The sequence below is a fragment of the Halobellus sp. Atlit-38R genome (genome assembly GCF_003665925.1).
Lineage (GTDB): Archaea > Halobacteriota > Halobacteria > Halobacteriales > Haloferacaceae > Haloquadratum > Haloquadratum inordinatus.
On sequence record NZ_QXIJ01000003.1, the window covers coordinates 224,328 to 399,996 of the forward strand.

The 175,669-nt window shown below is 66.0% G+C and carries 181 protein-coding genes, 5 tRNA genes, 1 rRNA gene, 1 other RNA gene and 1 pseudogene (1 of these 189 running past the window's edge); 89 read left to right on the top strand and 100 right to left on the bottom strand.

Features of this window, described 5'->3' with window-relative positions:
* The 3 genes from D3D02_RS05720 to D3D02_RS05730 all read right to left on the bottom strand — a co-directional run.
* Positions 1-358 carry the 5' portion of an NUDIX domain-containing protein gene (locus tag D3D02_RS05720; RefSeq protein ID WP_233560587.1) on the bottom strand. It extends 164 nt beyond the left edge of the window, so only the first 358 of its 522 coding nucleotides appear in the window; its start codon is at positions 356-358; the stop codon falls past the left edge of the window.
* A gap of 85 nt (positions 359-443) precedes the next feature.
* Complete coding sequence (mutS, locus tag D3D02_RS05725) at positions 444-3,200, bottom strand: DNA mismatch repair protein MutS (RefSeq protein WP_121569017.1); 2,757 nt, start codon at positions 3,198-3,200, stop codon at positions 444-446.
* 229 nt (positions 3,201-3,429) lie between these two features.
* A complete protein-coding gene (locus tag D3D02_RS05730; RefSeq protein WP_121569018.1) occupies positions 3,430-5,103 on the bottom strand; it encodes an NADH-quinone oxidoreductase subunit D in 1,674 nt (557 codons plus the stop codon).
* A gap of 86 nt (positions 5,104-5,189) precedes the next feature.
* Here D3D02_RS05730 and D3D02_RS05735 point away from each other — a divergent pair, with 86 nt between their 5' ends.
* Positions 5,190-5,870 (top strand): helix-turn-helix domain-containing protein, encoded by a 681-nt coding sequence (locus tag D3D02_RS05735; RefSeq protein WP_233560588.1) that lies wholly within the window; start codon positions 5,190-5,192, stop codon positions 5,868-5,870.
* Between the two features lie 32 nt (positions 5,871-5,902).
* On the opposite strand, the gene D3D02_RS05740 is transcribed toward D3D02_RS05735, so the two are convergent.
* The 3 genes from D3D02_RS05740 to leuS all read right to left on the bottom strand — a co-directional run bounded on the left by D3D02_RS05740 (position 5,903) and on the right by leuS (position 10,102).
* Positions 5,903-6,715, bottom strand: a complete 813-nt coding sequence (locus D3D02_RS05740) for a molybdopterin-synthase adenylyltransferase MoeB (protein ID WP_121569019.1) — start codon at positions 6,713-6,715, stop codon at positions 5,903-5,905.
* 67 nt (positions 6,716-6,782) lie between these two features.
* The gene (locus tag D3D02_RS05745; protein ID WP_121569020.1) at positions 6,783-7,076 is read right to left on the bottom strand and encodes a helix-turn-helix domain-containing protein; all 294 of its coding nucleotides are present in this window, start codon (positions 7,074-7,076) and stop codon (positions 6,783-6,785) included.
* A gap of 137 nt (positions 7,077-7,213) precedes the next feature.
* The gene (leuS, locus tag D3D02_RS05750) at positions 7,214-10,102 is read right to left on the bottom strand and encodes a leucine--tRNA ligase (protein ID WP_121569021.1); all 2,889 of its coding nucleotides are present in this window, start codon (positions 10,100-10,102) and stop codon (positions 7,214-7,216) included.
* 173 nt (positions 10,103-10,275) lie between these two features.
* Here leuS and D3D02_RS05755 point away from each other — a divergent pair, with 173 nt between their 5' ends.
* The 4 genes from D3D02_RS05755 to npdG all read left to right on the top strand — a co-directional run bounded on the left by D3D02_RS05755 (position 10,276) and on the right by npdG (position 12,584).
* On the top strand, positions 10,276-11,142 hold the full coding sequence (locus D3D02_RS05755) for a TIGR01548 family HAD-type hydrolase (RefSeq protein WP_121569022.1): 867 nt from the start codon (positions 10,276-10,278) through the stop codon (positions 11,140-11,142).
* Positions 11,143-11,230: 88 nt separating this feature from the next.
* Positions 11,231-11,608 carry a hypothetical protein gene (locus D3D02_RS05760; protein ID WP_121569023.1) on the top strand — a complete coding sequence of 126 codons (378 nt, stop codon included), beginning with the start codon at positions 11,231-11,233 and terminating at the stop codon, positions 11,606-11,608.
* On the top strand, positions 11,605-11,820 hold the full coding sequence (locus D3D02_RS05765; protein ID WP_121569024.1) for a hypothetical protein: 216 nt from the start codon (positions 11,605-11,607) through the stop codon (positions 11,818-11,820). Before D3D02_RS05760 ends, D3D02_RS05765 begins: the two co-directional genes overlap by 4 nt.
* 95 nt (positions 11,821-11,915) lie before the next feature.
* Positions 11,916-12,584: an NADPH-dependent F420 reductase gene (gene npdG, locus D3D02_RS05770; RefSeq protein ID WP_121569025.1), complete on the top strand. Its 669-nt coding sequence runs from the start codon at positions 11,916-11,918 to the stop codon at positions 12,582-12,584.
* A 27-nt stretch (positions 12,585-12,611) separates the two neighbouring features.
* On the opposite strand, the gene hisE is transcribed toward npdG, so the two are convergent.
* From hisE to D3D02_RS05840, 14 genes are all read right to left on the bottom strand, one after another.
* The gene (hisE, locus tag D3D02_RS05775) at positions 12,612-12,914 is read right to left on the bottom strand and encodes a phosphoribosyl-ATP diphosphatase (RefSeq protein WP_121569026.1); all 303 of its coding nucleotides are present in this window, start codon (positions 12,912-12,914) and stop codon (positions 12,612-12,614) included.
* An 84-nt stretch (positions 12,915-12,998) separates the two neighbouring features.
* Positions 12,999-14,864, bottom strand: coding sequence for a PINc/VapC family ATPase (locus tag D3D02_RS05780; RefSeq protein ID WP_121569027.1), 1,866 nt, complete (start codon positions 14,862-14,864; stop codon positions 12,999-13,001).
* 84 nt (positions 14,865-14,948) lie between these two features.
* Entirely contained in the window at positions 14,949-16,652 is a 1,704-nt protein-coding gene (locus D3D02_RS05785) for a methyl-accepting chemotaxis protein (RefSeq protein WP_121569028.1), read from the bottom strand.
* A 184-nt stretch (positions 16,653-16,836) separates the two neighbouring features.
* Positions 16,837-17,508 carry a non-canonical purine NTP pyrophosphatase gene (locus D3D02_RS05790; protein WP_121569029.1) on the bottom strand — a complete coding sequence of 224 codons (672 nt, stop codon included), beginning with the start codon at positions 17,506-17,508 and terminating at the stop codon, positions 16,837-16,839.
* A 105-nt stretch (positions 17,509-17,613) separates the two neighbouring features.
* The gene (locus D3D02_RS05795) at positions 17,614-17,892 is read right to left on the bottom strand and encodes a DUF5808 domain-containing protein (protein ID WP_121569030.1); all 279 of its coding nucleotides are present in this window, start codon (positions 17,890-17,892) and stop codon (positions 17,614-17,616) included.
* 97 nt (positions 17,893-17,989) lie between these two features.
* Entirely contained in the window at positions 17,990-19,585 is a 1,596-nt protein-coding gene (locus D3D02_RS05800) for a bifunctional N(6)-L-threonylcarbamoyladenine synthase/serine/threonine protein kinase (RefSeq protein WP_121569031.1), read from the bottom strand.
* 26 nt (positions 19,586-19,611) lie between these two features.
* Positions 19,612-19,926, bottom strand: coding sequence for a 30S ribosomal protein S24e (locus tag D3D02_RS05805; protein WP_121569032.1), 315 nt, complete (start codon positions 19,924-19,926; stop codon positions 19,612-19,614).
* A gap of 189 nt (positions 19,927-20,115) precedes the next feature.
* Positions 20,116-20,649 (bottom strand): GTP-dependent dephospho-CoA kinase family protein, encoded by a 534-nt coding sequence (locus tag D3D02_RS05810; protein WP_121569033.1) that lies wholly within the window; start codon positions 20,647-20,649, stop codon positions 20,116-20,118.
* Positions 20,650-20,653: 4 nt separating this feature from the next.
* Positions 20,654-20,851, bottom strand: a complete 198-nt coding sequence (gene spt4, locus D3D02_RS05815; protein WP_121569034.1) for a transcription elongation factor subunit Spt4 — start codon at positions 20,849-20,851, stop codon at positions 20,654-20,656.
* Positions 20,852-21,430, bottom strand: coding sequence for a DNA-directed RNA polymerase (locus D3D02_RS05820; protein ID WP_121569035.1), 579 nt, complete (start codon positions 21,428-21,430; stop codon positions 20,852-20,854). It abuts the gene before it with no gap.
* A gap of 3 nt (positions 21,431-21,433) precedes the next feature.
* Positions 21,434-21,817, bottom strand: coding sequence for a PIN domain-containing protein (locus tag D3D02_RS05825; protein ID WP_233560589.1), 384 nt, complete (start codon positions 21,815-21,817; stop codon positions 21,434-21,436).
* Between the two features lie 78 nt (positions 21,818-21,895).
* The gene (locus D3D02_RS05830) at positions 21,896-23,125 is read right to left on the bottom strand and encodes a translation initiation factor IF-2 subunit gamma (RefSeq protein ID WP_199723019.1); all 1,230 of its coding nucleotides are present in this window, start codon (positions 23,123-23,125) and stop codon (positions 21,896-21,898) included.
* 263 nt (positions 23,126-23,388) lie between these two features.
* Positions 23,389-24,897 (bottom strand): DUF402 domain-containing protein, encoded by a 1,509-nt coding sequence (locus D3D02_RS05835; RefSeq protein WP_121569038.1) that lies wholly within the window; start codon positions 24,895-24,897, stop codon positions 23,389-23,391.
* A gap of 22 nt (positions 24,898-24,919) precedes the next feature.
* Positions 24,920-25,294, bottom strand: coding sequence for a hypothetical protein (locus tag D3D02_RS05840; RefSeq protein ID WP_121569039.1), 375 nt, complete (start codon positions 25,292-25,294; stop codon positions 24,920-24,922).
* 124 nt (positions 25,295-25,418) lie between these two features.
* On the opposite strand from D3D02_RS05840, the gene D3D02_RS05845 reads away from it, so the two are divergent.
* Complete coding sequence (locus D3D02_RS05845) at positions 25,419-26,423, top strand: PrsW family intramembrane metalloprotease (RefSeq protein ID WP_121569040.1); 1,005 nt, start codon at positions 25,419-25,421, stop codon at positions 26,421-26,423.
* A 15-nt stretch (positions 26,424-26,438) separates the two neighbouring features.
* Here the strand turns inward: D3D02_RS05845 and D3D02_RS05850 are convergent, their stop codons facing one another.
* A complete protein-coding gene (locus D3D02_RS05850) occupies positions 26,439-27,062 on the bottom strand; it encodes a riboflavin synthase (protein ID WP_121569041.1) in 624 nt (207 codons plus the stop codon).
* A gap of 279 nt (positions 27,063-27,341) precedes the next feature.
* Between D3D02_RS05850 and D3D02_RS05855 the strand changes: the two genes are divergently transcribed.
* A complete protein-coding gene (locus D3D02_RS05855) occupies positions 27,342-28,040 on the top strand; it encodes a hypothetical protein (protein WP_121569042.1) in 699 nt (232 codons plus the stop codon).
* Positions 28,041-28,135: 95 nt separating this feature from the next.
* Positions 28,136-28,207 (top strand) — tRNA-Thr (locus tag D3D02_RS05860).
* A gap of 434 nt (positions 28,208-28,641) precedes the next feature.
* Here the strand turns inward: D3D02_RS05860 and D3D02_RS05865 are convergent.
* Positions 28,642-29,265 (bottom strand): metal-dependent hydrolase, encoded by a 624-nt coding sequence (locus D3D02_RS05865; RefSeq protein WP_199723020.1) that lies wholly within the window; start codon positions 29,263-29,265, stop codon positions 28,642-28,644.
* Between the two features lie 119 nt (positions 29,266-29,384).
* Here D3D02_RS05865 and D3D02_RS05870 point away from each other — a divergent pair, with 119 nt between their 5' ends.
* Positions 29,385-30,002, top strand: a complete 618-nt coding sequence (locus tag D3D02_RS05870) for a hypothetical protein (protein WP_233560590.1) — start codon at positions 29,385-29,387, stop codon at positions 30,000-30,002.
* 42 nt (positions 30,003-30,044) lie between these two features.
* Positions 30,045-30,716, top strand: coding sequence for a TrkA family potassium uptake protein (locus D3D02_RS05875; RefSeq protein WP_121569044.1), 672 nt, complete (start codon positions 30,045-30,047; stop codon positions 30,714-30,716).
* Between the two features lie 313 nt (positions 30,717-31,029).
* On the opposite strand, the gene D3D02_RS05880 is transcribed toward D3D02_RS05875, so the two are convergent.
* From D3D02_RS05880 to D3D02_RS05890, 3 genes are read right to left on the bottom strand one after another with little or no spacing between them, the layout of a single operon-like run.
* Positions 31,030-31,449, bottom strand: a complete 420-nt coding sequence (locus D3D02_RS05880; protein WP_121569045.1) for a YeeE/YedE family protein — start codon at positions 31,447-31,449, stop codon at positions 31,030-31,032.
* Positions 31,446-32,003: a YeeE/YedE family protein gene (locus tag D3D02_RS05885; protein WP_121569046.1), complete on the bottom strand. Its 558-nt coding sequence runs from the start codon at positions 32,001-32,003 to the stop codon at positions 31,446-31,448. Before D3D02_RS05885 ends, D3D02_RS05880 begins: the two co-directional genes overlap by 4 nt.
* Before the next feature lie 41 nt (positions 32,004-32,044).
* Positions 32,045-33,238, bottom strand: coding sequence for an MBL fold metallo-hydrolase (locus D3D02_RS05890; RefSeq protein ID WP_121569047.1), 1,194 nt, complete (start codon positions 33,236-33,238; stop codon positions 32,045-32,047).
* 291 nt (positions 33,239-33,529) lie between these two features.
* On the opposite strand from D3D02_RS05890, the gene D3D02_RS05895 reads away from it, so the two are divergent.
* The 5 genes from D3D02_RS05895 (at position 33,530) to D3D02_RS05915 (ending at position 36,050) form a co-directional block, all read left to right on the top strand.
* Positions 33,530-33,775, top strand: coding sequence for a sulfurtransferase TusA family protein (locus tag D3D02_RS05895; RefSeq protein WP_121569048.1), 246 nt, complete (start codon positions 33,530-33,532; stop codon positions 33,773-33,775).
* 5 nt (positions 33,776-33,780) lie between these two features.
* Positions 33,781-34,164: a DsrE family protein gene (locus tag D3D02_RS05900; RefSeq protein WP_121569049.1), complete on the top strand. Its 384-nt coding sequence runs from the start codon at positions 33,781-33,783 to the stop codon at positions 34,162-34,164.
* Between the two features lie 2 nt (positions 34,165-34,166).
* Positions 34,167-34,766, top strand: coding sequence for a DsrE/DsrF/DrsH-like family protein (locus tag D3D02_RS05905; protein ID WP_121569050.1), 600 nt, complete (start codon positions 34,167-34,169; stop codon positions 34,764-34,766).
* An 87-nt stretch (positions 34,767-34,853) separates the two neighbouring features.
* Positions 34,854-35,513 carry a hypothetical protein gene (locus tag D3D02_RS05910; protein ID WP_121569051.1) on the top strand — a complete coding sequence of 220 codons (660 nt, stop codon included), beginning with the start codon at positions 34,854-34,856 and terminating at the stop codon, positions 35,511-35,513.
* Between the two features lie 141 nt (positions 35,514-35,654).
* A complete protein-coding gene (locus tag D3D02_RS05915) occupies positions 35,655-36,050 on the top strand; it encodes a rhodanese-like domain-containing protein (protein WP_121569052.1) in 396 nt (131 codons plus the stop codon).
* A gap of 431 nt (positions 36,051-36,481) precedes the next feature.
* Here the strand turns inward: D3D02_RS05915 and D3D02_RS05920 are convergent, their stop codons facing one another.
* Entirely contained in the window at positions 36,482-37,072 is a 591-nt protein-coding gene (locus D3D02_RS05920) for a 50S ribosomal protein L15e (protein ID WP_121569053.1), read from the bottom strand.
* A 268-nt stretch (positions 37,073-37,340) separates the two neighbouring features.
* On the opposite strand from D3D02_RS05920, the gene D3D02_RS05925 reads away from it, so the two are divergent.
* Together D3D02_RS05925 and D3D02_RS05930 are read left to right on the top strand one after the other, a co-directional pair.
* A complete protein-coding gene (locus D3D02_RS05925) occupies positions 37,341-37,655 on the top strand; it encodes a hypothetical protein (RefSeq protein ID WP_121569054.1) in 315 nt (104 codons plus the stop codon).
* Between the two features lie 3 nt (positions 37,656-37,658).
* Complete coding sequence (locus D3D02_RS05930; RefSeq protein WP_121569055.1) at positions 37,659-39,488, top strand: ribosome biogenesis/translation initiation ATPase RLI; 1,830 nt, start codon at positions 37,659-37,661, stop codon at positions 39,486-39,488.
* A gap of 12 nt (positions 39,489-39,500) precedes the next feature.
* Here D3D02_RS05930 and D3D02_RS05935 read toward each other — a convergent pair whose 3' ends face one another.
* From D3D02_RS05935 to D3D02_RS05945, 3 genes are all read right to left on the bottom strand, one after another.
* A complete protein-coding gene (locus tag D3D02_RS05935) occupies positions 39,501-40,712 on the bottom strand; it encodes an RNA 3'-terminal phosphate cyclase (protein WP_121569056.1) in 1,212 nt (403 codons plus the stop codon).
* A gap of 18 nt (positions 40,713-40,730) precedes the next feature.
* Complete coding sequence (locus tag D3D02_RS05940; protein WP_121569057.1) at positions 40,731-41,192, bottom strand: universal stress protein; 462 nt, start codon at positions 41,190-41,192, stop codon at positions 40,731-40,733.
* A gap of 117 nt (positions 41,193-41,309) precedes the next feature.
* The gene (locus D3D02_RS05945) at positions 41,310-41,831 is read right to left on the bottom strand and encodes an archaemetzincin family Zn-dependent metalloprotease (protein ID WP_121569058.1); all 522 of its coding nucleotides are present in this window, start codon (positions 41,829-41,831) and stop codon (positions 41,310-41,312) included.
* 39 nt (positions 41,832-41,870) lie between these two features.
* Between D3D02_RS05945 and D3D02_RS05950 the strand changes: the two genes are divergently transcribed.
* Positions 41,871-42,290 carry a UPF0146 family protein gene (locus D3D02_RS05950; RefSeq protein WP_121569059.1) on the top strand — a complete coding sequence of 140 codons (420 nt, stop codon included), beginning with the start codon at positions 41,871-41,873 and terminating at the stop codon, positions 42,288-42,290.
* A 43-nt stretch (positions 42,291-42,333) separates the two neighbouring features.
* On the opposite strand, the gene D3D02_RS05955 is transcribed toward D3D02_RS05950, so the two are convergent.
* The 4 genes from D3D02_RS05955 to hisH all read right to left on the bottom strand — a co-directional run bounded on the left by D3D02_RS05955 (position 42,334) and on the right by hisH (position 45,763).
* On the bottom strand, positions 42,334-43,371 hold the full coding sequence (locus D3D02_RS05955; RefSeq protein WP_121569060.1) for a hypothetical protein: 1,038 nt from the start codon (positions 43,369-43,371) through the stop codon (positions 42,334-42,336).
* Between the two features lie 284 nt (positions 43,372-43,655).
* Positions 43,656-44,096: an Hsp20/alpha crystallin family protein gene (locus D3D02_RS05960; RefSeq protein WP_121569061.1), complete on the bottom strand. Its 441-nt coding sequence runs from the start codon at positions 44,094-44,096 to the stop codon at positions 43,656-43,658.
* Between the two features lie 105 nt (positions 44,097-44,201).
* Positions 44,202-45,008, bottom strand: coding sequence for a prephenate dehydratase (gene pheA / locus D3D02_RS05965; protein ID WP_121569062.1), 807 nt, complete (start codon positions 45,006-45,008; stop codon positions 44,202-44,204).
* A gap of 110 nt (positions 45,009-45,118) precedes the next feature.
* Positions 45,119-45,763 (bottom strand): imidazole glycerol phosphate synthase subunit HisH, encoded by a 645-nt coding sequence (gene hisH / locus D3D02_RS05970; protein ID WP_121569063.1) that lies wholly within the window; start codon positions 45,761-45,763, stop codon positions 45,119-45,121.
* 201 nt (positions 45,764-45,964) lie between these two features.
* Here hisH and D3D02_RS05975 point away from each other — a divergent pair, with 201 nt between their 5' ends.
* Genes D3D02_RS05975 through D3D02_RS05985 form a run of 3 tightly spaced genes read left to right on the top strand, consistent with a single transcriptional unit; the run spans position 45,965 to position 48,846 of the window.
* On the top strand, positions 45,965-46,960 hold the full coding sequence (locus D3D02_RS05975; RefSeq protein WP_121569064.1) for a PhnD/SsuA/transferrin family substrate-binding protein: 996 nt from the start codon (positions 45,965-45,967) through the stop codon (positions 46,958-46,960).
* A 60-nt stretch (positions 46,961-47,020) separates the two neighbouring features.
* Entirely contained in the window at positions 47,021-47,845 is an 825-nt protein-coding gene (locus D3D02_RS05980) for a phosphonate ABC transporter ATP-binding protein (RefSeq protein WP_121569065.1), read from the top strand.
* Positions 47,842-48,846 (top strand): ABC transporter permease, encoded by a 1,005-nt coding sequence (locus tag D3D02_RS05985; RefSeq protein WP_121569066.1) that lies wholly within the window; start codon positions 47,842-47,844, stop codon positions 48,844-48,846. Before D3D02_RS05980 ends, D3D02_RS05985 begins: the two co-directional genes overlap by 4 nt.
* Positions 48,847-48,888: 42 nt before the next feature.
* On the opposite strand, the gene D3D02_RS05990 is transcribed toward D3D02_RS05985, so the two are convergent.
* The 3 genes from D3D02_RS05990 to D3D02_RS06000 all read right to left on the bottom strand — a co-directional run bounded on the left by D3D02_RS05990 (position 48,889) and on the right by D3D02_RS06000 (position 50,541).
* Entirely contained in the window at positions 48,889-49,500 is a 612-nt protein-coding gene (locus D3D02_RS05990) for a uracil-DNA glycosylase family protein (protein ID WP_199723021.1), read from the bottom strand.
* Positions 49,501-49,584: 84 nt separating this feature from the next.
* The gene (locus D3D02_RS05995; RefSeq protein WP_121569205.1) at positions 49,585-50,157 is read right to left on the bottom strand and encodes a DUF99 family protein; all 573 of its coding nucleotides are present in this window, start codon (positions 50,155-50,157) and stop codon (positions 49,585-49,587) included.
* Between the two features lie 207 nt (positions 50,158-50,364).
* Positions 50,365-50,541, bottom strand: coding sequence for a DUF5786 family protein (locus D3D02_RS06000; RefSeq protein WP_121569067.1), 177 nt, complete (start codon positions 50,539-50,541; stop codon positions 50,365-50,367).
* A gap of 163 nt (positions 50,542-50,704) precedes the next feature.
* Here D3D02_RS06000 and D3D02_RS06005 point away from each other — a divergent pair, with 163 nt between their 5' ends.
* Entirely contained in the window at positions 50,705-51,334 is a 630-nt protein-coding gene (locus tag D3D02_RS06005) for an MBL fold metallo-hydrolase (RefSeq protein WP_121569068.1), read from the top strand.
* On the opposite strand, the gene D3D02_RS06010 is transcribed toward D3D02_RS06005, so the two are convergent.
* Positions 51,335-51,484, bottom strand: a complete 150-nt coding sequence (locus D3D02_RS06010; protein WP_121569069.1) for a 50S ribosomal protein L40e — start codon at positions 51,482-51,484, stop codon at positions 51,335-51,337. It lies immediately after the preceding gene.
* 223 nt (positions 51,485-51,707) lie between these two features.
* Positions 51,708-51,986 carry a thioredoxin gene (gene trxA / locus D3D02_RS06015; protein ID WP_121569070.1) on the bottom strand — a complete coding sequence of 93 codons (279 nt, stop codon included), beginning with the start codon at positions 51,984-51,986 and terminating at the stop codon, positions 51,708-51,710.
* Positions 51,987-52,148: 162 nt separating this feature from the next.
* Between trxA and D3D02_RS06020 the strand changes: the two genes are divergently transcribed.
* The 7 genes from D3D02_RS06020 to D3D02_RS06050 all read left to right on the top strand — a co-directional run bounded on the left by D3D02_RS06020 (position 52,149) and on the right by D3D02_RS06050 (position 59,376).
* The gene (locus tag D3D02_RS06020) at positions 52,149-52,313 is read left to right on the top strand and encodes a preprotein translocase subunit Sec61beta (protein WP_049985347.1); all 165 of its coding nucleotides are present in this window, start codon (positions 52,149-52,151) and stop codon (positions 52,311-52,313) included.
* A 123-nt stretch (positions 52,314-52,436) separates the two neighbouring features.
* A complete protein-coding gene (gene pdxT, locus D3D02_RS06025; RefSeq protein ID WP_121569071.1) occupies positions 52,437-53,033 on the top strand; it encodes a pyridoxal 5'-phosphate synthase glutaminase subunit PdxT in 597 nt (198 codons plus the stop codon).
* Positions 53,034-53,156: 123 nt separating this feature from the next.
* On the top strand, positions 53,157-54,272 hold the full coding sequence (locus tag D3D02_RS06030; RefSeq protein WP_121569072.1) for a M20 family metallopeptidase: 1,116 nt from the start codon (positions 53,157-53,159) through the stop codon (positions 54,270-54,272).
* A gap of 51 nt (positions 54,273-54,323) precedes the next feature.
* Positions 54,324-55,883, top strand: coding sequence for a carboxypeptidase M32 (locus D3D02_RS06035; protein ID WP_121569073.1), 1,560 nt, complete (start codon positions 54,324-54,326; stop codon positions 55,881-55,883).
* A gap of 135 nt (positions 55,884-56,018) precedes the next feature.
* The gene (locus D3D02_RS06040) at positions 56,019-56,201 is read left to right on the top strand and encodes an HVO_0416 family zinc finger protein (protein ID WP_121569074.1); all 183 of its coding nucleotides are present in this window, start codon (positions 56,019-56,021) and stop codon (positions 56,199-56,201) included.
* An 88-nt stretch (positions 56,202-56,289) separates the two neighbouring features.
* Positions 56,290-58,146, top strand: coding sequence for a UvrD-helicase domain-containing protein (locus tag D3D02_RS06045; protein ID WP_121569075.1), 1,857 nt, complete (start codon positions 56,290-56,292; stop codon positions 58,144-58,146).
* 6 nt (positions 58,147-58,152) lie between these two features.
* Entirely contained in the window at positions 58,153-59,376 is a 1,224-nt protein-coding gene (locus tag D3D02_RS06050) for a M24 family metallopeptidase (RefSeq protein WP_121569076.1), read from the top strand.
* A 12-nt stretch (positions 59,377-59,388) separates the two neighbouring features.
* Here D3D02_RS06050 and D3D02_RS06055 read toward each other — a convergent pair whose 3' ends face one another.
* The 3 genes from D3D02_RS06055 to D3D02_RS06065 form a co-directional block, all read right to left on the bottom strand.
* Positions 59,389-59,640, bottom strand: coding sequence for a hypothetical protein (locus tag D3D02_RS06055; protein ID WP_121569077.1), 252 nt, complete (start codon positions 59,638-59,640; stop codon positions 59,389-59,391).
* An 81-nt stretch (positions 59,641-59,721) separates the two neighbouring features.
* Positions 59,722-60,555 carry an NAD+ synthase gene (locus D3D02_RS06060; RefSeq protein ID WP_121569078.1) on the bottom strand — a complete coding sequence of 278 codons (834 nt, stop codon included), beginning with the start codon at positions 60,553-60,555 and terminating at the stop codon, positions 59,722-59,724.
* A 197-nt stretch (positions 60,556-60,752) separates the two neighbouring features.
* Positions 60,753-61,505: an SDR family oxidoreductase gene (locus D3D02_RS06065; protein ID WP_121569079.1), complete on the bottom strand. Its 753-nt coding sequence runs from the start codon at positions 61,503-61,505 to the stop codon at positions 60,753-60,755.
* A 112-nt stretch (positions 61,506-61,617) separates the two neighbouring features.
* Here D3D02_RS06065 and D3D02_RS06070 point away from each other — a divergent pair, with 112 nt between their 5' ends.
* The 7 genes from D3D02_RS06070 to D3D02_RS06100 all read left to right on the top strand — a co-directional run bounded on the left by D3D02_RS06070 (position 61,618) and on the right by D3D02_RS06100 (position 68,349).
* On the top strand, positions 61,618-63,087 hold the full coding sequence (locus tag D3D02_RS06070) for an aldehyde dehydrogenase (RefSeq protein WP_121569080.1): 1,470 nt from the start codon (positions 61,618-61,620) through the stop codon (positions 63,085-63,087).
* A gap of 188 nt (positions 63,088-63,275) precedes the next feature.
* Positions 63,276-64,613 (top strand): ABC transporter substrate-binding protein, encoded by a 1,338-nt coding sequence (locus D3D02_RS06075; RefSeq protein WP_233560591.1) that lies wholly within the window; start codon positions 63,276-63,278, stop codon positions 64,611-64,613.
* Between the two features lie 15 nt (positions 64,614-64,628).
* Positions 64,629-65,513 (top strand): branched-chain amino acid ABC transporter permease, encoded by an 885-nt coding sequence (locus tag D3D02_RS06080; RefSeq protein ID WP_121569082.1) that lies wholly within the window; start codon positions 64,629-64,631, stop codon positions 65,511-65,513.
* On the top strand, positions 65,513-66,580 hold the full coding sequence (locus tag D3D02_RS06085) for a branched-chain amino acid ABC transporter permease (protein WP_121569083.1): 1,068 nt from the start codon (positions 65,513-65,515) through the stop codon (positions 66,578-66,580). Before D3D02_RS06080 ends, D3D02_RS06085 begins: the two co-directional genes overlap by 1 nt.
* Positions 66,580-67,407: an ABC transporter ATP-binding protein gene (locus D3D02_RS06090; protein ID WP_121569084.1), complete on the top strand. Its 828-nt coding sequence runs from the start codon at positions 66,580-66,582 to the stop codon at positions 67,405-67,407. The genes D3D02_RS06085 and D3D02_RS06090 overlap by 1 nt, the downstream gene beginning before the upstream one ends.
* Positions 67,400-68,140: an ABC transporter ATP-binding protein gene (locus tag D3D02_RS06095; RefSeq protein ID WP_121569085.1), complete on the top strand. Its 741-nt coding sequence runs from the start codon at positions 67,400-67,402 to the stop codon at positions 68,138-68,140. The genes D3D02_RS06090 and D3D02_RS06095 overlap by 8 nt, the downstream gene beginning before the upstream one ends.
* Positions 68,141-68,278: 138 nt before the next feature.
* Positions 68,279-68,349 (top strand) — tRNA-Gly (locus D3D02_RS06100).
* A 108-nt stretch (positions 68,350-68,457) separates the two neighbouring features.
* Here the strand turns inward: D3D02_RS06100 and D3D02_RS06105 are convergent.
* The 10 genes from D3D02_RS06105 to D3D02_RS06150 form a co-directional block, all read right to left on the bottom strand.
* Positions 68,458-68,838 carry a Rieske (2Fe-2S) protein gene (locus D3D02_RS06105; protein WP_121569086.1) on the bottom strand — a complete coding sequence of 127 codons (381 nt, stop codon included), beginning with the start codon at positions 68,836-68,838 and terminating at the stop codon, positions 68,458-68,460.
* Positions 68,835-69,923, bottom strand: coding sequence for an amidohydrolase family protein (locus tag D3D02_RS06110; RefSeq protein WP_121569087.1), 1,089 nt, complete (start codon positions 69,921-69,923; stop codon positions 68,835-68,837). The genes D3D02_RS06105 and D3D02_RS06110 overlap by 4 nt, the downstream gene beginning before the upstream one ends.
* Positions 69,920-70,825 carry an MBL fold metallo-hydrolase gene (locus D3D02_RS06115; RefSeq protein ID WP_121569088.1) on the bottom strand — a complete coding sequence of 302 codons (906 nt, stop codon included), beginning with the start codon at positions 70,823-70,825 and terminating at the stop codon, positions 69,920-69,922. The genes D3D02_RS06110 and D3D02_RS06115 overlap by 4 nt, the downstream gene beginning before the upstream one ends.
* A 1-nt stretch (position 70,826) precedes the next feature.
* Positions 70,827-71,582, bottom strand: coding sequence for an ABC transporter ATP-binding protein (locus D3D02_RS06120; RefSeq protein ID WP_121569089.1), 756 nt, complete (start codon positions 71,580-71,582; stop codon positions 70,827-70,829).
* Positions 71,579-72,415, bottom strand: coding sequence for an ABC transporter permease (locus tag D3D02_RS06125; protein WP_121569090.1), 837 nt, complete (start codon positions 72,413-72,415; stop codon positions 71,579-71,581). The genes D3D02_RS06120 and D3D02_RS06125 overlap by 4 nt, the downstream gene beginning before the upstream one ends.
* Before the next feature lies 1 nt (position 72,416).
* Complete coding sequence (locus D3D02_RS06130) at positions 72,417-73,511, bottom strand: ABC transporter substrate-binding protein (RefSeq protein ID WP_121569091.1); 1,095 nt, start codon at positions 73,509-73,511, stop codon at positions 72,417-72,419.
* A 271-nt stretch (positions 73,512-73,782) separates the two neighbouring features.
* Positions 73,783-74,580, bottom strand: coding sequence for an IclR family transcriptional regulator (locus D3D02_RS06135; protein ID WP_121569092.1), 798 nt, complete (start codon positions 74,578-74,580; stop codon positions 73,783-73,785).
* A gap of 62 nt (positions 74,581-74,642) precedes the next feature.
* Positions 74,643-75,551, bottom strand: coding sequence for an acyltransferase (locus D3D02_RS06140; RefSeq protein ID WP_121569093.1), 909 nt, complete (start codon positions 75,549-75,551; stop codon positions 74,643-74,645).
* 136 nt (positions 75,552-75,687) lie between these two features.
* Entirely contained in the window at positions 75,688-78,363 is a 2,676-nt protein-coding gene (locus D3D02_RS06145; RefSeq protein ID WP_121569094.1) for a heavy metal translocating P-type ATPase, read from the bottom strand.
* A gap of 198 nt (positions 78,364-78,561) precedes the next feature.
* Entirely contained in the window at positions 78,562-79,155 is a 594-nt protein-coding gene (locus D3D02_RS06150) for an AsnC family transcriptional regulator (RefSeq protein WP_121569095.1), read from the bottom strand.
* A gap of 128 nt (positions 79,156-79,283) precedes the next feature.
* Between D3D02_RS06150 and D3D02_RS06155 the strand changes: the two genes are divergently transcribed.
* Positions 79,284-79,487, top strand: a complete 204-nt coding sequence (locus D3D02_RS06155) for a heavy-metal-associated domain-containing protein (RefSeq protein ID WP_121569096.1) — start codon at positions 79,284-79,286, stop codon at positions 79,485-79,487.
* 26 nt (positions 79,488-79,513) lie between these two features.
* Here D3D02_RS06155 and D3D02_RS06160 read toward each other — a convergent pair whose 3' ends face one another.
* Positions 79,514-79,903, bottom strand: a complete 390-nt coding sequence (locus D3D02_RS06160) for an SHOCT domain-containing protein (RefSeq protein ID WP_121569097.1) — start codon at positions 79,901-79,903, stop codon at positions 79,514-79,516.
* A gap of 98 nt (positions 79,904-80,001) precedes the next feature.
* Complete coding sequence (locus D3D02_RS06165) at positions 80,002-80,727, bottom strand: DUF4396 domain-containing protein (protein WP_121569098.1); 726 nt, start codon at positions 80,725-80,727, stop codon at positions 80,002-80,004.
* A gap of 114 nt (positions 80,728-80,841) precedes the next feature.
* On the opposite strand from D3D02_RS06165, the gene D3D02_RS06170 reads away from it, so the two are divergent.
* Positions 80,842-82,683: an SLC13 family permease gene (locus D3D02_RS06170; RefSeq protein WP_121569099.1), complete on the top strand. Its 1,842-nt coding sequence runs from the start codon at positions 80,842-80,844 to the stop codon at positions 82,681-82,683.
* Between the two features lie 19 nt (positions 82,684-82,702).
* Here the strand turns inward: D3D02_RS06170 and D3D02_RS06175 are convergent, their stop codons facing one another.
* Genes D3D02_RS06175 through D3D02_RS06185 form a run of 3 tightly spaced genes read right to left on the bottom strand, consistent with a single transcriptional unit; the run spans position 82,703 to position 85,142 of the window.
* Positions 82,703-82,987: a DUF6360 family protein gene (locus D3D02_RS06175; protein ID WP_121569100.1), complete on the bottom strand. Its 285-nt coding sequence runs from the start codon at positions 82,985-82,987 to the stop codon at positions 82,703-82,705.
* A 7-nt stretch (positions 82,988-82,994) separates the two neighbouring features.
* Positions 82,995-84,743 carry a nitrite/sulfite reductase gene (locus D3D02_RS06180; protein WP_121569101.1) on the bottom strand — a complete coding sequence of 583 codons (1,749 nt, stop codon included), beginning with the start codon at positions 84,741-84,743 and terminating at the stop codon, positions 82,995-82,997.
* 45 nt (positions 84,744-84,788) lie between these two features.
* Positions 84,789-85,142 carry a hypothetical protein gene (locus tag D3D02_RS06185; protein ID WP_121569102.1) on the bottom strand — a complete coding sequence of 118 codons (354 nt, stop codon included), beginning with the start codon at positions 85,140-85,142 and terminating at the stop codon, positions 84,789-84,791.
* 217 nt (positions 85,143-85,359) lie between these two features.
* Here D3D02_RS06185 and D3D02_RS20595 point away from each other — a divergent pair, with 217 nt between their 5' ends.
* The 3 genes from D3D02_RS20595 to D3D02_RS06190 all read left to right on the top strand — a co-directional run bounded on the left by D3D02_RS20595 (position 85,360) and on the right by D3D02_RS06190 (position 86,616).
* Entirely contained in the window at positions 85,360-85,506 is a 147-nt protein-coding gene (locus D3D02_RS20595) for a hypothetical protein (protein WP_158599322.1), read from the top strand.
* Positions 85,503-85,664 carry a hypothetical protein gene (locus D3D02_RS20860; RefSeq protein ID WP_199723022.1) on the top strand — a complete coding sequence of 54 codons (162 nt, stop codon included), beginning with the start codon at positions 85,503-85,505 and terminating at the stop codon, positions 85,662-85,664. The genes D3D02_RS20595 and D3D02_RS20860 overlap by 4 nt, the downstream gene beginning before the upstream one ends.
* Positions 85,665-85,923: 259 nt before the next feature.
* On the top strand, positions 85,924-86,616 hold the full coding sequence (locus D3D02_RS06190) for a hypothetical protein (RefSeq protein ID WP_121569103.1): 693 nt from the start codon (positions 85,924-85,926) through the stop codon (positions 86,614-86,616).
* Positions 86,617-86,642: 26 nt separating this feature from the next.
* Here the strand turns inward: D3D02_RS06190 and D3D02_RS06195 are convergent, their stop codons facing one another.
* Positions 86,643-88,916 (bottom strand): PAS domain S-box protein, encoded by a 2,274-nt coding sequence (locus tag D3D02_RS06195; RefSeq protein WP_121569104.1) that lies wholly within the window; start codon positions 88,914-88,916, stop codon positions 86,643-86,645.
* A gap of 199 nt (positions 88,917-89,115) precedes the next feature.
* Between D3D02_RS06195 and D3D02_RS06200 the strand changes: the two genes are divergently transcribed.
* Positions 89,116-89,189: transfer RNA gene (locus D3D02_RS06200), tRNA-Lys, on the top strand.
* Positions 89,190-89,251: 62 nt separating this feature from the next.
* Here the strand turns inward: D3D02_RS06200 and D3D02_RS06205 are convergent.
* Entirely contained in the window at positions 89,252-90,682 is a 1,431-nt protein-coding gene (locus tag D3D02_RS06205) for an FAD-dependent oxidoreductase (protein ID WP_121569105.1), read from the bottom strand.
* A gap of 225 nt (positions 90,683-90,907) precedes the next feature.
* On the opposite strand from D3D02_RS06205, the gene glpK reads away from it, so the two are divergent.
* Complete coding sequence (glpK, locus tag D3D02_RS06210) at positions 90,908-92,446, top strand: glycerol kinase GlpK (protein ID WP_121569106.1); 1,539 nt, start codon at positions 90,908-90,910, stop codon at positions 92,444-92,446.
* A complete protein-coding gene (locus D3D02_RS06215; RefSeq protein WP_121569107.1) occupies positions 92,443-93,213 on the top strand; it encodes a carbon-nitrogen family hydrolase in 771 nt (256 codons plus the stop codon). Before glpK ends, D3D02_RS06215 begins: the two co-directional genes overlap by 4 nt.
* A gap of 141 nt (positions 93,214-93,354) precedes the next feature.
* On the opposite strand, the gene D3D02_RS06220 is transcribed toward D3D02_RS06215, so the two are convergent.
* Positions 93,355-94,656, bottom strand: coding sequence for a dihydroorotase (locus tag D3D02_RS06220; RefSeq protein ID WP_121569108.1), 1,302 nt, complete (start codon positions 94,654-94,656; stop codon positions 93,355-93,357).
* Between the two features lie 66 nt (positions 94,657-94,722).
* Complete coding sequence (locus D3D02_RS06225; protein ID WP_233560592.1) at positions 94,723-95,460, bottom strand: lipoate--protein ligase family protein; 738 nt, start codon at positions 95,458-95,460, stop codon at positions 94,723-94,725.
* 146 nt (positions 95,461-95,606) lie between these two features.
* Here D3D02_RS06225 and D3D02_RS06230 point away from each other — a divergent pair, with 146 nt between their 5' ends.
* Together D3D02_RS06230 and D3D02_RS06235 are read left to right on the top strand one after the other, a co-directional pair.
* Positions 95,607-96,524, top strand: coding sequence for a hypothetical protein (locus D3D02_RS06230; protein WP_121569207.1), 918 nt, complete (start codon positions 95,607-95,609; stop codon positions 96,522-96,524).
* A 60-nt stretch (positions 96,525-96,584) separates the two neighbouring features.
* Entirely contained in the window at positions 96,585-97,091 is a 507-nt protein-coding gene (locus D3D02_RS06235; protein WP_121569109.1) for a PaaI family thioesterase, read from the top strand.
* A 16-nt stretch (positions 97,092-97,107) separates the two neighbouring features.
* Here D3D02_RS06235 and D3D02_RS06240 read toward each other — a convergent pair.
* A pseudogene (locus tag D3D02_RS06240) lies at positions 97,108-97,514 on the bottom strand (cysteine hydrolase family protein); the annotation flags it as partial.
* A 45-nt stretch (positions 97,515-97,559) separates the two neighbouring features.
* Between D3D02_RS06240 and D3D02_RS06245 the strand changes: the two are divergent.
* The 3 genes from D3D02_RS06245 (at position 97,560) to D3D02_RS06255 (ending at position 100,925) form a co-directional block, all read left to right on the top strand.
* A complete protein-coding gene (locus D3D02_RS06245; RefSeq protein ID WP_233560593.1) occupies positions 97,560-99,005 on the top strand; it encodes an Hvo_1808 family surface protein in 1,446 nt (481 codons plus the stop codon).
* 97 nt (positions 99,006-99,102) lie between these two features.
* Positions 99,103-100,266: a nicotinate phosphoribosyltransferase gene (locus D3D02_RS06250; RefSeq protein ID WP_121569110.1), complete on the top strand. Its 1,164-nt coding sequence runs from the start codon at positions 99,103-99,105 to the stop codon at positions 100,264-100,266.
* A gap of 44 nt (positions 100,267-100,310) precedes the next feature.
* The gene (locus D3D02_RS06255; protein WP_121569111.1) at positions 100,311-100,925 is read left to right on the top strand and encodes a histidine phosphatase family protein; all 615 of its coding nucleotides are present in this window, start codon (positions 100,311-100,313) and stop codon (positions 100,923-100,925) included.
* A 63-nt stretch (positions 100,926-100,988) separates the two neighbouring features.
* On the opposite strand, the gene D3D02_RS06260 is transcribed toward D3D02_RS06255, so the two are convergent.
* Positions 100,989-101,594, bottom strand: a complete 606-nt coding sequence (locus D3D02_RS06260; RefSeq protein ID WP_121569112.1) for a TIGR00296 family protein — start codon at positions 101,592-101,594, stop codon at positions 100,989-100,991.
* 269 nt (positions 101,595-101,863) lie between these two features.
* Here D3D02_RS06260 and rnpB point away from each other — a divergent pair.
* From rnpB to D3D02_RS06275, 3 genes are all read left to right on the top strand, one after another.
* Positions 101,864-102,285: RNase P RNA component (rnpB, locus tag D3D02_RS06265), an RNA gene on the top strand.
* A 106-nt stretch (positions 102,286-102,391) separates the two neighbouring features.
* On the top strand, positions 102,392-103,489 hold the full coding sequence (locus tag D3D02_RS06270) for a matrixin family metalloprotease (RefSeq protein ID WP_121569113.1): 1,098 nt from the start codon (positions 102,392-102,394) through the stop codon (positions 103,487-103,489).
* Between the two features lie 133 nt (positions 103,490-103,622).
* Positions 103,623-103,955 carry a hypothetical protein gene (locus D3D02_RS06275; protein ID WP_121569114.1) on the top strand — a complete coding sequence of 111 codons (333 nt, stop codon included), beginning with the start codon at positions 103,623-103,625 and terminating at the stop codon, positions 103,953-103,955.
* 137 nt (positions 103,956-104,092) lie between these two features.
* On the opposite strand, the gene aceB is transcribed toward D3D02_RS06275, so the two are convergent.
* The 3 genes from aceB to D3D02_RS06290 form a co-directional block, all read right to left on the bottom strand.
* On the bottom strand, positions 104,093-105,394 hold the full coding sequence (aceB, locus tag D3D02_RS06280) for a malate synthase AceB (protein ID WP_199723029.1): 1,302 nt from the start codon (positions 105,392-105,394) through the stop codon (positions 104,093-104,095).
* 154 nt (positions 105,395-105,548) lie between these two features.
* On the bottom strand, positions 105,549-106,580 hold the full coding sequence (gene aceA / locus D3D02_RS06285; RefSeq protein WP_121569116.1) for an isocitrate lyase: 1,032 nt from the start codon (positions 106,578-106,580) through the stop codon (positions 105,549-105,551).
* A 1-nt stretch (position 106,581) separates the two neighbouring features.
* A complete protein-coding gene (locus D3D02_RS06290) occupies positions 106,582-106,986 on the bottom strand; it encodes a hypothetical protein (RefSeq protein WP_121569117.1) in 405 nt (134 codons plus the stop codon).
* Between the two features lie 393 nt (positions 106,987-107,379).
* On the opposite strand from D3D02_RS06290, the gene D3D02_RS06295 reads away from it, so the two are divergent.
* Positions 107,380-108,612: an MBL fold metallo-hydrolase gene (locus D3D02_RS06295; protein ID WP_121569118.1), complete on the top strand. Its 1,233-nt coding sequence runs from the start codon at positions 107,380-107,382 to the stop codon at positions 108,610-108,612.
* 10 nt (positions 108,613-108,622) lie between these two features.
* Here the strand turns inward: D3D02_RS06295 and D3D02_RS06300 are convergent, their stop codons facing one another.
* Positions 108,623-109,390 carry a DUF5806 family protein gene (locus tag D3D02_RS06300; protein WP_121569119.1) on the bottom strand — a complete coding sequence of 256 codons (768 nt, stop codon included), beginning with the start codon at positions 109,388-109,390 and terminating at the stop codon, positions 108,623-108,625.
* A gap of 338 nt (positions 109,391-109,728) precedes the next feature.
* Here D3D02_RS06300 and D3D02_RS06305 point away from each other — a divergent pair, with 338 nt between their 5' ends.
* The 3 genes from D3D02_RS06305 to D3D02_RS06315 are packed head-to-tail and all read left to right on the top strand — an operon-like array spanning position 109,729 to position 111,611.
* Positions 109,729-110,646: a winged helix-turn-helix domain-containing protein gene (locus tag D3D02_RS06305; RefSeq protein ID WP_158599323.1), complete on the top strand. Its 918-nt coding sequence runs from the start codon at positions 109,729-109,731 to the stop codon at positions 110,644-110,646.
* Positions 110,647-110,691: 45 nt separating this feature from the next.
* Complete coding sequence (locus D3D02_RS06310; RefSeq protein ID WP_121569121.1) at positions 110,692-111,060, top strand: universal stress protein; 369 nt, start codon at positions 110,692-110,694, stop codon at positions 111,058-111,060.
* Complete coding sequence (locus D3D02_RS06315; protein WP_121569122.1) at positions 111,057-111,611, top strand: GNAT family N-acetyltransferase; 555 nt, start codon at positions 111,057-111,059, stop codon at positions 111,609-111,611. The genes D3D02_RS06310 and D3D02_RS06315 overlap by 4 nt, the downstream gene beginning before the upstream one ends.
* A 9-nt stretch (positions 111,612-111,620) precedes the next feature.
* On the opposite strand, the gene D3D02_RS06320 is transcribed toward D3D02_RS06315, so the two are convergent.
* Positions 111,621-112,079 (bottom strand): universal stress protein, encoded by a 459-nt coding sequence (locus D3D02_RS06320; RefSeq protein ID WP_121569123.1) that lies wholly within the window; start codon positions 112,077-112,079, stop codon positions 111,621-111,623.
* A gap of 138 nt (positions 112,080-112,217) precedes the next feature.
* Here D3D02_RS06320 and D3D02_RS06325 point away from each other — a divergent pair, with 138 nt between their 5' ends.
* Positions 112,218-112,685 carry a universal stress protein gene (locus D3D02_RS06325; RefSeq protein WP_121569124.1) on the top strand — a complete coding sequence of 156 codons (468 nt, stop codon included), beginning with the start codon at positions 112,218-112,220 and terminating at the stop codon, positions 112,683-112,685.
* 135 nt (positions 112,686-112,820) lie between these two features.
* Entirely contained in the window at positions 112,821-114,092 is a 1,272-nt protein-coding gene (locus D3D02_RS06330; RefSeq protein ID WP_121569125.1) for a DHH family phosphoesterase, read from the top strand.
* Between the two features lie 107 nt (positions 114,093-114,199).
* Here the strand turns inward: D3D02_RS06330 and D3D02_RS06335 are convergent, their stop codons facing one another.
* From D3D02_RS06335 to D3D02_RS06380, 11 genes are all read right to left on the bottom strand, one after another.
* Complete coding sequence (locus D3D02_RS06335) at positions 114,200-114,682, bottom strand: DUF5807 family protein (protein WP_121569126.1); 483 nt, start codon at positions 114,680-114,682, stop codon at positions 114,200-114,202.
* Between the two features lie 77 nt (positions 114,683-114,759).
* On the bottom strand, positions 114,760-114,915 hold the full coding sequence (locus D3D02_RS20865; RefSeq protein WP_199723024.1) for a hypothetical protein: 156 nt from the start codon (positions 114,913-114,915) through the stop codon (positions 114,760-114,762).
* Between the two features lie 153 nt (positions 114,916-115,068).
* On the bottom strand, positions 115,069-115,716 hold the full coding sequence (locus tag D3D02_RS06340; RefSeq protein WP_121569127.1) for an HAD family hydrolase: 648 nt from the start codon (positions 115,714-115,716) through the stop codon (positions 115,069-115,071).
* A 96-nt stretch (positions 115,717-115,812) separates the two neighbouring features.
* Entirely contained in the window at positions 115,813-116,688 is an 876-nt protein-coding gene (truA, locus tag D3D02_RS06345) for a tRNA pseudouridine(38-40) synthase TruA (RefSeq protein WP_121569209.1), read from the bottom strand.
* 13 nt (positions 116,689-116,701) lie between these two features.
* A complete protein-coding gene (locus tag D3D02_RS06350) occupies positions 116,702-117,238 on the bottom strand; it encodes a universal stress protein (RefSeq protein ID WP_121569128.1) in 537 nt (178 codons plus the stop codon).
* Between the two features lie 79 nt (positions 117,239-117,317).
* Positions 117,318-118,613, bottom strand: a complete 1,296-nt coding sequence (hisS, locus tag D3D02_RS06355) for a histidine--tRNA ligase (protein WP_121569129.1) — start codon at positions 118,611-118,613, stop codon at positions 117,318-117,320.
* 76 nt (positions 118,614-118,689) lie between these two features.
* On the bottom strand, positions 118,690-119,571 hold the full coding sequence (locus D3D02_RS06360) for a DMT family transporter (RefSeq protein ID WP_121569130.1): 882 nt from the start codon (positions 119,569-119,571) through the stop codon (positions 118,690-118,692).
* Between the two features lie 60 nt (positions 119,572-119,631).
* Positions 119,632-120,231 (bottom strand): alpha hydrolase, encoded by a 600-nt coding sequence (locus D3D02_RS06365; RefSeq protein ID WP_121569131.1) that lies wholly within the window; start codon positions 120,229-120,231, stop codon positions 119,632-119,634.
* A 7-nt stretch (positions 120,232-120,238) separates the two neighbouring features.
* The gene (locus tag D3D02_RS06370; RefSeq protein WP_121569132.1) at positions 120,239-120,601 is read right to left on the bottom strand and encodes a DNA-binding protein; all 363 of its coding nucleotides are present in this window, start codon (positions 120,599-120,601) and stop codon (positions 120,239-120,241) included.
* A 67-nt stretch (positions 120,602-120,668) separates the two neighbouring features.
* A complete protein-coding gene (locus D3D02_RS06375; protein ID WP_121569133.1) occupies positions 120,669-121,124 on the bottom strand; it encodes a 30S ribosomal protein S19e in 456 nt (151 codons plus the stop codon).
* A gap of 164 nt (positions 121,125-121,288) precedes the next feature.
* Positions 121,289-122,335, bottom strand: coding sequence for a lysylphosphatidylglycerol synthase transmembrane domain-containing protein (locus tag D3D02_RS06380; protein WP_121569134.1), 1,047 nt, complete (start codon positions 122,333-122,335; stop codon positions 121,289-121,291).
* Positions 122,336-122,476: 141 nt separating this feature from the next.
* On the opposite strand from D3D02_RS06380, the gene thiL reads away from it, so the two are divergent.
* Positions 122,477-123,349 carry a thiamine-phosphate kinase gene (gene thiL / locus D3D02_RS06385; protein WP_121569135.1) on the top strand — a complete coding sequence of 291 codons (873 nt, stop codon included), beginning with the start codon at positions 122,477-122,479 and terminating at the stop codon, positions 123,347-123,349.
* Positions 123,350-123,404: 55 nt separating this feature from the next.
* Here thiL and D3D02_RS06390 read toward each other — a convergent pair whose 3' ends face one another.
* The 3 genes from D3D02_RS06390 to D3D02_RS06400 form a co-directional block, all read right to left on the bottom strand.
* Complete coding sequence (locus D3D02_RS06390; RefSeq protein WP_121569136.1) at positions 123,405-124,544, bottom strand: site-2 protease family protein; 1,140 nt, start codon at positions 124,542-124,544, stop codon at positions 123,405-123,407.
* A 167-nt stretch (positions 124,545-124,711) separates the two neighbouring features.
* Positions 124,712-124,981, bottom strand: coding sequence for a hypothetical protein (locus D3D02_RS06395; protein WP_121569137.1), 270 nt, complete (start codon positions 124,979-124,981; stop codon positions 124,712-124,714).
* A gap of 303 nt (positions 124,982-125,284) precedes the next feature.
* Positions 125,285-126,106 (bottom strand): molybdopterin synthase, encoded by an 822-nt coding sequence (locus tag D3D02_RS06400; RefSeq protein ID WP_121569138.1) that lies wholly within the window; start codon positions 126,104-126,106, stop codon positions 125,285-125,287.
* Positions 126,107-126,259: 153 nt separating this feature from the next.
* On the opposite strand from D3D02_RS06400, the gene pyrH reads away from it, so the two are divergent.
* Both pyrH and lysS read left to right on the top strand, forming a co-directional pair.
* On the top strand, positions 126,260-126,979 hold the full coding sequence (gene pyrH, locus D3D02_RS06405) for a UMP kinase (protein ID WP_121569139.1): 720 nt from the start codon (positions 126,260-126,262) through the stop codon (positions 126,977-126,979).
* Between the two features lie 3 nt (positions 126,980-126,982).
* Positions 126,983-128,629, top strand: coding sequence for a lysine--tRNA ligase (gene lysS / locus D3D02_RS06410; RefSeq protein WP_121569140.1), 1,647 nt, complete (start codon positions 126,983-126,985; stop codon positions 128,627-128,629).
* Between the two features lie 155 nt (positions 128,630-128,784).
* Here the strand turns inward: lysS and D3D02_RS06415 are convergent, their stop codons facing one another.
* Positions 128,785-129,324, bottom strand: coding sequence for an LURP-one-related/scramblase family protein (locus D3D02_RS06415; protein ID WP_121569141.1), 540 nt, complete (start codon positions 129,322-129,324; stop codon positions 128,785-128,787).
* Positions 129,325-129,522: 198 nt separating this feature from the next.
* Here D3D02_RS06415 and D3D02_RS06420 point away from each other — a divergent pair, with 198 nt between their 5' ends.
* Positions 129,523-131,337 carry a site-2 protease family protein gene (locus D3D02_RS06420; RefSeq protein WP_121569142.1) on the top strand — a complete coding sequence of 605 codons (1,815 nt, stop codon included), beginning with the start codon at positions 129,523-129,525 and terminating at the stop codon, positions 131,335-131,337.
* Between the two features lie 101 nt (positions 131,338-131,438).
* Complete coding sequence (locus tag D3D02_RS06425; protein WP_121569143.1) at positions 131,439-132,980, top strand: heme-binding protein; 1,542 nt, start codon at positions 131,439-131,441, stop codon at positions 132,978-132,980.
* A 180-nt stretch (positions 132,981-133,160) separates the two neighbouring features.
* On the opposite strand, the gene D3D02_RS20870 is transcribed toward D3D02_RS06425, so the two are convergent.
* From D3D02_RS20870 to D3D02_RS06455, 7 genes are all read right to left on the bottom strand, one after another.
* Positions 133,161-133,331, bottom strand: coding sequence for a hypothetical protein (locus tag D3D02_RS20870; protein ID WP_199723025.1), 171 nt, complete (start codon positions 133,329-133,331; stop codon positions 133,161-133,163).
* Positions 133,332-133,346: 15 nt separating this feature from the next.
* Positions 133,347-134,429, bottom strand: coding sequence for an aldo/keto reductase (locus tag D3D02_RS06430; protein ID WP_121569144.1), 1,083 nt, complete (start codon positions 134,427-134,429; stop codon positions 133,347-133,349).
* A gap of 53 nt (positions 134,430-134,482) precedes the next feature.
* Positions 134,483-135,874 carry an FAD-binding oxidoreductase gene (locus D3D02_RS06435; RefSeq protein ID WP_121569145.1) on the bottom strand — a complete coding sequence of 464 codons (1,392 nt, stop codon included), beginning with the start codon at positions 135,872-135,874 and terminating at the stop codon, positions 134,483-134,485.
* A 65-nt stretch (positions 135,875-135,939) separates the two neighbouring features.
* Positions 135,940-137,730, bottom strand: coding sequence for an oligoendopeptidase F (gene pepF / locus D3D02_RS06440; protein WP_121569146.1), 1,791 nt, complete (start codon positions 137,728-137,730; stop codon positions 135,940-135,942).
* 91 nt (positions 137,731-137,821) lie between these two features.
* On the bottom strand, positions 137,822-138,250 hold the full coding sequence (locus D3D02_RS06445) for a hypothetical protein (protein WP_121569147.1): 429 nt from the start codon (positions 138,248-138,250) through the stop codon (positions 137,822-137,824).
* A gap of 6 nt (positions 138,251-138,256) precedes the next feature.
* Positions 138,257-138,667, bottom strand: a complete 411-nt coding sequence (locus D3D02_RS06450) for a 30S ribosomal protein S6e (protein ID WP_121569148.1) — start codon at positions 138,665-138,667, stop codon at positions 138,257-138,259.
* A gap of 114 nt (positions 138,668-138,781) precedes the next feature.
* A complete protein-coding gene (locus D3D02_RS06455; RefSeq protein WP_121569149.1) occupies positions 138,782-139,891 on the bottom strand; it encodes an aminopeptidase in 1,110 nt (369 codons plus the stop codon).
* Positions 139,892-139,952: 61 nt separating this feature from the next.
* On the opposite strand from D3D02_RS06455, the gene D3D02_RS06460 reads away from it, so the two are divergent.
* From D3D02_RS06460 to D3D02_RS06475, 4 genes are all read left to right on the top strand, one after another.
* Positions 139,953-140,870 (top strand): RimK family alpha-L-glutamate ligase, encoded by a 918-nt coding sequence (locus D3D02_RS06460; protein WP_121569150.1) that lies wholly within the window; start codon positions 139,953-139,955, stop codon positions 140,868-140,870.
* A gap of 39 nt (positions 140,871-140,909) precedes the next feature.
* Positions 140,910-141,809: a phosphogluconate dehydrogenase (NAD(+)-dependent, decarboxylating) gene (gene gnd / locus D3D02_RS06465; RefSeq protein WP_121569151.1), complete on the top strand. Its 900-nt coding sequence runs from the start codon at positions 140,910-140,912 to the stop codon at positions 141,807-141,809.
* 101 nt (positions 141,810-141,910) lie between these two features.
* Positions 141,911-142,498: a 2Fe-2S iron-sulfur cluster-binding protein gene (locus tag D3D02_RS06470; RefSeq protein ID WP_121569152.1), complete on the top strand. Its 588-nt coding sequence runs from the start codon at positions 141,911-141,913 to the stop codon at positions 142,496-142,498.
* Positions 142,499-142,574: 76 nt separating this feature from the next.
* A tRNA-Arg gene (locus tag D3D02_RS06475) sits at positions 142,575-142,647 on the top strand.
* Between the two features lie 524 nt (positions 142,648-143,171).
* Here the strand turns inward: D3D02_RS06475 and D3D02_RS06480 are convergent.
* Together D3D02_RS06480 and D3D02_RS06485 are read right to left on the bottom strand one after the other, a co-directional pair.
* A complete protein-coding gene (locus D3D02_RS06480) occupies positions 143,172-143,384 on the bottom strand; it encodes a hypothetical protein (protein ID WP_121569153.1) in 213 nt (70 codons plus the stop codon).
* Between the two features lie 130 nt (positions 143,385-143,514).
* The gene (locus tag D3D02_RS06485) at positions 143,515-143,844 is read right to left on the bottom strand and encodes a hypothetical protein (protein WP_121569154.1); all 330 of its coding nucleotides are present in this window, start codon (positions 143,842-143,844) and stop codon (positions 143,515-143,517) included.
* Positions 143,845-144,433: 589 nt separating this feature from the next.
* Here D3D02_RS06485 and D3D02_RS06490 point away from each other — a divergent pair.
* The 10 genes from D3D02_RS06490 to phnE (D3D02_RS06535) all read left to right on the top strand — a co-directional run bounded on the left by D3D02_RS06490 (position 144,434) and on the right by phnE (D3D02_RS06535) (position 154,841).
* Positions 144,434-145,246, top strand: coding sequence for an IclR family transcriptional regulator (locus D3D02_RS06490; protein ID WP_121569155.1), 813 nt, complete (start codon positions 144,434-144,436; stop codon positions 145,244-145,246).
* 246 nt (positions 145,247-145,492) lie between these two features.
* Positions 145,493-146,908 carry an ABC transporter substrate-binding protein gene (locus D3D02_RS06495; protein ID WP_121569156.1) on the top strand — a complete coding sequence of 472 codons (1,416 nt, stop codon included), beginning with the start codon at positions 145,493-145,495 and terminating at the stop codon, positions 146,906-146,908.
* Between the two features lie 59 nt (positions 146,909-146,967).
* Positions 146,968-147,861 (top strand): carbohydrate ABC transporter permease, encoded by an 894-nt coding sequence (locus D3D02_RS06500; protein WP_121569157.1) that lies wholly within the window; start codon positions 146,968-146,970, stop codon positions 147,859-147,861.
* 52 nt (positions 147,862-147,913) lie between these two features.
* Complete coding sequence (locus D3D02_RS06505) at positions 147,914-148,789, top strand: carbohydrate ABC transporter permease (protein ID WP_121569158.1); 876 nt, start codon at positions 147,914-147,916, stop codon at positions 148,787-148,789.
* 6 nt (positions 148,790-148,795) lie between these two features.
* Positions 148,796-149,938, top strand: coding sequence for an ABC transporter ATP-binding protein (locus tag D3D02_RS06510; RefSeq protein WP_121569159.1), 1,143 nt, complete (start codon positions 148,796-148,798; stop codon positions 149,936-149,938).
* Between the two features lie 36 nt (positions 149,939-149,974).
* Positions 149,975-150,721 carry a glycerophosphodiester phosphodiesterase gene (locus D3D02_RS06515; protein WP_121569160.1) on the top strand — a complete coding sequence of 249 codons (747 nt, stop codon included), beginning with the start codon at positions 149,975-149,977 and terminating at the stop codon, positions 150,719-150,721.
* Positions 150,722-151,161: 440 nt separating this feature from the next.
* Positions 151,162-152,355 carry a phosphate/phosphite/phosphonate ABC transporter substrate-binding protein gene (gene phnD / locus D3D02_RS06520; protein WP_121569161.1) on the top strand — a complete coding sequence of 398 codons (1,194 nt, stop codon included), beginning with the start codon at positions 151,162-151,164 and terminating at the stop codon, positions 152,353-152,355.
* A 59-nt stretch (positions 152,356-152,414) separates the two neighbouring features.
* On the top strand, positions 152,415-153,242 hold the full coding sequence (gene phnC, locus D3D02_RS06525; protein ID WP_121569162.1) for a phosphonate ABC transporter ATP-binding protein: 828 nt from the start codon (positions 152,415-152,417) through the stop codon (positions 153,240-153,242).
* 1 nt (position 153,243) lies between these two features.
* Positions 153,244-154,053 carry a phosphonate ABC transporter, permease protein PhnE gene (gene phnE, locus D3D02_RS06530; protein WP_121569163.1) on the top strand — a complete coding sequence of 270 codons (810 nt, stop codon included), beginning with the start codon at positions 153,244-153,246 and terminating at the stop codon, positions 154,051-154,053.
* Entirely contained in the window at positions 154,050-154,841 is a 792-nt protein-coding gene (gene phnE / locus D3D02_RS06535) for a phosphonate ABC transporter, permease protein PhnE (RefSeq protein WP_121569164.1), read from the top strand. The genes phnE (D3D02_RS06530) and phnE (D3D02_RS06535) overlap by 4 nt, the downstream gene beginning before the upstream one ends.
* A 96-nt stretch (positions 154,842-154,937) precedes the next feature.
* Here the strand turns inward: phnE (D3D02_RS06535) and D3D02_RS06540 are convergent, their stop codons facing one another.
* On the bottom strand, positions 154,938-156,203 hold the full coding sequence (locus D3D02_RS06540) for a DUF4010 domain-containing protein (RefSeq protein ID WP_121569165.1): 1,266 nt from the start codon (positions 156,201-156,203) through the stop codon (positions 154,938-154,940).
* A 336-nt stretch (positions 156,204-156,539) separates the two neighbouring features.
* Here D3D02_RS06540 and D3D02_RS06545 point away from each other — a divergent pair, with 336 nt between their 5' ends.
* The 11 genes from D3D02_RS06545 to D3D02_RS06595 all read left to right on the top strand — a co-directional run bounded on the left by D3D02_RS06545 (position 156,540) and on the right by D3D02_RS06595 (position 169,551).
* Positions 156,540-157,715: an ABC transporter substrate-binding protein gene (locus D3D02_RS06545; protein WP_121569166.1), complete on the top strand. Its 1,176-nt coding sequence runs from the start codon at positions 156,540-156,542 to the stop codon at positions 157,713-157,715.
* A gap of 2 nt (positions 157,716-157,717) precedes the next feature.
* On the top strand, positions 157,718-158,893 hold the full coding sequence (locus D3D02_RS06550; RefSeq protein WP_121569167.1) for an ABC transporter substrate-binding protein: 1,176 nt from the start codon (positions 157,718-157,720) through the stop codon (positions 158,891-158,893).
* Positions 158,890-159,822, top strand: coding sequence for an NAD(P)/FAD-dependent oxidoreductase (locus tag D3D02_RS06555; protein WP_121569168.1), 933 nt, complete (start codon positions 158,890-158,892; stop codon positions 159,820-159,822). Before D3D02_RS06550 ends, D3D02_RS06555 begins: the two co-directional genes overlap by 4 nt.
* Positions 159,823-159,920: 98 nt before the next feature.
* Positions 159,921-160,949 carry an iron ABC transporter permease gene (locus tag D3D02_RS06560; protein WP_233560596.1) on the top strand — a complete coding sequence of 343 codons (1,029 nt, stop codon included), beginning with the start codon at positions 159,921-159,923 and terminating at the stop codon, positions 160,947-160,949.
* A complete protein-coding gene (locus D3D02_RS06565) occupies positions 160,949-161,836 on the top strand; it encodes an ABC transporter ATP-binding protein (RefSeq protein ID WP_121569170.1) in 888 nt (295 codons plus the stop codon). The genes D3D02_RS06560 and D3D02_RS06565 overlap by 1 nt, the downstream gene beginning before the upstream one ends.
* 57 nt (positions 161,837-161,893) lie before the next feature.
* Positions 161,894-164,377 carry a DUF5059 domain-containing protein gene (locus D3D02_RS06570; protein WP_121569171.1) on the top strand — a complete coding sequence of 828 codons (2,484 nt, stop codon included), beginning with the start codon at positions 161,894-161,896 and terminating at the stop codon, positions 164,375-164,377.
* Positions 164,378-164,495: 118 nt separating this feature from the next.
* The gene (locus D3D02_RS06575; RefSeq protein ID WP_121569172.1) at positions 164,496-164,783 is read left to right on the top strand and encodes a hypothetical protein; all 288 of its coding nucleotides are present in this window, start codon (positions 164,496-164,498) and stop codon (positions 164,781-164,783) included.
* A gap of 58 nt (positions 164,784-164,841) precedes the next feature.
* Complete coding sequence (locus D3D02_RS06580) at positions 164,842-165,072, top strand: hypothetical protein (RefSeq protein ID WP_121569173.1); 231 nt, start codon at positions 164,842-164,844, stop codon at positions 165,070-165,072.
* Between the two features lie 398 nt (positions 165,073-165,470).
* A complete protein-coding gene (gene nrdR, locus D3D02_RS06585) occupies positions 165,471-165,998 on the top strand; it encodes a transcriptional regulator NrdR (protein WP_121569174.1) in 528 nt (175 codons plus the stop codon).
* 35 nt (positions 165,999-166,033) lie between these two features.
* Positions 166,034-168,547 carry a ribonucleoside-diphosphate reductase subunit alpha gene (locus D3D02_RS06590; protein ID WP_121569175.1) on the top strand — a complete coding sequence of 838 codons (2,514 nt, stop codon included), beginning with the start codon at positions 166,034-166,036 and terminating at the stop codon, positions 168,545-168,547.
* A gap of 11 nt (positions 168,548-168,558) precedes the next feature.
* Positions 168,559-169,551 (top strand): ribonucleotide-diphosphate reductase subunit beta, encoded by a 993-nt coding sequence (locus tag D3D02_RS06595; RefSeq protein ID WP_121569176.1) that lies wholly within the window; start codon positions 168,559-168,561, stop codon positions 169,549-169,551.
* A gap of 27 nt (positions 169,552-169,578) precedes the next feature.
* Here the strand turns inward: D3D02_RS06595 and D3D02_RS06600 are convergent, their stop codons facing one another.
* On the bottom strand, positions 169,579-170,373 hold the full coding sequence (locus D3D02_RS06600; protein WP_121569177.1) for a hypothetical protein: 795 nt from the start codon (positions 170,371-170,373) through the stop codon (positions 169,579-169,581).
* A 195-nt stretch (positions 170,374-170,568) separates the two neighbouring features.
* Here D3D02_RS06600 and D3D02_RS06605 point away from each other — a divergent pair, with 195 nt between their 5' ends.
* The gene (locus D3D02_RS06605; RefSeq protein ID WP_121569178.1) at positions 170,569-171,606 is read left to right on the top strand and encodes a zinc-dependent alcohol dehydrogenase family protein; all 1,038 of its coding nucleotides are present in this window, start codon (positions 170,569-170,571) and stop codon (positions 171,604-171,606) included.
* 24 nt (positions 171,607-171,630) lie between these two features.
* Here D3D02_RS06605 and D3D02_RS06610 read toward each other — a convergent pair whose 3' ends face one another.
* The 7 genes from D3D02_RS06610 to rrf all read right to left on the bottom strand — a co-directional run bounded on the left by D3D02_RS06610 (position 171,631) and on the right by rrf (position 175,662).
* On the bottom strand, positions 171,631-172,245 hold the full coding sequence (locus D3D02_RS06610) for a VOC family protein (protein WP_121569179.1): 615 nt from the start codon (positions 172,243-172,245) through the stop codon (positions 171,631-171,633).
* A gap of 93 nt (positions 172,246-172,338) precedes the next feature.
* The gene (locus D3D02_RS20600; RefSeq protein WP_158599324.1) at positions 172,339-172,500 is read right to left on the bottom strand and encodes an HVO_2142 family zinc finger protein; all 162 of its coding nucleotides are present in this window, start codon (positions 172,498-172,500) and stop codon (positions 172,339-172,341) included.
* Positions 172,501-172,643: 143 nt separating this feature from the next.
* Positions 172,644-173,492 carry a hypothetical protein gene (locus D3D02_RS06615; RefSeq protein ID WP_121569180.1) on the bottom strand — a complete coding sequence of 283 codons (849 nt, stop codon included), beginning with the start codon at positions 173,490-173,492 and terminating at the stop codon, positions 172,644-172,646.
* 117 nt (positions 173,493-173,609) lie between these two features.
* Positions 173,610-174,251 (bottom strand): helix-turn-helix domain-containing protein, encoded by a 642-nt coding sequence (locus D3D02_RS06620; protein WP_121569181.1) that lies wholly within the window; start codon positions 174,249-174,251, stop codon positions 173,610-173,612.
* Between the two features lie 71 nt (positions 174,252-174,322).
* The gene (locus D3D02_RS06625; RefSeq protein WP_121569182.1) at positions 174,323-175,225 is read right to left on the bottom strand and encodes an alpha/beta fold hydrolase; all 903 of its coding nucleotides are present in this window, start codon (positions 175,223-175,225) and stop codon (positions 174,323-174,325) included.
* 136 nt (positions 175,226-175,361) lie between these two features.
* Positions 175,362-175,437, bottom strand: a tRNA-Cys gene (locus tag D3D02_RS06630).
* Between the two features lie 103 nt (positions 175,438-175,540).
* Positions 175,541-175,662 (bottom strand): 5S ribosomal RNA (rrf, locus tag D3D02_RS06635).
* Positions 175,663-175,669 lie beyond the last annotated feature (7 nt).

Sequence of the window (175,669 nt, forward strand, 5' to 3'; positions counted from 1 at the left end):
AGTAGTAGACCGCGAAGCGTCCCTGATCGGTGTCGTTTCGCCACGACGCCGTGTGGATGGGCCGGCCGACGTGAACGTCGAGCGCCGTCTCCTCGACTATCTCGCGGTGGATCCCGTCGGGCGCGTCCTCGTACGGTTCGAGCCGGCCGCCGGGGAGTTCCCACCCGCCGTCGGTGCTCCGGCGGACGACGAGCACGTCACCCGAGGCGGCGAAGAGGACGCCTCGTTGACTGATCGTCGCCTCCAGGTGGTCGTCGGCGTCGGTCACGTCGGCACTCCCTGCCGTGAGGTGGTCGCCTCGCACCGCGTCGAACGGCCGATTCGGCCCGACAGCAGACAGCGCGGTCGCTCGTCCCAACACATTTGCTATCCGGGTACTGGTCGTATGCGCCCTAATCGTTACCGGTCGTGGCGATAGCGACGGCCGCCCCGTCGCGCGCGCACTACTCGTCCAGCCGCTGCTGCCACTCCTGGACGGTCGTCATCAGTTCGATCGGGGATATGTCGTTCAGATCCAGTTCGGTCAGTTCGGCGGCGATGTCGTCAAGTTCCGGGTCGACGGCGGCCGGCCGCGACGAGTCGGCGTCGGGGGCTGCGGCAGAGGCAGTCGACGCATCGGCCGCCGCGTTCTCCGCGCCCGTCCGACCGCCGTCGGTCGCCCCCGCGCTCGCCGTCTCGTCGACGAACTGGCCGGCCGAGAGGTCGAAGACGGCCTGCGTCGGTTCGCTGTCGCCGCCACCGCTTCCGCGGGCCTCGATCGCTTCCTCGGCGCGCAGGCGCGCGAGCACCGCGTCAGCGCGGGAGACGACCGGGTCGGGGACGCCGGCCAACTCCGCGACGTGGACGCCGTAGGAGCGATCTGTCGGGCCATCCTCGATCGTCCGGAGGAACGTCACGTCGTCGCCCGCATCGTCGACGGCGACGTGGACGTTCGCGACCCGATCGAGGTGGTCCGCCAGCGACGTGAGCTCGTGGTAGTGCGTCGCAAAGAGCGTCTTCGCGCGGACCTCGTTGTGGAGATACTCCGTCGCGGCCCACGCGATCGAGATGCCGTCGTACGTCGCGGTGCCGCGCCCGACTTCGTCGAGGATGACGAGCGAATCTTCCGACGCCGAGTGCAGGATGTTCGAGAGTTCCTGCATCTCGACCATGAACGTCGAGCGGCCCTGCGCGAGTTCGTCGAGCGCGCCGACGCGGGTGTAGATGCCGTCGACGACGCCGATCGTCGCCGAACGCGCCGGGACGAAGCTCCCGACCTGTGCGAGCAGCGTGACGAGCGCGACCTGCCGCATATACGTCGACTTCCCGCTCATATTCGGCCCGGTGACGATCAGGAACTCCCGATCTCCGTCCATTCGGACGCCGTTGGGGACGAACTCCGTCGTCTGCTCGACGACGGGGTGGCGACCGGCGTCGATCCGCAGCGGCCCCGGCTCGGTCAGTTCCGGACGGGTCCAGTCGTTGCCGGCGGCGTGCGTCGCGAGCGACGCCAACGCGTCGACTTCGGCGAGAGCGCGACCGACGTCCTGCAGGAGTTCGGCGTGATCGGCGACCCGCTCGCGAAGGTCACAGAAGAGGTCGTACTCCAGATCGCCGCGGGCCTCCTCTACTCTGAGGATCTCCCGCTCGCGCTCTTCGAGTTCGTCGGTGACGAACCGCTTCGAGTTCTTCAGCGTCTTGATCTCCCGGTAGTGCTCGGGCACCTGATCGGCGACCGACTTGCCGACCTGAATGTAGTGGCCGTCGGTCTTGTTCCGGTCGACGGTGACGTGGCTGAGGCCGTGCTGGCGCTTCTCGCGGTCGGCGAGCGTGTCGATCCACTCCTGCGCCTCCTCGTGGCGATCCAGCAGGTCGTCGAGTTCGTCGTCGTAGCCGCGGCGGAACAGCCCGCCCTGCGTCACCGTCTTCGGCGGGTCGTCGGCGAGCGCCGCCGCCAGTTCCTCGCGGAGACGGCCGGCCGCATCGCGGTCGGGCCGCTCGACGACCGCGGCGAGCGGCGACGATTCGAGGCGTGAGCCCTCGATAGCGTCGGCGACGTCCGGCAGGATTCCGAGCGTATCGCGGACGGCCAGCAAGTCGCTAGCGTCGGCGCTGCCGGACGCCGCCCGGGCGGCCAGCCGTTCGAGGTCGTAGCCGCCGTCGAGCGCCTCGCGGACGCGTTCGCGGGCGAGTGCCGCCGCGGTGAGCGCCTCGACCGCGTCGAGTCGGCGCGTCAGTTCCGCGCGGTCGCGTCGCGGGCGGGTCACCCACTCGCGGAGGAGCCGCCCACCCGGACTCGTCACCGTGTGGTCGATCGTGTCGACGAGGGTGCCGTCGCGCTCGCCCTGCATCGTCTCCGTGAGTTCGAGGTTCCGCTGCGTCGTCGAGTCGAGTTCGAGGTGCTCGTTCGTCTCGAAGGAGCGCAGGCGCGTCATCGACGGCAGGACGCCCGCGCCGGTCTCCTCGACGTATCGGAGGGCCGCGCCAGCCGCGCGGATCGCCGGTTCGCGCTGGAGGCCGACGCTGTCGAGCGTCTCGCGGCCGAAGTGCTCGCGGAGGCGGTGTTTCGCGCGTCCCGGTGCGAAGGCGTCCGCCTCGAAGAGCGAGACGGTCGCGTCGGTCTCCTCGCGAAGCCGGCGGGTGAGCGCGTCGTCGCCGCGGACGTCAGGGCCCGGAAGGATCTCGACCGGCCCGAAGCGGTAGAGCTCCGAGAGCGCGTCGTCGGCGTCGGCGGCGACCGTGACGAGGAACTGTCCGGTCGTCGCGTCGGCGAATGCGAGGCCGATGCCGTCGTCAGCTCCCGAGGTGCCGCCCGCGGACCGGCGCTCGTCACCCTTGTTGCCCGTCTCGCCGACGACCGCTGCAATGTATCGCGCGTCGTCGTCGTCGGTCTCTACGAGCGTTCCGGGCGTGACGATCCGCGTGACGCTTCGGTAGTGGTCGCCGCTTTCGTCTTCGAACTGGTCGGCGACAGCGACTCGATAGCCGCGCTCGACGAGTGCCTTTAAATATGGTGTGAGGTCGTCGACCGGGACGCCAGCCATCGGATACGACGACCCGTGCGAGGACTTCTCGGAGATCTTCAGATCGAGTTCGTCGCCGACCAGTTCGGCGTCGTCGGCGAAGAACTCGTAGAAGTCGCCGCACTGCATTGTCAGGACGTCCGCGTCGGTGTCGGACTTCAGAGAGAGAAACTCCTCGACGATTCCCTGCGAGGCCATACGCGCACCTGGGCTGCGCGCGGATAAAACGCTGCGGTGTGAGCGGACGGCAGCGCAGATGCGCACGGCGCGACCCTGCCTTTATATCGGATGAAGGGGCCAGCGTCTCCGTGACGTAGCATCCGTCCCGCGTCGGGCCGCGGTCGTTCGGCACGTCGACGCGGGCAGTGACGCGTGTGCCGACTGTTTGCCTTCATCCGCAGTGAGCGACGCCGTTCCGTCGGCGACGCTACCGGTCGACTTCGCCCATAATCGTGTCGAGGCTGCCGAGCGTCGCAATCAGGTCCGGGATGTACTCGCCCTCGGTCATTTCGGGGAGGGCCTGGAGATGCGAGAACGACGGGCCGCGGATCTTGAACCGCGCGGGCGTGTCGGTGCCGTCCGAACGGATGTAGATCCCGAGTTCGCCCTTCGCGGCCTCGACAGCTCGATACACTTCGGCGTCTGGGTCGGGCTTGATCGTCCGCGGGACGTTGGCCTGGATCGTTCGCTCGTCGGCCGGCCACTCCGCCAAGCGGTCAGCACACTGTTCGACGATCTTCGCGGACTGTTCGAGTTCCTGTAATCGGACCAGGAGACGAGCGAAATTGTCACCGTCTGGTTCGGTGACGACATCCCACTCGAGGTTGTCGTAGTAGCCGTAGGGATCGTCGCGACGCAGGTCGTAGTCGATACCCGAGCCGCGTGCCACGGGGCCGGTGCAGCCGTAGGCCTTCGCCGTCTCCGTAGAGAGCACTCCGGTGTCGACGGTTCGAAGCTGGATGACCTCGTTGCCGGTGAGCAGGTCGTGGTACTCTGCCAGTCGCTCCGGAAGGTCGTCGACGAAGTCGTAGATCTTCGCGAGAAACTCCTCGCGCGGCTCGGGGAGGTCCCAGACGACGCCGCCCAGGCGGAAGTAGTTGAACATCAGCCGCTGGCCGGTGAGGTCTTCGAGGATGTTCTGGACCGTCTCGCGGTCCTTGATCGCGTACATAAACGTGGCCGTGAAGTCGCCGATAACGTCGAGCGCGTACGCGCCAACGGCGAGAAAGTGCGAGAGCATCCGCGAGAGCTCCGCTGCCATCGTCCGGACGACCCGGGCGTACTCGGGGACCTCGATGTCGGCGAGGTGCTCTGCCGTCCGCGCGTAGGCCCACTCGTTCAGCAAGCCCGCGCCGCCCCAGTCCCAACGATCGGGGTAGGGCATAATCTGGTGACGGTAGGTCTTCGACTGGCACATCTGCTCCTCACAGCGGTGGATGTAGCCGATGTCGGGGTCGACGTCGACGACCTGCTCGCCGTCGAGCGTGACTTCCAGGTGGAGGACGCCGTGTGTGGCGGGATGATGCGGCCCGATGTTCAAAAGCAACGTGTCGCCGTCGCGCTCGTCGTCTTGGACGGGATTGACGTTCTCGGTGTAGGGGACGATCTGTGGCCGATGCTGATCGTAATCCAGCGAGAGCGGGTGTCCCTGCCACGTCTCGGGGAGGAGCAGGCGGCGCAGATCCGGATGGTCGTCGTACTCGATGCCGATCAGATCGTACGCCTCGCGTTCGTGCCAGCCAGCGGTCGGGAAGACGGGCGCCGCCGACTGGCTCGCGGGCGCGTCACTGGGCGCCGGGACGATCACACTCAGTTCCCTGGTCGGATCGGCGTACTGTTTCAAGTGGTAAATCGTCTCGTAGCGGTCGGGATACTCCTGAGCGGTCACACACGAGAGGTGGTCGAACCCGGCCTCCTCGCGTAGGTGTCGAAGCGCGTCCTGCACCGCGTCGGGGCGGATCACGACGCCGGGTGCGTGCTGGTGAGACTCCCGGCGGACGTGAAACGACGCCTCCAGCGACGCGAGAGCGCGTTCGGCGGTCGAGTTGGTCGGCGTACCGACCGGCGCCGGTTCGGCGGAGGGTTCGCACGGCTGTTGCATACCGCAGTGTTCGGAAGACTCTCACCTGGGACTGCTGCCTCACGCCTGAGGTATATTTTTACCTTCGACAGATCCACTCCCCTCCAATGCGCTCGCTGCGGTTGCGGCTCGAACTCCCCGAACCGTACGTTCACCCGATGCACGCGTTCGTGGCCGACACGCCCGGGTTCCGGGAAACGCGCCTCCGGCACTGGAATCCAGCAGTCGGCGATCGAAACACGCTCGTGTTCTTCGTCGACGGCGACGACCCCGCGTCGTACACGGCGGCGCTGGCCGACCAGCCGTCGATTCTGGATTACGAAGTCGCCACTGAACCGACACAGCGGGGGTTCCACCTCGCCGTCACCGAAGATCAACGCGCCGCCGATGCCAGATTGACCGCGGCGTTCCTGGGAACCGGCGTCGTGGTCGTTCCACCGGTCGTCTACCGCGAGAATCGCTGTATCGACGTCTCGCTCGTCGGGACGGCGAGCGAAGTCGAGACCGCACTCGACGGACTCCCGAGCGAGATCGGCGTAACTGTCCGGCAGATCCACCCGTACGACGGCCGCCTCTCGGACCCGACCGCCGCGCTCTCGTCCCGACAGCGTGAGGCGCTCCGCGTCGCAGTCGCGTGTGGATACTACGCCGATCCACGGGATGCGACGCTCGAAGCGGTGGCCGAGGAACTCGACTGCACCGTCGGAACCGCAGCCGAACACCTCCGAAAGGCGGAGGCGACGGTGCTGGAACGCGTCGTCGACGCGATTCCGGGCGAGAGAAGGTAGACGCGGACTCGAACGGTCTCGCAGCGACGGATTCAGTCGCCGCCGACCGCACAGGCCGCCGTGTACTCTACCCCGTCGATCGATTCGATCGGGTCGTCGCCGCAGACCGGACAGTCGGGATTCTTGCGGTACGGTACCTTCTCGAAGGAGAGTTCCATCGCGTCGTAAAACAGCAGTTGTCCCGTCAGCAGATCGCCGGCGTCGAGGATGAGTTTCACTGCTTCCGTGGCCTGAATACAGCCGACGGTGCCGGGCAGGACGCCGAGGACGCCGGTTGTCGCACAGTCCGGGACCGTTCCGGGCTCGGGCGCTTCGGGGAACAGACAGCGGTAGCACGGCCCGCCGGGAACGAGCGTCGTCAGTTGGCCCTCGAACTTGTAGATCGCGCCGTGGGCGATCGGGATCTCCCGGAGCCGACAGAAGTCGTTCAGGAGGTACCGCGTCGGGAAGTTGTCCGAGGCGTCGACGACGAGGTCGTAGCCGGGGACGACGTCCTCGACGTTCGATTTCTCCAGTCTGGTCTCGTAGGTCTCGACGTCGACGTCTGGGTTGAGGCCCTCGACGAACGCCGCCGCGCTGTCGACTTTCGGTCGGCCGACGTCGGCATCGTGGTGGATGACCTGTCGCTGGAGGTTGCTCCGCTCGACGACGTCGTCGTCGACGATGCCGAGCGTGCCGACTCCCGCGGCTGCGAGGTACTGAATCACCGGCGCGCCCAGGCCGCCCGCGCCGACGACGAGCACCCGGGCGTCGAGCAGGCGCTGTTGTCCCTCAGGACCGACCTCGTCCATAATGATGTGTCTGGAGTACCGATCCAGTTGCGTAGCGTCGAGTGAGAGTGACATAGTCGTACTCGGGAGTGGGGAGGGATAACTTCTCGTGGAAAATCCGATCGGAGTGAACGGGGAGCGGTTACTCCGCGCAGCAGGCTTCCGCTTCGTCGCCGTCGCCCTCGGCGGGGTGGGTCTCCGGTGCGTCGTCGGTGAGCTGATAGAGGTTCTGTCGCGCGTCGGCGAAGTAGACGTCCTCGTCGACGACGTCGATTCCCTCGAGTCGTTCGAGTGCGTAGCGGACCGTCCGGGCCGAGAGCATCGATTCTTGGACGATTCCTTTCTGGGTTAACGGTCCGTTGTACTCGAGTACTTTGAAGACCAACTTCGCGCTCGGAGGGAGGTCGTCGAGACTCTCCTCTTCTGCCTCTGCCATTGTTACAATTCGAGCAGTCGAACGGTGATAAACCTTCGCGAGTCGGGACGGAGAGAACGGCCAGATTACGGTGCTACAGCAGGTTACGCCCGTGTAATCACGTGGGCGGTCACGGCGACGACAGCGACGATTGAACCTTACTCGGCTTCGAGTTCGATCGCGGGGCGGAACGGCACGGCCTGCTTGCGTGCTTCGACGTCTTCGCCTTCCTTCTGGACGACGATCTCGGCGTCGAACTCCCGGCCGAGGAAGTCGGCCGCGCGCTCGTAGGCGCCCTGTTCGTCGAGACCGGCGAGCGCGTCGAGTTCGTCGTCGTCGCGACCGCGGGCGAACTCGATCAGTTCACCGACGAGGTCGTTGACGGCGTTGCCGCGCTCGCGGAGATCGGGGTCCTGCATCACTTCGCCCATCACTGCGCCCTGGTCCGCACCGAGGTCGGCGACCGTGCCGAACACGTCGTGCTTCCAGTCGGCGGCGACGGTGACGCGAATGCGGTCGGGGTCCGCCTCGGGAACGTCCTCGTCGGCATTCTGCAGGGACTGGCGGATGCCCTGGACGTCGTCGACGAGCCGTTCGATCTGCGTTTCCGCGGCCTCGATGCCGCGGTCGAGCAGGTCATCGTCGACCTCGGGCCACGGCGCGTCCTCCGCAGGCGTGCCCGTCAACCGTTCGTGGAGTTCGTTCGTCAGGAACGGCACGAACGGCGCGAGCAGGCGCAGTCGCGTCTCCAGGACCTCCCGAAGCGTCCAGCGCGCCGCGGGGCGCGAGCGATCCGCCCGGCGGCGGTACCAGCGCAGGTCCTCCTCGAAGTCGTAGAAGGCGGCCTGGCTCGCAGTCCGGGTCTCGGAGCCTTCCATCGCCTCGGTGACCGTAGCGACGGTCCGCTGGAGGCGCGACAGCAGCCAGCGGTCCGCCGTCGCCAGATCGGGGCGTTCCTCGGGGCCGGGGTCGTCGACGACGTCCTGGGCGCGGTTCCAGAAGCGCTCCAGTTGCGTCTGCACGGACTCGACCTGTTCGGCGCGCCAGTCGTAGTCCTGCCACGGCTCCGCGGAATTGAGCAGGAAGAAGCGCACCGTGTCCGCGCCGTACTCGTCGATCGCCGCGCCGGGGAGGACGACGTGTCCCTTCGAGGACGACATCTTCTCGCCTTCGAGCAGCCCCATCCCCATAATGACGATGCCAGCGGGCCACTGGGCCTCGTCGAACAGTTCGGCGTGGTGGAACAGATAGAACGTCAGGTGATTCGAGATGAGGTCGTTCGCCGAGAAGCGGTAGGTGACGGGGTACCAGTAGAGCCACTCCGCACGCAGTTCCAGCGCGCGCTCGTCGGGGTCGTCGACCGCGTCAGCGCCGTAGAACAGCGCGTCGAAGAACTCCCGATCGAGGTCCTCGACGGGGATCTCGTCCAGCCGGTGGGCGATCGTGTAGTACGCCATATAGATCGTCGAGTCCGACAGCGGTTCGATGACGAACTCGTCGTCCCACGGCAGGCGCGTGCCCAGCCCGTAGTTCCGGATACAGGGCCACTCGTTCAGCCAGTCGATCGTGTGATCGTACTCGCCGCGGGTGTTCTCGGGGATCGCCTCCATCCGCGAAACCACGTCGTGGGCTTTCTGCTTCCACGCCTCGTCGTTGTAGCGCAGGAACCACGTGTCCTGCTCGGCGACGACGACGTCGCCGCCGCAGCGGCAGACGACCTCCTCGGAGAACTCCTGCATCGTGCCGAACGCGCCCTCGTCGCGGTAGGCGTCCCTGAATCGGCCGCGGACGTCTTCGACGATCTCGTCGGCAAACTCCCCGTACTCGTCGTTCAGGCGGCCGCTGTGGAACTCGCTGTTGTACAGCTCTTTCGTGGCTTCTTCGAGTGCAGGGTCAGCGCTGGACTCGATGCCGGCCTCCTCGACGGCGGTCTTCGCCGGGATGTCGCCGTAGCCCTCTATCGAGAGAATCGGAATCGGTTCGATCTCCGCGACGTCGGCGGGATCGATGCCGTACTCGCGGAGCCGCTCGTCGTCGGCTTTCGCCTCTTGGAGGGCGACGTAGTCGTCCGGCGAGTGCGCCGGCACCGACATCACGACCCCGGTGGCGTTCTCGGCGTCGACGAAGTCCGCGGGCAGGACGAGTACCTCCTCGCCTGTGATGGGGTTCGTAACGCGCTCGCCGACCAGGTGCTCGCCGGCGACGGTGCGTTTCGGCGTGACGTCGTGACCCTGCAGTTGGAGTTTCTCGACGGCGGGCGCGGAGACGAACCACTCCTCGCCGTCGACGTCGGCGATCACGTAGTCGGCGTCGGGGTCGATGTAGGCGTTCGTGACGCCGCGGACGGTCTCGGGGCGGAGCGTCGCCATCGGGACGACGGTGTCGCCGTGGCCGAACCGAACGAGCGTGTACTCCTGGAACTCGGCTTCCTCGCCTTCCAGTAAGTCGTGCGTCGTGACCGGCTGTTTCTCGTTTGTGCAGTATTTGACGGGGTGTAGCCCCTTCTCCAGGAGGCCGCGGTCCCGCAGCGTCTCGTACTGCCAGGTGATAAACTGCGAGTAGCGGTCGTCGTTGGTGGTGAACTCCCGCCGCCAGTCGATCGAGAGCCCGAGATCCTTCATCCCCTTCTTGTAGTGCTGCTCGATGAAGTGGCGGGCGTAGCCCATCGGCGTCTCCAGGTCCGCGAGCGTGTCCTCGGAGACGTTGTAGGTGTCACGGAGAACCGACAGTTGCTCTTCTTCGCCCTTCTTCAGCCGTTCGACCGCGCCGATTATCGGCGTGCCGGTGACGTGCCAGGCGATCGGGAACAGGACGTTGTCGCCCTGCTGACGGCGGTAACGGGCGTAGACGTCGGGGACGGTGTACGTCCGGGCGTGGCCGATGTGCATCCCGCCGCTGGGGTACGGATACGGGACGGTGATGAACGTCGCGTCCTCGTCGGCGGCGGTGTCGGGGTCGTCGGCACCGACGGGGTCGGCCTCGTAGCGACCCTCCTCGGCCCACCGCTCGCGCCACCGCGCTTCGAGTTCCTGCGGGTCGTAGTCCATATCACCTCTCTGGCGACCCCACGGTAAAATATCTCCTAACTCGATGCCGCGGGGCGTGAGTTGGTTCGCACGGTCGGGAGGTGTACGTTGGTTCGCACAGTCGAGGGTCCCCACGAATCGCGACCGCACAGGGAAGGGACAACGCTAAGGCCGCTGCCCGGCCGCCTACGAGTATGCACGCAGACGCGGTCGTCCTCGACATCGACGGCGTGCTCCTCGACGTGGCCGACTCGTATCGTCGCGCTATCGTGGAGTCCGTCGAGCGCCTGTACGACCGGACGATCGACCGCGACGACGTTCAGTTGTTCAAAGACGCCGGCGGCTTCAACAACGACTGGGACGTGACCTACGCGGCGGCGCTGTACGTCCTCGTCGACGAGCGCGAGCCGATCGGACTCTCGACGTTCACCGATCAGATAGAATCCCAGGGCGGCGGCCTCGACGCCGCCGAAGCGGTCGCGAGCGCTCACCTCGACGACGAGGTGCTGGCAGCCGTCCGCGAGGAGTGGGACCGAGAGGGCCTCCGCGAGGCGTTCCAGGCGCTGTATCTCGGCGCGGACCTGTACCGAGAGCTAGAGGGCGGCGAGCCACCGTTCGAGACCGCGGGGTACATCCACGACGAGCCGATCATCCTCGACCCCGAGACGATCGACCGACTGCGACAGCACGCCGACGTGGGCGTCCTCACGGGCCGGCCGGCGGCGGAGGCCGACATCGCGCTCGACCGCGTCGGGCTCTCGGTTCCCGACGAGCACCGTTTCACGATGGACGACTGGGAGGCGGGCAAGCCGCACCCTCACGCGCTCGTGACGCTGGCAGAGCGCTTCGACGCCGACAGCGTCGCCTTCGCCGGCGACACCCTCGACGACGTGAAGACCGCGGTCAACGCCGCCGAGAGCGATCCCGAGCGGGAGTACTACGGCATCGGCGTCCTGACCGGCGGACTGACCGGCGAATCGGGGCGGCGGGCGTACGAGGCCGCCGGCGCGGCCACCGTCGTCGACTCCGTGAACGACCTCCCGACGTTGCTCTTCGAGTAGGTCTGTCGGCGGCGGCAGCGCGCCACGGCAGGTGCGCTACGAGCACCCAACGAGCACGCTTTTTGCGTCCCCGTCTAACTCTCACGCGATGGACGCGCTTCGCATCGAACGACTCGCCTGGGCCGGCATCTTCGCCGCGGTCGTCGCCGTCGTCGTGACGACCGTCCTCGCGCCCGACCCGACCGGCCTCCTGCCGCTCGGCGTCGCCCTCGGCACCTTCGCCGTCGTCGCCCCGCTGGCCGCCTGGTTCGCACTCGATTCGATCTCACCGGAGGCGGAAGCGGGTGATCAGACCGTCCAGTATCTCGTCTTCTTCGGCGTCGCGCTCGGCGGTCGTCTCGCGCTGGGCGCGCTCGGCATCGGCGGCCCGGTCGGCGGCATCGTCCCGCTCGCGGTCGGCTGGCTGGTCGCGACCCAGGCGAAAGGACTGAACCCGCGGCGCTGGACTGGAGGGTCGAGAGCGTGAGCGACGTCCGCTCGAACTTCCTCCGGTTCGCCGCAGTGGTGATCACCGTCGACGTCCTCGGACTCGGCGTGTGGCGACTGCTGCCCCCGGAGACCTCGATCCGAACGGGCCTGCTTCTCGGGACGCTGATCGTCGCCCCCCTCGTGGGGTTCCTCGTCGTGTATCTCCCGATGGCGACGGAGGCGCGGGAGAGCGCGAACGACTGGGAGTGAGCGAGGCGGCCAGCGACACCGCGACACAGGCGCGAACACCGGCAGCCATCCCCGGTCACGCAACCCTTTACCCGACCGCCTCCTCACGGCCACCTATGCGAATCGCACTTCTCGGCGGTACCGGCGACGTCGGCGAGGGCCTCGCGCTCCGCTGGGCCTACCACACGAACCACGACGTCGTAATCGGCTCTCGGGACCCTGACGCCGCACACGACGCCGCCGCCGCGTATCAAGAGACCGTTGCAGAACACGGCCGCGAGACGAAGATCACCGGCTTCGAGAACGCGATGGCGGCCGATCGGGCTGACGTCGTCGTCCTCAGCGTCCCGCCGTACCACGTCGCGGACACGGTCGACGCCGTCGCCGACAGCCTCGATGCGGACGACGTGCTCGTCACCCCCGCCGCGGGGATGCAGCGCGACGAGGACGGCTTCCACTATCACCCCCCGGGCGCGGGCAGCGTGACCGCACTCGTCGCCGACGCCGCACCCGAGGACGTGCCCGTCGTCGGCGCGTTCCACAACCTCGCCGCCGGCCGGCTCGCGAACCTCGACGCCGACCTCGGCATCGACACGCTCCTCGTTGGCGAGGACGAGAGCGCGAAAGACGTCGTCGCCGGAATCGCAGAGGACATCGACGGCCTCCGCGCGCTCGACGCCGGGGGTATCGCAAACGCCGCAGAGATCGAGTCGCTGACGCCGCTGTTGATCAACGTCGCCCAGCACAACGACGGCCTGCACGACCTAGGCGTTTCGTTCCGATAGCGTTCTTTTCTCGGTCTGCAGTCCGCCTCAGAATCGATCGCGGAGTTCCGTTCGGAGATCGTCGAGCGTGACGTCCTCCATCGCGAGCACGACGAGCAGGTGATAGACGAGGTCGGCGCTCTCGGCCAGCAGTTCCTCCTCGTTTTCGTCTTTCGCGGCGAGAATCGTCTCGGTGGCCTCCTCGCCGATCTTCTCTAAGACGGCGTTTTTTCCCTTCTCGTGGGTGAAAAGCGACGTCGTGTAGGAGCCCTCGGGTAGCGTCTCCTTGCGGTCCTCGATCGTCGCGAACAGTTCGTCGAGCACCTCCGCCGGCGGCGTGTCCGATTCCATACCCGAGAGTACACCGGTCGGGGGAAGAATCGTCCGATTCAGCGAGGGCAGGCGCGACTGAGCGGATCCGACGAACGCCGTGAATCAGGCCGGGTGGACCGTGATCCGCTGTTTCCGGTCGATCGCCTGTTCGAGTTCGTCAGCGATGGCGCTGCCGCGGGAGACCTGGATGTCGCCGCCGCGACCGACCGTCGCGGTGAAGAGGTACTCGCCGTCGGCGCGGATCTCGACGGTCTCGCCGACGTGTTCGTCCATCCGGACGACGACGTGCCGGGAGGTGACTTCGGGCGTGACGACGATTCCCTCGGAGGACTGGGCGCCGCCGCCTGCACCCCCGGAGCCGCCGGCGCTTCCACTCGCGCCGCCGCGACCCGGTTTCTCGTCGTGCGTCCGAACGTCGATCTCGATGCCGAGGCGGTCTTCGACGTCGGAGATACGGCCGCCGCCCTTGCCGATCACGTAGGAGATGTCGTCCTCTTCGACGTAGACGACCGCCTTGTTCTGGCCCTTGAGTTCGACGTCGACGTGCCCGCGGGCGATCGAGCGGATCTCGCGTTCGATCTCCTGGCGGGCGAGGCGGCCGACGCCGCTCTCCTCGCTCTCTCCGTCGCCGGTGAGGGGGACGGTGATGACCTGCCGGTTGAACGTGTAGATCTCGTACTCCGGTTTTCCGGTCTCGAAGTCCGTGACCTGGATGACCGGGCGTGCGAGGTCCTCCGCGGTGAGTCCTTCGGGGACTTTCACCTCCGTCTTGACGTCGTAGACGGTGTCGACGCGCCCGTCTTCGATGTAGACGACGGTGTCGACGACCTGCGGGATCATCCCGAGTTCGACGCGGCCGACGAGACGCTGGAGCGCGTCGATGGCGCGCGTGGCGTGGACGACGCCGACCATCCCGACGCCCGCGAGGCGCATATCCGCGAAGACGCCGAAGTCCTTCGTCTTCCGCACCTCGTCGTAGATCGTGTAGTCCGGGCGGACGAGGAGGAGCGAATCGGCGGTCTTCTCCATGTCGCCGCCGAGCGCGGTGTACTGGGTGATGTCCGGACCCACCTGGAGGTCGCGGGGCTTCTCCATCGTCTTGACCGCGTAGTCGCTCTCGGTGAGGAACTCCGCGACGGCCTGCGCGAACGTCGACTTCCCGGCCCCGGGCGACCCGGAGATGAGGACGCCGCGCTGGCGCTCTTTCAGTCGGTCCCGGAGTTCGTCGGCGAACTCGTAGTCCTCCAGGTCGGTCTTGACGATCGGCCGGACGGCGGTGATCTCGATGCCGTCGGCGAAGGGCGGGCGCGCGACCGCGATGCGGTAGTCGCGGAACTGCACGATGCTCATTCCCGGTTCGGAGAGTTCGAGAAAGCCCTCCGAGCTGGTGCGGGCCGTCTCCTCGATGTCGTCGGCCCACTCTTTCATCTGCGCCTCGTCGGAGACCTCGTCGTCGATCGTCTGGTAGTGCATCTCGCCGATGGCGCCGCGCTTGGCTTTCGGCTTCGTCCCGGTCTTGAGGTGGACCGACATCGTCTGGTCGTCGAAGAACTCCTCGATGACGAGTTCGCCGGAGCCGCGGACGCGCGGTTCGACGTACTCGACGTCGAGCCCCTTCGCCTTCGCGACCTCCGACTGGACGACGTCGCTCGTGAGAAGCGTCGCCTGCTCCTCTTCTGCGACGTCGCGGATGAGCGCGTCGATATCGCCCTCGTGTGCGCCGGTGGCCTCGCTGGGTTTCGTCCGGCGACCGACGTACCGGACGTCCACGTCGCCCTCGTCGGCGAGTTCCGCGAGGCGCTGGAGCTCTTCGAGGCCCGTCCAGCCCGTGTCGAGGCCGTCGTTGGCCTGGGATTCGAGTTCTCCGACGACGGCTTCGGGGACCAAAACCGTGACCTCGCCGTCCGACTCGACTCGCTCGGACACGCGACCGTCGATGACCGCGCTCGTGTCCGGCACTATCTTCATATCTCCGGATTCGGCCGGCGGACAAATAAGGGTATAGACTGCTGGCGGACCAATCAGCGGCGAGACAAAACGGGGTCGTCGAAGTCAGTCGTCAGAGGCCGCGCTCGCGGCGGGGCCTCCGGCATCCACGGAGCCGTCGGCGTCGCTGACAGGTTGCTCCGTCCACTCGAATCCTTCGCCGCGGTGTTGGTCGAGGATCTCGAAGGAGTCGACGAGGTCGTCGAGGTTGTTCGCGCGTTCGCAGAGCTGATCTGCCTGCGTTTCGAGTTCGGTGAGCGACTCCGACTGCTGGGTCGCGTCCTCGACGGCCGCGGCGGTCTGTGCGGTCGTCTCCTCGGAGATGTTCGCGACCTCGTCGACGCGGGCGGCGACGTCCTGCGAGGAGTCCGCCTGCTGGTCGGTCGCGTTGCTCACTTCACGGATGCTCGCGTCGATTCCCTCGACGTCGTCGACGATCGACTCGAACTCCTCGATGGCCTCCGCGACGGTCTCGACGCTGGATTTCACCTGCTGGTCGGTCTCGTGAACGGTCGCGAGCGTCTCCTCGGAGCGCTCGGTGACGTCTTCGATGAGCGTCGAGACCTCGTCGGCGGACTCGCGGGTCTCCTCGGCCAGCGATTTGACCTCCTCGGCGACGACGCCGAAGCCGTCACCGGCGGAGCCGGCGTGGGCCGCCTCGATCGAGGCGTTGATCGCGAGCAGATCGGTCTGGGAGCCGACCGAGTCGATGAACTCGGCGATCTCGTCGATCTCCTCGATGTGTGCCGCTAGTTCCTCCATCGCCGCCGCCGTCTCCTCGATCCGGGCCTCGGCGGCGTCGAGTTCTTCCATCGCCGTCGTGGCGACGTCGCGGCCGGCGCGTCCGCGTTCGGCGGCGCGCTCTGCGGTCCCCGCGACCTCGTCCGCAGAAGCGGCGATCTCCTCGACGGTCGCCGACAGCGTCGAGAGCTCCGAGGCGACCGTCTGGAGGTGTTCGGTCTGTTCGTCGGCGCCGGCTTCGATCTCGTCGACCGCGGCCGCGACGGCCTCGCTCGCTTCGGTCGCACGCCGGACGTGCGTCTGAGCGTCCGAACTCATCTCTGCGACCTGGTCGGCGAACGTCTGGACGTCGCCGAGCGTCGCCGAGAGCGTCCGGAGGAACTCGTTGTACGAGCGGGCGACTTCGCCGTAGCGGTCGTCCTCAGCGGCGAGTTCCTCGGCGGGCATCAGCGCCGTGAGGTCGCCCTCGCGGGCGCGCTCGGTCGCGTCGCCGAAGGCGTCGACCAGCTGTTGGAGCGCCCGCGTGTGCGTCGTGAGGTCTGAGGCCATCCGGCCGAGCGAGTCGCCGAACTCGCCCGGAAGTCGTTCCTCGAGCACCGGGTCGTCGAACGCTCGATCCGCCATCGCCGTGGCTTGCGCGGACACGAGCTGGAGGTGCTCGTGCATATCTCCGAAGTCTTCGACCAGTTGGGCGACCTCGTCGTCGCCGTCGGTCGTCGGTGGCGACATCGAGAGATCACCGGCCGCGACAGCGGACGCGGACGTCGAGAGCTGATCGATCGGCGTGACGACGTCGCGCCGGACGATCAGGACCGTATTGAGAAACGCGACGACCGCGCCGACGAGGAGCAGCGCCGACAAGAGCGTCTGCGTCTCCCCGCCGGCAATCCACGGAAGCGCCGCCTGTGCGACCGAGATCGCGAACTGGATCCCGACCGCGACGTGCACCTTCCGGGCGACCGAGCGGGAGACGCCGAGGACGTCCATCGTCCCCCACAGGAGCCGTTCGTACGATTCGAGCAGATACATACCCTACCGTCTCTGGACGCATCCCATAAGCCTATCATTGCGTTCTCATCAGCTGAAAACAGAATTTGCCGCGAGATAGCTGTCTAAATCAACGTTTGCCTCTCGCTATCAGATTCGATACGTGACGTGGACGGATACCTCGAACAGAATCGGTCAGCCGGCGACAGCCGAGACAGCGGCGGCGTCAGGGCGCACGGTCTTCGAACCACTCGGCGAACTTCGCGAAGGCGCGGCCGCGGTGTGAGACGGCGTTCTTCTCGTCGGCAGTCATCTCTGCGAACGTCGTCCCGTCGTGTTCGAAGATCGGATCGTAGCCGAAGCCGCCCTCACCGCGCGGTTCGACGATCCGGCCGCGGACGGAGCCACGGAACAGTTTCACGGGGAGTGCGTCCGCGTCCGCTGCGGCGTCCGCGGCGGCGTCGCCATTGCCGTCTTCGTCGACCGCCGCTGCACCGGCGGCCGCGGCGGCGCTGCGGTCCGCGCGGTCGACTGGGTCGGGCGATGCCGCGAAGTCGTCGCCGTCGCAGTACGCCAGCACGCACTGGAAGGAGGCCCGGCGCGGCGCGTCGATCTCGGTAGCGACGAGTCGCTGGACGGCGTCGATGCCGAGCGTCTCCTCGACGTACGAGGAGTACGGACCGGGGAAGCCCTCGAATCCCTCGACGAACAGACCGGCGTCGTCGACCAGAACCGGCTCGCCCGCGTAGCGGTACGCTTCCCGGGCGCCGCGGGCCGCGATGGGGGCGAGATCCGAGGCCTGGACCTCGGTGTAGTCGTAGTTCAGTTGCTCGACGCCGTCGAGATACTCACGGGCCTCGCGCACCTTGCCCGCGTTGGTCGTGACGTATCGGAGCATTCGCTCCGAGGTCGGGCGGGTCGGGAGAAAGCGTCGTCGGTTCCGCGTCGCGTCCGATCACCGCAGTGCGACGACGCGGCGACGGCGGCGCCGAAAGTGGAACGGTCAGTCGACGATGACTTCGACCGGGCCGCCCTCGTCCTCGTCGGCTTCCTCGGCGTCGCTGCGGGACTTCTGCTCCTGCCAGAGCAGTCCGCCGACGACGACGAGGGCGATCCACGAGCGCCAGTTCGCGAGGTTGAGCGTGTAGCCGATGCCGAACGGCTTCTTGACGAGCATTCCCTTTCCGGGCTGCCAGTACGACGACAGCATTCGGCCGAGCGAGGGGCGCTCGAAGTTGTACGGGATCCCGAGAATCTCACCCTGTTGCGGTTTGTCTACCATACGACAGCGTACGCCGGGCTCTAATAAATCGTTTTGGCATCGTGCTGCCGCGTTGGGCGGTTTTCGCTTCGCGCCGGCGGTCCTCTTCCGATGACCCTCACTGATACCGGCCGCGTCCTTCGATCGCTCGAAGCCGAGTGCGGACCGCTGCGTCGCCCGCAGCGGCGTAGCCCGCCTCGAAGGCGTCGAGCAGGGGTGCGGACTCGGCCGCCGTCCCCGCGACGCTCTGTTTGAACACGTGGAGATCCATCGCGTGATCCTCGACGTGCCCGGTGTGGTAGCCGAGACCGAAATCGACGAGATACGTCCGCTCCTCGCCGACGCGGACGTTTCGAGTCGTGGGATCGCCGTGGACGAAGCCCGCGTCGTGGATCGCCGCGAGGTGGCGACCGACGGCGCGGCACCGATCGACCGTGAGCGCCGCCGCGAGGTCGTCGTGGCCGACGTATTCGAAGACGAGCGTGCCGTCCTGCGGGTCGATGTCGTACACGACTGGCGTCGGGACGCCGACGCGGCGGGCGGCGCTGGTCAGGCGCGCCTCCGCGCGGGTCCGCTCGGCGCGGAGACGTTCGTCCAGCGCCGGGTGGCGGTACGCTTTGGGCACGCGGCGTTTGACCACCCGATCGCCCTCGAAGGTGACTGTCGCCTCTGCGCCGCGGATCGTTCCCGACGCGCTGGGATCTCTGACGACCGACTCCTCCTCGCCGCGCCACGTGACGGGCACCTCGTCGGGTCGGAAGTTGGGGTCGACGGAGGAATCGGCGACGTCGAGGGTGTCGCCGGCGGCGCACATCTTCGCGCCGAGCACCGCGATCATTCCCGCGTTGTCCCGCAGGAACCGCGGCTCCGGCGCGTAGAAGTCCGCGCCGCGCTGTTCACACATCGACGCGAGCATCGCTCTGAGCCGCGCGTTCTGTCCGACACCGCCGCCGAGGACGAGTTCGTCCGTCCCCGTCAGCGACAGCGCCCGCTCTGCGACCTCCGTCAGCATCCCGAAGATCGTCTCCTGGAGCCCGGCGCAGACGTCTTCGACCGGGACGCCGTCGTCGACCGCGTCTTTCGCCGCGGACATAATGCCCGAAAACGAGAAGTCCATCCCCTTGACGACGTACGGGAGGTCGTAGTAGTCGCCGTCTTTCGCCCGCTGTTCGACCTTCGGCCCGCCGGGATGGGACCAATCGAGATGGCGCGTGAATTTGTCGATGGCGTTGCCGACGCCGGTGTCCATCGTCTCGCCGAGGATGCGGTACCGGCCGTTGTGATAGCCGAGCAAGTGTGCGTTCGCCCCCGAAGCGTTCAGACAGACCGGCGAGTCGAAGCCGGACTGGTGCCGACCGATCTCCAGGTGGGCGACCATATGGTTGACGCCGACGAGCGGGACCGAGAGCGTCTGTGCGAGCGCGCGCGCCGCGGTCCCGACGATGCGGAGACACGGACCGAGGCCGGGGCCGCGGGAGAACGCCACGGCGTCGACGTCGAGACCGTCATCCTCGGCGGTTTCGGCGGCCTGGTCGAGAACCGTCGCGACGACGTCGGGGATGGCCGTACCCATATGTTCGGCCGCCTCGCGCGGGTGAATGCCGCCGCTGTCGGGCTGGTAGGGATCGGATTCGATGACGACCTCGTCGGTCTCGGTGTCGTAGAGCGCGGCGCTAGCGGCCCAGGCAGTTCCTTCGATTCCGACGACTCGCATCGAAAAAAGTACTCGTTAGGGCCGAATCAGGCTTCTTCGGCTTCCGCTTCGCCGCCTTCCTCGGCCTCGATCTTGTTCCGGTCGAGCATGTAGTCCTGCTCGATGTCGCGAGCGAAATCCGGGGAATCGTAGACCTTCGCGTAGCCGACGGTCTTTCGCATCCCGAACTTCGTATCGAGTTCGTGGACGACGACCTCGTCGGAATCCTTGTTCAGTTTCGCCGCGAGACTGTCGCGAACGGAGAGTCGAGACGGCGTCGCATCCTCGTGAACGATCTCGAACCGGACGTCGGACCGATGCAACATCGGGTTCTCGTCCTCGGAGATAATGTCGATTTCCATGGTTCAGTTGTTCTACCATCCATCCGAAAGGAGTAAAAGGATTTCGAAGGGGTAGAGCGGTGGGAAAATCGGTCGAGAGGCCGTTTTCACGACGCGTTTCCGATCCAGTGCCGGAATTGGCAACCGGACTCAGTAGCTCAGACCACCGGCTGTTGTCAGCGCCGCGACAGTCACGGCGTCGGAGTCGGGTCAGTCCTCGACGCCGAGCGTCGCCAGCGCGGCGTCGACGTCGCCCTCCATCCGTTCGAACAGCGAGCGCATCTCGGCTTTCGCGTCGGCCGTCACCTCGACGCGGACCATCCCCTCTCCGGGCTGGCCGTAGACGACTGTCGCGCCCGTCGGGGCGGCGAGAACGGCTGGAAGCGCCGCGAGATCCTCCTCGCCGTCGACGACGATGGTGATGGGGACGTCGGCGTCGAGGGCGTCGACGAGCGCAACGAGCAGGTCTTCGGAGATGACGCCGGGGGCGTTCTCGACCGCTCGACGGTGCTCGGGGTCTGCGAGCGCGTCGCTGATCTCCTCGTCGACCGCCTCGCGTTCGGTCCGACCGTCGACGAGTGCGACGGCGGGAACGTGGCCGGCCTGCCGGAGGTGGTAGGTGACGACGTCGCCGACGGCGATCACCGGGCGTCCGGCGTCCGCCAGCAACGCCTCGGCGTCCTCGTAGACGGGGCCGAACGGCTCTTTGAACGCGCCACGCAGCTCCGCTGGCAGGGTGAGCATCCGTTCAGCGGACCTTCAGCGCGTAGCCGCCCGGTTCCCTAACGTTCATCTCCTCGGCGATCTCCGATTGCTCGGGATGCGTGATGACGACGTAGCCCGCCCAGTCCTCGGTGAGGCTGCTGGACCCGCAGTTTTCACACGCCTGCGCGTCGGCGTGGTTGATGTAGTGGCACTCCCGGCAGGCGAGACGGGACTCCGCCATCTACGTTCCCTCCGCCTCGGTCGTGGCGGTGTTGGCCTGGCGGTCGGCTTCGAGCCACCCGTGCTTGCCGAGACCGGGCTGTTTCGCGGTGAGGCCGATCTTCGAGTCGCGCGGGTTGCGCTCGTCGATGCTCTTCGTGACGACCCGCACGCGGACGGAGTCGCCGACGCTGAGCGTCCGGTTCGATTCGGTGGACGCGAGCTGTTGGTTCTCGCCGTCGTAGGCGAGATACTCGTCGGAGATCTGCGAGACGTGCAGCAGCCCGTCGACAGGCCCGATGCCGACGAAGGCGCCGAACTCGACGACCTCGACGACCTCGCCGTCGACGACCTCCTGCATCGAGGGATCGAAGGTGATCGCGTCGAACTCCGCCTCGTAGTAGACGCCGGCGCGGCCGGGGAGCACCGTCCCCTCGCCGATGTCGTGGACGTCGATGACGCTGACGACGCTGCCGACGTCTTCGTCCATCCGTCCTTCGAGTTTGTCCTGCAGGAGCCGCTTGACCCGCTGTGGCGTCACGTCCGCGAGGTGCGCTGGCGGCACCTCGACTGTGTCTTTGAGTCGTACCCGTTTGTACATACGTTATGGTTCTGTTATTTCCAATGTGTTTCGACCCCTTAAACCGATTACGCGAATTCCGCGTTCGAGCAATCGGTCCCGGAGCGGCCTGTCGTTCGTGAGGACGTAATCGCCCTCGGCTTCCGCGAGTTCGACCACCGCGTCGTCGGCGTACGATTCGCCGGTCTCGACGATGCGACACCGCGAGACGAGGTCCCGACCGACGCTCGCGGCCGTCGCCTCGGCGCCGTTGCCGGACTCACTGAGCTTCTCCAGCTCGGCGACGACCGATCTGGTAGTGACCAGGTCGGCGTCCGCGCCGACGAGGCGGTCAAGCTCGTCGAAGATCCGGACGTCGAGTTCGACCGGCATCATCAGCGCGTTCGTGTCGAGTATTACCGTCGTCATCGTCTCGTGGGGTCCCGGCGTCATCTCGTGGCTTTCCGCGTCAGTTCGTCGTCCGGCGCGCGGCGTCGCTCGCGGTGATCACTGCAGCGTTCCGATTCCGATGAGTCGCCAGCGAGCGCCGACGCGGCGGTTGATGGCGATCTTCGCGCCGGATTCGGCGCAGACGGGGCGCTTCAGCGCCACCTCGGCCTCGCCGGAGCGAGCGCTCGTGACCGAGCCGACGGTCGTCGCCGTCCCGACGGTGAGCATCAGCGGCTCGCCGGTCGAGATCTCCTCGACGCTGCCCTCGTCCTCGCCGACGATCCGGTCGAGCAGTTCGACGTCCATCGTGAACTTCTCGCGCGTCGGCGGCAGCGTCCCGGGTTCGCCCGCGACCTGGCCGGCCAGCGCGTCGCCTTTCGTGAGGCTCGGATCGAGTCCGGTCCCGATGCCGCAGAGGCCGCCGGGGCGGACCTCCTCGACGGAGCGACCGCCGGCCTGCAGCGAGCGGATCTCGGTCGTGATCGGCTGCCACTCCGAGGAGCCGCCCTCCTCGACCTCGCGACCGGGGCGCAGTTCGAGTTCCTCGCCCGTGGCGAGTTTGCCCTGCACGACCGATCCGCCGACGACGCCGCCGGAGAGGTCCTCCCAGGTCGTGCCCGGGCGGTTGATGTCGAACGAGCGCGCGGCGAAGAGCCGCGGGGACTCCGTCTCGTCGCGCTCGGGGGTCGGGATCTCCCGCTCGATGGCGTCGATGAGGAGGTCGATGTTCACCTGCTGTTGCGCGCTGACGGGGACGATCGGCGCGTCCTCGGCGACGGTGCCGGAGACGAACTCCTTGATCTGCTCGTAGGACTCGACCGCGCGGTCGCGGTCGACGAGGTCGATCTTGTTCTGTGCGATGACGATGTTCTCGATCCCGATGATGTCGAGCGCCATCAGGTGCTCTTCGGTCTGGGCCTGCGGGACGTCCTCGGTCGCGCTCACGACGAGCACGGCCCCGTCCATAATCGCCGCGCCCGAGAGCATCGTCGCCATCAGCGTCTCGTGACCCGGCGCGTCCACGAACGAGACCGTTCGAAGCGGCTCAGTCTCCTGGCCGTCCGGGCCGGTCTCGTCGACCGTGTAGCACTCCGGCGCGTCGACGCCGGGAATCTGTCGGAACGTGGCGTCAGCGTACCCCAGTCGGATGGAGATGCCGCGCTTCATCTCCTCGGAGTGCTGGTCCGTCCACGATCCGGACAGCGCCTGCACGAGCGTCGTCTTCCCGTGGTCGACGTGACCGACGAGCCCGATGTTCACCTCCGGTTGTTGTGTTTGTTGTGTCACCATTGACCTCCTAGAGAGTAATCTTGGGAGCAATTCGCCGCGAGCGACTGATAAAGTTGCTGTTCTCTACTCGCCGTGAGAGCATAAATCGTCCGTGAACGGGACGAAACGCCGTCACAGGGTCGAATCGTGTGATGTGGAACCGAACCAATGGGTCGGCTTCCAGCCGCGACGACCGGGGTAGCATCCGCGCGCCACATCAGATAGCATCCGCGCGCCACATCAGATAGCATCTCCGCACTGGATAGCATCCCCGCATCACTTCAATCCGAGAGCGCGCGTTCCAGACTCGTCGCCACCGACCGCGCTTTCTCCGCGGCCGCGTCCGGGACCAGTCCCGCGTCGACCGCCGCGTCGAGTTCGTCGTCGTCGACACGCTCGACTGTGCCGTCTGGGTGTTTCACCACGTCGACGTGGAGGTCGACGTACCGGATCTCGTCGGGGAAGCACTCGACGGGCGTACAGACGTTGACGTAGGTTCCTTTCGCGTCGCCGTCGGCGCTCCGGTAGACGGTCGGGTACCACCAGCGGCCCTCGCGGAACTTCGTCAGCGCAGTGTCGCCTTCCTCACGGGGCGTCCCGAGCGCGTCGTAGGTGCCGCCGCCCGAGAGCGTCCGCGTCACGGCGATCGTCCCGTCTGCGTCCCAGTCGGTGACTTCCCCTCGGCCGAGCGAGAACGTCCGGCCGTCGGGCTTGCCGTGCTCGATCTCGACGAAGTCGCCCTCGACGGGGCCGAACTGCCGGGTCACGACCTCGAACGGGAACTCGCTTCCCTCACCGGGGCCGCACAGCGCCTCCGCGAGATCGACGCCGGCGCTGGCGGATTCGCTCGCGGCCTTCGTCCGGTGGTGGCCCGGCATCGTCGCGGCGACCGCGCGGCGGGCGTCGTCGAGCGCGAAGCGCGACTCGCGGCCGAACCACAGCCAACGGCCGGTCGCCGGCGCGGCGTGGCGACCGGGCTCCGTTCCGTCGGACTGAGACGCCTCGTCGAGCGCCGCGGTGAGTGCGTCCGTCCGGTCGACGGCGCGTTCGAGTGCGGCTTCGAGCGCGTCCATATCGGCGCGGGTGGCGGCGTGGGACCACTCGATGCCCCAGCCGTCTGGAACCTCGACCGAGAGGAACTCGGTCATCCCGGCGAGTTCGCGCCCGGCGGCGTCGTCGCGGGTGTCGACCGTGACGCCGTCGCGGCCGCGGACGAGCGACGCGAGGCCGCCGTCGGCCCGGATCTCGGTGCCGAGTTGCGCGCGGTGGTCGACCCACGGCGGCGCGCTCTCGCGGACCTGCACGCGGACGGCGTCGCCCTCGTCGACGTACTCGTCGGCGTCGCTGTACGGGAGGAATCCCTCGGCGTCTCCGAGATCACAGATCGCACCGGAACCGAGCGTGTCCGTCACGCGGGCGTCGAAGACCGCGCCCGGCGGGGTCCGATCGTCCCACGCGAACGTGTCGCGGCTGACCGCCCGGAGTTCGCCGTCGACGGTCGTGACCGCGTCGGCGTCGCCGTGGACGCCCACTCCTTGCCGGTCGCTCGTCGTCGCGACCGTCACCTCGTGGGTCGCGTCGCCGAAGTCGGCGTCGAACCGCTCGCGGATCGGCTCGGAGGCCTGGACGACCGCGTGGCCCGCGTCGAGGAGCAGATGCGTGACGGCGGTGGTGTAGATGCCGCGGACGCGGACGTTCGCCACGTCGGTGACGTCGTTGGCGGCCGCGTCGGCAGTGGTATCGCTGGCGGCCGCGTCGGCACGCTCGCCCCCGTTCTCGTCGTCGCTCATCGGCGCAGATCCTCCGGGCGGCTCATCGCAACGCGTCCTCGTCGTGCGCGAACCGGACGCGGTCGTGGACGGTCGGACCGAGCGAGAGTTCGACGACCTCCTCGGAGAGGATACGCCCGTCCTCGACCGGGACGCCCCAGGTATCGAAGCGGAGGTAGCCACGGAGGTCGCTCCCGTGCGTGAAGAGGTCGAGGAACTCGACGTCGTGTTCGTGGATGTCGTCGGTGCTGTGTGCTTTCTCCATATCGGAGTAGACGACGTCGCACTCGAAGAACTCGCGGAGGTCGGCGGCGTCGCGCTCGACGGCCGCCGAGACGAGCTGTGACGCCTCGCGGATGTCCTCGCGTGAGAGTCCGACGTCCTGCAGCGCAGCCTGTGTCCGCTGGTCGAAGTGCATCGGTACGCGTCGCTAGGAGCGGACGGGTTTTGAATCCAGCCAGTCGGCTTCGCGGGTGCGTGATAACCACTGTGAGCTGCCCCGGGCCGAAGACCTTAGGTAGCGGGGTGTGAAGCCGCCGGCGATGACGGGGAGACGGGATCCGGTCGAGGAGGCGTCCGATGGTTCGCAGGACCTCTACGACGTCGCGACGTGGGAGGAGCGAACGCTGGTCGACAGAGCCGCAGCGCTGATCTGGCGGGTCGTCGCCGGATCCGCCCGCCTCGCCGTGGTGTTGTTCGCGTTTCTCCTTCTGCTCGGGATCGGCGGGTTCGCGGCCCTGACGGACCCCCAGACGGGGCTGCTCACGGTCCTCTCGGCGATCCCCGCGATCGGGCTGGCGGCGTACGTCTACTCGACGGACGTGACCTCCAGCGAGCCGCTGTCGCTCCTGGTCGCGACGTTCCTCCTCGGCGTGTTGACGGCGAACTTCGCCGCCGTGCTCAACACCGTCCTCCAGCCGTACTTCCGCGTCCTCGGATTCTTGGGTTCGGCGCTGTTCTTCTTCCTCGTCGTCGGGCCGGTCGAAGAGACGGTGAAGCTCCTGGCCGTGCGGCTGTACGCCTACACCGACACCCGCTTCGACGCCGTCCTCGACGGGACGGTCTACGGCGCGATGGCCGGCCTCGGCTTCGCCGTCATCGAGAACGCGCTCTACATCACTCGCCAACTCCCGAATCAGGGCCTCGACCTCGGGCTCGGGCTCATCGGCGCCGGCGGCGGGATCACCGCCGTCCGAGCACTCGCGGGGCCGGGACACGTGATCTACTCGGCGATCGCCGGCTACTACCTCGGGCTCGCGAAGTTCAACCCCGGCAAGCGCGGCCCGATCGTCGTCAAGGGGATCTTACTCGCGTCGTTCGTCCACGCGACGTACAACACGACCGTCGGAATCGGCACGGCGGCTATCTCGATCGCGACCGGCTTCACGGGGCTGGCGCCGTACCTGGTCTACGTCATCATTTACGACGGCATCTTCGGGCTGTTTCTGCTGCGGAAGATCCGGCGGTATCGGGACAGCTACAAGCAAGCACACGCGCCGAAGACGACCGAGTCTGACTTCGACTCCGAGTTGACCGAATTCGAGTAGGAAAACCCGAAGGCGTCAGTCGTCGCTGAGGGCGTCGGCGTACCCAGACACCATCTGTTCGACGTACTTCGCGACCACATCGACCTCGACGTGGATCGGATCCCCGACCGATTTCTCCGAGAGCGTCGTCAACTCGTACGTCGTCGGAATGATCGCGACGCCGAAGCGCTCGGGCCCGCGCTCGGCGACGGTGAGGCTGATCCCATCGAGTGCGATAGATCCCTTCGCGACGACGTAGCGCGCGATCGATTCCGGGAGGTCGAACTCGAACACCCAGTCGTCGCCGACGCGCTCGATGCCCGTGACTTCGGTCGTCGTGTCGACGTGACCCTGTACGAGGTGGCCGTCGAACCGGCCGTCGGCGGCGAGGGCGCGTTCGAGGTTCACGCGATCGCCCGCCGCGACCGCTCCCAGATAGGTCTTTTCGACGGTCTCTGCGGCGAGAAACACCTCGAACTGGGTGGGGTCAGTTTGGTACTCCTCGACAGTCAGACAGACGCCGCTGACGGCGATCGACTGGCCGTGGTGGAGATCCGAGTACTCGGCCCCCTCGTCCGGTTCGATGCGGATGCGGCGGCCCCCCTCGTCGTCGGTTGCCTCGACGACGGTGCCCGTCGTCTCGACGATGCCGGTGAACATACTGCTCTGTTGGGTTCAGTTCCGAAAAGCGTCTCGGAACGGTGGTGCGGTCGACGCCGACGCCGACTACCGGCAGTAACTGTGGCGAGCGTCCCACGCCCCAAATCCGGGTGACTGCCCAGGGTTCAAACGACCGACGTAAGAGATGCCATACCAGCAAGCGTTGAGCCGTCTCACGGCCGCACAGACGACCGGCGGGCGGCACCGTCCGTCCCGGCGCCGCCAGCGGATCGGTGGGTTTCCAAAGGTCTTTGCCGTTCCCGCCGCTAGGAGTGGTCGATGGACGACGCCGTGCGGGTCCGTGACGCCGCGCACGAGGCGGTCGACGACATCGAGCCCGACCGACTCCGCGAGGTGCTGTTCGATCGCCTCTCTGTTGCGCCGATGACGCCAGCCGTCCTGGCGCTGGTGAGCGCTCGCGCACCCGAAACCGGAGTAGACACCGATACCGATGGGCTCGCAGAGCGCGCCGCCGGCGTGCAGTTGATCTACGAGGGGCTACGGCTCACGCGGTCGCTCGCACACGACGAGCCCTGGACGCTGACCGACGAGAACGACGTCAGCGGCGACATCGACGCCGACCTCGACGTGCTCGCCGCAGACGTGCTCGTCTCGCGTGGATTCTACCTGCTGGCACGGACCGACGCCGCCGACCGCGCGGTCGACGTCGTCCGCGCCTTCGGACGGGATCAGACGCTCAGACGTGGCGAAGGCGCCGACGTCGACGCCTTAGACCAGAACCTCGAAGCCGACGTCTTCGCGCTCGCCGTCGTCGCCGGGATGACGGCCGTCGGGGAAACACCCTCGCCCGCCGTACTCGAATACGCCTCGGAGTTGGGTCGCGAGTGCGACCGCGGTGGACGGCTCCAGTCTGCCGACGCCGCATTTTCGGAGTCGACGACCGAGCGCATCGCGTCGCTGTCGGCCGTCGGCGGCGGTTCGGACGACCGCGTACCCTCTTCTGCGACCGATTCCTGACGCCCGAAGTCCGACCTGTCGGGTGAGTTCGTATCGCACACGTCACCGCCGGGAATCGAAACGCCTAAAGACGAATCCGCGCTACGGAGAAACGCGCCTGGGTAGCTTAGCGGTAAAGCGCGTCCTTGGTAAGGACGAGACCCCGGGTTCAAATCCCGGCCTAGGCTTCGTCGTATTTTCGCGCTGTTCGAGTCTGTAGCCGTCGCGTCCGGCAGCGACCGTGAATTACGATCGTGTGCGCTCCGTACTCGCCGCTGCCGATCGAGCGGCGTCCGACAAAACGAGTCGAGTTGACCGACCGATCACGCGCTCGTCGCCCGTTCGCACTTTACACACAGCGCGCTGTCGTCGTCCTTCGGTACCACGGTCCCACAGCGGGGACACCGAAACCGGGTGTGCGTGTACTCGGTGTGGGATTCGATCGGCGTTAGTCCACTTTTCGAGGACATACTACCGTAAACAACACACTACCTCAAAATACTTCTGGACATACACATACATACTCCTAATATCGGTTGGGGACAGAGCGAACGGGAGCGGTCGCGTTTCGAATAATCGAAAGAAGTTGCCGAAAATGTGGACGGAACAGATCGAGAGCGAATTACTGGAAGTCCTCGACGAACCGGGCCGGGAGCCGGTCGACGAAGTGCGGAGGGAGCGCGTCGACGGCGATCTGGGCGACGGTCACCATCGGCTTACGCAGGAGGACGTACACTGCAGAGATACCGACGGCGACGAAGACGGCGGTCTCGACGACGCCGTCGAAGGCGTACACCGCCGGGACCGCGAACACGGCGGCGGCCAGCAGATCCTCGGGCGCGCCGTCGTAGCGGATCCAGCGCCGCGGACGGATCCAGCGGCCGTGGTAGTGGCTGTAGACCGCCCGTTCGGAGGTCCCGAGCCACGGTTTCAGCTCCAGTCCGCCGCCGAGCGCGTCCATCGCCGAGTGCAGCGCCGCTGCAGCGAGGAACAGCGCGGCAGCGACGGTGAGCGTCGTGGGAAGGGCGACAGCGACGGCTCCGGCGACGGCTGCCGCGGCCGTGAAGTACACCGGGAAGTGCAGCGTCCGGCGGTGACCCGCATAGAGGTCGAAGTCGGGGAACAGCCCACCGAGGGCGGCGGCAGCGATGGGGATCGACGAGGTTCCAGCGACGCTCTCAGGGAAGAGCACGCCGACGAGAACGGCGAGCACGACGCCTGCGAGCGCGTGCGTGGTGGCCATCATCATCGGTGCATAGGGCGATGAGCCCTAAGACCGTTGCGTGTATCTCGATACCATATCTGTTGGTACAGGCAGGTCAGAATACCTGCCGGGCTTTTTACTACGGACCGTCTAGGAAGGGTATGTGGCTGCCACCCCGTTCGGAGGCGGCGAGACAGGCAGCCAGCGGAATGCGGATGAGCGTCGCCATCATCCTCGGATACGGCATCGCGACGCGGAACCTCAGCGTCATCATCAACGCCGTCGTCGCACTGGCGGTCACGTACCTCCCGGCGCTGTTAGAGCGCGACTGGGACGTTCGCCTCTCCCCGGAACTGACGTTCGTCGTGACGCTCGCCGTGTCGTTGCACACGCTGGGAATGGTCGGTCTCTACGAGGAGGTCTGGTGGTACGACCACCTGACGCATACGCTCTCGGCGATGCTCGTCGCGGCCGTGGGCTACGCCGCGACGCGGGCGATCGACCTCCACTCCGAGGAGGTCTCGTTCCCGCCGCGGTTTCTCTCGTTGTTCCTGCTGCTGTTCACGCTCGCACTCGGCGTGTTCTGGGAAGTGCTGGAGTTCGCGGCACGACAGGCCGCAGCGACGCTCGGGATCGAGGCTGTCCTCGTCCAGTACGGACTCGAAGATACGATCCTCGATCTCGTCTTCGATACTGTCGGCGCGATCCTCGTCGCGCTGTTCGGAACCGAACGCCTCACCGAACTGACCGAACAGCTCCGGGAGCGCCTCGCGGTGTGACTGGGTCTACGCTTTTGTACTCCGAGTGTGTTACGTTGTCATATGACGTTCATTATCGTTGGGTACGGACGAGTGGGCGCGCGGACGGCCCGGATTCTCCACGAGGAGGGCCACCCGGTCGTGGTCGTCGAGAACGACCCCGACAAGGTCGACCGGGCCCGCGAGGCCGGATTCGAGGTCGTCGAGGGCGACGGCAGCAACGAGTCGGTGTTGAAGCGCGCCGGCGTCGAGAACGCAGTCGCGCTCGGCGGTCTCACCGGCGACCCGAACACGAACTTCGCCGCCTGTATGATCGGCAAGCAGTTCGGCTGCCGGGTCGCGATGCGGATCAGCGAGGACTACAGAGAGGAGATCTACGAGCGGTACGCCGAAGACGTCGACGAGGTCATCTACCCGGAACGCCTCGGTGCGGCCGGCGCGAAGACGGCCCTGCTCGGCGGGAGCTTCAACGCCATCGGCGAACTGACCGAGCAGTTGCGTCTGACGACGGTGACGATTCCCGAGGACGCGCCGGTGGTCGGACAGAAAGTCAACGACGTCGACCTCGACGACTTCGGTCGCGTCTACGCACACGGCCGCGACCGGGAGCCGATGACGATTCCGCTCCCGGGGACGGTCATCGAGCCCGGTGACCAGTTGGCGCTCGTAGTCGAGGAGGACGGCCTCGAACGGATGAAATCGGCGCTGCTCGGACCGGACAGCGCGACTGCGTAGTCGACACTCGGAATCGAGAACTGTATGCGTCGTCGCGGGGGACGACGACGCCGTGTACCGGGGTGCAACGTCCGCGTGTTGGGCGCGCGGTGGGAGGATGGGAACTGATTTGGCCGTCAGTGCGCGCCCAACCGTGTGCTCTTTCGTACCACACTTAAAACCGCGTCAGACGGCAGGCAGACTTGTGGCGTCTGACGCCCGAATGCGGCGACAGAGTCGTCGTACTCGCTCCGCTGGATCTCGGATCGTAGAACGACAGTTTCGACGCGACGTCGGGGCCGAAACCGACGTGAACGCGGAAGAAAAGCGCGTCTTAGCTGCGCGCGTAGCCCTGGATGTACGCGCCGACGAACATCCCGGCGAGCGCCCAGAGGATCGTGACGTTACCGACGCCGAGGCTGGCGTAGGCCGCGCCCGGGCAGATGCCGGACAGTCCCCAGCCGACGCCGAAGACCGCGCCGCCGATCAAGACGTTCTTGTCGAACGGCTTCAGCCGGCGTTCGTATCGACTCCCGGTGAGCGGCGCGCTGTCGCGGATCCGGGGCAGCGCCCAGAATGCGATCCCGGAGACGATCGCCGCGCCGAACATCACGAACGGCAGTCCGAGGTCGTCGAACTGGAGGAAGTTCAGCACGACTTCCGGCCGCGCCATATGACTGAACCCGAGCCCGAAGCCGAAGATCAACCCGCCGACGAGAATCAGCGGGATGAACAGCGGATGTCGGTCGCTCATGGACTCACCCCCAGCGCAGCGACGACCTGCGCCGTTATGATGGCGACGAGGAGGAACGTTCCCACGCCGGCGAGTGACGTCTTCGACGCCGAGCCGACGCCACAGACGCCGTGGCCCGACGTACAGCCCTTACCGATTCGGGTCCCGATCCCGACGAAGATCCCGCCGACGAACAGCCGCCACGGCTGCACCGACGTCGTCCAGAGCGTGATGCCGGCGAATTCGTACAGTGTCCCGGTCGATCCGGGCTCGTAGAGCGATGTCGAAATGAGCCCGGACTGGACTGTCGCGGCGAATGCCAGTGCGCCGAGGATGATGCCCAGCGTGAAGACGACGCGCCAGTTCCGCGAGGAGACGTACTGCTGGAACCGCGATTGGCCCGAGAAGTACGACAGCGTCGACTCGAGGAACGTACTCGCGCCGGCCGGGATGCCGGTGCCGATGTAGATGACGACCACGCCGAGGCCGACGAGGAATCCCCCGACGGCGTAGCGGCTGATCCCGTTCGGGAACAGCTCGGCGGCCATCTGTAGTGGAAGTGGATCTGTTACCATTTCGTATATTTTAGAGTCGTATTGATTTAGGGTCGTCTGTCTCAGTCGTCAGCGAGCGATTCCTGGCTGGCGGCGCAGTTGTTGGGGCCGAGTTCCAGCGAGAAGGCTTCCTCGTCGTCGGCCACGTTCTGCCCGAGGTTCGTCGCGATGATGTCCTCGTAGTTCGCGGGCCGCGGCGGCATATCCGCCAGGATGAGCTCGACGAACGCGTCTTCGTCCATCGACAGCGCGTCCATCCGCTCTTTCAGGTCGCCGATCGGTGCCGTGTACGTGCCGTCGTCGGCCGGAACTGCGGCGTCGCTGAAGTGCGCCCCGCCGATGAGCGTCTCGTCTGGCAACGTCAGCACGCGCTCCTGCAGCGATTCGTAGAGCATCCGTGCCGCGTCCGGGGCGCCGTCGTCGCCCTCTTCGAGGTCCGGGCGCGCAACGCTCTCGATGAACAGGCCGTCACCCGTCGCCAGCAGGCTCTCATCCAGGAGGTACGACGTCATTCCGGTCGTGTGTCCGGGCGTGTAGACCGTCTCGATCTCGGCGTCGCCAACCTGGAACGTGTCGCCGTCTTCGGCCGTCGTGAGTTCGTCCGCGTAGGTAACACCACGGTCGACGGCGGCGGCGGGGATGACGCCCTCGACGCCTTCGTCGTCGAGGTTGCGGACGCCCGAGATGTGGTCCGCGTGGATGTGGGTGTCCAGGGCGTACTGCAGGTCGACGCCGATCTCGTCGGCGTCGTCGAGGTAGCGGTCGGTAAAGGCCCGCAGGGGGTCGACGATGGCGGCTTCGTCGCCGTCGACGAGGAGGTAGCCCAGACAGCCCGAGGAGGGGCGCTGGTACTGGTAGAGGGTGCCCGCGCCGTCGTAGTCGGAGACTTCGACGCGGTCGTAGATCTTCGCCCAGCCGTTCATGCCGTCTTCGAGGGTGAGGGCGTCGTAGCCGAGGTCGACGAGAGTGCCAGCGACGAACTCGCTGGAGCCGCCTTTGGCACAGAGGACGACGAGTTCGTCGTCGTCGGGGATCTGCTCGAGGACATCGTCGTCGATGTCGTCGTCGAGGAACTGGAAGTAGGGGAGGTTGATGGAGGTGACGTTGTCGTCGTCGATGTGCCATTCGTCGTAGTCGGACTGCATACGGACGTCGAGGATGGTGACGTCGTCGCCGGCGTCGATCTGTGCTTTCAGGTCGGTCGGGGAGACGGCGTCAGCCTCTGCGTCGGGGGTGGGAAGGTCGTCGGCGTTCATATCGTACAGTCGCTCTTACTGGGTGGCGACACAAAAATATTTGCATAGTAGTTCAACTGGTGCACAATACACGTTCCGAGAAGACGTGTCGATGCCGGAGTGTTGCCGGGGGAATTCGCTGTGTAAAGTGCTCGAATAGCTCAATGACGATATCGTGAACGTCCGCTCGAACGCGCGCATTTGATCTTCACACACTTAGTTGTTCCTGACGTTTGCAAGAATCGGTAATCTTTTAATCACCGGACCGATATTGTGCGGTAGCTCCAATACGAATCACGGAGCGGATACCCAATGAGTGTTGAATTCGATATCGCGGAGACGCTGGACGTGAAAGGTGCATCGTGCCCAATGCCTGTCGTGCAGACGAAGTCTGCCATCGACGACCTCGCAGAAGGTGAGGTCCTCGAAGTACTCGCGACCGATCCCGGCAGTATGAGCGACCTCGACGGCTGGGCGGACGGCACCGACGGCGTCGAGATGCTCGACCAGGTCGAGGGCGACGACGTCTACAAACACTACGTCCGCAAGACGGAGTAAGCACGATGGACAAGATCGGAATCATCGTCGACAGCGACAGTCCGAAGAGCCTCGCGATGGCGATGAACCTCGGACACACGGCCCTCGCGTCCGATATGGAGGTTCTCGTCTACTTCACCTTCGACGGCCTGACACACCTTCTCGAGGGCGAGAAGGACGTCTCGGAAATCGAGCCCCTCCTCGACGAGGGAATGCCGGACCCCTACGACCTCCTCGACGCCTTCGTCGCCGACGGCGGCGAGCAGGTCACGACGGTCGCCTGTACGTCGACGCTCGATATGCTCGCGTGGGACCAAGAGAACATCGACGACTCTGTCACCACCAAGTTCGCGGGCGCGGCGACCTTCCTCGAAGCGGTCGACGACGCAGACCAGGTGTTTACCTTCTAATAATGAGCACGGATACATCAGACACCACGACTGAAGACGGACCGAACGGCGACGCAGCCGAAGAAATCCCCTCGCGCGCCGAACTCGCAGCGCGCGTCGAAGAGCTCGAAGAAGAGCTCTCCGACGTCGCAGCCGGCCAGAACAGCAAGAAGATGTCCATCGTCGCGACGAAGGGTACGCTCGATATGGCGTACCCGCCGCTCATCCTCGCCAGCACGGCGGCGGCCTTCGGCTACGACGTGACCGTCTTCCACACGTTCTGGGGGCTCGACATCCTCCACAAGGAGCGCTCGAAGAACCTCAAGCTCAGCTCCGTCGGCAACCCCAATATGCCGGTCCCGAATATGGTCGGTGCGCTCCCCGGTATGGACCGCGTGACCACCTCGATGATGGAAAAGCGGATCAACGACAACGACACCGCGACCATCGAGGAACTCATCGAGACGTCGCTGGATATGGGCGTGGAGTTCCAGGCCTGCCAGATGACGATCGAGCTGATGGACTACGACGAGGACAACTTCTACGACGGCGTCACGACCGGCGTCGGCGCGGCGACGGCCATTCAGGATATGGCCGACGCCGACATCCAGCTACTCGTCTAACTCGGGACTGATTTTTCCGGCCTTACGAGCCGCTACTCGACCCACCGAACCGGCAGACTTCTTGTTCGCGACGGCACACGCGTAGGTATGCAGCCGTGGAGCGCGCTCTTCGAGCGAGCGGCGAGATACGACGTCGACGAGGACGACATCCGAGAGACGCTCGCGGGACTCCGCGAAACCGATTCGGCCGGCGATCCCGGCGGAACGGGAGGGGATCCGTCAACTAGCGAAGAGACCGATGCGACGGCAAACAGCGGCGGGAACGCGGTCACCCCACCAGACGAGTCGAGTCCCGCTCGTGTCGTCGCCGACGCCGACGTCCTCGCGGCGGACCTCCTCGTCGGGGGTGACGCCCGCCGCGCGTTAGATCCACTCCGCGAACACGCCTGGATCACGCTCCTCGCGAGCGAGCCGCTCTTGGACGACGCCGAGGCCGTCGTCGCCGACCTCGCCGAGGCCGATCTCGCAGCCGATTGGCGCGAGCGCGTCACAGAGTGGTGCGAACTCGTCAGTCAGCCCGCCGGGGACCATCCGGCGCTCGCGACGGCCTACCGCGGCGGGGCGATGCACCTGCTCTCCTACGACGATCGCTTGCTCTCGGCGCAGGCTGGCGCGACGCTCGGAAGCCGGATATCGGTGAGTGCCCGCCACCCGCGGGCGTTCGCGACGCTGTTCGACGCCGAAAGCCTGTATCAGGAGGTCGTCGGGGGCGAGTATCCGGGGCCCGATCGCGACCCGCGGTCCTGATACTGTCGGACAGCAGTTCGTGAATGATGTCGGCACCCTGTGTGCCGCTGATTTTCACATCGTTCTGTTCGACAGGATGAACCGCCACGCCTCGTCGGGTCGGACCGAAGCGCGTTTCCACGACGCGGCCGAGGGGAAAGTATGGTAGCCACGACGACGCCTACGGAACTGCAAGAACGGCTCGACGAGGCAGACGACGACGCCCTCTCGGTCGTCGACATCAGAGATCCGTCGTCGTACGCCGCCGGCCACATCGAGGGCGCAGTGAACGTCCAGCCCCACCAGCTCTCGACGGCGACGCTCGACGCCGAGTGGGCGCAGGCCGACGCGGTCGTCGTCGCCTGTTACCACGGTAAGAGCTCTCAACGGGTGGCGATGCTCCTCGATCAACATCTCGACGCCGACGTCGCCAGTCTCGACGGTGGCTTCGAGGGCTGGGACGGCCCCATCGCCGACGGCCGCGGTGATTCCGAAGGCGGCGCAGTGTCGCCTACCCGGACCGAAGAAGGACCGGGGCCGTCTGACGCGCCGTTCTGAGTTCGGCCGTCGTTCTCGATCGACCGTCGCTTCCCGGCCGGACGAAATGGAAAAGCTCCGCTGTTTGTCGTGTCGGCCGCGAGAACGTACGGTTCAGTGCGGCGTTAGCTGGCTTCCGAGGCCTGCCAGCGGAGCCCGCAGTTCTGACACACGTTCAGACCGCCCTCTTCTGATTCGATGTCGGTGGATCGGCACTTCGGGCATTCAGCGTCCATACTCTCGTGGACGCGAATGGGGAGTAAAAAATGTGTGGGTGGTTCTCATTGACGTGCAGCGAGCTAAAGAGCGATACTACCCGTTTGACAACTGCCGTAGTTGGACGGTTAGAACGCGCTGCTCGGCGGGCAGTGCGGCGTGAAAAATTCGGGATTGTGCGTGTCGCGTCGGCGCGTCCGCGGAGCCGACGAGTACGCCAGCGGTGGACCGCGCGGTTACTTGCCGCGGCGTCGGTCCGAGGAGATGCTCGGGCGCGTGTGTTCGGTGCCCTTGCCACGGTTCTGGAGACCGCGGTTGTCGCGGCCGGCGTTCGTCAGACCGCGGAAGGCGCGGCCCTTGTGGTCGTCGCTGCAGATCCAGTTGAGGTCGTCGTCGTTCTCGATCGCGGGGTGCTCGGGATCGACGAGGATCACTTCGTGCCACTTCTGGGAGCCGTCTTCGCCGACCCAGTAGGACGCGAGCGTGCGGAGGTTCGGGTACTTCCGCGCGGCGCGCTCTTCGGCGATACGCTGGATGCTCTTGCGGCGACCGATCCGGTTGACGCCCTGGCGCTTACTGCGGCGACCGGCCGTGAAGCGCTGCTTGCGAGCGCCGCCCTTGCGGACGGAGACGCGCGCGACGACGATGCCCTGCTTGGCCTTGTAGCCGAGTTCGCGGGCCTTGTCGAGGCGCGTCGGTCGGTCGACGCGGACGATGGCGCCCTGGTCGCGCCACTCCTGCTTTCGCTGCCACTGCAGCTCGGCGAGCTTGCCGTCGCCGGGCTGTTTCCACGCTTCCTTGATGTGAGAGTAGAAGCTTCGTGCCATTGGTTTCACCACGGGCGCTTTCGATTCGGGCGGCGTTCGACGCCGACCCACATTTCGTCCCGATCTCTCGGGTGCCCGCTGGCGTCCCGTTCGGCCAGCGAGTTGTCGAGCCTACCGTCGTGGCGCTCTTAACCACTTCGAATCGGTCACACTCGGACGGCGCTCGGGAGTGCGCCCGCCGACAGCGACTTCGCGGCGCCGTGGAGGACAGACGCCTGCGCGTTACGGGAACGAACGGCTTTTGATGCCGGGTGTCGGAGGCGTAGGTATGGCTACGGAAACGCAGAGCGGACTTTCCGATCACCTTCGGGGAGTCACGGTCACCACGCTCGCCTGCATCGCCGGCGTCGCCGCCGCGCTGGCGTCCGCCAGGTTCGTCGGGACCGACGTCGCCGCCGCGGCGAGCCAGCAGTCGCTCCTCATCGTGGGAGCGCTCGTCCTCGCGCAGTTTCCGATCCTGCGCGTCGTCGGCGTCGACATCTCCGAGTTCGGCGTCAAAGACTACCTCTACGTGGCGTTCATGACGTTCACGCTGTGGTTCATCACGTTCGGCGTGCTACTGACAGAGAGCGTCGCACTGTAAACAATGGCGGACGACAGTATCGCGGTCGTCGACCTCGATCGGTGCCAACCCGACCGCTGCAGTTACGAGTGTGCGAACTACTGCCCACCGAACCGCACCGGCAAGGAGTGCATCGTCACGCGCGGTGAGTACTACGAGGAAGACGAACCGTACGACGGCGACCCCGACCAGATCCGGATCTCCGAGGAGGTCTGTCTCGGCGAGACCTGCGGCATCTGCGTCGAGAAGTGTCCCTTCGACGCCATCGAGATCATCAATCTCCCGACTGAACTCGAACAGGACCCCGTCCACCGCTACGGCGAGAACGCCTTCGCGCTCTACGGCCTCCCGGTGCCCGAATCGGGGACCGTAACGGGCATTCTCGGTCCCAACGGGATCGGGAAGACGACCGCCGTCCGCGCGCTCGCCGGCGAGATGGTCCCCAATCTGGGCACCTACGACGAGGAGCCGAGTTGGGAGACCGTCCTCGACCGCTTCCGCGGCACCGAACTGCAGACCTACATCGAGCGCGTGCAGGACGGCGACGTCACCATCGCGCGCAAGCCGCAGTACGTCGATCAACTCCCGAAGCAGTTCGACGGCACGACGATCGAACTGCTGGAGTCGACCGACGAGCGCGGCGCGCTCGACGATTACATCGACCGGCTGGGCATCCGTCCGGTCGTCGACCAGCCGCTCGACACCCTCTCCGGCGGGGAACTCCAGCGAGTCGCACTCGCGGCGACGCTCGCTCGCGACCGCGACTTCTACTTCCTCGACGAGGTCTCTCCGTATCTGGACATCGGCCAGCGCGTCACCGCGGCGCGCCTCATCCGCGAACTCGCCGACGAGGAGGACCGCGCGGTGCTCGTGGTCGAACACGACCTCGCGATCTTGGACCTGCTCGCGGACTCGCTACACGTCGCCTACGGTGAGCCCGGGGCCTTCGGTGTCATCACGGATCCGAAATCGGTCCGCAACGGCATCAACGAGTACCTCACGGGGTATCTCTCGAACGAGAATATGCGGATCCGCCCCGGCGAGATCGAGTTCCACGAACACGCCCCACGGCAGACCTCGAAGTCGACGCCGCTGGTCGAGTACCCGGCGCTCTCGAAGTCTTACGGCGAGGGCGAGTTCTCGCTGGAAGTCGACTCGGGAACGATCTACGAGTCCGAGGTGCTGGGCGTCGTCGGTCCCAACGGGATCGGGAAGTCCACGCTCGCGAAACTGTTCACGGGCGCGCTCGAACCCGACGAGGGCGACCTCGACTTCCGGCTCGACATCTCCTATAAGCCGCAGTACATCGAGATCGACCAGCCGATGCGCGTCGACGCGTTCCTCTCGTCGATCACCGACGACTTCGGGACCTCCTATTGGAACACGGAGGTCGCGAACCCGCTCCAACTGAACCGGATTATGGAGCGCAACCTCGACGACCTCTCGGGCGGGGAGCGCCAGCGCGTCGCCATCGCGGCGTGTCTCTCCGAGGACGCCGACCTGTACGTGATGGACGAGCCGTCCGCCCACCTGGACGTCGAACAGCGCGTGCAGGCGACGACCGCCATCCGTCGCTACGCCGAGAACCACGACGAGACGGTGCTCGTCATCGACCACGACATCTACATGATCGACCTGCTGGCGGACCGCCTGATGGTCTTCGACGGCGAGCCCTCCGAGTACGGCCACGCCGCCACGCCCCAGGAGATGCGCGAGGGGATGAACGACTTCCTCTCGGATCTCGACATCACGTTCCGCCGCGACGAGCGGACCCAGCGCCCCCGCATCAACAAGCCGGGATCCCAGCTCGACAGCAAGCAGAAGAAGCAGGGCGAGTACTACTACGCGCCCTGAGACGGTCTCGAATCAGTTATCCGGCGGCGACGCCGACACCGTCGCTTCCGAGCCGCCCGCCGCCTCCCGAATCGAAACGTCGTAGCTGAAGGCTTCGACGAGGGCGACGTTCGTCTCGACGTGATCGGTGACGCGCGGAATCCGCACGCTCCCGCCGGCGAGCGCGAGCCACACCACGAGCTGGTCGCCGAGGTGCGGGTCGACTGGCGCGTCGGTCTCTCGCCACGCCGCGACCTTCTCGACGGCCGCCTGTGCGACTTCCTCGGAGGGGACGCCGCGATCGCCGTACGCGCCGAACCCCGCTCGCGGGCGGAGCGGTGTCCGGTCCTCTGAGGAGACCTCGCTCCCGCTGCCCGTCTCTGCACCGAACTCGGCGGCGATGGTGGTCACGGCCCCCGGCGAGTGCGACTCGACGTACCTCGCGTTCGCGCTCACAGTGCTTCCCGAGGCCGCGTCACCGCCGATTCCCAACGTCTCCAGTTCCGAAACGGCCGTCTCGGCCATCCGGTCAGCGACCTCCGCGTCTTCGAGGGCCTCGGATGCGACCGCACGAACCGAGTAGCGGTCGGGCGTCGACTCCGGCGCAGTACGAGTCGATTCCGGCATATCGCCAGACGGTTCCGGCGCGTCGGCCCCACCGCGCCGCGCTGGAAGCACAATTTCGGACAGCGCAGACGGGCGGATCCCGACGACGAGTTCCCCGCCGCCGGCGGGATAGAAGCCGCGTCGGTTCACCGTCACGCTGGCGTCGAGGCCGCACTCGCGGAGGAGCGGGAGTTTGACGTGTCTGAGGTAGTCGGCCGGCGGCGACCACTTGACGTCGGTGCCGCCGACGAGTGTGGCCTGGATCGGGTGATCGAGAGAGGCCGCGAGCGGGAGGAGCGTGTCGGCGACGAGCGTGACGCTGCCGGCGGTGCCGACGTCGACGGCGAACTCGCGTGGCTCGGCGGCCCCCTCGGCTCCGGGAGCCGCGAGCGGGCCGTCGCTGTCACCGTTGCCGGGCTCGAACGTCAGCGTCTCCGAGCCGACTTCCGCACCCGAGACGTCGGCGTCGGCGACGTCCGCGAGCAGGTCCACGCAGGCGAGGTGCTGCCGCTTCAGTCCGGGATTCGGCCGGTTGCCGCGGACGTCCACCATCCGAAACGGGCGCCCGTCGAGGACCGAGAGCGTCAGCGCCGTACGGACGAGTTGGCCGCCGCCCTCCGTGCCTTCCAGTTCGAGCATCGACGGTCTCGCCGGGCGTTACGCCTCGTAGCCCTTCACGACCGTCACTGGGACGGCAGCGTGCTCGACGAGCCCTTTCGCGACGCTGCCGACCATCCCCTCGACGCGGTCGGAGAGGCCGCGGTGGCCGACGATGATCCCGTCGACACCCTCCTCGGTGGCGGACTCGTCGATACTGTCGACCGGATCGCCGTAGACCAGCGTCGTCTCGACGGCGACGCCGGCCCGCTCGGCACGTTCGCGAGCGTCGTCGAGGACCTCCTCGCCACGCTCCTCGGCGACTTCCAGGTCTTCGGTGTAGATTCGCTGGCCGACCTCGGCGTTCGTCGGCGCTTCCTCGTCGTTTTCTTCGACGAGGACGCGCGGTTCGACGGCGTACGCGACGAGCAGCGACGCGTCCGCGCGCGTCGCGAGATCGATCGCGTATTCGAGCGCTTCGGTACTCGACTCGGAGCCATCGACGGCGACAAGGTACTGCATCGTCGCTAGCAGTACGTTCGGAGCCCGTTTAGTAGTTTGCAGTACTGCAGCCGGTCGGACGGTCACGAAACGAGTGACGAAGAGAAGAGCGGTGGCGAAACGGGGGCTCGCGGACGGTCAGTACAGCAGTTGACTGCAGGTGCCACAGAGGTTCTCCTCTTTGACGTCGACCTCGCGAACCGTCGGGGAAAACGACATCACGCACTTGCTGTTGTCGCAGTGTTCGAGACCGAGCGTGTGCCCGATTTCGTGGACGACTTCCTTGCGGACGCGGTCGGCGAAGACCTCCGATTGGGGTTTGGAGGTGATGCCACCGTCAGAAGAAGTTTGGAGTCGGTGTGTCGAAATCACCGAGCCGTTGCCGTTCAGGTACGCGAGCCCGAAGACGTAGTTCCGCCGCCGGTAGTAGAGGTCCTGTGAGGTGATCCCGATGTTCTTCTCGCCCGTCCCGACCCGACTCGCCAGTTCGATGAACTGCTCGGCGCGGTACTGGTTCCGGCTGCGGTCGAACGCGCCGTCGGGAATCGACTGTTCCTCCTGAACCGTGACGTCGCAGTCGTAGACCCCTCGGAGCGCGGCCGACGCCTCACGCTTGACTTGCGCGGAGAGGTCCCCGATCGGCACGATGTCGACGAGCATAGAAGGGCTTAAGCGGGGTGGATTGATAAATATCCCGCCGTGGAAACGCCCCGTAACGCCGCTCTCGTCGCCCGGTTTTCGCCGTACGGGTCGGCGACCGAAATCGGAATCGGTCGCCGTCCGGAAGTCGCCGCCGCGCTGGCGGACGCCGGCGTGTCGGTGACTGCCACAGACATCACCGACGCCGACGTTCCGGAGTCGGTCGAGTTCGTCCGCGACGACGTCGTCGACGCCAGCGACCGCGACGAGCCCGGCGAGCACTACCGGGTCGAACTCCTCTACGGGCTGAACCTCCCGCCGGAACTCCACCGTCCGGCCTGGGACGTCGCCCGCGCCGTCGGCGCCGACTTTCTCTTTACGACCCTCGGGTTCGACGAACCGACGGTTCCGTGCGACACCGAGTCGCTGGCCGGCGGCGAGACGCTGTACGTCGCCCGCGAGGGCCCGTGGCGGTCGTGACGTTCCCGGGCCGTCGATTATCCGCGGCGAACGAGACGCAGCGTCAGCGGTGCGACGGGCTCCGACGGTACGGATTCCGGTAGTGGATGCTCGTCGCGTGGTGGTGGCCGTCGTAGGCGTCGATGCCGTCGCCGAAGGCCCACTCCAGACGGAAGTTGTCGAACAGCGTCGAGTAGAAATAGTCGAGGAAGGTCATCAGCACACGCACGGTTTCGTCCCCGCGGACGACGCTCGCGAGCCCCGTGTATGCGTGATCGTGGCGATCGTCGCGAACGATCGCTCCGAGGACAGGGATCGACTGCTGATGCGGGGGCACTGCCTGAAAGGCTTCGATCGACCGAAGCGCGTGCTCGTAGCAGTACATACCCGAGGAGCCGTCGAGGAGTGCGTCGAGGTGGGTCGGCTCGTGGACGTGCTGCTTGAGCGGTATCGCCCCGAGGAGGAGGTATCGCTGCGCGGTTCCGGCCACGTAGCGAGCGTAATCGAAGTGCGTCCGCTCGCCGAACCCCTCCGCGAGCCCGTCGACGAGTGCCGCCGGATCGCGGGGGCCGACGCCGGCGAACCGTCGGACCGTCTCGGGTGACGGTCGGCGGTACCGACCGCCTCGAAGCGCAGCGACGGTGAGCGGACGGGGCGTGGCCTCCGCGAGTCGGTCGAAGAACGCGTCGACGCCCACAAACTCGAACGCGATATCACCGCGCTCGACGGCTCTGAGATCGGCCACGAGTCCCGGCAGCGGTTCCGCGAGGCGGGTGGGGTCTTCCCCGGCGTCGGTGACCGAAACCGTGGCCGTCCGGGCTCCGGTCTCGTCGCGCAGTTCGACCGTCTCCCCGTCGAACGCCAGCCGGGAGCCCGACAGTCGAAGCGTGAAGGAAGTCGGAGCGAGGCGTCGTCGGGCGACCGGTTCGAGGCGCTGTTCGGTGAGGTTAGTTCCGGTGAGGTGGCCGAACCCGGTGTACTCGTAGCCGACCTTGGCCGCTCCGGCCCCGGCAACGCCGCTTCCCGACAGTTTGAGGACCTGACGTCGGGTCAGGCCGGAGGGTGATGTAGACGTGGAGCGATCGTCCGTATCGTCTTCCATATGTCTGTCACTTGCTTCCGTCGCCGATCGGGACGCGGTTACCGCCCTCTCGCCTGTCGGAGACGGGTTTCGGGAGTCGGTGCTCCGCGAAGGATCACGAACTCGGTAGCGTCCGAGAGGTTGTGGTCGTGCACTGAAACGGGTTTCGCCCATATGAAACGGGGGTCGCTCATACACGGATGGGCAGGAGGTCGCCCATAGACGGATAGGCGACCGAACGCCGCGAGTGCTCACTCGGTTTCGCGATTTCGCAAAATCGGTTCGGATCGAGAACGATCCGCGAACTACTCCACGTCGATGTGGTGTGCGTCCTCGTCCCCGACGTGCCGCTTGGGGAGCGTCACGGTGAGAACACCGTTGTTGTACGTCGCCGACGCGTCTTCGGCGCGGACGGCGGCGGGCAGGCGGATCGAGCGCTGCACCGAGTCAGAGCGCCGTTCGCGCTGGACGTAGTGCTCATCGTCCGTCGCGGTCGATTCTTCGCGAGTGGCTTCGATTGTCAGCAGTTCGTCGGTCACCGAGAGGTCGAGGTGCTCTCTCTCGAATCCTGGAAGGTCGATGATCGCGACGAACGACTCCGACTCCTCGCGGAGATCAGCGGCCATCTCACGCCCGAATCGTCGGGTCTCGTCGAACTGGCGGCTCATCTCTTCGAGCTGTCGGGACATTCGGGCGAAGACGTCGTCAAACTCGAAGTCGTCGAAACTGGGGGAACGCTTCATCATTGTGTATTCACCGTCCTACAGATGAACCGGAGAGATAATAAATGAGACAGGACGCGTGAGCGCAGATCGCACGCGAAGCGGTCTGTGGGAGGGGTGAAAGAGCGGTCAGTACAGAACGTGTCGCTTGTCGTACGATCCGAGGCGCTTGACCCAGCCGTTTTCGGCGATCGCTTCGACGTCTTCGAGTGCGGCCTGTGCGCGGTCCTCGTAGAGGCCGGCCTCGAAGTCGATGTGGAAGAGGTAATCGCCGAGTCGATTGCCGCTCGGGCGGGACTCGATCCGCGAGAGGTTGATGTCGCGGTCGGCGAAGGCTTCGAGGAGTTCGAGGAGCAGTCCGGGGTAGTTCGCGTTGGGGTAGACCACGATCGTGGACTTGCCACCGCCGTCGGCACGCTCGGAGGCGGGGGCGATCACGAAAAAGCGGGTCGCATTCGAGGAGCGGTCCTGGATGTCCTCGGCGATGACAGAGAGGTCGTCACCGGCGTTGTCGGGGTGGCCGATGCCGGCGACGGCGGGGTCTTCGCGGGCGTACTCGACGCCACGAGCGGTGCTCGTGACTGGCTCCAGATCGACGTCGGGGTACTCGCGTTCGAGGAAGGAGCGGCACTGCGCGAGCGCCTGCGAGTGGGACGCAACGGTGTCGAAGTTCGGCGACTGCGCGAGGAGCGCGTGACGGATCGGCGTGACGATCTCCTGGGTGACGGCGATATCGGCGTCTGCGATAGCGTCGAGCGTCTCGGTGACGCTCCCCTCGATGCTGTTTTCGATGGGGACGACGCCGCGCTCGTACTCGCCGGCGTCGACTGCGGCCACGATGGCCGAGACCGACTCGCGGAACACGACGTCGTCGTCGACGGCGCGAGCGGCGCGGTGCGAGTACGTTCCTTCGGGACCCAGCGTGACTACCTGCATAGCGCCGTCTACTGCGGGGGGTCCTAAAAGCCCGTCGGGGATCTGTGAGGTGACGGCGGCGAGGACGATGTCGACGGCGTACGGCGGTCGTTGGGATGGGACAGCGACGGTTACTGCTCGGCGCAGTACTCGACGAAGTTCCGGAGGATCTGCAGGCCGGTCTCGCCGGACTTCTCGGGGTGGAACTGCGTGCCGAAGACGTTGCCCGCCTCGTTCGCGATCACGGCGGGGAACGTCACGCCGTAGTCGGTGGTCGCGACGACGGCGTCGGGGTCGTCCGGTTCGGCGTAATAGGAGTGTACGAAGTACGCGTACTCCCCGTCGACGCCCTCGACGAGCGGGTGATCGCGCTCTACGTGCAGTTCGTTCCAGCCCATATGAGGCACCTTCTGGTCCTGTTCGAACCGGACGTTCGTCCCGGGGACGAAATCGAGTCCCTCGACCTGACCCTGACCGGCGTGGTCGGCCTCCTCGCTGGTCGTGAGGAGCATCTGCATCCCGAGACAGATGCCGAAGATCGGCTGGCCGCGCTCGGCGGCCGCGGCGAGTGGCTCGCGGAACGGGCCGGCGTTCTCCATCCCCTCGCTGAACGCGCCGACGCCCGGGAGGACGATGCCGTCGGCCGCCTCGAAGTCGGCCGGGTCGTCGGTGATCGACACCGACGCGCCGGCGCGTTCGAGCCCCCGCTGTGCACTCCGAAGGTTGCCGAGTCCGTAATCGACGAGGACGACTTCCGCTACCGTCTGAGCGCTCATACGCTCGCTTCGCGGGGCCGGGTCAAATCGTTTCCGACACCCCAGCGTCTCGGATCGGCGCCGACGCGGAGCGCCGGCCCGATAGACCTGACGTTTGTCGCGTCGAGATCGGGTCGACTGGGTTTGGTTTTACTATCGTGTGCTATATATAATTGAATCAGAATCTTTATCCGCCTCATCTCGGTGTATACGCGTGTTCGTATGTCGAAGCGACGAGATTTCATCAAGTCCGCGGGGGCCGTCGGGGTCGCTGGCCTCATCGCCGGATGTAGCGGAAGCACGGGTGGGAACGAGGAGACGGCCGCAGAGACAGACGGGAGCGACTCGACCGCGACGCCGACGGGGACCGAGACGCCCGTCTCCTACGGCGACGGTCGCGCGACGTTCTATATGTCGCCGAGTGAGCCACAGCAACTGATGGAGGCGCAGTACGCGCCGATCCAGGAGATGCTCCAGAGCGAACTCGCCGTCGACACCGCGACGCTCCAGTACGCCGCCGGCTACAGCGCCGTGCTCCAGAGCCTCGCCGGCGGAACCGGCGACATCGCCGAGACCGGGCCGTTCGCGGCCGCACTCGGTGTCGCCAACGATCGCTGCGACATCATCCTCCAGCGCTACGGCTACGGCTCGTGGACCTACGCGTCCGTCATCGTGACGCAGGAGGATTCCGACATCCAGTCCCTGAGCGACCTCGAAGGCGAACGCGTCGCCTTCGCCGACCGGCTGTCGGCGTCGGGCGCGCTGTACCCGCTGTATATGCTCAAACAAGCGGGCCTCGACATCGGCGACCTGCCCACCGACACGGGCAGCGCCGACTTCACACCGCAGTTCTCCAGCCACGCGGAGGCGTTCGCCGCACTGGAGCGCGGGCAGGTCGCCGCGGCCGGCGTCGGGCAGTTCATCACGCTCGACGACAACCGCGAACTGAAGGACGGCTTCCGCTACGTGGAGATGACAGAAGACATCCCGCGGGCGCCGATCGTCGTCAGTCCGGAACTCTCCGACGAGGAGCAGACGGCCGTCAAAGACGCCTTCGTCAACGCGTCGGACTCGCTGTATCTCGGCGAAGACGGCGAAGAGGGAACCGACGACGACCTCTGGTTCAGCGACGTCCGCGAGGCCGACAACGAGACCTACCAGCCGGTGGTCGACGTCGCCAACGAACTCGGTATCAGCGCGGAACTCCTCGACTCCTAAGATCGAGCGACACAGCTCGCACCGCCCGCATTATTTATTTCGACCAGAGAACACCCAGATATGCCACACGTCTCGCTACAGAACGTCACGAAAACGTACGGCGAGGACACGGTCGCCCTCGACGACGTCTCCGTAGAAATCGACTCCGGGGAGTTCGTCGTCGTACTCGGCCCCTCCGGCGCGGGAAAGTCGACGCTCCTGCGCATCCTCAACGGTCTCACAGAGCCCACAGAGGGCACTGTCGAGATCGGCGACAGTCCCGTCTCCGACTCCGGAAGCGAGGTCGGGATGGTGTTTCAGATGCACTATCTCATCGAGTCGATGTCGGCGTACCGCAACGCGCTCACCGGCGCGCTCGGCCGGACTGACGACCTCCGGAGCATCCTCACGCTCAACGATCGCGACGACAAGCGCGAAGCCCTCGACGCGCTCGAAACCGTCGGCCTCCTGCAGGAGGCCGAACAGCGCGCTGGGTCGATGTCCGGCGGGCAGAAACAGCGCGTCGGCATCGCCCGCGCGCTCGTCCAGAATCCGTCGCTGCTGCTGGCCGACGAGCCCGTGTCGAGCCTCGACCCGAAGGCCGCCCGCGACGTGATGGGCTATATGAAACAGGCCGCCAGCGAGCGCGAGCTCACCACGCTCGCGAGCCTCCACCAGGTGAATATCGCCCGCGAGTTCGGCGACCGATTCATCGGGATCCGCGACGGGTCGGTGGTCTTCGACGGCGACCGCGAGGAACTGTCGATGGAAGTCGTCGACGACCTCTACTACGGGGCCGAAACCGAGGGGACGTTCGCCGACAGAGCCGAGAGCGGGACGAGCGGAACCGAATCGGCAGGCGCCGACGCCGACGCTGACGTGGAAGCCGGAGGTGTCGAGACGTGAGCACCGACTCGATCGATCAGATCCTCACTCGGATCGAGCGACGGATCGCGATCCGGCGCGGACTCGGCGTCGTCGGCGTCGCGGTCGCGGCGCTCGTCGTCTACTTCGGGACCGGGTTCCTCGGAACGCGCCCGGTGCCGGAGATCGTTCGCTTCGCGCAGTTCGACTTCTTCTTCGCGGAGTTCGTCAAGTACGCCCAGCCAACCTTCGTCGATCTGACGTTCTACACCCAGGAGAACGAGATCGGGGGGCTCGGGGCGATTCTCGCGACGCTCGCGCGGCCGATGACGGTCGTCGACACTGTCGGGTCGCTCCGGAGCAGCCTCATCGTCTCCGCAGTCGTGATGACGCTCGCGATCGGCATCGTCGGGACGATTCTGGGATTCCCGTTCGCCCTGTTCTTCGGCGTGTTCGGCTCCGAGCGCGTCACGCCGTTCCCCTTCAACTTCCTCTTCCGCGGCGTGATGTCGACGATCCGGGCGATCCCGGCGCTCGTGTGGGTGTTCATCTACGCCGCGCTCGTGCCGCTCTCGCCGCTGACGGCGATGCTCGCGGTCGCGACCGACACCGTCGGCAACCTCGGTCGGCTGTTCACGGACGAACTCGAAGAGATCGAAGAGGGGCCGATCGAGGCCGTCTCCTCGACCGGCGCCTCCCGCCTCCAGGTGATCAACTTCGGGATGCTCTCGCAGGTGTCGACGTCGTTCGTCGCGTGGACGCTCTACATCCTGGAGATCAACACGCGGATCGCCATCTCGCTCGGCGTCGTCGGCGCCGGCGGGCTCGGGCAGTACATCCAGCAGAATCTGAATCTGTTCAACTCCTACCGCGCCGGAGCGGGGCTAGTGACGCTGCTCGCTCTCGTCCTCTCGATCGAACTGCTCTCCTCGCGACTTCGCGCCCGACTGCGCCCCTCCGAACACGACTCCAAGAGCTTCCTGGATTCGCTGCGGGACCTCACCGACAGCAGCAAGTGGCTCGGCACGTCGACGGACCGCTAGAACGACGCCGCTGAATCAGCGTTCGGCGTCTCTTTTCGGCTATCAGAAGTCGCCGAGACTCGACTGGCCGCTGCCGTCGGTCGCGACGCCCGCGAGGTCGGCGGCGTGCGCGATGGTCTCGAAGAACGTCTCGCGCTGACTCCCGTCGTAGAGCGTCGCCGCCGGATGGACCGAGACGACCGCGCGATACGACCGCTCGCCGAGTCTGACGTCGACGACGTCGCCGGCCTCCTTCGTCACCGCGACCGAGCGGTCCAGCAGGTGCTCGGAGGGCACCTTTCCGAGTGTCACGACGAGTTCGGGGTCGATAAGCGCGAGTTCGCGCTGGAGATAGCCCCGGCAGTTCGCGAGTTCGGCACTCGTCGGATTCCGGTTCTCCGGCGGGCGACAGCGAACGCAGTTCGTGATTCGGACGTCCGTGCGAGCGAGTCCGGCATCGCGGAGCGCCTCGTCCAGCACGCTGCCCGAGCGCCCGACGAACGGTTCGCCCTGGTCGTCCTCGTTCGCCCCCGGTGCCTCGCCGAGAAACACCAGGTCGGCGTCCTCCGGGCCGGTGCCGTTGACGATCTGGGACCGCGACTCGACGAGTTCGGGACAGCGTTCACAGGAGGTGACGGCGAGTCCCTCCATCGTTCCGTCGTCCGCGCTGGTCATACCGGAGAGGCGTGCGGGCGTGACTTACTCGTGACGGTCCGGGTCGTCTGGTGACCGGCGCAGACGCCCCGAAGTGCGCCAGGGTCAGCGGTCTGCGTCGTCGTCGCGCCACGCCCGCGCGCCACGCGCCGCGAGGCGGGCGACCCGGACCGGTTCGGGCCGGCCACCGGCGGGCGTGTACGCGCGAACGACGCGAGCGGCCTCGTCGTCGTCGACGCCGACGCTCCGCACGAAGACCGTCTCGTCGTTCACGCGCAGGCGACGCCGCGGTGGTAGTCGATCGTAGATCGCCAGCCGCGAATCGAGCGCGTCGCCGTCGAACTGTTCTCTGAGTGCCGGTTCGAGCCCCGGACTATCCTCGTAGGAGACCGACAGCACCGGCCGGTCGGCGGCCGCGGCGATCCGATCGAGGTCGAGGAGGTTGAACCACGCGGGCGCGACGCCCGACACCAGCAGATACTGGAGGTCCTGCCGAGCCAGTCGGTCGAGAAGTGCACAGACGGCGTCGGTGGCGTCGAGGCCGCCGACGGTGGCCGTCGCGAACGCGAAACCGTCGGCAGCGCGGTCAGCGCGCACGACTGCGCCGCAGAACGTACAGCGGCCGCTCCTCTCGTCGGTCGACTCCGCGATGCCGAGTGCGCGCGTGCCGGGTTTCACCACCCAGGCACCACCACCATCGCGGGTTCGTACGCGGCGAGTCTCGGATCGAAGGCCCGCACGGCGGTCGGTTGCAGAGCGATGCGTCTGGCAGAACAGCAGTTCGGTGTCGCGTCGAGAGATCGATGCGTGTCCGGATCACCCCCCATCGTCGCACCGGTGGTCGGTCGTCGCTCCCGTGGCCGGTACGCCGGGATCACCGCGGCCCTACTCCTCTTTGATGTCTTTGAGTCGGTCCAGGAGTTCGTCGTTCGACGCCCCAATCTCGAACTCGACGTCGCCCCCGTGGTCGGCCTGGGAGGTCGCGACCCCGTCGTCGTCGTCGAGATCGGTGTCGAAGTCCTGATTTTCCTGTTCGGACTCGTCGTAGCTCCCAAATCCCATACACGAAGATGTACGAAACAGAACGACAAAAAACACACGCAGGTTTCGGGTCGCCGTTTTCAGTCGAGTAGTGAGCTCGAAGGCGACGAGTACGGGCCCCGAGACGGCGGCGGAGCAGAGAGCGGCCCGGAGGTTTTTCGTCGCCGCCGTAGAACCCTCGCGTATGGAGATTCACACGGTCACCGAGAACGCGACGGAGTTCACGTGTAACGCCTATCTGCTGGACTGCGAGCGCCCCGTGCTCGTCGACGCCGGGACGATGCCGGGCGTCGAAGACGTCATCGCGGAGTACGTCGACGACCTCGACGCGGTCTATCTCACCCACCAGCACGGCGATCACGTCGCCGAACTCGACGCGGTGCTCGACCGCTTCGACGCCGACCTGTACGCCTACGGCGACCACCCGCGACGGACGGGCGGGCTAACCGACGGCGAGGTACGGGAACTCTGTGGGGAGTCTTACGAGGTCGTCTACACGCCCGGCCACGCCGACGACCACGTCTCGCTCGTCGGGGAGACGCGCATCTTCAGCGGCGACGTCGTCGTCTACAACGACGGCGCGTTCGACGACGGGAGTTTCGGCCGGACGGATATGCGAGGGCAGTCGCGCGAGCGCCTCATCGAGAGCCTCGGAACGCTGCTCGATCGGATGCCGGAAACTGTCGAGGAACTGTACGCCGGCCACGGCGACGTGTACCGCGCCGATCCGGACAGCGAAGACGCTGTACGCGAGGTGATAGCGCGGGCGCTCGAACGAGCGGAGCGCCGAGAACCGAAGTATCCCGAAGAGTAACTACGCGGCGCGGCGTTCCTTCGACTTGGGTCGAAGGTTCTTGTAGCCGCACTTGCGGCACTGCTCTGCTCGCTTCGGGTTGCGTGCGTTACAGCGCATACAGATCTGCTTTTCCAGTTCTCGTTTCACTGCGGCCTCGTTCTTTGGCATAAGGCAGGCTACCAGACGGGGAAGTATAATGCTTGCGAGACACGCGACGAGAATCTCGGGCTATCCCGGTGAAAAACTGGAGCGAGAAGCGCGGATCAGCGACAGCAGGCCGATTAGCCTGGCGGTTGGAACTGATAGGGATTATCGTACGCCTCCATAGATGTCTCGCCGGACGGTACGGCGAAAATCGCCGAACAGTTACGATAATTCCTATGAGACTGCGTTACGCGCCGGCGGGCCGAGCAGCCTGCTGCAGCGCGGCCTCGATGTCTTCGCGCTGTGTGAAGCCGACGAACCGGTCGACGATGTCGCCGTCCTGCTCGACGACGACCGTCGGCAGCGAACGGACCTGGTACTGATTAGCGAGGTCCTGCTCCTCGTCGACGTCGATCTTCTGGAAGTCGACGTCACCGTATTCGGCTTCGAGGTCCTCTAAGATGGGATCCTGCTTCTTGCACGGGCCGCACCAATCGGCGTAAAAATCGAGTACTCGGACGGTCATCGTGTGCGTAGCGAAGTTGCGCGGGGCCTCGCATAAGCGTTTCCACCGCCCCGCCGTCACCATCATATGCGACCGCAAGTGGCGGTCTCGATACGGCCACGACTCCGTCGAGACCGCTCGCGGATCCGAAACGTTTAGGCGAGGGACCGCCGACCTACAGGTATGAGCAGCGGCCAGAACAGCGGCGGCCTGATGTCGAGTGCGGGGCTCGTTCGATACTTCGACGCCGAGGACCGCAACGCCATCCGCATCGATCCGAAGACCGTCTTCGCGTTTGGACTCCTCTTCGGCGTCGGCGTCCTCGTCCTGAACGCCGTCGCGATCTAACTCTCGGCGCGACGCACGGCGACGCACGACCGGCGGGCGACGCCGTACAGCGACTCCACGCACCGACCCGAGACGACGAGGAACAACGGACGCTTTTTGTCGATTCGACTCCGACGCACAGCTATGTTACGAGCGGGTGTCGTCGCCGTCCAGGGCGACGTCTCTGAGCACGCGGCGGCCATCCGGCGCGCCGGCGCAGCCCACGAGGAGGAAGTCGACGTGATCGAGATCAGGCAGTCCGGTCACGTGGCCGACTGCGACGTCTTGCTGCTGCCCGGCGGGGAGTCGACGGCCATCTCACGACTGCTCGCGAGCGAGGGCATCGACGAGGAGATCCGCGAGCACGTCGCGGCCGGCAAGCCCATACTGGCGACGTGTGCGGGACTCATCGTCGCCTCCAGCGACGCCAACGACGAGCGCGTCGACACGCTCGACCTGCTTGACGTGACTGTCGACCGCAACGCGTTCGGTCGGCAGGTCGACAGTTTCGAGGCCCCGCTCGACGTCGCCGGGTTCGACGACCCGTTCCCCGCCGTGTTCATCCGCGCGCCCGCCATCGACGAGGTCGGCGAGGGCGTCGAGGTGCTCGCCGAGTGGGAGGGCCGGCCGGTCGCCGTCCGCGACGGCCCGGTCGTCGGCACCGCGTTCCACCCCGAACTGACCAACGACAGTCGGATCCACGACCTCGCGTTCTTCGAGGAACTCGCCGTCGAGGCGTGAGATCACGGAGACCGTAAGGCTACGGGGAGCCCGAGACCGCGGCGAGAAGCCGCGGCCGCAACGTGAGGGGAACGCCGAGACGTGCTCCCGAGACTTTTCTACGATGGGGCGGAACCTCCGCGTGTGAGCGAGAATCGGACGGAGGTAGTAGCGCTGACGCGACGGCTCGTTTCCATCCCGAGCTACGAGGACGAGACCGCCGCAGGCGACGCCATCGAGAAGTGGCTGCGAACCGAGACCGACGCGGACGTGACGCGCGATCGACACGGCAACGTCGTCGCCCGCCGGGGCACGGGCGCGACGTCGCTGGCGCTGGTCGGCCACCACGACGTCGTCGAACCCGACGCGTCGCAGGTCGCGAGCAGCGGGACCACCGAGAAAGGCGACACGAAGTACGCCGTCGGCGAACGAGACGGGCGTCTCTACGGCCGCGGCACGGCCGATATGAAGGGGTCGCTGGCGGCCGCAATGCTCGCGTTCCGCGACGCCGACCCCGCTGGTGAACTCGTCTTCGCCTCGTTCGTCGGGGAGGAACAGGGCGGCGTGGGCGCGCGCGCCGCCATCGAGGACGGCTTCGCGCCCGACTACGCCGTGGTCGGTGAGGGATCGACGAACTACGCGGGCGAAGACCAGACGGATATCGTCGTCGCCCATCGCGGGCGGCGCGGATCGACGATCACCGCACGCGGGGCCGCTGCGCACGCGAGTGAACCCGGGACTGGTGAGAACGCGGTCTACCGCGCCTGCGACGCCGTCAGTACCGTCCGCGGCCTCGACGCGCCCGACGCGACGGTCCTCGGCCGAACACTCACGGGAAGCGTCGTCGTCACCGAGATCGACGGCGGATCGGCGTGGAACGTCGTCCCCGAGACCTGTACGGTGACAGTCGACGAGCGCACCGTCCCGAGCGAGCGGGCGCACCTGGAGCGAGTCGAGGAGATCGACGGCGTCGAGTGGGCCATCGATCAGGATCTCCCGCCGATGGCGTGCGACGAGGCCGCGTTCGCCGACGCCGCGCTCGCTGCGGCCGACGCCGCGCAGACAGCGACGCCCGAACGCGTGACCAAACCGCACGCGACCGACGCGGGGTGGCTCGCGGCCGCGGGGACGACCTGTGTCGTCGCCGGGGCGTCAGAGCCCGGCGAAGCGCACACGGCGAACGAGAGCGTCTCGGTCGAGGCGCTGGCGCGGTGTCGGCGACTGTATCAGAGCCTCGCCGAGCGGTGGCCGAGCAGGTGACAGAAAAGAGAGGCGTCGGGTTGATACGCACTCGCGTCCACAGTCACGACGATGGCGACAGACGCACCCGAGGCGGCTTCGGAGTCTGAGCGAGACGACGAGAGCGCACCGGACGCCTACGAGACGCTGCTCGAAGAGTACCGACGCGTGGCGAACGTCCGCAACGCGAGCGGCATCCTCTCGTGGGACCAGCAGGTGATGATGCCCGACGCGGGGACGCCGGCGCGGTCACAGCAGCTCTCGACGCTGTCGTCGCTGTCGCACGACCTCCTCACAGACGACGCCGTCGGCGACGCGCTCGACGAGCTCGAAGCGACGGAACTGAGCGACGAACAGGCGGCCGTCGTCCGCGAGATCCGTCGCGAGTACGAGCGCGCAGTCGCCGTTCCGTCCGAACTGGTCGAGGAAATTTCGACGACTGCGTCGGAGGCGCTGCCGGCGTGGAAGGAAGCGAAAGCCGAAGACGACTTCGAGGCGTTCGCCCCCTACCTGCGGAAGCACGTCGAACTCAAACGCGAGTACGCGGCGCACATCGATCCGGACCGCGACGCCTACGAGGTGCTCTTCGAGGACTTCGAGCCGTGTCTTTCCTTGGAGCGCGCGGAGTCGATCCTCGAAACGCTCCGGGAGACGCTCGTGCCGATGATCGAGGAGATCAGGGAGTCCGAGGCCGAACTGGCGACGGACGCGTTCACCTCGCTCGGCGAGTATCCCGCCGGCGAGCAGGAGGACCTCTGTCGGGACGTGCTCTCGACGCTCGGCTATCCCTGGGACCGGGGCCGCCTCGACACCGCGCCGCACCCGTTCTCCACGGGCACGACGTTCGACGCGCGGGTGACGACCCGCTTCGACGAGCCCGACCCGCTCGGCTCGCTCACCTCGACGATCCACGAGTTCGGGCACGCGACCTACACGCTCGGCCTGCCCGACGAGCACTACGCGAGCCCGCTCGGCGAGGATCGGGACCTCTCGGTCCACGAGTCCCAGTCGCGCCTCTGGGAGAATCACGTCGGGCGCTCGCAGGCGTTCTGGGAGGGCTTCCTGCCCACGTTCGCCGAGCACTTCCCGAAGGCTTCCGAGGTGACCCCCCGAGAGGCCTACGAGGCCGCAAACCAGGTCTACGAGGACAACCTCATCCGCGTCGAGGCGGACGAACTCACCTACCACCTGCACATCATCATCCGCTTCGAGATCGAGCGCGCGCTGATCGCCGGCGACATCGACGTCGACGAAGTGCCGGAAGTCTGGAACGACAAGTACGAGGAGTACCTCGGCGTCCGCCCCGACACCGACAGTGAGGGCTGTCTCCAGGACATCCACTGGAGCCACGGCAACTTCGGATACTTCCCGACGTACTCGCTGGGGTCGGCGATGGCCGCCCAGTTGTACGCGGCCGCCGCGGACGACATCGACGATCTGGAGGAGGAGATCACTGCCCGCGACTTCGACGCGCTGCACGAGTGGCTGACCGAGAACGTCCACCGCCACGGCGCGCGCTACGAGACGAACGAACTCGTCGAGCGGGCGACCGGATCAGCGTTCACTGCGGAGGCGTTCGTCGACTACGTCACCGAGAAGTACGGCGCGCTCTACGACCTCGATTCCGTCTGAGGTGACGACCGCCGACTGAGCGACTGCGCTCTACCGAACACTGTTTCGGCAGCCGATCGCCAGAATCACGACCGATCCTCACGACTCTGTACTCGGCAGTAGGACTAAGTATTGGTACGACATACCATATCGTGTATGGCCTCAGCACCGACTTCCGACGACGCTCTGTTCGACCAGTTCCTCGACGACCGCGGTCACGAGACCGAGACAGTAGACTGGGAGACGTCGTATAACAAGAAGCAGTGTCCGGAGTGTGGTGCACTTCACGACGCCAGCGCGACCGACTGCGCCGTCTGCGGGTGGGATCCGCGCACGTAGGACGGCCCGCACGAACGCGCGAATCGGCGTCTCGAACTTCATTCTCGAAACAGGTACTTTATCACGCGCAAGCGCGTGAACGCCTTCAATGAGCGACTCCGACGCGACGGTCACCCGATTGTTCGGTGGCCCCGGAAGCGGGAAGACGACGGCCCTGCTCGATCGGGTCGACGAGCTGCTGGATCAAGACGACGTCACGATCCGGGACATACTCGTCGTCTCCTACACGCGGGCGGCCGCCGCAGAGGTTCGCGAGCGGCTCGCAGAGCGGCTCGACATCTCCCCACGGGCGCTGAAGGGCAACGTCGCGACGATGCACGCGAAAGCGTACGAACTGCTGGATCTCTCCCGGAACGACGTCGTCGGCGAGAGCGACAAAAAGGAGTTCTGTGAGGAGTACGGCGTCGAATTCGAAGACGAGTACGGCGGCGCCGGCCGACGGACCGCCCGCTCGACGACGATCGGTAACAAGATCATCGCGACGAGCCAGTGGCTCCAGCGCACCCGCCGAGACGTCTCGGACTGGTACGACGTCCCCTTCCAGTGGAACGTCGAGGAAGTCCGGCTGCCGCCCGAGGTCGACCCGAACGCCCAGGAGGGCAACAAGTACACTCCGACGTGGCCCTCCGACGACGACCGGATCGACGTCCCCGAAGTGATCCGCGCGTGGCGGAGCTACAAGGGCGAACACGGTCTCGTCGGCTTCGCGGATATGCTCGAGCGCGTGAAGCAGCGCTCGCTCGTCCCCCACGTCGACTACCTCGTCATCGACGAGTTCCAGGACATCACGACGCTGCAGTACGACGTGTATCAGGAGTGGAAGCCCCATATGGAGCGCGTCCTCATCGCCGGCGACGACGACCAGGTCGTCTACGCCTGGCAGGGCGCGGACCCGAATCTCCTGCTCGACGCCGAGCGCGACGAGGACGAGGTCCTGCCGAACTCCTATCGGCTTCCCTCGCAGGTCCTCAACGTCGTCAATCAGGAGATCCGCCACATCGACAAACGCCAGGAGAAGGACCTCCGGCCGCGCAAGGAGGGCGGCGTCGTCGAGGGGATCGAATCCCCGTCGATGCTGGATCTCGCGCGGAACGTCCGCTACACGATCGAGCAGGGCGACGACGACGAGACGGTGATGGTGCTGTTCCGCGCCCGCTATCAGCTGTTCCAGTTCATCGACGAGTTCCTGCCGCTCGGGATGCCCTTCTCGGCGCTCACCGACCAGCGGATGTGGACCGATCGGCTGACGCAGTACGTTCGCGGGATCGAGCGCCTCGAACGCGAGGAGGCGCTCGACGGACTGCAGGCGCGGCGGCTCGCGGATATGCTGCAGGACTCGGCGTTCGGCAGCAACGACCGTGACGACCTCTTCGACCGCATCGACGAGTTACAGGAGGACGCCGGCGTCGACGACCTCACCGACCTCTCGGTCGATCCCGACGTGATCACCGAGTTCGCGCCGTTCGCCCCCGACGGGGCCTCCGCGGGCGACATGCTCCGGAAGGTCACCTCCTTCCAGCGCAACTCCGTCGAGGCGTACTTCGCGGGCGAGTACCGCGGGATGGACCCCGACCGCGTCCGCATCGGCACGATCCACTCCGCGAAGGGTCGCGAGGCGGACCACGTCTTCGTCGCGACCGACCTCACCGAGAAGGTCGTCGAACAGATGGCCGCCTCGGTCGGGGACGACGAAGTCGACGCCGTCGAGGAGTTCACCGCCAGCACCGATCCCGTCCCGATCCTCACCGACAACGAGCGCCGGGTGTTCTACGTCGGGATGTCCCGTGCGCGCGAGCGTCTCATCATCCTCGAAAACCTCGTCAGCGGCGCGCCGACGCTTCCGGTGAGCGTGCTGCTGCACAACGAGATCCGCGACGAGTCAGTCGAGGAACTGCTGGCCGACGCCCAGGAAGGCGAAGTTCCGGCACCCGAGCCGGACGCCTGACCGAGCGTGTCCCACGAGGGCTCCGAATCGGGGTCGATCCGGACCGACTGGTCGTTCCTCGACGACGCGCTCGAAGCGGCCGACGCGGTCGGCTTCGTCGCCGTCGGCGGCCGGCGTGACGACGATCTCAGATATCTGACGCGCTTCGACGGGCCGGAGCGCGAGTACGCGTTCGTCCGAACGGCGGGAGCAACGCGCGAAAGCGTGCTCTGTGTACCCGCCGGGTTCGAGACGAAAGCGGCCCGGCAGTTCGACGGCCGCGTCGCGACTGAGCGCGCCGGCGACCCCGCAGGCGATCGCGCCGCCGCGATACTCGACCACTCGGAAGCAGGAGCCGCAGGCGGCGCCGAACCGCCGCTCGTTCTCGTCCCACCGACGATCCCGCACGATGCCGCCGTCTATCTGGAACGCGCGGGCTACGAGTTGCAGTCGACGACGGCGGTCGCGGACGCCCGACGGGCCAAGGCCGACAGCGAGATCGACGCGATCCGGGGCGCCCAAGCGGCGGCAGTCGCGGCGGTGCGTCACGCCGAGGGAGTTCTCGCGGCGGCGGACGCGGCGGCAGACGCAGACGCGGGAGACGGCGGGGGGCACGAACTCCGCTGGCAGGACGCACCGCTCACGATCGATCGGCTGACGCGAGAGGTAAACGCCGAACTGGCCCGAAACGGTGTCAGTGACGCCGGAAACACCGTCGTCGCCGTCGGGGCACATCGCTCGGCCGCCGACGGAGGGACCCGCGAATCCGTCCCGATCAGAGCGAACGAGCCGATCCGGATCGAGGTCGCGCCGCGCGGACCCCACGGCTATCACGGCGCGCTCACGCGGACGGTCGTCGTCGACAGCGACGGCGGCTGGGACCGCCGCGCGTACGTGGCCGTCGAGTCGGCACTCGACGCCGGACTAGCAGAGATCGAAGCCGGTGCCGATGCCGGGGACGTCGCCCGCGAAGCCGACGCGGAACTGGCTGCGTTCGGCTTCGACCCGACGGCCGGGGTCGAACTCCCGGACGGGCCGCTCGACGTCGGATACGGCGTCGGACTCTCGCGGCGCGAGTCGCCGCCCCTCCGCGGCGGCACAGCACTCGACGCGGGAATGGTAATCGCTGTTGCGCCCGGCGTGGCCGATCCCGAACAGGGCTGCGTCCGGCTGAGCGCGCTGGTCGTCGTGACCGAATCTGGGTACGAACGCCTCGGCGACGACTCGCACTCGTTTTCGCCGCGGGCGTAATCGGCCCAGAAATCAGGGTGTGTCCTCGTCGTCGTCCGGCGCCTTCACGACCGCGCCGAAGACGCGTTCGCCGATTTTTACCGGGATATCACCGGGTGTCGTAAGGTACTGCGGGAGGACGACCATCGCGACAGCGATGGCTACCGCGCCGGCGCCGAGGGCGATGTCGCCCTCCGTCAGTCGAGTGAGTCCGAAGATCCCGACCGGTGCGGCGAAGATCAGCGTCGCCGCCAGTTGCAGCGTCCCGAGGATACCGAGTCGCATCGTGCGACAGATCGACCGCGTTCGGGTAAAAGGCTCGCGGTCAGAAGAGAGATTGTGGGACCAACACGGGCGAACGGCGGCTCAGCGGTGTAACGGCTCGGGAGCCGGCGGCATCGAGCGCTTGTGGGCGCTGCCCTCGTAGAGGTCGACGACCCGCTCGATCTGCGCTTCGGTGACGTCCAGTTCGCGGACGGTCGCCGCCACCGAGAGCGGGCCGTCGACGTGGAGAGCGAGGACCGCATCGAGCGTGTCGTAGTCCAGCCCCATCTCTTCCTCGTCGGTCTGACCGGACCACATCTCGGCGGAGGGCGTCTTCATCACCAGTTCCTCCGGCGCGCCCAGGAAGTCCGCGAGCTGGCGCACCTGCTGTTTGTAGAGGTTGCCGATCGGGTTGCAGTCGACCGCCTGATCGCCGTACTTCGTGAAGTAGCCCGTCAGCGCCTCCGAGCGGTTGCCGGTCCCGAGGACGACCTTGCTCTCGTGGTTGGCGACGAAGTAGTTCAGCACGCCACGAACGCGGACGTAGACGTTGCCGGCGGCCATCCGATCGTCGGCAGCCTCGGGAAATGTATCGAAGAACGTCTCCGCGATCGGCTGGATCTCGACGACGTCGTAGGGGATTTCGAGTTCCTGCGCGAGCCACTCGGCGTCGCTCATATTGTCTTCGGTGTTCACCACACTCGGCATCACGAGGCCGTGAACGTTCTCGGCGCCCAGCGCTTCGACCGCCAGATACGCCACGGTCGTGCTGTCGATGCCGCCCGAGAGGCCGAGGACCGCACCCTCGGCACCGGCCCCGTCGACGACGTCGCGGATGAACGACTGGAGGTGGTCGGCCGTCCGTTCCAGTTCGGGTTCCGAGAGCCGAAGATCGAGCGGTGCGTCCTCTGTGAGGACCGAATCGTCCGTAGTCATCAGAGAAGGATACCGACTGAGGACACTAATACTCACCCGTCGTGGGAGATAAGTGGCCGTCCGTTCAGTTCCCAGGGGATTTCCGCGAAGAGTAGTCGTCGACCTCAGCCCGAGAGTCATAGGGATTATCGTGAGTTCTCATAGATTTCTCGCCGGACGGTACGGCGAGAATCTCCGAACAGTGACGAGAATCCCTATCAGATGTCGCGACCGCCGTCGACTTCCAGCGCCGTGCCGGTGATCATCTGGGCGTTTCCGCTTGCGAGGAAGACCGCGGCGTCGGCGACGTCGTCCGGTTCGGCGAGGCGGCCCAGCGGGATTGTCTCGGCCATCCCCTCGACGGAGAGGTCGTCGCCGGCGAACTGCGGCAGCATCCCGGTGTCGGTGGCGACCGGGCAGATGGCGTTTACCCGGATGTCGTCGTCCGCCAGTTCGAAGGCGAGTTGTTTCGTGAGCGTGATCATCCCGCCCTTCGAGGCCGCGTAGGCCGAGAGGCCCGTCCGCGGGCGGATGCCGGCCGTCGACGCGGTGTTGAGAATGACGCCGCCGCCCTGTTCGCGCATCCGCGGAACGGCGTACTTCGCGCCGAGGAAGGCGCTCTTGAGGTTCACATCCTGAATCCGGTCCCAGGTGGCTTCCGTCACCTCCTCGACGGGCGTCGCCTCCTGTGGGATGCCCGCGTTGTTGTGGAGCACGTCGATCGATCCGAACTCCTCGACCGTCCGCGCGATGAATCCCGCGACGTCGTCGGCGTCGGAGACGTCCGCGGTGATCGCGACGGCCTCGGCAGGTGTTTCGGCTTCGATCGTCTCGGCCGTCGCTGCGGCCGCGTCGGCGTCGATATCGACGACGGCGACGGCCGCGCCGTGTTCAGCGAATCGGTGCGCGATTCGTTCGCCCATCCCCGAGCCGGCGCCAGTGACAGCGACCGCTCGACCCTGAAAGTCCATAGTTGCTGGCGAAGCCGTCGGGGTATGAACGTTTCCCCTGTGTCCGGTCCGGTCGTCGGCGCGTCCCCGTCTCGATCCAAACATTGACACGGGCCATCGACGACCAGGAGGTATGCGAGAGCCAGACGTTCGAGAGCGGTACCCGCACCTCGTCGGCGGGGAGTGGACCGAGCCCGCGGCGGGCGAGTACGTCGAGACCACCGATCCAGCGACGAACGAGCCGATCACGGCGGTCGCCGCGGGGACGGCAGCCGACGTCGACGCCGCGGTGGCGGCCGCCCGGGAGGCGTTTCCCGAGTGGCGCGACACCGACCCCGTGACGCGCGGACAGCGCGTCCACCGGGTCGCAGAGTTGATCCGAGAGCACAAAGACGAACTCGCGGCGATCGAATCGCTCGATCAGGGGAAGCCGCTCTCGCAGGCGAAGTCCGACTTCGAGGGTGCGGCGCGGTACTTCGAGTACTACGCCGGCGCGGCCGACAAACTGGAGGGCGAGTCGATTCCGGTCGGCACCGGGCAGGTCGACTACACCGTCAGAGAGCCATACGGCGTCTCCGCGCAGATCGTGCCCTGGAACTTCCCGGGGAATCTGTTCGCGCGGGGCGTCGCGCCCGCACTCGTCGCCGGCAACGCGACCGTCGTCAAGCCGGCTCCGACGACGCCGCTGTCGGCGTTCCACCTCGCAAAGCTCTGCTATGAGGCCGGAATCCCCGAAGGCGCGGTGAACGTCGTCGCCGGTGGCGGCGAACCGGGCGAAGCGCTCACCGCCCACGAGGGCGTCGACACGATCACCTTCACCGGCAGTGTCCCTACTGGGCAAGCGGTGATGCGCTCGGCGGCCGAGAACGTCACGCCCGTCACGCTCGAACTCGGCGGGAAGAATCCCGCGATCGTCTACCCCGACGCCGACGTCGAGGAGGCGGTCGGCTGGATCGCGACGGCGATCTTCACGAACGCGGGGCAGGTCTGTTCGGCGGCCGACCGGGCGCTCGTCCACGAGGACGTGTACGATGAGTTCGTCGAGCAGATCACCGATATCGCGGACGCCTACGAACTCGGTCCCGGACGGGACGATCCCGATATGGGGCCGCTCAACAGCGCGGCGCACCGGGATCGGGTGTGTGAGTACATCGAACAGGGCCGCGAGGAGGGTGCGACCGTCGCGGCTGGCGGCGGCGTGCCCGACCGCGAGGGCAACTTCGTCGAGCCGACGGTGTTCGTCGACGTCGACAACGAGATGGTCGTCGCCCAAGAGGAGATCTTCGGTCCGGTGTTGGTCGTCGTACCGTTCGGCGACGACGAGGAACCAATCGAGATCGCCAACGACGTCGAGTACGGACTCACAGCGGGGATATTCACGAACGACGTCCGCCGCGCTCACCGCGACGCCCAGCGGCTCCAGGCCGGTAACGTCTACGTCAACAAGTGGTTCGGCGACACGAATCAGACGCCCTTCGGCGGGTACAAGAAATCGGGCATCGGTCGCGAGAAGGGGTTCGAAGCGCTCGACTCGTACCTTCAGACGAAGAACGTCGCCGTCAACCTCGAACGGGGGCTCGGCGACGACCTGCCCGGGGCCTGATAATGATTACTCTCGTCTCTTACCGCCGACCAACACTACCGGGAGTGGCGCTCGCCGGTAAACAGTGAGAGTAATCACTATGAGATCGGGGTGCAGATAGTTGTGAGTACGTATGTCATTCTAGCAGCGGGGTGAAAACCGATACCATCCCATATACATTTATTACAAATACTCGTCGAGTGTGTCGCGTGAAGCAGAGACGCGAATTCTTAGTTGGGGCAGGGACAGCAGCGGTTGCCGGTCTTGCGGGCTGTTCTGGTGGCTCGGGATCGGGAAGCACCACCGAATCCGGTGAGGGGACCACCGCCACGGGTGGAGACGAGACGACGACCAGCGGTGGCGACGGCGGAAGCGGCGGCGACGCGATCCCGATCGGCGTGCTGCTGCCGTTCTCTGGCGAGTACGCGTGGGTCGGCGAGAACGTGCTGCCGGTGACGCGGATGATCGCCCAGGAGATCAACGAGCAGGGCGGTATCGGCGGCCGCGACGTGACGCTCGTGCAGGCCGACACCGAGGGATCGCCCTCGGCGTCGCTCTCGGCGGCGAAGAAGCTGATCAACGTCGAGAACGTGGCCGGCATCATCGGTCCGACGTCGATCACGATGTCCGCCGTGTTCGATCTCTTCCAGGAGAACCAGGTTCCGATCGTGACGCCGACGGCGGGGACGACGTCCCTCGACGACCGCGGCGGCGAGTACGTCTTCCGGACGGTGCCATCGGACGCGCTCGGCGGGCGGGCGATCGCGAAAGCCCTCCGGAACCAGCAGTACAACACCGTCACCGACTACTCCAATATGGCGCTGATGGTCGGGAACAAGGAGGTCTTCCAGTCCTTCAAGAGCCCGATCCGAGAGTCCTTCGAGGAGTTCGGCGGAACGGTCACCGAAGCCGTCGACTTCAAGACCGGCAAGGCGTCTTACGAGAGCGAAGTGCAGACCGTGATGAACTCCGAACCGGAGGTCACCGTCCTCGTCGGGTCGAAAGACGACAGTATCAAAATTATGCGTGCAGCGTATCAGGCGGGCTACGAGGGCAACTGGTACGTCACGCAGGACCAGACGACAGACGTCTTCCTCGAGGAAGCCCCCGAGCAGGTCACGGGCGGGATCCTCGGACTGCAGTCGGCGACGTATCAGGCCGCCGAGGAGGAGGGCCGGATCGAAGCCTTCCAGCAGCGCGTCACCGACTTCAGCGGCTCGAAGCCGAAACTGTTCGCGCGGAACGCCTACGACGCGATGAACACGCTCGGCCTGGCGATGAAGACCACCGCGACGGCCGGCGACGAGATCACGCCCCCGAACGTCGCGGGGAACGTTCGGACAGTCGCGAACCCGCCGGAGGCGGTCGTCACGAACTACACCGACGGTGCGTCGGCGATCGAGGAGGGGTCGGATCTCGATTACCGCGGCCTCGTCGGTCCGATCGATTTCGACGAGGACGGCGACGTCGGGTCGCCGTTCGCGATTATGCGAGTCGAAGAGGGGAGCTGGACGCAAGCGGCGACGATTCCGCCGAGCGAACTGTAGCGTTCGTTCCACGCTATGGTCGCCTTCGTTACGCAGTTCATTCAGACGCTTATCTACGGCCTGATCGAGGGCAGTGTCATCTCTGTCGGTGCGGTCGGACTGACGCTCTCGTACGGCGTGACCCGCTTCATCAACTTCGCGTACGGCGAGTTCCTTACCTACGGGGCGTATCTCGCGTTGTTCCTGTCGGGGGCCGGACTCGGCCTCTCGCTTCCGCTCCCCGTCGCGACGGTCGTCGCGGTCCTGGTCGTCGGCGCGTTCGGCGTCGGCGTCTCCCGGGTCTTCTTCGAGCCGTTGTCCGATCGGGGGCCGCTGCCGCTGCTCATCACCTCGATCGGCGTCGCGTTCATCCTCCGGTACGCGCTGACGGCCACCGTCGGCGTCTCCGCGAAGCAACTTCCAGTGCCGCTGATGCGGCCCGTCGAGGTCTTCGGCGTCGGGACGACCCCGCTCCGTGCGGCGGTCTTCCTCGTCGCGATCGCGACGATGCTCCTCATCCACGTGCTCTTGACGTACACGATGCTCGGGAAGACGATGCGGGCGACGAGCGGGAACCGCAACCTCGCCGAGATCGCCGGTATCGACACCGACAGCGTGGTCCGGCGGACGTGGTTCATCTCCGCGGGCGCGGGCGCGCTGGCCGGCGTCCTCTACGCCGTCTTGTTCGCACCGTTCCGCCCGACGGTCGGCTTCGAGTACCTCATCGTCATCTTCGCCGCGACGCTTCTGGGCGGCATCGGTCGGCCGTACGGCGCGATGCTCGGCGCGATCATCGTCGGTGTCGCGATGAGCCTCGGGACGACGTACCTCTCTGCGGAGTACACGATGGCGTACGCCTTCGCCATCCTCGTCGGCGTGCTGCTGTTCAAGCCAGACGGCATCGCCGGAGGTGAGATCTGATGGGCGCGTTCACGCCGACGGCGCTCCTTTCGCTGCCCGGGTGGGGATCGTTCCTCCTCACGGTGCTCACCATCGCGGGCATCTACTCGCTCTTGACGCTCGGGCTCAACATCCACTACGGCTACACTGGACTGATCAACTTCGGCCACGTCGCGTTCTTCGCGGCGGGCGCGTACACGGCTGCCTTGCTGACGGTCCCGCCGCCGTCGCAAGTCTCCGGCGCGGAGTACGTCTTCGGACTGAACCTCCCGATGCCGCTCGGCCTGCCGGTCAGTCTGGTCGCCGCCGCCGTCGTCGGGGGTTTGCTGGCGACGCTCATCGGTGCGACGAGCGTCCGTCTCGGCAGCCACTACCTCGCGGTCGCGACGTTCGCGCTCGCAGGCATCTTCGGTAGCGTTCTCGAAAACGAGGCGTGGCTGACCAACGGCTCGTTCGGCCTCAACAGCGTGCCGAAACCCGGACGCGCCGCGATGAGTGCAGACACGTGGGCGGTGACGTACTTCGTCTTCGTCGTCGTCGTGCTCGTCGCCGTCGCGTTCGTCCTCTCCCGGCTGACGGGGTCACCGTTCGGGCGCCTGCTCAAAGGCGTCCGCGAGAGCGAGGACGCCGCACAGATGCTCGGCAAGAACACCATCCGCGTGAAGCTCACGTCGTTCGCGATCGGCGGGGCGGTCGCCGGACTCGCCGGCGGCCTCTACGCGCACTACGTCGGCAGCGTCGTCGTCCAGCAGTTCGTCCCCGCAGTGACGTTCACCGTCTGGGCGGCGCTGCTGCTCGGCGGCGTCGCCTCGAACACCGGCGCGGTGTTCGGCGCGTTCCTGCTCGTTGGCTTCCGCGAATCGACGCGGTTTCTCACCAACATCTACGACAGCCTACTCGCGTCGCTGCCGACGGTCGCCGCCGACGCGCTCCGTCTCGCAGTCGAACCGCTTCCGGATCACGCCTCGTTCGTCCCCAGCCTCCGATTCGTCGTCATCGGGCTGTTGATCGTGCTCGTGATCCGCTACCGGCCGGAAGGCGTCTTCGGTGATTCGAACGAGATCGACGCCATCGGGGAGGAAGACTGATGAGCCGAGACAGCAGCGAATCGGGCGCCGCCACAGGCGTGACCGGGTCCGATTCCGACGCGCCGCTCCTCGAAGTCGACGACGTCGTGAAGCGTTTCGGCGGCCTGACCGCCATCGACCACGCCTCCTTCGGCGTCGAAGCGGAGTCGGTCACCGGCCTCATCGGGCCGAACGGGGCCGGGAAGTCGACGCTGTTCAACTGCGTCACGGGGATGCTAACGCCCGATTCGGGGGCCGTCCGCCTCGCCGGCGAGGACGTTCAGGACCTCCCCCCGAATCGGATCGCCCAACGCGGCCTGGGGCGGACGTTCCAGACGCCGAAGATCTTCCGCGGGATGAGCGTGCGCGAGAATCTCGCGTTCGCGGCGCGCGGACAGACGGGCGAACGGCCGATCTCGGCGCTCGTCCAGCCTGGTACCGTCGGCTCCGAGGAAGCAGACATCCGAGAGCGCGTCGACGACACGCTGGAGTTCCTCTCGCTCGACCACCTCGCCGAGGAGTACGCCAGCGGGCTCTCGGGCGGGCAGCGGAAGTTGCTCGAACTGGGACGCGTGCTGATGTTAGATCCCGAGATCATCCTCCTCGACGAACCGATGGCCGGCGTCAATCCGTCACTCGCCGACGACCTCCTCGATCGGCTCCACGAACTCAACGACCGCGGGCGGACGATTCTCCTCATCGAACACGATATGGACCTCGTTATGAACCACTGCGACCGCGTCGTCGTCCTGCACAACGGCCAGACGCTCGCGAGCGGGCCGCCGTCGATCGTCCAGGAAGACGAACGGGTCGTCGAAGCGTACCTGGGAGGCTTCGAGAATGAGTAGCGCAGACCTCGAAACAGTCCCGGAGATCGACGACGCGCTCTTCTCGGCGCGTGGCATCGAGACGGGCTACGGCGAACTGCAGGTGCTCTACGGCGTCGACGTCGACGTCCGCGACGACGAGATCGTCCTCGTCTTCGGCCCGAACGGGGCCGGGAAGTCGACGCTGATGAAGGCGCTCTACGGTCGCCTGCCGCTGTGGGACGGGACGACCGAGATCGACGGCACCGACCTTTCAGAAGTCCGTTCGAACCGGATGATCGAACACGGCGTCGGGTTCGTCCCGCAGACCGAGAACGTCTTCCCGAATCTCACGGTTTCGGAGAATCTCGACATCGGCGCGATCCACACCGAGGATCCGGCCTCGCGGCGAGCGGAACTCTTCGAGCTGTTCCCGCGACTGGAGGAACGACTCGAACAGACGGCCGAGACGCTCTCGGGTGGCGAGCGGCAGATGCTGGCGATGGCGCGCGCGCTGATGCCGGATCCGGATCTGCTCTTCATCGACGAGCCGTCGGCCGGGTTGGCCCCACAGCTCATCGAGCGGACGTTCGAGCACATCGCGCGGATCCGCGACGACGGGACGGCCGTGCTGATGATCGAACAGAACGTCAACGCCGCGCTGTCGGTCGCCGATCGGGGCTACGTCCTCGATATGGGCGAGAACCGCTTCGAGGCCGACGCCGAGACGATCCGGGAATCCGAGCGCATCCGGGATCTGTACCTCGGGAAGTAGGTCGCTCGCCGTCGGCTGGGAAGAACGCTGCGCGGCTTTCTGCCGGGGGTGAAACCGTTCTCGCCCCCCGTTCCGTCATCCTTAAGTCGAGCCTGTGGCTCTGTTTCGAGTGGAGGCCCGCGTAGCGACTGTCAGTGCGCGCCAGTGGTCCAGTGGTAGGACAGTGGCTTCCCAAGCCACTAGCCCGGGTTCAATTCCCGGCTGGCGCATTTTCGTCCTCGTTTCGTTCGGTAGTTGCGTACTAACCGCTCGCTCGCTGTCGTCCCTATGAGTCCCGAATGGCGCTCTTACGACAGAACGCGATCAGAAAGAGCGGGTTACGACTCGGGCGTCGTTGGATCAACGACGAACAGTTCTCCGTCGTCGTCGACGACGTCGAACGTCGGCAGTCGGATGCTCTCATCGCCGACGTGGACGCCGGTTTCGAGATCGTACTCCCACCCGTGTAGCGGACAGGTGACGGCTGGGTCGTCACAGAACCGCTCGACGTCACGCTCGCCCGGTTCCGTAACGTCGGCGACGAGTCTCTCGTGAACTTTCCCTTCGTCGAGCGCCCCACCGTCGTGTGCACAGCGATTCAAGATGGCGAAGTACTCCCCATCGTAGTTGAGGACGGCGACTTCGTGACCGTTCACCGTCACGACGGCACGCGAGCCGTCCTCGAACGAGTCGGCGTCGCCAACGTGGACCCGACTCATATGCCGAACACCGCCTCGGCGTTTTCGCCCAGGATTTTCCGCTTCTCCGAATCCGAGAGGAACGACTGGTCGGTGATCCGAGTGGGGCGATCGAAGTCCCAGTGAGGATAGTCGGAGGCATACATCAGCCGCCCCGCGCCGCCGATCATATCGATCACGGATTCGAGATACTGCGGGTCTACCTCGGTTTCGAGTGGTTGTGTACCGAAGTAGAAGGACTCTTTGATGTAGTCGCTTGGGCGCTGTTCAAGCAGTGGTGCCTCCGACGGCCGCTTGAGATACTCACAGTCGAGTCGGCTCATCAGCAGCGACACGTAGAAGATGCCCGCTTCGAGGAAGACGAAGTCGAGTTCTGGGAACTTCTCGGGGATACCCTGCACGAGGACGCTCACCGCCTGCGCGAAGTTGTTCTCGACGAAACCGAGCGTGTGCGTCTCGATCAGTTTCTCGTAGCCTTTGGTGTGGTAGTTGTCGATGCCCGCACCACTGGTGTGATAGCAGACGGTGAGATCCTTCTCGGAGGCCGCCTGATAGACCGGTTCGTACTGGCGATTCCCGAGCGGGGGTTCGGCCCCGCCGGTGATCATATAGACGCCGGCGATCCCCTCTTCGTCGCCGACGCGGTCGATCAGGTCGACGGCGTCGTCAGGGTCGTCGAGCGGGATCGGGATTGCGGTGTAGATGCCCTCGTTCGGATCGACGACCTGATCGAGCAGGTAGTCGGTCGCGCCGCTGGCGAACGTGGTCATTCTGGTGTCGTCGCCTCCGAGTGCTGGCGCGGCCGCCAAGATCAGATGCGAGAGGACGAGACACTTGTCCACGCCCAGATAGTCCATCGCCTCCGGGATCTCCTCGGGTCGCATCTCGCCCGGATACGACGAGTCCATCCCGGCGACGTTGCGGTCGAGACGACCGCCGACGAACCGATCGCCGGTGGACTTCGGGAAGAACGCACGGCGCGCAAAGTCTTCCCAGCCGCGTTCGAGACGCGTCTTCCAGGGGTCGTCGAAGTACCGGACGAGGTCTTCCATTGGTTCCCAGATGTGGATGTCGGTGTCGACGACAGTGTGTCCGTCAGTGCTCATAGCTGCTCCTGCGCGGTGGCCCGTTGTGATTCGTTCGTTAGCGATCCGTTCGAGACGTCGATTGTGAGCCCGTCGTAGGCGACGATGACGGTCCCGTCGAATGCCTCAGCCGCCGCTGCACGAATCCCGTCGGTGTCGCGGTACGGCGGGAAGTGCGTCAGGACGAGCGTGTCGACGCCTGCGTTCGACGCGACCTCGCCGGCCTGCCGTGGGGTGCAGTGCGTATTTTGAAGGTTTTTTGCCATCTCCTCCGGATACGGTGTAAGGTATCGATCCCAGACGAGTTCGTCGCCCGACGGCGTCGGCGGGTCACCGACCGGGGACATATGCGCGTCGTGGACGAGCACGTCGGCACCCGCTGCGAACGCTGCGAGATCCTCTGACTTCCGAGTGTCGCCGGAGAAGACCAAGCGCTCGCCGTTCGGTCCCTCAAAGCGATAGGCGTACGTCTCGATCGAGTGCTCGACCGAGGATGCCTCGATCTCGACGTCACCCCGCTCGAACCGGGAGCCGTCTTCGACGGGGATCCATTCGATGTCCTCGATACCGGTCGCGTCGTATCCTACTTGCTGGCGGTAGGCGAGATCCTCTTCGTAGACGTTGTACAGCGCCTCGATCAAATCGTCGGTACCGTCGGGGCCGTACACGCGCAGCGATTCTCGACCCGCCGTCCACGAGGAGATGGCAAAGTGCGGGAATGCGGCGTTGTGATCGACGTGATGGTGGGTGAACAGAAGTTCGGAGATCGAGCCCGGATCGATCCCGTTGCGGAGCAGTTCATAGACCGTTCGAGGGCCACAGTCGACCAGGAACGTCTTCTCACCGGTGCTGACGGTGAGCGCGGTGCCAGCGCGATTGAGGTTCGGGGCCGGGCTTCCCGTGCCGAGAAGCGTTACCTCCATATTACGTCGTCGCCCCCGCACGGGTTTCGAGCTGTCCGACGAACTCCTCTGCTAGTTCGACGAGTTCCGGGTCGTCGATACTGCGCGGTCTGTCGATGTCGATCTCCTCCTGTACCAGAACGCTCGACGGGCGGTGTGACATCACGAGCACGCGGTTTGCCAGATACGTCGCCTCGATGGCGTCGTGCGTCACGAAGACGATCGTTCGTTCCTGATCCTTCCAGATGTCGACGAGGTCGCTGCGGAGGTTCCGCGCTGTGATCTCGTCGACGCTGGAGAAGGGCTCGTCCATCAGGATCACGTCGGGTTCGACTGCCATCGCGCGGGCGATGGAGACTCGCTGTTGCATCCCGCCGGAGAGCGACCGGGGATACTCGTCGACGAAATCCTCAAGGCCGACTAGTTCGAGGTAGGTCTCGATCCGCTCGTTCCACTCGTCTTTCGGGACACCTTTGCCGTCCAGCGCGAACTCGATGTTCTGTCTGACGGTGCGCCAATCGAGCAACCGCGGTTCCTGAAAGACGAAGCAGACGTCGGTCGGGGAGTTCTCCGAGCCGACCGCGACCGAGCCCGCGGAGGGTTCTTCCAGTTGCGCGATGATGTTGAGAAGCGTCGACTTTCCGCAGCCCGAGGGACCGAGAATGCAGAGGAAGTCGTTCTCGTCGGTCTCGAAGCGGACGTCATCGAGCACCTGCAGAGAGTTGCCATCCATCTGCCGGTACTGCTTGTCGACGCTGTCGATCTCTATTTTCGTCATGCTGCTCTTGCCCCTCCGGAGTGGCCGTCATCGCGCCACTTGGTCACGCGCTTTTCAATCGTCTTGAGAAGGCCAAATTCGATTGCCATCATCACGAGTGTGAACTCCAACGTCCAGGCGAAGACCCCGACGACGGAGTACAACTGGAACTGCCGATTGATCATAAAGCCGATGCCGCTGGTGAGGCCGAGCAGTTCGACGATCACAACGATCTTCCAACTGATCGCGAGGCCGAAGCGCGCCGCCGCAAGTAGGTGCGGCAGCAGTGACGGCAGAACGACGTTGCGGACGAGGCTCAACCGCGAGACCTCGAAGGAGCGTCCCATCCGAATGAGGTCCTCGTCGATGGACTTGGTCCCCTGCCAGAAGTTGAACACGATCATCGGCGTCGCCAGGAAGAACACCGAGAAGTACGCGGCGAGTTCCGAGAGCCCGAACCAGATGATCGCGACGATCGCGACCGCCAGTCCCGGCACGGAGATACCGATTAGGATCGGGATGTCGAAGAGATACTCCGCACGGTGATCCCGACCCATCGCGATGCCGAGTGGAATACTGACCCCATACGCGAGGAAGAAGCCGACCGCGACTCGTCCGAGGGTGTCGACGAGGTGGTTGGCGAACGCCCCGCTGACCGCGATGGAGACCATCTCGTTCGCGACCGGGACGACACTCGGAAGCAGATCCGCGGCGACGAACCGGGCGACGATCTCCCACGACGCGAGGAAGGCGACGACGGAGATCGTGTAGTAAATGTAGCGCTGGTATCGCTGGAACAGCCGTCTGAGTGGCGTACCACGGCCGAATACTGAATCGGAAGCCTCCAGCGACATCTCACAGAACCTCGTTGAAGATGTTCTCGGTCGGTTCGGCTTCGATCAGGCCGAGGTCCCGGGCTTTTTCGACCATCTTCATTTCGGACTCCTGGAACGCCTCGATGTCCCACTCGGCGGGGTAGATATCGACGAGACGCTCTTTGGCGAGGTCTTTTTGTTCTTGGTTTTCGAGGCCGAAGGAGTCGCTGTAGTTCTCGACAACACCATCGATGTTCTCGGTGAGGTACTGCTGGGTTTCGATGAAGGCCTTGGCGAGGCCGGTCGCGGCGTCCGGGTTCGCCTCGTACCACTGTTTCGTCCACGCTAGGTCAACCGTCGTCAGCGGGAGGCTCTCGGCCTCGCGCCAGGCCTCTCGCGGAGAGAAGACGACCTCGAAATCGTATTTCAACAGCGCCTTCGAGACCAGCGGTTCGAACGAGAGGACCGCATCCAGTTCCCCTTTTTCGAGCAGCGACAGTGCCGCCGGCGGCGCAGCCTGTACGAACTCGTACTCCTCGCGTTTGACGTCGTGGGCCTCATCGAGCATCACGACGAACTTCAGCCAAGCGTCAGCGGCAGTCGACGCGAAACTGACGCGCTTTCCGCGAAGATCCTCGGGCGCGTCGATGTCGCTATCCGAGCGCGTGATGATGTAGGAGTGATACAGCATATACGGGCCGATGAGTTGCGGATGCTCTCCTTTCGAGTGCATCCGGGTCGCCACGATCGATCCCATGTATCCTGTCGGGATGTCCGCGTTGAACACGAGTTGCTGTTGGACCTTCGGTGGGCTCGCGAACAGTTCCGGCTGGAGCAAGAGTCCGTGTTTCTCGTCGATACCTTGCTCTTGCATCACCGTCGTGAGAATCCCCGTCGTGCCGCCGTTCGTCGCGCCGTGAACAACGGTGGTCGGGTCGGAACTACCCGACGTCGAGCCTCCGGCATCACTCTCACTCGTCCCCGTCGACGCGTCCGTGCCGGTCGACGTCCCGGACGACCCGCCGGAGCCGCCGGCGCAACCGGCGAGTGCCGACGCCCCCGTGGCCGCGAACGCGCCGGTCAGTTTGAGCGCCGTCCGCCTATCGATGTGCGTGCTATCGTTTGACATCCTCATCAGTATGAAAAAAGATGATATACTATAAAACTATTGTTTAGCTGATATTCGTGCTGCAAGAACGCTATACTGCGGTTGCTTTTTTATTGTAAGTTATTATACTTTTGTATAATTTTATATTGAAAGATCAGCCGATATTGCGGTACGCAGTGCGAGGGCTACAAAAGAAGCGGAGATATCGGGGTGGAGCACTATATCAAGATTCAGAGACGATAGCGACAGAAAGAGAGCGGCGTTTGTTCCGGGCAGCGGAACGAGTGCGACGAGGTACTCAGCCGTAGGTGAGATTGACTTCGATCTCGTTCGCGACACCGAGGATGAGTTCTGGGAGCTCTTCGGTCAGATACTCGCCTTTCAATCGGTTCGCTGGGCCGGCGACGGTGAGCGAGCCGACCGGTTCGTCGTCGGAACCGATGATCGGGGCAGCTACTGCGTGTACGCCACGGATCGACTCGCTTCGATTGAACGCGACTCCCCGTTCGCGGATGGCTTCGAGTTCGTCGAGCAGTTCCGCTCGGTCGGTGATCGTCCGGGACGTCTCGGCCGGGAGACCGCGTCGATCCAAGATGTCTTCGACCTTCTCGCGGTCGATAAACGCCAAGACGGCCTTGCCGGCCGCGAAGGCGTGCAAGCGCGCGCGGTACCCGTCGCGCGTGTATGTCTCGACCGTCTGTTTGCCTGCGTTGTGATACAGGAAGATCCCGTACCCGTTCTCCTCAGCCATAATCCACACCTTCTCGTCAAGTTCGTTCGCCAAGTCGTCGACTTTGGGCTTGGCGATCTGATAGAGGTCGTGTTCGTTCTGTGCGTGAATGCCGTAGTCCAGAAACAGCAGTCCGACCTGATAGCCGTGGTCGGTGTTCGTCACGTAGCCCTCGTCTTCGAGCGTAGAGAGGTGCCGGTGGACAGTGCTCTTCGAATAGCCGAGTCGGTCAGCGATCTCCGTCAGATTCGCGGAGCCGTCTTCCTTGAGACTGCGGAGGATCTCGATGGAACGTCGTGTCGCTTCGACGCTGCTCGGCGCGCTGTCGTTCGATTCAGCAGGCTGTCCCTCGTCACCGTGCCTCATTGTTTAGATGTCTTGTTCGTGGGTACAAAAGTTCCGCCCTCGCGAACAGACGCAGGTCGGAGTCACTCGGCTGCGTCCGGCGGCGTCAACTCCCGCTGGAATTCGTCGAACGTCTCGACCTCCTCGGGCAGGTCGTACTCGATCCGGCGCTCGGCCTGTCGGTTCCGGAGTGTGTCCTCGACGGGGTCGGCGACGGACTCCCAGCCGGGTTTGACCTTCAGGCTCTTGGCGGGGATGCCGGCCGCGACGTGGTGGTCCGGGACGTCACCCTGGACCACGGAACGCGCGCCGACGACGGCGTTCTCGCCGACGCGGCAGCCAGCGCGGACCATCGCGTCGTAGGTGACGCGGGCGTCGTCGTCGACGACCGTGTGGTAGTTCTCGACGTCGGTCTGGTCGACGACGTCGTGGTCGTGGCTGTAGAGGTGGACGTTGTCCGAGATCGACGCGCGGTCGCCGATCGTGAGTTTGCCGCGGTCGTCGAGGTGGACGTCGTCGTGGATGACGACGTTGTCGCCGACAGTGATGTTGTGCCCGTAGGTGAACGTGATCCCCTTGAAGAACCGGCAGTCGTCGCCGCACTCCTCGAAGAGGTGGTCGGCTAGCATCTGCCGGAACCGGAGCGCGAAGTCGACGTTGTCGGCCATCGGCGTCGCGTCGAACTGCCGCCAGAGCCACTGGAGGTACTTCGAGCGCTGGAATCGGTCCTCGTCTTTCTCGGCGTAGTACTCCGATTCGAGCGTCGCGTTGCAGGGGTCGTACCCCTGGAGTCGGACGCGCTCGGCCGCCGAAATGTCTTCGCCGGCCTGCCAGCGGTCGTACGCCTCGCGGTCCCCGTGGAGATCGACGAGCGTCTCGGTGACGACGCGGCAGATCTCCTCCTCGGAGGAGAGCCGCTCGTCTACCTCGTCGATGAACGCCGCGACGTTCGCTTCCGCCTCCGCGGGAAGGGAGACGTTGACTTTTGTCATCGGCGCCGGGTTCGGACTCCGGCGTCAAATCCGTTCGGTTGTGCGAAGCACCCGACCGACCGCTGTGAATCGATGGCACGGGGCTAGAGAGCGGCCCGCAACGAGAAGCGGGTCGGAGGAAGCCAAAGGGCGATGCTCAGTTCCGTCCGCGCAGGAACCCGAGCACTCTGTAGTCGTGATCGGGGGTGTACCGACGGAACAGCAGGCTGTTCGTCAGCACCGACACCGACGACAGCGCCATCGCGCCCGCCGCCAGAATCGGCTGCAAGAGCCCCAGCGAGGCGAGCGGGATCATCGCGGTATTGTACCCGAGCGCCCAGAAGAGGTTCTGCTTGATCTTCGCGAGCGTCCCCTCCGAAACCCGGATCGCTTTCACCACGTCGGTCGGGTCGTCACGCATCAGCGTCACGTCGGCCGCCTCGATGGCGACGTCCGTGCCCGAGCCGATAGCCGTGCCGACGAAGGCGGCCGCGAGCGCCGGGGCGTCGTTGACGCCGTCGCCGACCATCATCGCCTTCCGGCCCTCCGCCTGGATCGCGTCGACGGCGTCGGCCTTCCCGTCGGGGAGCACCTCCGCGCGGACGTTCTCGGGGTCGATGCCGACCTGCTCGGCGACCGCGCGGGCCGTCCGCTCGTTGTCGCCGGTGATCATCCGGACGTCGACGCCGCGCTCTCGAAGCGCGCTGACGGCGTCGGCCGCGGTCTCTTTCACCGTGTCGGCGTCGGCGACGACGCCGAGGACCTCGCCGGTGACGGCGGCGGCTTCCGCGTCGGCGGGCACGCGCCCGACGAGCATCGCGGTCTTGCCCTCACTCTCCAGGCGGCGCATCGCGTCCTCGGCGGGCGCGGGGTCGATCCCGGCGTCTTCGAGGAGGCGGCGGTTGCCGACCAAGACGGTCTGTCCGTCGACGGTCGCACGGACGCCGTGACCGGGGACGTTCTCGAAGTCGTCGCTGTCGGGGACGTCGATACCGCGCTCGCGCGCGCCGTCGACGATCGCCTGCGCGAGCGGGTGCTCGCTGTGCTGTTCGGCGGCGGCCGCCAGCCGAAGCACCTCGGTCTCGGGGGCGACGCGCTCGTCGGGTTCCGCTGGCTCGTCTGCATCACCCTCGTCGCGGTCGACCTCACGGAGTTGACCGCCGTCCGGCGTGGGTTCGAGCGCGACGACGTCGGTCAGCGACATCTCGCCTTTCGTCAGCGTGCCGGTCTTGTCGAAGACGACGGTGTCGACGTCGCGGACGCGTTCGAGGATGTCGCCGCCTTTGAACAGCACGCCGTTCTGGGCGCCGATCGAAGTGCCGACCATCGTCGCCGCGGGCGTCGCTAAGCCGAGCGCACAGGGACACGCGATCAGGACGGCAGACGCGAACACGAGGACCGCGAATTCGAGCGTCGAGACGGTGCCGCCGGCCGCGGCCGGGCCGCCGACCACGACGCCCCACAGCGGGAGCGCCTCGACGAGGCCGGCCAACTGCGCCGGAAACAGCACCCAGACGGTCGCCCAGAACAGGGCGTTGACGATGACAGCTGGGACGAAATACGCCGAGATCCGGTCGGCGAAGTTCTGGATCTCCGGCTGCCGCGACTGCGCTTCCTTGACCGTCTGGACGATCTGCTGGATCGCCGTGTCGGAGCCGACTTTCGTCGCCTCGACGACCAGCACGCCGTTCTTGTTCACGGTCGAGCCGACGACCTCATCACCGTCCGCTTTCGAGACGGGGACGGACTCGCCGGTGACCATCGACTCGTCGACCGCGGACTCGCCGTCGACGACGACGCCGTCGGTCGGGATCTTCTCGCCGGGACGGACCTTCATCCGGTCGCCGACTGCGACGTCTTCGAGCGGGACTTCGCGCTCGGTGCCGTCGTCGTCGACGAGCGTGGCCGTGTCGGCTTCCATTTCGAGCAGCGACCGGAGCGCCTCGGATGCCTGGCCCTTCGAGCGCGCTTCGAGGTAGTTACCGAGCGTGATGAACACCAGGATCAGCGCGGCGGTGTCGAAGTACAGCCCCGCGTCCGGCAGGATGCCGAGCAACGCGACGACGGAGTACAGATACGCCGTCGTGGAGCCGAGCGCGATGAGCACGTCCATATTGGCCGTGCCGTTCTTCACGATCGCCGTGTAGCTGTTCTCGTAGAACTCGCGACCGAGAATGACCTGTACGGGCGTCGCGAGCGCGAACGCGACCCAGCCGAAGGGAAGGCTCGTTCCGGGAATCGCCTCCGGCACGGTGCCGGGTGCGAACAGGTGCAGCGCCAGCATCGCCAGAAGCGGCGTCGAGAGCGCGGCCCCGAAGAGCGTGAGTCGCTTCTGGCGACGGATCTCGGCTTTCCGAGCCACGTCGCGGGCGTCCTCACGGCTGCCCGCGTCGCCGTCGCCGCCGTCGTCGTCCTCTCGGACCGGCGCGTAGCCGGCGGCCGCGATGGCGTCGTAGAGGTCCTCCATCGTGACCTCGCCCGGATTGAACTCCACCTGCGCCTCGTCGGTCGCGAAGTTCACGTCCGCGCTGACGACGCCGGGCGTCGACTCCAGCGCCGTCCGGTTCGCCTCCGCGCAGTTGGCGCAGGACATATCCGTGATTGCGATCGAAACCGTCTCCGAGACCGGATCGTAGCCGGAATCGACGATGGCGTCGTATATCTCACCGAGCGACGTCCGCTCGGGGTCGTACGTCACCGTCGCCTCGTCGGTGGCGAAGTTGACCGTCGCGTCCTCGACGCCGTCGAGTGCGTCCAACGCTCCCTGTACCGACTGCGAACAGTTGGCACAGGACATTCCTCGGACGTCGAGGTGAGTTGTCCGTGTACTCATCTTAGGTAGTACTAGGGGACCCTCTCTTACCTCGTTTGTCCCTTTCAGACCTCTGGTATTCGAGTGCCGAAACCTTCGAATCCAAAGTCAGATCGGTCAGCGATCAGCAACCAACGGTCAGCGGTCGGCGGTCAGCAGTCAGCAGTCAGCAGTCAGCAGTCAGCAGTCAGCGGTCGACAGTCAGCAGTCGGCGGACGGTCACGCAGCGTCGGCCTCGAACTGCTCGTAGCGCTCGCGGAACTGCGCCAGACAGGAGGGGCAACAGAAGTGGTAGCGCTCGCCGTCGAAGCGCTCGCTACGGCCCTCGCTCGTGACGGTGTTCCCGCACTCTGCACACGACAGCGCGAACTCGGCGCCGCCGAGCGCCGGACTCCACTCGACGTCGCCGACGACGGTCACCTCGTAGTCGTCGACGCGAGAGAGGTCGACGAGGCGGTCGAGTTGCTCGCGCACGGCATCGGCGCGCAGGCGCGCGTGAAACACCACATCGCCCTCGGCAGTGACGAAGACGTGTTCGACTGGCTCCGCACCGACGACGTCGTCGCGGACGGTCTCGACCACGTCGGAGGGGAGTTCCAGCGTCACGAGGACGGGCACCCCCGCGCGGAGTTGCGAGCGGTCGAGGTCGACGGTGAAGCGCCGGATGACGCCCGATTCGCGCAGTCGTTCCACCCGATCCGAGACGGCCGGTGGGGAGAGGTCGACCGACTCGGCGATGTCGCTGTAGGGGCGTCGGGCGTCCTCTACGAGCAGTTCCAGGATACGAACGTCGGTCTCGTCGAGCGCGGACATACATACTGTTCGTGTCGACGGCTAAAGTACGTTTGCCGGAGCGCTTTCGTTTCGAAAGTCGCGGCGGGCGCTGGTCGAAGAAGAAAAACCGAGAGACACATATCACACTAGGAGCAACGACGCGAGTGATGAGCCAGACGCAGACGCTCACCGTCGAGGGAATGAGCTGTGGACACTGCGAACAGACGGTCGAAGACACGCTCCTGTCGGTTTCGGGCGTCGAATCGGCCGAGGCCGATCGCGAATCGAACGCCGTGACGGTCGAGGGCGACGCCGCCGTCGCAAACCTCGTGGCCGCCGTGAACGACGCCGGCTACGACGCTTCGGCCTGAGTCGGGACGAGCGCCCGGGTCGCCGACTACTGCTCCTGTTCGAGCCGATCCCGCCGGCGCTCGAACTCCTCCTCGGAGAGGTCGCCGCGAGCGTACGCCTGCCGCAGTTCTCGAATCGCCGGATCGGGGCGGTCCGCGGCGACCGCGCGGTAGAGGAAGTATCCGCCGCCGATCAGCGCGACGACGAGGAGGAGTCGCCACACTATCGCGACGAGGAGCCACCACCCGGATGTCGACCCCATCATTCCGCTTCCCGTCCAAGAGTCGTGCATCGGTCCCCACGTCCCGCCGGTCATTCCGCTCCCCCATCCCATCGTGCTACCGCCCACTCCGAGCAGGAGTGGCCCGACGAGGAGGAGCGCACCGACGGCGACGAGGGCGCCGAGAAACCACCGCGTGACGTACTGCTGTTCCATCGTGTCTCACCAGTCGCTAGTAGGGGCTCCCGACTTACCGCAGTTTTCACTTCTAGATCCGTAGTGGGGAGAGCCAAAAAGTTCGGTTTCGAAACCGATCAGGCGGCGCTCGCGTCGCTTCCCTTTGCAGCCGTCGGGTCGCTCATTCCCTCTTTGACGCCGACAGCGACGAGAGCGACGTTGACCGGATACGCGGCGACGAAGCCCAGCGACAGCGAGAAGATCAGACCGCCCCAAAATAGCGCGGTGCCGATCGTCGCCTCGCCGGCGAGGAGAACGTCGGTCCCGATCGCGACGACTTCCATCACGGTGATACTCGGCGTCTCGGTGTACAGCGCGTCGCGGACGGCCGTCGAGAGCGCTTCGCCGTCCTGCAGGAGCGGCCCGGCCGTGAGTGCGTATCCGAACAGGTACGCGAGCGCGAACGTGCCGAGCGTAGTGACGAGCGCGTTCTGGATGGCGACGAGGCCGACGAGCACGACGACGCCCGTGACTTCGCCCGCGCCACAGCCCGAAAAGCAGTGGGCCGTCGAGCGCGCGCCGCGTCGCCACAGCGAGTCGTGCGCCATCTGTTGACGACCGCTCAGCCAGTAGATGCCGAGCCCGAACGGCCCCGAATAGAGGACGACGAGCCCCCAGATGCCTTCCATCAGCGAGGAGAGCCCGGTGTTTCGCTCGCGGAGGTCCCACCACAACGCACCGAGCGCGGCGGCGACGGCGACCGCCCAACCGAAGAGGACTGCCGGCTCCGAGAGAATCGGGACGAGTGCTTCCCGGGCCGGGTCGACCGCGTGCGTCAGTCGATCGATGAACGTCCCGAGCATCCGTTTTTATGACGGCTCACAGACAGAAGGGCGTGGCGGTCAGACGCGCGATGGACGGCGAGCGAATGAGTACCCTCGAAACGTATATGAACGCTCCGGGAGACTCCGAGGCAGATGCCGCCTTTCGGGGTGCCCGGCGTGGCCGTCGTGTTCGGGCTGGTCGTCCTCGCCCTCGTCGCGTTCGTGACGGAGGTCGCCCCCAACGACGTCACAGCGATCGGAATCGTCGCCGCGCTGGTCGTCCTCGAACCGTGGACCGGAGTCGACGCGAGGACCGCCATCTCCGGATTCGCCAATCCGGCGACCGTCACGATCATCGGGATGTATATGCTGAGCGCGGGGATCCAGAAGACGGGACTGATCAAGCTGCTCGGCGTCGTCCTCGCGGATCTGACCGAGGGCAGCGAGTTCCGCGCGCTCGTCGCGACGGTGTGTACGACCGGGCCGATCGCCGGCTTCGTCAACAACACGCCCGTCGTCGCCGTCTTCATCCCGATGATCACCGACCTGGCCGAGCGGACGAACACCAGTCCCTCGAAGCTCCTCTTGCCGCTGTCGTACGCGGCGATCCTCGGCGGAACGCTCACGCTCGTCGGGACGGCGACGAACATCCTCGCGAGCGACTTCGCCCGCGTGCTCATCGACGGACGCGACGGGATCGGGATCTTCGAGTTCACCGGGCTCGGCGCAGTGCTGCTGGTCGTCGGGACCGCCTACCTCCTGACGGTCGGACGACGACTCACGCCCGCGCGGATTCCGGCCGACGCCGACCGCGTCTCGGAGTTCGACCTCTCGGACTACCTCGCGTTTATGCGGGTACGCGAGGGGTCGGTCGCCGTCGGGGCCGCGTTCGACGCCTTCGACGCGGAGCATCCGGACGTTCGGCTCCTGCAGTTACGGCGCGGCGGGACGGGCATCGCAGGTCCGCACAGCGATATGCCGATCGAAGCGGGCGACGTCCTCGTCGTCCACGGATCCGTCCAGGCCGTCAATCGGTTCCGCGAGGAGGCGGACGTGAGCCACCTACTTCGGGAGTCGGTCACGCAGGACACTTTCGAGACGTCGGCCACCGACAGCACGCTGGCCCGTGCACTCGTGCCCGAGGGCTCGCGGCACGTGGGCGAGACAGTCGCCGAGACCGGATTCGGCGAGTACCACCGGACCACGGTGCTGGCGATCCGCCGCGAGGGCGATCTGATCCGTACCGAGATCAGCGAGGCGACGCTGCAAGCGGGGGATCTACTCTTGCTGCGAACGACGCCAGCGTCGCTGCGCTACTTCAGCGACACCGACGAACTCCTCGTCGTCGACGAGCGCGGACTCGAAGAGCGGCTCGGCGACGAGGACGAGACTCTCCCGTCCGTCTCCTCGACCGCGCCGGTCGCGGTCGGGATCCTGCTCGGCGTCGTCGCGGTCGCCGCTCTCGATCTGCTACCGATCGTGATCGCCGCGCTCGCCGGCGTCGTCGCGATGGTCGTGACGGGGTGTCTCTCCACGTCGGACGCCTACGACGCGGTCTCCTGGAACGTGATCTTCCTGCTCGCCGGCGTCATCCCGCTCGGGGTCGCGCTCACGGAGACCGGCGGGGCGGCTCTGCTGGCAGAACTCCTCGTCGCCATCGGCGGCGTGCTCCCGCACGCGGCGGTGCTGTTCGTGCTCTACGTGGCCGTGGGGTTGCTGGCGAGCGTCATCACGCCCGTCGCGACCGCGGTGCTCGCGATCCCGGTCGCCGTCGACGCGGCCGCACGCCTCGGCGCGAACGAGTTCGCGTTCCTGCTGGGGGCGATGTTCGCGTCGGCGACGTCGTTCGTGACGCCGGTCGGCTATCAGACGAACCTGATGGTCTACGGTCCCGGCGGCTACGAGTTCACCGACTTCGTGCGCGTCGGCGGGCCGCTCCAGTTGCTCCTCGCGGTCGTGGGGACGGCCGGAATCGCGGTTCTCTGGGGCGTGTAGTGGCAGGTGAAAAGAGAGATCAGCGATCGCCCGCGTCGTCGACGTCGTCGGCGTACGAGTACAGCGCGTCCGCGAGCGTCCGTGCTTCCGTCGCAGAGAGCGTGACCTCGTCGGCGTGCGCCGGGAGTGAGTCGAGTTGGGCGTTGTCGAGTTCGAGCTGGAGCGTCACGTGATCGGGGCCCTCTCGCGGCGCGGTGACGTTCAAGACGGCGAGCGCCTCGTTGTCGAAGTCGTGGCCGCGCGCGGTGGCGTCGACGAGGTCGAGCGTCGTGTAGGCGTTCACCTTGAGGAGGCGGTCCGGCATCGTCGGCTCAGTCGTCTGCCGGCGTGGGCGGGGCCGCGTCCATCCCGTCTTCCTCGGCGTAGGGGTACCACGTCATCTTCGTGTTGTGCAGCATCGGGTCCTCGTAGTCCGTCTCCTCGGGCTCGACGAAGGCGTCGAGTTCCTCGTTGTCGTGGCGGTCGACGAACGCGCGGAAGGACTCCCCCGCCTCGCGCTCGGCGGCGAAGCTGTCGATCAGGTTCGCGATCGCGCCGGGGACCTCGTCGGCCGGGACGCGCTGGGTCACCCAGCGGGCGAACTGCGGTTCCTCGCCGAGGCCGCCGCCGAGGCCGACGTCGAGCGCCTCGACCGCCTCGCCGTTCTTGCGGGTCTTCATCCCGCGGAGGCTCACGTCGGCGATCTGCGGCTGCGCGCAGGAGGCCGTACATCCCGAGAGGTGGATGTGGAACTCCTCGACGTCGTCGGGCAGGTCGACGTTCTCCTTCAGCCAGCGCGCGAAGCGCACCTGGCGATTCTTCGTCTCGACGATCGAGAGCGAACAGAACTCGGTGCCCGTACAGGCGACGGAGCCGCGCATAAACGGCGAGGGGTCGGGCGAGTAGTGTTCGAGGAGCGGCTCGGCGAGGAAGTCATCGAGGTCGGCCTCGGGGACGTCGGTCACGATGACGTTCTGTCGCTGAGAAAGCCGTACTTCGCCGGAGCCGTACTCGTCGGCGAGGTCGGCGAGGTCGAGGACGTCGTCGGCGCCCATCCGGCCGACGAGGACGTTGAGCCCGACGAATTTCTGTCCATCGTGCTGCTCGTGGACCCCGACGAGGTCGTTGCGCTCGCCCTCGCCGGTGTTGTAGGTGTACTCTTCGCGGACGTCGCGACCGGCGGTGTGCAACTCGAAGTCGACGTACTCCGCCTGGAGCGTCTCGCGGACTTGCTCGGCTCCCCACTCGTCGACGAGGAACTTGATCCGGGCGTTGTAGCGGTCCTCGCGGTCGCCGTTGTCACGGAAGAGCGCCGAGAGGCCGCCGGCGACGGCCGGGACGTTCTCGGGGCGTACCCACACGTCGATGTCGCGGGCGAACCGCGGCTCGTTGCGCGCGAGGCCGCCGCCGACGCGGACGTTGAAGCCGACGACGTCCGCGCCGTCGATCTCCTTGTACGCCGGCTCGAACGCGAGGTCGTTGATGTCGCCCTGTCCAGAACCGTCGGCGGAGCCGGTGACCGAGACCTTCCACTTCCGCGGGAGGTTCGAGTGGTCGTCGTCGCCTTTGAACGTCTCGTTGAGTTCGCGGATGACGGGCCAGGCGTCGACGACCTCCTGGCCGTCCTTGCCGGCGACGGGGTTCCCGACGATGTTCCGCCAGGAGTCACCACACGCCTGCTGGGTGGAGAGCCCGTTCGCCTCCAGTTTCTCGAAGATCGCCGGCACGTCCGAGAGTTCGATCCAGTGCAGTTGGATCGACTGCCGGGTGGTGAAGTCGGCGTAGGCGTCGCCGAAGATCGGGTTCGTGCCCGGCCCGGTCGCGTACTCGTTCGCGATCTCGCCGACGACGCGCAGTTGCCCCGGTTCGAGCACGCCGTTCGGCGTCCCGATCCGCATCATGAAGTAGCCCTCCTGGCCGTTCCGCTGGTGGTACAGTCCCCACCACTTGAAGCGCTCGAACCACGCGTCGCGCTCGTCGTCGGGGATGGCGTCGTAGCCCTCCTCGGCGAACCTGAACAGGTGTTCGCGTATCTCGTTCCCGTAGACCGCTGATTTCCAGTTCTCGACGTCCGTTGGCATCTTATCGGACACAGGAGACCGATACTCAAAGGCGAACGCGTGCCGTCAACCCTGCCCGGTGCTCCCACTATCCGGAGAATGTTGCTTACTCTTTCGGGATCGGGGTCGGAGAACGCTCTCGCGGTCGATATCCTCGAATGCACCGTCGACGACCCGGCCGACGGGCACCCAGCCGGTCGTCGCTTGCGTCCCGCAGGCGATGCACTGACCGTAGACGCGGACTTCGACCGTTCGGCCGTCGATACCGACCTCCAGGAAGTTCTCGACGACCAGATCCGAGAGGTCACACTCGCAGAATCCCGGGGCGTCGAGCCGCCAGAGTTCGCTCACGCTCACCTGCCGCGTGTCGTCGACAGAGAGCCACGCACCGTCGTCGAGGATACGAAGTCGAGTCGTCACACGACTGGCTACGCGCTCGGGAGCCCCGTCTCTGACGGCGGTCACAAAGGGCGACGCTGTCGGTGACGCCGTCTCGCACACAATCCCCGCGCTGTCGGTCGGTTTCGGCCCACAGGAGCCGTCGTAGAAGCCGGAACGGAATTCCGGTATCCGGGAGTAGTGGTCCGATTTACTCCGGAAGCGACCCTTATGCGGGGCGGGGGCATACGCGGATTCGATGACCGACCTGGTCCCGACAGACGACTGCGCTTCGATCGAGAGCCCCCTCGGGGGGCAGCGACAGCACGCCCCCGCCGACGTCGCCCCCGAGCTGTACGGCCGACGAGACGACCCCGAGAGCGACCACGCGACACCGACCCAATGAGCCAGACCAGAGACTCCGACGACGACGCGACGGACCGAATCGGCGACCGCGACACCGCCGAGTACGACCACCTCGACGACCTCTCCGACGGGGCGGGCTGCACCGAAGTCTGGGAGCACCTCTCGGACAGTCGCGAGGAACCCGCCGCGAGCGACTGATAATGATCACTCTCACTGCGTACCGCCGAGCGCCACTCCCGGTGGCGATGGTCGGCGGCAAGAGACGAGAGTAATCATTATGAGGACGAGGCCGTGCCAGTGACCCATCCGCGAAGCCGAGTCGGTGTCGGGCACGAGCGCGCTACCCGAGGCGGCCGATTGGGTTTCAGCGCCTCTCAGAGCCGACTCCAGCGGTTCTCGCCCGCGGCGCACGCCGGGGAGAGGCTTTTACTCGCAGGCTCGCTACGTTGATCCGAAGATGACCGACGACACCGACGCCCACAGGCGACTGCCAGCCGACCGCGAGGAACCGGTCGGCGAGCCCGTCGTCCGCGCTGACCCCGCCGTCACCGGCGAGCGCGCCAAGGAGGCTGTCGGATTCGATCCCGACGACCCCGAGAGCGTCGCCGAGGCCGCTGAGACGGTGCTGGCGTTCTCGCAGAACACCGTGGGGGCGGCGGACAACGTCTATATGCTCCGCGGGGCGGCCGCCTGTGCCGCGCTCGTCAGGGGCGTCGGTTCGTACAAAGCGGCGATCGACCGCGCCGGCGGCGACGTCTCGGTCTCGTTCGTCCGGAAGTGGGCCCGCGTCCACGACCTCCCGCAGGCGATCCGCCGGCACGTCGCCCGCGGTGACATCGCGCCGACCGCCGCGAAACACATCGCTCGCGTCTCCGGGGTCGACCGCTTCGATCTGGCGTGGGCCGTCGTCGACGCCGATCTGACGGTCCGACAGGTGCGCCGCATCGCCAGCGAGGTCGACGGCGACACGAGCGCGGCGGACGCACTCGCCGCTCGCGGGATCGAACTGGGACGGCTCGAACTGGACCTCCCACTCGAAACGTACCGCGAACTCCGCCGGCGCGCGTCGATCGAAAACCGTGACCCCGGCGAACTAGCGGCAGAAGCGCTCGACGCGTACTTCGACGAACGAGCAGTCAGTCCCGACTAACCGTCCCGTCCCGCGGCCCCGAGAAGCTACGTTGCGTCCGGCGGTGACATTTCGGCGTCGGACGACCCAGGCGACGCCGCAGCATCGCGGCCGGATTCGGGCGTCGGCAACTGAAGCGCGACGACTGCTCCGGCCGACTCTCGTTCCGTCGTTCTCTCGTCACCGGAGCCGTCGGCCGCCGCCGACTCGAAGCGGAGCGACCCCCCAGAGCGCTTCGCGACGTGGTAGACGAACTGCAGGCCGAGACCCGACCCGTGGAACAGCGGTGTGATGTCCGTCGTTCCCTGCGCCGCCTGCTGTTCCATCTCGGGGATCCCCGGCCCCGTGTCGGTGACGGTGACGACGACCTGCTCGCCGTCACGCTTGACGGTCACCGAAACGTCGGGATCCTCGCCGCCGTGGACGATCGCGTTCGTGAGGAGTTCGGCGATCGCGTCACCGAGCTCCGGAATCGCATAGACGTCGTACGCCTCCGGACAGTCGACCGAAATCGCATAATCCGGGTGCTCCTCGCGGACCTCGGAGACGACCTCCTCGAGAATCGGACGAACGCCGAGGCGGCGCGGCACGGAGTCGTCGGTGAGGAGATCGACGATCCGTCGTTCCTTGTCGGCGAGGTCGACCAGTTCGTTGCCCGTATTCTGGATCGTCTGCACCGAACGCTTCTCCTGGCCGGCCGTTCGGTCCTCGAGCAGTTCCGCGTGCCCGAGGATCAGATTCATCTTGTTGTAGAGGTTGTGTCGCAGGATCCGATCGAGAACGCGGAGTTGGTGCTCGCGTTCGGCCTGGTCGGTAACGTCCCGACAGATCGCGACCGTGCCGTCGACCTCTCCGTCTTCGTTGTAGTGGGGGTATCGCGTCGTGACGAACGAGCGCTGCCCTTTCGTCGGAAACGTCGGACTGAGTTCGTAGGTGATCGCCCGCTCCTCTTCGACGACGCGGGTTTTCTTCTGTTGGATCTTCTGCGCCGTCGGTTCGTCCATAAAGTCGAACTCGTTGGACCCGACGAGTTCCGATTTCGGGATCCCGGCGTACTCGGCGACGGCGCCGTTGACGACCTCGAACGTGCCGTCGCACTGTTGGAGCATAATCGGATCGTCGAGGCGGAGGACGATCTCCTCGAACGTCTCTAGCCGTTCTTTGGTGTGAATCAGTTCGGTGATGTCGGTCTGGATCGCGACGAACCCCTCGACGGCGTCGTCTTCACGCATTATCGGCGCGATCGTCTCGGATGCGTGGTAGTGCTCGCCCGATTTGCGCTCGTTGATGATCGGTTCGGACCACACCTCCCCCGAGAGGACGGTGCTCCAGAGGGTTCGGTAGTACTCCTTGTTCATCTCGCCGGACTTGAGTATCGAAGGCGTCTCGCCGATCACCTCCCGAGGAGCGTAGCCCGTGACGTCCTCGAACGCGGGGTTGACGTACGTGATCGTCCCGTCCCTCTCGGTGATGAAGATGGCGTGTCCCGCCGCCTCGACCGCGCGTTTGAACCGCCGAATCACGTCTTCGCGGCCCTTCCGTTGGGAAACGTCCTGGAACGCGCCACGGACGCCGACGATCGTCCCATCTTCGTACATCGGCTCACCGCGGGAGCGTACCCAGCGGACCTCGCCGTCGGCCCTGAAGAGTCGGTAGGTGGAATCGAACGGGTCCCCGTCGAGCGCCGCCTCCACGTCGGCGCGGACCGCGTCGCGATCGTCGGGGTGATAGAACTCGATGGCGTTCTCGAGCGTCGGATCGAACGTCTCTGAGACCCCGTGGAGACGGTACGTCTGTTCGGTCCACCTGAGTGCCTCCCGCTCGGCGTCGAGTTCCCAACCGCCGACGTCGGCGAGTTCGGACGTCTGTTCGAGGAGTTCGCGCTCCTCCGCGTGTCGTTTCTCGCGGGCGCGCCGCGCGACGAAGTCGTCGATGGCGTCGACGAGGAGGTGGTGCTCGTCGGTGTCGATCGACTCCGGGAGGTATCGGGTCATCGGGCGCTCGGTCGACGCACGTGCCAGTTCCGGATCCTCGGCCGACGGATAGACGATCACGGGGACGGTCACGGTACCGTCGCGACGGTTCGTGGCGCCGTGCGGAGCGTCGGGCGTGATAACGGCGGGCGCGTCCACGTCCGGCATCGAGCGGCGGACGACGCAGTCGATCGGCTGTTCGCGTTGCGGGCGGGCGCAGCCGGCCGTCGAGGCTACCGAGGCGATCCGGAGCGGACGTGAGCGGCCCTCGACCGCCGCACGGAGCGACGACGCGAGCGTCTCGTCGGCACAGACGAGAACGGTTCTGGTGCGTGACCCAGGGGTCATATATCACCGGTTCGACAGGATCGGCGCGCTGGTCGCCAACTGCGAGCCACACGGTCGTCGATTAGCCCCCGAATCACGCGTCTCACGCCGAGTAGTATCGGGGCCAGGATATATCTTCTTCTAATTATCAGTTGGGCTGCTGTCAAAATGGCTCCCGAGACTAAACGCTTATCACGACCCGTCAGTTACCCCTGGATGCGGGCCGGTAGCTCAGTTCGGCAGAGCGTCTGGCTTTTAACCAGACGGTCGGGGGTTCAAGTCCCTCCCGGCCCGCTTGCTGTCACTAAACGACACACCCAGCGACCGCTCACTGTCTTCTCTGCGAGCTCGTCTGTTCAAGACAGCGACCCGTTCAGCACCTTCGCAGCGACGAGGACGGGATCCCAGACAGGACTGAACGGCGGCGCGTAGCCCAGATCTTGCCGTTCGAGCTCGCCGACGGTCATCTCCGCGCCGAGCGCCGTCGCGACCGTGTCGATGCGGATCGCCGCGCGGTCGGTGCCGACGACGCTCCCGCCGAGGAGCCGGCCCGTCTCACGGTCCGCAGTGAGCGTGACGGTCGTCTCCGCCGCGCCGGGGTAGTAGCCCGACCGCGACCCGGCGGTGATGGTCTTCGAGACCGGATCGAAGCCGGCATCTCGGGCGCGCTCCTCGTCGATGAGTCCGGCCCGCCCCGCTTCGAGGTCGAACGCTTTCACCATCGCCGTGCCCGCGACGCCGCCGACGGGCGAGGGATCGCCACCGACCGTCGCCCCGATCGCGCGGCCGGCGCGGTTGGCCGGGAGGCCGAGCGGGTCCCACGTCGGCTCGCCCGTGACCATATGTGGCATCTCCGCGACGTCGCCGGCGGCGTAGACACGCTCGACGGAGGTCTGCCCGTAGGCGTCGGTCGCGATCGCCCCCGACGCGCCGAGTTCGACCGGCGTGTTCGCGAGGAGTTCCGTATTCGGCTCGATACCGATTCCGACGAGCGCGGCGTCGACGTCGAGTTCCGAGCCGCTCTCGCAGACCACTTCCGAGACGTGCCCGTCCTCGCCGCGGAGTTCGACGACCTCCTCGTCGAGATGGAGCGTGACGCCGGCGTCACGGAGGTGCTCGGCGACGGCTTCGCCGACGGCCTCGCCGAAGCCTGGGACCGGATAGCCCGTGCGCTGGAACAGGTGTACGTCGAGATCCCAGGCCTCGAAGGCTTCCGCCATCTCGACGCCGACGTAGCCCGCCCCCACGACGGCGACGGTTTCGGGCGGCGTCATCGCGCCGTACCGCTCGACGACAGCCTCCGGCAGCGCGTCGCCCCCGCCGAGGTCCGCGGGATCGAACTCCGCGGGCGGAGTCAGATACGAGCGGATCGCGGCCGCGTGGTCGAGGCCGTGGAGCGTGAAGACGCTGTCGAGCGATGCGCCCTCGATGGGGTCCGAGATCGCGCGGGCACCTGTCGCCACGAGGAGGTCACTGTAGGGCTGTTCGAAGGTCGCGCCCGCGCTCTCGACGGTTACGGTCCGTTCGTCGGTGTCGACCGCGACGACCTCGTGCCCGCGTCGGAGGTCGATGCCGCGCTCATCGGCGTCTTCCGGGGAGAGCGAGAGCAGGTCGTCGAGGCGTTCGACCTCGCCCTTCACAAAGTATGGCGTCCCACAATGTGCATAGGAGATCCACTGGCCCTTCTCGAAGACGACGACGTCGCGGTCGGGGTCGGTCCGGCGACACTTGCTCGCAGCCGAGAGACCGGCGGCGTCACCGCCGACCACGACAAACGGGTCAGACATACCGCCACCTGCGACCGCCGGTGATAGATAGCTTTCGCCGGACGGCATCGCTCGCGCACGGCCGCCGGGACGACAGCGGTATCAGCGGCGTCCGCTCGAACGACGGGTTTTAGCATCCCACGGCTCACAGATTGACCGACTATCCGGCGACCTCGTCGTGAACGATACGACGCAGGCAGTGTCACGACCGACCACGCAGCTCACAGGACCACGCAACTCACAGCTATGCACGAACGCACCTACGTCGGCGCGATCGATCAGGGAACGACCGGCACGCGGTTCATCGTGTTCGACCACGGCGGCCAACCCGTGGCGAACGCCTACGAGACGCACGAACAGATCTATCCCGAACCCGGCTGGGTCGAACACGACCCCGAGGAGATCTGGGAGAACACGACGGTCGTCATCGAGCGCGCGCTCGACGACGCCGGCATCGACGCCACGCAGTTGGCGGCGATCGGGATCACGAACCAGCGCGAGACGACGCTCGTCTGGGACCGCGAGTCGGGCCACCCCGTCTACAACGCCATCGTCTGGCAGGACCGACGAACGACCGACCGGATCGAAGGGCTCGAACGGGACGGCAAAGACGACTGGATCCGCGAGACGACGGGGCTCGAACCCGACGCGTACTTCTCGGCGACCAAAGTCGAGTGGCTCCTCGACAACGCCGATCCGATCAAACTCAGGCGGATGCGGCCCGAAGACGTCCGCGACCGCGCCGAGGCGGGCGAACTCTGCTTCGGGACCATCGACTCGTGGCTGATCTACAAGCTCACCGGCGCGCACGTCACCGACGTGACGAACGCTTCGCGGACGATGCTGTTCGACATCCACGAGATGACGTGGGACGACGACCTCCTCGCGGAGTTCGGCGTACCGGAGGCCGTGCTCCCGGAGGTGCGCCCCTCCTCGGACGACGACTACTACGGCACGACCGACGCGGAGGGGTTCCTCGGCGCGTCCGTCCCGGTCGCGGGCGCGCTGGGCGACCAGCAGGCCGCGCTGTTCGGCCAGACGTGTTTCGACGCCGGCGACGCGAAGAACACCTACGGCACCGGGTCGTTTATGCTGATGAACACCGGCGAGGAGGCCGTCAGTTCGGAGCACGGCCTGCTCACGACCGTCGGCTTCCAGCGGTCGGGCGAGCCAGTACAGTACGCACTCGAAGGCTCGATCTTCATCACCGGCGCGGCGATCGAATGGCTCGAAGACCTGACGCTCATCGACGATCCCGCCGAGAGCGAGGCGCTCGCACGCTCTGTCGATTCGACGGACGGCGTCTACGTCGTTCCCGCGTTCACTGGACTGGGTGCGCCCCACTGGGACCAGCGGGCCCGCGGAACGATCGTCGGGATGACCCGTGGAACCCGGCGTGAACACATCGTTCGGGCGACGCTGGAGTCGATCGCGTTCCAGACGCGCGACGTCGCCGAGGCGATGCTCGAAGACAGCGGGATCGAGCTGTCGGGGCTGCGCGTCGACGGCGGCGCGGTGAAGAACAACTTCCTCTGTCAGTTGCAGGCGGACGTCGTCGGAACCGAGATCGTCCGGCCCGAGGTCGACGAGACGACCGCGCTCGGCGCGGCCTACGCGGCCGGCCTCGCAGTCGACTACTGGGAGTCGCTGGAGGCGCTCCGGGCGAACTGGCAGATCGACCGCGAGTTCGAGCCAGCGAGCGACGCCGACGTCGACGAGCGCTACGACCGCTGGCAAGAGGCCGTCGAGCGCTCGCTCGATTGGGCCAAAGACGACGAACGATGAACGTCGCCGCCGTCCAACTCCCGGCGGAGAACGCCCCCGAGGAAAATCGCGACCGGGCTGTCGAGCGCGTTCGCGACGCCGCAGAGCGCGGGGCCGATCTCGCCGTCCTGCCCGAGATGTGGCCCGTGGGCTACTTCGCGTTCGACGCCTACGACGACGCCGCCGAACCGGTCCCGGGATCCACGACGGATCGACTCGCCGCGCTCGCGGACGAGCTGTCGATCCACCTCCACGGCGGGAGCCTCGTCGAGCGCGACGGCGACGACCTGTACAACACCTCGGTCCTGTTCGACCCGAACGGTGAACTGCTCGCGACGTATCGGAAGATCCACCTCTTCGGGTACGACTCCGAGGAGGCGACGCGCCTGACGCCGGGAGACGAAATCTGCGCCGTCGAGACCGACCTCGGGACGCTCGGACTGACGACCTGCTACGACCTCCGGTTCCCGACCCTGTACCGCGAACTCGTCGACGCCGGCGTCGAGATACTGCTCGTCACGTCGGCGTGGCCGCGCGAACGGCTCGATCACTGGCACCTGTTCACCCGGACGCGGGCCGTCGAGAATCAGTCGCTCCTCGTCGCCGCGAACCTCACCGGATCGATTGACGGCGTCGACCTCGGCGGCGAGAGCGTCGTCGTCGATCCGTGGGGCGTCGAACGCGCCAACGCCGGAACCGACGCCCGAACGGTGCTGGCCGAGGTCGCCCTCGACGAAGTTCGCGAGACGCGCGAGTCGTTCCCGGCGCTAGCGGATCGACAACTGTAATCGAAACGACGCACGGCGGACGAACGTTTATATCGGATTGCGGGGCCAGCGTCCCCGTGAGCTAACGCAGGTCCCGCGTCGGGACGCGGTTGCCCGGCACGTCGACGTGGGAGCGGTCGTGCCGGCTGTTCATTCCCGACCTCACCGCCGGACGTTCACACCGGCCTGCTCGCCGACGATCTCCGCGCCGTCGTAGACGACGTCGCCGCGGACGAGCGTCAGGTCCGGGAAGACGCCGGTCATCCCCTCGAACGGCGTCCACCCGCACTTCGAGTGGAGTTCCGACCCCCGGATCTCGGTCGCGTTCTCGGGATCGACGAGCACGAGGTCCGCGTCGTAGCCCTCGGCGATGCGGCCCTTCTGCGGGAGGTCGAAGATCTCGGCCGCGTTCGTCGCCGTGACGTCGCGGACGCGCTCGTAGGAGATCTCGCCCTGCCGCGCGCGTTCGAGGAGCAACGGCAGCATCGTCTCCACGCCGGGCACGCCGCTCGGAGCGTCCCAGAGGTCCGCCTCCTTCTCGTCGACGGTGTGCGGCGCGTGGTCGGTCGCGACGATGTCGACGTCGCCGTCGACGAGCCGCTGCCAGAGTCCCGAGCGTCGCTCCTCGCTTCTGAGCGGCGGGTTCATCCGGCCGAACGTGCCCAGTTCGGTCGCGTCCTCGCGGGAGAGAAAGAGGTGATGCGGCGTCGCTTCGCAGGTCGCCCCGCCGGCGACGGCGGCGTCGACGCCCTCGGGCGTGCTCGTGTGCGCGATGTGGATCGACGCACCCGTGTCGGCGCCGACCTCGACGGCGCGTTCGACCGCCGCTTCCTCGGCCGCTGCGCGTCGGTACTGACTCCAGACGTCGGCGTCGGCGTCGCGTCCGACGCCGCCGGCGTCGCGCTCGCGCGCCGTCTCGTCGAATAGATCCGCGTCCTCGGCGTGGACGGTGACGACGACGCCTGCGTCGGCAGCGCGCTCGACAGCGTCCGCGAAGAGATCGGCGTCGATACCCATATCGCCCGTCGAGTCCGCGAGGAAGACCTCGCCGAGTGCGAACAGCGGCCGCTCGAACAGCGAGTCGGGGTCCCAGTCGGGTGTGACGCCGCCGTTGATGCCGTAGTCGACGTACGATTCGGCGGCCAGCGACGCCTTCTCGTCGAACGCATCGCCGGTGGTCGTCGGGGGCGTCGTGTTCGGCTGATCGACGACGGTGGTCACGCCACCCGCCGCCGCGCTCCGCGAGCCGGTCGTCCAGGTCTCCTTCTGGGAGTGACCCGGCTCGCGGAAGTGGACGTGCGCGTCGATCGCTCCCGGCAGGAGGAGTCGCTCGGCGGCGTCGACGACGCGGTCGACTGCGTCGGCGTCGATCGAATCGGCGACTTCGACGATCGTCCCCGAGTCCGTGCGGACGTCGCGGACGCGCCCGTCGGCGAGTCGCGCGTCACGAAAGAGTGTCGACATACTCGGGCATCACCCGCAGGCGACCTAAGCCCGACGGTTCGGGTCGAGGATCAGATTCGACAGCGGCTACGCGTCGGTATCGAGAAGCGACGCGGCGTCGACCGACGCCCTGGGAACCTCGCCACAGAACGAATCGTACAGCGCGTCGACGACGCGGTCGGGGGGAGTAGGCGCGCCGGCACGCGCCACGCTGCCGACCGAGTTCGGATCGAACGGCACGTCGAGCGCTCCGTACACGGCGTCGAGAACGGCGGCGAGTTCCTCGTGGGCGTCGACGACGACGATTCCCGAGACGACCACAGCGTCTCGGCGGACACGCTGGGCGATGCCGGAGATCTTCCCGTGCGCCTGGACTGAGTGCGCGCCCGGACAGAACGACGCGTCGGGCTCGCCGCGGCGCGCGGGAACGCCGAGCGAGCGGAGCGCGCCGACGACGCCGGTGGTGGCCGCCTCGTATCGCGCGTCGAGTCCCTGACGGGAGTCGGCCTCGGTCGTCGGAATCACGGCCGCGAACGCCACCGTCGACCCCGTGTACGCGACCGCACGGCCGCCGACGCTCCGTTCGATCGGCGGGTAGCCGCGGGCTTCGGCCCGCTGACAGGCCAGTTCGTAGTCGTCCGCACGCGTGTCACGGCGGCCGAACGCCACCTGTCGGTGCGGCGTCCACGCGCGAACCGCCGGGACGCTCGTTGCCGCCACCCGGTCAGTGACGGCGTCGAGGACGGCGCGGTCGTCGTCGAGTGACGACGGACGGCCGCGGACGACGCGAACGCGTGCCGCGTCGGGGACGAGACGGTCGATCACGTGGGGAGACCTGTGCGCCGACGCACCTAAGCGCTCTCGGTTCACCGATGGCGTATGGCCGGTGAGTCGGCGTGACGCCCGGAAGCGAGTCCAGTACGCACAGCGGAGCAGCGGCGACGACGCCCACGAGCGACGAGCGGGTACGGATACCGGAGGCGACGCTCCGCGAGTACCGCCGGTTTTCGCTCTACAACTCGCCGTACCCCGCGCACGATTCGGGCTGTGCCATCGACCTCTATCCGGCCACGAACGAGGCGCTCTCGCCCGTCGCCGGCGAGGTGCGAGAGACGCGGACCGTGCGCGCCCCGCCGAAGTCGTACGCGGCGGACGCCGAGTACCTCATCCTCGTCGACGTCGACGCAGCGCGGAGCGGAATCGAGACGAGCGGGCGTGAGTCTGCGGACCTCGTCGCGCGCATCCTGCACGTCCGACCCGACGTGGAAGCGGGCGACGTCGTCGCCGTCGGCGACTCGCTCGGGGAGATGGTTCGCTCGGGCTTTTTCGCTCCCTGGGTCGCGAACCACGTGCACGTCGGCGTTCGCCACGCGGGACAGAATCTCCACCGCGCGGGCGGATCACTCCCGCTCGACGTGGCCGTCGACGTCGTGCCGATTCCGTGGGATGGAACGGGCGAGGTCGTCGAGACCGGCGAGACGTACGCGCTCTTGGACGCGCCCGACCACCCCGCTGCGGAGGAGCAGTTCGCCGGCATCGCAGGCGTCGTCGACGACAGTGACGGCGACAGGGGAGAACCAACCGAGTACGTCGTCCTCGACGGGGGACTGACGCACTACGCGGGCGGCGGGGCGCTGGGACGGAGGGACGAAGCCGCCAGTACGGTCTCCGTTCTGGGCCACCCCGTCGGCGACGTCGCCGGTCGAGACGTGACGTGGCGCGACGTCGACGTCCTCGCCAACGGCGAGCGGATCACGGGAATCTCGCTTTTCACCGGCGTCGACCCGAAGTTCGGCGCGAAGCTCGTCTGTCCGGACCGGGAGTTCGCCGTGGGTGAGGCAGTTTGTGTGACTGTCCGCGACAGCGACGACCCGATTCGGTTGGGCTGATCTCGCACGGGAGAGCGCACCGACCACTAGCTACATACCGCTCCCCCGCGCGCTTCCGGTATGGCCGACGACCAGACTCGGTCGACGCTCCCGGACGACGCCGCCGCGTTCGTACAGGAGTACATCGAGCAGGAGCACGGCTACCTCTCGTGGCTCGACACGCGCGTCGACGCGCTCGAAGTGGGACGCGTAGTGATGACCGTGCCCTACGACGAAAAACTCACCAACACCACCAGCCCGCCGACAGTACACGGCGGTATCGCGGCGACGCTCATCGACACCGCCGGGGGAATCGCCCAGCGGACGATGCTCGACGATCCGATCGCCGGCGGCGTCGCGACCGTGAACCTCAACGTCAACTACCTGCGGCGCGCCTCGGGCGATCTGACCGCGACCGCCGAGGTCGTCCGCGCGGGCGGAACGATCGGCGTGAGCACGATCACAGTCATCAGCAGTATCCCCGACGACGTGAAGGGAAGCGACGAGGCGTCCCGGCGCTGGGAAGGGACGCGAGAGGAGGAGGCCGTCGCGACGGGGCAGGCGTCTTATCGGCTGTTCCGGGAGTGAGCGGGGTGAGCGTCGATTACGCGAACGTCACAGCCTCGCGCGTAACGACGTCGCCGAACAGCCAGTCGGCGTGATCCAGCGCGTACGCCCGGTGCTCGTCTTCGATCACCCCGATCGCGTCCTCGACGAGAACGGTCCGATAGTCGCGTAAGCCGGCGCTGCCGGCGGTGTGGAGGACGCAGACGTTCGCGAGCGTGCCGCAGAAGACGAGACCGTCGATGCCGTGGTCGTCAGCCAACCGTCGAGTTCGGTCTCGTAGAAGGCGTCGCAGGTGTGCTTCACGACGGCGTAGTCGTCCGCGCGGACGTCGAGTTCCTCGATCACCTCGGTCTCCCCGGTGCCTCCGACGACGTGTTCGCCCCAGCGCTCGAACTCGTCGTAGTAGTGGGCGTCCTCGAACTGTTCTGGTGGGTAGAGTCCGCGGCGAGGCGGAAAGGTACTTCCGCGCGTAGACCTTCTGCTCGCACAATGAAGCGGAGACGCGGCCTCGCGGTCTCGGCGGTCGCCCTGTTGCTCGTTCTCGCCGGCTGTAGTGCACCAGTGATGGAGTCCCGGCCCGCGACAGGAGCGAGCGGCGGACCGGACGTCGGCGTGCCGAACGCCGACTTCGACGATCCCGACAGCGACGTCCTCGGGTGGGAAGACGGCTACTGGTACAACGAGTCGGTCGACGTCGACCAATCGGACGGACTCACCGACGCCGAGATGCGGGCGTACGTGGGCCGAGCGATGGCGCGCGTCGAGTACATCCGCGGCGAGGAGTTCCAAAAGCGCGTGCCGGTCTCGGTCATCTCCCGCGATGAGTACCGTAACCGCTCGTCCGGCGGGTCCGCTGGCGAACCGACCGAATACGACCGGTGGAACGATCAGGTGTGGGAAGCGCTGTTCGTCACCGGCGAGTCCCAGAGCAGCGGCTCGGCGATCAGCAGCACCCGGAGCGCCGCCGTCGCCGGCTTCTACTCGCCGACCGACGACGAGATCAAGGTGATCACGGGTACGCCCGAATCGCCGACGATCAACAACGCGACGCTCGTACACGAACTCGTCCACGCGCTCCAAGACCAGCGCTACGACCTCACGAAGGCGAAGTACGGCGGCGAGACCCAGGACGCACAGCTCGCGACCGACGGGCTCATCGAAGGCGACGCGAAATACGTCGAACAGCGCTACGCCGACCGCTGCGGCGGCGCGTGGGAGTGCGTGGCGACGCCGTCCAGTAGCGGCGGCAGCGGTGGCGGCGGCGATATGAATCTCGGGATCTTCCTGACGATCTTCCAGCCGTACTCCGACGGCCCGGTCTACGTCCACGACCTCGTCACGGCGGAGGGCTGGAGCGCCGTCGACGAGCGCTTCGAGAACCCCCCAGAGTCCACAGAGCAGATCATCCACCAGACCGACGAGGAGCCGACGCCGATCAAGTACCGTGACCGGGCGCAAAACGGCTGGAGTACGTTCGAAAAGCAGGGCGAAGGCGGCTCCGACACCGTCGGCGAGGCGTCGATGTACGTGATGTTCTGGTACCAGGCGCGGAACGCGGGTGCAGACACGATCGACCCCCGGACCATCAGCAACGTCGACAGCCCCTACGACACGTACAACTACGACGCCGAACCGTCTGCTGGCTGGGCGAACGACCGTCTGTTCCCCTACCAGAAGCAGACCACCGACGGGAGCCAGTACGGCTACGTCTGGGCGACCGAGTGGGACACCGAACGCGACGCGCGCGAGTTCCAGCGCGCCTACCGCGCGATCCTCGACGCACACGACGCCGAGCAGCGCGCGGCGAACACCTACGTCGTCCCTGACGGTCAGTTCGCGGACGCGTTCCGCGTCACCCGCTCCGGCACGCGCGTGACGATCGTGAACGGCCCGACCGTCGCAGACCTCGACGACATCCGACCGCGGGCCGCCTAGACCCGCCCCAGCACCGCGGTCCCGATTGAAGACAGATCGCCTTCGGAGAGTCGAGACGAACGAGTGAACTTTTCAGCGATCCCCCCGAACGGCGCGTATGGAGTTCGACATCGTCGGTCCCGACGCCATCAGGGATGGGAGCGCGACCGACGCGTACTTCGATCGGACGGAGACGACGCTCCGTCACGCGGGACGGAACCCCCGCGTCGTCGCAGAGATCACCGCCGATCAGTTCCCTGACGGCGATTACGAACTGCTGGCGGGCGTGAAAGACGCCGCCGCCCTCCTCGAAGGCCGCGACGTCGACGTCGACGCGATCCCCTCGGGTCGGCTCTTCGACGGCGGCCCGGTGATGCGAATCGAAGGCGACTACCTGGAGTTCGCGCGGCTCGAAACGTCGCTACTCGGCTTTCTCTCGCACGCTTCGGGCGTCGGGACCGCTGCACTCGACGTGCGGCGAGCCGCGCCCGACTCGCTGGTGCTCTCCTTCGGCGCGCGACACGTCCACCCCTCCATCGCGGCGATGATCGAGCGAAGTGCCGTCATCGCCGGGCTCGACGGCTTTTCACACGTCGCCGCGGGCGACGTGATCGGTCGCGAGGCTAGCGGGACGATGCCGCACGCGCTGCTCATCTGTTTCGGCCGTGGCAATCAAGAGCAGGCGTGGGCGGCGTTCGACGAAGCGGTCGAGGAGGACGTCCCGCGCGTCGCGCTGTGTGACACCTACTCCGACGAAATCGACGAGGTCCTCCGCGCGGCGGCAGCCCTCGGCGACGACCTCGACAGCGTCCGACTGGATACGACCGGCTCGCGGCGGGGTAACTTCCGCCACATCGTTCGCGAAGTCCGCTGGACGCTCGACGCACACGGTCGCGAGGACGTCGACATCTTCGTCTCGGGCGGGCTGGGACCGGCGGACCTTCGAGAGCTCGGAGACGTCGCCGACGGCTTCGGCGTCGGCGGCTACGTCTCGAACGCCGATCCCGTGGACTTCGCGCTCGACATCGTCGAGGTCGACGGCGAACCGGCGGCCAAGCGCGGCAAACTCACCGGCGCCAAGGCGGTCTATCGGACGGCCGACGGCGGCCACCACGTCGGCCTGCGCGACCGGGCGGGACCGGACGACGGCGACGCCCTCCTCCAGCCGTTGCTTCGCGGCGGCGAGATCGTCGAGGACTTCGACTTCGGCCTCGACGCCGCGGTCGAACGGGCCGCCCGCGACGCAGAGCTGTGTGCGTACGAACCGCCGACGTCAGCGTAGCGAGTGGACGGGACGCCTATTCCTCGGGAGCGCGTAGCATCGCTATGGCGGACGAAGTATGGGTCGTCAGACACGGCCAGCGGCGCGACAGCGTCGACCCGGACTGGCCCCAGACCGGAGAGCGCGTGCACGACCCGCCGCTGACCGAGTTGGGGCGGTGGGCGGCCTGGCGCGTCGGCCGGTGGTTCGTCGAGTCGGGTCAGACCTTCGACGCAGTGTACGCCTCGCCGTTTCTCCGGGCCGTCGAGACGGCCGACGAGATCTGTCGCGAGACCGGGAACGAGGTGTTGCTCGAACCCGGACTGGGCGAGCATCGGAACCCCGAGTGGTTCGACGCGGACCCCGAAACGCTCTCGAACAGGCAGCTAGCCGAACGGTTCGACACCGTGCGTGATTCACACGACCCGTACGTTGTTCCCGAGTTCCCGGAAGACCACGCCGAGGCGGCCGCGCGGGTGGGCGAGACGGTCAGACGGATCGTCGACGAGGTGGACGGGACGGTGCTGCTGGTCGGCCACGGACTCACGGTCGGCGGCGCCGTCGATGGACTGACGGGCGACACCGCAGGCGTCGAGACGCCGCTATGTGGGCTGACGCGGCTCGAACGGATCGAGGGGACGTGGCGGCTGGACTTCTCCGGAGAGACCGCACACCTGTGAGTCGCGTGCGGGAGCCTCCGGCTACAGAAATCGAGTCAGTATGCGTGTCGTCTGCGGCGAGCGTTACAGTTCTTCGACGCTGCCGCCGTCGGCGCGCTCGCGGAACACCTGTCCGTCGAACAGCGTGACGGTCGTGTCGTCGTCGTTCTGCCAGGCGAGCGGCGAGATGCCTGCCTTACGGCAGGCGTGGGTGAGAAATTGTTCTTCGTTCCAGCCGTTTTCGAGCGGAATAGTCGGATAGAGCCAGCCGTGGTTCCCGTCTTTGTCGATTACGACGCCGTGTGTCCCCAGTTCGAGGTCTTCCAGCGGTCGATCCGTCTCGGTGTAATCGCAGACGACGCAGACCGAGATCGTCAGATTCGAGAGTTCGGGTTGCTCGATCTCGGAGCCACAGGAGTTCTCCGAGGCAGCCTGGATCGCGGCGTCGACGATCGCGTGTCCCAGTTGGTCGTTACCGCGGTACGCGCCGGCACAGCCGCGAAGTCGCCCGCGTCCGCGCGTCGATCGGATGCGGACGAACGCGCCAGTGCGAGCGTAGAATGCGTCGCGCATACTCCCTGGCTGTTCACGTTGTCCGTGTAGAACGTACGATTCGACCGATTCACGCGCTAACTCGACCGCCCTCGCCCCGTCGTCGTAGGTGAGACGAACGGTCTGCGCCTCGGACATATATTCGTACAAGCGCTCGCCTGACTTGAACGCTTCCCTTCATTCCAGGGGGTATGAGCCCGGAGCCGTGCGTTCCGGACAATTGCGGTACCCGACTGTCGATGCGTCATCTCGGTCCCGAATGTCAAGAAGTTCGTTATCAATTGTTGGAGATTCGGCGTCGTGTAGTCGATCTATCGAAAATATCGACGGTTCCGGTGCTCGAATCGAAATGCGCGTCTAACCGGACGACCGAACGGCTTATTGGACTCACTCACCTCCGATCGAACGGCAGAGAGAGCTCGGCTCCCGTCGGTCCGATTTCGGACTGACGAGGAAAGTCCCCCCACCGTCCGGACGGGTGACCGGGCGCAAGCCCGGAGTCGGAGACGGCTGGCTCTGGAACAGAGACGAGACCCCTCGGCCCGACCGATGAGACGTGAGCGGCGGAGCGATCCGCCGCCGGCACGATCGGGATACCCCGTTCGTGCGCGAACCGACCCGCGAGGGGAGGGAGCTAACCCGTCGAGGGAACGCAGTCGCGAGGTGATCACCTCGCGTTGCGTGCGCGGCTCGCCGCGCTGACGGCCGAGAACGGATGGAACGGCGAATCCTCACCGGTGCAAGTCCGCGCCGCCAAGGTAGTCCGGACAGGGCGCGGCCGCTTAGCCGAATGCCGAGACGAACAGAAGGGGGCTTACTCCTCTCAGCCGCTTTCCGCTCCCGAGCGACGGCTGTCGCGATCGGGACCGTGCCGCGATCCACCCCCGCCGACAGCGTGCCGAACTTTCTTGTCCGTCTCCGCCTTCTCTGCGGCTATGTCTGCTCGGTCCGCCAGGCTCGCGGTCCTCTCGCTGGCGCTCGTTCTCGCGCTCGCCGGGTGCGTCGGCCCGGTCGTCGAGTTCTCCGAGCAACGGCCGTCGACGCCGGTGCCGACGGCCGATAGCGACGCTCCGGCGACGGCGTCGTCGCCGATACCCGGATCGACGGCGACGGACGGCGCGACGCCGACGGCGACGGCAGCCCCGGACGCGAGGAATCCGTGGGGCCGGAAACCGATCGTCGTCGCCGTCGAAGATCCGGCGAACACGGGTCGGGAGTGGACGCCGCTCGTCCGGGAAGCCGCCGCCTACTGGGAACGGCGGGGCGAGCGCTTCACGGGCTTTCCCGTCGACTACGAGGTCCGCCCGAACGCCGACGATCCCGACCTCGTCGTTCAGTTCGTCGATACGGTACCGGAATGTGACGGCGCAGACGACGCCGCGGGCTGTGCACCGCTGATCGAGAATCGCCGACAGATCGACCGCCCGGAGACCGTCTCGGTCCGCACGGGCTTTTCGGACGACTCGACGGTGCTCGTCGTCAAGCACGAACTCGGGCACACGCTGGGGCTCCGGCACACCGATGCGCCGAAAGACGTGATGGCGAGTAGTTCCGTCCTCTACACCGAGCCGCTGCCGGACGCGAAAGACCGCGCGTTCCCCTGGGACGACGGCGACTTCACCGTCTACGTCGACACCGCGAACGCGACTGATCCGGCGGCAGCGCGCCAGCAGGTCCACCACGCCCTCGGGTACTACGAGCGCGGCGCGCCGGGGATGCCGTCGAACCTCTCGTTCACTATCATCGACGACGCCGACGACGCAGATATCGTCGTTCAGTCCGTCGAGACCTCCCCGTGCAGGTCTGATGCGGCCTCCTGCGGCGGAACTGTCGGCTGGGATCCCGACGGTGACGACGCCGTCGAGACCTACTCGAAGCTCCGGATCTCGCTGGTCGACCTCGACACCGACGCCGTCGCGTGGCACGTCGGCTACTGGCTGGCCTACGGCCTCGGCGCGGAGGACGACAGCGACAAGCCCGAACCGTTCCGGGACGCCACGTACGAGGAGCGCCGCAGCGAGTGGTGGGAGTAGCCTCGAGAGGAGTGAGTATCGGCGTGGGCGCCACGGACGAGGCGTCCGCGAGCGGTCGAACGCACCCGGCTCGCGTGCGTCCAACTGGTCCGACGCCGGCGCTTTCTTTTCCTTCGGGACCGAACAGAGAGGTATGACCGAGCACAGTGACACCGGCGGCGACGGGCTGCTCGAAACGGCGGGATTCGACGCCGAAGAGCTAGTGGCAGCCCTCGAATCGGCCTTCGAGGGCAGCGAGTCCGAATTCCGCGTCGTAGCCAGACAGGCGCGCGACCTCGCCGACGCCGGCATCGTCGCCGCCGACCGCGGAGAACCGCTCACCGTCGAGGAGATCGTCCGGAACCTGGAGGACGCGCCCGAGGAGTCCAGCGTCGCAGACCGCTGGAACTGGTGGCTCGGCGCGCTCGAAACCGCCTACGGCGGCTATCGGGAGTTCGAGGTGCGGGCCGTCCCGACAGAGGAGTGAGTCGCGACAGCGTGAAAAAACGTAGTGTGAGCCATCGCGGCGTCGACACACCGACGTGTGCGCCACGGCGGTGTGCGACTCGCGCGAGCGCGGATCACTGACTTCTGCTGCGATTCTGAGCGTCGTGCCGAGGGGTGTCAGTTCCCGACGGCCGTGGCCCGGTCGACGACGTCCTCGCTGTACCGTTCGATCAGTTCCTCGTGTTGGTCCGGACGGTGTTCGTAGACGTCCTGGAACAGCGCGATGGGCGTCATCGCGGCCTGGTAGGTCGCTTCGTCCCACATCCGGTCGGCCTCGATGTCGATCTCGACGCCGTCGAGGCGGAGCGTGGCCGCGCGGGTCATCGCGATGGCGCCCTTACCGGCTTCCTTCGCCGCCTCGAACTCCTCCATCGAGTCGACGACGTCGTCCAGACTCGGGATGTAGGCGGTGCGGTCGAGCAGTTCCTCGCGCAGTTCGTCCTCGTCGAGTTCGAGTTCCTCGCTGCCAACCGTGAGGTGGTAGCCGTCGGACGTCTCGATGAGCGAGAGGCGGTCGCCGTCGTAGACCTGCGCGTCTCCGGCGTCTTCGAGTTCGACTTCGCGGCTGCCCAGGTCGAGCAGCCAGCTACCGGTCTTCGGTGGAAGCGGGGCCGTGTTGGCCTCCTGGACCTGGCCGGGCGTGAGCGACCAGATGCCGGTCATCCCCTTCGCCCGGTTTTCGGTCATCCGTTCGTGGTACCCCTCGACGTCGCGGATGTCGTCGTAGGGGCCGTCGACGGCGATACAGCCGGCGGCACTCGCCCCGCGGGAGGTGTTGTGCCGGAGTTCGGGCCAGGCCGGGAGTTCGCCCGTCGGCGTCATCGCGCGCATATCCTTGGTGTAGTCGACCTCGCCGTCGACGAGGAGGAACAGGCGTTCGAGGTTGTTCGAAGGCTTGCCCATCTCCTCGCGGAGGTCGCCCATCGCCAGTTCTGCCGCCCCGCTCTCGACGATGACGGACATCGTGAGGCTCCCCTCGTCGAGTCCGTTCTCGGTCTCGACCCAGGTGATAGCCTCGTCGGCCTTCTTCCAGTCGTCGATGTCGCCGACTTCGGGAATCACGAAGCCGTCGATGTGTGCTGCGGCGCCGCCCTCGGGGTCGGTGATCGTGAGCATCTGCTGGAGCCCCTGATACCGGGTGGCGGGGCTGTCGCGGTGCCACACGACGCGCGGGTGGATCTCGCCGGGGAAGTCGGCCCCGTGTTCGGAGACCACCTCGACGATGTTCTCGGCACCTTCATCGCGCATCGAGGGCGCGGTGGCGTCTTCGTTGTCGGGGACCCAGACGTCCGGTGCCTGGAGTCCGCGAAGCGTTGCGGCTCCTTCGAGCATCTTCGCGCTGTTGTCTTCGCCCTCGACTGCCGTCGGCGAGGTGAAGAACGTCCGAACGAACTGCCTGTCGTGTCTTCGTTCCATAATTGTGGCTCGTAGTGGTGGGTAAATATCTGTGGTGGTTGCTATCGAATTATTATGTAGACCGGCGGACGCGTGTGCCGGTCTATTTGGCCGTCAGACGACGTGAGGATCGTCGGCACGCCGAGGTGCCGACGTCGTTCACGCCCGTCCGACAGGATCAGTCGTCAGACTGGAGCGGCTCTGACTCTTCCTCGGTGAACCCGGCGCTCGACTCCATCCGGCGCTGGGCCTCGGGGTCGAACTCCGTCTCGATGTCCTGGAACCGGGAGACGAACGAGAGTTCGTGGTGGGACTCGGTCTCGTGTCCGAGGTACCGGTCTTCGAGTTCCATCTGGGCCTTCTCGTCGCCCTCGGCCAGCCGCTCGAAGTCCTCGTAGACGCTGTGGGCGCCCGAGTGCAGGCCGAAGAGCGTGATGAAGATGTACTTGTAACCCAGCTCGCCGAGTTCCTGGAACGTCAGCGGGTCCTCCTCTTCGGACCACGCGAACGACGAGGAGTAGTTGAACGCGAGGTCGAGGTCGGGGTGCGTCTCGTGGATCGTCTCCGCGTAGTTGACCGCGTCCTCGCGGCTCGGGTCCGGCATCTCCGGCCAGACCAGGTCGACGCCGGCGTCGGCGTAGATGCGCCCGCGTTCGAGGTGTTCCTCCCAGTCGCCGTTGGCCGAGCCGTAGGCGTCGGTTCGGGCGATAATGACGGTGTCGTCGCACTGCTTCGCGTCGACAGCGGCCTCGAAGCGGGAGCGGGCGGTCTCGCGGTCCTCGATCTGCTTGCCCGCGATGTGACCGCAGCGCTTCGGCGACGTCTGGTCCTCGATGTGGATGGCGGCGACGCCGGCCTTCTCGTACTCGCGAACGGCCCGGCGGACGTTGTGGACGCCGCCGTAGCCCGTGTCACAGTCGGCGATGACGGGGAGCGTGGTCGACTCGACGATCCGCTTCGCGTTCTCGACCATCTCGGACATCGTCACCATCTCCAGGTCCGGGTAGCCAAACTGACCGAGAACGGTGGAGTACCCCGACATATAGGCGGCGTCGAGGCCGGCCATCTCGGCGAGACGGGCGTCGAGAGCGTGATAGATGCCCGGCGCGAAGGTGAACGTCTGCTCGTCGAGCATCTCGCGGAACTCGCGGGCCGCGGGATTGTCGAGGTCGTCGCGGATATAGGGATCAGACGGGATGTCGAGCGGCATCTCAGCGACCCTCCTGCGTCGTCGAGCGGCTGTCGGTCGTCGTGCTAGTCGTGTCGGTATCCATCGCAGTTTCGGTATGTCGTGTCATCGAGTCAGATCGGAAGCGTGAGTCGGTTCGGTCGGTCGTCTCGCGAGTTTCAGAGCGCAGCGTCGTCGACTGGCCGGTCTGGATCCCACGGAGGTCGGGGACCAGCGGCGCGTCGCGTTCGTCTTCGATGCGGGGGTACCGAGGCGTCGACTGGGCCGTGCGGGTCGTCGTTTCGGTCGTCGTCGACTGGCTGGCCTGGATCCCGCGGAGGTCGGGGACCAGCGGCGCGTCGCGCTCGGCGTCGGTTCGGGGGGCGTTCGTGGTTGGCTGTCGGGTCGTTTCGTCGGTCGTCGTCTCGTACTCGTTCGAGCGTGTCATGTCGGTGGATTCGGCGGTCGTGTCGGCGAGTTCGGTCGTCTGTGGCGGTCCAAACGGGCGTGCTCCGGATTGGAGTGAGAGATTCCGGAACTGGGTACGTGTTTCATCGTTCAGTGCTCGATTTGTCGTGGCTGGTGGTGGGAAATAAACATTATGATCTATAATGATAATATTCTATAATGGGTTTATTGTGTGCAGTTGGATAAGAGGTGTATAATTGAGTGTGAATCTCTGGCACAGTACGTGACGACGCCCCGCCACCGTCGACCGGCGGGTGCGCCGCGAGCCAGCGATACCCCGACGTGGGAGTGAGGCGAGAGAAGCCGCGTAGACCGTCGAGGGTGCGACTCGAAAGCGACGAGGCCAAACGCCCCGGGCGGATACATCGGGGCAATGGACGTTCGCTTCCTCGGCGGCGCTCGCGAGGTCGGCCGAAGCGCCGTGCTCGTGAACGACGCGCTGCTGCTCGATTACGGGATGCTCACCGGGAACCCGCCCCGGTTTCCGGTCGAAGCGCCCGATCCGGAGGCAGTCGTCGTCTCTCACGGCCACCTCGATCACGTCGGGGCGGTTCCCGCACTCCTGGCGGGCGACCGTCGCCCGCCGATCCACTGGACGCCGCCGACGCGCGAACTGGGGCTAACGCTCGCTCGCGACACGCTCAGGCTACACGGCGGGACCTACGACTGTCCGTTCACCGAGGAGGAGGTCCGACGCGTCACGCAGGTCTCAGAGACTCACGGCTACCGGGAGTCCTTCGAGGCGGCGGGCCACGAGGTGACGTTCTACAACGCGGGCCACATCCCCGGGAGCGCGCACGTCCTCGTCGACGACGGCGACACGCGCCTGCTCTACACCGGCGACTTTCACACCGCCGACCAGCGGCTGGTCTCGGGGTCGACGGCACGCCCGGACGCCGACGCCGTCATCTGCGAGAGCACGTATTCGGACGTCGAACACGAACCACGGGGCGATATCGAACGGCGCTTCGTCGAGAGTATCCGAACGACCGTCTGGGAGGGCGGGACGGTCGTCGTGCCCGCGTTCGCCATCGGCAGGACCCAGGAGATGCTGCTGATCTGTGCGGCCAACGACGTCGACTGTTACGTCGACGGGATGGGGAAACGCGTGACCGAAACGCTCCGGTCACACCCCGAGTTCGTCCGGGACGCCGCAGCGCTCCGCCGCGCGAAGTCGAACGCCCGCTTCGTCGACGGCCGCGACGGACAACGGAGCCGCATCGCGGATCAGAATACGGTGATCGTGACGACGAGCGGGATGCTCTCCGGCGGACCGGCGATGACGTACGTGCCGGCGGTTCGGTCGAACCCGACGAACAAGATCGCACTGACCGGCTATCAGGTCGAGGGGACGCCCGGACGCGAACTGCTGGAGACCGGTCGCGCCGAGATCGACGGGCGAGTGATGCCGATCAGCGCGCAGGTGGAGCGGTACGATTTCTCCGCGCACGCCGACCGCGACGGGCTGTTTGACCTGCTCGGATCGTACCGGGACGTACCGATCCTCGTGAACCACGGGGACCGATGTGAGACCTTCGCCGACGAACTCACGGAGCGGGGACACCGGGCGTCAGCGCCGGCAGTCGGGGAGACCGTGACGCTCTGAGCGACAGCGGTCACGCGTCGTCGTCTGAGGCGCCCTCGTCTTCGGTCAGTTCCTCTGTACGAAGATCAGCGCTCGCCTCTCGAACCTCGCGCATCACGCTCGAAATGCGCTCTTCGGCCTCCAGTTCCTCCTCGACGGAGAGGTCGACGCCCTCGACTTCGAGCAGGAACTTCGCGATCTCGGTCACCTCGTACATCAGCTCGTCGAGTTCCTCGGCGGTGAAGAAGCCCGACATCGCGCCGTAGAGGAACGTCGCCCCCGACTTCCGGATCTTGTCTTCGAACGACGAGCGGGCCTGATTGACCGCCTGCGGCGTGTACGTGTCCGTCATAAATGGAACGAGCTCCGGGAGGTTCTCGCCGATCTTGGTCATCTCGACGCCCGTCTCGGTCCGAAAGTCCGCACACAGTCGGGCGATCGCCCACTCGCGTGCGGTGATGTAGGTCCGATCCCGGAGGAAGTCGTTGACGCGGTCGTACTGCGCGCCGTCGACCTTCTTGAACCGCGCGTACTTGCGGACGTCCGCCGGCGTCTCGGTCTCGTCGCCAACCGCCCCCGCGGATGCGGCATCGGATCCCGATTCGGAGCCACCTGCGTCGCTGTCGGCGCTCGTGTCGTCCGTGTCCGCCGAATCGACGTCGGCGTCCGGTTCGGCATCGGCCCCTGACTGGACGCTGGCGTCGTCGCTCTCGCTCGATTGGTCCGACCGCGAGGCCGACGCGTCGACGTCGGTCCGCGGCGCGTCGGCCCTCGACGCCTCGGCGTCGTCGTCTTCCATACTGCCGCGTGTCGCCCCGACGCAAAAAAGCGTTCTGTCGGCGAAAACCGGATGATGTGTCCGGATAGAAACAAAGCAAAAGATCATTTCGGATAATAGGTGAATGAAATTTCACCGCGCCTTTTTCAATCACAATAAAGTCCAATAGAGTGCCGGGGTGGAAACTCGGCGAGGTGCCGTCCGGTGTTGGTGCCTCTGCACCGGGCGGTTTCGTGCACTACTGTTTACTACGATCCGACTCCGATTATCGGCGATCGAAAGGTCTGAGCGCCTGCTCACCGCGTGACGGGAATCGGGTTGGCAGAACTGTTTTCAACGCTGATAGGAAACAATGGATCGTGACACGACAGACGGCCAACCATATCGGGATCGAGGACGGGGCGCTCAAGGCTATCGCCAACGAGACGCGTCTCCGGGTCGTAGAGTGTCTCGGTGCGGCCGTCGAAGACGGACAGTACGGAACCTGCCGCTTCTCGGCGTTGATGGACGACGTGGGGCTGACCGACAGCGGCCAGATGACGTATCACCTCAACAAACTCCGCGAACAAGGGTACGTCGAACGAACCGACGACGGGTACCAACTCACGCTCCGGGGGTTGCGAATCTACCAGTTCGTCCGATCGGGCGTGTTCGAACAGGGCCCGACGCTCGGTCCCTTCGAGATCGACCTCGTCCATCACAAATGCGGGAATCCGCTGTCGATCTACTACGAGGAGCAGCGGCTGTACGGGATGTGTGAGACCTGCGACGAGCTCATCGGCGTCAATCCGGTCCAGCCGAGCGCGTTCGATCCGACCGATCCGGAATCGCTCGAAGACGCGTATCGACAGCGGTTCTGGATGGACAACTTCGCGATGACGCAGGGGTTCTGTCCCTACTGTGGCGGCGATGTGCGGTCGACGATCGATTACCGACCCACGGCGGCCGTCCCCGAGGACGCACAGGGCGAGGATCCGGCGATCACGTTCACGTGCCATATATGTAACTGGTTTATCAACACGACGATCGAGTTTCCGGGCTACCTCCACCCCGCAGTCGTCTCGTTCTGCTACGACCACGGCCTCGACATCCGGGCGCACAATCCGCTGAACGTGCCGCTAGAGGTCCCGCAGTACGTCGTCCACTCCGAGGATCCCTGGCGCGTCGCCGTCACCTACGCCTACGAGGGGGACGCGATCACGCTCACCTTCGACGAGGAGTTGACCGTCCACGACGTGACCTCCGAGACGGACGTCGAGTCGCCGTCGGAAGCGTAGGGTACACCCGACGATTTTTCTACTCCGGCGACGACATCCGGGCGTATGAGAATTCTCTTGGGCATCGGCGGCGCCGATGACTCTCTGCAGGCGCTGGCGCGGACGGTCGAACGCGCGGTCGAGGCGGGCGACGAACTGACTGTCGCGATCGTCGACGAGGGGGACACAGAGCGCTCTGTCGAGGAGATCGAATCGGCCGTGACGGAGACACTCGAAGAGAACGGCGTGGACGCCGAGATCCGCTACGTCGCTGGCGATCCGGGAAGTAAACTCGTCGAAGTCGCCGAGTCCGAGGGGTACGACCGCATCGTCCTCGGCGGGGGGACGACGAGCCCGATGGGGAAGATCCAACTGGGAAGCACCGCGGAGTTCGTCCTGTTGAACTCCCACGTCAGCGTCACGCTCGTCCGATGAGCCGAAATCGCCGCTATCCGGACGAGATCGCAGGCCCCTTCGAGAGCCCGCCGATCACGTTCGAGGATCGGGACGGGCGCGAGATAGAGATCCGCGCGCACGACGGCAGCGACGAGGAGTACGAGGCGCTCGCGTCGATGTACGACGCGTTCGATCCCGCCGATCGCGCCCAGGGGATTCCCCCGAGCGAGGAGCGACGCATCCGCGAGTGGCTCGACAACATCCTCTGTGCGGAGTGTCTGAACGTCGTCGCGTGGGACGGCGAGACGGCCGCGGGCCACGCCACGCTCGTCCCCGACGGCGACGCCTACGAGCTCGCGATCTTCGTCCTCCAGGCGTATCAGGAGGCCGGGATCGGCACGCACCTGATGAAAGGACTGCTCGGGTACGGCGCGGCGTCCGGCGTCGAGAAGGTGTGGCTCACCGTCGAGCGGTGGAACAAGGCCGCGGTCGGCCTCTACAAGAAGATCGGCTTCGAGGTCAGCGACTCCGAGAGCTTCGAGATGGAGATGGGGATTCGCCTCTCCGATGGGAGCGACGAGGGCGGATAACGCCCCGATTCAGACCGACAGAACGGGCTGACTGGCGTACAGCAGGACGTACTCGGCAGCCTTCGCGAGCACTTCGCCGGGGTCGCCCGAGAGCGGTTCGCGCGGCACCACGAGGAAGTCGGCGTCGAGTTCCTCGGCGGTGTCGAGAACGACGCTGCCCGGATGACGGAGCTTCATCTTCGTCGAGAAGCCGTAGGCGACGGACGTCGACAAGGAGACGCCGTAGTCGTCGGCGATCTGTTCGGCCGTCTCGGTGATCGCCTGGCCGTCGGCGGCGACCTCCGTTTCGTCGACGATGCCGTCTTCGATCGCCTGGACGACGTCCTCACCGAGCACGTGGACGACGTGGACGCTCGCGTCGTACTCGGCGGCGATAGCGGCGGCGTGCGCTACCGCCTCGGTCGACTCGTCGCTTGCATCCACCGGGACGAGCACGAGGTCGACAGACAGCGGCCGGCGTTCGGTCATACCCGCACCTGCGGCGTCCGACGGCAAAAATCCTCACTTCGACGTTCGGCGGAGTGTGAACCGCCGCGGCGGACGTGAGTCACCCGCCGAACCGCCGAGCCGTCGGGATTTATCCCGAGCGAACGTGAACCGTCGGCTATGTTCGAGACGATCGTCATCGCCACCGACGGCTCCGAGAGCGTCAGACGGGCCGTCGACGTGGCGCTGGACCTCGCCGACCGCTTCGACGCCGAGGTACACTGCCTGTACGTCGTCGACGAGGGCGACGTGGCGTCGTCCCCCGAGCGTCTCCGCGACGAGATGCAGGACGCGCTCGTCGAGCGGGGCGAGGAAGCGATCGACGAGGTCAGAGAGTCGACCGACCGCGACGTCGTCACCGCGATCGAGGAGGGCCACCCGCCGTCGGTGATCGACGAGTACGCCCGGAACGTCGACGCCGACGTCGTCGCGCTGGGGACGCGAGGCCGACACGGCGAGAATCGCTTCCTCATCGGCTCGGTGGCAGAGCGCGTCGTTCGGACGTGCCCGATTCCCGTCCTCACCGTCCGCCAACTCGCCGCCGACGAAGGAGAAGACGAGTTGACGGGCACGCCGGAGATGGGTTGAGTAGCACGCCGAAGATGGGCTGACGGGCACACTGGGGATGGCCCAACGAGCGCGAACCACAGGGGCGGAAAACGCATCCAGGCACCTGGCCCCGGAACCACGCCGGTTTTCACCCGGGCACCCCTGGTGTGGGCTATGGACGACGAACTCATCGACAGCGCGAGCCTCTCGCTCCCGCGGAAGTCCCAGCTCCCCGGAACCGGCTTTTTCTACCCCGACTCGCTGGACGAAGACCGGACCGAAGAACGCGTCGCCGAGGCCGTCGACGGGGCCGAAGCCGTCGTGATCGCGGACACCGACGCCGACGGACTGGGCTGTGTCGCCCTGCTTCGCGAGATGTACGACGCGACGCTGGAATGGGCGACGTTCGAGTCCGACGTCGCAGCGCGCGTCGAACGCTGGGAACGCGACGTACCGGCCGCAGAGGAGGACGAAGCGGAGGCCGACGACGAAGCGGACGAACCGCCGCGCTCGACCGTCGCCCTGGTCGGCGCGGGGCCGTACTCGCTGGACGAGGCGCTCGAAAACGTCGCCGAGTACGCGTCCGAGGGGATCGATCTCTACGTCTGTGACCTCTGCCCCGACGAGTACGCGTGGATCGAAGACGAACTCGCCGCCGCGAGCGACCTCGCGGCGTCGGTCGCGTGGTACGACCACCACCAGTGGGACGACGAGACGATGGCTGCGGTCCGCGAGGCGGGCGTCGACCTCGTCGTCGGCGAGTCCGACGAGGAGTGTTCGACCGACGTGACGCTGCGCTCGCTCGACTACGACTTCGACGAGCAGTGGGTCGAACTCGCGGCGGTCACGCGCGATCACGACCTCTGGCAGAAGGAGGATCCCCGCAGCGACGACCTCGCGGACTACGCCTACTGGGTCAGTCCCGAGGAGTACGTCACCGTCGTCGGGACGTTCGGCGTCGACCTCCCCGAGGTCGTCGAGCAGTACATCGAACTGCGCCGCGTCGAGAAGCAGGAACTGATCGAGGCCGCCGTCTCCAGAGCCGAGATGAAACAGATCGGCCCCTGGACGGTCGGCGTCACCTACGGTCGCTGCTCGCAGAACGAGGTCGCCGAGGCGCTCCGCGAACAGGGCTCCGACGCCGCCGTGATCGTCAAGCCCGCCGGCAGCGCGAGCATCCGCGGTTCGGAGGGCTTCGAGTTGGCGCACGAAGTCGCCGGCAAAGTGAACGGCGGAGGACACCCGCGCGCCGCCGGCTGCAAGCCCGACATCTACGACGATATGCTCGATTACGCGCACCACTGGACGACGCAGGGAGCGACCACGAAGCGCGTCATCCTCCGGGCGTTCGAGCGCGTCGCCGACGAGGTCGCAGCGGAGAGTGAGGCAGACACGGCAGACGACGGGAGCGACGCCGACGAGGACGAAACCGACGAGAGCGAGTAACCGAGGCGCGATTTGCGGAGTCGGGATTACGGGGCCACAATTCACGGATTTGCGAGTACGGAACTGCGGAAAAACCGGAGTTTCGGAACCGACAGTCCGAGCGCGCGCTACTCGACGTCTTCGACCGGCTCGGCGCCACCGGGCTGGACGCCCGTCTCGGTCTCTTCGCCGACGACCCACTTATCGGAGTAACTCTCGCCGCACGCGCAGTGCGCGTAGGCGTGGACGACGTCGCCGTGAGCGTAGAGGCCGCCCACGTCCTCGTTTTGCGCCTCCGAGAAGGCGAAGATGAACTCGACCGCGTGGTCCTCGTCGTCGCCGTCGGCGGCCGGACACTCGCCGCCGTCGAGGGTTCGGGAGATGTGCCCGCGCTGGTCCATCGCGCCGCGAGCGAACTCCATCGCGTCCATTCCGGTTCCGGCGGCGAACGCGCGCCGGCCGTCGTCGCCGGGGACGACGAGCACGTAGCCCGAATCGACCGTCTCGCCCATCTTCGGAAGCTTTCCTTGGCTGTCGAGGTACTCGTCGGTGAGAAACAGCGCGACGTCCTCGTGGCGCTCACCGGCGAGGAAGTCTTCGAGTTGGCTCATAGCGTCGAAAGGCCGTCGAACGATAAAAGCCGCGTGAAATCCGGTGCCGCGATCGCGGCGTCGTCCCCACGGTCCTCTCAGTGTCTCGTCGCCCGCGCTTCGCGGACGTCGGCTCCGTCGCGGACTTTGTCTTCGCAGTTCGGACAGACGCGTGGGTGCTCCATTCCGTTCGGCGCGAATACCCGGACGTACTCCGCGGTGACGAACGAGCCGCAGTTCTCGCAATTCGGCATCGATCGGAGGTTTGTATTGAATCAAAATAATATTTAGGGACTAACATATTATACCTGGAAATTTTCGGCCAGCCACTTCGACACGACGGGCCACCCAGCGCAGATCGGGACCGTCGGCGTATCGGAGAGGGCGAAGAGTTCCGTCCGACAGTATCAACAGAGGGCGGCGATAGCATCGAGCGATTCGACTTCGTAGGTGGGGTCGGCGACGAGTTCGTACTCCGTGCGGTGCGGGCGGCGGACGAACGCCGAATCGACGCCCGCGCGGTTCGCAGCCACGATGTCGACGTTGCTGTCGCCGACGTAGAGGACACTCTCACCGCCGATTTCCTCGATCGCCGATTCGAGGTAGTGCGCCGAGGGCTTCCGGCGGCGGAACCCTTCGACAGACGGCTCGCGTCCCGTCGCGAGCGTGAACAGTTCGTGGAGTTGCCAGTAGTCGACGATGGTCTCGATCGTTTCGTGTTGGTTGTTGCTGACGACGCCGAGCGTCCGGTCGACGTCGTAGAGGGCGTCGACGTCCGCGTACAGCGTCTTTTCGCCCCGCTCGATAGCCGCTCGCTGGGCGGCCGCGGCGTTGGCTTCGTGCCGCGGCCAGAACGTCTCGTGATCGAGGTCGAAGAGCGAACACACCGCGCGGATACGCGAGAGGCCGCCGTGGATGACGGCGTCGACGGCCTCCGTCGTGGGGTCGACGTCGAACTCGGCGAACGCCGCTCGGACTGCTGCCCGGTGCACGGCTGTCGGGGTCGGACGGGTCAGCACGCCGTCGTTGTCGAAGAGGACCGCGTCGTACGCCATACGTACCGTCCGAACCGGAGTCTTCAAACAGTTGCTATGAGTGCTCATTTCGACTCCCGAGCGCTATCGAGACGGCAAGAGTGGCAGAGCTATCAGCTATCTCGGGCCGTCGCGGCCACCGTCGAGGCTGCCGTCGGTGCGCCCGGCGACCCTGTTGCCGCTCCTGCCGTCGATGCTGTCGGCGATGCGACCGGCGACGCGGGCGCGAGCGAGACCGTCACGTCGGCGCGCCGCGAACACGTCGGCTGCGCTCGCCGCGGCCTGCGGGTCGCGTTCGAAGTCGAGCGCGGGGTAGTCGACGGCCGCGAGCAGCAGCGGTTCGGGGGGCGCCGACGGGACTCCCTCGGGACCGTCGAGCGGGTCGGGGCCGAGGAGTCGTCGCACGTCCTCGAGGCTCCGAGTCCCTGCGGCGACGCTCCGGACGACCGACGCCAGCCGGCGGACGAGTTCGCGCGGGAAGCCGCCGGCGCCGACGCGAAGCACCAGGAACTCGCCGTCGCGTTCGACGTGGATAGAGACGTCGCGGACGGTCCCCCGATCGTCGAGCGTGAGATTGTGGAAGTCGTGCTCGCCGTCGAGTTCCGCCGCAGCAGCCGTCGCGCGTTCGTCGTCGAGGTCGGGGGCGTAGAGGTCGTAGACGTACTCGCGGCGGGCGGCGTCGTGCGTCGCGTGAAAGTCCGCGGATGCGTCCGCCGCCGCCCACGCTCGGACGCCGGCCGGTAGCGCGCTATTCAGCGCTCGCGGCGTACACCACGCGGGACACTCGAACGCGACGGTCTGCGCCAGCGCCGAAACACCGGCGTCCGTGCGGCCGGCCGCCGCGTAGTTTGTCGGCTTGTCCTGCGCGGTTCGATCGAAGACGTCCAGAGAGTCGAGCGCGTCGAAGATGGCGTCCTCCACCGTCGGGACCGAGGGCTGTCGCTGGAACCCGTGGAACGGACGACCGTCGTAGGCGACTCGGAACGCACGCACGCGCTCCCCGCGCTCACTCATCTGCGGTGTCGAACTCGTTCGCCGCGTCGGCATCGTCCGCGGGAGTTTCGACGTCGTGATCGGCGGCATCGCGGTCGGCGGCATCGGGGGCGTGATAGCTGCTATCGTCGCCGCGAAGCACTAAGACGGGGATCGTCGCGAGTCTGAGCACGCGCTCGGTCGTACTCCCGAGGAGGTAGCGTTGGAGGCCGTGACGGCCGTGGCTTCCCATCACGACGAGGTCCGCGTCGACGGCGTCGATCTGGTCGAGGATCGCCTGGTACGGCGAATCGCGGCGGACAGCGGTCTCGACGTCGACGCCGGCCTCGCGGGCACGGTCGGCGACGGCTGCAGCGTGGCGTTCGGCCTCCGCTTCGTATCCGTCGAGCAACGCCTCGGTGTCGAGTCCGGCAGCCGAGAGGCGCGGGACGTCGACGACCGAGAGGACGGAGAGCGTCGCCTCGGTGTCCCGTGCCATCGTGATCGCACGGTCGGCCGCCGCGTCGCTCGGTGCACTCCCGTCGACGGGGACGAGGATCGTGTCGTACATACCACATAGACGCGCCAGGAGAGATAAAATTCCACCGCGTGAGCGGATCGCGTAGTCGAGAAAAAACGCGAAGTGGGTATCAGACGAGGTCGTCGTAGGTCGGCGACGCGCGGTCGCCGGGGAAAGAGTCGACTGGAGCGGTCGTCTGCTCGCCGGAGCCCATATCTTTCACCGTCACCTCGCCGTTCGCGAGGTCCTGTTCGCCGACGATGACGACGGTCTCGGCGTTGATGCCGTCGGCGTAGCCCATCTGCGCGCCGAAGCTCCGATCCGAGACGTCGACTTCGACGACGTTGCCCGCCGCGCGGAGGTCGCGGGCGATCCGCGAGGCCACCTCGCGGGTGTCGCCGACGGTCAGGACGTAGTAGTCGGTCGCGAGCGCCTCGTCGGGCCAGACGCCGGCGCGCTGACAGAGCAGCGAGAGCGGGGCGAGCCCGGGCGCGACGCCGACCGCCGGGGTGGGCTGGCCGCCGAAGCTCTCGATGAGGTCGTCGTAGCGGCCGCCGCCGAAGACGGATCGGGAAATCTCGCCCGTCGAGTCGAAGCACTCGAAGACGACGCCCGTGTAGTAATCGAGGCCGCGGGCCGTCGTCAGCGACACCTCACAGAACTCCCGCGCGCCGAAGTCCTCGGCGGCCGCGAGGACGTTCCGGAGGTTCTCGACGGCGGCTTCGACGTCGTCGCCGCCGAACGCCGCGATCTCGTCGAGGTCGCCCGTCGCGACCAGGTCGTCGAACTCCTCGGCCTGTTCGTAGGAGAGGCCGGCGTCCGAGAGCAGCCCGAGGTATTCGGTCTCCTCGACTTTCGCGCGCTTGTCGACCGCGCGGATCGCAGCGCGGGTGTCGACGTCGGCGTCGAACGTCTCGAGGAGGCCGCCGAGGATGTCGCGGTGGGAGACGCGGAACTCGAAGTCCTCGCCGGTCAGGCCGAGGTCGGCGAGCGCGTCGGCGGCGAACGCTAAGACCTCCGCGTCAGCTTCGGGGGCCGAAGAGCCGAAGATGTCGACGTTCGTCTGGTAGAACTCTCTGAACCGCCCCTGCTGGACCTGCTCGAAGCGCCAGAACGGCCGCGTCGAGTACCACTTGATCGGCTTCGAGAGTTCCTGTTGCTTGGCGACGACCATCCGCGCGACCGTCGGCGTCAGCTCCGGCGTCAGCGACACCTCGCGGCCGCCTTTGTCCTCGAAGGCGTACAGTTCTTCGACGATCTCCTCGCCGCTCTTGTCGACGTACATCTGCGTGCGTTCGAGCGCGGGCGTCGAGATCTCGCGGAAACCGTACCGGGCGGCGGCGTCCTCGAGCGTGTCGACGACCTGCCGCCGGGCGGCCATCTCCTCGGGGTAGAAGTCCCGAAAGCCCTTGAGTCGGTCGTACATACCGCGGGTTTCGACGGTGTCGCGCTTGAAACTGTTGAAGGCGCGCAGGGAGGCGCCGCCGACCTATGCCGTCACATCAGGCCGCGATGAGGCCGACGCCGACCACGGCGAGCGCGGCCGCGACGAGTCGGGTCCGGAAGGCGTCCTCCCGGAGGAGAACACCGCCGAGAAGCACCGCGACGACCGCCTGTGTGTTGATGATCGGTGAGGCGATCGACGCCGGCACGGTCGAGAGCGCCAGCGACGTGATGTGCTCGCCGAGCGCGACGCCGCCGCCCGCGAGCAGGAACTTCGGCAGCGCATCGCGGATTGGGACCCACTCGCGCACCGCAAGCGGGAGCACAGCCACGAGGACGCCCCCGAGCACCGTCGGGACCCACAGTTCCAGCGGCAGGGCGAGTTCCTGGAGTGCCACCCGCTTGCCGACGTCGCTGAGGGCGAAACAGGCTGCACTCAGGAGTCCGAACTGGGCCGCCCGCGAGGAGGCCGCTTTCCGAACCGGATCCAAGAGCGAGCCGGTGCGGTAGTTCGCCACGTACACCGCAAGCGTCGCGACGACGACGCCCGTGACTTGCAGCGGTGTGAGCCGCTGCTGGAGAAAGAGCACCTCGATCGGCAGGACGAACACGGGGACGATCTTGCTGATCGGTGCGACGTAGGAGACCTCACCCGCCTCAAGCGCCCGCAGGAAGATCAGAAAGGCCGCCGCGGTCGCGAGGATCGTCCCGAGAACGATCGCTCCCTCGTGCAAACCGAACGACGCGAGCGAGGGCACAGTAGCAGGGTCGGTGCGGCGAACCGTGAGCGGGAGATACCACGCGAGGGCCGCGGCGTTGATACCGACCGTCAGGACCGTGCCGGGATACTCCTCGAAGTACTGCTTGAGGGCGAAGATGTACGTCCCCCAGACGAGGGCCGCAGCCAGGGAGTAGCCGATGCCGGGAGAGAGCGAGAACACGTCTCGACGTGGCCGTCATCGGGAGAAATGTGTTCGGATTCCGACCGGGAGCGTTCCGGGCTACCCGTCTTCACGGAGTCCGCGAACGTACGACTGGGTGTGCTCGGGGAAGACCGAGTCGACGGCCGAGTGGCCGTGCTCGGCGGCGATCAGCGCTCGAAGTTCGGCTTCGTAATCGCCCTTCGGGATCGTTTCTGACGGGCCCGTCTCGACGGCCAGCGTCTCGTCGACGACGCGATCGATAGCGCGCCGTCCCAGCCCGGAGAGCGGCGAGAGGTAGTCGATCCCGTGCCGGTCTTCGAGGCTCTGTGCCTGCGCCCGCGAGATCGTCGGCACGCGGTCGTCGCGACGTGTCCCGTCGGCGACGGCGTCGACGTCGAGTTCGGCGACCCGTTCGAGGGCGTGCTCGTGCACCTGCTGGATGCCGTGCCGCGGATAGCCGTCCTCGAGCATCTGCGCCGTCGCTTCCTCGGCGACTGCACGGTCTAGGTCGACCACCTCGAAGGGATAGCCGAGCCGGTCGGCAGCGGCTTCGGCGTGTTCCCAGTCGTCGGAGATGCCGAAGCAGCCGGTGACGAGCGTCACGTCGTAAAAGGAATCGAGAAACAGTGCAGCGAGCGTGGAGTCTTTCCCGCCGCTGTAGAGGAGCGCGAGGTCCACGAGTCCGCTACCGCCGGCGGATGTCGAAGCTCTTCGATTCGGGCTGGAGTTCCCGGAGCAGGTCTCGCATCTGGTCCTCGTCGATGCGATCCTGAATGCGGCCGCTCTGTGCGAGCGCGACGATCTGTTTCTTCACCGACTCGGCGAAGTCGGGTTTCGACATCTCGACGGCGTTCAGCCGCTGCCGCGCCCCGTCGGTGAGGTACTGCTTCAGCATCGCCTCCTGCTGGGCCTCGGCCCGTTCGCGTGCGGCGTCCTGTGCGGCCTCGTTGGCCTGCCCGCCCTGCTGACCCTCAGCCTGGTCGCGGAGCTCCTGCATCTTCTTTTCGCGCAGTTCCTCCAGTCGGTCGTCGTCGGGGTTTCCACTCATCGCCTTACGATTCCGTCGCAGCGCTAAAAACGGTTACGTCGTTCGGCCTCGACGGTCGTGAGCGAAATTACGCGTAGCGTTCGAGTTCCGGGCGGTCGAGTTCTTCGAGCACGTCCGAGGCGGCGTTGTCGAGGAAGCTCTGACCCTCGCTGGTGATGCGGCGACCCTGGCCCTTCGCGGTCTCGACGAGGTCCTCGTCTTCGAGCTGCTGGAGGATCTTCCGGATGATCTTCTTGCTGCCGTTGCCGGAGCTGTTACCGGAGACGCGGTAACGGTTCGAGCCGCGCTTGCGGCCGCCGTACTCCGTCGCGAGGCGGTCGACGCCGATCGGACCCTCTTTGGCGACCTTGCGGAGGAGCGACGCGGCGCGGACGTACCAGAAGTCGTCCTGCTGGGGCGGGAGCTCGCGGGTCTGGCCGGTCTTGGCGTACTCGATCCAGTCGGGCTCCTCGATTCGATCCGAGAGGCGGTCGGCGACGTCCTCGATGAGGGCGTCGGCCGGAACGTCGTAGACACTTACCATAAGGGTCAATTCCCGACGGCGTCGTTTAAAGCCATCGTATCGGGGCTACAGCCCGTGAGACGGAACCTCACTGCTGTGAGCCCGCAGACTGTCGGACACGAGTCCGTGGAATCGTTCGTCGTTCCGGGTCGCAGAATATCTCGAAACGGTGGCGTCCGACAGTATCAGCTATCGGCCCCGATGCCGATTCCACTCCCGATCCAGGCCACGACGACGCCGCCGAGCACGGTCGGGATCCAGTAGACGGCCCCGCGGAAGATGACGACGGCCGCGACCGCGATCGGTTCGGTCACCTGCGGAAGCGGCGCGGCGAGCAGCAGCACCACGAGCACGGTCTCGATGCCGCCAGCACCGCCGGGTAGCGGCGTGACGCCCGCGATCGCCGCGATCGGGACGACGATGAGCGCGATCGAGAGGCGGACGTCGACGCCGATCGCGCCGAACGCCAGCCAGAGCGCGACCATCTGACAGAGCCAGCCAGTCGCCGATGCACCGAGCGCCAGCGCGAGTCCGCGAGGGTTGGAGGCGACGCGCTCGATCGCCCGGAAGAAGCCGTTGATGCGGCGTTCGATCCCCTCGGGCGTCGGCACGGGAACGCGCGGGATCCAGTCCGCGATCGACCGGATGACCGGCGTCAGCGCGTCGACGACGCGGGATTCGAGGCGGTAGCGACGCTTCCAGCCGACGTAGACGAGCGTGGGGACCGCCAGCGCGAGCACGACGACCGCCGCGAACGCCAGTATGAGGTTCTCGTTGGCTCCGAGCGCGACCTCCGTGGCGAAGTAGCCCGCCCCGACGAGCGCGATGGTGATCGATGGGACGAAGTTGAGCGTGTCGACGCTGGCGATGGCGGCGAGGCTCCGTTCGTACTCCGCGTCGGCCGCCTGCGAGATGAGATACGCCGTCACGGGTTCGCCGCCGGCCTGGCCGAACGGCGTGACGTTGTTAGAGAAGGTCGCGCCCGCGAAGACGAGAAACGACGTGAAGTACGACAGGTCGACGCCGAGGACGTCGAGGACGGTGTTCAGCGCGAGGCTCCAGGCACCGAGCCACGCGAAGATGGCGAGAACGACCAGCGCGACGTAGCCGAGATCGGCCATCCCCAGCGTGTCGAGCAGGTCGTCGACGCCGGCGAAGTAAAACAGGAGTGCGAAAACGCCCACGGTCGCGAGGAAGCCGAGAATCGTGGCTCGAACGTTCTCGCGGGCCATACGTTGCTCGTCGGCGCTTCCGGGCATCAAGCCATCGAAACACCCGACGGTGTGGGAGTCGTTCACGGACGTGGATGCCGGGGACACTCGCCACCGACGGCGTGACGTCGGGTTTTTGCCCACCCGGGGCGGACGCCCCCTATGGACGAACGTTCGGCGCTCCGGCGGCTCGCGGCTTCGCTCCCGGCCGCTGGCGACGACGCCGCCGTCGTCGACGGGCTCGTCGTGACGACGGATATGCTCCACGAGTCGACGGACTTCCCGGCCGGGACGACCCGCTACACGGCGGGCTGGCGCGCGATCGGCGCGTCGCTCTCGGACGTGGCCGCGATGGGCGCGTCCGCGACCGCCGCGGTCGCCGCCTACGCCGCGCCGACGCTCGACGAGGCGGAACTCGACGCGTTTCTCGACGGTGCGGTGGACGTCTGTGAGGCCGTCGGCGCCGAGTACGTCGGCGGCGACCTCGACACCACGAGCGAGTTTACGGTCGCGACGACGGCGCTCGGCGAGACGGACGCTCCGGTACTGCGCTCCGGTGCGGCTCCCGGCGAGGTCGTCTGTGTGACTGGCGCGCTCGGACGGACCGCTGCTGCCCTCCGGGCGTTCGCCGCCGGCGACACTGAACGCGGGAACGAGCTGTTTCAGTTCACACCCCGCGTCGCGGCCGGCGTCGCACTCGCTCCCCACGTGACGGCGATGATGGACTCCTCGGACGGCCTCGCCCGCTCGCTGCACCAACTCGCGGAGGCCTCGGGAGTCGGATTCGAGGTCTCCTCCGAGGAGGTCCCCGTCCACGACGCGGTCGAGGCGTACGCCGCGGACGCGGCCGATAGATGGGAGATGACGACGACCGTGGGCGAGGATTTCGAGCTCGTCTGTACCTTGCCGGCCGAAGCCGTCGACGCTGCGAAGGCAGGGTCGCCCGTACCCCTCACGGTCGTCGGCGACGTCACCGAGAACGGGGTCCTCGTCGACGGCGAACTGCTGGCCGACGAGGGCTACACCCACGGGTGAACGGGCCGGACCTGCGACGTACCTGCGGTTCTCGCTCGATCAGATCACGCTGAAATCAGACTGCCATCACTTCGATCGGCACGAGGAGGAAACAGAGCGCGCCGAGCGCGAAGGTGGCGATCCCGACGAGCACCCGCGGCGTGTCGAGCGGCGAGTCGTCGATCGGATCCGCCGGTCCTTTGAACGCGATCACGGCCGAGAGCAGTCCCCAGAACGCCCACAGCCCGACCGATTCGTTCAGCGCGTAGCCGAGTCCGTAGTGGAGGTACGCCGCGAGTCCGAACAGGCCGGCAGGAACGAGCGCTGCGACGCGCTCTTGGGACTCACCGAGCATCGCGCGCAGGACGTGCCCCCCGTCGAGTTGCCCGACCGGAAGCAGATTCAGGACGGTGAAGAACATCCCGACCCAGCCGCCGATGATTACGGGGTTGACCGCGACTGTCGGGTCGGCGTACTCGGTCGGTTCGCCGAGGAGCCCCGCGAGGAGGTTCAAAAGCGGCGGATTGTTGAACACGATGACCTGCCCGCTCCCCTGGAGCGCCCACGGCGGCACCTCGATCGGCGGGAGTGTGAGACCGACCGCGGTGACGACGATCGTCGCTGCCAGGCCGGCTAGCGGCCCCGCGACGCCGATGTCGAACAGCGTCTTCCGGTCCGGCATCTGCCCGCGCATTCGGATGACTGCGCCGAGCGTCCCGAAGGGGAAAATGAAGGGAATCACGTACGGGAGCGACACGTCGACGCCGTGGTACCGTCCCAGGGCGTAGTGGCCCAGTTCGTGGGTCGCGAGCACTCCGAGGACGGCCGCCGTGAAGGGCCACGCACGGAGCACGAGGAGCGGGTTCGCGAGGACGTCCGAGAGCGGGATGTAGTACCACGTCAGCGCGCCCACCAGAAGCGTCGAAACGACTGTCGCGAGGAAGAGCCCGAGGTTCTTCCACGGGACGCCGTCGATCCCGTTCGTCACGGGACGTGCGACGACGACGTCCTCGCGATTGTTCCGCGTCGTCGACACCTGTACCTCGTAGCCTGCCTCGCGGAACGGTTCCCACACCTCACGGACCAGCATCCGCTCGGGGACCAACGACTGGCCGTAAAAGAGCACGCGGTCCCCGTCGCGTCGGGTCTCGTGGAGATGAAACACCGACTGGAGGTCGTCGACCGGCGGCTCCGCCGCCGAATCGGGGGAATCCATCACGACGTGATATGGCGTACAGTCGGATAAACTCCCCGACGGAGGGGAGCGTCGGGACTGCTCGGTGATCGACGAATGGGGGAGAATAGGGGACGTTTGTCGGGCGGTCTACAGCGTGGCACCACGGAACCTGCGGTCGGACGGGCTCGTGGGAGCGCGATCCGAGGTTACGCCGCGTCCTGTGCGGGTTCGATACGCCACGTGGTCGCGCTCGTGTACGACCACTTTTCGACGGTGAGCTCCGAGGCGGAGTCTTTGAGTTTCACCATCAGCGCGCCGATCTCCTTGGGAGAGAGACCGACTTCGTCGGCGATGAACTTCGATTTGAAGTACATCTCCCCGTCCTGCGCCTTGTCCAGCAGGAAGGACTTCAGGCGCTCTTCTTTGGACAGGTCTTCGCCGGTGGCGTCAGTGGAGGGTGTCGCGGTTGCGCTCATTGAGTGTCACCTCACTCACCCCTTGCCGTCGGGGGAGTATATAAAGCGAGGAACGTTGGTGGGAATTCGGCTCGATTCACCGGTAAATCGTCGTCAGACGGTTGTTTCAGAATGTATTTAGAATCTTTTAGACCTTTTAAAAATTGTTTTGTGTATTTATTTCAAGGAAAAGTATTTGGAATAAGTTGTAGTCAGAGACCGTTGTTTAACCCCGGTATGGGAGGTGTACGTCGGCAAAAAGATCCGGTTAGTACGAAAGAGCCGCGCTCGCGACGCGTCGAATGGGTCAGTAATGCGAGCGTATCAAGGCCGGTCGTGGACCCAGAAGTCCTCCTCGACAGTCGTTTCGCGCTTGAAGATCGGAACCTCGTCTTTGAGACGGTTGATCCCGTCGGAAACTGTCTCGAAGGCCTCCTCGCGGTGCCCGGCGAGGACGACGACGAAGACGATATCTTCGCCTGTTGCGAGCGCCCCTGTCCGGTGGAAGAGGACGACCTCCTCGACGCCCTCGCGCTCCATCAGCTCCGACTCGATCGTCCGCATCCGCTCTTCGGCGACGCCCTCGTACTTCTCGAAGGTGAGTCGGAGCGTTTCCGGGTCGTCCTCGTCGTCCTTGGCGCGGACCCGGCCCGTGAACGTCGCGATAGCCCCCGCACGGCCGGCCCGCGGCGACGCCTTCACCTGTTCGACCAGCGTGTCCAGCGTCACGTGGGGTTCGGCGTCCGCGAGCGCGTCGAGGACAGCCTCGACGTCGACGTCGTCGACGGTTTTGGCTTCGATAGCGACGTTTTCAGCCTCCTCGCCACCGAGCGCAACAGTCGGGAACTTCGTGTCGGGAGCACCCGTGAGGAGAGCGTGGTCGTACTGTGGCGCCAGATCGTCGAGCACGTCTTCGAGGCTCCGTCCCTCGCCCGCTGCGGCCCAGACGCCGTCGCCACTGATTTCGTACGCCGCATCCGTCCCGTCCGGGCGCCCTTGAAAGCTCGAACGGACCGACACGTCCGCCTGTGACTGCCCGAATTCGCCTGGCTGCTGCTCGACGAGGGCGACGCGGCCGTCCAGGTGCGGTGCAACGCGTTCACAGAGAGCGAGCGCGCCGGGTCCAACGACTCCGAGTACCTGCATACTCCGAATTCGGGGCGGGAAGCGGCTTTATCCTGTCGGCTACGGTGCTGCACGTGGTGGGGCGATCATAGCTGGCATCACTCGCTCGTGGCGCTGCGGCCCCGCGTACGCGGTTGACAACCCTTAAGCCCGGTTCGCGGCAACGTCGGTGCAATGAGAGTCGTCGTCTCCATCGGTGGGAGCGTGCTCGCTCCGGACCTCGACGCCAGGCGCGTCGAGGGCCACGCAGCGGTCGTCGAGACACTCGCGGAGGAAGGCTGTGAGATCGGCGCCGTCGTCGGCGGCGGCGGCGTCGCGCGCGATTACATCGGCGCGGCCCGCGAGCTGGGAGCCAACGAGGTCCAGTTGGACCAGATCGGCATCGACGTGACCCGAATCAACGCCCGATTGCTCATCGCCGCACTCGGTCCCAGCGTCGACCCGAAAGTCGCCCACGACTACGAGGACGCCGGCGACGCGATCCGGCGCGGCGACGTCTCGGTGATGGGCGGCGTGATGCCCGGGCAGACGACCGACGCTGTCGCGGCGGCCCTCGCCGAGTACGTCGGGGCCGACCTGCTCGTCTACGCGACCAGCGTCGACGGGGTCTACAGCGCCGACCCGAGCGCCGACGACGACGCCGAGAAGTACGAACAGTTGACCGGTGGGGACCTGGTCGACGTGATCGCCCCGATGAGTCGCGACGCCGGCGCGTCGGCCCCGGTCGATCTGCTGGCCGCGAAGCTCATCGAGCGCGCGGAGATGCGGACGATCGTGCTCGACGGAACCGACCCCAGTCGGATCGAGGACGCCGTCCTCCGCGGCGAGCACACCGGCACCGACATCGTCCCGACGGGCGTCGAGGACGAACCGAGCTACTGGACGCAGCGATAACCGATGAGCGAAGACAGAGAGACGCAAGACGCAGACGACGCCAGTGCGGAACCGAAGCGCGCTTTCTGGGCCGACGAGGTCGCAGACGAGATCGAGGCACGCGGTCCCGAGGATCCGATCGTGATCAAAGGCGGTGTCTCGCCCTCCGGCGTCGCCCACCTCGGGAACTTCAACGAGATTATGCGCGGGTACTTCGTCGCCGCGGTGCTCCGCGAGCGCGGCCACGAGGTCCGACAGGTGTTCACCAGCGACGACCGCGACCCGCTCCGGAAACTGCCCCGAAAGCTCGCCGACACGGACGGGAACATCGTCGGTCTCGGCGACGTCGACGCCGGCGCCCTCGGCCGGAACCTCGGGCGGCCGTACACGGACATCCCGGACCCGTTCGGGGAGTCGGAGTCCTACGCCGCCCACTTCGCGGCGCTCCTGAAAGCCGACGCCGACCGCCTCGGCGTGCCGGTCGAGATGCTCTCGAACACCGGCCTCTACGAAGACGGCACCTTCGACGAGGTCGTCGAGCACGTGCTCGAACACGCCGACACGGCGCGGGAGGTGCTCTCGGAGTACCAGTCGAAGGTCGACGCCGACTACGTACCGTTCAACCCCATCTGCGAGGAGTGCGGGAAGATCACCGAGAGGGTCACGTCGATAGACCTCGAGGCCGGCACTGTCGACTACGTCTGCACCGATATGACCGTCGGCGACGAGACCATCGAAGGCTGCGGCCACGAGGGCACGGCGACGTTCCGCGAGGGGAAGCTCCCCTGGCGCTTCGAGTGGCCCGGACAGTGGCAGGTGCTCGGCGTCGACTTCGAGCCGTTCGGCAAGGACCACGCCGAGGGATCGTGGCCGTCCGGCGAGGACATCGCCCGCAACGTCCTCGGCATCGAGCCGCCCGTGCCGATGGTCTACGAGTGGTTCACGCTCAACGGCGAGGCGCTGTCCTCCTCGCAGGGCAACATCGTGACCGTCCCGGAGATGCTCGACCTCCTCGAGCCCGAGGTGCTCCGGTACTTCTTCGCGCTCAATCCCCGGAAGGCCCGGGACCTCGACATCTCCCGACTGGACCAACTCGTCGACGACTTCGACCGCTTCGAGCGGGCGTACTTCGGCGACGTCGACGACGAGACGCTGACCGCGTTCGCCGAGCGCGCGTACCCCTTCGTCGTCGACGAGGTGCGCGAGGACCGCGTGCGGCTCCCCTACACGTTCGCGGCCGTCCTCGGGATGACCGACGACCGCGACCTCCGGATCGAGATGGCCCGCAACGAGGGGTACGTCGACGACGACACGCCCGAGTGGGCGATCGAGGAGGCACTCGAGCGCGTCGACAGAGCCCGGACGTGGGCCGAGCGCCTGGACAACGAGTACAACTACCGGATCCAGGAAGACCTCCCGGAGGTCGACGTCGACGACGCGGTCGCGGCCGCACTCGACGAGCTCGCGGAGTTCGTCGCGGCGGGGCACGACGGCGAGGAGATCCAAGGGGAGATGTACGAGACGGCGCGCCGGCACGACATCGAGGTCGGCGACTTCTTCGAGGCGGGCTATCTGCTGTTCTTCGATCAGCCGCAGGGGCCGCGTCTCGGGGAGTTCCTCGGCGAACTCGACACCGAGTTCGTCGTCGCACGGTTGCGGCGCGAGTCGTAGCGGAGCGGTGCGGTGCGGTGCAGTGCGGTGCGGAGACGAGCGATCGAACCGCGAGGCGAGCGCAGCGAGCCGAGCGGGTTTTTTGGTCCAGCTTTTTTCGCCGGGGTCGAGCGCCGCCGGAGGCGGCGCGAGGCCCCGGTGAAAAAAGGTGGGTGTTAATTCTCCTCGATCGCGTCGACCACGACCATCCCGATCACGAGCAGACGGGGGTCGACCTCGTCGCCGTGGAGTTCGATCGAGTACGTATCGCGGAGCGAGAAGTGCTCGCGGGCCTCGCCGACGACGCGTCCGTCCGGCGTGACGACCTCGTAGGAGAACGGAATGAGCGTCGTGAGGAGACGGCGAGCGATCGCCAGCGGGACGTTGTCCTCGCGGATACTCGCGACGACGGTGCCGTCGGGGGCGAGCAGCGAGTACTCGTGTTTGAAAAACGAGATCGCCTCGCGTTTGACCGCGCCGACGCGCTCGCCCGACTGGGAGTCGACGATGTCGTAGGCGGCTGCGATGTCGAGGATGCTGCTGGCTTTGACCCGAAAGCGCTCGGCACCCGTTTCGGGATCGGTGAAGCGAAAGTCCTCCTTGAGCCGGAACTTCTTCTGGGCAGATTCGAGGATCGGCGTGTCGTCCTCGTAGACCCGGTACTTGTTTCCGATGGCGATCTTCTGGCGGACCTCATAAGAGCGGCTGTCGAACATTTACCGTGGATTGCGCGGCATCGGCAAAAGGGGTTCGCACGGGCAAGACCGGAGCAGCGAGCACCAGCAATCGGACCGCGAGTCTCGCGGTAGTTTTTGCACCAGCGTTTTGCGAGGCGGGAGCACCGAAGACGCACCCGACGCAGTAAAAAGGTAGAGAGGGAACATCTTTCTGCGCGCGACCCTTGCGTTCCGACGATGAACACGCTTCTGTGGGTGCTCGTCGGGCTCGCCGCGTACTCGGCAGCCGCGCTTTTCCTCTCGCAGCGCGGACTCTTGCCCTCCTCCGTTCGAATCCAGGGACCGTTCACGACCGTCCACACGAAACGCGGCCGGGACTTCATCGACTGGATCGCGACCCCGAAGCGGTTCTGGCGCGCGTGGACCAACCTCGGCGTCGGCGCGACCCTCGTCGTGATGGCGGGGATGTTCTTCTTCCTGCTCGTGCAGGGGATCGCGATCGCGCGCAACCCGCCGCCGCCGTCCTCGGTGAATCAGCCACAGAACTTCCTCGTGATCCCCGGCGTCAACGACTTCCTGCCGCTCTCTGTCGCCCCCGAGATCGTCTTCGGCCTGCTGGTCGGCCTCGTGGTGCACGAGGGAGGCCACGGCATCCTCTGTCGCGTCGAGGACATCGACATCGAGTCGATGGGCGTCTTCCTCTTCACGATCATCCCGCTGGGGGCGTTCGTCGAACCCGACGAGGAGAGCCAGCGAAACGCCAGCCGCGGCGGCCGGACCCGGATGTTCGCCGCGGGGGTGACGAACAACTTCTTCGTCACGTTCGTCGCGTTCGTCCTCCTCTTCGGACCGATCATCGGAAGCATCGGCGTCGCGCCGGGAATGGCCGTCCAGGGCGCCTACGACGGCTCGCCCGCGTCGACCGCGGGGATCGCACAGGGCGATCGGATCACTGCCGTCGGTGACGTCCCCGTGAGCAACGAGAGCTCACTCGATAGTGCTCTGCTCGGCACCGACCAGCGAACAGTGACAGTCGAACTCGACGGCGGCGAGAGCGCGGCTGATCGGGAGGTGCGAACCGTCGACGTCCAGCGGTCGCTCGTCGTCGCGGGGTCAGTGGCTGGAAACCCGGCGAATCTCAGTATCGAGGGCGAACCGATCGCCGTCACCCAGGTGAACGGCTCGGCGGTCTACACGCGGACGGGCTTCGCCGAAGCCGTCGGTGAGAGTCGCTTCGCAGAGCTCACGACCGACCGCGGAACGGTCACGATCCCGGTCGGCGCGTACCTCACGCGAGTCGCTCAGGACGGACCGCTCGCACAGTCCGGCGCGCCGACCGATCCGGGCGTGATCGTGATGGCGATCGACGGCGAACGCGTCGTCTCCTCGACGGAACTCACCCGCGCACTCGACGCGACCGAGCCGGGGCAGACGGTCGCCGTCGAACTCTATCACGACGGGACGGTCGAGACCTACGAGGTGACGCTCGGCGAGAACCCCCGGGACGGAACCGGCTTCCTCGGTGTCAACATCTTCCCGGGAACGAGCGGGCTGCTGATAACTGACTTCGGCGTGCAGTCGTACCCGGCAGGGACGTACGTCGAACTCCTCGGCGGCGACGGCGGTCCCGACGCGACCGGGCTCACCGGCCCCGTCGCGGACTCGCCACTGGCGACCGTCTACGTCGCGCTCGTGCTCCCCCTCGCGTCACTCGTGCTCGGAATCCCGAACTTCCCCGGCTTCACCGGAGCCGTGTTCAACTTCTACGCCATCACCGGACCGCTCGCCTTCCTCGGGACGGGCGTGTTCCTCCTCGCGAACGTCGCCTTCTGGATGGCGTGGATCAACCTCCAGCTCGGGCTGTTCAACTGCATCCCCGGCTACCCGCTCGACGGCGGGCGGATCCTCCGAGCGAGCGTCGAGGCGGTCGTCTCGCGGTTGCCCATTTCGGATCGTGACCGGGTCGTGACAACCATCACGACCGGCATCGGACTGACGATGTTGGCGTCGCTGTTGCTGCTCGTGTTCGGTCCGACCGTCCTCGGTGGGTAAGGCAAATTTCGGCTGCGGCCTCCCGGCCACGCCGCAGATCGATTCCCGTCGGCCGAGAACGACTCGCAACGCCCATACGGGTGGCGTGCTAACCCCGGCGTATGCCAGAGGCCCCACCGACAGACGAGGGCTGGTTCGTGCTGCACGACTTCCGCACCATCGACTGGGACGCGTGGCGCGACGCGCCCGAGCGCGAGCGCGAGCGCGCAGTCGAGGAGGGGACGGCGTACCTCGACCGTCACGAGGACGTCGCCGACATCGACGCCGACGAGGGGGCGTCGGCCGTCTTCTCCGTCCTCGGACACAAGGCCGACCTGCTCGTCGTCCACTTCCGGCCCACGCTCGACGACCTCTCGCGGGCGGAGCGTCAGTTCGAACAGACCGCGCTCGCGGAGTTCACAGAGCAGCCGACCTCCTACGTCTCTGTCGTCGAAATTTCGGGGTACACCGCACCCGAGTACTTCGAGGACCCAGAGTCCGTCGACCAGGGAATCCGGACGTATATGGAAGACAAACTGACGCCGGAGATCCCCGACGACGAGTACGTCGCGTTCTACCCGATGTCGAAGCGACGCGGCGAGGAGCACAACTGGTACGACCTCTCGATGGAGGACCGAGCGGAGATGATGGCGACCCACGCCGAGACCGGCAAGGAGTACGCCGGCAAGATCAAGCAGGTCATCGCCTCCTCGGTCGGCTTCGACGACTACGAGTGGGGCGTCACTCTCTTTGCCGGTGATCCGACCGACATCAAAGACATCGTCTACGATATGCGCTTCGACGAAGTCTCCTCGAAGTACGGGGAATTCGGCCAGTTCTACGTCGGCCGCCGCTTCCCGCCCGCAGACCTCGGCGCGTATCTCGACGGCGCGGCCGTCCCGACGAGCGAACACGAAGACGAGGGGCACGCCCACGGCGAGGGCGGCCACGGACACGCTCACGGCGAAGGTCACGGACACGGCCACGGCGAATCTGCCCACGGTGACGGGCACGGACACGGCGACGAAGGCGGCGACGGCCACCACGGCGGCGCTCACGCGACCGACTCCGAGAGCGACGACGGCGACATCCGCGAGGAGCTCGCCGATCTGGACATCTACGCCGGTCAGCCGCACGGCGAAGACGTCTACGCGACGGTGCTCTACTCCGAGGCCGACACCGACGAACTGTTCGACGAGGTCGAGGGCCTGCGGGGGAACTTCGAGCACTACGGCACGCACGTCAAGACTGCGGTCTACGAGGCCCGCGGGCGCGACCGCAGCGCCGTCGTGAGCATCTGGGACACCCAATCTGCTGCCGAGACGGCCGCGGGCTTCCTCTCGGAACTCCCCGAGATCGTCTCCCGCGCCGGCGAGGAGTCCGGCTTCGGAACGATGGGGATGTTCTACACGGTCAAGCCCGAGCATCAGGAAGACTTCGTCGACACGTTCGACACCGTCGGAGAGCTCCTCGAAGAGATGGAGGGCCACCAGGATACCGACCTGATGGTGAACGTCGAAGACGAGAACGATATGTTCATCTCCAGCCAGTGGGACGCCCGCGAGGACGCGATGGCGTTCTTCCGCTCCGACGAGTTCAGCGAGACGGTCCAGTGGGGTCGCGACATCCTCGCTGACCGGCCGCGACACGTCTTCTTGGCGTAACGGAATCGTTCCGACCACTCACAGAGGGCCGCTTCCACTCCACGAGTTCCTGCGACTGCAGCGTATGACACACCGCAGTCACCCGGTTTCGAAGCGAAACGAGGGGGTTCGGCCGTTACTTCGCCCGCTCGTCGACGACAGACGGTCGCGAGCGGTGAATCCGGCGGTACGGCCGGTCAGTCAGCGCCGCCGCCGGTATCCGAGGACGCCGCCGACACCCGTCAGGAGCGTCAGGGCATCCCACGGCGACGGGTCGACGTCGCGTTCGCGCGCATCACGCCGGACCCAGAGAGTCAATACGACGTGTGCGACCGCGGTCAGCACGAGAAACGCTGTTTTTCGGTCGGTCACGGCGAGGGGTGGGGATCAGTCCGAGGACGCGGAGTTTCGCGGTCCGCTCGTCGCGCGCTTGTCGATCCCGGCGGCACGGATGTCCTCGCCGCCGACCGACGAGCGGAGTTCGTCCATCCCGTCGTCGCGGTCGACGCCGAAGTTGTCCGCATAGAGGTCGGCGACGCGCGCCATCTCCTCGTCGGAGAGTTTTGGCACCTCGGAAGCGGCGGCCCACTCGGAGATGTCTTCTTTCGTGTGGAACGTCGGCGTCACCGACGCGACCTCGTCGTAGGTGAGGAGGTAGGCGATGGCGGCCTGTCCCATCGTGCGCTCGCCGTCGCGTTCGAGGAAGCGCAGCGCGTCGACTTTCTCCCAGCCCGTCTCGTACCACGCGTCGGGGCGGAAGCCGCGGTGGTCGTCGAGGTCGTGACCGGTCTCGGGCGTCACCTGCTCGTTCAGGAGGCCCGAGGAGTGCGGCACGCGCGGGATGAGGCTGGTCGAGGAGCCGGTCTTCTCGATCGTGTCGAGGAAGTGGTTGCCGACCTCCTGCTCGAAGAGGTTCCAGACGAGTTGCAGGGAGTCGAACTCCTCTTCGATCGCCATATCGCCCTCGGCGAGCCAGCCGATCGAGGGGCCGAGCGCCCAGCCGATCGAGCGGACGAGCCCCTCTTCGCGGAGTTCATCGAGCGCTTCGAGAACGTCGGCGTCGACCTCCTCGACGTTCGCGTTGTGGAGTTGCAGAACGTCGACGTATTCCATATCGAGCCGGTCGAGGCTCTTTTCGGTCGCCGAGCGGACCCACTCGCCGGACATCTCCTTCGGGAGTTCGCCGTGTCCAGCCTGGGGGTTGTTGTAGAAGTCGTAGCCGACTTTCGTGGCGACGGTGACCTCCTCGCGGTAGTCGGCGAGCGCCTCACCGAGGACTTCTTCGCTTTCGCCGTGGCCGTACACGTCGCCGGTGTCGAAGTACGTGATGCCCTCGTCGATGGCGTGGTGGATCATCTCGATCGCGTCCGATCGCGTCCGGTCGCCCCACCAGTCGGTGCCGACGACCCACGCGCCGAAGCCGACTTCGCTCACTTCGACGTCGGAATCGCCCAGTGTCCGATGGTTCATATCCCACGGTTAGGGGTCGATTCACTTATACTGTCTGCTACCGCGCTACAGCGTCACTCGCGCTCGTATCGGAAGACACCCGCAGGGTCGTATCGCTCGCGCACCCGGCGGAGTCGGTCGGCGTGCGTCGCGTACACGTCGGCAGCGTCGGGGGCGCTCCCGCCGGCGAAGTTCGGGAGCGTGCCCGGCGTGGAGTCGAGAGCGCGGAACTCTCGACAGGTCTCGCGCACCCACTGGACGTTCTCCGGCGTCGCCATCGGATCGTCCCAGGCGGCTTCGACGTTCACGACGACCGCCGCGTCGCGGCCGACCACCGGACTCGTCTCGTCGGGGAGGCGTTCGACCGCGCCGTGCATCGGCCAGACGACGACCGTCGAAAGATCCGAGGGTGCGTTCGTCGCTGCGTCGGCGAAGAGATCGATCGCGTCGTCGCCGAGTTCCGGGAGCGGCACCGACTTCCAGAAGTAGTGACGGCCGTCGGGGAAGTCGTGGTCCATCATCGTCTGGAGGTCGGTGTACGCCATCGTGTCGGTCGACGCCGCGAACGCGTCCGCTCGGTCGATGAACGGTGCGAACTCGTCGCGTCCGGCGACAGGATCGCCCGCGTAGACCCCCGAGAGAACGAAAGCGAACTCGCCGTGCCGGTCGGCTGGAAAGTCCGCCGTCGCCGGGACGGCGGCGAAGTACGGCGAGACGCAGGCCTCGTCGGGTGCGTCACCTTGGTACTCGCGGTACGCTCGGAGCGCGTCGGATGCGGCGTCGACCGGCAGCCACGACTCGAAGTAGAGCACGTCGTGATCCAGCGGGTGGAGGTCGAACTCGAACGCGGTAACGACGCCCGGAGTCCCCCCACCACGGGCCGCCCAGAACAGGTCCGAGTGTTGGTCCGGACCCGCCGTCACGCGCTCGCCCTCGCCGGTGACGACGTCGACCGACCGGAGGTTGTCGGCCGTGAAACCGTGTTTCGGCGAGAGATAGCCCGTTCCGCCGCCGAGCGTGAGGCCGGCGACGCCGGTGTCCGAGAAGACCCCGCCGGGCGTCGCGAGGCCGAACGACTGAGTCGCGCGGTCGACCGTCCCCCAGGTCGCTCCCGGGCCGACGCGCGCCGTCCGACCGTCGGGATCGACGCGCACCCACTCCATTCGGGAGCAGTCGACGACGAGCGCCCCGGACGCGACCGACGCACCCGAGACGCTGTGTCCGCCGCTTCGGACCGTGAGGTCCACGTCGTGCTCGCGAGCGAACGCGACGCTCGCTCGCACGTCGGCAGTGCTCTCGCAGTACGCGATGGCCGCGGGGTATTCGTTCACCATCCCGTTCCAGACGCGGCGCGCCGCCCCGTAGGCATCGTCCGTCGGCGTGACGAGCGACCCGTCGAGTCCCGACGAAAACTGATCGAACGGGAGCGAGGCGGCGATCGCTCGCGCCTCTCGATTCGCGTCCATATCGGGTCGAAGACGTGGTGTGGCTTACCGCTTGGGGCTGACGCCGCCGCCTCCGAAACCGCGGCTTAGAGCAGGTCGGCCATCTGATCGAGGTAGTCGTCGTACACCGAGAGCGCGGATTCGATCGGTTCCGGCGAGGTCATATCGACCCCGGCGGTGTCGAGGACGTCCATCGGGTATTCGGCGCCGCCGAGCGCCAGCGCCTCGCGGTACGCCGCGGCGGCGTCCTCGCCCTCTTCGAGGATGCGCTCGACGATCGCGACGGCGGCCGAAATGCCGGTCGCGTACTGATAGACGTAGTAGTTGTAGTAGAAGTGCGGAATGCGCATCCACTCGCGGGCGATCCGGTCGTCGAGTTCGGCCGGGTCGTAGAACTCCGCTTTGAGGTCGCGGTACGTCTCGTCGAAGCGGTCGGGCGTGAGCGCGCCCTCGGCCTCGGCGACCTCGTGGATCTGGAGTTCGAAATCTGCGAACATCGTCTGGCGGTACAGCGTCGAGCGGAAGCGTTCGAGGTACTCGTCGAGGACGTGCATCCGGAGTTCGTCGTCGTCGACAGTCTCGAGGAGGTGCTGCGTCAGAAGCGTCTCGTTGACCGTCGAGGCGACCTCCGCGACGAAGATCGTGTAGTCGGCGTACTGCCAGGGTTGCTGGTCTTTCGCGAGTTCGGAGTGCAGCGAGTGTCCGAGTTCGTGCGCCAGCGTGAACATCGAGGCGATGTCGTCCTGGTAGTTCATCAGGATGAACGGCTGGGTGTCGTAGGTGCCGGCCGAAAAGGCGCCCGAGCGCTTGCCGCGGTTCTCGTAGACGTCGACCCAGCGCGACTCCAAGCCTTCTTCGACCCGTTCTTGATACTCCTCGCCGAGCGGTTCGAGCGCGTCGACGATGTACTCGGTCGCCTGCTCGTAGGGAATCTCGGGCCCTTCGTCACCCGTCATCGACATATACAGGTCCCACATCCGGAGGTCGTCGACGCCCAGCGCCTCACGCTTCAGTTCGCCGTGGCGGTGGAGACTGTCGAGGTTTTCCCGGACGGTCTCGACGAGGTTGTCGTACACCTCGACCGGGACGTTGGGGCCGTCGAGTGCGGCCTCGCGCGCGGTCTCGTAGTTGCGTGCGCGGGCGTACTTCACGTCCTTCTTGACGCTGTTCTTCAGCGAGGTGCCGACGGCGTTGCGGACGTCGGCCCACTCGTCGTAGAACTGTTCGTATACCTCCCGGCGGAACGCACGGTCGGGGTGTTTCTGGAGTTTCGTGAAGTTCCCCTGCGTGATCTCGACGTCCTCGCCGTCGGGACGCTCGACGGTCGGGAACGTCATATCGGCGTTCGAGAGCATCCCGTAGATGTCCGAGGACGCGCCCGCGACTTCGCCCAACTCGGCGAGCAGTTCTTCGACCTCCGCCGACCGGGTGTGGGGCTTCATCCGCAGGACGTCGTCGAAGTAGTGCTCGTACTCCGCGAGCTCGGGCTCGGCGTCGATGAACGACTCCACGTCGCTCTCGTCGAGTTCCTGAAGTTCGGGTTCGAGGAAACTCGCTGCCGACTGCGCCGACGACGAGAGGGACTCGGCTTTCGCCTGGAGCGCCTGATACTCCTGGTTTCGGGTGTCTTCGGCACTCCGGAGGCTCGCGTAGCTGCTCACTTTCGAGACTTCTCGAAGGAGCTCCTCGCGGAGTTCCAGCAGTTCGAGCAGCGTTTCGGGACTCTCGATCGCGCGGCCCTCGTACGCCCGGAGGTCGTCGACGCGGTCGCTGACGGACTCGTAGGCGGCCTGCCAGGCCTCGTCGTCCTCGTAGATGCTCGCGAGGTCCCACTTGTCCTCGGTGTCGATTTCGCTCCGTTCGGGAACCTGACTCATACCTGGAGAAACAGCGGAGTGGTGGTAAGGCTTACTCACGCGGGGAAATTGGGGGACAGAGCAGAAGCGAAGCCGGGAGAACCCGAACGCGTTACTCGCGGAGCGAGGAGGCGATGTCCTGAAGCGACTCGTTCGGGCGCGCGGGGACGTCGTAGACGAGTCGGTCGCCGGGTTCGCGGAGCCCATAGCAGAAGCCCGGATCGAGTTCGTCAAGCTCGACCGCGTCCTCGGGGCCGCGGTCGTGTTCGTCACACCACTCGACCAAGCGGTTCTCGCCTTCGCGTGGCTCGCGGGCCAGCCGTTCGTTGTCGTAGGACCCGCGAACGAGCAGCCCAGTCGAGTCGGAAACGACTCGCCCGTACGTCGTGATACCGTCGAGTAACAGTCTGACGACGTCGCCCTCCTCGGCGGCGGCGCCGTCGGGGAGGCGAAGACAGGGGCGTCTGGTGCCGCCGCTGCGGGCGAGCGTCGCGTGAAGGCTCGTCACCGAGGGGTGGTCGCTCGGGACGCGCTCGGACACGGTCGCTTACTCTTCGTCGGCTTCGTCGCCGGCTTCTTCGTCTTCCTCGTCGCCGCCGAGGACGTCTTCGATTGCGCCGTCGACGACGGAGGCGTTGACCTGCGCCGTCTCTTCGGAGACCTGCCGACCGCGGACGGTGATGCGCTTGCGCTCGCCGTCGCGGGAGGGCTTGTAACCGACGCCGCCTTCCAGGAGCAGCTCTTTCAGGTTCGATCCGGCGACGTTTTCGCGCATCGGGCGGCCAGCCTCGTCGGAGCCACCGGTGAGTTCGAGGGTGAGTCCGTCGAGACCGACGGCACCGCCGTCGACCTCGTCGCCGAGTTCGCGACCGAGGAATCGGTTCGCGTCCTGTCCGTCGACCTCGAACTGCTGGGTGTGTCCGGTCTCGTCGGAGACGACGACCTTGAATTCAGCCATAGGGGAGACGAGACGGCCGCCGATAAAAAGTACGTCGAAAGCGACTCTCGGGCGAACGCCGTACGGGGCGGCTCACGCCCCTGTGCCGGTCGGTGTTCTGTCGGCGCTGACAGTCTACGTCTCGGACTCGGCCTCGAAGCCGTCCTCCCAGTAGAATCGCCCGTTCCGCTGGATCACGTCGCCGTCGACCTCCAGCCGGGAGTTTTCGCTAACGTCGGTGATGAGATCGGTGTGGATGGCCGAGTCGTTGCCGGATTCGCCCGCGGGAACGCAGGCGCCGTACGCGCGCCCGAGCGCGAGGTGGACGGTGTCGCCCATCTTCTCGTCGAAGAGGATGTTGTCGGTGACGCGGTCGATGCCGCGGTTCATCCCGATGCCGAGTTCGCCGAGTCGACGCGCACCGGCGTCGGTATCGAGGAGGTCGGCAATGGTGTCCTCTCCAGCGGCGGCGCTGAAGTCGACGACCTCGCCGTCTTCGAACCGGAGCCAGACGTCGCGGACGCGTGCCCCGGAGATGGTCATCGGGACGTCGAAGCGGACCTCGCCTTCGGTGTCGTAGGGAGCCGTGAAGACCTCTCCGGAGGGGAGATTGTGCGAGTCGTAAGCGACAGAGGCCGCAGAGTTCACCGCGTTCCGACCCGCGATCGACATCGTCAGGTCGGTGTCGCCGGACACCAGCCGCACTTCGCTGCCGGCGTCGAGAACGTCCTTCACGCGGCTCATCTCCGCGGCCAGGGACTCCCAGTCGCGGAGGATCGCCTCGTAGACGAAGTCCTGGTAGGCCTCATACGACATCCCGGCCTGCTGGGCGAGCGAGCGGGTCGGGTGGACCGTCGAGACCCAGTCGGTCGCGAGGCGGGCCTCCCGAACTCGCTGGTTCGCGCGGGCGGCAGCCTGTCGGGTCTCGCCGTCGACGTCGGCCGTCGCGAACGTGTTGCGACCGCCGCCGAGAGCGAGGACCGAGTCGGCGTTCTCGTAGAGTGCGAGTTCGTGTGCCGGCGCTTCGTCGAAGTCGCGCGCGTGCGCGCGGAGGTACGCGCGAGAAACCTCTTCTGACGCGTACGTGGTGACGACGTTCGCGCCGCGTTCTCCGAGCACCTCGGCGACGGCGACTGCGAGGTCGTGTGCGCCCTCGGCGACGCTGACGACGACGTCGTCGCCCGGTTCGATCTGAGCACTCCAGTCGACCAAGATCTCCGCGTGGTCGCGGATGCGTTCGTCCATACTCGGTCCTCGGGCGGCGCGGTGAAAAACGCTTATCGCCCGGCGGGAGGGAATCCCGGGCGTGACCACGATCGCACTTGCCACCTGCGAGGAACTTCCGTCGCTCGTCGACGACGACGCCTCCTTCGTTTCTGCCCTCCGCGACCGCGACGTGACCGTCGATCCGGTCGTCTGGTCCGACGACTCGGTCGCGTGGGATCGGTTCGACGCCGTGCTCGTCCGATCGATCTGGGACTACTACCGCCACCCCGAGGAGTTCGCGGCGTGGATCGACCGCCTGGAAGCGGCCTCGTGTCCGGTGTGGAATCACCCCGAGACGTTGCGGTGGAATCAGCACAAATTCTACCTCCGCGACCTCGAAGAGCGCGGCGTCTCGACGCTCCCGACGGCGTACGTCGAACGCGGTCGCGACGTCGAACTATCGACCATCGTCGACGACCGCGAATGGGACGAGGTGGTCGTCAAGCCCGCCGTCAGTGCGGGCGCATTCGAGACGAGACGGATCGCCCGTGGGGACGCCGCAGACGAGCAAGTCTGGTTCGACGACCTACTGGCGGAGCGAGATGTTCTCGTCCAGCAGTTCGCCGGCGGCATTACGGCGGGCGAGTGGTCGCTCGTGTTCTTCGACGGCGCGTTCAGTCACGCCGTCGTCAAGCGTCCGAAGGCGGGCGACTTCCGCGTACAGGAGGATCACGGCGGCAGCGTCGCAGTCGAGAGTCCGAGCGAGTCGCTCCGCGCGCAGGCCAACGACGTCGTCGACGCAGTGACGGCAGAGATGGACGGCGAACGACCCCTGTACGCCCGCGTCGACGGCATCGAACGCGGTGAGTCGGGTCGTCTGGATCAGGCCGAACCCGGCGCTGGCGTCGACACCGACTTTCATCTTCTCGAAGTCGAACTGATCGAACCGGAACTGTTCTTCCGCGTCGACGACGACGCCGGCCCGCGACTCGCTGAGGCGCTCGACGAACGGCTCTAAACCACAATCACTACCACCTCCGGCGGCGGAATCGGTCGTATGCAACTGGGCGTTATCGGACTCGGCCGGATGGGACAGATCGTCGTCGACCGCGTGCTGGAGGCGGGCCACGACGTGGTGGCGTTCGACCTCGACGCGGAGGCGGTGGCGACCGCCGCCGACGCGGGGGCGACGCCCGCGGAGGACCTCGACGACCTCACCGACCGACTCGGCGCAGAGAAACGGATCTGGCTGATGGTGCCGGCGGGCGAGGCCGTCGATGCGACGCTCGAAGAACTCGAACCGCACCTCGGCGCAGACGACGTCGTCGTCGACGGCGGCAACTCACACTTCGAGGCATCCGTCCGCAGAGGGGACTCGACCGACGCGGCGTACCTCGACTGTGGGACCTCCGGCGGTCCGGCGGGAGCCGAACTCGGCTTCTCGCTGATGATCGGCGGCCCCGAGTGGGCCTACGAGGCGATGACGCCCGTCTTCGACGCCGTCGCGACCGGCCCCGACGGCCACGACCGGATGGGGCCGAGCGGTTCGGGCCACTACGTGAAGATGGTCCACAACGGCGTCGAGTACGCACTGATGCAGACGTACGGCGAAGGCTTCGAGTTGCTCGCGAACGGTCGCTACGACCTCGATCTGGAGTCGGTCGCGCGCACCTGGAACAACGGCGCGGTCATCCGCTCGTGGCTGCTCGAACTCTGCGAGGAGGCGTTCCGCGAGGAGGGCAGCGACCTGGGCGACGTTGCTGACCACGTCGCCGGCGGTTCGACCGGGACGTGGACGGTACAGGAAGCGCTCGAACAGGAGGTCCCGGTTCCGCTCATCTATCAGGCGCTCGCAGAGCGATTCGGGAGTCGCGCGGACGACGGTCGGTTCGCCCGGCGGCTCGCCAATCGGCTGCGGTACGGGTTCGGCCGCCACGAAGTGAAGCGGCGCGACTAGCACGACGGAGGTGAACGCCCTGTCCGTCGGGTTCGTTCGTCGCTGACGACCACGGCGCGGCAATCACAATTTCCTTAACCCCCGACTCCGTAGCCGGCGATATGGTCGAAATCAACCTCGTGGGGCTGGGCACCGGGGTGGCCCTGGCGCTCCTCGCGGTGGCGCTGCACTACGCTCGCGGCACCGGATGGACGCCCACCGCGGACATCACCCAGGAGGTGCTCGAACAGCGGGCGAGCACCGTTTCGGAGACGGACTTCCCCGAACCGATGAACCGGTCCATCGGCGGCGGTGCCGCCCCCGCAGGGGCTGTCACCGGCGGCGAGGAAGGGGCCGAACTCGAAGAGAGCGGGGAAGCCGAGGAATCGAGTCCTGCCGACATTCCCGAAGACGAAATCGAGTACTTCGACGTCGAGTACGTCAAGCAGGGCGAGACCATCGAGGTCGCGAACAACGAGACAGTTCTCGAGGCCGGCGAAGACGAAGGCTGGGATATGCCGTACGCCTGCCGTCAGGGCCAGTGTGTCTCCTGTGCCGGCCAGATTACCTCCGGCGGCAACTCCGAGGACTACGTCGTCCACGACGACCAACAGATGCTCGACGACGCCGAACTCGACGAGGGGTACACACTCACGTGCGTCGCGTACCCGCGTGCTGAGTTCTCGATCGAGACTGGCGAAGCCCCCTGAGACGGCCGCGTTTTTGATTCGACGTCACAGACCTGTTCACAACGGTTAAACCACCGGCCAGTCTATCCAATTTCGAGGGCCCGTAGCTCAGTGGACAGAGTCCCTGGTTCCGGACCAGGATGTCGCGGGTTCAAATCCCGTCGGGTCCGTTCGGCCTTCGGCCTCACTCCCCCGACGACTTCCCACTCGCTTCGCTCGTGGGAATCCCGTCGGGTCCGTTTTGTGGAGTTTGCGTGTGAACGAGATCTGTCTCGCCTCGTACTGATAGGGATTGTCGGAAGTCTCGATAGATTTCTCGCCGGACGATACGGCGAGACTCTCCGAACAGTTACGATGATCCCTATGAATCCCTGTCGGGTCCGTCCTGTGGAATTTACGTGTGAACGGGGCGTATCGAGCCATCGTCGAGTCCGCGATTGCCCGCTCGACGTTCTCCATCATACTTCAGCCGAGCGTGACCGGCAGCCACACCCGTTGTCGCCACTAACGTCCCGTTTGCGCTCAGTATCTCCGCCGTCGACGGAACACGGTCGTTTATGCGACGGTAAACTGCCTGCCGACGCGTGAGTCGGCGAAGAGAAGACCTTGACGCGCAAACGTTCCTGCGTGGGTCCAATAAAACACTGACAGAGTTTAAATTAGTGAAGTGTGGAGTCTGTCGGAGTCAGACGAGTCACTCGACGTAACCCAACTCTCGAAGCCGCTCTTCGAGGTCGTCGTCGAGGTCGACATCGGACAAGGTCTCGCTGATTCGCTCGTTCCGTACGCGAACGACGTCGAGGAGCTGCAGGGCCGTCCGGAGTTTGAAGTGAACGTCTGCGCCGTCCGTGTCTTCGATCACGCTCTCCAGGAGCGAAGCGAGGGTATCCGAAGTGTTCTGGGGCATAGAAGAGGCTTGTCGCAGTCGAGCAAAAATCGTCGGGTCCGTACAAATATAGTAGCATTTGAGAGTGAGCATACAGCCGATCGCACGCGTCGTGCGAGCGCGTGAAACCAGGAAATGCTACCGCGGACGGTTACGAATCCGTCTCGTCGGGGATTTTCCACGTGTTTCCGTCGAGTTCCAGCAGCCCGTAGTGCTTGAGCACTTGCAGAAGATCGACGAGCGACTCGGCGTCGTAATCGACCGTCATCTCTGCAGGGAGTTCGGCGGCGATCGTACTCCGCGTCCCGGCCTGCATCCGCTCGACCGTTTCGAGGACCCGTCTGACGTCTCCGAGAAGCGGTTCGATGGAATCATCAGAGTCCGTTTTCGATCCCAATTTCTCCATAACGTCTTCGTACGGTCCAGATAGTTCCATAGAGACGTTGATTACATCGTTGTTCACAGATTCTGAATCTGTCATACGACAAAATGAGAACAGAATGTACAAATTTGCTTCTATCTGGATTGTAGCAGAGCCATCGACCTCCGAGAAGGCGAGGGTTTTCGGCCCACAGCAGTTCGGTCGCCGACTTGATGCGCGCCTAGCAGTTGCGGATCGCACGTTCGATACGAGAGAATCATAACATACGTACGTATGTTAGGGACCCGTTCGGAATAGGGGACAGTAGAGTAGCGTTCGCAACTGAGTACCCAACAGATCGCACGACGCTGTGTAATCGGTGAGTGAAGACTCGCAAATGCTACCATAGTCCCCCGAACCGTCGAATCACACCTCGATGGTGAAGCACGCGAGGACGGGTCAACGGGTCGGATCAGAGGCCCCCCGTAGAACGAGGTTTCGTTTGTTCGAACAATGCTCGTTGGGAAAGTGTCTATATAAGTATAAATACCGTCTACGTTACAGCGAATAGATTGTATATAAACAAATCCAGCCCGTATAGCAGAGCAGGGGCGAGCGTAAAACGCATCCGGGTGGCGTCTGACGAGCCATAGAAGTTTGATGTTCGTTTTGAGCGAACTTTTATATATACCTCCGTTGACTAAACGGTATGAACGACGACGCGCGCCCGACCGTTCAGACGACGCAGACGTCGATCGAGATTCTTAATGTAGTCAGACGACGGGACAGCGCGCGGTTAACGGAGATTGCCGACGCGGTGGGACTCGCGAAGAGCACGGCTTACAAGCACCTCGTGACGCTCGAACAGAACGGATTCCTCAGACGGGACGGCAACGCCTATCGGATCGGACTGGGGCTCCTCACGTACGGCGAGCACGTCAGGCACCACTGGCCGGGCTTCGAGGAAGCGACAGAAGCAGTAACGGAGCTGACCGAACGAACCCAAGAAGAGGTCGACTTCGTCGTCGAGGACGGTGGTCGTGTGACCACTCTCGTCGAGTCGTATCACCCCTGGGTAAAGTACGACGATTCGGTCGATACCGACTCGTCAGCATCTTACCGAGCTCGCGTCGGGGACAGTTACGGGATGCATTCGACGGCCGCCGGGCTCGCGATTCTCGCCGAGTATTCGGAAGAACGGGTCGAGCGGATCCTCGATCGACGTGGGCTCCCGAGACGAACCGAACACACCATCACTGATCGAGCGACGCTGTTCGAGGCGCTCGAACGAATCCGTGAGGACGGATACGCCGTCAACGATCAGGGATACACCGAGGGGATGCGAAGCCTCGGAAAGGCGGTTTGCGGCCCCGACGGGACCGTCGCCGGCGCGCTCAGCGTCGCCGGACCGACGTACCGCATCGACGGCGCCGTCTTGGAGGAGCACCTCCCGCGAGCCCTCGAAGAGACGGCCCGCTCGCTGGAAGCAGCGCTCGCAGAGCGGTCGCGTCCGTCCCGGTAATCGAGCCGGCTACCCGGAACCCGAAGCCGTCCAGCAGCTATTGTTTGGTACTGTGCTCTATATTCGCACGGATTGGGGGCGAGTACGCAGAAGGTGGTAATAAATCAATTGCAGAATGGGGTGATTTTCGTAGAGAATCGCGGTTGACTGCGGGTCTCTCTCGGCGTAACTGCGGGAAACAGAGTGATATATATAGAACATACCAAAGAATTATGTGGGTAAAATGTAATTTCCATCCGAGTGCAAATGAAGCCAATCAAATCCAGACGGACGTTTCTCAAAGGAGCAGGTGCGGCGACAGTTGCGGGACTCGCGGGCTGTTCCAGTCAGGGCGGAAACAGCGGCGGTGGAGAAACCACCGAGAGCGGCGGTTCAGGCGGCGACGACTCGACCGGCACGACGGTGGGTTCCAGTGGTGACCAGTCGGTCACGATTCAGTTCTGGCACGCGATGGGCGGCGACCTCGCTCAGCGTATCGACGACATCACGAACAGTTTCGAAGAGCAGAGCGACGGGATCACCGTCGAGACGACCTCGCGCAACAGTTACCGCGACAACCTCAACGCCACGACGTCGGCGGTGAGTTCCGGAAATCCGCCGGCGCTCTCACAGATCTTCGAGATCGGGACGCAGTTGGCGATCGACAGTCAGGCGTTCGTGCCCGTCGAAGACATCATCCCGAGCGACCGGATCAACTTCGACAACTTCCTCGATCCAGTGCTGGACTTCTATCGCGTGGATGGGAAGTTAAACTCGATGCCGTTTAACTCAAGCAACGCGATTATGATGTACAACCGGGACGCCTTCGAGGAGGCCGGTCTGGACCCGGACGATCCGCCACAGACGTATCAGGGCATCACCGAGGCCAGTAACACGCTGACGAGCGAGGGCGTCGTCGATCAGGGAATGACCTTCCCGAACCACTCGTGGTTCGTCGAAGGGTGGATGGCACAGCAAAACACCACGCTCGTGAACAACGAGAACGGGCGCGCGGGACGCGCGACCGAGTCGAACCTCGACACCGACGCCGCACAGAACATCTTCGAGTGGTGGACGGACCTCTACGAACAGGATCAGTACCTGAACCCCGGTATCGAAGCGTGGGGCGAAGCACAGCAGGCGTTCCTGACGCAGAAGACCGGGATGATCATCTACTCGACGTCGAGCATCGCTCCGATGCAGCAGGGCGCATCGGACAACGGCTTCGAACTCGATACGGCGTACCTGCCCGCACCGAACGGCGAACGGACTGGTCTGCCGATCGGTGGCGCGTCGCTGTGGGTCCCGCGAGGCCTCTCGGACGCACAACAGCAGGCGGCCGCCGAACTGCTACTGTTCATGACGCAGCCGGAACAGCAAGCGCGATGGCACCGCGGAACGGGGTACTTCCCGGTCCGGAAAGAAGCCATCACGCAGTTGGAGGACGACGGCTTCTACGAGGAGAACCCGGCGTTCAGAACCGCGATCGATCAGCTCAACGAGACCGAGAGCACGCCCGCGACGAGCGGGGCGCTGATGGGTCCATTCCCAGAAGTCCGTACCATCATCGAGGAGGGGTACGTCAGTATGATTCAGGGCAACACGAACGTCAGCGACGGGCTCTCACAGATGAAAAGCGACGTCGACGAAACCCTGCAGAGCTACAACGACCGCGTTGCATAATCGAGTCGTTCGAACGAACGCCCGCATAAGTTCATAATCACCCCCTTCGCATCGAGACTATGTCAGAATTCACGGAACCGTACGAATCGAAGTGGCAGGCGTTTCTGCTGCTCTTACCGACGTTCATCGTCCTAATCGCGTTTCTCTACTATCCCGGGTTGGAGACCTTCCGACTGAGCCTCTCACAGACGATTCTGCTGGGGAGTCAGAAGGTCTTCGTCGGGCTAGAGAACTACGTCACGCTCGCAACGTCTTCAGAGTACCATTCGAGTTTCGCGATCTCCGTCGCGTTCGCGGCCGTCGTCGTCGTCGGGACGCTCGCCGTCTCGCTTTTCGTCTCGTATCTCTTGTTCGAGGTCGACGTCGGCTCGTCGACGTACCTGATCGCAGCCATCTGGCCCTACGCCCTGCCGACAGCCGTCGCCGCGTCGGTGCTCCTGTTCCTGCTTCATCCCTCGCTGGGGATCATCACCTACTACCTGGAACAACTCACCGGGACCTCACTTGACTGGTTCACGAACGGGCCACAGGCGTTCGCCGTCGTCGCCGTCGTCGCCATCTGGAAGCAGTTGGGGTACAACATCATCTTCATGGTCGCGGCCCTCAACAACATCCCCGAGACGCTGACCGAATCCGCCGAGATCGACGGCGTCGGTCACCTGAAGATGTTGTACCGGGTCTACATCCCGCTGATGTCGCCGACGCTCGTCTTCTTGGTCGTGATGGACACGATCTACGCGTTCTTCTCGACGTTCCCGCTCGTCGATCTGATGACCAGCGGTGGTCCGAGCGGCGCGACGAATCTGCTGATCTTCAAACTCTACCGCGACGCGTTCGAGTTCAGTAGCCTCGGGCTGGCGTCGGCCGAGTCGGTCGTCCTGTTCGCCATCGTGGCGATACTGATGTACGTCCAACTGCGTCTCTCCGAGAGCTACGCGCACTACGGAGGATAATATGCGAGGCAAAGATCCAATACCCACTGTCGAGATGCGGGAGGTACAATAGATGGCGACACAGACTGGTCCGTCTTCGAAATCCGTCTTCGGACGCCTGCTACCGGAGGGTGTCGAGACCGAACAGGTGATCGTCCACGGCGGACTACTCCTGTCGATTTTCCTGATGGGACTGCCGCTGCTCTTGGCGCTCGTTATGAGCACGCAAAACACGACGGAGGTCTACCAGATCACTAATATCGGAGTGGGGAGCGAAGGGCTCTCGAACTACCAGACCGCGCTGAACCAGTACGGCTTCGGCGAGTATATGATCAACTCGGTCGTGATGTCGGTGATCATCGTCGTCGGCAAGGTGACGCTGTCGCTGTTCGCCGCGCTGGCGCTCGTCTACTACCGGTTCCCCTACGAGCGCGCGGTGTTTATGTTCATTCTGCTCACGCTCTTGCTGCCGGTCCCGGTCCGCATCGTGCCGCTTTTCGACCTGATGGCACGGCTGGGGTGGGGGAACACGCTGATGGCCATCACCGGCCCGTACATCGCGAGTGCGACGGCCGTCTTCCTGTTCAGACAGCACTTTATGTCGATTCCCGCCTCGCTGGTCGAGAACGCGCACCTCGACGGCGTCGGCCCGTTGCGGTTCCTCTGGGAGGTGCTGATCCCGATGTCCAAGGGGATGATTGCGGGCGTCTCGGTGATCACGTTCATCTACGCGTGGAATCAGTACCTCTGGCCGCTCATCATCATCAGCGACCAGAGCAAGCAGGTCGTGCAGGTCGGGCTGCGCTTCCTGCAGGCGGCGTCGCAGTCGGGGCTCACCCGGTGGGGACTCATTATGGCCGGCGCCGTGCTAGCGCTGCTTCCGCCGCTGGCCGTGCTCATCGTGCTGCACCGACCGCTGCTCAAGACGCTGGCAATTCAACAGAAGTGATTCACAATGTCTGATATAACTATTACCGGACTCACGAAACGGTTCGACGACGTAACGGCAGTCGACGACATCGACCTCGAAGTCGAGAACGGAGAGTTCCTCGTGCTCGTCGGCCCATCGGGCTGTGGGAAGTCGACGACGCTGCGAATGATCGCAGGACTGGAAGACATCACGAGCGGCGACCTCCACATCGGCGACCGGCGGGTCAACGATCTGGAGCCGAAAGAGCGCAGCATCGCAATGGTGTTCCAGAACTACGCGCTGTATCCGCATATGACGGGCGCAGAGAATATGAAGTTCGGAATGAAGTCCGTCAGCGACTACACCAGCGCGGAGATCGACGAGCGCGTCCGCGAAGCCGCCGAGATTCTCGACATCGAGGAACTGCTCGGCCGGCGGCCCAGTGAACTGTCCGGCGGCGAACGCCAGCGCGTCGCCATCGGCCGCGCGATCGTCCGCGAGCCTGACGTATTCCTGCTGGACGAACCGCTGAGCAACCTCGACGCGAAGCTCCGGGTGCAGATGCGGGCCGAACTCCTGCAACTGCACCGGGAACTCGACGCGACGACGCTGTACGTGACGCACGACCAGACCGAGGCGATGACGCTCGGCGATCGGGTCGCGGTCCTGAACGACGGCGAGATCGAACAGGTCGATCCCCCGCAGTTGCTCTACGACTATCCGGCGACGCGGTTCGTCGCGGAGTTCATCGGAAGCCCGGCGATGAACATCCTGCCCGTCGAACTCGTTTCAGACGACACCGACGTCAGTGTGCGTCACGAGCAGTTCGAGCTTCCGCTCCCGAACGCCGACTCGTTCACGGCCCAACCGAAATCGGCGTTCTTCGGGATACGGCCGGAGGACATCTCGCTCGCGAGGAACGTCCCCGGCGACGTCCCGACGTTCGAGGCGGAGGTCACCGTCACCGAACCGCTCGGAGAGTCGCTGCTCATCCACTGTCAGGTCGGCGACGACGAGATCCACGTGAAGGCGGCCGCGCGGAGTTCGATCGACCCGGGCGACAGACTCGAACTCGGCGTCGACGAAGAGCGCCTGCACGTGTTCGACGGGACGGGCGAGGCCATCTATCACTCCTCCCCGCGCGGGCACGCCTCGTCCGACGCAGTACCCACTCAGCCAGAGCCGTGAGCGGGTCGAAACCGTGTCAACAGGGGCGGAGGTAGCGTGCGGCCGATCGCGCACCGCGGCTGTCTGACGCAGTACCCCGAGAACACGCTCCGGGCGTTCCGGCGCTCGGCATCGGTCGTCGATATGATCGAAACCGACGTCCAGCGGTGTGGGTCCGGCGAACTCGTGATCTTCCACGACGAGACGCTCGATCGGGTGACCGACGGCACCGGCGAGGTCGCATCGACGCCGCTGGCGGATCTCAAAGAAGTGTCAATCCTCGGCAGCGGCGAGTCGATCCCGACGTTGACGGAGGCGTTCGAGGCTGTGCCCACAGACGTCGGGCTGAATCTGGAACTGAAAGGGAGGGGGGTCGCCCCGGAGACCGTCGAGGTCGCGAGTCGCTACGACCACGAAGTGATCGTCTCCTCGTTCCGGCCGGCAGCGGTCGCCGCCGCTCGCGACGCCGGGGCAGCGTCGCTCGCGCTCTTGCTTTACGAGGACGAGGAAGCCGCCCCCGACTTCGATACCGATGCGGCGCTCGATGCGGCGGCCGAACTGGACTGTGAATACGTCCACCCGCACGTTGGGCTCTGTCTGGAAACCGACGTCGTTGGCGACGCGCACGCTCGCGGCTTCGGCGTCAATGCTTGGACGGCCGCGGACGAAGCGGACCTCCGCGAACTGCGAGCGCGCGGGGTCGACGGCGTCGTGATCGACGATTGCGAACTCGCCGCCAGCTGCCGCGACGGAGAGACGGACTCCGAAAACCAGAGTGAGAGTGATTCTCGGAAGTCCGTATAGATGCCCGCCAACGGTGTGGCGAGCGTCGATGAACAGGGACGGCGATCACCACGAGTTGCACGGCAGGGGCAGCGACTAACTCGGGGCAAAGAGGCAGCGAACGACGCATCGAATCCGGACCGGCGACCGGCGCGCCGCACAGAACTGTACCGTGACTGTTCACGGGCGGGTCGCAGGCGACTCACGGAGACAGTGGTGCAAAACAGCATCCGAAGTAACGTGATGGTTTACTGTTAATTCTACAGCTAAATAGCGGCTAGAAACAGTTAGAGCCACGCAGAATTGGGTCCAGACAATTACGCGATCCGATAGTCAAACGTTTATAAGTTACACAAATTTATTTCATAAGCCATATAAAATTACACATATGTATATTTAGAAGCGATATAGATATATGATCCTGCAAAAGCCTAAGTAATAACACGATCAATTATGATATTATGCGTCGAATAGACCGACGGAAGTTCGTCAGCGGGATCAGTGCGGCTGCACTCGCGAGCGTCGCAGGATGCAGCGGCGGCAGTAGTGGTACTGAGACGCAAACCGAAAGCGGAGAGAGTACGACCACGACTGGTGGTGGCAGTGAGGAGACCACCGCCGGTGAGGAGGGCCTCGATCCGACAGATCCGTCGACGTTCCCCGAGTTCGATCCCACAGACCCGCAGTTCCCGCAGTTGACGAGTACGCTGCTCGAAGCAGGGTACGAGACCGGGTCGATGACGGACCTCGAGCGGATGCGAGAGAACCCGCGCGAGGAACCGCGCTATGGCGAACCGGTTCCATCGACACCCGAGGACGAGAGCGAGTGGCTCGACCCCGACACGCTGCAGTTCTCGCTTGTCCCCACCGAAGACCCGACGGTGTACGAGAACACGCTGGAACCGCTCCTCAACAACATCGAAGCGGAGACCGGAAAGACCGTCGAGTACGCGACGCTCGACTCCTACGCGGCGCAGGTCGAGTCGATGCGATCGGAGCGGCTCCACCTCGCAGGATTCTCGACGGGGACAGTTCCGTTCGCCGTCAACATTGCAGGCGCGGTCCCGTTCTCGGTCCAGATCGACGGCAGCGGCGAGGGCGGCTCGTTCGGCTATCGGCTCTGGCTCATCACCCAACTGGACAACGGAGAGATCGTCGAACTCGAAGACCTGGAAGGAAAGACGATCGCACACGCTGACCCCTCCTCGAACTCGGGGAACCTGGCCCCGCGAGCACTATTCGCCAATCAGGGCGTCGTGCCCGGCGAGGACTACGAGGTGGCATACTCCGGCGGCCACCAACAGAGTTCGCTCGGCGTCGCGAACGGAGATTACCCCGCCGCCCCGGTCTGTTCGACCTGTTATGGCCGCGTCGCGGCCGACGATCAGCTCGATCCGAGCGCGATCAAGTGTATCTGGGCGTCGGAGCCGTTCCCGACGACTGCCTTCTCGTACGTCCATACGCTCCACCCCGACATCCAGGAGGGCGTTCGTGCGGCGTTCCTCGAGTACGACTACGAAGACACCACCATCGCCGAGGAGTTCGAAGGGCGTGGCACGTGGGTCGAGATCGATTACGCGACGGTCTGGGACATCATCCTCCAGATCCAGGAATCGCTCGAAGTCGAGTACGAGACGGGCAACATCGGCGAGTAGTCGATCTCCCGTCGTTTCGCTCTTCGCACCGTTGTGAGACTCACCATAAGACACCAGATATGCTCTCAGTAACCGATCTACAGAAGACGTACTCCTCCGGCGACGAGGCGCTCAAAGGCGTCTCACTCGACGTAACGGGCAACGAGACAGTCGCAGTCATCGGACCGAGCGGCGCCGGAAAGAGTACGTTCATCCGCTGTATCAACCGCCTCACCGAACCCTCGGGAGGCAGTGTCGAACTCGATGGACTGGAGGTGACAGATCTCTCCGGGAAGAAACTCCGCAACGCGCGGCGCGATATGGGGATGATCTTCCAGGAGTTCAACCTCGTCGAGCGGCTGACCGTGATGGAGAACGTGCTTTCGGGGCGCCTCGGCTACGTCAGTACATGGGAGGCGTTTCGACGAAAGTTCGGCGGCGACGACGTCGGACGAGCCTACGAGGTATTAGACCGAGTCGGTCTCGAAGGGCACGAAGACGACCGCGCCGACGAACTGTCCGGTGGACAACGGCAGCGCGTCGGCATCGCGCGGGCGATCCTGCAGCGCCCGAAGATCCTGCTCGTCGACGAGCCCACGAGCAGTCTCGACCCCGAAACCTCGCGCGCCGTGATGGAACTCCTCACCGAAATCGCCGCCGACGACGACATCCCGGTGTTAATAAACATTCACGAGGTCAATCTGGCCGAAGAGTACGCCGATCGAATCGTCGGGCTCCGTAACGGGAAGAAAGTCTTCGAGGGCACGCCCGAAGGTCTCGACGAGACGGCTCGCGGGCAGATCTACCGCGGTGAGGAGATCCCCGAGGAGACGGGCCCCAAACGATCGTCCGCCGAAGAAACAGCAGAGGACGCAGCCACACAAGAAGGCGCGCTGCGCCGAGGATAAGATGGCGACAGAACAATCTGACACGCGGTCGTGGCAGCGCCCGACGGCGTTCTACAACCGGTACGTGAAGTGGGCCGTGTACGTCGTCATCGGCGCGTTTCTGCTGTGGAGCGCCTGGAATATGCGGATCTCTCCCGCCCGGGCCGCACAGGGGTGGACCGCCGCCGCCGAACTCCTCGGCGGGATGTTCCCACCGGAGTTCACGCCGTTCAAGACCGACCTCCTGATCCAGGGACTGATCGAAAGCCTCGCGATGTCGGTCGTCGCGACGATCATCGGCGTCATCCTCTCGATCCCGGTCGCGTTTATGGCGGCCGAGAACATCGCACCCCAGCCGGTGTACTGGGTCGGTCGCGGGATCATCACCGTCTCACGAGCGTTCCACGAACTCATCATCGCGATCATCGCCGTCAAGGCGGTCGGGATCGGCGCACTCGCAGGCGTGATCGCGCTCTCGTACAAGACGGTGGGGTTCTTCGCGAAGTTGCTCGCCGAAGACATCGAAGACATCGACGCGGGACAGATGGAGGCTGTCGAAGCGACCGGCGCGAACCAGACGCAGACGATGCTGTTCGGCGTCGTTCCGCAGGTGATGCCGCGCGTCGTCGGCCTGACGATCTACCGCTGGGACATCAACATCCGTCACAGTACGATCGTGGGCATCGTCGGGGCCGGCGGCATCGGCTCGACGCTCCTCAACTCGTTCGACAAGTACGACTACGACTTTTTCCTGACCATCGTGCTCGCGATCATCGCGATCGTCATGGTCGGTGAGTTCGTCAGCACCTACATCAGGGGACGGATACAATGACGGACTATCAGACCTGGGAGCGACGCACGCCGCGCCAGCGGTTGGTGCGATACGTCCTGATACTGATCACACTCGTCGCGGCGGCCATCTCCTGGCGACTCTTACAGATAAATTATAATTACGTCGGCAGTGCCCCCGTGGAGTTTATGGACCTCGTGAATCGGATGTATCCGCCGGACGTCGGGTACACGACCGACGTCCTCGGCCCCCTCATCGAGACAGTCCACATCGCGATTCTCGGGACCGGACTGGCGTTACTGATGGCGATTCCAGTCGCGTTACTGGGAGCGGAGAACACGACGCCGAACAGACCCGGATTCGTCCTCGGGAAGTTCATCATCTCCGCGTCCCGGTCGGTGAACGTGATCATCTGGGCGCTGGTCTTCGTGATCATCTTCGGATCCGGCGCGCTCGCTGGAACGCTGGCTATCGCAGTGCGGTCGATCGGCTTCTGTTCGAAACTCCTCGCCGAGGCGATCGAGGAGATCGACACCGGGCAGGTCGAGGCGATCACGGCCACGGGCGCGAACTCGATCGAGGCGGCGATATACGGCATCGCACCGCAGATCAAGCCGGCGTTCATCGGCGTCGCCACCTACCGCTGGGACATCAACGTCCGCGCCTCGACGATCATCGGGTTCGTTGGGGCCGGAGGAATCGGGGTCGAGCTCAACACGTCGATCAACTTCTTCCGCTGGCAGGGCGTGCTGACGATCCTGCTTGCGATCCTGGGGATCGTCATCTTCAGCGAAGTCACGTCGGCGTATCTGCGCCGTAAAGTTCGCTAATTCGACATCTCGCGTTTTCGAATCGGGGTCGGAACAGCGAGCCGCTGGACCCCTGAGGTGGTGACCTGGCGTGGGCCAACTGATCCGAGCCACCGCTCACAGGAGTTGCACCGCGAGGACGCCGACCAATCCGAGCATCGAGAGGTAGGCCGATCGAACGGTGACAGGACGGAGCAGTTTTCGATTGATGCCGACGGCGAGCCACACTTTCACGAGGATGCTCGCCAGCGTCCCGGCCAAGACGCCCTGCGCAGCGACGCCCGGGGCGATCTGTCCCGTGCTCGTGAGCGAAACCGCGGTCGTCGTCGTCGTCCCACTCGAAAGCAGTCCGCTGAGAAAGCTCGTGACGAGGAAGCCCGCAGTGCCGAACATCTGCTGTGCGCCCGCGGTGACCACGAGCACGACCAAGAACAGCACGCCGAACGTCAGCGCGTTCGCGCTGCTGAACGGCGAATCGAGATCCAGATCCATCTCGCCGCGCCAGTTCCGTTCGTAGCCGGTCAGGAGGACGCCGCCGACGGCGATGAGTCCGAGCGGGAGGCCGACGCTGAACGCCGATTGGGGGACGAACGCGACGACGATGATGAGGTTTCGGATCGCCATCGCGGCGTCGGCAACGAGAATCGTCGCCACCGCTAAGTCGAGGACGCCGAGGTTGGCTTTCGCCCGATTCGCGATCTCACCGATGACCGCTGTCGAGTTGACGAGACCGCCGAAAAAGCCCGTGATGAGCATTCCACGGCCGCCGTAGCGTTGCATAATCGCGTAGTTCGCGAACCCGATGGCGCTGACGGCGATGACGAGCATCCAGATGAGTTGCGGATCGATGGCGTTCCACGGCCCGTAGGTCCCCGAAGGGAGCAGCGGGTAGACGACGAACGCGATGATCGCGAACTCGGCCGCCCCGCGGACCTCCTGGTGTGAGAGTTGTTTCGCGAACTGGTGGAGTTCCCGGCGCAACACCAGGAGGAACGACGACGTGATCGCGATGACGACGCCCACGAGGACGTAGTCGCTCCCGACGAGAACGCCGACGACGTACGCGACGAGCAGCGACGTCGACGTCGTCAACGCGAGACCGCTTTCCTCCTCTGCGGACCCCTCACGGACGTCGGTCAACACGCCGCGGAGCCCGAGAAGCATCCCCTGTGTGAGGACCAACAGTCCGCCGAGCGCCAGGAGGACAGTCTGCCCGATTGTCGCGGCCGCGACGCCGACGAGACTGGTCAGAGTGAACGTGCGGATGCCAGCGGACTTGTTCGACCACTCGCGCTCCAAGCCGAGCAGCATACCGAGCGCTCCCGCGACGAAGAGATTGAAGACGTTCGCGTCGATCGGGACGGTCTCGGGGCCAAACTGCATCGTCGTCACCTACTGCCCGGACGAACCCGGGCGAATCGAACATATGAGTATATACGACTATGTTCTCTATTTAGGATATATAGACTGTCGAATATAATTCTTTCGTGCGTCCTGAGGGTGCCAGATAATAAATTTTAATTTTGTTGCCGATAACTATTACTCAAAAAATTCTCCTCTTTTTTGCGGTATTAGACCCTCTAAAAGAAATAGCTCCGGCTGAGACAAGATTTAATAAATTTGTAGTTGTTTCTGATATTCTGTCGGCAACAGAGCCCTCTTTTTAGGCCTGCCAAAAGTTCGAAAGTGGTTTTACGGATTAGGGTAGCCTAAAAATATATGACGAGAGACACGGACGGGAACGCAACGCGACGAGACTATCTTCGGTACGGTGCTGGCGTCGTTACCGCAGGTCTCCTCGCAGGGTGCAGCGGGGGGTCGGGATCAGACACGACCGACACGGCGACACCAGAGGCGGCAGCTACAGAGACCGAATCCGCCACGGCGACGCCCGAGGGAATCGAATCCCACAGCGTCGAGATCGTACCCGTCGGTGAGGTAACGTTCGAGTCGGTACCCGAGACGTGGGTCGCGAACAACGGTAGCTGGGCCGATATGGGGATCGCGCTGGGGCTCGAAGCACCGAAGGGCGTCTGGCTCCCGAGTCGCTATCACACCCAGTACTACGACGAGATCCCGGGCGTCAGCGTCGACAAAGACGGAATCACAAAACTGTGGGGTGACGGCGGCGTCGGCAAAGAGCAGTTCCACGCGCTGGACGCGGACGTCCACGTCTTCGACCCGAACTTCCTCCTGAACCGCGGAACGTGGGAGCAGACCGACGTCGACGAACTGCGGAATCAGGTCGGGCCGATCTTCGGCAACAGCATCTTCTCGCGGAACTACACCTGGCACGACGACTACCGGTACTACACCCTGTACGAGGCCTTCGAGAAACTCGCGCAGGTGTTCCAGCGGACGGACCGCTACGAGGCGTTCGAACAGATCCACGAGGACTTCCAGGCGAACCTTGCGCCGGTCGTCCCGGGTCGCAGCGAGCGCCCCTCGGGCGCCGTCGTCTGGGGCGGCGGCGACCAGCCCGAGAAGTTCTACCCGTACGTCATCGACGAGGGGACGAGCTTCAAGCACCTCAACGACCTGAAGGTGAAAGACGCGCTCGCGAACACCGAGGTCAAGGACTTCCACAGCAGCCGCGGGTCCATCGACTTCGAGACGCTGCTGGAGGTCGACCCCGAGGTGCTTCTGGTCCGCGGACAGGAGGCCAAGACCGCGACGGAGTTCCAGGAGACCGTGGTCGCGTTTATGCAGAATCACAACATCGCGAGCGAGCTCACCGCCGTCTCGAACGGCGACGTGTACCGCGCGGGGCCGCTCTATCAGGGGCCGATCACGAACCTCCTCGTGACCGAGCGGCTCGCGGGGACGCTCTACGACGTCGACGAAGAGTTGTTCGACAGACAGCGCGTCGCTGACGTCGTTCACGGGGACTTCTGAGTATGGAGAACGACGGCACGGGAGGGGCGGCGCCGACGCGGCGCGAGTACCTGAAATTCGGGAGCGCGGTGCTCGGCGGCGGACTGCTCGCGGGCTGTACCGGCGGCCAGTCCGAGCAGACGCCCGCCGGAACAGCGACCAGAACAACGGCGTCGCCAGAGCGGACGTCGGAGACTGAGCCCTACACCGTCGAGATGGCGCCGGTTGGTGAGGTAACGTTCGATTCCATACCGGAGACGTGGGTCGCCTACACGGGAGATTACGCCGATATGGGAGTCGCGCTCGGACGGGGAGACGGTCTCACCGCCATCGGCGTCCGCGCACGGTTCGGCGCCCACCACTACGAGGAGCTCCCTGGCGTCTCCGTCGACAAGGAGGCACTCACGCAGTTGTGGCAGGACGGAACGGGCAAAGAAGTGTTCTACGAACTCGACGCCGACGTCCATATCGTCGATCCGAACTTTATGCAACACCGTCTCGGGTGGAGCGGGTCCGACGTCGCGGAGGTCCGCGACAACGTCGCTCCTATCGTCGGGAACACCGGTTTCACACGGGTCTACGACTGGCACGCCGACTACCGATACTACACCCTGTACGAGGCCTTCGAGAAGCTCGCGGAACTGTTCCAGGCGCGGGACCGCTACGAGGCGTTCGCGGGCTATCACGACGAGGTCCGCACGAACGTGCAGTCGCGCCTGCCGTCGTCGACGCCGGACGTCGCCGTCCTCTATCCCGCGGACGTGCCGCCGGAGTCGTTCTACCCGTATCTGATCGGCGAGGGAACGCAATCGAAGCAGTGGACCGATCTGCGGGTCGGCGACGCCCTCGCGAAGCACGGCGTCACAGACGCCCAAGCGGGCGGCGAAACGCTCGATTACGAGACGCTGCTCGAAATCGACCCGGACGCCATCGCCGTCCGGATCCAGGGCGAAATCACCGACGCGTACTTCGAGGAGAACGTCGTCTCGCACTTGCGGGACCACGACGTCGCAAGCCAACTGACGGCGGTGCAAGACGACCGCGTGTTCTACGGCGGCCTCACCTACCAGGGGCCGATACTCAACCTCTTCCAGTTCGAGCAGGCCGCACAGGGACTGTACCCCGATGTCTTCGGTGCCGAACAGCTCTTCGATCGCCAGCGCGTCGCGGACATCGTCAACGGAGAGTTCGACCCGTGAGCGAGGACGAGACCGACGGCGATGGGCTCGCCGCCGACCCCGACGTCGTCATCGTGGGTGGCGGTCCCGCCGGCTGTTCGGCGGGCGTGTTCCTCGCCCGGTACGGGCTGGACGCGGTCATCTTCGATCGCGGGCCCGCGTCGCTGCGACGGTGTGCGTATCTGGAGAACTACCTCGGATTCCCGGCGGGGATCGACATCGAGACGATGTACGACCTGATGCACGACCACGCCGCGACGGCCGGGTGCGAGATCGTCTCGGACACGGTCGAAGCAGTGGCTCGAAGCGGCGACGGCGAGTTCGTCGTGCGGACCCAAGACGACCGCACCGTCACGACCGAGCGTGTCGTAGCCGCGGCGCGGTACGACGCCGCTTTCCTCCGCGCGCTCGGCAGCGACGAGATGTTCGCGGTCCACGAGCACGAGGGCGAGCGACGCGAACACTTCGATCGGGACTACCCGAACCCGGACGGGACGACGCCGATCGACGGCCTGTACGTGGCCTCGCCGGCGGGCGACGCCGAAGCACAGGCGATTATGTCCGCCGGTCGCGGCGCGCGCGTCGCGCGGACGCTTCTTGCCGACGTGCGGCGCGAGCGAGGGTTCCCGGAGGCGATCGCATCGCACTGGGACTGGCGCCGGAAGGAAGCGACGCTGACCGGCGAGTGGACCGACCGCGATCGGTGGGACGCGTGGTTCGACGAGCAGGTCGACGGCGACGACGACGTGGCCGAAGGGCGACTTCTCGAACTCCGAGAGCAGGAGATCGACCGCCGAGTCGCGACGTACGTGTCGGAAGCGGAGATCGAACGGCGGACCGAACGCGGACACAAGCGGCTGCTCGAACACGTCGACGACGAGTACATCCTCGAGGCCGCCCGCGAGATCGAGGGACGGGCGAAAGCGTCGGGCGGGGGTAGCGGCCAGTGAGTAACAGAGCGGTTCCCGGGGCGGAACCGACGAGTCGGGTCCAGCAGTGGCTCGCCGGCGTCGACGGCGCACTACTCAGTCTCTGTCTCGGCAGCGTACTGGTCGTCGTCGCCGGCGGCCTCGTGCAGGTGAGCTTCGGGACCTACTCGATGACCGTCGTGGAGGCGTGGCAGGCCGTCGTGAATCCGAACGTACTACTCAATCTGCAGGCGTGGGAGGCGTTCGTCTTCGGTGCGGACCTCCCGGAGATGAATCAACGGAGCCTCATCGTCTGGAACATCCGACTGCCGCGCGTGTTCGTCGCGATGCTCGTCGGGATGAACCTCGCCGTCTCGGGGGCGATCTTTCAGGCCGTGACGCGGAACGAGCTGGCGAGTCCGTTCATCCTCGGGGTCTCCTCGGGCGCGGGGCTTTTGATCCTCCTCACGCTGGTCGTGTTCTCTGGGCTGTCTGCGTTCCTGCCTCTCGTCGCCGCGCTCGGCGGCGCGGTCGCGTTCCTCATCGTCTACGCGATCGCCTGGAAGAACGGGACGTCGCCCGTTCGGTTGGTCCTCGCAGGCGTGATCGTCGGGACCATCTTCCAGTCGCTCCAGACGGGACTGTTCTTCTTCGCCGGCGACATCGGGGTCGTTCAGTCAGCCATCGCCTGGACGACGGGGTCGCTGACCGGCACAGACTGGGAGCAGGTGCGGATGGCGCTCCCGTGGACGGCGCTCGCGATGCTGCTGTCGCTCGTCAGCTCCCGGCAGTTGAACGTCCTCTTGCTCGGTGAGAGCACCGCCCGAGCGCTCGGAATGTCGGTCGAGCGCGTCCGGTTCGCGCTCTCTGGGATCGCCGTCCTCGCGGCGGCCGCGAGCATCGCCGTCGCGGGAATCGTCGGCTTCGTCGGGCTGATCGTCCCGCATCTGGTCCGCAACCTCGTCGGCAGCGAGTACAGGAAACTGGTCGTCGGCTGTCTCTTCGCCGGCCCGGCGCTGATGGTCGCCGCCGACGTCGGCGCGCGACTCGGGCTGCAGGTACTCGTCGGCGCGTCGACGCAGATTCCGGTCGGCATCGTCACGGGACTGATCGGCGGGCCGTACTTCCTCTATCTGATGCGGAAACAGGACGCGTTAGGTGAGATCTGATGTCGGAACACGAACGCTTCGAGCGCGAATCGAACGGCAGATCGAACGTGGACGACACAGAGACGGACGCAGACGCGTCGCCGGCTCACGGATCGGCTGTCGAGCTTCGGGGCGAAGACCTCGAAATCGGCTATCCGTCGACCGACGAACCGGTCGTCGAGTGCGAGACCGTCCTGTTACCCGCGGGCGAGGTGACGGCGCTCGTCGGGCCGAACGGGAGCGGCAAGAGCACGCTCCTGAAGTCGATGGCGAATCAGCTCGCGCCCGAGTGCGGGCAGGTCAGGCTCGACGGCGAACAGGTGCAGTCGCTCGAATCGAAGGAGCTCGCGCGGCGCCTCGGCCTCCTCTCCCAAGAGAACGAGTCGCCCGCGAGCCTCACCGTGGAAGACCTGATCTACCACGGGCGGTACCCACACCGCGGGTTCTTCGAGTCCGTCGGCGACGAGGATCGAGAAGCCGTCGAGCGCGCGATCGACCTGGCTGGTGTCGAAGACCTTCGCGAGAAAGAGATGAAGAACCTCAGCGGCGGCCAGAAACAGCTGGCGTGGATCGCGATGGTCCTCGCCCAGGAGACGGACGTGCTCCTCTTGGACGAGCCGACGACGTATCTCGATTTACACCACCAACTGCGAGTGATGGAAGTCGTCCGCACGCTCAACCGCGAGCAGGGCGTGACCGTCGGCATCGTCCTCCACGACATCGGGCAGGCCGCGCGCTTCGCCGACAACCTCGTCGCGATGAAAGACGGCGAGCCCTACGACTGGGGGCCGCCGCGCGACGTCGTGACCGAAGAACTCCTCTCTGAGGTGTTCCACGTCGACGCCAGCGTCGACAGCGAGAGTCCGACTGGACCGCACATCGCTCCCCACCGCGCGCTCGACGACTGATTTTAGGCCGGCCTAAACTTCGAAGCAGTTAAAATGTTTTAGGTGGGCCTAAACTATATGGCTCCACGAAGACGCGACCTCCTGTCGGCGAGCGCAGCAATGCTCACCGCGGGGCTCGCAGGCTGCAGCGGACTCCAGGGCAGTGATGAGACTGCGGCGGAAACACAGAGCGCGGCCGAGACGACGACCGAGACGTCGGCGTCGGCCGGCACAGCGACCACCAACACCGCCGTCGCGGCGGAGTGGAGCGCCTACCGCGCTCGCGTGTGGGACGCGCTCGCGCTCGGCGTCGCCGGCGAACCCGGCTCCGGTTCGCGGGTCGTCCAGAACACGTTCGCCCGGTTCGAGGGCGCGAACGGCGAGTACGGCGCCCACGAGATGCTCGAAGCCACGGGCGAGAAGAACTACGCCGGCTTCGAGGGCGCACTCGGGAGCCTCCGTAGTGACGGACTCGCAGCCGGCGATCTTGACCGTGCTCGCGAGGCGGCCTCCCGCGCCGATAGCGCGCTCGCGAACGCGCAGCGGACCATCGTCGACGGCGCAACTGCGGACGCGCTCGACCTGCAAGTACTCGGCGCGGCCGCACAGAACGCTGCGATGGCCGCAGCGGTCGCCGACGTCGGGGCCGCCGGTACCGTCGCCGAAAACGTCCGGAGCCGATTCGAGGACTCCGCGGCGTACGAGGCAGTAGAGGAAGCGAGCGGCGACGCCTACGAGCGCTTCGAGGCCGCACTCGAAGGGATCGTCTCGGCCGCACAGAGCGGCGACGTCGAGGCCGTTCGCACCGAATCGGGCAACGCGCTCACCGCAGCACTGGACGGCAGTTACGCCGTCGCCGCGGCGGAAGCGGGAGCCGGCACCGGTCACATTGCCGCACTGCAGGCGCGCGGCTGGGACGCTGCGGCACTGGCGGGAGCGGGCGGACCGCCGACCGCGTACGCACACGCCGCCGCGCTGACCGTCTACCGAGCGCGTGTCCACGACAGCGCGTGGCTCGCAGCGCAGGGCGCGACCGACCGCGCGGCGACGATGGCCGGCGACGTGTTCGCGCACTTCGAGGGCGCGCGAGCGCACGAAGCGCTCGAAGCAGCCGACGGCGACGCCTACGAGGGCTTCGAGAGTGGACTCTCGGCGCTCCGCACGGCGATCGAGGCGGAGAACGCGAGTGACGTCGACGACGCGCTCGGGACAGTCGACTCGAATCTCGTCGCCGGCATCGGGGCGCTCGTCGGTGAGAACGCCCCCCTGCTCGAATCCGGCTTCTTCCGGATCCGGGTCGCCGACGCGCGCGAACGCTACCGTCAGGGCGAGACCGAGGTCGCGGCGTCGATCGCGGAAGACCTCTTCGAGCGCTTCGAGCGGAACGAACTCGACGTCCACGAGACGGTCGAATCCACCAGCGAGGAACTCTACACCCGGTTCGAGGAGGAGCATCTCAGCGGGCTCATCGACGCGTTCCGGAACGGCGACGACGACGCGGTCGCGACCCACTACGACGGCGTCCAGTCCACGCTCTCGGAGTTCGAGTCGGCTGCCGGCTCCGCGACGACGGTGAGCGGTGTCGAAGCCGGCTATATGGCCGGCCGCGCCTTCGACGCCGCCGCACTCGACGCGCTCGGCAACGACACTCGGGCAGAGGCCATCGGACAGGCGGCCTTCCAGCACTTCGAGGCGGGCGCGGGCGGCTACCACGAGGCGCTCGAAGCGGCCGACGAGTCGCTGTATGAGTCCTTCGAGGGTGAGTTGGAGGCGGTCATCACCGCGACCGGCGCGGGCGAAGACGTGTACCCGCCGGCGAAGCAGTTCAACGGCGAGGCCGTGGCGTCGATGTACGCGATCGTCGGCGGTGGCGGCGGCGGATCACACACGGACGCCGCGAGCACGGTGATGCACGACACCTTCGCACACTTCGAGGAGGCCCGTGTCCACGAGATGCTCGAAGACGCGGATCGCAACGCCTACGAGACGTTCGAGGCAGAGCTGGACGCGTATCTCACCGCGCTCGACGAGGACGGCGACGTAGGTGCCGCCGCCGACAACTTCGCCAGCGCCTCCCAGTACGCCCAGTTCGCCCTGGTCGACGGCGTCGAAGACGTCCCAGTCGACCTCCAGTTGGCCGGCGGGAGCGGCTCCAGCGGCGAATCCGGCCACGGTGGCCACGGCGGCTCGGATCTACAGGGCGGCCCGAACGTCGTCGAGGGCGTTCCCGAGGACGCCGACCACGTCGTCGATATGACTGCTGTCGCCTACGAGCCGGCCGAGCTCACAATCTCGGCGGGAGACAAAGTAGCCTGGAAGTACGCTGCTGGCGAGGCCCACTCGGTGACTGCCTACGAGGACAAGATTCCCGAAGGAGCGAGCTACTGGGCGTCCGGCGGCTTCGAGTCCCAGTCCGCGGCCGAAACAGGCTGGGACGAAGGCAAGGGGGCCGTCCAGTCCGGACACTCGTACGTCCACACGTTCGAGACGACCGGGACGCACGAGTACTTCTGCATCCCGCACGAGGCCGCCGGGATGGTCGGGACGGTCGTCGTCGAATAGCGGCCGGGTGAGGAAGCAGGTGCGAGGTGTCCAGTAATTCGGCCGTCGCCGATGAATCAAACTTGCCGAGCCAGAGGCCGATGAGGTCACCGACGAACCGACACGCACACGCCAGAGGATGACAGACCCGTCGCTCACGGAGCTCCGCGCGCAGATCGAGGCACTCGCGAGCGACAGCGGGCGCTACGTGGTCGTCTGCGGACGGACGGGTGAACAGCCGATACCCGTCGCCGGTGCTCGCTTCGTGACCCGAGAGGTGGCCGAACGCGCCGCCCGGGCGGCCGAGCAGTACCGGAGAGCGCTCCGTCGCTACGACGACCGCCTCCCCTACTACGACCTGATCGCCGTAGAGGACGCTGCGTCTGAGGCAGCGACCACAGAGCGGGTCGTCGGACCGACCACGTAGCGGTGTCGTGACGGGCGGACCCGCGCCGTTAAGTACGTTCCCGCGGTTACTGACCACAATGGCCGAGAAGCGCGCGACGGTCACGTGCCCCGAGTGCGACCTGACAGAGACATTCGACAAACTCGCGACGGCGCGAGAGTTCATCGAAACCCACCGTACCGAGACCGGCCACGACGCGACGTGGGAACTCCATCGCCTCGCTTCGGGCGTCGAGCGCGCGGGCGAAGAGGCGGGCGTCTGCGGGCGTCCCGCGTGCACGACCGAGGACTCGCCGCTGTATCAGGGCTAGCGGCCTGCTCGCCGGTCAGGCTGACGCGACTCTCTGACGCTCGATTTCTCTGCGGTCGTCGAACGGCTCGCGCTGCGTCCGAGAGCGTCGCCTGCCGTCGGCAGTATGCCCTCATCAGCACGTAGTCAGCTACAGTAGCATTTGCACGTCTTCACGCACCCGATCGTTCGACAGCGTCTGATCTAGTGCGCAATCAGTTGCAAATGCTACGATAGCAATTTCGGCACCACCGGTGAACGCGATCTGTCTCACCGAGACCGAATACAACCAGAATTGTTCTATGGCAACTGCGTTGGGAAACGTTTATGCAGGGGTCGTCGAATACGACATAGTGCGGCCGAGATAGCTGACCCACAATATATGGGATTAACCGCCTGGAGGGACGACGAGTGACAACTATGGAGTGCCCGGACTGCGGTCACGACCGGACGAGCGTGGTGGACACGAGAAGCGGCGCGGACGGGACGACCGTGCGGCGTCGCCGCGAGTGCAGTCGGTGTTCCTTCCGGTTCACCACCTACGAGCGCCCCGAGTGGGAGACGCTCCAGGTGAAAAAGCGGGACGGATCGATCGAGCCGTTCGACCGCGAGAAGATCAGAGGCGGCATCGAGCGCGCCGTCGAGAAGCGCCCCGTCACAGACGACGAAGTCGACCGACTCGTCGCGGAGATTCACGCGGACATCCGGGATCGAGGGACGCGCATCGTCTCCTCGAAACTCGTCGGCGAGTTGGTCTCCGAGACGCTTCGGGAGGTCGACTCCGTCGCGTACGTCCGATTCGTCTCGGTGTACAAGGCGTTCTCCGACCCCGAGGAGTTCGTCCGCGAGCTCGATCGGATCATAGACGAGGAACTCGACGGCGGGGAAGTGATCACAGACGATGCGGATTCGGGTCCGGATTCGCCACCCGACTCGGAGGCGGACTGAGACCCGAGCGATACGCAACTCAGGAGTTAGATAAGATGGCTAGCGCAACAGCGACACAGGACGCAGCGATACGAGAACTACTCGACCGAGCGCGGCGCGGACAGACCGACATCGTCGACGACGACACCGCCGCCGACCTCGTGCGGGAAGCCGAACGCGACCTCTACGAGGGTGCATCCCGCGACGAAGTCTACGAGGCGCTCATCAACGTGACGACCGCCCGGATCGAGCGCGATCCCGCGTACAAGCGCGTCGCGGCCGTGCTCCACCTCGATCGGTACTTCGACGAGGTGACGGGCCAGGAGCCGATCGACCTCCTCGGAACGGAGAGCGAGGAAACCACAGACGACACGGGCACGAGCGACCGTGACGGCGCGGCCGACTACGACGCGCTGTACCGGGACACGTTCGTCGCGAACGTCGAGCGCGGCGTCGAGGAGGACCTGCTGGACGAGCGGATGACCGACGGTCGGTTCGAGCTGGACGAACTGGCGGACGCGCTCGTGCTCGACCGCGACGAGACGTTCGAGTACCTCGCGGCGTCGACGCTGACCCAGCGGTACTTCATCCGGATCGAGCAGGACGGCGAACCGCTCGAACTGCCGCAGGCTTTCTGGATGCGCATCGCGATGGGCCTCGCGCTCGAAGAAGACGACCCCCAGGAGCGCGCGCTGGAGTTCTACGACGTCCTCTCGCGGCTGCTCTTTACGCCCTCGACGCCGACGCTGTTCCACAGCGGCACGACGCACCCACAGCTCTCCTCGTGTTACCTCACGACGGTCGAAGACGACCTCGAACACATCTTCGACTCCTACAAACACCACGCACAGCTCTCGAAGTGGAGCGGCGGGCTCGGCAACGATTGGACGAACCTCCGTGCGGGGGGCGCTCTCATCGAGAGCACGGGCGTCGAATCCACCGGAACGGTGCCGTTCCTGAAGATCAGCAACGACGTCACGGCGGCGATCAACCGCTCGGGCAAGCGCCGCGGAGCCGCCTGCGCGTATCTGGAATCGTGGCACCTCGACTTCCCGGAGTTCCTCGACCTGCGGCGCAACACCGGCGACGAGCGCCGGCGGACCCACGATATGAACACCGCGGCGTGGGTCCCGGACCTGTTTATGAAGCGCGTCGAGGCCGACGAGGAGTGGACGCTCTTCTCGCCCGACGAGGTCCCCGAACTCCACAGTACGTACGGCGAGGAGTTCGAGGAACTGTACCGCGAGTACGAGGCGAAGGCCGAAGCCGGCGAACTCCGGCAGTACGAGCGCGTCGACGCCGCCGAACTCTGGCGGACGATGCTCACGCGGCTCTTCGAGACGGGCCACCCCTGGATCACGTTCAAGGATCCGAGCAACGTCCGCTCGCCGCAGGACCACGTCGGCACCGTCCACTCCTCGAACCTTTGTACGGAGATCACGCTCAACACCAGCGCCGACGAGCACGCGGTCTGTAACCTCGGAAGCGTCAACCTCGGGAATCACATTTCCGGCGACGGACTCGACCGCGACGCCCTCGCGGAGACGATCGAGACCGCGATGCGGATGCTCGACAACGTCGTCGACCTCTGTTTCTACCCGACCGACGAGGCCGAATACTCCAATATGCGCCACCGACCCATCGGCCTCGGCGTGATGGGCTTCCACGACGCGCTGATGCAGGTGGGCGTCCCGATGGGATCGGACGGCGCGATCGAGAAGTCGAACCGCTGGCAGGAGTTCGTCTCCTATCACGCGATCCTGAACAGTTCGCGCCTGGCCAAAGAGCGCGGCACCTACGAGACCTACGAGGGGAGCAAATGGGACCGCGGTATCCTCCCGCACGACACCGTCGACCTGCTGGAAGACGAACGCGGCCGCGAGATCCCGACCGACCGATCGGAGACCCTCGATTGGGGGCGCGTGCGCGACCACGTCGACGAGCACGGGATGCGTAACTCGAACACGATGGCGGTCGCGCCGACAGCGACGGTCTCGACGATCAACGGGACGACCCCGTCGATCGAGCCGATCTACTCGAATCTGTACGTGAAGTCGAATATGAGCGGTGACTTCACGATCATCAACGACCGGCTCGTCGCGGACCTGAAAGCGCGGGGCCTCTGGGACTCGGAGATGCTCGATCGGCTCAAGTTCCACGACGGCTCGATCCAGGAGATCGACGAAATCCCCGACGATCTACAAGAGCTCTACCGCGGGGCGTTCGAGATCGACCCGCGACACCAACTCCAGTTGACCGCCCACCGCGGGCAGTGGATCGACCAGTCGGTCTCACACAACGTCTTCTTCCCCAGCACCGACGGCTCGCTGCTCGACGACGTCTACAAGACGGCGTGGCGGCTCGGCGTGAAGACGACCTACTACCTCCGGACGCTCGGCGCGTCCCAGATCGAGAAGTCGACGCTCGATATGGCCGAGTACGGCCGGACCCAGCGCCGAGGCGTCGGGTCCGCCGGCGACGAAGACGACGACGGACCGGCGGCCGACGATCAGAACGACGACAGCGACCTCGCACGCGTCGAGGATCCGACCTGCGAGGCCTGTCAGTGAGGTGATCGCGGATGCCACTACTCAACCACGACGCGGAACACGATCCGAACAAGATCCTGCCGATCGACTACGACTGGGCTCGCGAGTACTACCGCGACGGCGTCGCCAACAACTGGGTCCCCGAGGAGATTCCGATGCAGGACGACATCTCCCAGTGGAACGGCGACGAACTCACCGACTCGGAGCGACAACTCGTCGAGTGGAACCTCGGATTCTTCTCGACGGCGGAGTCGCTGACGGCGAACAACATCGTCCTCGCGATCTACGAGTACGTCACCGCCCCCGAGTGTCGGCAGTACCTCCTGCGGCAGGCCTACGAGGAGGCGATCCACACGGATACCTTCATCTACTGCTGTGACTCGCTCGGCTTCGATCCCGAGTACCTCTACGGGATGTACGATCGCATCCCAACGATCAGCCAGAAAGACGAGTTCGTCGTCGAACTCACGCAGAACCTCGACGATCCGGAGTTTAGCCTCGACGAGACCGAGGACGTGCGCGATCTCCTCCGGGACCTCGTCGGCTTCTACGTCGTGATGGAGGGCGTGTTCTTCTATGCCGGCTTCGCGATGATGCTCGCGCTGAAGCGCCGGAACCGGATGGTCGGCATCGGCCAGCAGTTCGAGTACATTATGCGCGACGAGTCGCTGCACGTGGGCTTCGGCGTCGATCTGATCAACCAGATCCGCAGGGAACATCCCGACGCCTGGACCGAGGAGTTCGGCGCGGAGGTGCGCGACCTGATCGAGACGGCCGTCGACCTCGAACAGGAGTACGCCCGCGAGGCGTGTCCCGAGGACGTCCTCGGGATGGGCCCAGAGCAGTTCTCCGAGTACGTCGAACACGTCGCGGACCGCCGGCTCGGCCAGTTGGACCTCGAAGCGAGCTACGGGACGGACAACCCCTTCCCGTGGATGAGCGAAGCCGTCGACCTGAACAAAGAGAAGAACTTCTTCGAGACGCAGGTCACCGAGTACCAGAGCGGCGGGTCCCTCGACTGGTAAGACGCCGCCGACGCGCGCAGGGGGCCGTCACCTGTCACCGAGCGCGTCGTCGAGTTCGGCACGTCGCCGCCGACACTCCCGGACGCCACGGAGCAGCGCGTCGAGTGCCGGGTAGGTGACCTCGCGCTCGCCGAACAGGTATTCGACGACCGTGTCGTGGCCGATCCCGGCTTTCACCTCGGTCGCGGTCACGCTCTCCAGCGTGGACTGTCGCTCGCGGATCGCGGCGTCGAGGTCGGCTTCGAGCGAAGCGGCGCGCTCGCGACGCGTCCACAGATCCGCGTCCTCCGACAGGATCCGAACCGACGCGTCGACGGCCGGCAGCGACTGTTCGACGTGTTTCAACGTCTCGATGGCGCTGTCGAGCGAGTCGAGTTCGATCGCCAGCGCGCGGCACATCACCCGACTCTCCGCGAGGCGCTGTTCGACGTGTTCGAGGATGGCTCGCTGGAGCGGTTGCGTGAACCGATTGCCGCCGCCCGTAGACGCGAGCGCGACGGCGACTTCCGTGCTCAACTCGGCGGCCAGCACCGCGCGGACCGTCGCCGATTCGTCGTCGACGTGCGGGACGACGTGCTCCTCGAACGCGGCACGGACGCGACGGCACCGATCGTCGGTCGTCGCCGTCGCGCCCGTCGTCCACCCGGGAGAGGGCGACCCGAGACGCTCGGCGGTGCCACCGGCGCTCACGGGCTCGGTCTCGGCGACTGTCGCGCGGAACTGCTCGAAGCCGCGTCGCTGGCGCTGCGTCTCTCGTCGTTCGTCACGGACCGCGCGACGGGCCGCGGTCAGATCGCGAATAGCGGCGTCGACGTCGGGCACGCTCGGTTACCTCCCCGCTTTCGATTCCAGTCCCGAGTCGCCAGAGCCGCGAGGCCGACCGGAACTCGAACGCTGTGGTGATCGCTCGCTACGCATATTTTAGGTATACCTAAACAATCGCCATAACCGTTACGGAGCGCCGACCGAATCCGCCGCGAACCCCGGCTTTTTCCTCGCGCCGGACGCAGAGCCGGTATGCGCGCAGCAGTGTATCACGGCCCCCGCGACGTCCGAGTCGAGGACGTCCCCGAACCGGAACTGAGCGCCCCCACAGACGCGATCGTCCGCGTGACACACACCGCCGTCTGCGGCTCGGACCTCTGGTTCTACCGCGGCGAGAGCGACCGCGACGTGCCCTCGCGCGTGGGACACGAGCCGATGGGGATCGTCGAAGCCGTCGGCGAGGAGGTCCGCTCGGTCGAACCGGGCGACCGCGTGTTCGCCCCGTTCAAGATCAGCTGTGGCTCCTGTGAGTTCTGCCGGAAGGGACTGCACACCTCGTGTGTGAACGGCGACGGCTGGGGCGGCGACAACGGCGGCGCGCAGGGCGAGAAGATCCGCTGCCCGCAGGCCGACGGCACGCTCGTCCGCGTGCCGGACCGCTACGCCGACGACGAGGACGCACTCCGGTCGCTGCTCCCGCTCACCGACGTGATGGGGACCGGACACCACGCCGCGGTGAGCGCCGGCGTCGAGGCGGGCGAGACCGCCGTCGTCGTCGGCGACGGAGCCGTCGGACTCTGCGGCGTCCTCGCGGCCCGCCGGCTCGGGGCAGAGCGCATCGTCGCCGTCGGCCACCACGAGGATCGATTGGAACTGGCCGAATCGTTCGGCGCGACCGACCTCGTCGCCGAGCGAGGCGATGAGGCGGTCGAGCGCGTCCGCGAGTTGACCGGCGGCGGCGCGAATCACGTGCTGGAGTGCGTTGGCGCGGCCTCGTCGATGGAGACGGCGACAGAAGTCTGTCGCCCGGGCGGCACGATCGGCTACGTCGGCGTCCCGCACGGGCTCGACGGCGGCCTCGATCTGTTCTCGTTCTTCGGGGACAACATCTCGCTTCGCGGCGGGATGGCTCCCGTTCGCGCGTACGCCGACGAGCTGATGGCCGACGTTCTGCAGGGGACGCTCGACCCCGCGCCGGTGTTCACGAAGACGGTCGACCTCGAAAACATCGCCGAGGGCTACCGCGCGATGGACGAACGCGAAGCGATCAAAGTCCTCGTCGAGGTCTGAACGGTAGAGCGTGACTCCGGCGGTTCACTCGACGCCGCCGACGCCCGAGGACGCGTCGGGGAGGTCGTACGGGGTCGCGTCGAGGCCGAGTGTTTCGAGTGCGGCCGCGAGGTGTTCGTCCTGAGCGTACTCCGCGCCGTCCTCGACGCGCAGTTCCTGGGCCTTCGCGAGCACCTCGCCGCGGCGGTCCTCGGGGATGTCGTATTTGTCCGTCGAGAGTTCGATGACGAGGCCGTTGTTGTCGTGGGTGTACAGCGAGAAGAAGATCCCCCGGTCGAAGACGTTGTAACCGCGGCCGTCGTCCTCGAGTGCGGCCGCGACGTCCTCGAAGTCCTCGGGGGCGATGCTGAAACAGAGGTGGTGGACCGACCCGGTCCCGCCGCGCTGCGGGCCGCGGTTCGAATCCCGATCGCCGACGAACACCGTCAGGATGCGGCCGTCGCCGGTGTCGAAGAACAGGTGCGTCTGCGAGGGGTCGTCGAGGTTCGGCTGGCGGAGGACGAGCGGCATCCCGAAGAGGTCGCGATAGAACGCGAGCGTGTCTTCTTCGTTGCTCCCCCAGATGGTGATGTGGTCGGTCCCGGTCGTCTGAATCGGGCTGTCCGGCCGGTCCGCGGTGACGGGCGTTTCGTCGCTCATACCGGAGATAGCATCGCGACCAGCATAAGTATCGGAGTGACACCGGTGTCACCACTGAGTCGTCCACGAAGCGCCGAACCTCGCCTGACAGACTCAGCGATCGACGTCTGTCCCGACGAACGTGTCCCGGCGGTAGCGACACTGCTCACAGAAGAACTGGGCGTAGCCGGCCGGCTGTACCCCGCTGAACGACATCTCGTCGCCACAGTCAGGGCACCACTCGGAGCCGACGCCGGACGGTCGCTGAATCGACATAGTACTGCGAAATAGGGGCTGCTACATTATCCTGTCGATCTTTCATTATAGATAGCCGACAGACCGGTCGATGGCGTCGGTGCACGCGGCAGACGTGCCAGTGCTCGGTGCGGGCGAACCGAAGAGGAAGCGATCGAGCGCGGTTAGTACCGCGAGGGGAGGTACGCGAAGCCGACGAGGAAGATCACCGTCAGGAACGAGGCGATACTGACGCCCCACAGGCCGTTTTTGTGGAGCGTGTACTGGTCGATTTCGGCGTTCTGCTGCTGGAAGCTCTCGAAGTCCTGAGTGAGCTGAAGCGTCGATTCGTCGGCGAAGTGTGCGAGGTACGTCTCGCCGCCAAGCGTGACGTTCGAGTTGTCGCTGACGCCGATCGTGTTCGTCCGCGGGCCCGTCCACGCGAGCGTGACTTCGCTCGTCGTCACCGCGTCGATGGTGCTGGCGTTGCCCTCGTACTGGACGGTGTCGCCTTCGGCGTACGTCCGCGTCTCGGGCTCGGGGAAGTACTCGCTCGCGGGGACGAGTTCGGAGCCGTCGATGACGACGTACTGCGTGCCGTTCTGCGTCACCATCTCCTCACTCGCTGCGGGGTCCTCTTGGAGGATCGCGGTCTCGTTGATGTCCTCGCGCAGGGTGAACGTCGTGGGATCGTCGCCGCTACCGACGAGCACGCGCCACTCGTTCCCGTCGAACGACTGCGTGGAGTTGTTCTCCCACGCGGCGGTGTAGCGCGCGGACTCGTTCGTGTACTGAAGTTCACCCTCGACGACGGTGGTCGCGATTCCGCCGTGACCGCCGCCCTGCTCGGTGGTCGTGATCGTCGAGACGGTGTAGGTCTGTTCGCCGACCTGGAACTGATCGCCCTGAGCGAGTTCGTACTCCGGATTCTCGAACTCGACGTGTGGCGCCTGTGCGGTCGCGATAAGCGAATACGAGGCCGCACCGATGACGATGAAGAGTGCGACGTAAATCGCCGCGGCACGTCGTTGCATATCTCCGGGTTTGGTCACGTGGCGTATAACGGTTACCGTTTTCCGGAAGGCGTTTCCGGGGGCGCGTGCACCGACCACGACGTCGGCGGGGGCGTCAGATCAGACAACGACCGCTCATCACTGCCGCTCGATGTGCCGTTTCACGACCGCTGCCTCCGCTTTGCGCAACAGTTCTCCGGCCGTGCTCGACGAACAGTCGAGGGCGTCCGCGACGTCCGCCACGGATCCCTCCCGCGGAACCTCGTAGTAGCCGACGTCGACAGCAGTCACGAGCGCGGCCCGCTGTCTGTCGGTGAGGCGCGATGGCGCTGCGCGCCGCTCGAACTCGTGGACGTGCTCGATAGAAAGCGTACCGAGCGCGGAGAGTCGCTCGTGGAACGCACTGAGTGCCGTCGGCTCGCCGACGGCCTCGAACCGAACCGCGCCCGTGTCGAGGAAGACGACCGGCGGAAGGAATATCACGCGCGCGTCCACGATCGTCTCCAAGATGGCCGCCGAAAACTCGTAGTCGTCCTGTTGGAGGAACGCGTACGTGCCGTCAGTTCCCTCGACGAAGTGACTCGCGAGGAGCGAGTCGATCGCCTCGGTGGCCGCCGCCGCAGCGTCGCGGTCGACGTCGAGCCAACAGAGGCTCGTCGCGTCCACCGTCGGGCTCCACATCAACAGTTCGGTCCGCGTGAGGGGCGTCTCTGCGACGACCTGTCGCTGGAGCGGGTGGACGAATTCGGGGTACCGGACGGCAAACTGGACGCGTTTCATCTCGCCGTTGGGCCACGTCGTGCTGCGGGACGTATCAATCACGGCGGTTCGCGGCGGGGAGCGCCTAGCCATCACGTCTCGGCGCGATGCGCCGCGAAAGCTTCTGGAACCGCCCGAAGCAACGTGCCGAGGTGGTCTTCACCCTCCAGGACGTGGATGTGAGCCGTCGAAAGTGTGGTTTCGAGGCGGCGAGCATCCGTGATCGGAACGTTCGTGTCGCGGTCGCCGTGCCAGAGATGCACTGGGACGTCGATATCCCCGAATCGGATCTCCCACTCGGTCGAGACGTTCTGAAAATCGGTCACGGCTCCGCACCGACTGTGATCGAACGCTTCGAGAAAGTCGGCTTGCACGACCCTGGCGACCTCTTGCGGTATCGAGCCGGTGACCTCCCCCGCAGTGTACTGATCGACGACGAACGCGGGATCGCGGCGGTGGGCTAGCCACGCGTGCCCGCGAAACAGCACCCCGAGGAGCGTCGGCGTCGTCGACGCCAGCCCCCCCAGGAGACGCTGTGTTAGTGGCACCGTTTCGCTGAGACGCGGCGGCGTCGCTCCGGCGACGAGATGGACGCGACTGACCCGGTCCGGTCGAGCGGCCGCAGTCGCGAGTGCGTACGGACTCCCGCCCGAAAACGCGACGATCGAAGCCGATCCGGCGTCGGCGTCGTCGAGGACGGCACTGACGTACGTTTCGGCGTCGGTGATCGACTGATCCGGCCACGGCGTCGAGCGGCCGTATCCCGGTCGGTCCGGGGCGAACAATCGAACCCCGTGCTCCCGCGCGTCGGCGTCGAACAGTCGTCCCAACAAACGCGAGCCGGGGCTCCCGTGCAAAAACACGACTGGGCGGCCGTCCGGGTCGCCGTACTCGCTGTAGGCGACCTGCTTGTCGGCGGCTATCGATACCGTTCGTGTGCGATCGATCGTGGCCTCGGAACGACGTCCCGGCCGATCGGGGGAGGGTGTCGCCATTGGGTGTCGGTAGTCGTCTCCGCACCGAGAGGTTGGTGCCGGATTCATCCGGCAATTTATGTATTTTGGAGGGGGCGCTCGACGAGGCAGCTGCTCGTGATACTGAACGAGATGAGAGAGTGCCCGCAAAATGCCAAGCCAAGGGCCGGATTTGAACCGGCGATGATCCGCTCTGCAGGCGGACGCGTTCGGCCAGACTCTGCCACCTTGGCGCACCTATCTCTATTCCGTTTCTGCGTTTAAGCCTAGCGGTCCGCTATCGTTCGAAATGAAGAGAGCCCACGAGCGCGTGCTCGTGGGCTCTGAAAGTATGAGTAGAGGCGGCGAGCCAGTGTTCCCAGAGGATCGCTCACTCCAGTACTACCTCGCACGCTGGCAGGCTTAACTTCCGTGTTCGGGATGGGTACGGGTGTCACCCTGCCGCTCTGGCCGCCTTAATGCCGA

What these genes read in the sequence shown, in the direction of transcription:
- mutS (WP_121569017.1), bottom strand. Translation starts at nt 3,200, where the DNA reads ATGGCCTCGCAGGGAATCGTCGAGGAGTTTCTCTCTCTGAAGTCCGAC.
- D3D02_RS05730 (WP_121569018.1), bottom strand. Translation starts at nt 5,103, where the DNA reads ATGCAACAGCCGTGCGAACCCTCCGCCGAACCGGCGCCGGTCGGTACG.
- D3D02_RS05735 (WP_233560588.1), top strand. Translation starts at nt 5,190, where the DNA reads ATGCGCTCGCTGCGGTTGCGGCTCGAACTCCCCGAACCGTACGTTCAC.
- D3D02_RS05740 (WP_121569019.1), bottom strand. Translation starts at nt 6,715, where the DNA reads ATGTCACTCTCACTCGACGCTACGCAACTGGATCGGTACTCCAGACAC.
- D3D02_RS05745 (WP_121569020.1), bottom strand. Translation starts at nt 7,076, where the DNA reads ATGGCAGAGGCAGAAGAGGAGAGTCTCGACGACCTCCCTCCGAGCGCG.
- leuS (WP_121569021.1), bottom strand. Translation starts at nt 10,102, where the DNA reads ATGGACTACGACCCGCAGGAACTCGAAGCGCGGTGGCGCGAGCGGTGG.
- D3D02_RS05755 (WP_121569022.1), top strand. Translation starts at nt 10,276, where the DNA reads ATGCACGCAGACGCGGTCGTCCTCGACATCGACGGCGTGCTCCTCGAC.
- D3D02_RS05760 (WP_121569023.1), top strand. Translation starts at nt 11,231, where the DNA reads ATGGACGCGCTTCGCATCGAACGACTCGCCTGGGCCGGCATCTTCGCC.
- npdG (WP_121569025.1), top strand. Translation starts at nt 11,916, where the DNA reads ATGCGAATCGCACTTCTCGGCGGTACCGGCGACGTCGGCGAGGGCCTC.
- hisE (WP_121569026.1), bottom strand. Translation starts at nt 12,914, where the DNA reads ATGGAATCGGACACGCCGCCGGCGGAGGTGCTCGACGAACTGTTCGCG.
- D3D02_RS05780 (WP_121569027.1), bottom strand. Translation starts at nt 14,864, where the DNA reads ATGAAGATAGTGCCGGACACGAGCGCGGTCATCGACGGTCGCGTGTCC.
- D3D02_RS05785 (WP_121569028.1), bottom strand. Translation starts at nt 16,652, where the DNA reads ATGTATCTGCTCGAATCGTACGAACGGCTCCTGTGGGGGACGATGGAC.
- D3D02_RS05790 (WP_121569029.1), bottom strand. Translation starts at nt 17,508, where the DNA reads ATGCTCCGATACGTCACGACCAACGCGGGCAAGGTGCGCGAGGCCCGT.
- D3D02_RS05795 (WP_121569030.1), bottom strand. Translation starts at nt 17,892, where the DNA reads ATGGTAGACAAACCGCAACAGGGTGAGATTCTCGGGATCCCGTACAAC.
- D3D02_RS05800 (WP_121569031.1), bottom strand. Translation starts at nt 19,585, where the DNA reads ATGCGAGTCGTCGGAATCGAAGGAACTGCCTGGGCCGCTAGCGCCGCG.
- D3D02_RS05805 (WP_121569032.1), bottom strand. Translation starts at nt 19,926, where the DNA reads ATGGAAATCGACATTATCTCCGAGGACGAGAACCCGATGTTGCATCGG.
- D3D02_RS05810 (WP_121569033.1), bottom strand. Translation starts at nt 20,649, where the DNA reads ATGCTCACCCTGCCAGCGGAGCTGCGTGGCGCGTTCAAAGAGCCGTTC.
- spt4 (WP_121569034.1), bottom strand. Translation starts at nt 20,851, where the DNA reads ATGGCGGAGTCCCGTCTCGCCTGCCGGGAGTGCCACTACATCAACCAC.
- D3D02_RS05820 (WP_121569035.1), bottom strand. Translation starts at nt 21,430, where the DNA reads ATGTACAAACGGGTACGACTCAAAGACACAGTCGAGGTGCCGCCAGCG.
- D3D02_RS05825 (WP_233560589.1), bottom strand. Translation starts at nt 21,817, where the DNA reads ATGACGACGGTAATACTCGACACGAACGCGCTGATGATGCCGGTCGAA.
- D3D02_RS05835 (WP_121569038.1), bottom strand. Translation starts at nt 24,897, where the DNA reads ATGAGCGACGACGAGAACGGGGGCGAGCGTGCCGACGCGGCCGCCAGC.
- D3D02_RS05840 (WP_121569039.1), bottom strand. Translation starts at nt 25,294, where the DNA reads ATGCACTTCGACCAGCGGACACAGGCTGCGCTGCAGGACGTCGGACTC.
- D3D02_RS05845 (WP_121569040.1), top strand. Translation starts at nt 25,419, where the DNA reads ATGACGGGGAGACGGGATCCGGTCGAGGAGGCGTCCGATGGTTCGCAG.
- D3D02_RS05850 (WP_121569041.1), bottom strand. Translation starts at nt 27,062, where the DNA reads ATGTTCACCGGCATCGTCGAGACGACGGGCACCGTCGTCGAGGCAACC.
- D3D02_RS05855 (WP_121569042.1), top strand. Translation starts at nt 27,342, where the DNA reads ATGGACGACGCCGTGCGGGTCCGTGACGCCGCGCACGAGGCGGTCGAC.
- D3D02_RS05865 (WP_199723020.1), bottom strand. Translation starts at nt 29,265, where the DNA reads ATGATGGCCACCACGCACGCGCTCGCAGGCGTCGTGCTCGCCGTTCTC.
- D3D02_RS05870 (WP_233560590.1), top strand. Translation starts at nt 29,385, where the DNA reads ATGTGGCTGCCACCCCGTTCGGAGGCGGCGAGACAGGCAGCCAGCGGA.
- D3D02_RS05875 (WP_121569044.1), top strand. Translation starts at nt 30,045, where the DNA reads ATGACGTTCATTATCGTTGGGTACGGACGAGTGGGCGCGCGGACGGCC.
- D3D02_RS05880 (WP_121569045.1), bottom strand. Translation starts at nt 31,449, where the DNA reads ATGAGCGACCGACATCCGCTGTTCATCCCGCTGATTCTCGTCGGCGGG.
- D3D02_RS05885 (WP_121569046.1), bottom strand. Translation starts at nt 32,003, where the DNA reads ATGGTAACAGATCCACTTCCACTACAGATGGCCGCCGAGCTGTTCCCG.
- D3D02_RS05890 (WP_121569047.1), bottom strand. Translation starts at nt 33,238, where the DNA reads ATGAACGCCGACGACCTTCCCACCCCCGACGCAGAGGCTGACGCCGTC.
- D3D02_RS05895 (WP_121569048.1), top strand. Translation starts at nt 33,530, where the DNA reads ATGAGTGTTGAATTCGATATCGCGGAGACGCTGGACGTGAAAGGTGCA.
- D3D02_RS05900 (WP_121569049.1), top strand. Translation starts at nt 33,781, where the DNA reads ATGGACAAGATCGGAATCATCGTCGACAGCGACAGTCCGAAGAGCCTC.
- D3D02_RS05905 (WP_121569050.1), top strand. Translation starts at nt 34,167, where the DNA reads ATGAGCACGGATACATCAGACACCACGACTGAAGACGGACCGAACGGC.
- D3D02_RS05910 (WP_121569051.1), top strand. Translation starts at nt 34,854, where the DNA reads ATGCAGCCGTGGAGCGCGCTCTTCGAGCGAGCGGCGAGATACGACGTC.
- D3D02_RS05915 (WP_121569052.1), top strand. Translation starts at nt 35,655, where the DNA reads ATGGTAGCCACGACGACGCCTACGGAACTGCAAGAACGGCTCGACGAG.
- D3D02_RS05920 (WP_121569053.1), bottom strand. Translation starts at nt 37,072, where the DNA reads ATGGCACGAAGCTTCTACTCTCACATCAAGGAAGCGTGGAAACAGCCC.
- D3D02_RS05925 (WP_121569054.1), top strand. Translation starts at nt 37,341, where the DNA reads ATGGCTACGGAAACGCAGAGCGGACTTTCCGATCACCTTCGGGGAGTC.
- D3D02_RS05930 (WP_121569055.1), top strand. Translation starts at nt 37,659, where the DNA reads ATGGCGGACGACAGTATCGCGGTCGTCGACCTCGATCGGTGCCAACCC.
- D3D02_RS05935 (WP_121569056.1), bottom strand. Translation starts at nt 40,712, where the DNA reads ATGCTCGAACTGGAAGGCACGGAGGGCGGCGGCCAACTCGTCCGTACG.
- D3D02_RS05940 (WP_121569057.1), bottom strand. Translation starts at nt 41,192, where the DNA reads ATGCAGTACCTTGTCGCCGTCGATGGCTCCGAGTCGAGTACCGAAGCG.
- D3D02_RS05945 (WP_121569058.1), bottom strand. Translation starts at nt 41,831, where the DNA reads ATGCTCGTCGACATCGTGCCGATCGGGGACCTCTCCGCGCAAGTCAAG.
- D3D02_RS05955 (WP_121569060.1), bottom strand. Translation starts at nt 43,371, where the DNA reads ATGGAAGACGATACGGACGATCGCTCCACGTCTACATCACCCTCCGGC.
- D3D02_RS05960 (WP_121569061.1), bottom strand. Translation starts at nt 44,096, where the DNA reads ATGATGAAGCGTTCCCCCAGTTTCGACGACTTCGAGTTTGACGACGTC.
- pheA (WP_121569062.1), bottom strand. Translation starts at nt 45,008, where the DNA reads ATGCAGGTAGTCACGCTGGGTCCCGAAGGAACGTACTCGCACCGCGCC.
- hisH (WP_121569063.1), bottom strand. Translation starts at nt 45,763, where the DNA reads ATGAGCGCTCAGACGGTAGCGGAAGTCGTCCTCGTCGATTACGGACTC.
- D3D02_RS05975 (WP_121569064.1), top strand. Translation starts at nt 45,965, where the DNA reads ATGTCGAAGCGACGAGATTTCATCAAGTCCGCGGGGGCCGTCGGGGTC.
- D3D02_RS05980 (WP_121569065.1), top strand. Translation starts at nt 47,021, where the DNA reads ATGCCACACGTCTCGCTACAGAACGTCACGAAAACGTACGGCGAGGAC.
- D3D02_RS05990 (WP_199723021.1), bottom strand. Translation starts at nt 49,500, where the DNA reads ATGACCAGCGCGGACGACGGAACGATGGAGGGACTCGCCGTCACCTCC.
- D3D02_RS06000 (WP_121569067.1), bottom strand. Translation starts at nt 50,541, where the DNA reads ATGGGATTTGGGAGCTACGACGAGTCCGAACAGGAAAATCAGGACTTC.
- D3D02_RS06005 (WP_121569068.1), top strand. Translation starts at nt 50,705, where the DNA reads ATGGAGATTCACACGGTCACCGAGAACGCGACGGAGTTCACGTGTAAC.
- D3D02_RS06010 (WP_121569069.1), bottom strand. Translation starts at nt 51,484, where the DNA reads ATGCCAAAGAACGAGGCCGCAGTGAAACGAGAACTGGAAAAGCAGATC.
- trxA (WP_121569070.1), bottom strand. Translation starts at nt 51,986, where the DNA reads ATGACCGTCCGAGTACTCGATTTTTACGCCGATTGGTGCGGCCCGTGC.
- D3D02_RS06020 (WP_049985347.1), top strand. Translation starts at nt 52,149, where the DNA reads ATGAGCAGCGGCCAGAACAGCGGCGGCCTGATGTCGAGTGCGGGGCTC.
- pdxT (WP_121569071.1), top strand. Translation starts at nt 52,437, where the DNA reads ATGTTACGAGCGGGTGTCGTCGCCGTCCAGGGCGACGTCTCTGAGCAC.
- D3D02_RS06035 (WP_121569073.1), top strand. Translation starts at nt 54,324, where the DNA reads ATGGCGACAGACGCACCCGAGGCGGCTTCGGAGTCTGAGCGAGACGAC.
- D3D02_RS06040 (WP_121569074.1), top strand. Translation starts at nt 56,019, where the DNA reads ATGGCCTCAGCACCGACTTCCGACGACGCTCTGTTCGACCAGTTCCTC.
- D3D02_RS06045 (WP_121569075.1), top strand. Translation starts at nt 56,290, where the DNA reads ATGAGCGACTCCGACGCGACGGTCACCCGATTGTTCGGTGGCCCCGGA.
- D3D02_RS06055 (WP_121569077.1), bottom strand. Translation starts at nt 59,640, where the DNA reads ATGCGACTCGGTATCCTCGGGACGCTGCAACTGGCGGCGACGCTGATC.
- D3D02_RS06060 (WP_121569078.1), bottom strand. Translation starts at nt 60,555, where the DNA reads ATGACTACGGACGATTCGGTCCTCACAGAGGACGCACCGCTCGATCTT.
- D3D02_RS06065 (WP_121569079.1), bottom strand. Translation starts at nt 61,505, where the DNA reads ATGGACTTTCAGGGTCGAGCGGTCGCTGTCACTGGCGCCGGCTCGGGG.
- D3D02_RS06070 (WP_121569080.1), top strand. Translation starts at nt 61,618, where the DNA reads ATGCGAGAGCCAGACGTTCGAGAGCGGTACCCGCACCTCGTCGGCGGG.
- D3D02_RS06080 (WP_121569082.1), top strand. Translation starts at nt 64,629, where the DNA reads ATGGTCGCCTTCGTTACGCAGTTCATTCAGACGCTTATCTACGGCCTG.
- D3D02_RS06085 (WP_121569083.1), top strand. Translation starts at nt 65,513, where the DNA reads ATGGGCGCGTTCACGCCGACGGCGCTCCTTTCGCTGCCCGGGTGGGGA.
- D3D02_RS06090 (WP_121569084.1), top strand. Translation starts at nt 66,580, where the DNA reads ATGAGCCGAGACAGCAGCGAATCGGGCGCCGCCACAGGCGTGACCGGG.
- D3D02_RS06095 (WP_121569085.1), top strand. Translation starts at nt 67,400, where the DNA reads ATGAGTAGCGCAGACCTCGAAACAGTCCCGGAGATCGACGACGCGCTC.
- D3D02_RS06105 (WP_121569086.1), bottom strand. Translation starts at nt 68,838, where the DNA reads ATGAGTCGGGTCCACGTTGGCGACGCCGACTCGTTCGAGGACGGCTCG.
- D3D02_RS06110 (WP_121569087.1), bottom strand. Translation starts at nt 69,923, where the DNA reads ATGAGCACTGACGGACACACTGTCGTCGACACCGACATCCACATCTGG.
- D3D02_RS06115 (WP_121569088.1), bottom strand. Translation starts at nt 70,825, where the DNA reads ATGGAGGTAACGCTTCTCGGCACGGGAAGCCCGGCCCCGAACCTCAAT.
- D3D02_RS06120 (WP_121569089.1), bottom strand. Translation starts at nt 71,582, where the DNA reads ATGACGAAAATAGAGATCGACAGCGTCGACAAGCAGTACCGGCAGATG.
- D3D02_RS06125 (WP_121569090.1), bottom strand. Translation starts at nt 72,415, where the DNA reads ATGTCGCTGGAGGCTTCCGATTCAGTATTCGGCCGTGGTACGCCACTC.
- D3D02_RS06130 (WP_121569091.1), bottom strand. Translation starts at nt 73,511, where the DNA reads ATGAGGATGTCAAACGATAGCACGCACATCGATAGGCGGACGGCGCTC.
- D3D02_RS06135 (WP_121569092.1), bottom strand. Translation starts at nt 74,580, where the DNA reads ATGAGGCACGGTGACGAGGGACAGCCTGCTGAATCGAACGACAGCGCG.
- D3D02_RS06140 (WP_121569093.1), bottom strand. Translation starts at nt 75,551, where the DNA reads ATGACAAAAGTCAACGTCTCCCTTCCCGCGGAGGCGGAAGCGAACGTC.
- D3D02_RS06145 (WP_121569094.1), bottom strand. Translation starts at nt 78,363, where the DNA reads ATGAGTACACGGACAACTCACCTCGACGTCCGAGGAATGTCCTGTGCC.
- D3D02_RS06150 (WP_121569095.1), bottom strand. Translation starts at nt 79,155, where the DNA reads ATGTCCGCGCTCGACGAGACCGACGTTCGTATCCTGGAACTGCTCGTA.
- D3D02_RS06155 (WP_121569096.1), top strand. Translation starts at nt 79,284, where the DNA reads ATGAGCCAGACGCAGACGCTCACCGTCGAGGGAATGAGCTGTGGACAC.
- D3D02_RS06160 (WP_121569097.1), bottom strand. Translation starts at nt 79,903, where the DNA reads ATGGAACAGCAGTACGTCACGCGGTGGTTTCTCGGCGCCCTCGTCGCC.
- D3D02_RS06165 (WP_121569098.1), bottom strand. Translation starts at nt 80,727, where the DNA reads ATGCTCGGGACGTTCATCGATCGACTGACGCACGCGGTCGACCCGGCC.
- D3D02_RS06170 (WP_121569099.1), top strand. Translation starts at nt 80,842, where the DNA reads ATGCCGCCTTTCGGGGTGCCCGGCGTGGCCGTCGTGTTCGGGCTGGTC.
- D3D02_RS06175 (WP_121569100.1), bottom strand. Translation starts at nt 82,987, where the DNA reads ATGCCGGACCGCCTCCTCAAGGTGAACGCCTACACGACGCTCGACCTC.
- D3D02_RS06180 (WP_121569101.1), bottom strand. Translation starts at nt 84,743, where the DNA reads ATGCCAACGGACGTCGAGAACTGGAAATCAGCGGTCTACGGGAACGAG.
- D3D02_RS20595 (WP_158599322.1), top strand. Translation starts at nt 85,360, where the DNA reads ATGACCGACCTGGTCCCGACAGACGACTGCGCTTCGATCGAGAGCCCC.
- D3D02_RS20860 (WP_199723022.1), top strand. Translation starts at nt 85,503, where the DNA reads ATGAGCCAGACCAGAGACTCCGACGACGACGCGACGGACCGAATCGGC.
- D3D02_RS06190 (WP_121569103.1), top strand. Translation starts at nt 85,924, where the DNA reads ATGACCGACGACACCGACGCCCACAGGCGACTGCCAGCCGACCGCGAG.
- D3D02_RS06195 (WP_121569104.1), bottom strand. Translation starts at nt 88,916, where the DNA reads ATGACCCCTGGGTCACGCACCAGAACCGTTCTCGTCTGTGCCGACGAG.
- D3D02_RS06205 (WP_121569105.1), bottom strand. Translation starts at nt 90,682, where the DNA reads ATGTCTGACCCGTTTGTCGTGGTCGGCGGTGACGCCGCCGGTCTCTCG.
- glpK (WP_121569106.1), top strand. Translation starts at nt 90,908, where the DNA reads ATGCACGAACGCACCTACGTCGGCGCGATCGATCAGGGAACGACCGGC.
- D3D02_RS06215 (WP_121569107.1), top strand. Translation starts at nt 92,443, where the DNA reads ATGAACGTCGCCGCCGTCCAACTCCCGGCGGAGAACGCCCCCGAGGAA.
- D3D02_RS06220 (WP_121569108.1), bottom strand. Translation starts at nt 94,656, where the DNA reads ATGTCGACACTCTTTCGTGACGCGCGACTCGCCGACGGGCGCGTCCGC.
- D3D02_RS06235 (WP_121569109.1), top strand. Translation starts at nt 96,585, where the DNA reads ATGGCCGACGACCAGACTCGGTCGACGCTCCCGGACGACGCCGCCGCG.
- D3D02_RS06245 (WP_233560593.1), top strand. Translation starts at nt 97,560, where the DNA reads ATGAAGCGGAGACGCGGCCTCGCGGTCTCGGCGGTCGCCCTGTTGCTC.
- D3D02_RS06250 (WP_121569110.1), top strand. Translation starts at nt 99,103, where the DNA reads ATGGAGTTCGACATCGTCGGTCCCGACGCCATCAGGGATGGGAGCGCG.
- D3D02_RS06255 (WP_121569111.1), top strand. Translation starts at nt 100,311, where the DNA reads ATGGCGGACGAAGTATGGGTCGTCAGACACGGCCAGCGGCGCGACAGC.
- D3D02_RS06260 (WP_121569112.1), bottom strand. Translation starts at nt 101,594, where the DNA reads ATGTCCGAGGCGCAGACCGTTCGTCTCACCTACGACGACGGGGCGAGG.
- D3D02_RS06270 (WP_121569113.1), top strand. Translation starts at nt 102,392, where the DNA reads ATGTCTGCTCGGTCCGCCAGGCTCGCGGTCCTCTCGCTGGCGCTCGTT.
- D3D02_RS06275 (WP_121569114.1), top strand. Translation starts at nt 103,623, where the DNA reads ATGACCGAGCACAGTGACACCGGCGGCGACGGGCTGCTCGAAACGGCG.
- aceA (WP_121569116.1), bottom strand. Translation starts at nt 106,580, where the DNA reads ATGCCGCTCGACATCCCGTCTGATCCCTATATCCGCGACGACCTCGAC.
- D3D02_RS06290 (WP_121569117.1), bottom strand. Translation starts at nt 106,986, where the DNA reads ATGACACGCTCGAACGAGTACGAGACGACGACCGACGAAACGACCCGA.
- D3D02_RS06295 (WP_121569118.1), top strand. Translation starts at nt 107,380, where the DNA reads ATGGACGTTCGCTTCCTCGGCGGCGCTCGCGAGGTCGGCCGAAGCGCC.
- D3D02_RS06300 (WP_121569119.1), bottom strand. Translation starts at nt 109,390, where the DNA reads ATGGAAGACGACGACGCCGAGGCGTCGAGGGCCGACGCGCCGCGGACC.
- D3D02_RS06310 (WP_121569121.1), top strand. Translation starts at nt 110,692, where the DNA reads ATGAGAATTCTCTTGGGCATCGGCGGCGCCGATGACTCTCTGCAGGCG.
- D3D02_RS06315 (WP_121569122.1), top strand. Translation starts at nt 111,057, where the DNA reads ATGAGCCGAAATCGCCGCTATCCGGACGAGATCGCAGGCCCCTTCGAG.
- D3D02_RS06320 (WP_121569123.1), bottom strand. Translation starts at nt 112,079, where the DNA reads ATGACCGAACGCCGGCCGCTGTCTGTCGACCTCGTGCTCGTCCCGGTG.
- D3D02_RS06325 (WP_121569124.1), top strand. Translation starts at nt 112,218, where the DNA reads ATGTTCGAGACGATCGTCATCGCCACCGACGGCTCCGAGAGCGTCAGA.
- D3D02_RS06330 (WP_121569125.1), top strand. Translation starts at nt 112,821, where the DNA reads ATGGACGACGAACTCATCGACAGCGCGAGCCTCTCGCTCCCGCGGAAG.
- D3D02_RS06335 (WP_121569126.1), bottom strand. Translation starts at nt 114,682, where the DNA reads ATGAGCCAACTCGAAGACTTCCTCGCCGGTGAGCGCCACGAGGACGTC.
- D3D02_RS20865 (WP_199723024.1), bottom strand. Translation starts at nt 114,915, where the DNA reads ATGCCGAATTGCGAGAACTGCGGCTCGTTCGTCACCGCGGAGTACGTC.
- D3D02_RS06340 (WP_121569127.1), bottom strand. Translation starts at nt 115,716, where the DNA reads ATGGCGTACGACGCGGTCCTCTTCGACAACGACGGCGTGCTGACCCGT.
- D3D02_RS06350 (WP_121569128.1), bottom strand. Translation starts at nt 117,238, where the DNA reads ATGTACGACACGATCCTCGTCCCCGTCGACGGGAGTGCACCGAGCGAC.
- hisS (WP_121569129.1), bottom strand. Translation starts at nt 118,613, where the DNA reads ATGTACGACCGACTCAAGGGCTTTCGGGACTTCTACCCCGAGGAGATG.
- D3D02_RS06370 (WP_121569132.1), bottom strand. Translation starts at nt 120,601, where the DNA reads ATGAGTGGAAACCCCGACGACGACCGACTGGAGGAACTGCGCGAAAAG.
- D3D02_RS06375 (WP_121569133.1), bottom strand. Translation starts at nt 121,124, where the DNA reads ATGGTAAGTGTCTACGACGTTCCGGCCGACGCCCTCATCGAGGACGTC.
- D3D02_RS06380 (WP_121569134.1), bottom strand. Translation starts at nt 122,335, where the DNA reads ATGGCCCGCGAGAACGTTCGAGCCACGATTCTCGGCTTCCTCGCGACC.
- thiL (WP_121569135.1), top strand. Translation starts at nt 122,477, where the DNA reads ATGGACGAACGTTCGGCGCTCCGGCGGCTCGCGGCTTCGCTCCCGGCC.
- D3D02_RS06390 (WP_121569136.1), bottom strand. Translation starts at nt 124,544, where the DNA reads ATGGATTCCCCCGATTCGGCGGCGGAGCCGCCGGTCGACGACCTCCAG.
- D3D02_RS06395 (WP_121569137.1), bottom strand. Translation starts at nt 124,981, where the DNA reads ATGAGCGCAACCGCGACACCCTCCACTGACGCCACCGGCGAAGACCTG.
- D3D02_RS06400 (WP_121569138.1), bottom strand. Translation starts at nt 126,106, where the DNA reads ATGCAGGTACTCGGAGTCGTTGGACCCGGCGCGCTCGCTCTCTGTGAA.
- pyrH (WP_121569139.1), top strand. Translation starts at nt 126,260, where the DNA reads ATGAGAGTCGTCGTCTCCATCGGTGGGAGCGTGCTCGCTCCGGACCTC.
- lysS (WP_121569140.1), top strand. Translation starts at nt 126,983, where the DNA reads ATGAGCGAAGACAGAGAGACGCAAGACGCAGACGACGCCAGTGCGGAA.
- D3D02_RS06415 (WP_121569141.1), bottom strand. Translation starts at nt 129,324, where the DNA reads ATGTTCGACAGCCGCTCTTATGAGGTCCGCCAGAAGATCGCCATCGGA.
- D3D02_RS06420 (WP_121569142.1), top strand. Translation starts at nt 129,523, where the DNA reads ATGAACACGCTTCTGTGGGTGCTCGTCGGGCTCGCCGCGTACTCGGCA.
- D3D02_RS06425 (WP_121569143.1), top strand. Translation starts at nt 131,439, where the DNA reads ATGCCAGAGGCCCCACCGACAGACGAGGGCTGGTTCGTGCTGCACGAC.
- D3D02_RS06430 (WP_121569144.1), bottom strand. Translation starts at nt 134,429, where the DNA reads ATGAACCATCGGACACTGGGCGATTCCGACGTCGAAGTGAGCGAAGTC.
- D3D02_RS06435 (WP_121569145.1), bottom strand. Translation starts at nt 135,874, where the DNA reads ATGGACGCGAATCGAGAGGCGCGAGCGATCGCCGCCTCGCTCCCGTTC.
- pepF (WP_121569146.1), bottom strand. Translation starts at nt 137,730, where the DNA reads ATGAGTCAGGTTCCCGAACGGAGCGAAATCGACACCGAGGACAAGTGG.
- D3D02_RS06450 (WP_121569148.1), bottom strand. Translation starts at nt 138,667, where the DNA reads ATGGCTGAATTCAAGGTCGTCGTCTCCGACGAGACCGGACACACCCAG.
- D3D02_RS06455 (WP_121569149.1), bottom strand. Translation starts at nt 139,891, where the DNA reads ATGGACGAACGCATCCGCGACCACGCGGAGATCTTGGTCGACTGGAGT.
- gnd (WP_121569151.1), top strand. Translation starts at nt 140,910, where the DNA reads ATGCAACTGGGCGTTATCGGACTCGGCCGGATGGGACAGATCGTCGTC.
- D3D02_RS06470 (WP_121569152.1), top strand. Translation starts at nt 141,911, where the DNA reads ATGGTCGAAATCAACCTCGTGGGGCTGGGCACCGGGGTGGCCCTGGCG.
- D3D02_RS06480 (WP_121569153.1), bottom strand. Translation starts at nt 143,384, where the DNA reads ATGCCCCAGAACACTTCGGATACCCTCGCTTCGCTCCTGGAGAGCGTG.
- D3D02_RS06485 (WP_121569154.1), bottom strand. Translation starts at nt 143,844, where the DNA reads ATGACAGATTCAGAATCTGTGAACAACGATGTAATCAACGTCTCTATG.
- D3D02_RS06490 (WP_121569155.1), top strand. Translation starts at nt 144,434, where the DNA reads ATGAACGACGACGCGCGCCCGACCGTTCAGACGACGCAGACGTCGATC.
- D3D02_RS06495 (WP_121569156.1), top strand. Translation starts at nt 145,493, where the DNA reads ATGAAGCCAATCAAATCCAGACGGACGTTTCTCAAAGGAGCAGGTGCG.
- D3D02_RS06500 (WP_121569157.1), top strand. Translation starts at nt 146,968, where the DNA reads ATGTCAGAATTCACGGAACCGTACGAATCGAAGTGGCAGGCGTTTCTG.
- D3D02_RS06505 (WP_121569158.1), top strand. Translation starts at nt 147,914, where the DNA reads ATGGCGACACAGACTGGTCCGTCTTCGAAATCCGTCTTCGGACGCCTG.
- D3D02_RS06510 (WP_121569159.1), top strand. Translation starts at nt 148,796, where the DNA reads ATGTCTGATATAACTATTACCGGACTCACGAAACGGTTCGACGACGTA.
- phnD (WP_121569161.1), top strand. Translation starts at nt 151,162, where the DNA reads ATGCGTCGAATAGACCGACGGAAGTTCGTCAGCGGGATCAGTGCGGCT.
- phnC (WP_121569162.1), top strand. Translation starts at nt 152,415, where the DNA reads ATGCTCTCAGTAACCGATCTACAGAAGACGTACTCCTCCGGCGACGAG.
- phnE (WP_121569163.1), top strand. Translation starts at nt 153,244, where the DNA reads ATGGCGACAGAACAATCTGACACGCGGTCGTGGCAGCGCCCGACGGCG.
- phnE (WP_121569164.1), top strand. Translation starts at nt 154,050, where the DNA reads ATGACGGACTATCAGACCTGGGAGCGACGCACGCCGCGCCAGCGGTTG.
- D3D02_RS06540 (WP_121569165.1), bottom strand. Translation starts at nt 156,203, where the DNA reads ATGCAGTTTGGCCCCGAGACCGTCCCGATCGACGCGAACGTCTTCAAT.
- D3D02_RS06545 (WP_121569166.1), top strand. Translation starts at nt 156,540, where the DNA reads ATGACGAGAGACACGGACGGGAACGCAACGCGACGAGACTATCTTCGG.
- D3D02_RS06550 (WP_121569167.1), top strand. Translation starts at nt 157,718, where the DNA reads ATGGAGAACGACGGCACGGGAGGGGCGGCGCCGACGCGGCGCGAGTAC.
- D3D02_RS06565 (WP_121569170.1), top strand. Translation starts at nt 160,949, where the DNA reads ATGTCGGAACACGAACGCTTCGAGCGCGAATCGAACGGCAGATCGAAC.
- D3D02_RS06570 (WP_121569171.1), top strand. Translation starts at nt 161,894, where the DNA reads ATGGCTCCACGAAGACGCGACCTCCTGTCGGCGAGCGCAGCAATGCTC.
- D3D02_RS06575 (WP_121569172.1), top strand. Translation starts at nt 164,496, where the DNA reads ATGACAGACCCGTCGCTCACGGAGCTCCGCGCGCAGATCGAGGCACTC.
- D3D02_RS06580 (WP_121569173.1), top strand. Translation starts at nt 164,842, where the DNA reads ATGGCCGAGAAGCGCGCGACGGTCACGTGCCCCGAGTGCGACCTGACA.
- nrdR (WP_121569174.1), top strand. Translation starts at nt 165,471, where the DNA reads ATGGAGTGCCCGGACTGCGGTCACGACCGGACGAGCGTGGTGGACACG.
- D3D02_RS06590 (WP_121569175.1), top strand. Translation starts at nt 166,034, where the DNA reads ATGGCTAGCGCAACAGCGACACAGGACGCAGCGATACGAGAACTACTC.
- D3D02_RS06595 (WP_121569176.1), top strand. Translation starts at nt 168,559, where the DNA reads ATGCCACTACTCAACCACGACGCGGAACACGATCCGAACAAGATCCTG.
- D3D02_RS06605 (WP_121569178.1), top strand. Translation starts at nt 170,569, where the DNA reads ATGCGCGCAGCAGTGTATCACGGCCCCCGCGACGTCCGAGTCGAGGAC.
- D3D02_RS06610 (WP_121569179.1), bottom strand. Translation starts at nt 172,245, where the DNA reads ATGAGCGACGAAACGCCCGTCACCGCGGACCGGCCGGACAGCCCGATT.
- D3D02_RS20600 (WP_158599324.1), bottom strand. Translation starts at nt 172,500, where the DNA reads ATGTCGATTCAGCGACCGTCCGGCGTCGGCTCCGAGTGGTGCCCTGAC.
- D3D02_RS06615 (WP_121569180.1), bottom strand. Translation starts at nt 173,492, where the DNA reads ATGCAACGACGTGCCGCGGCGATTTACGTCGCACTCTTCATCGTCATC.
- D3D02_RS06620 (WP_121569181.1), bottom strand. Translation starts at nt 174,251, where the DNA reads ATGAAACGCGTCCAGTTTGCCGTCCGGTACCCCGAATTCGTCCACCCG.
- D3D02_RS06625 (WP_121569182.1), bottom strand. Translation starts at nt 175,225, where the DNA reads ATGGCGACACCCTCCCCCGATCGGCCGGGACGTCGTTCCGAGGCCACG.